The sequence below is a fragment of the Devosia sp. BK genome (assembly GCF_032907385.1).
GTDB lineage: Bacteria > Pseudomonadota > Alphaproteobacteria > Rhizobiales > Devosiaceae > Devosia.
Genome location: NZ_JAIMBX010000003.1, coordinates 396,336 through 625,168 on the forward strand (window position 1 = coordinate 396,336; position 228,833 = coordinate 625,168).

Consider the following 228,833-nt stretch of genomic DNA (forward strand, 5'->3'; position numbering starts at 1 on the left):
AGAGCAATGCCATCCTGCTTTACCTCGCCAAGACGCGCTCAGCCCTGCTCCCTGTGGACATTCACGCCCATGGCCGCGCGTTTCAGTGGCTGATATGGCAGGCAACCGAGCTCAATCCGGCCTGGGGATATGCCCATCACGCGCTCGCCCGAAAGACACCCGGCTATGACGACCCGGCAAAAATTGCCGAATCAGTCAGTCGCTGGAATGGGCAGATGGACATTCTCGATGCCGAATTGGCGAAGGGAGCGCCTTTCATTGCCGGCGAGGACTTTTCGATCGCCGATATAGCGTTGGGTCTTTCGACGCATCGCTGGCTGCGCACACCTTTCCAGCGCAAGGCGCTGCCCCATGTCGAGGCGCATTATGAGCGTCTGCGCCAGCGCCCTGCAGGCGCGAAATGGATGCCGGATAATATTCCCTGAGGCTTTAGCCAACGCGCAAAACCCCCGAGGCCCATGGGCCTGGGGGTTGTCGCGATCCCAAACGAAGGCGTTTAGCCTTCGCGGTAATGCTGGATCCAGGTTGTCCGCAACCCGGCAAGGCCATGCTTATCGATGGCGGCTTGCCAGTTTAGAAACTCATCGACACTGAGCGTATAGCGGTCACAAGCCTCTTCGAGACTCAGGAGACCACCACGAACAGCCGCGACGACTTCCGCTTTGCGGCGGATAACCCAACGGCGGGTATTGGCTGGAGGCAGATCCGCAATAGTGAGCGGGCTGCCGTCCGGACCGATAACGTACTTTACGCGAGGACGCATCTGTACGGTCATTTTACTCTCTACTCAAACCTGACCATATGAGGATGAGAGTAGGCCGATGAGCTTAAGATACCGCTAAAGGGAAACTTACAACCCGTTAAGATTGCGAAGAAATATCAATCAATTGTCGGGGCTTGCGATACTTGCCACGACCCGCTTTAGACTCTCTTTTCCGGCGCCAGGGCACCCGTCAAAAGGAGCGCGACGGCCAGGACCGGGACGATCACCCAGTAGGATGTCCTGATGCCGAAATGCTCGGCCAGGAACCCCAGAAGCGGCGGGCCGGCAAAGAAGACGACGAAGGTCATCTGGCTCAGCGCCGCGACATTAACGGCCGATGGGCGGTCCGTCCGCCGCGCTGCCGCCGAGATAGCGAGCGGGTAAACCGACGAGCAGCCGATCCCCGCCAGCATGAAGCCCAGTAGCGCCAGGAGCGGATGGGGCGCCGAGGCGACCATCACCACGCCGAGCGTTGCCACCAGCAGCAGCGTGCGCCCGACCGCCTGTGGCCCGAACCGATCGATGACACGATCCATGCTCAACCGCCCAATGGCGATGGCAAGCGAAAAGAGCGTCACGCTGAGCCCGCCAATAAACGGCTCGACGCTGAAAACGTCGCGCATATAGATCGCCGACCAATCGACCCCTGCGCCCTCCACAAAGAGCGGCGCGGCCCCAAGAAGGCACAATGGCAGGAGGCCGATGGTCGGGAAGGCAAAGGCGTGCGTCTGCCCGCCATGGTCTTCCACTCGCGCTGGTGCGTTTTCCACCTTGGAAAGAATGAAGACGCCAGAGACGACGACCACTACCAGCGCAATCGCGAGATGGATCGCCACCGACACCTCGGCCTGCCGCAGACCCGCTGCGACGAGCGCCGTTACGAAGAACCCAAAGCTCCACATGCCATGCACACGGCTCATGATCCGGCGGCCGAGCAGAGCCTCATGCCTGTCGGCCTCGACATTGATAAGGATTTCAAGCGCCCCGGCAAGGAGGCCTGCGCAAAACAGCACCGGTGCTACCCAGAGCGCGCTGGGCATCCAGGGCACGAGCGCATAAAGCGCCGAGGCCCCAAAAATGGCGATGAACGACCCCGTCCGCGCCCCAAGCCGCTCGACCGTGCGGCCAAGGAAGGTGATGCCGCATAAGACGCCGAGCGACATGGTAATAAGCATCAGCCCGAGCTGGCCTTCGGTCAGCCCGAATTTCACCTGCAGGTCCGGCAGGCGCGTCAGCATGCCGCCCATGGTGATGGCAAAGGCAAACTGCATGAAGTAGAGGCGCTGGTGCGGCTGCATGGCTATGGGCTCGGTTCGGCGGGCAGGGTGGGCAGCCTCTCATGGCAAGCCAGGGCTCAAGGCTCAAGCGCTTTGTGGCAACCGAAACCAAAACACCGCTGCCCATCGGACAGCGGTGCCAATCAAGAAAAGTCTTAGGCTCTTTACGAAGCCGGTGTCGTCGTCGCGTCCGGCAGGCGGACTTCGCTGACATCGCTCAGCGGCACCTTGGCGGCGCCAACCGTTACCATCGGGGAGCCCGACGAGAAATCGACCGCGCTCACCTTGCCGATGGCGGAAGTCGTGATCTTGACGTTCTTGCCCGACACATTGGTGCCTTCGAGCGTCAGTGTGTAGAGCCCGTCGGGCATAGGCTGGCCATTGCTGCCGATGCCGTCCCAGGCAAAGGTGCCCGAGCCCATATTGAGCGAGCCGGCCTGGGTATAGACCGTGTCGCCCTTGTCGTTCTTGATGGTGATATTGGCATTGGCGACGTTCGCTTCGGCATTGTAGCTCCACATCGCGTGGGTGCCGGAAAGCTGGGTCGTCTTGCCCGAAATCGTCACCTGCTTGCCGATATAATTGACGGCGTCCATGCGGCCCGCATTCTGGGTCGAGGACAGGAGGCTGCCGAGATATTCATTGGTCTTGAGCTGCTGCTCGACCCCGGTGAACTGCACGAGCTGCTGGGTGAACTGGTTGGTGTCGAGCGGATCGAGCGGGTTCTGGTTCTTGAGCTGCGTCGTCAGGATCGAGAGGAAGGTGTCAAAGTTCTGCGCAATGGTCTGGCGCGAAGCTGCAAGACCACTGTTATTGCTTACGTTGGAAGAGCCGGAAACGCCGTCAACCATGGTGGTGGGTCCTTAAGCGATGATGTTGACGCCGCTCGCCTGAAGCGCGCCGCGATAAAGGGTAATGGGGGGAGCGGCGACTTCTGTCTCTTCCTGGCCATCCTGGCCACCGCCGAACCCGCCTTGCTCGCTGCCCGAATGCTGGTTCTGGTCACCAGCGAAGGGGTTTTGCTTCAGCGAGAATTCGAGATTGGTCTTGCTCTGATCAAGGCCCGCCTGCTGCAGCGCCTTTTCAAGGGCGCGCTGGTCACGCTGCATCAGGTCCAGCGTTTCCGCCTTTTCGACGGTCAGCTTGGCATGCACCTGGCCCTTGTGGTCGATATCGAGCCGGACATCGATACGGCCCAGTTCGGCCGGATCGAGCCGCATCTGGAAGCGGGTATTGCCGCCTTCCACTTGCCGCGATAGCTCGAAGGCGATCTGCGGCAGGTTGAGTTGCTGCTGGCTCGTCTGATAGCCGGTTTGGACGATGCGCGGCGTCGTCGCGGCATTGACGGGTTGAGCCGTGGGATCATTCTGGGGCTGCGCCGCTTGTGCCGGGCCTGCTGCGCTCACAGCCGAATTATTGTCCTGAGGCGCATTCTGGCGCGTGGACTGGGTAGCGTTGGGCGCCTTGTCCTGTGCCGCTGGCGCGGCATCGGCCGGCTTGGCTTCGGTCTTGCGCTCGGGCTTTGCTTCAAGGTCCGCCGCGGCAACTGCCGGCTTTTCTTCGGCCGCCGTCGCAGTCGCTTTGCCGGTCAGGATGGGTTCGGTCAGCTTGAGTTCGGGCGTTGCCAGTTCCGGTTCGGTCGGGATGGCCTTGGAGAGCTTTTCGAGCCCGCCCAAAAGCTTGGCAAAGCTCTCCTCGATGCCCGGATCGAGATCGACACCGGCGGCGCCGAGCTTATCGCCCACAAAGGCTTTCAGCTTTGCCGCCAGATCATCCTTGCCACCGCCTGCTGCCGCCACGCCCTTGGCGAGCTCGGCCAATTGCTGCATCAGCGTCTTGAGATCCATGCCAAGTTGCTTGGCGAGATCGTTGAGCGCGCCTTCGACTTCGCCGAGGGCTGCCGGGTCATTGGTCGCGGCCGCCTGGCCGACCTGTTCGGTGCTCAGCCCCAGCGCCGCGAGCGCCGTCAGGAGGCTCTCCGCCAGGCTATTCTCGCCGGTTCCGGTATCCTTGTCGTCGTCGGATTTGGTCTCGGTGGTTTCACCGGCCTTGGCCGTTTCTGTGGTTTCGGTGGGTTTTTCGTCCGCTGCGGGCGCAGCATCACTCGACGCTGGCGCGCTATCGCTCGGCGCTGTCTGTTGCGTCGCAGGCTGTTCTGGCCGTGCCGGTGTGTTCGCGGCAGCGTCAAGCATGCGTGCAAAGCTGTCGTCGCCCCCACCGATCGGAATGATCGGTTGAGGCTTGACCACATTGCCAACCATCGAGGTCAGCAGATTTGCCACTGTTGAAGCCATGACTGCGCTCCGTCGAACGAATGAATTCCCTTCACTCAATGCAAGCGCCTTGCCAGTTTGCGCGTTTCGAAATTTTGCTATCAGTTTCAGATGATTAGCTTTGGTCGGACCACGCTGTCTGTTCTCCTCAGCTTTGCATTCGGTCAGTACTTCGGAACAGTTTGACCCCCACCCGGCAAATCCTGCCGGGCCGCCGATTGCCTAGAAACATCATTCGGCGTATGGAAGCCGCTCACGCTTATCCGCTGGCCCTTGACCCCATCCGGATTGGAAAGACATGTTGAATTCGCTTGATATCGCCAAGCGTCCCGAGGACACGCGCGTTGTTGTCGCCATGTCCGGGGGCGTCGACTCCTCCGTCGTTGCCGGTGTGCTCGCCCAAGAGGGCTATGAAGTCATCGGCATTACCCTGCAGCTTTACGATCATGGCGAGGCCACCCATCGCAAGGGCGCCTGCTGCGCCGGCCAGGACATCCACGATGCCCGCCGCGTTGCCGCCAAGCTCGGGATCCCGCACTACGTCCTCGACTATGAAGAGCGCTTCAAGGCCTCGGTGATCGAGCCCTTCGCCAATGCCTATCAGCAGGGCGAAACCCCGGTGCCCTGCATCGCCTGCAATCAGTCGGTGAAATTCGTCGACCTGATGACCGTCGCCCGCGATCTCGGCGCTGACGTTCTGGCGACTGGCCACTATGTCCAGGCCCGTCTCGGCGAAGATGGCCGCCGCCAGCTCTTCCGCCCCGTCGACAGCGATCGAGACCAGACCTATTTCCTCTTTGCCACGACGCAAGATCAGCTCGATTTCCTGCGCTTCCCGCTTGGGGGCATGAGCAAGCCAGCCGTGCGCGAACTCGCGCGCGAATTTGGTCTCGAAATCGCCGAGAAGCACGATAGCCAGGACATCTGCTTCGTGCCGCAGGGCAAATACGCCGATATCATTGCCAAGATGCATCCCGAAGCGCTGGCCCAGGGCGAGATCGTCCATCTCGACGGCCGCGTCCTCGGCACGCATGACGGCATCGTTCACTACACGATCGGCCAGCGCAAAGGCCTCGGCGTCGCCGCCGCCGAACCGCTCTATGTGGTCAAACTCGAGCATCGCACCGGCCGCGTCATCGTCGGGCCGCGCGAAGCGCTGAAAACGCACACCGTCCGCCTTCGCGACGTTAATTGGCTCGGAGCCATCCCGCTCGCCGAAGCCAGCGCCGGCAATGGCGCCCCGGTGGAAGTCAAAGTTCGCTCCACCCGCGGCCCCCAGCCCGCCGTCATCCAGATGCAGGACGGCGAAGTCTACGTCACCCTCGTCACCGGCGAATACGGCATCTCCCCCGGCCAAGCCTGCGTCTTCTACGCCGACGACAGTCAAACCTCGGAAGTGCTCGGGGGAGGCTTCATCGCAGAGGCGGTGCCGCAGGCTTTGGTGGCTTGAACGTTCGGCGGCCTTAGCGAGCAAATGTGAACCCGGCCTTGAGCCGGGGTCTTTAGCCGCATCGGTTCACTGTCGCGCTAAAAGCTCAGTGCATATCTCAAGGAAACGCGTGCGGGCAGGGTGGCTCGCTGACGTGTTTGGCCAGAACACGCCAAGCTGCCCTGGCTGCAGACCCTCAAACCGAATGATTTCAACCTGCGCGCCGCCAATTGAGCGGGCACTAAAGATATCGCCCACGGTCAGGCCGACACCCTCCATCACCATGCGCAGCGCCGAGGTGGAGTCGGGGACCGTCATCGCGATATTGGGCCTTATGCCTTCGGCCTCAAACAGACGATCGAGTTGCCGCCGCAATGGCGCCGCTTGACGCAGCGCGACAAAGGGATGCTGGTCGATATCTCGAACGGTCAGCACCGCGCGACCCGAAAGCGCATGCCCTCGTGGCAAAATGACCGCCGCGCCAAAAGTCCCGACGCTTTGCTGAATGACTTCGGGCAAATCGAAAGGCAAGACGGCAAGGCCCACATTGAACCCCGAGGGCATCATCCATTTGCCATTATCCTGCCGATGGAGACCCGACACAGTCAGAGGCACATCGGGCATTTCCGCGCGCAATTGGGCCACCACGGGCGGCAGTAGTCCATGAAAAGCATAGGGTGGCGCAACGATGTGGAGGTCTGGCTGCTGCTGGGCTCGCAATTGCCGCGCGGTGATGTCGAGTGCCGCTACCCGGTCGAGAATGTCCCGGCTCTCTTCGAGATAGACTAGGCAATTAGGCGTAGGCGACAGCCTTCGTCCGATCCGAAAGAACAGTTCGAAGCCGAGTTTTGCCTCGAGATCGCGCACGATGCGGCTGATCTGAGGTTGCGTGCGGCGCACGATTTCCGCGGCTCCGCTGATGGTTCCGGCCGTTACGACCGCGTCGAGGACCCGCAATGCCCACAAATCCATATATGCGCCTCACGCATGGTTTTGGTCGAACTATGCATTATTCTACGCCTGGTCAGTGTGGAAGTGTTTCGTCATCGCGGACCGAAATACGGCCGCAGAATCACACACGGTGCCTCGATCTTCCGAAGAGAAGGCCTGGCACCTCGGAGGATAAAGCATGATTGCCCCAATTCGCCCCGGCAAAGCCGGGTTCTGCGCTGCCTTGACCATTGCAATGCTCACCAGCACGTCCCTGCAGGCGCAGGACGCTCCACAAGATTCATTCTATTGGCTCTCGGAGATGAACAAGGCATCGACTGTCATGGTGGTCGAAACCGGCATCGTCCCGGCCGATCTGGGCGTCACCATTGCCGATGCCGTGGCGCAGGTTATCGAAGATCAATCCGTCGAAGGCGCCGCGCGCTCGGGCGATTATCTGCAGGTCGAACCGCTCCTGATCGAAATCGGCGGCCCTGACGTCACTCGCATGCATTCGGGCCGTAGCCGCCAGGATATCGGCTCGACCAGCGAGCGGTTGTTCCAGCGCGAAGCCGTACTGCAATTGCTCCAGGCGCTGATCGACACGCGCACCGCGCTGCTGACTTTGGCCGAAACCAATCCAGACGCGATCGTTCCTGCCTATACGGTCGGTGTTCAGGCGCAGCCGATCACGCTCGGCCACTACATCACCGGCTATGTGCAGGCGCTTGACCGTGCCGCCGAGCGCGTCAAAGTCCTCTATGACGAAGTCAACATGTCGCCCCTGGGCTCGGCCGCACTTGGTACGTCGAGCTTCCCGGTCGATCGCGAACGACTGGCCGAACTTCTCGGCTTCGGCGGCGCCCTCGAAAATTCGTTCGATGCCAATCAGCTGTCGCGCATCGATACCGGTGGCGTTGCGGTGGGGGTTGCCAATTCAATGGCGCTCACCGTCGGCACGCTCCTCTCCGATATCGAAGCGCAATATCGGTTCACGTCGCCCTGGCTGATCCTCAAGGATGGCACCACCGGCAGCAGCAGCATCATGCCGCAAAAGCGCAATCCGAACTCGGTCAATACCGTGCGTGGCAATGCCAGCGCGGTCCTCGCCAAGTCCACCGGGTTCTATTTCGGCGCCCACAATCTGCCTCATGGCCTCCGTGATCAGGGCAATTCAGCCACCGAAACCCTGGAAGCGGCAACCAAAATGCTCGCTTCGCTTGAAAGCCTCCTCGGGGATCTCGAGTTCCGCGAAGCCGTGGCGCTGGCCGAGGTCAATGCCGACTATTCAACCTCAACCGAATTGGCCGACGTGCTGCAGCGCGAGGCCGACGTTCCCTTCCGCGTCGGGCACCACTTCGCCTCCATGCTCGTGACCTATGGCCGCGCCAATGCGCTCAAGCCTGCCGACCTGCCATTTGCAGAAGCCGAGAAGATATTTGCCGAAGCGGCGGCGGAATATGATCTCGCCGATACTGCCTTCCCGCTCACCGAAGAGCGGTTCCGCGAGGCGCTAAGCCCACAAGGCATGGTCAATGCCAGCCTGGGCCTCGGCGGTCCGCAGCCGGCAGAAGTGGCGCGCATGATTGCCGAACAGCATGCGACCATCGAGGGCGACACGGCCTGGCTCGCCGGCGAACGCAAGGAACTGGCTGATGCCGCCACGGCTCTGAACGAAGCCTTCGAAGGCATCCGCACCGGCACCGCCGCAAAATAAGCTCACCACCACTCTTCCCGCGGCGCCAAGGTGCCGCGGGTTTCGAAAAGGCAGAACTCTTAGTTTGCAGTCTGCTCCGCCGATGGCTGCACGCCCGCACTCGCCGCATCGCGCAGTGCCTGATACGAGCCGAGCCCCCCCATCATCATCGATATCGTAATGAGCAGGATCAGCGCCCCCATGGCGAGGAGGAAGATCCGCGTGCGATTGAGCTTGAAGGGGCTGTCGGTCATGGCAAAAGTTTTCCCGCAAAAAATCTGCGCGACGACCAAAGGATCGCCGAAGAGGATTCGTCTTACGCTAAACTAGCGCCAAAGAGGCTCCATGTGCAGGCAAGCTTGGTGGGACTGACTGCCGCATCCATCCCCGATCCGACCCATGCCTATTCCGAGGCCTTGGTGCGGCGCGCCCAAAATGGCGATGCCGAGGCTTTTGCCGAATTGATAGAAGACCAATACGACCGCATTTTCCGTACGGCCTGGCGCTGGTGCGGCAATGCGCCCGACGCCGAGGACATCGCGCAGGATGTCTGCGTGCGGCTCGGTGCAGCGCTCAAAAGTTTTGACGGCCGCAGCGCCTTCTCGAGTTGGGTCTATCGGATCACCATCAATATGGTGCGCGATTTTCAGCGCGCCGGCCGCCGCCGCGGCGCCCATGTCGATGCCTATGCCGAGATCGCCCCAACCGAAGAAGCGCCCTCGCAGGAAGATGCGGCGACCAGCAGCCAGCTTTGGGATGCGGTGCGCCGCCTGCCGGAAAAGCAGCGCGATGCCGTGCTCCTCGTTTATGCCGAAGACCTTTCTCATGCCCGCGCCGCCGAGATCATGGGCATCAAGGAAGCCACAGTCTCTTTTCACGTCCACGAAGCCCGCAAGACCTTGAGGGGGCTCCTATGACCGATCATCGCCCCGATCCCTTCGACCAGCTCCGCAATGCGCCGGCTCCGCGGCCGCGCGATGCGGCTAAAGCCGCTGCGCTCGCCGCCGCCCGCGCCGCATTCGAAGCCGAAACCGAAAAATCCAAAATCCCGGCCAAAGGAAATCCCGCGGCCCGCCGTCTCATGTCCATCTTCGCTTCCTTCAAAAGGATTTCGATCATGGATATGCGCGTTCCCATCGGCACTGCCGCCATTGCCCTCCTCGTCCTGCCGCTCGGCTGGCAGCTCTATTCCTCGACCGCTCTTTCGCCGACGCAGTCGGTCAGCCGTCCGGCTCCAGCCCCGCAGCCCGTCGAAGAGGCTGAGCCCGCGCCGGTCGATACGCGGAGCGAAGCGCCGGCCGTGACAACCATGCCGGTTGCGCCAGAGCCGATGCTCGAAAGCGAAGCCGCGCCGTCGATGATGCGCATGCCGTCCGCCGTCCCGCCGCCACCGGCCGCGCCGATAACGCTGGCGCAGGACAGCGCCATGAGCCCCGCCTATGTCGGCACATCAGCCACCGAACCGACTGGCGACGAATTTACCAGCTTTGACGAGCAGCGCCTCAAGATCGCCGCCGAAGAGCCGGTCTCGACCTTCTCGCTCGATGTCGACACGGCGAGCTATTCCTATGTCCGCCGCCAGCTCGAAGACGGTTTTGTCCCCGAGCCCGATGCCGTGCGCATCGAAGAGCTGATCAACTATTTCCCCTACGACTACCCGGCCGCCCCCAGCGCCGACATGCCGTTCAAGCCGACGGTCAAAATCTTCCCGACGCCCTGGAACGACAAGACCGAGATCATGGCCATCGGCATTCGCGGCTATGCCCCGCCCGCCGAAGCCATCCCGCCGAGCAATCTTGTCTTCCTCATCGATACTTCGGGCTCGATGGATGAACCCGACAAGCTGCCGCTCCTCAAACGCTCCTTTGCGCTGCTGCTCGATCAGTTGAGCGATACGGACACGGTTTCAATCGTCACCTATGCTGGTTCAGCCGGTGTCGCGCTCGAACCCACTTCGTCCAGCGACAAGGCAAAAATCCTCTCCGCGCTCGACGAGCTTGGGGCAGGGGGCTCCACTGCCGGCGCCGAAGGGATCGAGCTTGCCTATCGCCTTGCCGAACAGGGCAAGGTCGATGGCACCAATCGGGTGATCCTCGCGACCGATGGCGATTTCAATGTCGGGATCGATGACCCTAAGGCGCTGGAACAGTTCATCTCCAAAAAGCGCCAGTCCGGCATCAGCCTTTCTGTGCTCGGCTTTGGCCGCGGCAATCTTGATGATGCGACCATGCAGGCGCTGGCGCAGAACGGCAATGGCAATGCCAGCTACATTTCCAACTTCGCCGAGGCCAAAAAGGTGCTCGTCGAAGAAGTCGGCGGCACGCTCCACACCATTGCCCAGGACGTCAAGGTCCAGGTCGAGTTCAATCCCGCGCTCGTCTCGGAATACCGCCTCATCGGCTACGAAACCCGACATCTCAACCGCGAGGATTTCAACAATGACGCGGTGGATGCCGGCGATATCGGCGCCGGCCACACGGTCACCGCGCTTTACGAAATCACGCCTACCGGTGAAGGCCAGGTCGATCCCCTGCGCTATGGCAGTGAAACGACGCAACCCGCCGCCAGCGACGAACTCGCCTTTCTCAAAATCCGCTACAAGCTGCCTGGCGAAAGCGTCAGCCAGTTGATCGAACAGCCGGTGACCCCAGCGGTCGGCTATGACGACATCGCCGTCGCCGGGATCGATGCTCAATTCGCCACCGCCGTCGCCGCCTTCGGCCAAAAACTCCGCGGCAGCGCTTATGGCAGTGACATGACTTGGGCCGAAATCGAAGCCTTGGCCCAATCCGCTCGCGGCATTGACGAAGGCGGCTATCGCGCCGAGTTCGTCAGGTTGGTGAGAGACGCGGCCATGCTGGAGCCGGACGCGGAGTGACCCCCTCACCGACTCGGCTGCGCCGAGCCACCTCTCCCCAAGTGGGAGAGGAATAGAAGGTAAGCGGAGGTGGGAGTTGAGCACCTCTTATTCTTCTCCCTCTCGGGGAGAAGGTGGCGCGCAGCGCCGGATGAGGGGGATCCCTCCACCGGCGCTGCATCGTCAGTTCAAACCAACGGCTTCAACCCCGCTTCGATCTGCGCCCGGCGCCCTTCGAGAAACGGCGGCAGCGACAGTTTTTCGCCCAACGTTTCCATAGGCTCATCCGCCGCAAATCCGGGCACATCCGTCGCAATCTCGAACAGAATTCCATTGGGCTCGCGGAAATAGAGCGAGGTGAAATAGAACCGCTCGACTTCGCCCGAAGACCGAATGCCAAAGCTGTTCACCCGTTCGATCCATTCATGCAGCGAATCCTGATCCGGCGTGCGGAAGGCAACGTGATGCACGCCGCCGGCGCCGGGCCGTGCCCGCGGCAGGCTCGGATCGACCGAAACGTGCAGTTCCGCTGCCGGGCCGCCCGGACCCATTTCATAGACGAACACTTCGCCGCCGCGTTCGCGGGCCGCATAGTGCCGCACCTGGCGCATGTTCATCACGCGCGTCAGCATGGCATCGGTCGGCTCTAGTTTCGGCACCGACAGCGTGATCGGGCCGAGCCCGATGATCTGCTTGTCTTCCGGCACAGGCGATTTGGCCCAAGGGATCACCTTGTTTCGCCCATCGACGACGAGACGGAAGCGCTGGCCCTCGAAATCCTCGAAATCCATGGAGACGTGGCCCAGACGTTCCTTGATGCCGCTCGTAGAAACCTGATTGGCCTCGAGATGCTCCTTCCACCATTTCAGCGTTTCTTCGCTGTCGACGCGGAGGCCCGTGCGGCCAACCGTGTGATTGCCGCGCTGTTCGCGCAGGGTGGGAAAATCGAAGAAGGTCAGGTCGGCGCCGGGCGAGGCGACTCCGTCGCCGTAAAAGAGGTGATAGGCCGAGGTGTCGTCCTGGTTCACCGTCTTCTTGATGAGGCGCATGCCGAGCGTCTGGGTGTAAAATTTGAGGTTGCGCGGTGCGTCGGCGGTCACTGCCGTCAGGTGGTGGATGCCGCCAAGTTCGAGGGTCATGTAATGTCTCCCAATTCACGCGGCGCCAGGCGCCGTCTTCGCTCATGAATGTATGGCAGACGGCGCGTTAGACAAAGAAAGACAATAGCAACGCACTGGTGTCGATTTCCGAACGATTAGTCGGCCACCCCTGCAGGCAGCGTCCCCGCCTTGAAGAGCACTTTGGGCTCGTCATAAGTATCGGCTTCGACATCGACATCGGCCGAATAGGCCCAGATACCGGCGCGCGAGGGCGCAATGCGCTCGGCCGAAGCAATCGCCGCCTCGGCGGATTTGTGCGCTGTCGGCATATCCGGCTCGAGCTTGCGGCCCTTCTGTCTAAAACCCTGAACGAAATAAAGCGTCGGCATGGTCAGCCCCTCTAATTGCCCCGGGCATAGCACAGACCCTTCCAAACGCCACCTGAAGATCAGACCGCGCTCAGAAACGTCAACACCGAATTGGGCTCCTCGATCAGCGTCCGCAATTTGGCGTTGAACACGGCGCCATACTCTGCCGAAATATGCGCCTCGAACGCCGCCCGGTCTTTGTAGATTTCGTAGACCACGAATTTTTGCCGAGCGTCGAAGCGACGATAGGTGTCAAACACCACATTGCCCGGCTCGGCGCGCACATCGGTGGCCAGCCCAGCGAGCAATAGAGCGACTTCCTCCGCCTTGCCCTCCCGCGCGGTAAATTCGGCAATCAGCGATACAGGCTCGTTGGCGGGCAGTTTGTTCAATATATCCATTATGCGGTCTCCACGGCCAATCTCCTGCGACACGTTTTATCACCGCGTTATTCCCGCGGAAGCGGGAATCTCCCGAGCCGTCCCTCATCACAATTTCCTCAGACATGTCTTTTTCACATGCACGGGCGCCGGACTGCCGCTACTTCTAGAACAAAGGAAGAACAATGGTTGCTCTGACGCTCTCGCGAAAACTCGCCATTCTTGCCGATGCTGCAAAATACGATGCGTCCTGCGCCTCCAGCGGCACGGAAAAGCGCAATAGTGCCAAGACCGGCGGCATCGGTTCGACGGAAGGCAGCGGCATCTGCCATTCCTATGCGCCCGATGGTCGCTGCATTTCTCTTCTGAAACTACTGCTGACCAATTTCTGCGTGTACGATTGCGCCTATTGCATCAATCGCTCGTCTTCCAACGTCGCCCGCGCCCGCTTCTCGGTCGATGAGGTCGTTCGCCTCACCCTCGATTTTTACAAGCGCAATTACATCGAGGGACTTTTCCTCTCCTCCGGCATCATCCGCTCTCCGGATTATACGATGGAGGAAATGGTCCGCGTCGCACGCACTCTGCGCGAGGTCCATCTTTTTGCCGGCTATATCCACCTCAAAGTCATTCCCAATGCAGCGCCCGAGCTTCTTGCCGAAGCTGGCCGATGGGCCGATCGTCTCTCGACCAATATCGAAATGCCCACCGATTCCGCGCTCGAACATTTCGCGCCGGAAAAGCGTCCATCGGAAATCCGCACCGCCATGGCACGGCTGCGTGGCAAGCTCGATGAAGCGACACCCGACAATAAGCCGTCAAAAGCCAAACCCGAAAAGTTTGCCCCCGCCGGACAATCGACCCAGATGATCGTCGGCGCCGATAAGGCCGATGACAGCGCCATCCTCACGCGCGCCGCCGGCCTCTACTCCGGCTATCGGCTCAAGCGCGTTTATTACTCCGCCTTCTCGCCCATCCCCGACGCCTCATCGCGCCTGCCGCTCGCGCCGCCCCCGCTGATGCGCGAGCATCGCCTTTACCAGGCCGATTGGCTCATTCGCTTTTATGGCTTCGACGTCCCCGAAATCGTGGCGGGCGGGGAGGGCGGTCATCTCGATCTCAATATCGATCCAAAGCTCGCCTGGGCGCTCAAAACCCGCCAGAGTTTCCCAGTCGACGTCAATCGCGCCGACCGCGAAATGCTGCTGCGCGTTCCCGGCCTCGGCGTCCGTGCCGTCGATCGCGTCATCACCTCGCGCCGCCATCATCGCCTGACGCTTGCCGACGTCTCGCGCCTCACAGCCTCGATCGACAAGGTGCGTCCCTTCATCTCGGCAGCCGATTGGACCCCCGGCGGTCTCACCGACGACATCAAGCTCAAGCAAAAGCTCACGCCCCAGCCCAAACAGCTCGAGCTTTTCTGATGCTGTCCGTCCGGCTCGACCATCTTAATGATCTCGATGAGTGGCGCAGCAAGGCGCGCCGCCTGCTCGTGGCTGGCTTAAAACCCTCGCAAGTCGTCTGGCGGGTTGGGGCGGAAGAGAACGGGCTCTTCGAAGCGGGCGACGACATGCTGCCACAGACCGATGGTCCGATCGGTTCCGTCCCTCGCCAGTTCATGGAGCTTGCCGGGTCGGTCATCCAGCATTCCGAGCCAGAACGCTTCGCGCTGCTCTATCGGATGCTCTGGCGCCTGCAGCAGGATTCACGAATTCTCGCTAATGCTGCTGACGCCGATACCGGAATGTTAACGAAACTGGCCTCTGCAGTGCGTCGCGATGCGCACAAGATGAAGGCTTTCGTCCGCTTCCGTGCCATTCCCGACGCCGAAGAAGAGCACTACATCGCCTGGTTCGAGCCCGAACATTATACCCTCGAAGCCACTGCGCCTTTCTTTACTCGCCGCTTTGCAGGCATGGTTTGGGGTATCGTCACACCCTATTCAAGTGCCTTTTGGGACAAGGAAAATCTGCGCTTCGGTCCCGGTGGCTCGAAGAAAGATATCCCCGCCGAGGATGCGGTGGAGGATGATTGGCAGACCTATTACGATTCCATCTTCAATCCGGCCCGCCTCAAGGTCGCGATGATGAAGTCGGAAATGCCGATGAAATATTGGCGCAACCTGCCCGAAGCGGCCCGCATTGCTCCCTTGATCCGCAATGCCAGGCAAATGGAGCAGGACATGATCGCCCGCGCCGCGACCCAGCCGCCCGCACGCCACACGCGCCAAAAAGCGCATAAGGTCGAGGAAGAAGCTAAGGATATTCAATCGCTTAGCGATGCTGCAGAGGCGATTGGCGGCTGCCGCCGGTGTCCGCTTTACGAGCACGCCACGCAACCGGTCTTTGGCGAAGGCCCTGCCCAGGCTGAGGTCATGTTCGTTGGCGAGCAGCCCGGCGACCAAGAGGATCTCGCTGGTCGCCCGTTCATCGGTCCTGCCGGTCAAGTCTTTGACGAAGCTATGGAAAAGGCCGGCATAGACCGCAGCCGCCTTTATGTCACCAATGCGGTAAAGCACTTCAAGTTCGAGCCACGCGGCAAGCGCCGCATCCACCAAAAGCCCAATGCCGGTGAAATCCAGGCCTGCCGCTTCTGGCTTAATCTCGAGCGCGATTTTCTGAAACCCAAGATCGTCGTCGCCCTCGGCGCCAGCGCGGCCCAAAGCCTTCTGGGCAAAGCGGTTACGATCTCAAAGATGCGCGGTCAGCCGATCCCGCTCGAAGATGGCGCCGTGCTCTTCATCACCAACCACCCCTCCTATCTCCTCCGCATTCCCGACCCACAAAAAAAGCGAGAAGAAAGCGCCAAGTTCGATGCCGACCTCGCGCTGATCCGCGACCACATGGAAAAGCTGCACGCAGCGTGAGGGCGGCTAGACAGTTGAAAATGTAAGGGAAAAGAGTGGTGCCCGAGACCGGAATCGAACCAGTGACACGCGGATTTTCAATCCGCTGCTCTACCAACTGAGCTACTCGGGCATTCTATTCGCAGCACTGAGCTGCAAGCCATCGGCCTTATAGGGTAAGTGATTTTTGCGTGCAAGCGATAAGAGTAACTGTGGAAATCTTTAAGTGCCGGCCGAGAAGTGTCGGCCGGCCAAGGGCTTAATGCCCCATGGTGACGACGCCGCGCAGCAGGCTTCCCTCTCGCAATTTGTCAAAGCCTGCATTGATCTCGCTGAGCGGCATGACCTCGGACAGCAAGCGGTTCACCGGCAGGATGCCGCGCTTGTAAAGCCGCACGAAGCGCGGAATGTCTCGCGCTGGCACGCATGAGCCCAAATAGCTGCCGCGTATGGTTTTTTCTTCGGCGACGAGATTGACGGGCGAGAAGGCGAAGCTCGCCGTTGGTGCCGGCAAGCCACCCGTCGTCAATTGCCCGCCGCGCCGAATGATCTGATAACCGGTCTGCAGCGCCGCCACTGAGCCTGCGAGCTCAATGGCATGATCGACCCCGCCATGCGTCGCCTCTTTGATGGCGTCGACGACACCCTCTGCGGTGGCCTGAAAGACATCCGTCGCGCCCATGCTCAGCGCCAGATCGAGCTTTTCGCGTGACAGGTCCACGGCGACGATCTGCTCGGCTCCCGCCGCCTTGGCGCCCATCAGCGCCGCCATGCCGACGCCGCCAAGCCCAATGACCGCGACCTTATCGCCTGGCGCCACCTTGGCCCCATTGAAGACGGCGCCGACGCCTGTCAGCACGGCGCAGCCGAAAAGCGCCGCTTCCTCAAAGGGAAGCGACTTGTCGATTTTGACCAATGAGCGCCGCGATACGGTCGCATATTCGGCAAAGGCCGAAACGCCGAGATGATGATTGAGCGCGTGGTCATGCTCATGCAGTCGCCGCTCGCCAGACAGCAACACCCCGGCGCCATTGGCCGCCGCGCCTGGAATACAGAGGGCAGGGTGTCCATCCGAGCAGCATTCACACGACCCGCAGCTCGGCACGAAAACGAAGACCACGTGATCGCCAACCGCAAAATCATCTATCCCCGGCCCCAGCGCCTCAATTATCCCCGCCGCTTCGTGCCCCAAAACCATAGGCAAAGGCCGCGGCCGATTGCCGTCGATGACAGAAAGATCGGAGTGGCAAAGCCCCGCCGCCATGACTTTCACCAGAACCTCGCCCTGACCCGGCCCGCTGAGTTCAATCTCCCCGATCCGCAGGGGTTTCGAGCTCGCGTATGGCGCGGAAAGACCGGATTGCTCGAGAATGGCAGCGCGAATTTTCATGAGTGATTTCTTTACTCTGCGGTCCAGCCAACAGCCAGGCCCCGACGCCGACCAGCCCCGGTCACGAGAGTGCGTTTGCCGTCGAGGCGGAAACTGTGGGATCGGGGCAGGGTCATGCTGGTTTACTCGGCGGCGCTGGCATAGGGGACGTTACGACCGCCGAAGCGGCGCACGCGGATATTGGCCTGTTCGGCGTGCCCGGCAAAACCCTCCAGCATGGATAGCCGGGAGCCATAGGCGCCGATCTTGGCGCTTGCAGCGTCCGTGGTGATCCGCTGATAGGTGCAGGTTTTCAGGAACTTGCCGACCCACAGCCCGCCGGTGAAACGGCCCGCGCGCTTGGTGGGCAGGGTGTGATTGGTGCCAATGACCTTGTCTCCAAAGGCGACATTTGTGCGGGCGCCGAGGAACAGGGCGCCATAGTTGGTCATGTTGTCGAGGAAGTAATCGGGATCATGCGTCATGATCTGGACGTGCTCAAAGGCAAGTTCATTGGCGACCGCGAGCATTTCCGCGTCATCGGCGCAGAGGATGACTTCGCCATGGTCGCGCCAAGAGACGCGGGCGATCTCAGCCGTCGGCAGAATGGTCAGCAGGCGCTCCACCTCGGCCATGGTTTCGCGGGCGAGCTTTTCCGAAGTGGTGAGCAAAATGGCCGGTGAAGTCGGGCCGTGCTCGGCCTGGCCCAGAAGATCGGTGGCGCAGATTTCGGCGTCGACCGTATCATCGGCAATGACGAGGGTTTCGGTTGGGCCGGCAAAAAGGTCGATACCGACGCGGCCATAAAGCTGGCGTTTGGCTTCGGCGACGAAGGCATTGCCGGGCCCAACAAGCATATCCACCGGCGCAATGGTTTCAGTGCCGAGCGCCATGGCGCCGATGGCCTGCACGCCGCCGAGCACGAGGATTTCATCTGCGCCAGCCAGGTGCATGGCCGCAACGATGGCCGGATGCGCTCCGCCCTTAAATGGTGGCGCGGCAGCGACGACGCGCTTGACGCCGGCCACCTTTGCCGTGAGGACGCTCATATGCGCCGAGGCAACCATGGGATATTTGCCTCCCGGGACATAGCAGCCGACGGCATCGACCGGTATGTTCTTGTGGCCAAGGAAAACGCCCGGCTCGGTTTCGACCTCGACGTCCCGCAGCGCTGCCTTCTGGTGTTCGGCAAAGCGGCGGACATTCGCTTGGGCAAAGCGGATGTCTTCCAGGTCGCGCGCCGAAACCTTCGACATCGCGGCTTCGATATCCTGCTCAGAGAGCCTGAAATTCTCGGGCAACCAGTTATCGAATTTGGCCGAGAGTTCGCGCACGGCGGAGTCGCCCCGCGCCTCGATGTCGGCCAGAATACCTTCAACCGTAGAGCGAACTTTGCTGTCCGCCTCGGCGCGCCCGGCGGCGGCCTCGGCAGTTTTGAGATGGGTGGCCAAGATGGTCCTCCTGCGCTTGTCGCGCCTTAAATTTAGCCGAGGTCTGAGGCTTCGCGACCGCGGGTGATCTGGGAAATGGTGACTGCCAGGATCAGAGCGCCGCCATTGAAGACATTGGTGACCCAAAGCGGGATGCCGAGCATGGAAAGGCCGGTAATGCCGGTCGCGAGGAAATAGACGGCGACCAGAGTACCCCAGGGATTGAAGCGTCCCGGCTGGATGGTGGTGGCGCCGAGGAATGCGGCGGCGAAGGCGGGAAGCAGGAAGTTGAGGCCCGAATAGGGGTCGGCTGAACCCAGCACACCTGCATAAAGAATGCCGGCGGCCGAGGCGAGAACGCCAGACATGACCAGGGCGCCGACGCGCACGCGATTGACGGCGATCCCGTTGAGCCGTGCGACTTCACGCCCGCGCCCGACGAAGAGCAACTTTCGCCCGAGGGGGGTGTAATCGAAAATGTACCACATGATCAGGCCTGCGGCCAAAGCGTAGTAGAAGGCATAGGGAATGCCGAAAAGGCGATAGCCGACGGCGGCCATGATCAGGTTGTTGTCGATGCCGCCAATGGTCGAGGAATTGGTCATCCATTGCACGGCGCCGCTCATCAGCGAGGTGGACCCGAGGGTCACGACCAGCGAGGGGACGCGAAAATAGATGATGAAGAGCGCGTGGAAGAGCCCAACCAGCACACCCATGGCCAGAACGATGCAAAGCACGAGGCCGATCGGCATCTGGTGCCAGACATTGAGGACGCCGATAGTCGAGGCGGAGAGCGTCAGCGTCGCGCCGACGGAGAGGTCATAGTCGCCTGCCGTCAGCGGAATGATGATCGCCAATGCCAGCAAGGCTGCCGGGGCATAGGAGGCGAACATGATCGAAAAATTGCCCCAGTTAAAGAAGGCCGAGGGCATCGCGGCGCTGAAGAGGCCGATGATAACAACCCAGACCAGCAGCAAGGCGATGCGCTCGAACTGGCGCGTGAGATTGACTGCGGGCTTGGCGGCGGACGGGGTCGAGAGGGCGTCGGTCATGATGCAACCCGCGAAGATTGGGATGGGGTGGAAAGGGGCGCGGCTGTGGCGTAGCAGGCTTCGGAAATGCCATCCTTGGTGACGGCATCGCCCGAGATTTCGGTGCAGATGCTGCCCTTGGAAAAGACCAGAACACGATCGCAGATCTCGGCCAGCTGTTCGGCCTCCGAGCTGGCGCAGATAACCGACATGCCCTTGGCTGCAGCGGCGCGGAGCGCGGCAAAGATCTGCTGGCGGGTGCCGACATCGACGCCCTGGGTCGGTTCGTCGAGAAGCAGGAGGCTGGGCGAGCGGTTCATCCAGCGCGCAATCAGCACTTTTTGGGCATTGCCGCCTGAGAGGGCTGAAAGTTTGAGGCCGGGGTCATTGGGGCGCACTTCAAAGGTTGTGCCCAGCGATTTGGCCTCGCGCACCATGGCGCCATTGCGCAGGAACCCGCCGCGGAAAAAGCGGGAAACATCGGGCAGAAACATGTTGTCGACGATAGGGAGGCTATCGACGCCGCTCGCGCCCTGGCGGTCACCAGGCAAAAGGGCGAAACCCATGTCGATGGCGGCCTTTGGCGACAGCGTCTTCTGGTCGAACGCCTTGCCGCCCTCGACGGCGATCGTGCCGGAACGCGCAGGATGTGCGCCAAAGACGAGATAGGGCACTTCGGCATAGCCCGAACCGATGAGGCCGGTAAGCCCGAGGATTTCGCCCTTGCCCACATCGATGTCGGAAGGCTGCAGCATCTTGCCGGCGAGACCAGAAATGCGCGCATAGACCGGGCGGCTGATGGCGGGACCGGCGGGCCGCTCAGCCTTGGTGAGGCTGCGGCCGACGATCATCTTGACGATGGTCTCGTGCGTGGCGTCGGCGCGCTTCAATTCGCCAGCCATGACGCCGTCGCGGAGGACCGTGATTGAATCAGTGATTTCCATGACCTCGTCGATGTCATGGGAGATGAAGATAACGCTCGAGCCAGAGCGGGTGATCGAGCGCACCATATCAAAGAGCTGGGCCACGCCGGCCGCCGGGAGAAAGGGCGTCGGTTCGTCGAGGAGCACAAGGCCGGGGCGGCCGGTGACGGCGCGCGAAGCTTCGATTTCTTCGAAGGCGCGGACGATGGCGAGCAAAGCGCGCTGCACCGGAGTCAGGCGATCGACGCGCTCACTGGGGTCGATATCGAGGCCAAAGCGGGCCAGCGCCTGTCGAGTCGCGCGCTCCTCGGCGGACCAGTTGATATAGGCGGACTTGGCCGTGGTCAGCGGCACGAGGCGCAGATTTTCCATCACCGTCAGCGACGGGATGAGGCCCAAATTCTGATGGACGAAAGCCATGCCGAGCCGACGATAATCGCCGGGCTTCAAGGGGAGGCTGACGCGTTCGCCGTTGAATTCCAGCGTGCCGCCCTCGTCGGGCGCGTGGAAGCCGGCGAGGATTTTGACGAGCGTCGATTTGCCGGAGCCGTTCTTGCCCAGAAGTCCATGAACCTCGCCGGGCATGACCTTGAACGAGACGTTCTGCAGCGCCTTGGCGCCGCCAAAGGTTTTGGAAATATTGGACACCGACAGCACCGGGAGCGCCTGAAGCGCCCCCGGATGGTTGGTCGGATCGGGGAGTGCGTGATCCGACAGTGCGGTCATTATTCGAGGCCCCAGAGCTTGCGGAAGCCGGACTTGTAGGCATCGCCATAGCCGGTATCGAACTGGGCCGGGGTGCCGGCTTCGGCAATGTTGTTCTTGTCGAAGATATAGAAGGGCACGTTGAGCGCGGTCGGCGTCGGCAGGTCGCAAGCATCGCGCAAGTGACCGTCGATCGTTGCGTAGGCGATCCAGTCGAGGCTTTCCCCGATGTCCATATCGGCTAGGCCTTGGGCGATATAGTCAAGCACGAAGGGCGTGCCATTGAAGGTCGCGAGCTTGACTTCACCGGTCTTGCCGGCAAGGCGAAGCGCGGGAACGACGAACTGGCTCATCGAGTCATAGATCGGGATCACGACATTAATGTCGGGATTGGCCTGCACCGCGGTCTGCACGGCTGGCTGGATCTTGGTGCCCCATTCGGTCACGCCGACATTGATCTCAGTGACGATCTTGCAGTTCGGGCAATTCTCGGCGAGCTGCTTCTTGAAGTTTTCAACGAGCGGAATGGTCGGCGGCACGTCGGTCGAGATGACCAGCGCGACATTGGCCTTGCCTTCTGTCGCGACAGTCGACCAATCGGCGAGGATCGTGCCGATTTCACCGAAACCGATGGTCAGCGAGCTCGATACCACGGGGTGCTGTTCGAAGCTCGGGTCGTAGAAGTGCGAGGTCATGACCTTGACGCCGGCATCGCTGGCAGCTTGGAGCTGCGGGGCGACGGTGGCCGGATCGATACCCGAGATCAGGTCAATGATGTCGTATTTTTCGCGCGTTGCGAGTTCGATGCCCTGGACCCACTGGCTCGGCTGGCCCTGGTTTTCCCATTCACGCACTTCAAGGCCGACTTCGGCGCCGGCCGCCTTCATGCGGTCGATGATGCCCTTGAGGAAGGGGTTGCCGCTATTGTTGGGGATCGACATCATCTTCTTGCCGGCCGCACAGGCCTTGGCATCGAAGGCGTCGCCCGGAGCAACGAAGTCGGGCTTCGAGGTATATTTGACGAGGTTTTCCTGGGCCCGGGCCAAGCCGTCGCTTGCCTCGTCTGCCGAAGCAGCACCTGCGAAGCCAACAACCATGGTTAAGGCGCCAACCGACGCAAGCAGCGCGCGTTTGTTCATGAGAATCTCCCTGTAATCCGCCATCGGACCCCCTCGGGCTATGATGGTGAATGCGTATTCATAGGAGCGCAACTCATAATCCAAGTCAATTCCCGTTCTGAAAATCTTTGGCGAGAATTCCTGTAGCCGCGAGCCCTTTTTGCGGGCGAGATGCACAGCAAGCGTGCAGCTTGGCATTGAAACCCAGCGCGGCTGGGATTATCGATAGGGAAAGGGCAAGGAATGCATGCGCATTCTGACGGCAGGCCCCCGGAAAGAAAATTGATGGCGCGGAAAAGCTCCAGGTCAACTTCGTTCGATGTCGCCGCTTTAGCAGGCGTTTCTCAATCGGTCGTGTCGCGGGCCTTTACGCCCGGCTCGCGCATAGCGGACGAAACCCGCACCAAAGTGCTCGAAGCTGCGCTCAAGCTTAACTACGTCCCGAACTCCATTGCCAGCAGCCTGACGACGAAACGCACCAATATCGTTGCGCTGATCATCGGCAATCTCGACAATCCCTTTTACGTCCACGTCCTCCACACCTTTAGCCGGCGCCTCCAGGCGCAGGGGCGGCAGGTGCTGATCTTCACCGTCGAGCCGAATTCGGAAAGCGACGAGGCAATCATGCATCTCCTCAAATATCAGGTGGACGGCGTGGTCTTGACCGCGGCGCAACTTTCGACCCGCATGATCAGTCTCTGCCATGATCGCGGCATCCCGATCGTGCTGTTCAATCGCTACATTCCGGGCTCCGATGCGTCCGGCGTGCGCTGCGACAATGTCGCGGGCGGCGCCTTGATCGCCGAAGCCTTTTTGGCTGCGGGCGCGCAGAATTTTGCACTGATCACGGGGGACTTGAAGGGGACGACCAGCGGGGATCGTGTGCGCGGCTTTGTCGAACGCCTGCTTGATAGTGGCGTAAAACGCTCGCAGATCGTCGAAGTGCATGGGCATTCCTCCTATGAGGGGGCCTTCAACGCGACGATCAAGCTGATCCGCGACAAAAGTCGCGTGCGCCCTGATGCCTTGTTCGGCGTCAATGACATCATGGCCATGGGCGCCATCGATGCGCTCCGCCATCGCCTGGGTCTGCGTGTGCCGGAGGATCTAATGGTTGGCGGCTTCGACGATATCCCCGAAGGCCGCCGCGCGCCCTATCAGCTGACCACCGTGCGACAGCCGATCGAGCAGATGGTGGATGAAACCCTCTCCATCCTTCATCTCGACGATCCGACCGAGCCTATCCCGCGCGGGATAGACCGGCCGATAAAGGGGCGTCTGATCTGGCGCAGTTCGATCCCCGTGCCGCCAGCCTATCGGGGCGAAGCGGAAGCCGCGAAAAACGAAGACGAGAAATGAAAACGGGGCCTTTCGGCCCCGTTCGCTTATTCTGCTGCCTGGCGTTCCGGCGGCGTATAGCCGAAGTCGAAAGCTGGTGGCTCGCCGCGTTCTTTCTTCGTGGCTTCGCGTAGTTTTGCAGTGGCTGCGACATCTGCCTCGTTGTCCTCGGTCAGGATGACGCCGTAGGATTTCTCCGCCTGTTCGCGAGAGACGAGGCCATAGCGAACGTCGCGGGCGACGATCTCGGCCGCGCGTTCGAGCGGATCGCCCCAGCCACCGGAGCCGGCGGTCTTGAAGACGACGCGGTCGCCCGGATTGACCTTGAGATTGTCGATCTTGGACGGGATGCGGGTCGGTTCGGTTTCGCCGTTCTTGATCACCCACTTGCTCGATGTGCCGCCGTGAAGGCCGCCATTGATGCCCCAGGGTGGCACGACTTCGCGGTCGTCATGGATCGAGACCTGGCCCTTTTCAAGCAGGCGATAAACCTTTTCGATGCCGGCGCCACCACGGTGCAGGCCCGGACCACCGGAATCCTGGATTGGCTGATAGCGCTCGATGAGGACGGGATAGTAGTTCTCGATATATTCGATCGGAGTCGCCGAAAAGAGCGGCCACCAGGCATGGCCGTCGAAGCCATCGCCCTTGGGACGGCCCGGCACGCCGCCGAACAGCAATTCCATGAGCTGGAAGTACTTGTTGTCCTTGTCGGTGCCCGAGAAGATGAAGTGTGGGCTCGTGCCGTAGCCGGCAGCCATTGAAAGCTGCGGCACGAACTTGCCGAGCGCGCCGGCCTGGCAATCGAAGAAGCGCGTGTGGGTGTTAAGGCGGTTCGAAAGCGCTGCTGGGAAGCGCGGATTGAGCAGGCTTCCTTCCGGCAGCACGATCTCGAACAGGTCATAAAAGCCTTCGTTGAACAGCACCGAAGGATCGAACGACATGATCATATAGACGCCGAAGAAGAGCTTGCAGAGCCCTTCATGGATGTGGAAGTTGATCGGGCCTTCCGCCTGCGCATCCGTGCCAGTCCAGTCGAAAACGGCCACATCGCCGCGGCGGGAGATGGTCAGCGTCATCTTGAACGGGCCATTGCCGAGGCCATCGTCGTCGACATAGTCGGTGAAGCTCACCGGCTCTTCCGGAATGTATTTCCGGATGACGACGCGCATGGCTTCGCGGGTGCGTGCGAGAAGCATGTCGCAGGCGGTCATATAGGTCTCGCGGCCAAAACGGTCGCAGAGTTCCTTGACGCGCGTGCCCGCGGTGCGGCAGCCGGCGATCAGCGCCATGAGGTCGGCCCTGTTCATGTCCGGGGTGCGCGAATTGTTGAGCATGATGTCGAGGACACCCTGGTTCAATTCGCCCTTGGAGTAGATCTTGACTGGCGGAACGCGAAGGCCTTCTTCCCAGATGGTGCGGGCATTGGCGGGCATCGAGCCCGGTACGGTGCCGCCCACGTCGACCATGTGGCCGAAGATCGAGGAGAAGCCCACGAGAACCTTCTCGTGGAAGATGGGCAGCATCACGCACCAGTCATTGTTGTGCGAGATCGAGCCCTTCGAGGCATAGGGGTCGTTCCAGACGAAGATATCGCCTTCGTTCACGTCGCCGCCGAACTTTTCGACGACGGAGGGAATGTAGGAGCCGAACTGGCCGACGATCATCTGGCCGCGTTCGTTGCAGATCATCGGGAATTCGTCGTGCTGCTCGCGGATCACCGGCGAGAGCGAGATGCGTACGACGACGCCGTCCATTTCATAACGGGCGTTCTTGAGGGCGTTCTCGATGATGTCGAGGGTGATCGGATCGACGGTGGTTGTGTCGGTTGCGTTGGTCATGGCGCTCAATTCCCCTTCGAAACGGGCCAGATCAGGATATTGCCGTGCGCATCGATCTCGGCATAGTGCGCCGGGAGAAGCACGGTCGTGGTGTCATATTGCCGGATGATTGCCGGGCCTTCGACGCGCGAGCCGACGCCAAGCCTGTTGCGGTCATAATGGACCGTGTCCTGCCAGGCGCCGTTGAAATAGCCCGGGCGCGTCTCGATGATCGCGGCCTTGACGTCGGTCGAGGCGGCTTCGGCGAAGGACTCTTCCACGGGCTCCGTGGCGCCGCGGGCAACGACGCGCATGGCGACGAGTTCGACCGGAACGGTGAAGCGCACGCCATAGAGGCGTTCGTGGATATCGTGGAAATCAGCGAGGGTCTGCGTCAGCGCGCCCTTGTTATGGACGTCTGCAGCGCTGACCGGCACGGCGACTTCAAAACCCTGCTGCTCATAGCGAAGATCGAGTGAATAGGTGATCGAGGCATCGGCATCCGTCACTTCCTGTTCGGTCAGCCAAGTCTGCGCCTTCGCCTCGAGTTCGGCGAAACGGCTCCAGACTTCCGATGGGTCGAGACCCACGGTCGAGCGAATATAGGTCTGCACGAATTCGTTGCGGAAGTCGGCCTCGAGGAAGCCGAGCGCACAGAGCACGCCCGGATTGGGCGGCACGAGCACCGGATAGCAACCCAAGAGTTCGGCCATGGCATTGCCATGGAGCGGGCCGGCGCCGCCAAAAGCGACGATGCCGAATTCACGCGGATCAAGACCGCGCTGCACCGTGATGACGCGGAGCGCGCCGAGCATGACTTCATTGGCGATATCGATGATGCCCTTGGCCGCGTCTTCGGGCGAAAGGCCGATCTGCTGGCCGACATTGGCAACGGCCTTGCGGGCGCCTTCGACGTCGAGCTTCATTTCGCCACCGAGCAGCACGGGCGGCAGATAACCGAGCACCACATTGGCGTCGCTCACGGCCGGTTCCGTGCCGCCACGCCCGTAGGAGACCGGACCTGGACGAGCGCCAGCACTGCGTGGGCCGACGCGGAGCGAGCCGGTCAGTTCGGAAACGTCGGCGATCGAACCGCCGCCCGCGCCAACGCTGCGCACGTCGAGCGTCGGCACCTTGGCCGGGAACATGCCGACTTCGGTCGAGCGCGAAATGGTGGCTTCGCCATCGATGATCACGGCGACGTCGGTCGACGTGCCGCCCATGTCGAAAGCCAGAAGCTTCGGGAAGCCCGAACGGCGCGACAGCATCATGGTCGAAGTGACGCCACCGGCAGGGCCGGAGAGCACAGTGTGGACCGGACGTTCCGAAGCTGCCGCAGCGCTCATCAAACCACCGTCCGAGCGGACGATATGAAGGCGCGCGGTGACGCCATTGTCAGCCAGGCGATCTTCGATGCGCGAAAGGTAACGCTTCATGATCGGGCGGACATAGTCGTTCATCACCGTGGTGATGGCGCGGTCATATTCGCGGAATTCGGGGAGGATTTCCGACGAAAGCGAGACCGGGATATCGGGGAAACGCTGGGCTACGATATCGCGCAATTGGCGCTCATGGGCGGCATTGGCATAGGAGTGCATCAGCGAAATGGTCAGCGCCTCGATGCCCGAGGAGCAGAGATCGTCGATCAGCGCGGTGGCGGCTGCCACGTCGAGTTCGCGCACCACTTCGCCGCGCGCGTTCATGCGCTCGGGAATGCCGCGGGTATCTGCAAGCGAGGCCAATGGATCGGGTTTTTCCATATTGATCCAGCCAAAGAGCGGACCCGGGGTCCAGGCCTTCGCGAGATGGAGCGTATACTCAAAACCCTCGGTGACGAGGAGCCCGACGCGCGAGCCCTTGCCTTCGAGCACCGCATTGGTCGCAACGGTCGTGCCGTGCAGGATCAGGTCGATGTCGGCGGGCGAAATGCCGGCCTTTTCGCAGATCAGCTTCACGCCTTCGACGACGCCGATCGACTGATCTTCGGGCGTTGAAGGGGTCTTGGCCTGAAAGGTTCGCCGGCCTTTCTCATCGTGAAGGAGCAGGTCGGTGAAAGTACCGCCAACGTCTACGCCCAATCTCATAATTCATCCCTTGTCTTAGTCTTCCCCGTCACACATGCACCCTCATCCAATTGGATATTGCATGCGCATTCACACCAGCATAGATTGGGGTTCGACATCTTCGCAAGTGCAAAGATTGTGGGCCTCTCCAGATTCTTGGACTGGCCTGCGGAGGCTGCACCACTACACTTCATGAATAGGGTTTTCTGGTCTCGGCGGGGCTATGAGCGCACTCACTCTCTACGACAAGGTTTGGCAGCAGCACGTCGTCAAGGATTATGACGACGGCACCAGTCTTCTTTATATCGATCGGCATCTCGTGCAGGAGGTGTCGAGCCCGCAGGCCTTTGCGGGACTAATAGCAGAAGGCCGGAATCTCGTGCGTCCTGCGGCTCATATCGCCGTTGCGGACCATGCGGTCCCGACCCGGTTGCGCCACTTGCCACTGCCCGATGGTCTGGCATCCCGGCAGGTTTCGCGGCTTGAGGCGAACTGCGAGCGCTTCGGTGTCCACTATATCGGCATGAACGACAATCGGCATGGCATCGTCCATGTCATCGGGCCGGAGCTGGGCTTTACGCTGCCCGGCATGACGCTGGTTTGTGGCGATAGCCACACCTCGACCCACGGGGCCTTCGGCGCCATTGCCTTCGGCATCGGCGCCAGCGAGTGTGAATGCGTATTCGCAACGCAGACCCTGCGGCAGAAGAAGCAGAAGACCATGCGTGTGACGCTCAACGGCGCGCTGCAGCCGGGTGTCGCCGTCAAGGATATCATCCTCGCGCTGATCGCCAAGATCGGTACCAATGGCGGCGTCGGCCACGCTATCGAATATGCCGGGCCGGCAATTGCGACGCTTTCCATGGAAGCGCGCATGACGCTGTGCAATATGTCGATCGAGGCGGGCAGCCGCGTCGGCATGGTCGCGCCAGACCAGACGACGCTCAATTATGTCCGCGGCCGCAAGCTTGCGCCGACGCCGGACATGCAGGCCGCAGCTGAAGCGCACTGGCTGAGCCTCCGCAGCGATGCCGATGCTAGTTTCGATCGTGAAGTCGAGCTCGATGTTTCCGCGCTCGTGCCGCACGTCTCCTGGGGCACAAATCCCGGCGAAACGGCGCCCGTTTCCGACCGCATTCCCGATCCAGCGCTCGAGGCCGATCCGGTGCGTCGCGCCAAGATGGAGCGAAGCCTAAAATACATGGCGCTCGAACCGGGAATGAAGCTCGACGAAATCGCCATTGATCGCGTTTTTATCGGCTCCTGCACCAATGGCCGCATCGAGGATCTTCGTCTTGCCGCTAAGGTGGTCGAGGGCCGACATGTGGCGTCCAGTGTTGCCGGCATCGTCGTGCCAGGCTCAGCCACCGTCCGCATTCAGGCGGAAGCGGAAGGGCTCGATCGTATTTTCAAGGATGCCGGTTTCGAATGGCGCGATTCAGGCTGCTCGATGTGCGTCGCCATGAACGATGACCGCCTCGCGCCCGGCGAGCGGTGTGCGTCCACCTCCAACCGGAACTTTGAGGGTCGGCAAGGGCAAGGCGGCCGCACCCATCTGATGAGCCCGGCCATGGCCGCTGCTGCTGCCATTTCCGGTCATCTCGTCGATGTGCGCACGTTGGGGAAATCAGCCTGATGGAAAAATTCGTTACCCTCACCAGCGTCGCGGCGCCCTTGCCCGAAGCCGATGTCGATACCGATATCATCTTTCCCGCCCGCTTCCTGCTGCTGCTCGACAAGGCCGGCCTCGGGAAGCATCTCTTCCACGAGCGTCGCCACCGCCCGGACGGCATCAGCACTGACTTCGTGCTCAACGTTGCTCCGTTCAACGAGGCCAAGATCCTCGTGGCAGACGCCAATTTCGGCTCCGGATCGAGCCGCGAACAGGCTGTGTGGGCGCTGGCCGATTTCGGCATCCGCTGCGTCATCGCCCCAAGCTTTGGCGAAATCTTCTATTCCAATTGCTTCAAGAACGGCGTTCTTCCCATCGTCATCACTGGCGAGGCCCATGCCAATGCACTGGCAGCGGCCAAGAGCGGCGAGCCGTTCTCGATAGATCTCGAGAGACAGACGGTCACCCTTCCCAATGGCCCCTCATTGTCTTTCGAGATCGATCCATACCGGAAGGCGGCGCTGATGCTCGGTCTCGACGAGATCGGCGAAATTCTGGCGCAGGATGCCGATGACATCGCCGCCTTCGAAAAGCGCCATCGCGCCTCCCAGCCCTGGCTGTTCCTCGACGATGGCAGGCTCGACGCTCTCTTCAGCCAGACGGACAAAGCATGACCGAGCAAGACCTGTCACAAAACTACAAGGGCGCTTTCGGCAAGCGTATCGGTTTCGGCAAGGAGCCGGCGCTGATCATGATCGATTTCGTCGAAGCCTATTTCGATCCCAGCTGCTCGCTCTATGCCGGCACCGAAAGTGCCCTCGAAAGCGGCTTGCGGCTTCAGGCTGTGGCGCGCGAAGTCGGCGTGCCGGTGATCTATACCAACGTCGTCTACAACAGGACCGCGCTCAATGGCGGGCGCTTTTATCAGAAGTCGATGACGCTCCATCACTTCCTCGAAGGCAGCCCTATGGGTGCCTGGCCAAAGGGGCTCGTGCCATCCGAGGATGAACTCGTCATCTCCAAGCAATATGCCAGCGCCTTCTTCGGCACCTCGCTAGCCTCGACGCTGACCTCGCTCGGGATCGACACCCTGATCCATACCGGCGTGTCGACCAGCGGCTGCATCCGCGCCACCTGCGTCGATTGTAATTCACACGGCTTCATTCCGATCATCGTGCGCGAAGCGGTAGGTGACCGTCATCCGGCCCCGCACGAAGCCAACCTGTTCGACATGGACGCCAAATATGGCGACGTCGTCTCCGAAGCCGAAACCATTTCATATCTCAGAAATCTAGGACGAAATTGATGAGCAAGCCCTCCCTCAAGGCCGCTCTGGCCTCCGGTCAGTTTGTGGTCGCCCCCGGTATCCACGACATGATCACCGCCGTGGTCAGCAATAAGGTCGGCTTCGATTTCGTCTATGCCTCGGGCTATTGGATGACAGCCTCGGCCTATGGTTTGCCCGATGCCGGTATCGCCAGCTACACCCAGATGCTCGATCGCGTCGCCACGCTATGCCGCACTGCCAATGCCGCGGTCATCGCCGATGCCGATACCGGCTATGGCGGGCTTCTCAATGTGCACCACACCGTGCGCGGCTTTGAAGAAGCCGGCGTCACCGCCATCCAGATCGAAGATCAGGAATTCCCCAAAAAGTGCGGCCATACGCCATTCAAGCGCGTCGTGCCAATGATCGACATGGTCGAAAAGGTCAAGGTCGCCGTCGAAGCGCGCCGCAATCCTGAAACCCTGATCATTGCCCGCACCGATTCTCGCCAGACCGATGGCTTTGAAGGGGCGCTCAAGCGCGGTATCGCCTATGGCGAAGCCGGCGCGGATATCGTCTTCCTCGAGGCGCTTGAGAGCGAACAGGAAATGCGCGACGCCTGCGCCCGCGTCAGCAAGCCGATGATGGCCAATATGGCCGATGGCGGCAAAACGCCGATCCGCTCCAAGGCCGAACTCGCCGATATCGGCTATAAGCTCGCGATCTTCCCCTCGGCCACCGGCCTTGCCGCCGCCGCCGCCGCCGAAAACGCGTTGCAGGTATTGAAGAGCGAAGGGACGTCCAATTCGCCGAACTCAAAGCTCTTCAACTTCGGCGAATTTAACACCCTGATCGGCTTTGAAGAAGTCTGGGATTTCGAGCGCCGCTGGGCCCGTCCCAACACGACGGCCGCCCAATGAGCACCATCGCCTGTATCGGCGCCGGCACGGTCGGCCGCGCCTGGGCCGTCGTCTTCGCCCGGGCCGGTTATAATGTCAGGCTCTACGACGCCATAGACGGCGAAGTCGCGCGCACCGCCATTCCCGGTGCGCGCCGCACGCTTGAGCTTCTATGGGAGAACGGCCTCCTTACCGAAGACGTCGATACCGTCGTCAGCCGCATCAGCGCCGCCGGCTCTATTGCCGAAGCAGTGGCCGATGTCGTCTTCGTCCAGGAAAGCGTGCGCGAGGACGTCGACGTCAAGCGCGAGGTTTTTGCTGAGATCGCCGCCCATGCGCCGGCCGACGCTATTCTCGCCTCCTCGACCTCGGCAATCCCCGGCTCGGACTTCCTTGGCCATTTTGCTCATCCCGAGCGCGCTTTGGTGGTCCACCCGGTCAATCCACCATCCCTGATCCCGCTGGTCGAACTTTGCGGTACGCAATGGACGGCGCCCGAAACCGTCGCCAAGGCCCGGGCCCTCATGACCGAAGCCGGCATGCGGCCGATCGTGCTCAAGAAAGAAATCGACGGCTTCATCCTCAATCGCCTGCAATTCACCCTCGTTGCCGAGGCGTTGCATCTGGTGGGCGAGGGCTACTGCACGCCCGAGGATATCGACGCCGTCCTCACTGATGGCCTCGCGCTCCGCTGGGCCTCCATCGGCCCCTTCGAGGTCGCTCACCTCAATGCCCCTGACGGGTTTCAGGGCTTCATTGACCGCCTCGGCCCGATGATGCGCAGCATGGGCGAAGCCGCGCGCACCGATTACGACTGGACGCCCGAACAGATCGCCGCGGCGCATGCGGAACTTGCCGAGCGCGTACCGATTGACTCCATTGCCGATCGCCAGGCTTGGCGCGATCGGCAAATCCTGGCGCTCCGCCAGCTCAAGCAGAAGCAGTAGATTTAGGATTTGATCATGACCACCCGTTCGCTCGCCCTCAAGGACCCGTCGCTCCTCGTCGACAAAGCCCTCGTTGGCGGCAAATGGGTGGCCGCGCCCGATGGCGCCACGATCGACGTCACCGACCCATTCGATGGCGCTGTCATCGGCACCGTCCCGAGCCTTGGCGTCGATGCTCTGCGCCAGGCTATCGATGCTGCCCACGAGGCCCAGCCCGGCTGGGCCGCAAAGACTGCCAAGGAGCGCGCGCAGATCCTGCGGCGCTGGTTCGATCTCATCATCGCCAATGCCGACGATCTCGCGCTGATCCTCACCAGTGAACAGGGCAAGCCGCTGGCCGAGGCCAAGGGCGAGATCACAAGCAATGCCGGCTACATCGAGTGGTTCGCCGAAGAGGCCAAGCGCATTGACGGCGATATCATCCCGGGCGCCAGTCCCAACCAGCGCATCCTAGTGCTCAAGCAACCCGTCGGCGTCTGTGCCGCCATCACGCCCTGGAATTTCCCGAACGGCATGATCACCCGCAAGGCCGGCCCGGCGCTCGCTGCTGGCTGCACCATGATCCTTAAGCCAGCTTCGCAGACCCCGCTCTCGGCCCTGGCTCTCGCCGTGCTCGCCGAGCGAGCCGGCGTCCCCGCTGGCGTCTTCTCCGTGGTCACCGGCTCGGCAAAGCCCTTCGGGCAAGAATTCTGCACAAATTCGAAGATCGCAAAAATCACCTTTACCGGCTCGACCGAAGTCGGCCGCTGGCTGATGCGTGAGGCGGCCGGTGGCATCAAGCGCCTGTCGCTTGAGCTCGGTGGCAATGCCCCCTTCATCGTCTTCGACGACGCCGATCTCGATGCAGCCGTCGACGGCGCCATGCTCTCCAAATTTCGCAATTCCGGCCAGACCTGTGTTTGCGCCAACCGCATCTATGTGCAGGAGAGCGTTGCCGAAGCCTTCGCCGAAAAGCTCGTCGCCAAGGTCAGCGCTCTGCAGCTCGGGCATGGCACCCAAGCTGGCGTCACCCAGGGGCCACTGATCGATGGCAAGGCCGTCGAAAAAGTCGAACAGCACGTTGCTGATGCCCTTCAAAAGGGCGGGCGCCTGCTTCTAGGGGGCAAGCGCAGCGCGCTCGGCAGCACCTTCTTCGAGCCCACCGTCATTGCCGATGTCAATCAGTCCATGCTGGTCGCCAAGGAAGAAACTTTTGCCCCCCTTGCGCCGATCATCACCTTCAAGGACGAAGCCGACGTCATCGCCAAGGCCAATGACAGCGAATTCGGCCTCGCGTCGTATTTCTACGCGCGCGATATGGGCCGCATCATGCGCGTCGCCGAAGGCCTCGAAGCCGGCATGGTCGGGGTCAATACGGGCGCCCTCGCCAACGAAATGGCCCCCTTCGGCGGCGTCAAGCAATCCGGCCTTGGCCGCGAGGGCTCAAGATACGGCATCGAGGGCTACCTTGAAATCAAGTACGTTTGCCTTGCAGGAATTTGAGGGCAGGTCTCGGCTCTGGCGACACTGAAGTCGCCGTCAGAGCCATCCCCAGATGAGCGATTTGCGTTGTCTTCAGGCGCCCAAATCCACAACCCAACCAAACCTCTGCGGAGCACTTGACACTGTTCCGTTCCCCGTCTAGTACGACCCCGCAAGCGTGACTTCGGTCGCCGCGTTGTGGCGGAGTAGCTCAGTTGGTTAGAGCAGCGGAATCATAATCCGCGTGTCGGGGGTTCAAATCCCTCCTCCGCTACCAGAACACCCCAATCATCATTCACCTGTAGCTGACGTCTATACGTAAACCTGTGTCCGGTTTGCGCGGGGAATAAGCCCAGCGGTGACGCTGGGCTTGTGTTTGCTAGATACTACCCTGAACCGAGTGCAATCTTGCATAAACGCCTTCAGCGGCCATGAGTGTATCATGGGTGCCGTCTTCAACGATGCCGTCTTCCGTCAGGACCAGAATACGGTCGGCGTGGCGGACAGTAGAAAGTCTATGGGCAATGACCAGCATGGTTCTGCCCTTCGAAAGTCCAAGAAGGGCCTGCTGCACGGCACGCTCGCTTTCATTGTCGAGTGCTGACGTGGCCTCGTCGAAGATCAGCACTGGAGGATTTTTGAGGAAGGCGCGGGCGATGGTCAGCCGCTGCTTTTGCCCGCCCGACAGTTTTACCCCTCTTTGCCCTACGTCGGTCTCATAGCCCTGGGGGAGTGCCATGATGAAATCGTGCGCATTGGCTGCCTTGGCTGCCATGACGACCTCCGCCTGGGACGCTTTAGGCAGCCCATAAAGCAGGTTATCCCAAATCGTGCCGCCGAAGAGGTAGACATCTTGCTGTACGAGGCCAATGTTGCGCCTGAGGTCGGCAAGTCGGATATCGCGCACATCTCGCCCGTCCAGGGTTACCTGCCCCTGTTCGACATCGTAAAAGCGCGGCACCAAGCTGCACAAAGTACTTTTGCCTACGCCCGAGGGTCCGACCAAGGCGACGAACTCGCTTGGCTCTATGGTCAGGGACAGGTCGCGAAGCACCGGTTGGCCTGATCCCTCATAGCGGAAACCGACAGCCTCGAAGCTGATCCGTCCCTTCAGGGTACCCACTCGTTGAGCCCCTGGACGGTCAGCGATCGCCGGCTCCTCCTCGAGCAATACCATAGCCCTGTTGAAGCCGGTATATCCCTCCTGCCAAAGCCGGATAAAATTATCCATCCGCCGCAGCGGATCGGTCAACACGCCAAGGGTCAGCAGCAGGACCAGAAGATTTCCAGCAACAAGTTCTCCGGTAACGACCCGCATGGCGCCGAGGAGAATGACGACAACAGTCAGGAACTGGTTGAATCCCTCCATCCCTGACCACAGCATGGCCTCGCTCTGGTAACCGTCCCGCCGGCTCTCCAGGAACAACTGGTTTTCGGTATCGAAACGGCGCAGCTCGTCCCTTTCATTGCCGAAGGACTGGACGACGCGAATACCATCCAGGGCGTCTTCGACGCGCTCATTGACACTCGCTATGCGCTCTTTGCTGGCCGCAAGCGCATGCTTCATCCGTCCATTGAAATAGAGGGCATAAACGAGCGCAAAAGGGACGATTGCGGCAACAACGGCTGCAGTCAGCGGGTCGATCCAGATCAGGACCGCCATAGCGCCGGCGAGCTTGAGGACGCCGATCAAAGCGTCTTCCGGCCCATGGTGAAAGAGCTCACCGAGCCAGAGCGAGTCATTGGTGATCCGGCTCATCAATTGGCCGGTTCGCTGACGATCGTAAAAGCTGAACGACAGGTTCTGGCAGTGTTCGAACAGATCCCGACGCACTTGCGCTTCGATACGCGCGCCCATGACGTGACCTTTATAATCGACGAAATAGACGGCGAGGATCTGCACCAGGAAGGCGGCCAGCATTATGGCGCCGAAGCCGGCCAGTTGCCCAAAGGCATCTTGCGACTGGAGCAATTCGGGTAGGCGGAGAATGATGACGTTTGTCGTCACCGGCAGCGCAATGGCAGCGGCAGCGACCAGCACAGCCGCGCCGACGACCGCCGAGAACAGTGGCAGATGAGGCCGATAGTATGACGTGAAGCGCCGAAACCGAGAACGGGCTTTGTCCCGCGCTATAGTCTGGTCAGCGCTTGATTTGAGAAATGGAAAAAGGCCGCGGCTAGTGGTTTTTTGCGCGCGCTTGGCCCCATTGGAAGATTGGGAATGCATGAACGGTCATGTCCTGTTGCAGACGAAGTGCGAATGTGTCGGACATGACGGTTTTCATTCTGATCTCCCTCAAGATTGGGACGAAGCTAACGCCGGCCGGGGCTGAACCGCAATCCGGCGCTCTCGGTAAATGCCGACAGTGATGCTTTTGCCACGGGACACATCGGGACGCATCGGCACCACGCCTCCGAGAACTCGTTTAGTCTATAAAGTTTGTAGATATAAATTTCTTCCTGCCGTCTCCAACCGGCAAACTGTGCTCTCTGGCGATATCGTGCGCGGTCCGGGAGCGGGCTAGGGTAGGGGACAAGCGTCATATGGGCGCGTCAGATGGGGAGAGGCCCTTTGTCGATCATCGATATTGCAAGCTTCCGGCCGGCTCAAAGGGCTGAAGTGGAAGACAGCGCCTTCAAATTGGCCATGCGCAATCTGGCCGGCGCCGTCAGCGTCATAACCGTGGGCACGGGAAGCAACCGCACTGGTTTTACCGCGACGTCTGTCTCTTCATTTTCCGCCGAACCGCCAACGATACTCGTTAGCCTCAACAAAACGTCGTCCTCCTGGCCAATCCTGCGCGATGCCGCATCGTTTGCCTGCAATATTCTGAGCGACGGTCAGAGCCCCGTCGCCGATCGCTTTGCGGGCAAGGGTGGCATCAAGGGCAATGATCGTTACGTTGGCTGGGAGTGGGACCGGCTCGAGAGTGGCGTTCTGGGTCTCCAGTCGGCATTGGCGGTGCTCGATTGCGACGTTGACGAGATTATCGAACGTCATACGCATGCGCTGGTCTTTGGGCGCGTACGCCATGTCGAGGTGACGACCTCGGAGCAGCCGCTCCTCTATTGGCGTGGCCAATATCAGCAGCTTCTGCCTAATTTCGATCCGTTCAGAAGCTGAGCGTTACGCCTAATTCCGATGCCCGCGCCCTGACAAGGACGCGGGTTCGATGCCTGTTTGATCCTGGCAGCCTCTTGCTCTACAGCCAGCCTTTGCGCTTGAAATAGAGGAACGGCACCAGCGCTGAAAGCGCCATGAGCCCGATTGCCCAAGGATAGCCGAGGGTCCAATTAAGCTCAGGCATGATCGCAAAGTTCATGCCGTAGATGGAGGCGACCAGCGTTGGCGGCAGGAAGACGACGGCCGCGACCGAGAAGATCTTGATGATCTGGTTCTGCTCGAGATTGATGGCGCCTAGCGTTGCATCGAGCAGAAACCCGAGGCGTGCCGACAGCGCCCGCGCATGCTCACCGAGCGAGAGCGCATCGCGCTGGATCAGCCGCACGAGGTGCCGGCTTTCCCTGTCGTCATTGGTCTCGTCCGCCGCCGCATAGTAGGCCGTGAGCCGCGCAATACTGACAAGGCTCTCTTGCACCATGGTGAGCAATTCAGCCTTATGCCCGATCAGCGAGATGACGTTCTCGAGGTCATGCGTCTTTACATTGGCTTTGGTCTTGGCCTGAGCCGTCTTGAAGATACTGCGCGACAAGCCGTCGGTCTCGTTGCCGATCCGCTCCAACGCATCCGCGGTGCGATCGATCATGGCTTCGATCAGGCCCAGCATGATTTCCTCGCCCGACTTGTGCGGGGCGCCTTTGGGCCGCTGCGCGCGGTTCATATAGGCAAGGAATGGCTTTGGCTCGGCATAGCGCACCGTGACCAGCGTCTGATCCTTGAGGATGAAGGTGATCGGGGTCTTGATCGGCTCATCGGTGTCGAGCTTGGCAAGGGCGGTCAGCGTCATGAAGAGCGCGCCGTTCTCGGCATAAAGACGGGCCGAAAGCTCGATCTCTTCCATTTCGGCGCGGCTTGGCACTTCCACGTCGAGCATGTTCTCGACCTGGTTCACTTCGTCGGCGGTTGGCGAAATCAGGTCCAGCCAAATGGGCAGGCTGGTGCTCTTGTCCATGTCGAATGGCACAAGTTTATCGTCGGTACGCGTGTAGATGCGCAGCATGGCAGTTCCTCAATGCAGGCTCATGGGCCCGCGGGAACTGACCTCGTCAGATCCTTCAGGCCCTGCGGCAGTGTCGAATTCGACTTCGACTGTCGGGGTTCATGATCTTTCTCTTTCAAAGAAGACGCCGGGCGTCTCGCTGCTCAAATGCGCTCTTCGACAGCGTCTGTCAACGCATGCATTTGTGCCGTGGTGAACCGGCCCCCGAGGGCCGGCCGCCAGGATTATTTTGCAGTGGCCGGCACCTTGCCGGAAGCGGCCAGGGCGCGAACCAGTTCACTTTGTGAATAGGGCTTGATCAGCACCTGCGCGTCGGGCTGATCCTTGATCGCAGATGTATCTCCGGTCGCAAAAACCAGCTTCAAGTCGGGCCGTTTCGCCTTGGCCTGCCGCGCCAGTTCGACACCTGAAATGCCGGGCAAGTTGATATCAGTCACGAGAATATCGACCGGCGCGGTGTCGAGTGCGGCCACCGCTTCTTCAGCGCTTCCCGCTGCAACCACGAGATAGCCGGCCTCTTCAAGCAAATCCGCCGTTGAGAAGCGGATGAGCGCATCGTCTTCAACCAGAAGCACCGTGCGCTTGGTCGTGACGACGGGGCGCCCTCCCTCGGTCGGGATAGGGTTTTCCGCCTTCAAATCGGAAAGCGGTTTGCCCTTTTCTCCCTTGCCGAGAACCTGCCGGAATTTCCAGGCCAGGGCTTCGCGCGTGTAAGGCTTTGAAAGGAGATCCACGCCCGCATCGAGCCGGCCACCATGGACGATCGAGTTTTCGGTGTACCCTGAGGTGAAGAGCACCGCGATATCGGGCAGCCGCTCGCGCGCTTTGCGGGCCAGTTCCGGACTCTTGAGCGTGCCGGGCATGACGACGTCGGTAAAAAGAATATCGATTGGCATGCCGCTCTCAATGACATTGAGAGCGCTCGCCGCGTCCACGGCCTTGAGCACGCGATAGCCGAGATCGGTCAGCATTTCGACGACGGTCGCGCGCACTTCATGATCGTCCTCGACCACGAGCACGGTTTCAGTGCCACCGATGATCGGTCCGGTGCTCGCCACCACTTCCACGTCTTCGCTTTCGAGCGCTCGCGGCAGGTAGAGCTTGATGGTCGTGCCGAGGCCAACCTCGGAATAGATTTTCACATGACCGCCGGATTGCTTGGTGAACCCGTAGACCATCGACAGCCCGAGCCCTGAGCCCTTGCCTTCGCCCTTGGTCGAGAAGAACGGCTCGAACACCTTATCGATGATGTCTGGCGACATGCCTGAGCCGGTGTCGCTCACAGCCAGCATGACATATTGCCCCGGTGTCACTTCATCATGGGAGCGCGCATAATCGTCGTCGAGATGAGCATTGCCGAGCTCGATGGTGAGCTGGCCCTGTCCATCCATGGCGTCCCGCGCATTGATGGCAAGGTTGAGGAGGGCATTTTCGACCTGAACAGGGTCGATGAAAGTGTTCCAAAGCCCGCCACTGACGACGGTCTCGACTTCGATCGCTTCGCCGATGGCGCGGCGCAGCATGTCGTCCATGTCGCGCACGAGGCGGCTGATATTGGTGACCTTAGGTTCGAGCGCCTGCCGTCGTCCAAAAGCCAGGAGCTGCGAGGCAAGTTTTGATCCGCGTGACACACCGGCCATCGCATTGGCGATGCGCCGTTCTGCGCGTTCATTGCCGGCAATGTCTTTGGCGAGAAGCTGAAGATTGCCAGAAACAACCTGCAGCAGATTATTGAAATCGTGCGCGACACCGCCGGTCAATTTACCGACGGTTTCCATTTTCTGGGATTGCGCCAGTTTTGCTTCCGCTCGGCGACGTTCGTCGATTTCAGAAATGACGCGTGCTTCGAGATCTTCATTGAGCTGGCGCAGGGCATTCTCTGCTGCGCGGCGATGGGTGATATCGGTATGAACCCCGATCCATTCGATGATCTCGCCGCCGGCATCGAGAATGGGCACCGCGCGGATCGCAAAGGTGCGCCAGACCCCGCTCTTTTCGCGCACTCTGTGCTCGTGGACATACATGGACTTGGCCGCGACCGCGTCGTTCCAGGTTTGCACCGAGCTATCCTGATCGTCAGGGTGCACGGCGTTTGACCAGCCGAAATTTTGGTATTCGTCAAAGCTCTGCCCGGTGAGCTTGGCCCAGCCCGGCTGCTCGCCCAGCATCCGGCCATCGGCGCTATTGGTCCAGAGCACGCCGTGGACAGCATCCATCGCCGCGCGGAAGCGACCGACGCTTGCGGCCAGATTGCGCTGCAAAGCCATCTGCTCGGTCTGGTCGATCACGGTACACATGACGCCATTGACCGTGCCAAGGTCGTCGTAGACCGGGGTGTAGTGCAAGTCGAACGTATAGGTTTCGGCCCCTGCTGCGTTGTTGAGGGTGATCGGCACGCTGCTGTGTGAAATGCGCTCGCCCGTTCGCGTCCGCTCAATAATGCCGCGATTGAAGTCCCAAACCTCGGGCAGAGCCGTCGCCACGGACTGTCCCAAGGCGATTGGATGACGCTGGTCAATGATGGGCGCATAGGCGTCGTTATAGAACATCAGATGTTCCGGACCCCACATCAGCACCTTGGCGACGGGCGAATTGACGATATTGGCCACTGTCGCGCGCAGAGCATGGGGCCAGGTGCCGACCGGGCCGAGCGTGGTTTTTGTCCAATCGATACCGCGGATCAGCGCGCCACAGGCGCCGCCATCAACAGGCCAGTTGACCGTGAAAACCGTGCTCGATCCCACACGCAACTGCCGCAGGGCCGCAGCGAGAAGGTCGCCCTCGGAACTATAGCGCCCCTCGGCCAATTGGCTCGATACAAAGGCCTCCAGATCGGCGGGCAGGGCGAGGGTGCGGGATGGTGCGTTGGTCATAGTCCTTACATACGCCCTGCTTTGGAAAAAAGGCGATAGAAATTGTCAGTGCTCGCCTTTGCAAGCACATCAATTTCAATCCCGCGAAGCGCTGCGAGAAGTGTGGCGGTGGTTAGAAGATTTGCCGGCTCGTTGCGGTCGCCTTCAAGCGGCGCGGGTACCATCGAGGGCGAGTCGGTCTCAAGAAGTATTCTTTCCATGGGTACGCGCTGGGCAGCGTGCCGAATGTGCTCGTTATCCCTGTAGGTGAGTAAACCGCCAAAGCCGAAATACCCACCAAGGTCGAGCGTTGTTTCGAGGAGCAATGGTCCGCCCGAAAAGGCATGAACGACGAAGGCAAAGGGCTTTTTCGACATGGCTGCACGGAGCATTTCCGACATGGTGTCGTCCTCGCGCACCGAGTGAATGACGAGCGGCAAACCGGTCTGTTGAGCCGCTTCTATATGGGCCGAAAAGACGCGCTTCTGTGTGTTCCAATCCGCATTGCCGTAAAGGCGATCAAGGCCAGCCTCGCCTATGCCGATCACCTTTGGATGCCGTGTCAGCGTTATGATCTCTTCGGCAGTAACATCCGCTTCCTCATCGGCCATATGGGGCAGCGTACCGACGGTGCAAAAGACATTGGGGTAGCGCTCGGCTATGGCGATCACGCGCGCCGCACTTCGAACGCGAATGCCAATATTCACATAGGCGTCGATCCCGGCCGCTTTTGCCCGCGCCATAACCGCCTCGCGGTCTTCAGCAAAGTCATCGAAATCAAGATGCAGGTGGCTATCGACAAACACGGCGGACCTCGGAACGGCAGGGCGGCAATAGCTAGCACGTGGGTTTCCTTACGGAAAATACCCAGTATCGGTTCATTCGCAGTCGATGAGAATTTCGACTTTGACAGCGCGGCGCAGTTTCCTCATCAACTGTCCCTGCCGGTCCCTCCGGCTTGCCCAGTTACAACGACCCCCGGTTTTCCAATGATCAACGCCAAGTCCGAAGTCGCCATCCGCCAGCACCTGACCCTGGTGGCTCTCGGCAAGGCGCCGGCCGATCGGGCTTTGCGCGTTGGCCACCTGCTCGATGTCGCGACCCGCACCTGGCTCTATGATCAGGAAATCATCATCAAGGGCGATCGTATCGCTTATGTAGGCCCTGCTGGCAGCTATACCGGCGAGGTTGACCAGATCGAACACCGCCCCGATCTCTGGGCCGTTCCGGGTCTTGGGGAAATCCACAAGCATATCGAAAGTTCGCACCTGACGCCCGAATGGGAGGCAGCGCTCGTGCTGCCGCGCGGCAATACTTGGACTTGCGAAGCGAGTCACGAATTCTCCAACGTCAACGGCGCCAAGACCGTCGAATTCTGGATGACGGCGCGCCAGCACGGCTCGCCACTCAAGATTTTCCCGCTGCCCGGCTCGGCCGTTCCGCCCACGGCCTATGAGCATGGCGGTGGCTATCTCGGCCATGATGAGCAGGCCGGCTTCATGAATGAGAGCCTGATGGTCGCGGGTCTCGACGAGGTCATGGATTGGCCCGCCGTCTGGGACGGCAACAATGGCTCGCATAAGCGCCTCTGGGGGATGATCGAGGCGACCTTTGCCCAGCGCGGTGTCGTCGAAGGCCATGCGGCGGGTATCCGCGATCTGCCGACCATTAATGCGTTCGCCGCAGCTGGGCTTGCGTCAGACCACGAAGCCTGGACCGCCGAGGAGTTTTGGGACAAGCTTCGCCACGGCCTGTTCATGGAACTGCGCGTCCATTCGATGCCCGATGTTCTCAAGGGGCTCCTCGAGCGCGGGCTCGAAGACTGGTCGCAGATCGCCTTCGCCACCGATGACCGCAGTGCCAGCGAGACCCTTCAAAAAGGTGCGACAGACTACAATGTCCGAACCGCCATCGAAGCTGGCCTCAAGCCGGAAATCGCCATCCAGTGCGTCACCATCAATCCCGCGCGCCACATGCGCCTGACCCCATGGGTCGGCTCGATCGCCCCCGGTCGGTTTGCCGATGTAGTCCTGCTTTCAGACGTCAAAAGTTTTACTATCGCGGAAGTCTGGGCGGATGGCCGCCAAGTCTCCAAGGGCACGACCCATATCGAACCGGTGCCCACCATCGCTTGGCCGCAATGGGCGACGGATACGGTCAAGACTGGCGGCCCGCTTGTTGCGGATGATTTTGCGATTCTCGCTGAACCCGGCCGCAACACCATGTCGGCCGCGGTCATTCGTCCTTTCCACTGGGCGGATGATTTCCTCACCTATGACCTGGCCGTCCGGGATGGTCAGGTGCAGCGCGACGAAAGCCGCAACATCACCAAATTCGCCATCGTTGATCGCTTCTCGGACAAGAAGTCGGTCTCGAAAATGTTCTGGATTGGCACGGGGCCCAAGACGCCCGATTGTGCCGTCGCCAGTTCGCTCGGCCACGACAAGCATAATATCTGGTGCGCGGGCTCGTCCGATGAAGCCATGGCAATGGCGGTCAATGCGCTGCGCGACATCAATGGCGGCTGGGCGCTGGTGCGCGACAACAACGTCGTCGCCACTGTTCGTTACGAAGTTGCCGGTCTCATGTCCTGCCGTTCGGCCGAAGATCTCGATGCCGACATGCAGAACCTTTATGAGGAGGCCAAGGCCATCGAGTGGATGTATGAGCCGACCTTCAGCCCGCGCTGGTCTCCCGGCTTCCCCGAGCGCCTGTCATTCGCAACGCTCACCTGCTCGCCCTGGCGCTGGGTACTTGTCGCGCCGGGCCCTCTGGCACCCGACGGCTTCGTCAATGTCCAGACCGGAAAAACTCACTCGGTGGTCTGGTAGGCTTCCAAGGGCGCTGCGGTTGCATCAAGCGTCACCACCTGATCGCCCGGCCGGATGATGCTGCGCCTGTGGGTGATGGCGAGAATCGTCACATCCTCGAGCTGGCGCAGTTCATCCATGATCTGGCTCTCGGTCGTCTCGTCGAGCGCCGAACTCGCTTCGTCGAGGAACAGCACTTTCGGGTTGCCGTAAAGTGCCCGCGCAATCGAGACGCGCTGCCGTTCGCCGCCCGAAAGTTTCAGCCCGCGCTCGCCGACCGTCGTCTCGAAGCCATCGTCGAGCTTTTCGATGAAATCAAGGATCGAGGCCCGCGCCGCAGCCCGCCGCATGCGCTCCTGATCGAAGACGCGGCCGAGCACAATATTGGCCGCAAGCGTGTCATTGAGCAGCATGACGTCCTGCGGCACAACGCCGACCGCGTCATACCAACTCTCGCGCTTGATCGCGGCGAGATCGACGCCATCGATCAGAATGCGCCCCTCGCTCGGCTCCAACGATTTGAGCGCCAGCCGGAACAGGGTCGTCTTTCCCGAACCCGTCGGGCCGGTGATGAAGGCAATGCTGCCACCCGGTACAGTGAAGGAGAGCGGCATCAGAGTCTGCCGCTCGCCATAGCGAAAGGCGACGCCCTCAAAGGCAATATTGCCCTTGATGGCCCCGGTCGCCCGATCTCCATGCCCCGCACGATCTTGCGGCTCCTGCCACATCCGCGCAAACGGCAGAAAGCGGGAAACCGAACGCATCACATCATCGATCGCCATGCCGATCATCTCGAATGGCCGGTTGAGCTGGACAAGGATGAGATTGATGAGAACGATATCGCCCACCGTCATCTCGCCCGCTTCGAACCGCGGCAGCATCAGGAGATAGGTGACCGCGAGCTGCGCTCCGAGCGCGAGCCCAAAAATCCCCGAAAGGGCGATGCGGCGCCAGGACCAGCCGATCCATGACGCTCGCGCCAAATCGGCCTTTTCCGCAAACTTCTCGCTGATCCAGCGATCGCCGTTGAAATAGCGGATCGCCTCCATGCCGTTGACGGCATTGCCGACAAAACGGGCATTGTCCTGCGTCGCTTCGATCGCCTGATCAAGCAGCGGCCGCGTCCACTGGTTTGCGAAATAGGTGAGCGTGATGAAGATCCCGCCGTAGATGGTGACGATAGCGATGATATCAACGCTGATCGTTGCGCCGAGAAGTGCGATTCCAAGGCTGATCTGTGCCGCGCCGGGTATGAAGACAATCAGCACAAGCTGCACCAGCATCTGCACCGCGCCTTCGCCCTGCGACCGCGCCGTCTGGATCGCCACGGGATTGTGCTCGATGAAAAACGTGCCCGGCTTCTTGAGGAGACGCGCGAAAAACTCGGTCGCCGCGATGAACTTCAAGTCCTCCGACGTCATCAGCGACAGGTAGTTCTGCGAATAGGAAAAGAGCGTTTCAAGCCCGCGCATGACCGCATAGCCGACAAAAGCCAGCGCCATGGTGCTCGCGAGATCGCCTGTGGTGAGGCCATCGATCAGCCGCGAAAAAAGGTAGGGCGTCGCGATGCCGAGCATCGCATTGATCGCCACGATCACAGCGATTCCCGCCAGCATCAGCCGGGAATGCCGCCAAAACTGCAGATAAATCGACCTGAGGGCCGGCCCGATTGTCGTCCAGTCGTCTTTCGTCATGGCTACGCGCTCTGGCTGGAAGGGGAGGGCACCCTAGTGCGTTAACCATTGCGGTCAACCGTCAAGAATCCCAATGCCGGCGCCACCATGCGACACCACGCGCCTTGCGCCCCGCTTGCGAAGGCGCTAGCGATCAAGGCGTTCCAGGAGCCGCAATGCCCTTTCGCATGCGCCACATAGCAAAAGATTTCGGCACCGCCTTCGCGGTGCTCGCCCTCTATTTGCTCGTGCTGCTGGCCCCGCTCCATCAGGCCGCCGGCCTCCAGCGCGATCTGGCGCGGCTCGGCTTTGAATCAAGCGTTTCCTGGTCCGTCTGCGCCTCGCTCGGCGATCACGGTGACCCAAGTTCGCCGCTTCTCGCCAAGTGCCCGGCCGCCGGCATCGGCAAGTCCGATCCGCTCGGGCCGACGCCTGTCGCACTCGTCGCCGAAATCGAGCGGCTGGCATCGCCTGTCGTTTACGACAGCTCTTCGCTCACGCGCGCACTACGTGCTGCCGATCATCCCGGCCAGCCTCGTGCGCCGCCCGCGCACGCCTGAGCCGAAGTAAAACTCTTCCCCATATTTGCGCCGGTTACTCGGGCGCGTGCTCATTCGAGGTTTTTATGACCCGTCGTCTCACCACTTTTGCCCTTGCGGCCATGCTTCTTGCCAGCCCCGCAACGCTTGCCTATGCGCAGGATGCCCATAGCCACACCGCCGCTCCAGCCGGTGACGTCGTCACTGTCGGTACGCTCGAAATTTCCGGCGCCTTTACCCGCGCAACCCTTCCCAATGCACCAGTGGGCGGTGGGTTTTTCACCATCCACAATACCGGCAGCGAAGACGATCGCCTGGTGTCGGCCAGTACGCCCATCGCCAAGGCAACGCAGATCCATGAAATGGCCATGGAAGGCGACGTGATGAAAATGCGCGAACTCGATGAGGGCCTCGTCATTCCCGCTGGCGAAACCGTTGTGCTCGAGCCCGGTGGCAAGCATCTCATGATGATGGGCCTTACCGGCGCCATCACCGAAGGCGAAACCGTTCCCGTCACCCTTACCTTTGAAAAGGCCGGCGATGTGACCCTTGATCTCACGGCTGCCGGCACGGCTGCCGATGCTCCGGCAGCAGGTCACCATTGATGCGCCAGATCACGCTCGTCCGCACCGTCCTTTGGGGACTCGTCGTCGCTGCCGGCCTGACGGCCACCGGCCTCTATGCCTATACCGCGACCCGGCCCGCCCAGGCGCAGACCCTTGGCAATGGCGATTACCAACTGGTCACCGCCGATGGTCAGCCCTTCACCCGTGCGAGCTTCGATGGCAGCCCCTCGATGCTGTTCTTCGGCTTTGCCCATTGCCCGGAAGTGTGCCCCACGACGCTTGCCGAAATGACCTCCTGGTACGAAACCCTCGGCGATGAAGCCAAGGACCTCAAGGCCTATTTCGTCACCGTCGATCCCGAACGCGACACGGAAGCGGTCATCAAAGACTATGTTGCCTGGACCGGCCATGTTACCGGCGTCACCGGCACGCCGGAAGAGATCGCCAAGGCCGCCAAGGCTTGGGCCATCTACTATCAGAAGGTGCCGCTCGAAGACGGCGACTATACCATGGACCATACGGCTTCGATCTTCCTCCTCGACAAGGACGGAAATTTCGAAGGAACGATCGCCTATCGGGAGGACACGGCGACGGCTCTGGGCAAGCTGCGGAAATTACTGGCCCAAAGCTGAGCGTCTTCAAGAGCTATGCATGCTTCAACCTCCCCTTGCGGTGAGGTTGAAGCGGTCATGGGGTGAGATTTGTCGGCCTAATACTGTGAAGCTCGTAGCTGCGACTGAGCCGCTTCGAGCCCTGCCAAAGCGTCGCCGTAACCCGTAGCAGCCACAGCCTCGAAAATTCGCTCGGCTTCGCGATAGCGCTTGAGCTGATAATAGCTCCAGGCCCGTAGGGTCAGCAGATCGTTGCGTTCTGCCGCGTAGCGCGAGCGGGCATCGAGCATGGCCAAGGCGAGCCGATAATCGCCAATCCCATAGGCGCTCGTGGCCTTGAGCGTCAGGATTGAAATTTCAAGTTCGATGGCGCGTTTGTCCGAGATCGGGGCTGCAGCGGCAGCCACGGCGGCTTCATCAGGCAAGCCAAGCCGCACATAGGCGAGGGCGCGCCCATAGGCGGCATCGCTGCGGATCGATTGGCTGGCCGAATCAAGCGCCCGTCCGAAATGATCAACCGCCTGGGCGGGGCGGTTGAGATCCATCAGACACCAGGCATGGGAGAGCGCGCTACCCGGAGAAAGGCTGGCAGGCGGACTATAACTTCGGCAACTGCCACCGCCGCTGCTGCCGCCACCCCCACCGCTGGGGACCGCGTCCTCCTGCGCAGGGGCTGCGGCATAATCCTGCCGCGCCTGGGTCGTCGTCGCCCGAACGGCCTGCACCTGTGCGGGGAATAGCGTCACATGCTGCGGCCTTGGCTTTGGCAGGGGTACGTTGAACCCCGTCGTCGTCACAGAGCCAAACTGGGCGATGCGTGCCGAGCGCCCGCCCCAACTGCGCCGGATTTCTTCCACTTGGGCGGTGTTTCCAAGCGCATTGGCCGCAACCATCATGCCATAGGCCGCAGGCTCGAGATCCGATTGCCAGCCCAGCGCTGTCTGGAACCACTCATAGGCCGTCTGCGGCTGGTTGAACGCATAGGCATACCAGCCGAGTTGCTGAGCTATGTCGGCATCGCGCGCCTTGAGCGCCACCCGGACGATCCGCGAGAGCGTGTCCTCGGGAATGGTCAGGCGCGGCTCGATGGCGATCATTGCCGCCGCTGCATCGCGATAGACGCCTTCAATGGTGTCGTTGTCGTCGTAGAATTCGGCCATGGCCTTTTCGGCGGCCGCAGGATCATCGAGCTGCATCAAGGCAACCCCAAGCCCTTCGGCCGATGCGGCAGAGGGATCGGCATCAACACCATCTTCAAAGTAGCGCCGTGCATCCTCAGGCTCGCTGCGCGCCAGTTCGAAATAACCAAGGAGTCGCAGGTCTTCCGCGTTTTTCGACGTGGTCGCTTCTTTGGCCAGCAGTTCGACGTCCGATTCTTCCGGCTTTTCGCCGTTCTCATCAAGTGCCGCAGCCACTGTGCTTCGCGCCAGGTCGAGCCGGAGCGCAGTGAATTCCGGCGTGCCATCGGTCCCCGGCTTTTCAAGCGCCAGCAGCGGATCGAGCTCGGCTCGGCTCAGCAGGGCCATGGCTTTCTGCATGGTTGCGAAGCGTTCGTCCGTGTCAGTGCAATTGTTGAGGATGTAGGAATAGGCGTCGATGCCGCGTTGCTTGGCATCGGTCTTGATGAAAGCTTCTGCCAGTCGCCAGAGATTATCGACGCTGGCGCAGGTCAAAAGCTGTGGCGCATTTGCCGCGATCGAAATGACCGCCTCGAATTGCCCGGCGTCAGAAGCCGCACGAAACCGTGTTCCTGCCTCGCCGCGCTCGATGGTTTCGAGGAGGTCGACAGTGGGCACGAAGCCTGGATCGGCCTGCTGCTTTTCCGCAATCGCCGCTCGCGCGCCGGCAAAATCGCCGGCCGTCACCAATTCCCAAATCCGCACGATTGTTTGGTCGGGCACGAAATCGGTGGTCAGCGGATCTGCTGGTGGCTGCCAATTGGGGTAGAGCGCCTGCAGCCGTTCGATTTCCCGCTGCAGTCTTTGCGTATCGCCCTGTTGAGCAAAATAGCGCAGCGCGGTTTCGTCGGGCTGGCCGGAGGGCGCTGTCTGCGGCACTGCTTGCGCAATGACCGGCGTTTGCGGGGCAACGGGCGCAGCAGTTTGCGCCAATGTGGTCGCTGGCTGGGCTTCAATTGCATTCGCCGGCGCACCGGTCGGCGGCACTATGGCAAACGGGATCGTGCCGGTGCGTGCGGTGGTGATCGGATCAACCGGCGTATTTGCAGCCGCGGGCTCTTGGGGCACGGCGGCCGGCGTCTGTGCGATTGCAGGCGCATTCCATGTCGTGTTCAGCCCAGCAGCCAGGCCGATGGCCGATACGCTCAGGGCAAAGAAGGCCCAGGTCCAATATTTCATGAGCCAGCCTCCTGACCAAGGCAATCAGGGCGGCTGCGGCGGAGATAGTCCAGCATCAGAAGCTGAAGGGTCGCCGCATAATAGCTCGTGGCCGAAAGGCTGCGCAGGTCTTCAGGGACCACTTGACCATTGGCGATGCATTCCATGCTCGCCTGGATTAAGCGATAGCCTGGTTCGGAAATCGGCTCCACCGCCTGCCCGGTATTGAGGTCGATCTTGAAGAGCCCAACCGAAGACGCCTTGGCGCGGAACGGTTCAAGATAGGATGGATCGGCGCCGCCCCGCATCAGATAGAGCGGAATGCGAATGCCGTTATAGCCGAACTCGGCGGGAAAATCGGGCGCCGGGCCAAGCTGGCCTGCAGCCATCACCACCCAATCGCCCGGAATGCCAGCGGGCGTGCTCTGCGCACGCTTCAGCAGTTCGAGCCCTGTCGCGCCGACCGATTCCCAATCGGCGGAAGGGTCGAATTCCTTGAAGACCGGCAGTACCTCGTAAATCCAGTAGGACGGATTGAGGATGGGCTGGCCGCTCGTCGCGTCGCTACCGGCAAAGCCATTGCTGCCGGGAAGGATCGCAAGGAGGCCATCGGCATAGGCGAGAAGATCGCGCCCGATGGTCTCGACAATGGCTTTGGCCTCGGCCGTGTACGATGGCTCGTTCCAGACCTGTCCGGCAAGCACCAGGCCATAGGCGATCAGCATATCGCCGTCCGTCGCATTGTTCGGGTCGGTCACATGCGGATCAGCATCCGGTTCCCAGCGCCAGGCGGCCAGGCCGTCGTCGCGGATCATCAGGTCGGTGCGGGTAAAACTCAGGATGCGCTCAAAACTCGGGCGGTCTTCGGCGAGCGCTGCCAGAATCAGTCCATAGCCCTGGCCCTCGCTGTGGCTGATATTGCCGTTACCTGTGTCGATGACGCGGCCGTTCTCGGCGACGAAACCATCGAGATAGGCTTGCCATTCCTGCGGCTCGATCACCGAAGCAGCCTGCGCTGGCAGGGTCATGAGGCCTCCCAGAGCGAGAGCGATGAGCCTTTTCATGATGGCCGTCCAATTCTGGTCAACATGCGCGAGGTCATGAGCATCAGCAAAACTGCGCCCAGAACGATCGCAAAGGTAAAGTATAAAATGTTGCCTGAGAACCAGTTAGCTGCGATCCGACGCAGATTTGTCGGCGAGAATGGCTCGGGCACCACGATGCTGACCATCTCGGCCGGCACGGAGGTCACCTCATTGTCTCCCGGCGCAAGGGCGCTTACCCGGCCGGCAATTTCGCGCCACATGACGGTGTCGATCAGGCGTTCGGTTCCGGCGCGCAAGGTCGCTGGGCTGGTCGAGGTCAGAAAGGTCCAGACCCCGCCCTCGGGCTGATGCGTCTGGGAAACGACCACTGCCTCGGCGCCGGGCACATAGGGCGTGTCGGGCGGCGGTATCAACCTGAGGTCGGCGGTGTCCACACCCAGATGCTCGCGCAACCAGGATTCGACATTGGTCAAGGGACTACTGGTTTCCCCGCCCGCGAATTGATCGAGCAAGGAATCGTCGCCGCCCTGCGCGCCAGGCTGGCCTGCCGCGGCCACGCCAGTGCGCCCTATATTGGTCTGCGATACGGCGCCCGTCGGCATGATCAGCACCGCATCCTGCTCGGGCGATAGATCGGCCTCCGGAATGATGGTGAAATTGATCATTCTGTTCGAGGCAGTCGCCAAACGTGTCGCGAACATCAGGGCCGAGAGGACCGTGTCGCGCCCCTGGCCGATCGCGGCGGGCACATTGGCTTCTTCGACATAGGGCCAGGACGAGCCGGTCAGCACCTGCAGGTCGGGTACGGTCGTTGCCCGCGCATAATCAGGCATGTGGAAATAACTATTGTTCGAGAGCACGAACCGCGTCGGCGCCGAACCGGTCCAGCCTGCGCCACAGGCCACGTCCGAGCGCGTCTGCAGGTTCACGGCAAAGGTCGCTTCGTTGCGGCCTGGCCGCAGATTGGTCATAGGAATGCGGATGCGCGTATCCTTGAGCAGCCCACCTTCGGTGCGCAGCATCGGGGTCGCCGACGCGATCTGCCCATTGGTGTAGATATCGATCTCGCTGCCCGGCAGCACGTCGCGCGAATAGGCCGCTTCGAGCACCAGTTCGAGTTCGCCATAGCGATAAGCATAGAAATCGGATGGCAGTTCGAACTGCATGGTTGTCGTAAAGCGCCGCCCGTTGAATTCGAGCCGGTCGACGCCGAGGCTTGCCATGCTCGCGGTCGTCCCCTCTTCCATCATCGGCAGGGGATAGGGCAGGTCGAGCCGTGGCCGATCGTCGCTCGCCGGCGCTGCCGTGAGCAGCGCATCCCCTGCCCGCGCAATGGATTCCCAATTCGGCCCGGAAATGACGAGCGTATACGCGCCTGTCGCGACTGGAACCATGGCCGCAATCGGCCCGGCGCTCGCTTGGGCCCGTGCGGCCTCCAATTCGGCTGGCAGTTCTGCCGCCGGCATAATGGCGACATCCAGCACACCTGGGGTCGGCGCCTCGGATGGCGCGTCGGCAAAGGAAATGTCGAGCTTGGGCACGCGCATCGAAAGCCCGATCTGCTGGGCAATCCGCATGGCGGCGCTCTGCGCTTGCGCATCCGCAAGCCCGTTCGCCGTAATCAAGCGCAGCGCCGTATCGCCCTGGGCATCGACGCCCACTGCCGCAAGATCGGTCAATTGCTGGATCGGCGCCAGCCCGGCCCCGGCGAGGACCAGTTTGGCGTCGGTGCTCTTGATCTCGGTCCAGAGTTGATAGGTCGAATCCACCGTGCAGTCGGTGCGGTGCCGTTGACTCGCGCGGAATTCGATCATGTTCGGCCCGGCCTGCAAGATGCCTGCGGGTACAGGCAGGCTCACGGGTGTGGCGGCCGAGGACGAGGCGATTGCGGTGTTGGAAATCTCGGTATTGTTGATGCGCACGCGCAGGCTCGAAATTTCCGGGGCAACGACGAGCGCGTTGATAAAGGAAAAATCGAGCGTTGCCGGCGCCGCGGCCTGCGCCTCGGTCAGATAGACAACGATCCCGTGCTTGTCCTCTTCGCCCGTCAGCCGAAGGCTGTCGAACGGCAGGATTGGCCGCTCGAAGGCCGCCGGGGCGGCAACAGGGGCGGGAGTCACAGTTGGCGTGCCGGGGACAGCTTGCGGCGCTGGCTGCACCACGAGGTCGTTTTCCGGCGTCATATCGAATGGCACCGGCTGAGCCCAGGCTGGCGACAGAGCCGCAATCACGGCAGCGGAAGACAGAAGCGCGCGCATCATCATTTGCCGAGCACCTTCCCCGAGCCGAACCGCAGAAGATAACCCAGCCCACGGCCCGTCTGATAGAGCGCGATGCCGAGGAACCGCGCGGTGCCGCGCAGAATGCCGATATTGACCTGGCGGGCGCTCTGGCGCATCTGCCAATTGCCCGAGTTGGCGTAGATGAGGTCTGCGATCAGGCGGTAGTGGTAACCGCGATCAGGCGCGTAGCGGCAGCCGAAAATGACGCCCTTGCCTTCCTGGGTGACCGACTGAATGGTCACGGGAAGGTCGGTGCCATCGATATTGGAGAGCGGGGTAAATCGCAGCCCCGTCGGCATCCCGCGCCCAAGACCGGCAGCCCCGGTCGGCAGGCGCACGGCAACGCCGCCGCTCGATACGTTGACCATCATGCCGCGCATCCATTCGCCGTCGGCCCCACGGATTTCGCAGCGCCGTTCCACGGCAACGCGCCGGCTGCCCCATCCTTCGCGACGCTCGGAAACGACGCCCAGGGCGCAGCCTGCAAGGATCAGATTGAAGATGTTCCAGCCGCCCACCACCATGGTGACTTCGGCTTGATAGGGCTGCGCGCCGATCTTCCAGATCGTCATGCCGACAGCGATCACCAGCAGTAGGAAGATCAGATAGAAGGGACGTGCAAGCTCGGACAGGCGCGAGGATTCAACGCTCTCGTCCTTTGCCGTCACGGTAAAGCTCGGCTTGTAGGGATTGCGGGCTACGGAAAACAATGCACCGAGCAAATGGACCGACTGGATATATTCGTAGAGTTCGGAAATCCACGGCCAGCGCCAGCGCCCAAAGAGCGAGTTCTGCATGACGAGGTTCACCACCACATAGGTCAGGGTATAGGCGGCAAATTCCCCGCCCGATGCGGTGAACACCTGCAGATCGAAGAAGAGATAAAAGAACGGCGCAAAAAGGAAGATCATGCGCGGGATAGGGAAGAGCCAGAAGAAGGTACTCGAGAGATAGCAAAGCCGCTGAGGCAGGTTGAGGCCAGCCTTAAAGAGCGGGAAGCTGAAGAGGAGAATCTGCATCATCCCCTGCGCCCAACGCGTACGCTGCCCGATGAAGCTGGCAAACGTCACCGGCTGCAGGCCTGCCACGAGGGGCTTATCGACATAGATCGAATTCCAGCCACGGCTATGCAGCTCGATTGCGGTTTCGCAGTCCTCGGTAATCGAGCGGCCTGAAAACCCATTGGTGGTGACGAGCGCCTCGCGACGCAACAGCGCTGCCGAGCCGCAGAAGAAAGCGGCGTTCCAGCGGTCTAGCCCGCGCTGGATCACGCCATAGAACATCTCGTTTTCTGACGGCATGACTTCGAACGTCCGGAGATTGCGCTCCAACGGATCGGGATTGAGAAAGAAGTGCGGCGTCTGGACGAGGAAGAGACGATTGTCCCGACCGAAGAAAGGAACGGTTTCCTGAAGGAAATCGCGGGCCGGGGCATGGTCGGCGTCGAACACGGCGATGAATTCGCCGGTCGAGTTGACAAGACCATTATTGAGATTGCCGGCCTTGGCGTGTTCGTTGCGGGCGCGGGTCAGATAGCGGCAGCCGAGGTCTTCGCAGAGTTTCTTGAGCTGTTCGTGCCGCTCCTGGGCGTCGGCGGCCTGCTCGGGATCGGGATTGTTGCGCTTGGCATCGGTCGAGCCATCGTCGAGCAGCCAGACGGTGAAGCGGTCTTCTGGATAGTCCATGCCCTTGGCAGCGGCGAGTGTGCCGGCAAGAAGTTCATAATCTTCGTTATAGGTCGGGATGAACACATCGACCAAAGGCACGGGCTCGTCGTCGGGCAAACGGATCGACTTGTGGCTCGGCATCGGCCGCACCACGACGAACAAGCTGAGGAACAGCATCAGAATGCAGTACATCTCAGCGAGATAAAGGATCAGCCCGGGGATGAAGTCCATCCACTGGTCGATCGGGGGCAGGGTGCTCGTCGTGCGCCAATAGGCATAGCGCAGCACGATAATGGTGCCGAATGTCAGCAGCAGCAGCCGCCAATTCCCTTCAAGCTTCAGGAGCTTGATCACCATCATGGCAAGGAGCAGCACGGCGCCCATCACGAGATGGGTCTGCAAGCTTACCGGGATCGTAACCAGCGTGATGACGACCGCCGAGATCGCGATCCAGAGGATAACGGTCAGCGCCTTATTCATGGCCTGCTTCCTTGCCTAATTGCCGCCCGAGAGCGGCGATGGAACCGTTACCCCTGTGGAGGTTGGCCGCGGCAAACCGCCGCCTATTGGTGTGGTCGTTCCACCCGGTGCGGGCACGATCGGCGCGCCCGGCGGTGGGGTGAGGATGGGTGTCGTCGTCTGAACCGTCTGCACAGGCTGGGCCAGGCGCGTCGGCGCAGGGCGTGTCACGGCGACAGGCTGACTGATGGGGATGACGTCAGCAAAGCCATTGGCATTTTCAGGCCTGATCGGCGCGGCGATGCGGCCGATTGCGGCTGGCGCCGCGCTCGGCGGGAAGACATCGGTGTTGAGCCGCAGGCGGTACATGATGTCGAGCAGCGCTTCTTCGGAAACGCCGCGACGGCAAAGTTGCACCCGGAGGATGATGGTGCCGCGGTCAACCGCGCCCGATGGGCGCAGGGTCGGCTCTACCCGCTGCCAAGCATAAAGGCAGACGTCCCCATTGGGCGGCCGCGCGATGGCATAGCCAAAGGGTCCGTAGTCGTTCTGCACATAATAGGGTGATACGGCCATGCCCGAGCCGGGCCAGGCGGCCAGCGCTTCTTCGGTCAGGTTGACCTGAGTGAATGGCACGTCCTTGAGCGCGGCATCGCTGCCATCGCCACCCTTGCTGGTGAAGCGGATGACGCTGATCTTGTTCTCGCCGACGCTGCGCGCTTCGGTCGCGAGCGAAATATCCTGCCGGATGGCATTGGGATAGGTCGTTTCCACGACGGTGATGATCGCTGGTCCGCCCGGCGGGGGCAGGATGATGGCCTTCGAGGGCCGGATGATCTCGGCTTCCGAGCTTGGCATGTCGCTCGTTGTGGCACAGCCAGCCATGGTCGCCGCTACGAGCGTAGCTGCAATACCATTCCGGACGATGTTGCCCCACGGGAGCACAGTGCGCGTTTTGTCCTGCATGTCAGATAAATCCGAGCTTAGCCCACGATTGCTAGCAACGGCGTCCTGCCTGCTGGATAGCTATGACAAAACTAGGAAAGCATGGTTAATGAAGCGATAATTAAGCCGCTCATTCATGACATGCCTGCCAAGGCCGCAATGCGGGATAGCAACTGGAGTTACCCAACCCCTCTACTTGCTGGCATTACGAAACCGCAGCATTGAGCGACTTCTTTTCGCCATATTTAAGAGAACCGATAAAATTTATACGGCATTGCACCAGTTGAGGGGCAATGGGGCGATTTAACTCGCAATTTATTGCCATTACGATTGGGACTAATCCCAATCAACGCGTCGGTTCTATTCCGAAGCGGTGTCCTTGCCGTAGTAGTTCTGACCGAGGACGATGCGGTCACGGCCAGTCGAAATACGGTGGTCGTTGGTGTCGCGGAGCGAATAGACGCAGCCGCAATATTCCTGCTGGTAGAATTCTTCGCGCTTGGAGATTTCGATCATACGCGCCGAGCCTCCGCCCTTGCGCCAATTATAATCCCAATAGGAAAGACCCTCATAAGGGGCTGCGGCCCGCTTTCCGCAGTCATTGATCTGCGCCATGTTTTTCCAGCGCGAAATGCCAAGCGAGCTCGTCATCACCGGAAAGCCATGCTCATGGGCATAGAGCGCGGTCCGCTCGAACCGCATATCGAAGCACATGGTGCAGCGAATGCCGCGCTCCGGCTCATGCTCCATGCCTTTGGCGCGCGCGAACCAGTTGTCGCGGTCATAATCGGCATCGACGAAGGGCACGCCGTGCTTTTCGGCAAAGCGGACATTTTCATCCTTGCGCAGCAGGTATTCGCGCTTGGGGTGAATGTTAGGATTGTAAAAGAAGATCGTATATTCGACGCCGGAGGCCAGCATGGCCTCCATCACTTCGCCCGAGCACGGCGCGCAGCACGAATGCAGCAGCACCTTCTTTTCGCCGGTGGGAGGGGTCAGGACTGGACGTTCAAAATCTTCGCTCATGCGCGCGGCATAGCAAAAGCGCGCAGAGATTTCCAGTTTTTCAGCGGATCGTTATGCGGATGGCGGCGAGAGTCACATCGAAGTGTCGCTCGATGTCTTCAAACCCACCGGCCGTCATCCCGGCGCAGGCCGGGACCCAGATTTGAAGAGAGGCCCCTGGTCAAGCGCGGGTGACATCATGCTTGCGCTAGCTTCAACGGTTCACTTGCCGTCAATCGGCTCCGGTATAACCGTCGCCACGATCGAGGCATCGAGCGCCTCATAGTCAGCCAGCCCGATTGCCGCATAAAGCTCGGCCCGCGTCTGCATGTCTTCGAGCATTGCCTTGGTCGAACCATCGCGCGCGATGGTGCCGTAAAGCTTTTCCTGTGCCTTGTTGGCGACGCGCAGCGATGAGACCGGCCAGATCACCATGCGATAGCCCATCTCCTCGAACTCGTTCGCGGTGAAGAACGGCGTGCGGCCAAACTCGGTCATATTGGCAAGGAGCGGCACACCCGGCATGCGCGCCGCGAATTCGCGGAACATTTCGGCCGTGTTCAAAGCCTCGGGGAAGATCGCATCGGCCCCGGCCTCCATGTACATCTTGGCGCGCGCCACTGCGCCATCCATGCCCTCGCTCGCCGCCGCGTCGGTGCGCGCCACGACATAAAGATGCCGCCGCGCCTTGGCTGCTGCCGCGACCTTTGCCGCCATGTCGCGCGCATCGGCGAGTTTCTTGTCGTTGAGATGCCCGCATTTCTTGGGCAGCAACTGATCTTCGAGATGCACGGCGCCGGCGCCTGCATCCTCAAAGGTGCGGACCATGTGCATGACATTGAGCGCCTCACCATACCCCGTATCGCCATCGACCAAGACCGGCAATCCGCTCGCCCGCGCCACCTGGCGGATGAAGAACGACACCTCGTCGACAGTGATGATGCCGAGATCGGGCAGGCCCATCGAAGCCGTCATCGCTGCGCCGGAAAGATAAAGCGCTTCGAACCCGGCATTGCGGGCCTGGATCCCTGCCATGCCATTATGCGCGCCCGGCAAGCGCAAAATGCCGCCGCGCTCGATCAGCGCCCGAAAGCGCAGCCCTGCCGGTTCGGTGGGCATTTCGGAGGAGAGAAGATACGGCATGGTCAATTCCTTTCGACGCTGGCCGGTTCTGCCGCGCGTCCAGCGGTCTTATCGTTCCCTCATCTTTCCAAGAAGAGGGCTCGTCGAGATGGGGTCATCGCTTTTCGATTGGGACAAAGGCGAGGTCTTCCGGTCCGGTGTAATTGGCGCTCGGCCGGATGATCTTGTTGTCCTGCCGCTGCTCGATGACATGCGCCGCCCAGCCTGATGTGCGAGCAATGACGAAGAGCGGGGTGAACATCGCCGTCGGCACGCCCTTCATGTGATAGGAAACGGCGCTGAACCAATCGAGGTTGGGGAACATCTTCTTGGCGTCCATCATGGTCGCCTCGATCCGCGCCGCGATGTCATACATTCGCGTCGATCCCGCCTCCTGCGAGAGGCTTTGCGCGACCTTCTTGATCACCTCGTTGCGCGGATCGGACACCGTGTAGACCGGATGCCCGAAGCCGATGATCACTTCGCGATTGTCGACCCGTTGGCGAATATCCGCCTCCGCCTCATCGGGGTTCGCATAGCGCTTCTGAATATCGAAGGCGACTTCATTGGCCCCACCATGCTTGGGGCCCCGCAGCGCACCGATCGCGCCGGCAAGCGCCGAGAACATGTCCGACCCGGTTCCGGCAATGGTCCGCGCGGTAAAGGTCGAGGCGTTGAACTCATGTTCGGCATAAAGGATCAGCGAGACATGCATGGCTTTCACATGGCTCTCGCTCGGCGCGGTGCCATGGAGCAGATGGAGGAAATGGCCCCCGATGCTTTCGTCGTCGGTCTCGACCTCGATCCGTCGCCCGTTTTGCGCAAAATGGTACCAATAGAGCAGCATAGAGCCTTGAGACGCTAACAGTCTGTTAGCAATATCCCGCGCGCCGCCAACGTTATGGTCGTGCGTTTCCGGCAGGACGCAGCCCAGGACTGACACACCGGTGCGCAACACATCCATCGGGTGCGTCGCCGCTGGCAGTAGTTCGAGCGCCGCCTTGACCACTTCCGGCAGTCCCCGCATGCGCTTCAGCGAAGCCTTATATGCCTTGAGTTCGCTCGTCGTCGGCAAGGTCCCGTGGATCAGCAGGTGCGCGACTTCTTCAAACTCGCAGTTCTGTGCAAGATCAAGGATGTCATAGCCGCGGTAATGAAGATCATTTCCGGTGCGGCCAACTGTGCAGAGTGCGGTATTTCCTGCAACCACGCCCGAAAGCGCCACGGATTTCTTTGGCTTCGGCAAGCTCAAGTGCATTCCTCCCTAACGCCGCCCAAGCTTCCTCCAAGCCAAAGCGACTCCCTCACTATAAGGGCCTCAGGCGCAGACGCAAACGAAAGGCCGCGCGCCAAGCACAATGAAAAAAGGCGCCTTGCGGCGCCCTCTTAAGTTCTTGATCTAAGATCAAAAATTCCAGTCTTCGTCTTCCGTCGCGATGGCCTTGCCGATCACGTAGCTTGAGCCCGAGCCCGAGAAGAAGTCGTGGTTTTCGTCAGCGTTCGGCGAGAGCGCCGAGAGGATCGCGGCGTTGACCTTGCAGGCTTCGGGCGGGAAGAGGGGCTCGTAGCCGAGGTTCATCAGCGCCTTGTTGGCGTTGTAGTGGAGGAACATCTTGACGTCTTCAGCCAAGCCGACGCTGTCATAGAGGTCTTCAGTATAGCGCGCTTCGTTGTCATAGAGTTCGAGCAAGAAATCGAACGCAAAGTCCTTGATTTCCTGCTTGCGCTCTTCGGAAAGGCGCTCGATCTCACGCTGGAATTTGTAGCCGATATAGTAGCCATGCACCGACTCGTCCTTGATGATGAGGCGGATGAGGTCGGCCGTATTGGTGAGCTTGGCGCGGCTCGACCAGTACATCGGCAGATAAAAGCCTGAATAGAACAGGAAGCTTTCGAGGAAGACTGAAGCGACCTTTTTCTTGAGCGCATCGCCGCTGTCATACTGCTGCATGATCAGCGTCGCCTTCTGCTGCAAGAAGGGATTTTCTTCCGACCAGCGATAGGCGTCGTCAACGTCCGGCGTCAGACACAGGGTCGAGAAAATCGACGAGTAGGAGCGGGCATGCACCGCTTCCATGAAGGAGATGTTCGAGAGAACCGCTTCTTCATGCGGGGTCTGCACATCGGCCATCAGGCGGATCGAGCCGACACCATTCTGGATGGTGTCGAGCAGGGTGAGACCCGTGAAAACGCGGATCGTCAGCTTCTGCTCTTCCGGATTCAGGGTCGCCCAGCTTGGAATGTCGTTGCTGAGCGGCACCTTTTCGGGCAGCCAAAAGTTCGACGTCAGGCGGTTCCAGACTTCGAGGTCCTTGTCGTCCTGGACGCGGTTCCAGTTGATGGCGCGTACGCGATTGACCGGCCGAAATTGCATATTCATCGGTTTGGCAGCCTTCTTATCAGAGAGCGCAGGAGACACAGCCCTGCACCTCCGTGCCTTCCAGCGCCAACTGACGCAGGCGAATGTAGTAGATGGTCTTGATGCCCTTCTTCCAGGCGTAGATCTGTGCCTTGTTGATATCGCGGGTCGTCGCGGTATCGCGGAAGAAGAGGGTCAGCGACAGGCCTTGGTCAACGTGCTGGGTAGCAGCCGCATAGGTGTCGATGATCTTTTCCGGACCGATCTCATAGGCATCCTGGTAATATTCCAGGTTGTCATTGGTCATGAAGGCAGCCGGATAATAGACGCGGCCGATCTTGCCTTCCTTGCGGATTTCGATCTTGGACACGATCGGGTGGATCGAAGAAGTCGAGTGATTGATGTACGAGATCGAACCGGTCGGCGGCACGGCCTGCAGGTTCTGGTTGTACATGCCGGTCATCATGACCTTGGCCTTCAAATTCAGCCAGTCTTCCTGGGTCGGAATGTGAATGCCGGCGTCTTCGAAAAGCTTGGCGACCTTATCGGTGGCCGGCTTCCATTCCTGGCTCGTGTATTTGTCGAAATAGGTGCCATCGGCATATTTCGACTTCTCGAAGCCCTTGAAAGTCTGCTCGCGCTCGGTGGCGATCAGGTTCGACGCGCGAATGGCGTGATAGGTCACCGTGTAGAAATACATATTGGTGAAATCGACGCCTTCGTCCGAACCATAATAGATCCGTTCGCGGGCAAGGTAGCCATGAAGGTTCATGGCGCCGAGGCCGATGGCATGGCTGTCGTCATTGCCCTTGGCAATCGAGGGCACGGACGAAATATTGCTCATGTCCGACACGGCCGTCAGCGCACGGATCGAGGTCTCGATGGTCCGGCCGAAATCTTCGGAGTCCATAGCATTGGCAATGTTGAGCGAGCCAAGATTGCAGGAAATGTCCTTGCCCATCTTGGTGTAGCTCAGGTCTTCGGAAAACTCGCTGGCGTCGCTGACCTGCAGGATTTCCGAGCAGAGATTGGACATGGTGATGCGGCCCGCGATCGGGTTCGCCTTGTTCACCGTGTCTTCGAACATGATGTAGGGGTAGCCAGACTCGAACTGGATCTCGGCGATGATCTGGAAGAATTCGCGCGCCTTGATCTTCTTCTTCTTGATTCGTCCGTCGGCGACCATTTCGCGGTACTTTTCACTGACCGAGATTTCGGTCATCGGCACGCCATAGACCTTCTGCACGTCATAGGGCGAGAAGAGGTACATGTCCTCGTTGTTCTTGGCCAACTCGAAGGTAATGTCAGGGATCACGACGCCAAGCGAGAGCGTCTTGATGCGCACCTTTTCGTCGGCATTTTCGCGCTTGGTATCAAGGAAGCGCATGATGTCGGGGTGGTGGGCATGGAGATAGACCGCACCTGCGCCTTGGCGCGCGCCGAGCTGGTTGGCATAGGAGAAGCTGTCTTCGAGGAGCTTCATAACGGGAAGCACGCCCGAGGACTGGTTCTCGATCTGCTTGATCGGGGCGCCCATTTCGCGAATGTTCGTCAGGCTCAGAGCCACGCCGCCGCCGCGCTTTGACAGCTGCAGCGCGGAATTGATCGAACGGCCGATCGATTCCATGTTGTCTTCGACGCGCAGCAGGAAGCACGAAACGAGCTCGCCGCGCTGCTTCTTGCCGGCATTGAGGAAAGTCGGGGTCGCAGGCTGGAAACGGCCGGCAATGATCTCGTCGACAAGCTGCTTGGCGAGCACTTCATCGCCGCGCGCCAGCGCCAGAGACACCATGCAGACGCGATCTTCGTAGCGCTCGAGATAGCGCTTACCGTCGAAGGTCTTCAGCGTATAGGAGGTGTAATATTTGAATGCGCCGAGGAAGGTCGGGAAGCGGAACTTCTTGTCATAGGCGTAATCATAGAGATCGCGAACGAAGTTGAAGGAGTACTGATCGAGCACGTCCTGCTCATAGTATCCTTCTTCAACGAGATAGCTGATCTTCTCGCGCAGGTTATGAAAGAAGACCGTGTTCTGGTTGACGTGCTGCAGGAAGTACTGGTGCGCAGCCTGCTTGTCCTTGTCGAACTGGATATTGCCATTGTCATCATAAAGATTGAGCATGGCATTCAGCGCGTGGAAATCCAGCGACTGATCCTGGCTTTGGCCCTTGGCGGCGGGGCGTTCTTCGGTGCGGTCTAGTGTGAGCGTGTCCAAAACCGTTCGAGTCCTTGCTTGACGTTTTCAACGTCCTCCGGCGTTCCGAGCAACTCGAACCGATAGAGGAGTGGCACTGCACATTTCTGGCTGACGATATTGCCTGCCGCGCCATAGGAAGTGCCGAAATTTGTATTCCCGGCCGCGATGACGCCTCGAATGAGGCTGCGATTGGCCGGATTATTGAGAAATTTTATAACCGGCTTGGGCACTGCACCCTTGCCATCGTTGCCGCCATAAGTGGGCACCACGAGCACGAATGGCTCATCGACTTGAGGCGGCTCGCTGCCGGCATCAACCGGCAGCCTCACACTTTGCATCCCCAGCTTCTCGACGAAGCGATGGGTGTTTTCCGAAGTGCTGGAATAATAGACGATATTGCCCATGATCCTGCAGTCCGGCTCCGTTGGCGCGAGCAGGGCCCGCGTGCCTCTAAAAAATCAGGAAAGGCTACCGATCATGTCAGGACGGAAGCCAGCCCAGTGCTGATCACCAGCCACTACCACTGGTACCTGACGATAGCCCATTTCTTCGACGCGCGCGTAAGCTGCAGCGTCTTCGGAGATGTCTACGACCGTGTAGTCGATGCCCTTTCGGTCGAGCGCGCGCGTGGTCGCGGTGCACTGGACGCAGGCAGGCTTGGAATAAACGGTAATGGTCATCGGATCCTCACGGAAGTGGGCTAAAAATGGAGTAGTTCAACGCTGCAAATCGCTACAAACGTCTGCCGCCCGACAACTGAAAATAACCAGCTTTCGAGGGGCTTGGGTTCGTCCGGCTCTTTCGAATCGTGACGCGCCCTGAACGCTATATGTAGTATCCCGTCTAATTCTTACTGCAAGGTATATGGTTTGTGTCAGGTCTGTCATCAACGCTTGACAGGCCGTTTGTGATCCCGCGGCAAATGGAATTCGGCCAAAAAATGTCCGGATTTCGGGGCGTTTCCGACCTTTCCAGATTCGCCCTTGGTGATGCATGGCTGATGTACCTAAAAGCGATCACTTTTTTCACCCAACGGAATACCAGGGGACAGTCTTCCTAAGCGATGGGATTCTCCCTTTCGCTATATAGACATAGCCGGCATCGCCGCCTTTTCCCCGTCAAACACACAGAACTCCACCGGGTTTTTCCGCGCCTCGGCGCATATCGGCCAATTTCCGCGACCTACTAGATGTAGTGTCCATGCAAACCGGCAAAATTCAGCCTTTTTGCAAACCATTCCTACTTGCAACTTTTGCGGATGCGATTCATTGTCTGGTAATGCAAATCATTCGCAACAAGGCTTGCTCAATGTTAATCGGTACGCGGCGCCAGACCCTTCGCACGATGATCGCCGCAGGTCTTGCGGTTACCCTGCCGGCTTTTCCCGTTTTTGCGCAGGATAAGTTCAAGGCAGTGACGAGTTTCACCGTCATCGCTGACATTGCGCAGAACGTTGCTGGCGATGCCGCGGTTGTTGAGTCGATCACGCGACCAGGCGCAGAGATCCATAATTACCAGCCCACCCCCGGCGATATTCAGCGCGCTCAGGGCGCCGATCTCGTCTTTTACAACGGGCTCAATCTTGAAACCTGGTTCCAGCGCTTCTTCGCCAATCTGCGTGATGTGCCGAGCGTCACGGTTTCCGAAGGCGTCGAGCCCATCGGCATTGCCGAGGGGCCCTATGAGGGCAAGCCTAACCCCCATGCCTGGATGTCGCCCAGCGCCGCGCTGATCTATGTCGACAATATTCGCGACGCCTTCGTCGAACACGACCCGGCCAATGCCGAAACCTACAAGGCCAATGCCGAAGCCTATAAGGCGCGGATCACCGAGACGATCGCACCAATCCAGACCGAGCTCTCCGGCGTGCCCGAAGCGCGTCGCTGGCTCGTAACCAGTGAAGGTGCGTTCTCTTATCTCGCGCGGGATTTTGGCCTTAAGGAACTTTATCTCTGGCCCATCAATGCCGACCAGCAGGGCACGCCGCAGCAGGTGCGCCATGTCATCGACATCATGCGCGAAAATGCCATTCCGGTGATCTTTTCGGAAAGCACCATTTCGCCCGCTCCGGCCGAGCAGGTGGCGCGGGAAACCGGCGCCAAATATGGCGGTGTTCTTTATGTTGATTCGCTCAGCGAGCCCGATGGTCCCGTGCCGACCTATCTCGACCTCCTTCGCGTCACCTCTGAAACCATCGCCAAAGGATTGGCGGAATGAACGCTCCCGCACGCTTCGATACCAATGGCATTGCCGTTCGGAATGCCACGGTCACCTATCGCAACGGCCACACAGCGCTGCGCGATGCCAGCTTCGAAATCCCGACCGGCACTATCGCCGCGCTTGTCGGCATCAACGGCTCGGGCAAGTCGACGCTCTTTAAGTCCATCATGGGCTTTGTCCGCCTCGCACGCGGCGAGATTTCCGTGCTCGGCATGCCGGTGGCCGATGCCCTGCGGAAAAACCTCGTCGCCTATGTGCCGCAATCGGAAGAGGTCGACTGGAATTTTCCGGTGCTGGTCGAAGATGTCGTGATGATGGGGCGCTATGGTCATATGGGTATGCTCCGCATCCCCAAGAAAGCCGACCATGACGCGGTCGATGCGGCGCTCCGCCGTGTCAATATGAGCGAATTCCGCAAGCGCCAGATCGGCGAGTTGTCGGGCGGGCAAAAAAAGCGCGTCTTTCTCGCCCGCGCTCTGGCGCAGGACGGCCGCGTCATTCTCCTCGACGAGCCGTTTACCGGCGTCGACGTCAAAACCGAGGACCAGATCATCACTCTCCTGCGCGAGTTGCGGGACGAGGGCAGGGTGATGCTGGTTTCGACCCATAATCTCGGCTCCGTCCCGGAATTCTGCGATCGGACGATCCTGATCAAGGGTACTGTCTTGGCCTATGGCCTGACCGAAGAGACGTTTACCCAGGAAAATCTCGAAAAGGCCTTTGGCGGCGTGCTGCGCCACTTCGTCATCAATCATCCATCCGGCAATGAACACACGGGCGTTCGCGTCTTCACCGATGACGAGCGGCCGCTCCTGTTCGAGGGGGGGCGAGCTCGGCGGCATTCACCCGGCGAGGCGGAGCGCAGCTAAATGGAGGTGCTCCTCGAACCCTTTGCCTATGGCTATATGACCAACGCCATGTGGGTGTCGGCCCTGGTCGGCGCCGTCTGTGCCTTCCTTTCCTGCTATCTCATGCTCAAAGGCTGGTCGCTGATTGGCGACGCGTTGAGCCACTCCATCGTCCCCGGTGTGGCGGGCGCTTACATGCTTGGCTTGCCCTTTGCGATCGGCGCTTTTTTCTCTGGTGGCTTGGCCGCTGCGGCCATGCTCTTTCTCAATCAGCGCACCAAGCTCAAGGAAGACGCCATCATCGGCCTCATCTTCTCGGCCTTCTTTGGGCTGGGGCTTTTCATGGTCTCGATCTCGCCGGTGCCGGTCAATATCCAGACCATCGTGCTCGGCAATATTCTGGCCATCACGCCCGAAGACACCTTGCAGCTCGCCATTATCGGCTTCGTCTCCCTGGCCATTCTGCTCGCCAAGTGGAAAGACCTGATGGTCGTCTTCTTCGACGAGAACCATGCCCGCTCCATCGGGCTCAAGCCGACCGTGCTGCGCGCCGTGTTTTTCGTGCTGCTTTCGGCGTCGACCGTTGCCGCCATGCAGACCGTCGGCGCTTTCCTCGTGATCTGCCTCGTCGTCACGCCCGGCGCGACGGCCTATCTGCTGACGGACCGCTTTCCGCGCCTTCTCGTCATTGCCGTCCTTATCGGCACGGTGACCTCGTTTGTCGGCGCCTATGTCAGCTTTTTCCTCGATGGCGCGACGGGCGGCATCATCGTCGTCATGCAAACGGCGCTCTTCCTTATTGCCTTCTTCTTCGCCCCCAAGCACGGCATGCTCGCTGCCCGCCGCCGTGCGGCCGCTGCCCTGGAGACCGTCGAATGAGCACTTTTGATCTCCTGCTGCTGCCGTTTCAGTTCGACTTCATGGTCAATGCGCTCATCATCTCGGCGCTCGTCGCCGTGCCAATGGCGCTCTTGTCCTGCTTTCTCGTGCTGAAGGGCTGGTCGCTGATGGGCGACGCCATTTCGCATGCCGTTTTTCCCGGCGTCGTCATCGCCTATATCGTCGGCATTCCCCTTGCCATCGGCGCATTCGTCGCCGGTATGTTTTCGGCCATTGCCACCGGCTTCCTCAAGGACAATAGCCGGATCAAGCAGGATACGGTGATGGGCGTCGTCTTTTCCGGCATGTTCGGCCTGGGGCTGGTGCTCTATGTCAAAATCCAGTCCGACGTGCATCTCGACCATATTCTCTTTGGCGACATGCTGGGCGTCGGCGCCAATGACATCATCCAGGCTCTGGTCATCGCGGTTCTCACCGCCGGCATCATCGGCATCAAGTGGAAGGATTTTCTGCTCCACGCCTTCGATCCGGCACAGGCTCGGGCGGTTGGGTTGCGGGTCAATCTTCTCCACTATGGTCTTCTCGCCATGATCTCGCTGACCATTGTAGGGGCGCTACAGGCAGTGGGGATTATTCTATCGATCGCCATGCTGATCGCGCCGGGCGCGATCGCCTTCCTCCTGACCCGCCGCTTTGCCACCATGCTGATGCTCGCCACATTCATTGCGCTCATCGGCTCGCTGCTTGGCGTCTACCTGTCCTTCTTCATCGACAGCGCCCCGGCGCCCACCATCGTGCTGCTCCTGACCGTGGCTTTCCTCGGCGCCTTCGCCTATTCGACGGTCAAGACGGCACAGATCGAAAGCCGGGAAGTGGTACAGCCCTAGTCGATCGCTTCGATCCCCATCCGCCGTGCCCTCTCGACCCCGTCTTTCATTTTCTGCAGTTGCTCCGGCGGATGGCCAATCCAGCCCTCGACTTCTCCGAGAACCCGCAGCGGCTGCTGGCTCCGGTAGGATTTCGTCGGATTGCCGGGGAATTTCTTGTCGCTGAGATTGGGATCGTCGATAAAGTCGCCGGTGGGTTCGACGATATAGATGCGCTGCGGGCCTTCGCCTTCGGCCAGTTCCGCGCCCCAGATGGCGGCTTCCAGTGTGGCGGCGAAGTAGATCCACGAAGCGCGATTGCGCTTGCCGAAGTTGGAGTTGAAGCCGGCAGTGAGCAGGTCGCCGGTTTTAAGGTCGGCGCGGGTGCCGTGATAGTAGATCATTCAACGCTCCTCTGAAGGGGGAGCGTTGTTATAGTGGATGGTGGCAGGCTTGAAGCAAGAGCCTTGCACCCCACATATCAGAGGTGCGGGGCATGGTCGGCGTGAAACCGGCATTTGCCGTGGTCGGCCAGAATATCGATCACCTTGCAGGTCTCGACCCGGCCATGCGAGCACCCCTCAACCATTCTTTCCAACTCGTGCTGCAGCGCCGTTAGGCTTGCGATCTTCTGCTTGACGTCGACGAGATGCTTGCTGGCGATCTGGTCTGCCTCTTCGCAGGAGACGTTCGGCTGGTCCTGTAGCGACAGAAGAGTGCGGATTTCGTCGATCTCGAAGCCGAGTTCGCGCGAATGGCGGATGAAGGTCAGGCGTTCAAGATCCGTCGCGTCATAGCTTCGGCGATTGCCCTCCGTGCGGGGAGGGCAGGGCAGGAGGCCGATCTGCTCATAGTAGCGGATGGTTGGCACCTTGACCCCGCTCGCGCTGGAGACGTTTCCAATTGTGATGCCTTGGCTCATTTTCCGCTTGCTCCTCTAGTCACTAGAGGATGTACGCCGGTTTCAATGATTTGCAAGGAGCTGGCTAAATGAGCGCAGAGGAAACCACCACACGCTTCCGTGTCGAGGGCATGGATTGCGCCAGTTGTGCCAGCAAGATCGACACCGCCGTGCGCCGCCTGCCGGGTGTGGATGATGTCTCCGTGTCCGTTGTCGCGGGCACAATGACGGTTGGGCACAAGGGGGCTGATCTCGATCAGGTGCAGAAGAAAGTCAGCGATCTTGGCTATCGCGTTTCGCCACTGGCGCCCGGCCGTCAGGCACCGCAGCCGACCCATGATCATGCGCACGATCACGACCATGATCATGACCACAGCGAAAAAGCCCCTGATGCCTTGGCCGGCATGCACGGCCATGACCATGGCGCCGAGACCGGCCCTTGGTGGCAAACCGGCAAGGCGCGGTTGACGCTGTTTAGTGCTGTAGCGGTCGTTGCTGCCTTCGCGCTCGAAATTTTTATGCCTGGTTGGCATACGCCGCTTTTCATTCTCGCCATGCTGGTCGGCCTGATCCCGATCGCGCGCCGCGCCTTCCAAGGCGCCATTAATGGCAGCCCGTTTTCCATTGAAACGCTGATGACGGTGGCGGCCGTCGGCGCCGTGTTCATCGATGCGGCGGAAGAGGCGGCGATTGTCGTTCTCCTCTTTCTCGTCGGTGAATTGCTGGAGGGCATCGCGACGGGCCGGGCGCGCGCCAGTATCAGGGCCTTGGCCGATCTCGTGCCGCGCCGCGCGCAGCGCGAGGTGGATGGCCGCGTCAGCGAAGTGGATGCGGCAGAGCTTGCAGTGGGCGACACTGTTCTCGTCCGTCCCGGCGATCGTATTCCAGCCGACGGCGTCGTGCTGTCGGGCGAAGGTTCGGTAGACGAGGCGCCTGTCACCGGAGAGAGCGTGCCGAAGAACAAAGGCCCGGACGATTCCGTCTTTGCTGGCACCGTCAACCAGGATGGCGCCTTGCGCATCAAGGTCACCGCGGCGGCGGCAGACAATACCATTGCTCGCATCGTGTCGCTGGTCGAAGAAGCCCAGGAATCCAAGGCCCCGACGGAGCGGTTCATCGATCGCTTCTCCCGTTATTATACGCCGGGCGTGCTGCTCGCCGGTGCGCTGATTGCCGTTCTGCCGCCGCTTGTCACCGGCGCATCCTGGGATGAGTGGATCTATAAGGGCCTCGCCATTCTCCTCATCGGTTGCCCCTGTGCGCTGGTGATCTCCACCCCCGCTGCGATTGCCGCAGCGCTGTCGGCCGGCGCGCGGCAGGGCCTGCTCATGAAGGGCGGCGTGGTGCTCGAACAATTGGGCAAGATCAACATGGTCGCGCTCGACAAGACCGGTACACTGACCGAAGGCCGGCCGCAGGTGACGGATGTCTTGGCGGTGGGCCGTTCCGAGCCTGAGCTTCTGCGCCTTGCCGCAGCGCTGGAAGTCGGCTCCAGCCATCCATTGGCGACGGCGATCCTTGCCAAGGCAAAGGCTGACGGTGTCGAGCCGATCGCCGCCAGCAATGCAAGTGCGCTGGGCGGCAAGGGTGTGATCGGCACGCTCGATGGCGTGGAGCTGTTCCTCGGTTCACCCAAGGCGGCGGCCGATCGCGCACCGCTACCTGACGATTTCCTGGCGCGGATCGGCCAGCTCAATGATGAGGGCAAGACCGTTTCCGTCCTTATTGCGGGCGGCGCGTTGGCGGGGCTCATCGCCATGCGGGACGAACCAAGGGATGACGCACGGGCGGGGCTTGCTGCGCTCAAGACGCTGGGCGCCGATGTGGTCATGCTGACAGGGGACAATGCGCGTACTGCTCGGGCTATCGGGGCTGATCTTGGGATCGATGTTAAGGCCGAACTGCTGCCCGAGGATAAGCAGCGTATCGTTTCGGGTCTCAAGGCCGATGGCAAGATCGTCGCCAAGGTCGGCGATGGCATCAACGACGCGCCGGCGATTGCGGCTGCCGATATCGGCATTGCCATGGGCGGCGGGACCGATGTGGCGCTCGAAACGGCCGATGCGGCGGTGCTGCATGGCCGCGTGATCGACGTCGCTAACCTGATCCGGATTTCGCGGGCGACAATGGCCAATATCGGCCAGAACATCACGATCGCGCTGGGGCTGAAGGCGGTGTTTCTGGTGACGACGATTATTGGCGTTACCGGGTTGTGGCCGGCGATCCTGGCCGATACCGGGGCGACGCTGCTGGTGACGGCGAATGCGTTGCGGCTCTTGGCTTGGAAGGGGGAGCGGGTTTAGGTCTGATTAGGGCTTAGAAATGGTGGCGCACGACACCCCCTCCCAACCTCCCCCATCGAGGGGGAGGTGCTGCGCTGGTGAGTTTGGCTTAGACCGTGCCAGGCACTGGATGCAATACCTCCCCCTTGATGGGGGAGGTTAGGAGGGGGTGACCTCTACCGGGTTTGCGGCCCGATAACTTACCTTGCCCTCACCCGCGGGCGCCTCGACCAGCGCATAGCCATTCGGCCCCAGTGTCAGGGCCTTGCCCTCGAACACCGCATTGTGGCTCACCGCCTCGAGCTCAACCGCTGTGCCAGCCATGGTGATGACCCGCTCTTCGGCCGAAAGATTGAACACGCAGATGATGTCCTTGTTGCCGGCCGAGCGCCGGTAGGCGAGGACGGGTTCGTCTGTCTCGAAAAATTCGATCGAGCCGGTGAGGAGCGCCGGCTGGCCTTTGCGCCAGGCGATAATCTCACGATAAAATTGCAGCGTCGAATTGGGGTCGGCATTCTGTGTTTCGACACTGAGCGCTGCGGCGGCGTGTTTGACGGGCAGCCAGGGTGTGCCGGTCGTGAAGCCGGCATGGTTCATGGCGTGCTGCCAGGGCATCGGCGTGCGGCAACCATCGCGGCCCTTGTCCTCGGGCCAGAAGCGGATGCCACGCGGATCGGTCAGCTCCTCATAAAGAATGTCGGCTTCCTGGAGACCAAGCTCTTCGCCCTGATAGAGGCCAACCGAGCCCTTGAGTGTCATGATCAGCGCCACGGCCTGGCGCGACAGGTCGGCCGGCGAGACGCTATGTGGCGCCCAGCGGGTCATGTGGCGAATGACGTCGTGGTTGGAAAAGCTCCAGCAGGGCCAGCCGGTGCTGTTATCGGCAAAGAAGGCCTCGATCTTCGAGCGGAAGTGGGCGGCGCTGAACTTTACACCGAGGAAGTCGAACGAATAGCACATGTGCAGCAGGTCGCTGCCGGACGTATATTGGCGCATCAATTCGAGACCGCGCTCGTCGTCGCCCACCTCGCCGACGGTCGTAGCGTTGGGGTAGTCGTTGAGCAGATCGCGCACGCGCTTGAGCCAGGCGACGTTTTCCGGCTGGCTCTTGGAAAACTGATGGCTCTGCATGTCATAGGGGTTCACCGCCGGCTTGCCATTGAGCGACTTGAGCGGCGGGTTCGAGCGCAATTGCGCATCATGGAAATAGTAATTGACCGTGTCGAGACGGAAGCCATCAAGGCCGCGATCGAGCCAGAAGCGCATGACGTCGAGCACGGCATCCTGCACCTTGGGATTGTGGTAGTTGAGGTCGGGCTGGGAGGTGAGGAAATTGTGCAGGTAATATTGCTTGCGCGCCGTATGCCATTCCCAAGCCGAGCCACCGAAGACCGAGAGCCAGTTGTTGGGCGGAGTCCCATCGGGATTGGCATCGGCCCAGACATACCAATCGGCGCGCGCATTATCCTTTGAGAAGCAGGATTCGCGGAACCACGGATGCTGGTCCGAGGTGTGGCTGACGACCTGGTCCATGATGACCTTGATGCCAAGGGCATGGGCGCGATCAATCAGGACGTCGAAATCCTGCAAGGAGCCGAACAGGGGATCGACCTGCATATAGTCCGAGACGTCATAGCCCATATCGGCCTGGGGCGAGGAATTGATCGGCGAGAGCCAGATGCAATCGACGCCCAGGCTGGCGATATGGTCGAGCCGGTCGATGATGCCGGGCAAGTCGCCGATGCCGTCGCCATTGCTGTCCTGAAACGAACGCGGATAGACCTGATAGATCACTCCGCCGCGCCACCATTCCGTCATTGTCAAAGCTCCATGTCGGCCCGAGGCCAAATCACCCGAAGGCTAGCGGGTTCGCGTGACGCTGTTAATGGCCGTCTGTGGCAGGATGGTGCAATTGGGGCATGCTTTTTTGCCGGATAGCGCCAAGGCTTCCGGTTTTGCGATGGACGGATCCCGGAGCGGCATTCGCTTCTGAGATTTTTTTGAGAGATGAAGCGGAGACCGCTCCGGGATGCCCTTTTTCGGACAGGAGTCACAGCGCCTTTTTGATCGCTCGTCGCAAGGCGGCCAATCCCGAACGGGCACCGGAGACGATCCAGCGCCAAGGCCCCCTCGCTACTGTCGTCTGCAGACCGTCCGTGCGAGGTTGGGTGGCAAGAGCATAAAGCGGTTCGAGGACACGGGGATAAAGTGAATAAACCAGAGGCCGGACCCATGATCATCACCACAGGATTGCTGATCGACCACACGGAGGCGATGAGCGCGCTTGTCGATCTCTATGAGAGCGAATGGGCTGATTGGTACAATCCGCGCGGCGCTTCGGCACGGGCGGATCTGACCGAGCGGCTGGAGCGCAATCGCCTTCCCCTGGGGATCGTCGCCTTTGCCGATGGGCAATTGGCCGGCACGTGTGCGCTGACGGTCATGTCTGGCGGGTTGACCGAACGGTCGCCCTGGCTTGGGGGCCTCCTCGTCGAGCCGGCCTTGCGGCGGCATGGCGTCGGATTGGCTTTGCTGGACCGCGCCAAGGTCGAGGCCAAGCGGCTCGGTTTTTCGCGGCTGCATGCGCTGACGGCGGAAGCGCGGCAACTGTTCGAGCGGGCCGGGTGGCGGCTCGCCGAGAATGTCGAGGTCGGCGGCAAGCTGCATGGGATTTATGTCGCCGTTCTCTAACGGATTACCGCGCGGCGAGAATGATCGGGTCCATATCGACGAGGCGTAGCGCTGTGACCATGTCGGCCGTGCCCTCCTTGTATTTGCGGAAATGCGGCGTCTCGATATGGGCTTCATAGGCCGCGCGCGAAGCATAGACTTCGAGGATGCGGATGCTGTGCGGCGCGGTTTTGTCCGCGACCGCATGGAGCATGAGCACGCCCGGCTCGCGCTCGACCGAGGCGGCGATTTCCTCGGTCAGAAACGCGAGATAAGCATCGAGCTGCGCGGGATCGACCTCGATCTCGGCGACGCGCACCATCCTTTCGTCTGCCATCAGACGACTGCCGAAATCAGTGGTTCGCCGGCAAAGTGCCGTTCGAGATTGGCGACGAGAAGCGCGCCCATGGCGTCGCGGGTCTGGTTTGTGGCGCTGCCCTGATGGGGCGAGAGCACAACGTTTTCGAGACCAAGCAGAGCTTCGGGCACCTTTGGTTCATCGACGAAAACGTCGAGCGCCGCGCCGCCGAGGCCGCCATTTTGTAGCAATTCGACCATGGCCGGTTCATCGATCAGCGTGCCGCGGGCGACATTGACCAACATGCCCTTGGGGCCGAGCGCTTCGAGGACCCTTCGCGAGACGATGCCATCGGTGCTTTTGCCGCCGGGGGCAATGACCACGAGCCAATCGCTGTCACGCGCCATGTCTTCAATATTGTCGTAATAGATGTGCGGCACGCCGGGCTGCTGCTTGCGGCCATAATAGACGACGCGCATCTTCATGGCCTGGGCGCGGGTGGCGATTTCCTTGCCGATGCGGCCAAGGCCGAGAATGCCAACGGTCTTGCCGGTGAGTTCGGAAAAAAGGCCGAAACTGCCGGAGGGCCATTTGCCCTGGCGAACGAACTGGTCGCTATGCGGAATACGACGGGCGAGCGAAATCATGAGGCCAATGGTCAATTCGGCGACGGCGTCGTTGAGCACGTCGGGCGTATTGGTGACGCGGATATTCTTGGCCTTGGCGGTGGCGGTGTCGATATTGTCATAGCCGACGCCGAAGCTGGCGATGATTTCGAGATTGGGCAATTGGTCCATCAACGGCTTCTGCACGCCGGACCCGGCATGGGCACGAATGCGGGCGCCGTTTTCCTTGAGCCAAGCGTCCTTGTTGGACACCTCATGGAGCTTGTGGACGGTGTAGCGCTCAGCCAGCGCCTTCTCGCAAGAGGCAAGCAAGGGGCCGGTCTGCAGAATCTCGATGGTCATGAAAAATATCCTCTCGTCATATGAGACTAGCGTCTCAGCCGCGAGAGGCAAGGCAGGTGGGCGATAAATCAGCCGCGCGCATCAGAGCATCTTGCCCTCCATTTGCGCAAGCCAGTCCTGCATTAAAAAGCGGCATGTGCACCAGATGACTGTCTGGACGGCAGGCGACAATCGTGTAGCAATGGTTGGCGCGATGGGAACGCCGTATCAAACTTGCGAAGTATAATGGGCGAAACGACGCCGTTCGACGAAATGTACAATCCGGACGGCACGGTCCGCGAACCTTATCGAGCCCTCAGCGAATGGCTCGCCGAACAGCCCGACAGGGGCCTGGCGCTGATGCAGACGGATGCGGAAGCGATCTTCCGCAAGCTCGGCATCACCTTTGCCGTCTATGGCTCGGAGGAGGGGACCGAGAAGGTCATTCCCTTCGATGTCATTCCGCGCATCATAGCCGCCAATGAATGGCGCAAGCTCAGCAAGGGCATCGAGCAGCGCGTCAAGGCGCTCAATGCCTTTCTCTATGACGTCTATCACCGCCAAGAGATTTTGAAGGCCGGGCGCATTCCGGAAAAGCTGATCCTCAACAACGCAGCTTTCTGTCCGCAGATGATGGGGCTGGAGCCCGCGCGCGGAGTTTATGCGCACATTATCGGCGTCGATATCGTTCGCGTCGGTGTCGACGAATTCTATGTGCTCGAGGATAATCTGCGCACGCCATCGGGCGTCTCCTATATGCTCGAAGACCGCGAAGCCATGATGCTCCTGGCGCCGGACCTGTTCCAGCGCTCCAAGGTCGCCCCAGTCGAGAACTATCCCGAAAACCTGCGCCGGACGCTGCAGAGCGTTGCGCCGGAAGGGGCCGGCAGCAATCCGGTGATCGCCGTCCTTACGCCCGGCATCTACAATTCCGCCTATTTTGAGCATTCCTTCCTTGCCGATCAGATGGGTGCGGCGCTCTGCGAAGGGCACGATCTCTTCGTCGATGGCGGCAAAGTCTATATGCGGACGACCACCGGCCCGGAACGCGTCGACGTCATCTATCGCCGCATCGACGACGATTATCTCGATCCGCTGACCTTCAAGCCCGATTCCATGCTGGGCGTGCCGGGTGTGTTCGACGCCTATCGCGCGGGCAATGTGACGCTCGTCAATGCGCCTGGCACCGGGATCGCCGACGACAAGGCGGTCTATACCTATGTGCCCGAGATCATCGAATTCTATCTCGGGGAAAAGGCGCTGCTCAATAACGTGCCAACCTATAATTGCACCGATGCTGACCAGCGCGCCTGGGTGCTCGACAATATCGGCGATCTCGTCGTCAAGGAGGTCCACGGCTCGGGCGGCTATGGGATGATGGTGGGACCGACCTCCACCAAGGCCCAGCACGCCGAATTCAAAAAGAAAATCCTCGCGCGGCCGGATAATTACATCGTGCAGCCAACCCTGGCTCTCTCCACTTGCCCCACGCATATCAGCGGCGATGTGGCCCCACGCCACGTCGATTTGCGGCCCTATGTGCTCGTGGGCGACGAGGTGCGGATCACGCCCGGTGGCCTGACGCGTGTGGCGCTCAAGAAAGGGTCCCTCGTGGTCAATTCCTCCCAGGGCGGGGGCACCAAGGACACCTGGGTTTTGGAAGACTGACGCCATGACCATGCTTGGACGCACCGCCCAAAATCTCTTCTGGATGTCGCGCTATGTCGAGCGCGCCGAAAACATGGCCCGCCTCCTCGAAGTGGGCTACCGCATGTCGCTGACAAGCCGTCGGGAAGGCGGGGCCAGCGAACATCTGGTCTCCATGCTGCAAGCCGCTGAGATGGACGAGGCCTTTGCCGCGCAGCACGAGGTGGCCGATGTCGACACCGTCGCCCATTTCATGATGTTCGACCCAGCCAATCCCTCATCGGTCTATTCGTGCCTGCAAGCCGCCCGCACCAATGCGCGCTCGGTGCGCACGGCGCTGACGACGGATATGTGGGAAAGCATGAACGGCGCTTGGCTCGAATTTTCGCAGATCAAGCCGCGTGACGTCCGCGGCGCCAAGCTTCTCGGGCTTTTGCAATGGGTGCGCCAGCGCAGCCACGAATTCCGCGGCGCCCTCCTCGGCACCATCCTCCGCGATGATGGCTTCGCCTTCCTCCAGGCCGGCAATTTCGTCGAGCGCGCCGACAATACGGCCCGCATTCTCGACATGAAATATTATGTGCTGCTGCCGCGTTCGAGCCTGGTCGGAGGCGAGATCGACATCCAGCAGTGGACGCTGATCCTCCGCGCTGCTTCGGCCCATCGCGCCTATGGCCACGTTTATCATGACCGCTATAAGGCCCATAACATCGCCGATTTCCTGATCCTCCGGCCGGAAATGCCGCGCTCTTTGGTCTATTGCGCTCGTTTCGTGCAGCAGAACCTCGATTTGCTCGCCAAACTCTATGGACGGCGGGAGGCGTGCCAGGATGCGATCGACGACCTCCTCTCGATGGTCGAGGATTCAAGCATGGACAAGATTTTCGCCCATGGCCTCCACGAATTTCTCGATGAGTTCATCGCCCGGAACAATCGTGTCACCGACACACTCTCGGCCAGCTACAACTTCTATTGAGGCCCAAGTCATGCGCCTTGCCATTGACCATAGGCTGACCCTCACCGCGCCCGCGGGGCCGTTCCAATCGGTTTTTCACCTGCTGCTGACGCCACCCGGCGGACCAACACAGAGCGTCGAACGCTGGGATATCGGTATGGCGGGTTTTGAAACTGCCGGCCGCTTTGTCGATGGCTTTGGCAATGTCGCTCATCTCGTCAATCAGCCCCGGTCCGAAGACGAGGTCACGATCCATGTCCGCGGCACGGTCTCGACGCGAGACACGCATGGCGTGATCGGGCGCCCTGCGGGCGAACCCGTGCCGGCGCTCTATCGACGCCTGACGACGGCAACCAAGGCGCCGCCAGCGCTCGTCGCGACGTTTCGTGGAACCAAGGAAAGCCGTGTCGACGTGCTTCACAGTCTGATGGCGCGCGTCGGTGACATGCTCGGCCTTCCGGACGAGACCCCGGCGCAGACGCAGATGCAGGCCGATGGCGGGCAGTCCCAGTCACAGACCACCGAGCAAAAGACTTTGCCTGCCGCGGCAGACTACGCGCACCTTTTTATCGGCGCTGCGCGTGCTCTCGATATTCCGGCGCGTTTTGTCACCGGCTATCGCCTCAACGAGACCAACGAGACCAACGAGACCAACGAGCCGGCAGTTCTCCACGCCTGGGCCGAAGCCTTCGACGATCGTCTGGGGTGGATTGGTTTTGATCCGCAGCGGCAGATGTGCCCGACGGACGCCTATGTCAGGCTGGCCGTGGGACTGGACGCGGAAATGGCGACCGTGCTGCGCACCGTTCCCGCGGCTGAACCGGTGCAACTGCTCACGGTCTCAAGGGCTGAGTAAGTCCGGCTAAAATTAGTAGACGCGCTGATAGCTGCCTGGCTGGAAAAACTGCATCTCTTCGCCGACGCCGCTTTCCTTCTTCACGAAAGCGCGGATGCAACCGTTCCAACGCTCGACGCGGGTGGCATCAATGCCCAATTGGCGAAGCTGCATCAGGTCGAAGTTGTTGAGATCGTCCTCATCGAAATCGTCGCCGATCGTGAAGCCTTGCGCGACTTCGATGCCACGGGTGCTATCGATGCAAAAGGGTGCAGCATAGGCTCCTGCGGTCATTAGGGCAGTAAAGCCGAAGGCAATGGCAATTGGGCGCATCATGGTAATCTCCGTTGGACTATGAAATGCCGGTCAATTGTGGCGGTGCTGTGCCAGCGCGCGCTCATGGCGTCGAATAAACACGACGACCACAGGAATGGCGACGCTCAGCATCAACAGACGAATAACGTGGTGGGCAGCAATGAAGGCCGTATCATAGCCGAGCGCAATGCCGAGGGCGCCCATGCCTTCGATCGCCCCGGGCGATAGCCCCAGCCAAAGTTGGCCGAACGGCATATCGACAAGCTGGGACACGATGAATGCAACTAGGGTCACGATCCCGACGGTCATGGCGGTGGCGATCACGCCGCCTTTGGCCGCGGCCAGGAACTCGCTGCGGGTGATGCCGACGAAGCGCGAGCCGATCATTGCCCCGGTCAGCACGAAGGTGAGAACGACGAGGGGCAGGGGAATGGCCTCGGTATAAAGTCCGCCAAGCTTGGCTGCGGTGGCTGCCGCCATGGCGCCGAGTACCATGCCCGCGGGCACTTTGAGCCGGATGAACACTAGGCCCACGGCAGCGCAACCCAGCGCCAACAGGCCTAGTTGCAAGGGGCCGAGGAACGCTGTGGCTTGCTTGATTTCGAAATGATCGATCGGCAGAAATGTCGCCCCAATCGGCACGGCGATGGTCAGCATCAAGATGCGGATGACCTGGATGATGACGATTTGCCGGGCATCGCCGACGCCCGTCGCCGCTATCCCCATCACGAAAGACAGATGGCCGGGGAAGGAGCTGAGATAGGCCGTTCCCGGATCGAGCTTGAAAAAGCGCGTCAGCATCCAGCCTGTCGTTGCGATGATGAAAGCGAGCTCCAGCGCGAGGGCGGCAAGACTGATCGGCCAGCTGGCGAGGAGGGACAGACTATCCGGCGAGACCGTCGCGCCCATCGACATGCCGATGAGAATGAAGATGACATTGCGAAGCCCATCGGGGAGGCGAACCGGCAATCCCGCCATGGCAGCAATGGTGACGGCCAGCGCCGAACCCATCAACCAGCCCGCCGGCAAGCCGACCGCGCTTGCCAATCCGCCACCTGCCGCTGCAAGGACGAGGGTCAGAAGAAAGGACAGAAAACCGCGGAGGGTGAGGTGGGGCATTAGCATGGCGGCAGGAAAGGGAGTGCGCTCCCTAAACCCTTCGCACGGGAATGTCACGGCTGGGGCGCCGGCCAGTCCATACAAATTGCAGCCAATTGCAACGATCGGTGACAGCGACCGTTAAATCTCTAAGCGTCTTATGAAGTGGTAGCCCAAACTTCCAATTTCGGAAGGACCATATGATGTCGCAGCGCAGTGCAGGAATTGAAGGTCATTTCGGACATGCGAATGTCCCGCGCCTCTGGATCATTCTTGGCTTCGGCATCGCGAGCTGGCTGCTTGTCCTCGCACTTGTCGCCGCCGCAACGACCGTCTTCCAGGCGGTTGCCAGTGTTCTCAGCTGACTGGCCCGTCTAGTGAGCCGTTGAACTCAGCAGCTCGGACGCTACGGTTTTCACCAAGATCTTCGCATCAAGCCAGAGCGAGAAATTCTGCACATAAGCGAAGTCGTGCCCAACGCGCTGCAGCGCCTTGGAACGATCAACCGTTGGGCCTCGCAGGCCTTGGCACTGCGCCCAGCCGGTCAGACCTGGACGGACGTGGTGGCGGAAGCCATAGTGAGGGACCAGGTCCTCGTAGGCCATGCCGCCAGCGAGCATCCCAGCGACGTGCGGACGCGGCCCGACAAGCGACATGTCACCACGCAGGACATTGATCAGCTGCGGCAGCTCGTCAATGCTGGTCTTTCGGATCAGGGCGCCAATTGGGGTAACGCGCTTGTCGTCCGCAACCGTCTGCGAGATTCCCGAGACATCGCACCGATCCGCATACATGGAGCGGAACTTCATGATCTGAAAAACGCGGCCATCAAGACCGACGCGGGACTGACGGAAAAAGACCGGACCCTTGTCGGTATTCTTGATCAGCAGCGCCACGATGATCAGAAGGGGGGCCAGGAACAGAAGACCTGCGCCAGCACCCGCGATGTCCACCAAGCGCTTAACAATGAGCGAAACGCTGCGCGAAAAGCTCGATGCAGGCGCTGCGGGAGCGCTATCGACCCACTGCACCGGAAGCCCATTTTGCGTACGCGTCAGTTCACGCGGAACCGACGGGCTCCAATTCAACTCAACTGCACTCTCGCGTTGCGTCACGACACTTGAAGAGATGTCGTCGCGCAAGGCGATTGCTTCGCGATCTACCAAGTTGGCTGTCCCGTCCATCTTAGCCCCCAGCGTTATACGCCGCTTAACTCTTTACTAACTATCACAGAGATCGCACGGAATGTCTCGTGCGTTCAAGACATGGCTGCCATCAAGATTAACGCGGCGCGATACTTGCCGCTTGATTATGGCAATTTTCGTAAAATTTGAAGTGATTTTGAGAGAAGGCAGCAAAAGCGAACCGGCAAATTGTTCCCATCGGATCAGTCCAAGGATGGGCAAAATGAAGAAGGTCGTATTTGCAGCTGTCGTCAGCGCGGTAGCTATGTTCGGTTCAGTCGATATGGCCTTTGCCAATCGCCCGACAAATATCGTGGTGCAGGAACGCGTGAGTGCGCGAGGACCAGAAAGTTTCCAGGTGTTCTGCGCAATCAATCCAGGTGAGTGTCAGCCAGGCGGCGATGCCAAGATCGCACTTGATGACGACGTGATGCGGCTGCTCACCCGTGTCAATGCGCGCGTAAATCGCGCTATTCGCCCTCGTCTCGATAGTCCGCTTGCCCAGGTGTGGCGAGTCAATCCTAGCGTTGGCGATTGCAAAAGCTATGTAGTCAGCAAGCGCCACGAGTTGATCCGCGCCGGCCTTTCGCCGAGCGCACTACGCATCGCTTACGTCAAGACGCGCGATGGACAAGGCCACGCCGTGCTCGTCGTTAAAACCCACAATGGCGATCTGACGCTTGATAATCTCACAGGCGAAATCAGGCTTTTCCGTCAAACGGGCTATCGCGTCGTCGGCATGTCCGGTTCCGACCCGCGCCGCTGGGGTTAATTGCAAATCTGATATAAGTGACGGTGATTCGAGGGGGATAGACGGGTCTATGACACGTGCGTGGGGGCTTTGGCTTTCGTTAATCGTCGCGGTGGCACTTTTTGCAGGCTCTGCCACCGCAGCATACAGAGAAATTGTTCCCTACTTTGCTGGTGGTGACAACGCCCAGGAAAAACTGGATTTTCTCGCCACTGGCGCTCCTGATCCAGGTCTCTCGCTTCAAGCGCAGCGTCTTATCCTGGACGACTGTGTTGCAACGCTTCTCCCACTTGTCGGCACGGCGCTGAATGAAGAAACCGAAAAGGTCCGTGTCAGTTGCCAGTCTTTGGCTGAAGGACTGTTGCGCGATGCGCCGCTCTTTTCATACGCTTGGTTCGGGCTTGCTGTAACGCAAGCATTTGACGGGGCAAGCGCGGACTTCCAGCACTCCCTGGCGCAATCACAATTGACCACGGCAAACCAGTGGGCGATGGCCTCGCTGCGGCTAGCACTTGCTTATCCGTTCTGGAGCACGCTACCGCCCGAGCTGCAGAGCCAGCTTGGAGCGGATATCGTCGTGCTCGCCCATTCCGGACCTGGGCGTGAATGGCTGGCGCAACGTTATGCAGGCAATCCAGATTTTCGAGAAGACATCACGGCCAATCTCGAAAAGGCGCCGCCCAACCTGCAACGTGCCTTTGTCCGTGCAGTTTCTTCTCAGGGCACAGGCTCATGACCAGACTCAATAATTTTGCAGGGTCGCTGGTGGTCCTCGTCGTGGTTTTGTCGCCAATACCCTTTGGCAGCAATCGGCCGTTCTTTTGGGCGATCTGGGGGCTAGTCGTCGCCGCGGCGGCATTTGTTTATTCCGTTGCCGCTGCGCGGAATGGCGAGGGCTTGCGCATACCGCTGAGCAAGATCGGCTGGTCGGTAGGCCTATGGGCCCTTTTGCTTCTGTGGCTGGTCGTGCAGGTTGTGCCCTTCGGGGCTATCCTGTCTCCGTTCTCCATAGCCTTGTCTGGAGGAACAATTACCTCGGAGACAATCAGTACGGCGCCAGGCGCGACATGGCTCATGTTGATCAGAATAGCGACGTACGGGCTTTTCTTCGTGCTGGCCCTTCAAGCTGGCGCAAAAGAAAACCGCTCCGTCTTGATGATCAAGATTCTATTTTGGGGCATTGTTGCCCATGCCGGGTTTTCGTTGATCCAGTTGACCCAGTTCGGTGATACAATTCTAGGCTTACCCAAAATTGCTTATATGGGTGTCGCAACCGGGACCTTTATTAACCGAAACTCGTTCGCGACCTTCCTTGCAATTGGGCTCAGTGTAGGAATTTCGCTGCTGCCAGGCATCATCAGTGCCAAGAGGGCCCGGAATGAGACAGTGATGGACAAGATTTTCCGGCTTTTCTTTCACGTTGCTGGACTATTCGTCATTATGGTGGCCCTGCTTGCGACCCAGTCAAGGATGGGGCTGTTCGCCGGGTTACTAGGAGCTTTCGTCGTCTTGCTGCTGGTTCTCAAGCAGAACCGTCACTGGAAGGTGCTTATTCCGGCGGCTGTAGCGATTGCTGTTGCGGCGTCCCTTTTGATCGTCTGGACCTTCGGACAGGGCGTAATTGAGCGCGGGCTTGACATCGAGGGTTCTAGCGAAGGGCGCATGAACCTCTATGTTCAAGTATGGGATGTCATCATGACGCGGCCATGGACGGGATATGGTGGGGGCGCATTCTCGCTCTTTTTTCCTGCGTTCTTTGGTCCGCCACTCGACCTTGTTGGCTTTTGGGACAAGGCACACAATACGTATCTCGCGCTCTTCTCCGAACTCGGCATTCCCGCGGGCTCTTTGCTGATGATCGCAAGTGCCATTCTTTTTGGCAGGATCTTGTGGTCGCAGTTGATGGGTACGACTCTTAATCCGGCGAGGCTGGCAGCAATCGGGGCGATAATCACCTGTGCGGTCCACTCCTTGGTCGATTTCAGTCTCGAAATTCAGGCCAATACGTTCTTGTTCGTTGCGGTCGTAGCGTTGGGCCTCGCGGCAACGATCAGGATGCGAGCGCCGGGCCAAGTATAGCAAGTCAGTAATCTAGTGGCCGGGTCGTAGCGACATTCCCGCTGCAAGCGCTCGTGCTTCGATGTGAAATTCGTGTGCCGCATATGTGGCTCACCCAATTTACTTAGGCTGCCCGCTCACTCGGATTATCAAACTCTTAAGCTTGAATAAAAAAAGGCCCCGCATTGCGGGGCCTTAATATTGAATTGAGCCAGATCAGGTTGGGCTGACCGGAGTACCGGTGCCACCACCGCCACCACCACCAGCAGCCGGTGCACCAGCCGGAGTATCGTTTGCAGGGCCAACGGCACCGATTGCGGTGAGATCAGCCTGCGTAAACGTCATGCCGTTGGCTTGGGCCGCAGCAACAACCGCAGCGGTGTCGACCGAGATGCCGGCAGCGGCTGCTGCCGTGGTAATACGCTGAATGCTGGCAGGAGTGCCGCCTGCGGCAGCAACGTCAGCTGCAACATCGACAACGATGGTGCTCAGAAGGGCAGCGTTCGGGCCGAGTGCAGTTGCCAGAGCCTGGGCGGCAACAGCAGCGGCTGCAGCAGCGTCAGGAGCAGTGCTCAGAGCGGCGGCTTCAAGTGCTGCGATGGCAGCGTTGACTGCAGCAGCATTTGGAAGTGCGTCGATCTGCGTCTGAACGGCAGGCGAAATAGCGAAAGCCGAGGACACCGGAGCGGCGACCAGAGCAGTTGAGATAAGCAAAACCCGTACAAGATTTCGCATCATGGGATGACCCTCGTGTTAATTCTTTATTTAGCAAACACGACGGACGTCCTGACTGTCAAGTGTCCGGCGAGTGAAGACGCTTTGCGCGCCATGCATAACTGGCTGTGTAGTTAATTCCGGTAAAGCTGGCAATTCTGTGTCCAAGTAATTTTCATAAAATTTGAAGTGCTTCCAACAGAGGACAGCAAATCGGTTCGTTCAAGTTGCATCCATCGGATCAGTCCAAGGATGGGCAATATGAAGAATATGGTTTTTGCAGCCGCGGTCAGCGCCGTCGCCTTATTTGGCACAGCTGAAACAGCTTTTGCGAACAGGCAGACAAATATCGTGATACAGGAGCGTGTTAGCGCTCGTGGTCCAGAGAGTTTCCAGGTGTTCTGCGTCATTAATCCGCGCGAATGCCAGCCTGGAGGCACGGAGAAAATTGCGCTCGATGACGATGTGATGCGTCTCCTCACCCGCGTCAATGCGCGCGTCAACCGCGCCATCCGTCCCCGTCTCGACAGTCCTTTCGCACAGGTCTGGCGCGTCAATCCAAGTGTGGGGGATTGCAAGAGCTACGTTGTCAGCAAGCGCCATGAGCTCATCCGGGCTGGCGTATCGCCAAGCGCCTTGCGTGTTGCCTATGTCAAAACGCGGGATGGTCAGGGCCATGCGGTGCTGGTCGTCAAAACCCACAATGGCGATCTGACGCTCGACAATTTGACTGGCGAAATCCGGCTGTTCCGGGAGACAGGCTATCGAGTGGTCGGCATGTCCGGTGCAGACCCGCGCCGCTGGGGTTGATCACAAGTCATCTTAAACCTGCATGGCGCCCATGACTTGGGCGCTGTGACGTTATTCATATGGCCGAAAAGTGGTTGCGCGGCGCTGACTTCATAGAGATAACACATCCACGAAAATCGGCGGGTGCTCCATGGACGAACAGGAAATTGATCTCAGGGCGATCTTGGGGGTGCTGCGGCGCCATATAAGGCTGATCGTTCTGGTGGTCGTTACGGTCCTCGTGATCACTGGCGGCGTGGTTTACTCGCTCAAGCCTGAATATACAGCAACGACGCTTGTTTATGTCGATACGGCGCGCAAGGATCTCTTGGATCCCGAAGCGCTGGCCGCCGGGTCGAGCGCTGCAGACAATGCCCGGGTCGATAGTGAAGTCGAGATCGTCCGGTCGATCCCGACGCTTTTGCGCGTGATCCAGGACGCGAACCTGCTGAACGATCCTGAATTCATGCCCAAGCTCGGGCTCCGGCAGGAGCTGATGGCGTTCCTTCGCCTTGCCGAACCGACGCTGCCGACAGGCGAAGAAGCACTCAATAATCTTGTCGAGCGTCTCCGCGGTGCAATTTCGGTGCAGCGCCGGGGCCTCACCTATCTCATTTCGATCAATGCGGAAGCGGCGTCACCGGCAACGGCGGCGCGTATCGCCAATGCGACAGCCGATGCCTATATCGCGCTGCAGATTCAATCGAAGACGCAGTCGGTGCTCAATTCTCTCGACGTGCTCGAACCGCGTATTTCCGAAGCGACCTCAAGGCTTGCGCAGAGCGAAGGCGCCTTCGACACGTTCGTCGAAGACAACGTCGCCCGTCTTTCGGCCGGGGACAGCAGCAATATCGAGGCGCTCCGCCAGCAGCTTGCGCAGGCGACCAGTGAACGTCAGCGGCTTGGCAGCATCGTCGATACGGCAAACCAAAGCCTTCAGCAGCTCAATTACGAGCAGCTTGCCAGCTCGCTGCAGTCCGAAGCCGTCGCCGGTCTTGAACAGCAGCGCACCGATCTGTTGAACCGGATCAATTCGCTTGAGCCCAATTCAACCGATGCAGTCGATCTGCGCGGCAGCCTCGCCCAGGTCGAGCAGCGTCTGCAGACGACGGCGCAGCAGGAAATCCAGGGGCTGCAACAGCAGGTTTCAACCTTTCAGGATGAAGCCTCGGGTCTTCGCGATCAGGTGCGGCAGCGGTTCCTCGGCAGCGATCTGCCGCCGGATGTGCTGACCAGCATTTATGAACTGCAGCAGAACTCGACACTGGCGCGGACCAATTATGAACGTCTCGTCGCGCGTGTAAACGACCTGCGGGCCCAGGCCGACCTGCAGGTGGCGGATAGCCGCGTTGTCGCGCAGGCAACGCCGCCCAATGCGCCATCTTTCCCCAATTCGCGCCTGATCCTCGTTCTTGCCGGTCTCGCGGCTGTCGGTCTGGGCGTCGGTCTAGCCTTCGTCGTCGACAATTTTGTCGGTGGTTTCACATCGACGGATCAGCTCGAGACAGTCACTCGCCGTGAAGTCATCACCGGCATTCCACTGCAGCGCCCCAACAAGCGCGATGATGGCCATATCGCCAGCGCCGCCGATCTCGTCGTGACCTCGCCGCTGTCGCATTATTCGGAAAGCTTGCGCCGGGTGCGTCTGCGCCTTGATCAATTGCTCGCGGCGCCGCGCGCCGATGGCCGCCAGCGCCGGGGCAAGGTCATCCTCGTGACATCTTCGCTGCCGGTCGAGGGCAAGACGACGACGGCACTCGCTCTTGCGCGCACCTATGGTGTTGCCGGCCAGCGGGTCCTGATCATCGATGCCGATCTGCGCAAGCCATCGCTCCACAAGCAGCTCAATGTGGAATCGACATCGGGGCTGCATGAATATCTCGCGGGCGAAATCTCGCCCGAAGAGAGCAAGTCGATCATCAATCGCGATCCGCAGTCCGGCATTTCGGTGGTGCTCAGCGCAAACCAGAGCAATCTGCCGACGGAACACCTGCTGACCAGCAAGACTTTCGTGCAACTCATCGAGGCAGCGACGCAGGCCTTCGATATCGTCGTCATCGATACCCCGCCTGCTGGCGTCGTCGTCGACGGCGTCTATCTCATGCAGTTTGCCGACGTGATCCTCTTCCTAACGCGCTATGCCAGCACGACGCAGCGCGAAGTGCTGAACGCGCTCAAGACCATCGATCGGTCCAAGGTGGAAGATACGCCGCTGGTTCTGGCGATGACCCAAGAGCCGGGAAATGCCCGGTCCTACAATTACAAATATTCGTCCTATTACGCGGATTGATGCAAAAGGCCGGGCTTGTCCCGGCCTTTTCTTTATGTCGCGGGTTTTGGCGCGGTCGTCGACATGAAGCTGATCGCGCCGGACTTCAGAATCTTAACCGCCGTCAGTGGGCCGCCGGCATAGGCGCCGGTGTCGATGCCAATCCGGCCCTCGGCAACGGAAGGAGCGTCCATCGGCGTATGTCCGTGTACAACTGTCGTCGGCAGGCCGTGCGGCTGGCTGAGGAAGGGTTCACGGATCCATATCAGATCTTCGTCCCGCTGCTGCTCCAGCGCTACTTTCGGCCTTATGCCGGCATGGACGAAAGTAAAGGCACCCGCTGTCACCATGATCGGCCGGCTCTTGAGGAAGTCGAGGTGATCTACCGGGATGAAACTCTGCATCACCTGGCCACGCGTCCTGACGCTCATGGAGCGGAACGCATCGCCATCGATCCCGTAGGATGTCAGGGTTTCGCGGCCGCCCCACTCAAGCCAATCGCCCATGGACTTGGGTTGTTCGACGGCCTTTTGAAACATGACCTCATGATTGCCCTGGAGGCAGATCCGTTTGAAGCCTTCGGGCGCGCGGCGGATCAGATGGTTGAGCGTCTGGGCTGAGGCAGGGCCGCGATCGATATAGTCGCCGAGCGTGATGATCAGCTTCTCGCCGTCTATCGACGCTGCATCTTCTGCAATGAACGCCTCAAGCGCCTTGAGTTTATCAAGACAGCCGTGAATGTCCCCGACCGCGTAGATTACGGCGGGCTGGGTCTCGAGGTGAATGCGCGGCGCCGTTTCGGCTGGGGGGCGCTTGCCAAAAATGTTGAACATGGCCCTTTGGGTCCGAGTGTGTCGCACGACCGTATCGGCGCGCCTAACGCCTTCGCTAGCACCTTTTGAGTGATTTTGAACGGGATATTCGGACCGTCCGGCCGCCAATGTTTTGATCGGCGCTATATTGTCAAATCCGAATAAATGCCGTTCTATTGCGAGGGTGGCAGGGGGATATTCTGTTTACTTTTCGCAACAATGTCGAAAATCTCATCGGTGTGCTGCATCGGCAATTTCGCATTGTGGCGCTTTGCTTTCTTGTACTCTTCACAGTTCCCGTAGTCGCCGCGCTCGCCCTGCGCCCCAGTTTTACCGCGACTGCCCTCGTCGTCATCGAGCCAGCCCCCTCGGATTTGCTCGAGCCGGGTGGCCTCGGACCAGCAACCGCGCCCAATACAGCTCTGGTCGATGGTGCTGTCGAACTGATGCGATCCGAGCCCGTGTTGACGCGGGCTCTCGCGCTGGTGGCGCCTGTCGACCCCAGTGCCTTCTCGTCCTCGCTCGATTTTCGCACCAAGGTCCTGGCGTTTTTCGGCAATGCCCGCGCGGAAGGTCCGTCTGTAGATCGTCTGGAAGCGCAGGTTCTCAAGCTGGCGCGGGCGTCAGTCTTAGTCAATCGCCGAGGCCTGACGCCGGTCATCGCGATTTCTGCCCGTTCTGCCTCGCCGTCGTTCGCAGCCCGCATGGCCAACGCCATGGCGCAAGCGCATATGGAGCTGCAGTGGGAGGCCAAGGCGGAGAGGCTCGATCGGGCAAAGGGGCTCGTCGATGTGCAATTGTCGACGGCAGATGCGCGGCTGATCGAAGCCGAGGCAGACCCAGACCTTGCGCCGCAACTTGCAACTCTGCGCAATCAGCGCGACGCGCTCCAGCATCGTGCGCTGGAACTGACGATGCAGGCCGCTTTGCAATTGCCCGATGCGCGTCTCGCCGCCCCGGCATCGATCCCGGTCGAGGCGAGTTTTCCCGATGTGCGGAATACCGCCCTCATCGCGGCTCTGTTCGCCGCCGTTATTGCGATTGGTATTGGTTTCACCGCCGATGGCTGGGCGAGCGGCGTGCGCTCGACGACAGAACTGGCCACACTTGTTGGCGCGCCGCTGGCCATCGCCATGCCCCGGCTACGGACCCGTCGCTCCGACGGTACGAGCCATGCCGATCAAGTGGTGACCGCGCCACTCTCACCATTTTCTGAGGCCATGCGCAGCCTGCAGATGCATCTGACCCGTTCGCTCGACAGGCAGCCAAGCCGCGTGATTGCCGTGATGTCGGCGGGTGAGGGAGAGGGTAAGACGACGACCGCGCTCGGCGTGGCGCGGGCGTTTGTTGCAGCGGGGCAAAACGTGCTGCTCCTCGATGCCGATGTGCGCTCGGCGGCCCTGCGGCAGCATCTCGATGTGCCGTCCTCGCGCGGGTTCGAGGCGGTTTTGTCCGGCGTGCTTAGCCTCGCCGATGTGCCGTCCCTCGTGCAGCGCGATCCGCTGTCGGCGCTCAACGTTCTGATCAATAGCGGACCGAGTACATTGCCGGCCGAGGCGATCTTTGGCACCGGGATTTTGGAAAAACTCCTCCAAAGCGCGCGGTCGAGCTTCGATGTGACGGTGATCGACATGCCATCGTTCCGCTGGCCGGCGGATAGTTCGCACATCCTTCGCCATGCCGATGCTGTTGTTCTTGTCGCGGGCTGGGGCAGAGCGGAGCGCCGAGCGCTCGAAGATATGCTGGTTTCAATCAGGGCCAGCCAGGGCGGCCGGCACATTCCCGTGCACCCGGTACTGTCAATGCAGCCGCAGACGCTCAAATGGTCGCTGTCCCTTACCCAGTTGAGCTATGCTTCGCGCTAAGCGATCGGCCCGTAGTAATCCGCATACCAATCAACGAATGCCTTGACCCCGATATCCAGCGTCGTCTCGGGCCTGTAGCCCGTCAGCACCGCCAGAAGCGCGGGCGCGGCGTGGGTGTGTTCGACGTCCCCCGGTTGCACCGGCAACATGGTCTTCCGTGCCGTCTTACCCAAGACTGTTTCGATCGTCTCGATAAAGGACATCAGCCCGACCGGTTGCCCGCCACCGATATTGACAGAGCGCCAGGGCGCGACGGGCGAAATCGAGTCCATTCCATCGATCACGTCCACCGCCTCGCCCTTCTGCGGCTTGACGACCATCAGCCGGGTGATCGCTTCGACGAGATCATCGATATAGGTGTAGTCGCGCAGCATCTTGCCCTGGCCATAGACGTCGATCGCCTCGCCGCGCGAAATGGCAGAGACGAATTTGAACAGCGCCATATCCGGACGGCCCCAGGGGCCATAGACGGTGAAGAACCGGAAGCAGGTGGTCGGAAGGCCGAACAGATGCGCATAGGAATGCGTCATCGCCTCGCCGGCCTTTTTCGTCGCCGCGTAGAACGACATCGGAAAATCGGCCCGATCGGTTTCGGCGAACGGCACCGTTTCATTGCCGCCATAAATCGACGAGGTCGAGGCAAACATCAGGTGGCCGACGCCGGTCTTGCGCAGCACTTCGAGGAGATTGAACGTGCCCGTTATATTGGCGCTGACATAGGTTTCGGGCGCTTCGAGGCTGTAGCGCACACCGGCTTGCGCGGCGAGATGGACGACGATATCGGGTCTGAAATCCGTGATCGCCGTTTCGAGCGCGGCATAGTCTTCGAGCATGGCTTCGACGAACGAGAAGCTGTTGGACTTTTGCAGGATGGCGAGGCGCGCCGCCTTGAGCGTCACATCATAATACTGCGTCATGCCATCGAGGCCGAAGACGGTGTGACCGTCGGCCAGGAGCCGCTTTGCCAGATGAAATCCGATGAAGCCGGCCGTGCCGGTGATGAAGATCTTCATTTATCCCCGCCGCTTTATCTCTCCGAGCCTTAGGCGAAAAGCCTGAAGAGCCCGTTAGCTCAGGGCCATGCGGCCCGCTTCGATAGGCACTTTGCTCCCGCTGATCAGCGCCAGTCCTAGACTGTCGCATTCCTTTCAGCGGAGCCGATCATGGCCGATATTTTCTCCTCACACAGCCTCGACCTTGCCGCGCCGGCGACCGGCGCCTTCGCCATTACGCCGAGCGATGGCACGATTTTCGATCAACCGACGCGCGCTGTGTATGTCGGTGCAGCCGGCACACTCGCCGTCGAAATGCTCTCGGGCGGGTCAGTCTTCTTTGAAGGTCTTCCGGCCGGCGCCATCCTGCCGGTGCGCGTGCGTCGCGTCCTTGCTGCCAGCACCGCCAGCTTTCTTATCGGGCTTTACTGATGGTTGGGACCAATGGGCTTGGCCTCGCCCTCAAGTCGCGGTCTGGCGCCCGAGCGGCGTCTGGCCCCTGGCTCGATGCTGATTTCGTCGTGGGGCAATATGGTTTTGCCGGTCGTTCCTTTTCCGATCCGGCGCAGTTCCGCCTCGCCGCAGGCGGCACGGTCGCGCCGACGGGGCATCTGTTTCTGGGGCCCCATGTTGCCCCTGATGCGCAGGAACTGTTGGCTGATGGCAATTTCTCGGCCGGGACCGCGACTGACTGGACCGGTGTTGGCGGGTCTGTCGCTATCGCCTCTGGCGCCCTCCGCGTTACGGGTGCCGGTGGCAGCGGCTCGGGTGCCTTTCGCACCATTGCCGGGCTGATCAATTCATCGGGCCGGGCCTATCGCCTGACCGGATCGGTCTGGCGCGGCACGGCGTCGAGCGTCACCCTTGGCTTTGGCGCGGGCGGCGGCGGCACCGCCAATTATGCGCAAACCGCCAATCTCACCAATACGGTCCCCGAAGCGGCCGCGCTTTATTGTGGCGGATTCAGCGTGGGGACCGCATCGATAGCGGTACGCCATCAGGTCAATCCAGCCACCGGCACCTATTTTGCCGATGATCTCTCGCTCAAGGAGGCCTTGCCCTATGCCGGCTTCCGGCCGGGCAATCTCTGCGGCATCATCGAAGCCACGACACCAGCCAGCGGCGGCACGGGAGGCATTGTCCTTCAGGCAGATGACAATGCCGAATTCAACGCCAACTGGTTCGAGCGCAATTTCATCCGCATCATCTGGGATGCGAGCCTCCATTTGCGGCTCATCGTCTCCTTTGGCGGCACGGGGAGCCAGGTCGAACAGGCCAATATCGATCTTGGCGCCGTCCCGGCCGGTTCGTCTTTCGCCGTGGCCTTCTCGGCGCGCGATGGCGAATATCGCGCTGCCTTTATCGGGCAACCGGCGCAAAAGGCCCTCGCCGGGACGTTTCCGGGGCTTGCCGCAATCCGGCTTGGGCGCGGCCGTTCGGCGGTCACTGGCCTTTGGACGGGCAGCATCAGCCGCATCAGGCTCTATCCCTATGCCTTGAACGAGGAGGCCTTCGCCGCATTCTCGTCGGGCGAAGGCATTGCGGCTTGGGGCGATAGCCTGACGGCGGGTGCCGGCGCGACCGGTGGCAGCACGGGCGCAGCGACCTATCCTGCCATCGCCCAGACACTGTTCAGTCCGCCCCGGATCGTTCATCGGCAGGGGCAGGGCGGGCAAACCTCGACGCAGATCGCCGCCCGAATGAATGCCGTGCCGATCCTCGTTACCGTTGCCGGCGGCGCCATCCCGGCATCGGGGCCAGTCGCCGTGACCGAAAAATCCGTCAATGTGCTCTACAATTCGGGCGCCTATACCGGCGCGCAGCGGGGCTGGCTTGCCGGGGTCGATGGGGTGATGACCACGGACGCCAGCGGCAATTGGACATTCACGCGCAGCCAAGCCGGCATTGTCGTTGCCGCTCCAGCGTCTTCTCGCTTCACCTGCGCTTGGGGTCTTTATCTCAAACCCTTTGAAGCCTGGCTTTGGCTCGGGCGGAATGGCGCACAATCGGGGCGTACGGTCGCCCAGGATATCGATGCGGCAGTCAAGTCTCTCGGCCACAATCGCTATCTTGTCGGCAGTATTCTGCCGAGCGCCGCGGATAGTGCGCCGGCTTTAACGGCACAGGCCAGTCTCAACGGGCAACTCGCGGGCCTTTATGGCGTGCGGTTCGTAAATCTTCTGGCGGCCCTCGTCGCCGGGGCCAATGGATCGCCGGAAGACAGCGCCGATGTGGCGGCGGGCTATGTTCCGCGGTCCCTGCGCTCGGATCATCTCCACCTCAACGATGGAGGCTATGCGCGTGTCGCTGCGGCCTTTCATGGGGCGCATCAGGCCATGGGTTGGTGATTGCCCCGGCGCGGCGGCGAAGCGGTCGCGCCGGATTTCCTGCATAGATGGTCCAGCTTTCGAGGTTCGAAAAGGCGACGGATGCGGCGCCGAGAACCGCGCCTTGACCTATTGTCACGCCCGGACCCACCGTGGCCCGGGCGGCAATCCAGGCGTCGGCATCGATCTCGATTGGCCGGGCAATGATCGAAAAATCCGGACAGTCGACATCGTGGGTCGCCGCAATCAAATGCACATGCTGCGAGACGATTGCCCGGTGGCCAATGCGGATAGGCGCCTGGCAATAGAGCACCGTATTCCAGCCGACGACCGCCTCGTCCTCAATCACCAGATTGGGTGGGTACCAGATTTTGGCACTGCCATGGATCCGCACATCGCGACCGACGCGAGCCCCGAAGAGCCGCAAGACGAGACACCGCCAGCGATGGAGCGGGGTGGGCGTCCATGCAGCGAAGAGCGTCCAGCTGACAAGCCAGAGCAAACGGAACAACCGATGGTGCAGGGGATAGGAAACCTTCGCGAGCCCGGTCATGACGATGATCCCGAGCGTACCCGCACATATTGGTCGAGCATCGACCGCGCGATATTGGGCCACTGAAATTTCTGCGTGGCCGCTTTCGCACTTGCTTCGCGTTGCTGTGCCTCGTCCGCACTCATAGTTTCCATCTGCCGCACCAGCGCATGAAAATTGCTGAAATCCTCATTCATTTTGAGGCCTCGCCCTTCCGCGACGAGGTCCGGCAGGTGGCAGGCTTCGGTCAGCACTGGAATGGCGCCGTAGGATGAGGCTTCTAGCGCCGCCATCGGCAGGCCTTCGCTGAGCGAGGGCAGAATGAAGAACCGCGCGGAAGTCAGCGCCTCGCTTTTCCGCTCGCCATAGAGAGCACCGACAAAGCCAACCTTCTTCGTTTTTGCGCAGGCCGCAGCCACCAGCCGCTCTTCGTCCGGCGTGCCCCAGCCCGCGATCGTGAGCGGAAGTTTTTTGGCATGCCGATCCCAGGCGTCGATCAGTTTTAGGACCTGCTTTTTCTCATGAAGCCGTCCCAGATAGAGCGCGCCGCTGCGCTCTTTCCCACCCTTGGGCGCTGTGGCGTCGATGCCGTTCGGAAGGATGAATGTCCGCTCTCGGAGGCGGGGCATGAAGCCTGCAACCGCGCTCGCTTCGTGATCAGTCAGCGCATGAACATGCGCGCGGCCTAAGCTGGGCCGCTCCCAGAGCGCGGCATGAGGCCGTTTGATCCAGGGCCGGCGTTTGAGGATCCAAGGGTCGAGCATGCCGCGTGGCGATATCACCACCTGCGTTGCCTTGGGCGCGAGTCGACCGTAGATCGTGCTCGCCGACCAGAGCCCATGGACGTGAAGGATATCGGGCTTGAGCCGCGCGATTTCCGACACAACGGCGGGCGCAAATCCATATCGCGCCCGACCAAGCGGAAAAGTCACAAGCGGCAACCGGCCCCAGACGCTACGCTCCTCCTCGAACTGCGCCTCGCGACCACCCATCACCGTAACATCGGCTCCAAGATCCGCCATGGCGGCAGCAAGGCCGGAAACGGAATGATAAAGCCCACCGGCGGAGCGCCCGAGGCGCGTCGAGAAATGCAGAATTTTCATGATGCTCTCACCTCCCCAGGCAAGCGTGTGGACTGTCGGGATGCTGCCCAGAACAGAAGCGCCGCGCCATAGCCGAGCGTTTCGAAGGCAACAAAGCCAATGACTGCGTTGGATGCTGCGGCCAGCGCCAAGCCCAATGCCCCAAAGACCATCACTGTGCCGAAGCTCCGAAACGCCACGTCGTGGCGACCCAACAATTGCAGCGCGTAGACGCCCGTCGCCGAGAGTTTTTCGATCACCTGCCAGCCGAGCAGAGCGAGGATAAGCGGCGCCGCGACATCGAGCCTTGAGGCAGCAAGTACCGTCGCGACGCTACCGATCACAGCAATCCCGGCTTGACCAAAAAGGCTCAGCCGCATGTTTGGCCGCGCGGTTTTCAGTTCCAGCCGGCGCAGGTAGAGCAACAGAATGCCCGCGGCGTTGAAGACCTGCTTGGCATAGATTGCGAGCGCCGCGACGGGGCCAGAGAACAGCGCACCAAGCGCGAAAAGCACCGCACGCCCATAAATCTGACCCAAGCCCTGCGCGGCCATAAGCGCCAAGAGGTCCATCAGGGCCGGACGTATGTCGGCGAACCGTCTTGATTTCTCGAGAGGCGCACCTTTTGTTCGCCCATGCACCAGCGCATAGAGCGCCGTGCCGAAAAGTGCGGAGAGCCCGGCTACCGTCGGATCGATTTCGCCCCGCACCAGCACAACTGCTGCAAGCGTGATCATCCAGCCATTTTGGGCCAACATGCCCCAATGCTGCCAATTGCGCCGGTCGAGGTCGTGGTCGAGCGGCCGCAGACGCAGCAGTAGGCAGATGAGAATAGCGACGAACAAAAACTGCAGGTCCGGCAAAAGAATGAAGCCAACCGGCAGCGCCATAAGAAAGGCCAGCAAAAGGGCCAGCCGATAGAAGCGATAGGCTGCGCGGATGGTGGCGTCGTCATGCCGGAGCCGCATCATGGCCGGGGCAAGACCCGATTGGCCATCGAAGACGAAGAACAGGAGACCTAGAATCCCGCTAAACTGCGCGAGTCCGAGCACTGCTTCGGTTTTGCCTTGACTGATCAACAGGGTCTGGGCCGCGAAAAGACTGAGTGCCGGTGCGGCGGCGATACCCAGCCCGAACACATGCCGCGCGCCTCTCATCGCAGGCTCCTTTGGACACGAGCAGGCGTTCCAAACGCGAGGGCATGGGGCGGGATGTCGGAATTGACGAGGCTATGAGCCCCGATCACGGCCCCATCACCGATTTTGACGCCCGGCATGACCGTCACCAGCCGCCCGATCCAGACATCGGCGCCGATGCAGACCGGACGACTATGGAAGCCGCTCCTCAGAACTGGTGTGTAGGCGCTGATCCGATGGTCGCTGTCGCGGATACTGCAATAATCCCCGACGCGCGTTCCCGCGCCAATGCGAAGCGATCGCCGTGAGGAGAGGATCGTCCCTTGGTTGATCGAGCAATCAGGTCCGATGTCGATCTCCCCGCCCTCGGCGACAGCAAGGCTGATATTGCCGCCGAGATAGACGCGATCGCCGATTGCAATCGTGCCAGTGACGCCCGGGCAGCGGATCGGCCCGGCAAAGATCACCGACTTTCCAAAGCGCACCCAGGACAGATAGAGGCGGCGATACCAGAGGCCTCGCAGCATCCCGGCACCGCGATCGATGCCCTTTGTGAGCCTGTGACGCATGTCCCGCTTCATCGCTGAAGCCGTGCAGGATTGAGTTTTGCGGATTGGAAGACCGCCAGCACGCCGGCGCCAAAAAGAATGACGGCGAGCCTGAAAATCCCGGTATCGAAACCGCCCCGCAGAACGAAAATCGCAAGGAGCGGAATAATCGCCGTAACCAGCGCCTGACTGAGAGGCGTCAACCCGCGCAGTGCCGCATACGCATTGTCGAGGAGTGCCAAGACAGCGCCGAACAACAGCCCGATCCCGCACACAAAGACATGGCCGCCGGCCGCAAAGGCTTCGCCGGCAAGGCCGGGCGTCAGCCCCCCAAGGAGATCGCGCGCCTCCATCAGCCGCAATTCCCGGCTCAACTGCATCGGCTTTTCGGGGAACAGCGCGCGCGGCAGAACCTGCTGGATCACGTTCCAGTATTGCCCGGGATTGAACCCGATCTCGGCTGCATAACGGGCCGAAAGCGCATAGCCCTCGAGCAGTGACACTTGCGACAGCGTCATCGGCAGGCTGGCGAAAAAGTCTGTTTCCTCGCCCTGGAGTGTCAGGCGGAAACTCAATGTCTGTACGGCAAGGATTGCCACGACGACACCAGGCACGATCAAGCGGCGCAATCTGATCCGGCCATGTGCGAGATAGATCAGCGCAAAGCTCAGGCCGCTGATCGCGAGTTGGGTTCGTCCACCGAGAAGCCAGAACACGGCCAGGATCAGGACCATCGAGAACCATGGCGATGGCCCGCCATTGCTGAGCTGGCGCAGGCATAGAAGGCTCGTTGTCAACGCGCCGAGACAGGCGAAGGCATAGGTGACTGAAAAGAGCGGGGTCTCGACCGGCAGCCGCAAGAATCCGGCCTGCGCAAAGCCGATCGGTCCGCCGGGTGCGAGGCCAATCGAGATCACAAGGCCGATCAGCACGGCAATGTGCCACGGCAGGGGATCAAAGGTCCAACCACGTGAAATGGTACCGGCGTCTTCAAGCGGCCGCGCGACTATCCAGTAGCCGAGCAGCCAAGCCACGCTGGCGAGAAAGGTCATCAACACGACCTCGCCCCGATAGGCCACCATCGTCGCCGAGGCGTGCCGCGGATCGAAAAATACCAGCGGCAATCCGTGTGACACGAGAATAGCGGCGCTTAGTAACAAAAGGGCAGGGCGCTGGTGCCGCACGCCGAATGCCATCGCCGGGAGCGCGATAGTGACCAGAAAAAGCGCTACGGCGAGCGTCATGGCCGTTGCCCCAATATGGCCGGCGCTCCTGCCTTGTCGGCCTGTTCGATGTCGCCAACAAAATTGGCCAGTAGAACCTGCCGGCTCCAGCGCGCTTCGGCCCTGGCGCGTGCAGCGCTGCCCAATTGCCGCGCAAGCACTGGATTATCGCAGAGGTCCGCAATAGCTTTGGCAAAGGCCTCAGCATCTTGCGGAGGCGTGGCGATGCCGCAGCCCGAAACTTCCTGAAACAGCGCCGATTGCGGCCTTGCCGTCGCGACCACGGGCCGCCCGGAAGCCAGCATATTGGGCAGCTTGCTCGGCAGTACCAGATCCTGCGCGCAAGCGATCTGCGGCAGCAGATGGATGGTGGCGAGAGCGAGCAGATCGCCAAGCTTTTCGATCGGCTGCAGGTCGTGAAAGCGGATATTGCGCAGACCTGATGCTGATGCTTCGAGCGCCGCACGGTCCGGGCCATTGCCACAGATCACGAAGGTCAGATCGTCTCTGTGAGATAACTGCCTCGCCGCCGCCAGGATGAGATCAAGCCCATGCTTGCGCCCGAGTGCCCCGGAATAGAGCGCCACATGCTCGGTGCCGATGCCCCAAAGCGCGCGATAGGGCGATGGCGCGTCCTGCGGCACGATCCGGTCGACCTCCGCCCAGTTGCGGTGCTCGGCAATCCGGTTCGCTGGTACGTCTTTGTTCTCGAGCCGACGGCACATTGCCGGCGAAATGGTGCTGACATGATCGAAGGCGCAGAGTATGCCCCTTTCGATCTGACGCAGGATTTTCCCCAAAAACAGACCGCGCCCGATGAGCCCCGTCGCTTCCGCCGCCTCGAGTTCAAAATCCTGGACGTGGAGCCAGGCGGTGGCGCCGCTCAGGCGCGCGGCAACAAGACCCACAGGCGCCGCCATCAAGCCCGGCGCAATGGCAATAACGCGATCGGGCCGCCAGAGCAGTGCGGCCCACAGCATTGGGAAGAATGCCGCGAGAGCAAAGCTGAAATGATGGAGAAGGCGCATCGCGCCAGTGGGGTGCCGCGGAATAAAATGCGGCACGCGGAGAACGTCGAGCCGTCCCCGCCGCTCCAAATTCCAAAACCCGTGTCCCGGCCGAGCGCGCCATTCGGGATAATATGGCTGACCCGCAACAACCCTGACTTGATGTCCAGCCCGCACCAGAGCCTCTGCCAGGCCGGTGGTATAGGGTCCAATACCGATTATCTCGGGCGCGTAATTGAGGCCCAGCACCAATATCTTCATGGCGCACCGCCGCGATCTGCTAGCGGGCATCTAGCCGGTGACAGACCGATGTTGAAAACACACGAAACTACACTGGTGCCATTGACGCTCAACACCGGCCTACCCCTCATTGGATGGACGGCTATGAGTGTTTTACTGATCCCTCATTGGGTCAATGCGGATTCATTGCGAGGATATAGGTCAATTTACGTATATTTAACGATGTTGATCCCGCATGATCTGATTTATAGTTCTGGCGCGCAGCGTCTATTCTGAAATCTAAAACAAAACGGCAGCACCTTCCGATGCCGCCGCTTGTTTACAGTCTAGACTGCATTTCGATCAGAATTCGTCCCAGTCCGTCGAGACCGCAGCATTGCCGTGGCTTAGGTACTGGGCCTGCGCGGGTTTGGCCTTTGCTGCCGGGCGGCGGACGGGCGCCACGTCGACAGGTGCCGAGCGCTCGGAGACGCGGAAGACTTCGACGATCGTGTCGAGTTCGTTGGCGCGGGCCTCGGTTTGCTCGATGGCCGCGTTGGTTTCTTCGACCAGAGCGGCATTGTGCTGGGTCATCTCGTCCATCTGGCGCACGGCCACATTGACCTCGTCGATGGCCTGGGCCTGTTGCGCGCTTTCGCGGGCAATTTCGGCCATCATGGCGCTATTGGCGCGCATGGCCTCCAGCATCGAACTCAGCTTGTGGGCCGCGTCGGACACGAGGCGCGCACCGCCATCGACTTCCCGCGCGCTTTCCTCGATCAGCGCCTTGACGTCCGACGAGGCTTCGGCAGCCGATTGTGCCAGACGGCGCACTTCGACGGCGACGACCGCAAAGCCCTTGCCCGCTTCGCCGGCACGTGCCGCTTCCACCGAGGCGTTGAGCGCGAGAAGGTTGGTCTGGAAGGCGATATCGTCGATCATGCCGATGATGTTCGAGATCTTTTCCGAGGCAGTGGTGATCCGGCCCATAGCGGCCGTCGCCTCGTCCATCACCTGGCCACTTTGCACGGCCGATTGCGTGACAGCCTCGGCAGTGGAGCTACCGCGCTGCGCGCGCTTGGCGTTCTCGGTCACGGCCTGAGCAAGCTGCTCCATGGTGGCCGAGGTTTCTTCGATCGTTGCTGCCTGGCGCGTGGTGCGCTCGGAAAGATCGTTGGCGCCGGCCAGGATCTCGCCGGTTGCCACCTTCACACCGCGCGAGGTGGTGCGGAGACGCGTCACCACATCGGTGAGCGTATCGGCAACGCGGTTCATATCGGTCTGCAGTTCAAGGAAAGAGCCCTGGTGCGAACCGGTCATGCGCTGGGTCAGGTCGGTATCGGCAAGCGCGCCGAGGACCGAGCCGGCATCGGCAAGGCCAGTACGCACGCTCGACACCATGGCGTTGAAGTTCTGCGACAGACGCGTGATGTCTTGATCGGCAAAGTTGGTGGTGATCGCGCGGCTGAAGTCGCCAGCCATCGCGGCTTCCACCACGTCGTCGAATTCGGCCTGGAAGACTTCCATGGTCTTGGTGCGCGCGGCGGCCTTCAATGCCGCGGCCTGTTCCTGTGCCGTCATCGAGGCCATCTTGATGCCGTTGTCCTTGAAGACCTGCACGGCCTGGGCCATTTCGCCGATTTCGTCGGCGCGGTTGGCGCCTGGCACTTCGGTCTCGAAGTCGCCTTCCGAGAGAGCCCGCATTGCGGTGGTCAGGCGGCTAACTGGCCGGCCAAGCTGGGATGTGCCGATGTAGACGGCCGCGCCGGTGCCGGCGATGATCCCGAGACCGGCAACGGCCAGCAAGAGAGTGCGCATCGTGCCTTCAAAGCCAACCAGATCCTGCTGGATGGCCTGGTAGTCTGCAAGGTCGGTGGCGACGATCGCATCGATATCGGCCTGGAAGGCCTTGCGATTGGCGCGGTTCTCGTCGGTATTGCCCTGAGCGTTGGCCTGGGCTGGGTCGACATCGCGGCCAAGGCGCGCCGTTTCAGCGCGGAACGTGCGGAAGGTCTCCGCCTTATCGGCCATGGCGGTGAACGCAGCCTCATCTCCAACTTCGACCAGAGGGCGCCAAAGATCGAGAACGCGGTCCATTTCGTCGAGCTGGGTCAGGATACCTTCGGCGAACTGGCCGGCTTTTTCGGTATTGGCTGCCGCGTAGACACCGCGGGCTTCCATGACCACGGCCGTCACGCGCCGATTGAGCGACTCGCCATAGAGCGCGCGCTTGGAGGCGTGATCGAGGCGTTCGATCTGGTGGTCATATTCGGCCACGACATATAGGCCAATGCCGGTGATCAGGGCAGCGACAACGCCCATGATGCCGACGATAGTCAAAACCTTGCCGCGGATGCGCATGCGACAATACCTTTTCAGTGCGCCGTGGGGTTACGGCTTGGTTAAAAGCCGCCCATCCGCCGAACACCTATTCTGGGTTCTTGTCGCCGAATTGCGGTCTACTTCCGCACTATAGTAGTTTTCCTCTTAATGTATGGTGAAACACTTATAAATCGGCCATATCTCAAGAAAAACAAGGCCTTACCCTAAAGTCGAAGTGCTGTTTTCAAGTCTGCTACAGATTTTGCAGAGGTTGTTCGGCGATTTAAGCTCGTAAATCCTAGTTTTGCTGCCAATTGATTGTCTGCCTTCGCCGGTGCTGAGCAAGAGCCATGAATGGCGGCAAAAGGCGCATTCTTCAGAAGGCTGCGGACGTTAGCGGCGCTGATGCCCGCGCCGGGCATGATGGCAATGCGCCCGGCAGCTATTTGGTGCGCTCGTGCAAGATCTTGGATGCCTTCGAGCGCCGTGTGGGCGCGGCCCGAGGTCAGGATGGTGTCGAAACCGAGCGTAATTGCCGGCTCGATCGCCTCTTCCAAATCGGGCACCAGATCGAAGGCCCGATGGAGGGTTTTCTTCAGACCCTTGCTCCGTTCCGAGAGTTGCGTCAGCGTCTCAATATCGAGGCGCCCATCTGCATGGCTTGCGCCCAACACGACGCCTTCGATCCCTGTTTCTCGGATCGCATCGATCTCAGCGATCATTTGCGTAATTTCATCGCGGTCAAAGACGAAGTCGCCAGCGCGTGGGCGGATCATTGCGCGCGCCGAAATCCCGGCGCGTGCAGCCAAAGTCACCAAACCGATGCTCGGGGTCAAACCGCCGAGTTCCAGCGCCGAGCAGAGCTCCACCCGGTCGGCACCATTGGCTTGCGCCACGCCCAGTCCTTCGGTGCTGTCGATGCACACTTCGAGAATAGTCATGCGCCAGCTCCCAGCCCAAGCGCCGCGGCGCCAACCAGACCCGCATCGGCTGTCAGTTCCGCTGGAACGATTAGCGGCCGATCGAGATGCCGGAGAATGCGTGGCCGCACCGCGGCGTCGATGTGCGCGATCAGTTCACGACTATTGCCGAGCCCACCGCCCACCGGCACGATGTCTGGTCCGATGATATTGACCACCAGCGCCAGCGGCTGCGCGAGGAGGGCGATGAAAAGATCGATTGTCTGAGACGCTGCGCTATCGCCGGCCGACCACGCGTCCACGATGCTGGTGCTCGGCAGTTTCGCGCTATGAAGATGCCGATGCAGCCTTTCCATGCCTCGTGCGCCGCCGACGGTGTCGAGGCAACCCGAGAGGCCACAGCCACAGGCAAAGTGCGGCAAATCGTAGGGCGCGACATCGACCTTGGTCGCAACGATCGTCCCATGCCCCCATTCGCCGCCGAGCCCACCTGCGCCGGGATGCGGCTTTTGATCGACGACGAAGCCGCCGCCAACACCGGTCCCGAGAATTGCGCCGAACACCACGCGATGTCCGCGACCGGCGCCCGATGTCGCCTCCGCTAGCACAAAGCAATCGGCGTCATTGGCGACGGTCACGGGGCGATCGAGCCGCTTAGCCAGTTCGTCGGACAGCACTTTTCCGTCGATACAGGGAATGTTGGCGCAGGTGACCAGACCCGTCTGCGGATCGACCACGCCGGTGATGGAAATGGCAATCGGCGATCCCGCCGGCGCGCCGCCTTTGGCTACGAAACCAGCGATGACAGCAACGAAGACCTCGAAATCCTGCGTTGGCGTCGGCTGGCGGCCGAGATGGATAAGGGAATCAGGAGTCGTCGCGGTTGCGGCTTTGATCGTCGTGCCGCCAATATCGAAACAGGTGATCATGGATGGTCTTGGAAGAAAAGGTGCGCCGACACTAGCCTCTGCCTTTCCTCGGCGCCAGACGATGCCATAGCCGCAGCCCACGAAACTGGTTATGCATCGGCCTCAATTTTCTGGAGCCGCGGTTTGAACAAGGTCGGAATCATCGGGGGCGGACCTGCGGGGCTTATGGCGGCCGAAGTGCTGGGGAGCGCCGGTTACACCGTTACCGTCTTCGATTCCATGCCTACAGTCGGGCGCAAATTCCTGATGGCCGGTAAATCCGGGCTCAACATCACCCATGCCGAAAGCCATTCCGCTTTGCTCGACCGGTACGGTGCTGCCCGTCCAATGCTCGAAAACGCACTCAATAGCTTCACCGGCGAGGACGTCCGGACTTGGTGCGCTGGCCTTGGCGTCGAAACCTTTGTCGGTTCCTCCGGCCGCGTTTTCCCCAAAGCCATGAAAGCCTCGCCGCTCTTGAGGGCCTGGCTCGCACGGCTGCAAGATCTTGGCGTCACCATCCGCACCCAATGCCGCTGGGCCGGGTTCGACGGCGACAGCCTCACCTTCCAAACCCGGGCCGGCGAAGAGCGCCACCAATTCGATGCCGTTCTCCTCGCCCTCGGCGGCGCCTCCTGGCCGCGTCTTGGCTCCGATGCTGCATGGGTCGAACCCCTTCGCATGAATGGGGTCGAGATCGCGCCTTTCCTCCCCGCCAATTGCGGTTTCGACGTTGATTGGAGCTCTTTCTTTATCGAGCGCTTCGCCGGCCAGCCGTTGAAATCGGTGACCGCCACCAGTGCTGCCGGTACCATCCCGGGCGAGTTCGTCGTTACGCGCTGGGGCGTCGAGGGCAGCCTGGTCTATGCCCATGCCGCGACCCTCCGCGATGAACTCATCGGCAAGGGCACAGCTGTCCTCACGGTCGATCTCATGCCGGGCCGCTCAACGGAGCGCCTAGCCGCCGATCTTGCGCGTCAGCCCACTAAATTGAGCTTTGCCAACCGCATCCGCAAAGGTGCGGGACTCGATCCAGTGAAGGCTGCGCTCCTCCGCGAGTGTTTTCCAAACGCCAACGCGCTCGACCCCATTGCGCTCGCTGCAGCCATAAAGGCCGTGCCGATCACGCTCGAGCGCACCCGCCCAATTGCCGAAGCCATTTCCTCGGCCGGGGGCGTTGCCTTTAGCGCCTTGGACGAAAACTTCATGCTCAAGGCGCTCCCCGGCACGTTCGTCGCCGGCGAGATGATCGATTGGGAAGCGCCCACCGGCGGCTATCTCCTCACCGCGTGCCTCGCCACCGGCCGTGCCGCCGCCGAGGGCATGATCGCGTTTCTCAACGCTCAGCGATAACCCGCCGCCTGCAATTCGAAGAGCTCCGCATAGCGCCCGCCCAAAGCCAGCAGCTCTTCATGCGTGCCGGCCTCGAGAATAGCGCCGTGCTCCAAGACTAGAATGCGATCGGCCATGCGCACGGTCGAAAACCGGTGCGAGATGATGACCGCCGTCTTGCCGCTCGCCAGCCCCTTGAAGCGCGAAAACACCTCTGCTTCCGCCTTGGCGTCGAGCGCTGCCGTCGGCTCGTCGAGAATGATCAGCTCGCTGTCGCGCATATAGGAGCGCGCAATGGCGACCTTCTGCCATTCCCCGCCCGAGAGATCGCGCCCCTGCTTGAAGAGCCGCCCCAATTGCTGGTCATAGCCCTTGGGCAGCTTGGCGATGACGGCATCGGCAAGGCTCTGTTCCGCCGCCTCGTCGATCCGCCCCTGATCGTCCTTATCCTCGATCCGCCCCACGCCGATGTTGTCGCGCGCGGTAAAACTATAGCGGATGAAGTCCTGGAAGATGACGCCGAGATGGGCGTGGATATCGCGTGGCGCCATATCCTTGAGATCGACACCATCGATGGTGATGCGCCCCTCGCTCGGGTCGTAAAGCCGCGCAAGCAGCTTCACGATCGTCGTCTTGCCCGCGCCATTCTCGCCGACCAGCGCTAGAGTCTCCCCCGCCTTCAGCGTGAAGGACAGATTGCGGACGACCCAATTCTCAGCCTCGGGATAGCGGAAGCCGACATTTTCAAAGCGCACGCCATCCCGGATCGGCACCGGAAACGGTTTTGGGCTGGCCGGCGCCAAGACAGTCGGCTCGATCTCGAAGAAGGAAAAGAGATCGTCGAGGAACATCGACTGGCCCGCAATGGCGGTAAAGCCGAGCAGGATCTTTTGGAACAGCCCATTGAGCCTGAGGAACGAGCCGGACAAAAAGGCCAGATCGCCGATGGTGAACTCGCCGGCAATGGTGCGCCAGACGATAAAGGCATAGGCGGCGTAATAGGCGAGGGTGGCGATCGCCCCGAACAACGCGCCCCAGCCATTGCGCAAAATGGCGATGCGCCGGTTCTCGATGAAAATGTCATGCGCGAGCTTGCGGAACCGCTCGATCAGAAACTCACCGAGCCCGAAAAGCTTGATTTCCTTGGCCGTCTCGGCGCTGGCCCCGATATAGCGGATATATTCGAGTTCGCGCCGCTCCGGCGTCCGCCAACGGCTGACCATATAGGCCATGGTGTTGAACCGCGTTTCGCCCCAGATTGAGGGCACGAAACTCAAGGGCAGCAAGAGGATCAGCCACGGCGCGTAAACGAAGAGGCCCGCCGCCAGCGTCACGACGGTGATCATGTCCTGCGCCTGGCCGAAGAGCTGGCTCAGCAGCGCATTGCGCCCCGCCGCCTGCCGCCGCGCCCGCTCCAGCCGGTCCTGATATTCCGCGCTTTCGAAGTGCATGAGGTCGAGCTTGGCAGCATGCCCCATCAGCTCGACACTGACCTGGTTGGAATGAAGTTCAGAGAGGATGGAATCGACGAGCCCGATGCCGCGCGCAATGACATCATTGCCGAGCACCAGCGCCATTTCGAGGAGCAGCAGCAAGAGGATCGGGTTCAAGAGCCCCGCATTCCACCAATCGGTCCAGTCCGGCCCGGGCGGCGTCAGCGCGGAAAGCCGCACAACCTCGTCGACGATCAGCTTGGCGGCATAGAGCACAGCAATCGGTTGCAGTGCTGCGATGAGCCGGAGGCCAATGCTGGCGGCCGTCATCGTCCGACTGGTGCGCCAGATCTGCGCGACGAGCCGCCCCAGATGCCGGAGATTGTCCAGCCGCTGCCTGAAAGTCGGAGATTGTTCGGGAATGGGCGGTGGTCGGCGCCCTGGAAGATCGGTCATGACAGTATTCTAGTTGGGCGCCGCAGATTAGGCGAGTAGGCAACCGCGCTCCCCGACAAACGTTCCCTCGGAACGCATGGAGGAGGAACCAATGCTCAAGGACAAAGACAGCGCCGCCATCGTTGCGGTCAAAGATATCGACCGCGCGCGCCGCTTTTATCGCGATGTGCTCGAACTCGAATTGACGAGCGATGGCGATCAGGTGCTGCAGTTCAAGACCGGCAAGACAGCACTCGTCGTCTATGTCTCGGACTTTGCCGGCACCAATCAGGCCAATGCTGTCGTCTGGGGCGTCGGCGACGAAATCGAGGCGATCACCCGGCGCCTCGCCGAAAAGGGCGTCACCTTCGAGCGCTATGACGGCATGGACTATGCCGACGGCATCCACCGCGCCGGCGATTTCGCCATGGTCTGGTTCAAGGACCCCGACGGCAATATTTTGCATCTCAACAGCATGTAGCGCTCAGCGCAGATTGCGCAAAAACCCTGCGAGATCGCCAGTCACGTGGTGCACATGTGGGCCGGTCGTCTGGCCCAGCTCCCAGGCTTCCACCTGGTCATGCGCAAACTCGGCGCCCGGCACCACCTGTACCGTCGCCATTCCGATCTCGTGCGGCACGACCAGGTTTTTTTCGAGGTCGTCGAACATCACCGCCTTGGTCGGGTCGATCCCATAGCGGCCAAGGAACCCGTCATAGGCCTGCTTATGCGGCTTGGGCACGAAGGTCATGGCGCGGATATCGTGCACGTCTTCGAACAAGTCGGGCCCGCCGAGACGCCCCAGCACCGAGCGCGCATGGTTGGTGTCGCCATTGGTCAAGATGAATTTCCGGCCGGGCAGAGCGCGGATGGCATTGATCAACTCCGGATGCGCAGTGACCGGCGAATAATCGATCGCGTGCACCGTGTTGAGGAAATGCTCGGGATCGACCTTATGGCCGTGCATCAGCCCATTCAGCGTCGTCCCAAAATCCCGATAGTAGCTTTTCTGTAGGGATCGCGCGGCCTCGAAGTCGAGGCGGGTCACGTCCATCACATAGCGGGTAATCAGTACGTCGATCTGGGCAAAGAGATTGCACTCACGCGGATAAAGCGTGTTGTCGAGGTCGAAGACCCAATCGGTAATGTGGTTGAAGTTTGGTGCGGCAGGGCTGTTCATGGCGCCAAGCTAGCACAAAATGATGAAAGCTTCATCAGGGGTGCGAGCCTCCCATAGGAGGCTCGCGAAGTTTTGCGCTTATTCGGCGGCAGCCTGGTTGGCCGTGATGGCAAGGCCGAGAGCCGAGATCAGGCTGGCTGGGTTGGCGGCAGCAGCGCTCAGAACCAAGAGGGTGGTCGGGGTCGCCGGCTTGACGGCAACTTCGATGCTCTTGGGGTCATCGAGGAAGGTGTTGACCTGCGGCACGACCATGTCGGTCAGCTCGGGCACACCGGCCTGGCCGACAAGCTGCGGCACCATGGCCTTGAGGCTTTCGACGAAGGCAGCGCGATCGGCACCGGACTGGCTGGCGAAGAGGTCGAGCAGCTTTGGTGCAAGACCGGCATCGTCATAGCGCAGGCTCGAGCTCGTCAGCGTCACGGCCTGGAGCAGTTCCATGCCCACCATCATCTGCTGGGCCTGCTGCTCTTCCGGCGTCGCGTCCGGCTTTGCCGTTTCCATGGCATTGATCTTTTCGAACACGGCAGGGGTCAGGCCCGACATGTCCATCTTGAAGTTGATCGCGCCGACATCGGCGAAATCGAGCAAGAACTCGTCGATCACCATGTGGCCGTCAGCCAGGCCCCAGGTCATCTTCTCGCTGATATTGCCGTTGATTTCGGTCAGGCCAAGCGCCTGGATCACCGGGCCGGCCTGCGGGTCTTCCTCGGCCATGGAGGTCAAGTCGGCCCAGATGCCGGTGATGTCGAAGGTCGAGGCAATGTCGGTGACGGCGTCGGCATCGTCATAGGTGAATTCGTTCGTCGCCTCGATCGAGTCGATCGAAAGGAAATCGGCGCCGTCGCGCGTGATCTTGAGCGGACCGGTCGAAACGCTGCCCACCGAAGCGAGGAGGGCGGTCATGTTCACCTTGTCCTCGGGCGGCAGATAGATGTCCGTGGCGGAAATGTCGGTCAGTGTCAGGTGGCCCGTCGGTTCTTCGGCAAAGTCGGTGTCGATATCGGGAACGGTCAGCGCTTCAGCCGTGAAGCCGCCATCATCGGCGTCGGCAACGCCGGTAAAGGTCAGTTCGGTATCGATGGTGAGCGGGTCGCCTTCCATGCCGGCCACGGCAACGGTGGCACCATCGACGGTGATGGTGGTACCATCCAGGGTGGCGGTGCCAAACGTAATGTCATAGCCCCCGACCTTGTAGACTGCTGCAAGGCGGTCGACGAACGTCTGCGCGTCGAGCGCCATTGCTGGCTGCATGAGCGCGAGGGTCGCCAAGCCGGATGCAAGCATCAGGCCCTGGATCTTCGTGGTCTTCATCATGGTCTGCGTCATCCTTGATGTTAATGAGGTTGCGGAATTACTCGAACGCCCGCCTGTCCCCCGGTTGAATTGCCCCTCGAAGACTGACTGCAGTCGATAAGCGGCAGAATTGCGTCCGTTCTTATGGCACTGGTTTATTTCGCCACAATGTCGAACTCTGCTTAGCCAATTCGGTTCAATTTGCTTCAAGAAATAGACGATAGGCGGAATTTTCCGTTTCGTCCCAATAGGGAAAGCCGATGGCGTCGATATGGGCATAGAAGTCGTGACGCGTTTCAGGCGGCACCTGCACACCCACTAATACGCGTCCATAGTCGGCGCCGTGATTGCGATAATGGAACAGCGAAATGTTCCACGCGTCATTGAGTCCTTCGAGGAATTTGAGCAGCGCGCCCGGCCGCTCTGGAAACTGAAAGCGGAAGACCATTTCATGGTCGAGGTCATGCACGCGCCCGCCGACCATGTGCCGCACATGTAGCTTGGCCACTTCATTGTCGGTCATGTCGGTCACCGAGAGACCGTTTGACGAGAGGAGCTCGATGATCTCGCGCTTTTCGGTATCGCCCTGGGTGAGTTTTACGCCGACAAAGATATGGGCGCCGACGCCATGAGCGTAGCGATAGTTGAATTCGGTGATGGCTCGCCGCCCGAGTAGGCGAATGAAAGCGCGATAGCTGCCCGGTATTTCGGGGATGGTCACCGCCAAAAGCGCTTCGGCCCGCTCGCCGATTTCGGCGCGTTCCGCCACATAGCGCAGCCGATCGAAATTGACATTGGCGCCCGAATTGATGGCGATGAGGCTGCCCTCGGGCGCTGCGCCATCCTCGACATGCCGCCGCAATCCCGCCAGCGCCAGGGCGCCCGCCGGTTCGGCAATGGCGCGCATATCGTCAAAGATATCCTTGATCGCCGCGCAAATTTCGTCGGCCGTCACGGTGACAATGTCGTCGAGCAGGTCCCGGCAAAGCCGGAACGTCTCGTCGCCGACCTGCCGCACCGCGACGCCATCGGCAAAGAGCCCGACCTGATCGAGCGGCACGGGGTGTCCTGCGGCGATCGCCGCCTTCATGCTCGCCGCTTCTTCTGGCTCGACGCCGATCACCTTGATCTCGGGCCGCAAAAACTTGACGAAACTCGCGATCCCTGCCGCGAGGCCGCCCCCGCCCACCGGCACATAGATGGCGCCGATTTCGCCCGGATGCTGCCGGAGCAATTCCATGCCCACCGTACCCTGGCCGGCAATCACATCTGGATCGTCGAATGGGTGGACGAAGACGTAGCCATGCCGTTCGGCCAGGCCCGATGCATGCGCCCGCGCCGCGTCGAACCCGTCGCCGAAAAGCACCACCTCGCCACCCAGACGCTTGACGGCATTGATCTTGATCTCGGGCGTCGTCGTCGGCATGACGATGATCGAGCGCACCCCGAGCCGCGTCGCCGACAGCGCCACGCCCTGCGCATGATTGCCTGCCGAAGCACAGATCACGCCGCGCGCCCGTTCCTCGGCCGTCAACTGGCTCATGCGATTGTGCGCGCCGCGGATCTTGAACGAAAAGACCGGCTGCAAATCCTCGCGCTTGAGGAGGATATCCTGACCGAGGCGCTGCGAGAGAAGGCGCATCGGATCGAGCGGGGTCTGTTCGGCAACTTCATAGACCGCCGAGGTCAGGATCTTGCGGACATAGTCGGTCATTGCGGGCTCCCGGAATTGGCCGTGATGGACGCCTGCTGACAGAAAATGTCAATCGCCTCAGCCACACACCCATGCGCGGCAGGCATGACACATTGTCTCAATCAAATGATTGATTGATGTTTGCGGTAGAGCTAATGATCCGCGCCAGAAATTGCTGAAAGCGTCTCGATGCCCTGCTCGTCTCCATCTATGACCCGGCGCGAAAGCGGCGACGATCGGCGGATCGCCATCGCCCAGGCCGCACGCGCTCTGATCATCGAAAAAGGGCTCGAGGGTCTCCGCACCCGTGACATTGCCGAGCGGGTGGGCATCAATATTGCGACGCTTCACTACCATGTACCGACCAAGGAAGCCCTGGTCACGCTCGTTGCCGCATCGCTTCGCGAGGACTTCAAGGCCTCGGCCCAGCGCCATCCGCGCGCCGATCTGCCGGGTATCGAACAACTCCGCATCGAGTTCGTCGAATTCGCCGAGATCGTCGCGGACTCGCCCGAGCTGATCGGTGTCCTCAGCGAACTGATCGATCGGGCCCGTCGCGATCCGTCGATCGCCGACATCATCCTGCCCATGCAGAGTTTCTGGACGGGCCAATATGCCGAAATTTTCCGGACCGGCGTGAGCGACGGCTCGTTCCGGCCCGATCTCGACCCCGAGGCTGCCGCCGTCATCACCACGGCCGCCTTGTCCGATTGCTGGCGTCCGCATCGGCGTGCACAGCTCCCTGCTGTCACTGCCGAACTCGAACGCGCTTTTTCAATCCCTTCGTCACAAGGATAGATCCATGTCCTCTCCCCATGCTCAAGCCGGCGCTGCGACGCCGCCCGATCCGCGCCGATGGGTGGCGCTCTTCGTGCTGCTCATCGCCAATTTCATGAACCTCATCGATGTCACCATCGTCAATGTCGCGCTCCCCTCGATGCGCACCGGGCTCGGTGCCTCCGATACCCAGATCGAATGGGTCATCGCGGCCTATATTCTCGCCTTCGCCCTCGGGCTTCTGCCCTTCGGCCGCCTCGGCGATATTCTGGGGCGCACGACGCTGTTCCTCTGGGGCGTTGCCGGCTTTACCGCCGCATCAGCCCTTTGCGGACTAGCGCCCAATATCGAATTTCTCATCGTCGCCCGCATCATCCAGGGCCTTGCCGGCGCCATGATGACCCCGCAGGTCCTCGCCATCGCAACCGTCACCTTCCCACCCAATGAACGCGGCCAGGCCTTTTCGCTCTTTGGTCTTTCCGCGGGCCTTGCTTCGGTCTGCGGTCCGATCCTCGGTGGCGTCCTGATCTCGGCCAATCTCTTCGGCCTCTCCTGGCAGCCGATTTTCCTCGTCAATATCCCGATCGGTATCGCCGCCGTCGTCGCGGGCTGGTTCCTGATCCCGCGCCTGCCGGGACATCCGTCGCTCAAGAACGACTATGTCGGCATTGCCCTCTTCGGTCTTGGCATCATGGCGGTGGTCTTCCCGATCGTCGAAGGTCGCGCCTATGGCTGGCCAGCCTGGTGCTTTGCCATGATCGTCGCCGGCCTTGCGCTCATCGTGGCCTTCGTTTTCTGGACCCGCCACCGCGCCGCCGCCGGCCAGTCGCAGCTTCTGAACTTCGACCTGATCACCAATCGCCAGTTCATGTTCGGCGCCTTGGTCGTCACCATCTTCGCTTCGGGCATTCCCGGCATGTTCATGGTGATTTCGCTGCTCCTGCAGGGCGGGTTCAATTTCACCCCGCTTGAATCGGGCCTCACCAATACCCCGTTCTCTGTCGGCGTCCTGATCGCCTCGCTCATCGCCGGCCGTTTTGGCGCCCACTATCTCCGCAGCCGCCTTGCGGCCGCCGGTGCACTCCTCAGCTTCGGCATTGGCTGGCTGCATTTCTACATTGCCGGCGTTGGCGATACGATCGACCATTGGGCCTTCCTGCCGCCGCTGCTGATCGCGGGTATCGGCCTTGGCCTCGGGTTCTCGTCGCTCTTCCAGCTCGTTCTGGCCAATGTGCCCCAGCGCGATGCCGGTGCCGGTTCGGGCGCGCTCCAGGCGTTCCAGCAGGTGGGTGGCGCGCTTGGCGTTGCCATCATCGGCGAAATCTTCTTTACCCACCTCGGCAATTCCATGGCGACGGGCTCTGCACCCCACGCGGCCTTCGCGGATTCGACCGCCATGGCGCTCTGGTATCAGGTGATCAGCTTTGGCCTCGTGCTCTTGCTGGCCTTTGCCTTCAAGCGTCCAGCGGCCAGGGCGCCGGGCGGCGCACCGCAGCAGCATGTCGCGATCGAAGTTTGATCTCTCGGGGGACGGCGGTGCGCTGCCGTCCCTCAGCTCGCCTTGAACAGCAGTTCCCAGGTCTGGAATAGCGCGAGGCAAACGACCAAAGTGCCGACCATCAGCATCAAGCGCTTGGGCGGCAGGATGCGAACGATAAAGCCCGCCAAAGGCGCCGCGATCACGCCGCCGACCACCAGCCCCGCCACTGACCAGAAATACTGATCGATCCCCTCGGCCTCGCTCCAGTGCCCGGTGAGAAGGGCGGTGATAAAGGCGATCGAAACCGCCGTCGTCACGAAGAATTCGACCGTGTTGACTGTGCCAACGACAAAGCGCGGCGCGCCGCCCGAACCGATCAGGCTCGAGGTCACGATCGGCCCCCAGCCGCCACCACCGGCAGCATCGACAAAGCCACCGGCCACACCAAGCGGCATGACGATCTTGGTCTGCGGTTCGCGATAGGCGCCCCGCACGCGCAGGGCGCGATAGAGAATGAACACACCAAGCAGCCCGAGATAGGCGGTCACGTATGGCCGCAGCACCGCACCGTCGATCGCGGTCAGCACATAGGTGCCGAGCACGCCGCCGACGATCCCCGCCGGCGCGAGCCGCCAGAACAGCTTCCAATTGACGTTTCGATTGCGCACATGGCTCGTCGCCGAAGCGGCCGTCGTGAACATTTCGGCGGCATGGACACTGGCCGAGGCTGCAGCCGGCGGTACACCGAAGGAAAGGAGCATGGTCGAACTGACGACGCCATAGGCCATGCCAAGCGCACCGTCGACGATCTGGGCCAGAAAGCCCACCACGGCAAAAATGAAAAACTCCGAACCCAAAAGCATCCCCCAGCTTTATTTGGTTCTCGAAACAAGGCTCATGCGGATTCCGTTCCGGTGGAGGCGGGGCGGTGAAACTCACCGCTACCCAGATCAGCCCCGATCATTTGACATATCTGCGATTGTCACCCCGGCGAAGGCCGGGGCCCATCTCGAGATCTCAGGATGGATCCCGGATCAAGCCCGGGATGACAACCGGTGGTCGTGGCAGATCCGAAGAAGGACTTACCTTACGATCAGCGTACCCGCACCGAACTCGGTAAAAAGCTCCACCAGCACCACATGCGGCTGCTTGCCGTTGAGAATGACAACACCCTCAACGCCTGAATCGAGCGCCTCAAGGCAGGTCTCGACCTTCGGAATCATCCCGCCCGAAATCGTCCCGTCGGCGATGAGCTTCTTCGCGTCGCTCACCGTCAGTTCGGGGATCAGCTTGCCATCCTTGTCGAGCACGCCCGGCACGTCGGTCAGGAACAGAAGGCGCTTGGCGCCGAGCGAACCGGCAATGGCGCCTGCAAAGGTATCGGCATTGATATTATAGGTGTTGCCATCGCGGCCGGGCGCCACCGGGGCGATCACCGGAATCATTTCGGAGCGGGCGAGAAGATCGAGGAGGGTCCGATCGACTTCAACGGGTTCGCCGACAAAGCCGAGATCAAGCACGCGCTCGATGTTGGAGCCGGGATCTTTCACCTTCTTTTCGGCCTTACGGGCAAAGACCATATTGCCGTCCTTGCCGCAAAGCCCGATGGCCCATTCGCCTTCGGCATTGATCAGCGCGACGATTTCCTTGTTGATCGAACCGGCGAGCACCATTTCGACGATTTCCATCGTCCGTGCGTCGGTGACGCGAAGGCCGCCTTCGAACTTGGATTCGATGCCGAGGTTTTTGAGCATCGAGGCGATCTGCGGACCACCACCATGCACGACGATCGGATTGACCTTGGATTGCTTCAAAAGCGCAATGTCGCGCGCAAAAGCCTGGCCAAGCTGGGCGTCGCCCATAGCGTGGCCACCATATTTCACCACGACGGTCTTGCCCTCGTAGCGCTGCATATAGGGCAGGGCTTGCGCGAGGATGCCGGCATCGTGGCTGAAGCGATCGGTCGTGTTCTGGTCGGTCATGGGTCGACTGTTTCCTCGGGAAAGACCTGCGGACGGGCAAGGGTCTAGTGCATTTTGTCGTCCGTTTAAATCATTGGACGCGACAAAATCGTGGCCGATGATCCATTTCCTCCACAATTGCGTTGTCCGTGCTGCGAGTGCGTGGAAAGATGCTCGCATGGAGGAGCCGGAACGACATTCCGGACATTTGCCGATGCAAGCTGAAGCCCGCGACATTGCGGACCTGATCTCTCGTTGTGCCTTGCGCGACCGTGTCGCTTTTCGCTCACTTTACGACCGAACAAGCGCGAAACTTTTCGGCGTAGTTCTGCGTATTTTAAAAGACAGAGCCGAAACCGAGGAAGCGATCCAGGAAGTCTACGTCAAGATCTGGCAAAAAGCCGATCGATATGTCTCAAGCAATACCAGCCCCATTAGCTGGCTTTGCGCCGTCGCCCGCAATCACGCCTTGGATATCATCCGGGCGCGGCGTCCGATCAGTGAAGACATAGACGTTGCCCTTGATATCCCCGATCTCAGTCCTGACCCTGAACGGCAGGCGGAAGCAGCCGAAGATGGCGCGCGTATCGAGGTTTGCCTCGCAACGCTCGATCCCGATCGTGCCGATGCGGTGCGTGGGGCCTATCTTGACGGCTTCAGTTATGAGGAATTGGCAGTCCGCCATTCCGTGCCGGTCAACACGATGAGAACATGGCTGCGCCGCAGCCTCATAAAGTTACGAGAGTGCCTGACGACATGACCGAGCAAGATTTTACAGAAGAGGACCAGGGCCGCGCCGCGATCGCCGAATACGTCCTCGGCTTGCTTGGCCCCAAGGCGCATGCCGAGATGACGCGTAGGATCGAGCAGGATGCAGCCCTCCAGCGCGAACGCGATTTCTGGGTCCAGCGCTTTGCCTATCTCGACAATCAGGTCGAGCCTGTCGGCCCACCGGCCCATATCTTCTCCGATCTCGAAACGAGACTTTTCGGCGCTCAAAAGCGCGCTTCCCTGTGGGATAGCCTTGCCCTCTGGCGGTCCGTCGCAGCCGGCGCTCTGGCCGTCGCCGCAATCGCCGTCGGGTTCAGCACGCTCCAGCCCCGCCCCGATTCCGGCCAGCTCGCCAATCAGCTCGTCGCCGCGCTCCAGGCCGAAGGCAGCGATGTCGAATTCGTCGCCCTCTATGACGGCACGGGCGCTGTTCGCCTCACTTCGCTCTCCGGTCACTCCGTACCGGGCAGCGATTATGAACTCTGGGCCATCCAGGGCGGCCACGACCCCATTTCGATGGGTCTCGTCCCAATCGACGCCCGCACGACCGTCGAACTCACCGACGCCGTCCGCTCCGGCTGGGGCGAAGGCTCGGTCCTTGCCATAACCCTAGAACCCGCCGGCGGCGCTCCCAACGGCGTCCCCACCGGCCCAATCGTCGCGCAAGGCGCTGTCACGAAGATCTGAGGGTTTTAGGGCTGGCGAACGACGCCGGCTCAACGTGGCATTGCTCTGGGGCTGGCTACCGAAAATCTCCTCAGATCCACAACCTGTCACCCCGGCGAAAGCCGGGGCCCATCCTCGAATGTCAATTTACCGCAGTCAGCGCGCTTCAGTGCGTCTGCGGCCGGGATTTCAGGTGCAGTAAGAAGCCCGAACCGACACTCGGGACTTGTTGCTTTAGATTTCCATGGCCCATCTCTTCCCATGGCGTCATTCCCGCAAAAGCGGGAATCGGTCTTCCCTCAACCCGGATTCCCGCTTTCGCGGGAATACCGCCGCGGGTGGGGTGACATGTGCGAGCGACCCTCGGGTCAGGCCCGAGGGAAGCACGGGGTGAGGCGAGATCGGTGCAAGGTAAACACGCCTAAGGAGCTTCAGTCGCTTCCAAGCCCATCTACGATCTTTCCTTGAGGGGCACTAAGGAGAAGGCCGGCGATACGTCCAAAGCCGACAATCCCGCGTAGAGGAGATGGCTCTCCATCACGTCTAGCCAAGTTCTTCCCCATTCCTGAACAAACCCGCACGGCACCCGTCGCCAAAAAGTTTCACTAACTTTCTCGCAAAAACACTGAAACTCGCGAAAACTGATCCGAAAATTCCTTCGTATCTTTCCATGTCCCGACAATGAACGGGAACAGAATTACAGGAAGGAACTTTCATATGACCATTTCTCTTCGTGCTCTCTCGGTTGCAGCCGTTCTCTCGTTTGGCGCTCTCACCGGCACCGCAGCATTTGCGCAGGACAACCCGATGGTTGGCGGCGCAGCAATGTTTGCTGACAAGAACATCGTCGAAAACGCTGTAAACTCTGCTGATCACACGACGCTCGTTGCTGCCGTCAAGGCTGCCGGCCTCGTTGAAACCCTCTCCGGCCCGGGCCCATTCACCGTTCTCGCCCCGACCAACGAAGCATTTGACGCTCTGCCAGCCGGCACTGTCGAAACGCTCCTGAAGCCAGAAAACAAGGATCAGCTCACCAAGATCCTGACCTGCCACGTTATCCCGGCCAAGGCTCTGTCGACCGATATCGTCTCGATGGTTGAAGCTGATGGCGGCGAACATGTCGTCGACACCGTTGGTGGCTGCAAGCTGACCCTCAAGGCTGCTGATGGCAAGGTTACCGTGACCGACGAAAACGGCACCGTTGCCAATGTCACCATCGCCGACGTGATCCAGTCGAACGGCGTGATCCATGTCATCGACAAGGTTCTCACCCCCAAGATGTAATCTCAACTGGGTCGAAGGGTGCATTCAGCAATGAGTGGCTCCACTCCCCGGCCTGAATGCGTAACCCGTCCACGCCGACCCTCATGAGGTGATGAGGCTTCGCTCCCCCCGTTGCGAAGCCTCTCTATTTTTTGACGCATCAGCACCCCGACGATCGGCTAAGATGCGCCTGTGCTCGAAAGGATTTTACCATGCAGATCTCTCGTCGCAGTTTTCTTGCCGCCGGCTCGGCCATGGCCGCGATTTCGGCGCTGACGCTTTGGCGCACGGGCGATCAGCCGAGCGCTGCCGAAGGCGATTTTCCCTTTAAGCTGACCGATGCGGAATGGAAGGCCAAGCTTGACCCTGCCGCCTATGACGTTCTCCGTCATGAAGGCACCGAGCGTCCCTTCACGTCTCCGCTCAATGACGAGCACGGCACGGGCGTCTTCCACTGCGCCGGTTGCGATCAGGCTCTGTTCAAGTCCGAAACGAAATTCGACAGTGGCACCGGCTGGCCGAGCTTTTACGATTTCATCCCGGCTGCCATCGGCTCCACTGAAGACAACAGCTTTGGCATGACGCGCACCGAAGTCCATTGCAGCAATTGCGGTGGTCACCAGGGCCACGTCTTCAACGACGGTCCCGCGCCGACGGGCCTGCGCTATTGCATCAATGGCGTCTCGCTGAAATTCGTCGCCGCCTGATCGGCATGGCTGAGTTGAGCGGGCCGGAGTTGCACTTCCGGCCCGAGCTTTTATAGGTGAAGCATCCTTTTCAGCCCATGGGCTCCGATGCGCATCACCATCATTGAGACCGGTTACGTTCCAGAAGCTCTCCGTCCCGAATATGGCTCTTACCCAAAAATGTTCGAGCGCATGCTCGGCAGCACCGGTGACGATTTCAGTTTTGACGTCATCGCTGTCGACGATAACGGAATGCTACCCGATCCAGCGCAGTTGGACGCTATTCTGATCACCGGTTCACCCGCAGGCGTCTACGAAGATCACGCCTGGCTGCCCCCGCTCCGCGATTTCATCCGCAAAGCCTACGCCGCTCAAATCCCCATGCTCGGCGTCTGTTTCGGCCACCAGATCATGGCCGATGCCCTGGGCGGAAGAGTCGAAAAATCCCATAAGGGCTGGGGACTTGGCCGCCACACATACGAGGTCAAAGCCCGCCCCGGCTTCATGCCCGATGCGCCCGAAACCCTCTCTATCGCCTGTTCGCATCAGGATCAAGTCGTCGAGGCGCCAACAGAGGCCGAAGTTATCCTCGGCTCGGACTTCACCCCCAATGCCGGCCTTCTTTACAAAACAGGAAAAGCCCTGAGTTTTCAGCCACATCCGGAGTTTGTGGATAGTTACGCCGAGGCGCTGGTGGACCTCCGCCGCGGCATCGCGCCAGATGCAGTTGTCGAGACGGGTTTCAAGTCGTTCGATAAGCAGTCCGACAGTTCTCGGGTGGCCAATTACATTGGCGCTTTCTTCCGCAACAACGCGTCATAACTTATGTGAAACAGCGTATTAACTAAGAAGGTTCATCTTTGCAGGCATGCCCTAGCGTCAAGGTCTGCAAATATGTTTGGCTTCAATAGCTTATCCATCACCAAAAAGCTCCTCATCGTCTTTATAGGCTTTGGTGTCATCGTCGCTGCCCTCGGCGGCATGGCTCTTTTCAGCGCCAAATCCCTCGCCGATCGTGGCGACGAAGTCGGCACCAGTTTCGCGCCTCACATCAAGGCGGCGATGGAAATCAAGCTGAACACCACAGCGGCTCATCTTCAGTTCGAAGAGATCATGGGCGGCGACGAAACCGAAGATATTGCAGAGGTTTGGGCCAAACTCGACCGCGCCGAATTCTATCTTGGCGCCATCCAGAACGGGGCAACGAGCGGCGACGAAACCTATCTCGCCTCGACCGACGAAGGCGTCCAGACGGCCATCCCCAAGGTCGCGGAGGCGCTCAGTGCGTTCCGCGCCGCTGGTGAGCAGCGCTATGCCGCGCGCGGCAATGGCCAAGAGGGCGTTGGATCAGCCGCCGACACGGCATTCGACGCAGGCTATGATAGCGTCATCAACGAAGCGACCAGCCTTGAAAGTCTCGTCCATGCGGACTTGCAGGCAGGCCTTGATCGTCTTGAAACCGCTCAGGTCTTTGCGATCGCAACACTACTGCTTGCGGGGCTTGGCGCAGCGATCGGCTGCCTGACCGTCCTCGTGTTTTTCCAGAAGGTTGTTGCCGCGCGGCTCTCACAACTCGTTGGCATTACTGCCCAATTGTCCAAAGGCAATACCGACATCGAAATCCCGGCGCAGAAGATTTCGGACGAGCTTACGGTGATGTTCGACGCGTTTTCCAGCTTCCGCGGCGCGCTGATCGAACAGGCTGAACTCGAGCGCAGCGAGCAGGAGCGCAGCACGGAAAGCGGGCACCGCCGGCGTGCCTCCGATAGGTTGACCGAAGACCTGCGCGAGACGCTACAGGCCGTGATGGGTGGGCAGCTCGCCAAGCGCGTTTCTGCCGATTATAGCCAGCCTGAACTCAGCGGTTTGGCTGGCGAGGTCAACTCACTCCTCGATGCCGTCGACAAGGGCCTGACCGGCACCGGCAAGGTGCTCTCGGCCCTGGCACAGGCCGACCTGACCAAGCGCGTCAACGGCGAATTCCGCGGTGCCTTTGCCGAATTGCAGCACAATACCAATGCGGTAGCAGACCGGCTCGGCGAATTGATGGGGCGCCTCAAGGATACTTCGCACCTCCTCAAGACAGCCACAGGCGAGATCCTCGCTGGCTCGAACGACCTTGCCGAACGCACCAGCCGCCAGGCGGCCATGGTGCAGCAGACGACCTCGACGGTGGCGGGCCTTTCAGGCACCGTGAACGAGAATGCCAAGCGTGCCGTGGAGGCCAATCGTTCGGTCAACGATGCCTCGCGCATTGCGGTCGAAAGCGGCATTGCCATGGAATCGGCCAATGCCGCCATGCAGCAGATTTCGACCTCGTCGGCCAAGATCTCCAACATCATCGGCATGATCGACGACATTGCTTTCCAGACCAATCTCCTCGCGCTCAATGCTTCGGTTGAAGCGGCGCGGGCAGGGGAGGCAGGCAAGGGGTTTGCCGTGGTTGCCGTCGAAGTGCGGCGCCTCGCTCAATCGGCCGCGGAGGCGTCCTCGGAGATCAAGCAACTCATCGAAATCTCTGCCGGCGAGGTCCACGCCGGGACCGAAGTCGTCATGCAGATTGCCGGCCAGATTTCCTCGCTCAATCTTTCAGTCAAGGAAAGCGCCAAGCTGATCGGGGAAATCGCCGAAGCGAGCCGCGCTCAGGCGCAGTCGATCGGTGAGGTCAGCGTCGCCGTGCGGCAGATGGATGAGATCACCCAGCACAATGCGGCGCTGGTCGAAGAAACCAATGCTGCCATCGAGCAGACCGAGGCACAGGCTGAAGAACTCGATCAGATCGTCGCGGTCTTCGATATCGGCGATACACGCTCGGCAACGCGCTACGCTGCCTGATACCAGGCGCAGCTTAAAAGAAAGCCCCGCCGGTTGGATCACCGGCGGGGCTTTTGCATGTCAGGTGCTGCTGCTCGCAAGCAACATGGCGATTTCGGTGCGCAATTCCTTGATCCCCGTGCCTTTTTCGCTTGAGGTAAGCAGCACATGGGGATGCGAGGCGGGGCGCTTGGCGATAGACCAGCGCGTCAATTCGAGCGCCTTTTCGACATCGGCAGAGTTCGGCTTATCCGCCTTGGTCAGCACGACCTGGTAGCTGACTGCGGCCCGGTCGAGCTCGTTCATGACGCTGAGGTCATTGTCCTTGGGGCCGTGCCGGCTATCGATCAGCACATAGACGCGGCGCAGCGTCGCGCGGCCGACGAGGTACTGATGGACCAGCTTGGTCCAGGCCTTCACTTTCGGCTCCGGCGCCTTGGCATAGCCATAGCCCGGCATGTCGACGATGCGCAGATTCTCGCTCTGGCTCTCGAAGATGTTGAGTTCCTGCGTGCGGCCGGGCGTGTTCGACGTGCGCGCCAGGTTCGACGTGCCGCATAGTGCGTTGATCAGGCTCGATTTGCCGACATTGGAACGGCCGGCGAAGGCGATTTCGACGCGGTCCATCGGCGGCAAATCAGCAAGGCTGACGCAGCCCTTGGTGAAGAGGATCGGGCGCGCAAACATCAGGCGGCCGCGTTCGATGAGGTCGGTTGGGTAATCGATTTCGGTCATGTGGTCCTCGGCCTCAAAGACGAGGGCCCGCTGGTTTTCCAGCGGGCCCCGTATCGTGCGGGAATGTCGTTAGCTCTTGGAATTTTCAGCCGGTTTGGGCTTCTTGCGGAAGGTGTCGAGGATGTTCCCAAACAGGTTCACCTCGGCGCCATGGCGCTTCATGATCACCCACTGCTGGGTCACCGACAGCGTATTGTTCCAGGCCCAGTAGATCACGAGACCGGCGGGGAAGGCGCCGAGCATGAAGGTGAAGATGATCGGCATCCAGTTGAAGATCATCGCCTGGGTCGGATCCGGCGGCGGCGGATTGAGCTTCATCTGCACCCACATTGTGATGCCCATGATCACAGGCCATACGCCAAGGTGGAGGAAGGAGCCAACGACCGGAAGAACGGTCGGATTCCACGGGATCAGGCCAAAGAGCGTGAAGATGTTGGTCGGATCGGGCGCGGCCAAATCCTGGATCCAGCCGAAGAACGGCGCGTGCCGCATTTCGATGGAGATGAAGATAACCGTATAGAGCGCGAAGAAGACCGGGATCTGGATCAGGATTGGCCAGCAACCCGAGAGCGGATTGATCTTTTCCTTCTTGTAGAGCTCCATCATCGCCTGCTGCTGGGCAGCGCGATCTTCCTTGAGACGTTCCTGGATCGCCTTCATTTCCGGCTGCACGCGGCGCATGGCGGCCATGGAGGCATAGGACCGGCTGGCCAGCGGGAAGAAGATGGCCTTGACGATAATGGTCACGGCGAGAACCGCAAGACCAAAGTTGCCGAGGAGACCATAGAGCGTCACCAGCAGCCAATGCATCGGCTTGGTGAGGAAGTGGAACCAGCCCCAGTCGATCAGGAGTTCAAGGCGATCAAAGCCATGCTCGGTCTGATAGGCCGAGATGACGTGATCTTCCTTGGCGCCGGCAAAGACGAAGCTTTCGCTCGAGGCCGTGCCACCGGCCGGCACCACGACCGGCTGGGTTTCGACATAGTTGGTCTGATAGATCGGGGTCGTGCCCTGGGTCGAATAGGCAAAGCGCGCATTGATGCCGGCACCCGGCTGAGGCAGCACGGCGGTTGCCCAATATTTGTCGGCAATGCCGAGCCAACCCGTGGTCGAGGCGAAGTCGACCTGCTTGTCGTTCTGCAGATCATGGTATTTGCGCGAGACGTAGTTGTTGTTGCCGAGAACGCCGATCGGGCCTTCATGCTGGATGAAGAAGTTCTGAACCGGCGGCGTGCCCTGGCGAACGACGCGGGCATAGGGGAACAGCGACACATCGCCCTCACCGGTATTTTCGACCGACTGGGTGATGGTGAAGAGATAATGCTCGTCGAGCGCAATGGTGCGGCGGAAGATCAGGCCCTGGCCATTGTCCCAAACCAGCGTCACAGGCGTCGCAGCGGTCAGCGTCGTCGCGCCGTTTTCGACAGCCCAGACGGTATTGGAATCAGGGAGCGCAACGCTGGCGCCGGCTGCAGGAGCCCAGCCATGTTCGACATAATAGCCGCCGGGGGCGCCCGAGGGGCTCAGGAGCGTGATGATCGGGGATTCGGGATCGACCGTTTCGCGATACTTTTCGAGGCGGAGATCGTCGATGCGCGCGCCGGTCAGGTTGATCGAACCTGCGAGATCTTCGGTGTCGATGGCGACGCGGGTCGAAGCAGCGAGGGCGCTGGCACGATCGGCAAAGGTCTGAGCGCTGGCGGGCTGAGCGGGCGTCGCTGCCGACACCGTGCCATCGGGATTGGCGGCCGGGACGGCCAGCGCTTCCTGTTCGGCCTGTTGTTCAGCGGCGATCCGAGCCTGCTGCTGCGCACGCTCCATTTGCGGTCCGGCAACGAGGAACTGCCAGCCGAACAGCACGAGCATGCTGAGCACGACGGCGAGAATCACATTGCGATTGTCTAGGTTCATGATGTCGATTTCCGTGGGCCGCGCCCGGGCCGTATCCGATTGTCGTCCGCTTCCGTGTCATGCACGCGGGCGATAAGACCGCTAAGGTCGGTGATCATTTTGGCAAAGGGCCTGCTCAGGGCCTCGCGCCTTGCCAGCAGCACATAGTCGTGTCCGGGCCGAAAGTCATCTGCGCAAGCTGCCGCAGCCGCCCGCAGGCGACGCTTCATGCGATTGCGCTCCGGGGAATTGCCCACCTTCTTGGTGACGGTGAACCCGACGCCAGGCAGCGCATCCTCGACCGGTGCAACCTGCATTCCAAACGCAGAGCGCCCGGCGCGATTGCCCCGGGCTGCCCTCAAAAACTGCGAGCGCCGCTTGAGGCGGCGCAATGTCGCTTCCGCTGGAGCGTCGGCCGTCATCCGGCCAACAGCCTTAGGCCGAGAGCTTCTTGCGGCCGTCACGGCGGCGGCGGTTCAGAATCGCACGGCCGTCCTTGGTGGCCATGCGGGCGCGGAAACCGTGACGGCGAGCACGCACGAGCTTGGAAGGCTGGTAAGTACGCTTCATGACTTTTAACCGCGCAACCGCACGGTTCCTCTATTGCTGGCGCTTCTCGCGCATAAAACTTATCCGGCCGGCAGGGCAGAGCGCGCCAGCTTTGTTCGAGGGGTCTATAGGGAAAACCAGCCGCCAAGTCAACGCGGCAAGGCCCGTTCTCTTGCGTTTTCGGGGCGGTTGTAAAGCCGGGCAGGGAACAGCATAAGTGCAGGCATTATTCAGCCTGCGGCGGAGCTTTGCCCGTGTCCACTCCTCCTGATCTTTGCATCATCGGTGCCGGGAGCCTCGGCGTCGAGCTCGCGCTCTATGCTCGTCGTCTTGGCGCCAATGTGGTTCTGGCCGATCGCGGCGCGCCGGAGCCGGGCGATGCCGCTCATCTTTCCTTGCGCAAGGCCGCCTTGGCGGAGAGCGCCCGGCGTGTCGAAGATATACGCAGGGCGCCCGATCTCGGCATCGGCGCATCCGAGTTCAAAGTCTCGCTCAAACAGATCAGCGAGCGTGCTACCAAGCTCGTTGACGACCGTATGCGCGCGACTGCGCCAGAAATTCTGACTGCGCGTGGTGTCACGGTGATGCGTGGGGATGTCCGGTTCATCGATGCGCGGTCGCTGGTGATCGGCGATATAACGATCAAACCGCGAGCGGTGATCATTGCCATAGGTGGCTTGCCCGTTTTTCCTGATCTCGAAGGTTTGGCAGATGTTTCCGCCTTCACCACCGATTCCATCCTCGAGAATCAGCGGAAGCTCACGCACCTTGTTATCGTCGGTGGCGATGCCAGCGCTTTGGAGCAGGCCCAAATCCAGCGCCGGCTTGGCGCCGAAGTGACACTGGTACCGCACGGCGAGCTGCTTCCGGGCTTTGATCCCGAGGCTGTATCATTGCTGCTACGCTCGCTCCGGGAAGAAGGCGTTACCATTCATGATGGGGTGCGCGTTTCCGCAATAAAGAAGCGGTCACAGGGAATCGGCGTGGAAATTGCCGGACCAGATGGCGCGACTGACGCACTCGACGCCTCGCACCTGCTGATCTCGATGGGCAAAGAAGTCGATCTCGACGCAATCGACATCGCCAAACTCAAGCTCAAACCGAGCGCAGCGTCGATTGGATTCGTCCGCGGTGCTCTTGGCGCCTCGTCCTCGCGCTTCGTGCGATTTGCCGGCTATGCTGCGGGGCGCGCAGAGTGGTCCGAGGCCCTGGCCGAAGGCCGGGCGGCAGTCGAAGCCGCGCTTGGGCGCAGTTCATCGCCCTCTCTGCGCATACCGCGGACTGTTCTCACCGAGCCGGCACTGGCCGAGATCGCTCCGGCTGGATTTGGACGCAAAGGCGGCGAAGAAACGATCCTCCGCGAAAACCTCGCGGAAAACGATCGGGCTGCCGCGATGGGCCAAGGCTCGGGTCTTCTCAAAGTGAGCGTGAGCGAAAACGGGCAAATTGCGCGTGCGACTATTCTGGGGACAGACGCCGCCGAATTGGCGGGCGTCCTGTCGCTCGTAGCGGATCGTAAGGGCGGTCTTCTTGATCTCGCCCGGCTGCCCATGCCGCGTCCCAGCCTGATGGAGGTTCTTTCACGTCTTGGAGAGAACTATTTGGCCGCTCAAGACGTATCAAAGAGAGGGCAGGGCGGTCGCGCGATCCGTCGTCTATTCGAGCGGTAGGTTGAGGGGCTGACGCCCAAGCCCGTCATCTCCTATGATCGAGCTGCGATGACAGACGAATCCAATGTGACACCGGCCCGTTTTTTCGGCCTCTCCAACAAGCTGATCGCGACGATCATCGCCGTGATTCTGCTTGTCGAAATCATCATCTATCTGCCCTCGCTCGCCACCTATCGCGCATCGTGGCTCGATGATCGTTTACGGGTTGGCATCGTCGCTGCGCGTGTTCTCGATGCCGTGCCCGATGTCATGTCCCTGCCGCGAAATCTGACCGATCGCCTTCTGACGTCTGCAGGCGCCAACGCCATTGTGTATCGCCGAGAAGGCCAGAGCCAGCTCATCGAACTTGCCGATCCGGTGACCCCTGAGCGCGTGGTTACGGCCGATATGCGCCAGCGCGACCTGCCGAGCCTCATCGTGGGCGCGCTCGATACGCTCTTTGCCGGCCCCGGACGCACGCTCCGCATCATCGGCGAGGGCGATCTCGAAGAGGCACAGGTCGAGATCCTGATGTCGGAGCGGCCGCTGCGGGCGGACCTTATCGACTATTCGCGCAATATCGTGCTGGTTTCGTTGGGCATCGCGGCCGTCACCGCCTTTGCGCTCTATATGCTGGTGAGCCAGCTTTTCATCCTGCCGGTACAGCGGTTGACCACCAATATCCTCCGCTTCCGCAAGGCGCCTGAGAACGCAACACTCATCCTCGATCCAACCGCCCGACGCGACGAAATCGGCGTTCTCGAACACGAACTATCGGCGATGGAGAGCGAGCTTTTCAGCATGCTGCGGCAGCAGCGTCACTTGGCCGATCTCGGCCTTGCGGTCGCCAAGATCAATCATGACCTGCGCAATACGCTGACCTCGGCCCAGCTTCTGTCTGATCAGGTGGCGACTTTGGACGATCCCAAGGTCCAGCGTCTCGCGCCACGCCTTGTGACGACGCTCGACCGCGCCATCGGCTTTGCCCAGTCGGTGCTCGATTATGGTCGCGAGGCCACCAGCGTGCCGCAGCCTGCGCCGGTGCAACTCAAGGCGCTGATTGAGGATGCCGCGTTCGAGGCGCACCTCGCGGGTCATCCCACGATTGCTTTCGATCTTGCAGCGCCCGGTGATGTCTCCGTCTTTCTCGATGCGGGGCAGATGACGCGTGTTTTTGTCAATCTCCTCAAGAACGCCCGCGAGGCTCTGGAAGCGACGCAGCAGACGTCGGGTCAGAAAATCGCCGCGACTGTCACGCTGAGCGATACACAGGCGATCGTGCTCATCAGCGACAATGGCCCTGGTCTGCCGCCCCGAGCCAAGGACAATCTCTTCGTCGCCTTCGAAGGCTCTGCGCGTGCCGGCGGCACAGGTCTTGGCCTTGCCATCGCTCGTGAACTCACCGAGGCCAATGGCGGCACCTTGCGCTATGTCGACAGCGCCGAGCCCGGCACCCAGTTCGAGTTGACGCTTCCACGAGATATTCACAGCCTCTGACAGCTCCACTCAAAAAGTGCGTGTCACACGCTTGCAATGCGCAAAGCACCACTATATGGGTTGCCTCGCTTTCGGGGAGAGCCAAGTTGCTCCCCACCGAATAGCATCCGCCACCGTGCGGCATGCGCGCCCGTAGCTCAGCTGGATAGAGCACCAGACTACGAATCTGGGGGTCAGGAGTTCGAATCTCTTCGGGCGCGCCATTTCCTTGCGCTGTTAGCAAGGAACTCTTTTTCAGACACTCTCATCATAAGCCGCGTGTAATATCAGTCCTGCGCGCCAGGCGTGTGACGTAATCACGCGCGAAATGTTACGCCCTCGCAGCTAGGGCGAGTTTGCGCCAGTTGAGGCGTCTGTCTGGGAATTGCGAATCACGCCTACTCTCCCGCTACCCGGGAAAAACATCTTCGCGATAATCAAAAAGCAGGACTGGTCACTAACCGTCCTGCTCCTTAATGCAAAAGTCCAAGCGGGCTAGCCGCTTGGAGAATGGTGTTGCTGTTGATGGTCGGTTTATCGGCCGTAGGGATCCCAGCCGTTCGCCTGGAACAGGGCGATGATATACCCATAGCAGAAAGCGAATGCTGTCTCGAATGGCGCCTGCCCATCGATCTCGGGCACATGATCCGGCATGATCATGCAGTTGACGCCGGATTCTTTGTACACTCGCAGGCTATGGGCCATATCCATATCGCCATCGTCCGGAAAAACTTCGGTAAAAGAGAAGCGCTTCCCCTTGATGTTGCGGAAGTGGACATTGAAAATCTTTCCACGTGTACCGAACCATCGAATGACGTCAGCAATCTCGTCGCGTGGATTTTCGAGGCTCTCACCGATCGTGCCCTGACAGAAGTTCAGCCCGTGGTAAGGGCTCTCGGCGATGGACACGAAGCGCTTCAGCCCTTCGACATGTGAGATGACGCTGTCTTCGATGCCGCGATAATTCGGGGGCGTCATCGGGTCATTTGGATGGCACGCAAGGCGAACCTTATTGGCCTCGGCCACTGGAATAACGCGTTCGAGGAAGTAGGTTATGCGTTCCCAGAATTGGTCCGCCGTCACCCGGCCGGCAGATGTCAGATCGTCGGCATTGGTGATCTGATCAGCGCGGAATGTCGGCACCAGCGCGCCGCCACGTCCGCGTTCAGATCGCGTTCGGGGAACGCCCAAATAGCTGAAATTGTATTTGGCCGAGTGGACGCCGAGCGCGGCGAGGTCTTCGATAAGCCGACAAATCCCCTCTATCTGACGATCGCGCTCGTCGCCCTGTCCAAGGACGATGGCAGGCGAACTCACTTTGTCGATGTTTTGGGTATCGATGTTCAGCGAGGCGAGCGGGAGCTGCACCATGTCCAGCTTGAGGCCGGCGGCATCGACCCGCTCGATATGGCGCGCCAACAGGTCACGCGTCCAGTCGCGTGGCGCACCGATGGGATCAATGCAGACATGATAAAGCCCAAGCTGGGCAAGCTGGCGCAGATGGGCGTCGCCAAATTCCTCTAGCATGCCGCCGCTTAGCTGGGTGCCAACATACATGTTTAGTGTCCTTCAACTATGGAAGTGCGGTCTCGCCACAGCGCCGAGACAGGCTTGATGGCTGTGGCGGCAACACACGCTTGAGTGGGGCAATTGCGAGACTCTCCGGCTAAGAGCCAGAGAGCCTGCCCGCGGCTCACAGGGAGGCAAAAGCCGCAGGATGAGGGTTAGGCGACTTTGGCGATCAGTGCCTTGAGTTCGTCCATTTCGGTCGCGGTCAGATTAGTGAGAGGTGGCCGAACCGGGCCCGCGATGCGTCCACGTGCTTCAAGACCCGCCTTGATGATCGAAACGGCATAGCCCTTCTTGCGATTGCGCAGCGCAACAAGCGGGAAGAAAAAATCTTTCAGGATCTGGTTAGTCGTCGCTTTTTCGCCAGCGCGCAGGGCCGAGTAGAACTTTTGGGCAAGCTCTGGCACGAAGTTGAAGACGGCTGAGGAATAGGTGGTAACGCCGGCAGAGAAATAGGCCTGAGCATAAAGCTCATGGGTCGGCATGCCGCCGATATAGACCAGGCGATCCTGAAGCTTGGTCGTTATCTCGATGACGCGATCGACCTCGCCATGTCCGTCCTTGAAGCCGATCAGGTTGGGGCACTGATCGCACAGACGCTGCAGGCTATCGGCAGTGAGTATGATGTTGTCGCGATTGTAGACGACGACGCCCATGCCGACGGCATCGCAAACAGCCTTTACGTGAGCGACCAAACCGTCTTGTTCGGCAAACATCAGATAGGGCGGAAGCAACAGTATGCCGTCAGCGCCCGCAGCCTCTGCCGCCTTTGCCATTTCAACCGCCATTGCGGTGCCATAAGCGGCGCCGCCGACGATGGGGGTATTGGTTGACGTTGCTTTGGCGACCTTCGTCACGTGGGCGACTTCTAGCGGAGTGAGGGAAAAGAGTTCACCGGTACCGCCCGGCGCAAAGAGCACTGAAGCCTTATAGCCATCGAGCCAGTGGATATGTGCACGATAGGCCTCCTCATCGAAAGCAAGGTCCTTGGTGAACGTCGTGACGGGGAAGGAGAGCAGCCCGCTGCCAAGTGCAACCTTGAGTTCGGAAGGCGTCATAACAAGATTCCTGAATAGGGTGAGTGAAGAGTTGGAAGGTGATGGAGCGGTTCCGCCGCTTTGCAGTTCAAGCCTGGAGGACGAAGGAACAGCGCGACGTGACTGCTTGCAAAGCCGCACCCTCATTTCGCGCTACCGAGTGAAGTTGGGCGTCGGCAGGGCAGGATAGTCGTTGACGCAATCAGCATTTTGCACGTCAGATCGACGCAGTGGCTGCAGCCAGCGCGGCCTTTGCGGATGTCTCAAACGCTGCCAAACGGCAAAAGCCATATCAACCTCCTGATATGAGGTATGACATAATATGAATTTATCGACGATGTCGAGAGGTCGTTGCTAACTTAGCGTGCGAGGCGGCGATAGCGCTTCTGACTGCCAAGAAGATGTTCGCGCATTGAGAGCCGCGCAGCATCAGGATCCTGATCGGCAATGGCATCGAGGATACGCTCGTGCTCTGCGACAACGCCGGCGAGATAAGCCGGATCTTTTGCACTTGGCAGGGTCGGGAACTGACTGCGCGGGATCGATGCAGGCCCAAACCGTTTCAGGCCATCGATGAAAAACCGATTGTTCGTCGCTGCCCCGATCGCGAGGTGAAATGCAAAATCTGCGTCAGTGGTCGGTCGATCCTCGATCACCCGATTCGCCATGTCATGGTGGGCTGCGCGGATAGCATTTTCTTGTTCAGCTGAGCGGCGATAGGCTGCAATTGCTGCCGCCTCGGTCTCAATTGCCATACGGAATTCGAGCATTTCGAGGGTCTGGGGAATGCTCTGAATCTCGCCGGGCGTAAGATCGATCATGGCAGGTCGCGTCTGCTCCGAGACGAAGATCCCCTTGCCCTGGATTGGGGTTACGAGCCCGGATGCGCGCAGCTCGGCGATGGCCTCTCGCACAACGGTGCGGCTCACTTCGAACTGTTGTTCCAGCTGTGGTTCGGTCGGCAGTTGAGAGCCGACGGGAAGCGCTCCAGAGGCAATTCGGCGACGCAATTCGTCCACGACAATCTGCGCCAAGCGCGGGCGGCGCCGCGTAACCACTTGTTCCACTTGGTCTCTCCCCTCAACAAACACCGGTATGTGACAGACTATTGCCATCCGCTTGGAAACGCCATAATCATAATACGACATACAACCGACATGCTATGGCGGATATGGTACAAGACGGAGGAGTCTTTATGAAGCATTTTTCAAAGCATCTGCTGGCAGGTGCCGCATTCGCCCTGATGAGCGCGGTATCGCCTCTCGCATTCGCGGCTACCCCCGATGATCAACTCGTTATCGGTACATCCCTGGCCCAGGTTCTCTCTCTCGACCCGCAGCAGGGTACCGAGGTGAAGACCCAGGAAATCCTCGCCAATATCTATGATCGCTTGGTCGAGTTCAGCTCGGAGGACAACTATGCCGTTCGTCCTCAGTTGGCAGAAAGCTGGGACATCGATGATACCGGGATCACCTTCCATCTGCGGGACGCCAAGTTTACGTCCGGCAATCCGGTGCGTGCGCAGGACGTCGTCTATTCGATCGTCCGCCTGATCAAGCTAGACCAGTCTGCTGCCGCATCATTCAAGAATGCCGGCTACACCGCTGATCGTATCGAGAGCTTGGTCACTGCGGTCGATGACAAGACCGTTCGTATCGAAATGACCGACGGCGTCATCCCAGAATCCCTTCTCTACCGCCTGACAATGGGCACGGCGAGCGTCGTGGACAGCGTCGAAGTGCAAAAGCATGTCGTGAATGACGACTATGGCAATGAGTGGCTGCGGACCAATGCTGCAGGCTCCGGTCCCTTTACCCTCCGCCGTTGGACGCCCAATGACATTGTCCTCCTCGAAGCGAACGCCGATTATTGGGACGGTGCCCCGGCGATGCGCCGTGTTGCCATGCGTCACGCCCCGGAAAGCCAGGCAGCTCGTTTGATGCTTGAGCGTGGCGATATCGATATCGCCAATGCGCTCACAGCGCCTGACGTGTTAGTCTTTGACGGCAAGGAAGGTTTTGAGATCGGCCAGAGCAAGACTGGTGGATTTTATGCCCTGGCGATGAATGCCGGTCGCGAGCCGCTCAGCAATCCTCTGGTTCGTCAGGCCATTGCTTACGGCATTGACTACGAAGGCATCGCAAACACGATCCTTGGCCCCTATGGTCGCGCGCGCAATGTGCCGGTGCCGGAAGACTTTGAAGGCGCTATTGCCAATCCCGACTGGTCGTTCCAGCCTGAAAAGGCGCGCGCCTTGTTGGCCGAAGCCGGCTACCCCAATGGTTTCGACCTCACCATCAAGACCATTTCTCAGACCCCGCGCGTCGATATGGCAACCGCCATCCAGGCAAGCCTTTCCGAGATCGGCCTCAACGTTCGTGTCCAGCAGGGGAATGGATCAGACATCGTTGCCGCCCACCGTGCGCGCGATTTCGACCTCCTGATCCCGCAGACTGGCGCATTCATGCCAACGGCTTTGGGTTCTATCGACAATTACGTCACCAATCCGGACAACTCGCTTGAGGCGAACAATGCCGGCAATTTTGTCTGGCGTTCCGACTGGGACATTCCTGAACTCAATGCCCTGCGCAACGAAGCAAATGGCGAGCGTGACGATGTGCGTCGTGCCGAGCTGATCAAGGAAATCCAGGAGCTGTTCCTCGCCTCAAGCCCCGCGGTGATCCCGATGTTCGAACGGTTCGAGCCTTATGTGATCAATGCCAAGGTTCAGGGCTATGAAGGTCATCCCCTGTCCCTGACACGGCTTGAAGACGTCACAAAAAGCTCCGGCAACTAACGGACGAACGGCCGATCATGAAGGAATTCACTTTTATAGAGTTGGGCCGGCGCATTGGGCAGTTGCTCCTGAGCCTTTTTGTCCTCCTCCTCGTCACCTTCGTGATCGGCCGCGTGCTGCCCACCGATCCCGTTGGCGCGATCGTCGGCGAACTTGCCGACCCGGCGACCTATGAAGCCATGCGCCAGCGGTTGGGTCTGGATCTGCCGATCTACCAGCAGTTCTGGATCTATCTGACTTCGATGGTTCAGGGCGATCTCGGAACCGCCATTTTGACTGGAAACCCGGTCGTCAACGATTTGCGCGCCGCTTTTCCGGCAACTCTTGAACTGGCGACCCTTGCTGTCGTTCTTTCGACCGTGATCGGCGTGCCGCTCGGGATGACGGCAGCGTTCTTTCGGGATAGCTGGTTCGATCAGTTTGCCCGCGTCATCTCGCTTGTCGGGCATTCCATTCCCGTCTTCTGGTTCGGCATTGTCGGGCTGGTCATCTTTTATGCAACGCTCAACTGGGTCGGTGGTCCTGGCCGTATCGACATCTACCTTGAAGGTCTCGTTGAACCACAGACCGGCTTGCTGTTGATCGATAGTCTCCTTGTTGGTGACTATGAAGTCTTCTGGAATGCAGTCAGCCACATCATTCTGCCCGCATGCATTCTGGCCTATTCAGCTATGGCCTATATCACCCGAATGACCCGCAGCTTCACTCTCGAGCAGCTCAACCAGGACTATGTGATTGCGGCCCGCGCCAAAGGCGCTTCCAATTGGCGCATCGTCTCAGGACATCTTCTTCCCAATATCGCCGTCCAGCTCGTAACGGTTTTGGCCATTGCCTATGGCGGGCTGCTTGAAGGGGCGGTCGTGACTGAGGTCGTGTTTTCCTGGCCCGGCATCGGCCAGTACATGACCAATGCCCTCATGATCGGCGACATGAACGCCGTCGTGGCAGCAACCTTGATCATCGGCATCATCTTCATGGTCCTCAATTTCCTTTCGGATCTCGCCTATCTTGTGCTCGATCCGCGTACTCGTGAGGTGACGACGTGAACGTTTCCCAGACCGTCCCGCCGCGAACCAAAACCTTCCTGTCCGCCTCTCGCCTCGGCTCAGGCTTTGGCTCTGCCATAGCCAAGCTCAGCCGCGAACCGCTTGGCATGTTCGGCTTCATTGTCCTGCTTTTGCTGGTCGTTATTGCCATCTTCGCGCCCTTGATTGCGCCCTACAGCCCGACAGCGCAGAACTTATCCAATGTTCTCAAGCCGCCCAGCTGGACCCACTGGGCGGGCACCGACGAATTTGGCCGCGACATCCTTTCTCGCCTCATATTCGGCACGCGTATCACCGTGCAAACCGTTCTGGCGGTTACGGTCATCGTGGGCCCGCTGGGCATGCTGATCGGTATCGTCGCTGGCTTTGTCGGCGGACGTACAGATGCTATCCTGATGCGGATTACGGACATCGTCCTTTCTTTCCCCTCGCTCATTTTGGCACTGGCATTTGCGGCTGCGCTCGGGGCAGGCCTGGAAACAGCGATTATTGCGATCTCCCTTACCGGTTGGCCTCCGATTGCACGGCTTGCGCGGGCAGAAACGCTCATCGTGCGCAATACCGACTATGTCGCTGCTGCCCGTCTCTATGGCGCATCGCCGCTTCGGCTGCTGTTCCGCTATATCGCGCCCATGTGCATTCCCTCGGTCGTCGTGCGCCTGACTATGAATATGGCTGGCATCATCCTCACCGCAGCCGCGCTCGGCTTCCTGGGCCTCGGTGCGCAGCCGCCAGCGCCGGAATGGGGTGCCATGATTTCCAGCGGCCGCAAGTTCATGCTCGACAATTGGTGGGTCGCGGTCATGCCCGGCATCGCCATCCTCGTCACCAGCCTTGCCTTCAATCTGGCGGGTGATGCTCTCCGCGACATTCTGGATCCGCGCCATGCCCGCTCTTGATCCCATTCTCCAAGTCCGCAATCTGTCGGTCCGTTTCGGCCGTGCCTCTGTCAACGCCGTAAATGGCGTCAGTTTCGACCTGGGCGCTGAGCGTCTTGGCGTGGTTGGCGAGTCAGGCTCCGGCAAGTCCACGGTGGGTCGGGCGCTCATGCGCCTTCTGCCCCCTGTCGCGACAGTCCGTGCAGATCAGCTCGACTTTGAAGGTGCCCCGCTTCTGACCCGCAGCGAGCGCGTCATGCGCGGATTGCGTGGAAATCAACTGGCTCTGATCATGCAGGATCCGCGCTATTCGCTGAACCCAGTTCTGCCCGTGGGCAAGCAGGTCGCTGAGGCCGCAACGCTCCATCTCAAGATCGGGAAGAAGGCCGCCTACGCCCGCGCGGCAGAGATGCTGAGCCGCGTCCGCATCGCGGACGTTGAACGCACCATGGCGCTTTATCCGCACCAGATTTCGGGCGGCATGGGTCAGCGCGTGATGATCGCCATGATGCTGCTGGCCAAACCGCGGCTCGTGATTGCCGACGAGCCAACCTCCGCTCTCGATGTCAGCGTGCGCGGCGATGTCTTACGGCTCCTCGACGAAATGGTGCGTGAGAATAATTCGGGTCTCATGCTTATCAGCCATGACATCCGCATGGTCGCAGCCTTCTGCGAACGCATTTTGGTGATGTATAAGGGCGAGGTCGTCGAGACCCTGACTAAACTCGAAGATGCGCAGCACCCCTACACTCGCGGACTGATCGCAGCCATGCCCGATCCACGCAAACCGGTTCGGCGCCTGCAAGTGCTCGATCGAAAAGCCATCGACGCAGCGGGAGTTCAGCCATGATCGAAGTCAGTGATCTTGCGGTCGCGTTTGGCCAAGGCGATGCGCGTCGCCAAGTGGTAAAATCCGTATCCTTCGCCGTCGCGAAGGGTGAGACTCTCGGAATTGTCGGCGAATCCGGGTGCGGAAAATCCACCGTGCTGCGCTCGCTTGCCGGATTGGACCGCCATTGGGAGGGCTCGATCAGTCTCGCCGGCAAACCGGTGAGCAAAGACCGCAGCCGTGAGCAGCTCCTGCTGGCGCAAATGGTATTTCAGGACCCGTTCAGCTCCATTCACCCGCGTCACCGGATCGAGCGTGTGCTTGTGGAGCCAATTCAAGCCATGAAACGCGGCGGTGGATGGGACAAGGTCGGATCTGCACTTGAGCAGGTTGGTCTACCCAGTAGTTTCGCCGAACGGTTTCCTCACGAGCTTTCCGGCGGCCAGCGCCAACGCGTTGCTATTGCGCGCGCCTTGATGCTCGAGCCGGATATTCTCTTATTGGACGAACCAACGTCGGCGCTCGACGTGTCTGTCCAGGCCGAAGTCCTCAACCTTTTGAGTGACCTCAAGGAAACCAAGCAACTGACCTACGTCCTTGTCAGCCACGATCTGGCGGTCATCGCCCACATGTGCGATCGCGTCCTCGTCATGAAAGACGGCACTTTCGTTGATCAACTCGACAAGCAAGATCTTGAGACTGGCGCAACACATCACGCCTACTCAAAGCAGCTTTTCGAAGCCAGTTATCTCTAGCTCGCATCTTTGAACTCCTGATCGGGAACGATCATGGGCTGGATAGAGGAAGAGAGCATTTGCGGCGATTTAGGTCGTCGGTGCTCCACACCAACCGATCTCTGGCCTTGCAAGCAGAGTTGAGCGTTCCTAAAACCTGTCGCTGAAGACTGGCTTGAGGATTTGGCAATGGGAGCACATGACAGCGAGGTGCATCCTGAGGCCGCTGTTGCGCCCGGCTTCCTGACAACCCATGCCGCACAGACGTTCAATCGTCTTGCCGACGAGGCCCTGCGGGCCGATGGTCTATCGCTGGCGCTCGTAGCGCCGCTGATGCTGCTTCATTGGAAGGGGCCAATGTTGCAGCGCGATATCGTGCTGCATTCGGCAGTGCGGCAACCAGCCCTGGTCGCCGTCCTTGGCAAACTCGAACACCTCCATATGATCGAACGGGTGGCCGTTGCCGCTGACCGACGCGCCGCAATGATCGAACTGACCGCGGCGGGAAAACAGGCAGCGCTGCGGGGCGGGGATATCTTGCGCTCGCTCAACAAGATCGGCCTTGCCGGGTTTTCGACCGAAGAGATTGCGCAACTGGTCGCGCTCCTTCAACGCTTCAGCGACAATCTCACCAAGGCAGCAGGAACGAAATATCAGAAGTGATGTTATTGGACCATCGGGAGATGATACCATGAGCAAACGCATTCTGATTTCGGGCGCCAGCATTGCCGGCAATACGGCGGCCTTCTGGCTCGGCAAGCTGGGCTTTGACGTGACCGTCGTCGAAAAGTGGCCGGATTTTCGTAAAGGCGGGCAGAACATCGATGTCCGCGATGTCGGTCGAGACGTCTTGCGGCGCATGGGACTTGATGAGGCCGCGCTTGATCGGGGTACGAAGGAAGAAGGCACAGCATGGATCGACCATGACGGAGAGGTTGTCGCAGAATTCGTCACCGAAGACCTTGGCGCCGATGGTCCGACCGCGGAACTCGAGATCCTTCGTGGCGACCTGGCCGAATTGATCTATGACGCGGCCAAGGACCGATGCGACTTCCGCTTTGGAGACAGTATCGCGGAGTTCATCGATCATGCCGACCGCGTCGAGGTGACGTTCCAGAGCGGCCGCATCGATAGCTTTGACGCTGTGATCATTGCCGAAGGCGTCGGCTCCGCCTCGCGTGAACTGGTGTTTCCCGGCGAGAATGAACCACGTTGGATGGACCTCACGATCGCCTATTTCACCATTCCCCGCGCATCCGATGATGATCGCATGTGGCGCTGGTACAATACCACCCATGGCCGCAGCATTTCCCTCCGTCCCGATGATCACGGCACTGCTCGCGCTATGCTATCAATACGCAAGCCACATGAGGGAGAACAGGACTGGAACGAGGAGCAGCAGCGCGCTTTTCTCCGGGATCAGTTCAAGGACGCCGGCTGGCAGGCCGACCGCGTTCTCGCCGGGCTTGATCAAACCGACGACTTTTACTTCGATGTGTTGCGTCAGGTTCGCCTCGAAAATTGGTCGAAGGGCCGGATAGCCCTCCTTGGCGACGCCGCGTGGTGTGCGACACCCATGGCCGGCATAGGCGCCACGCTGGCGGTCACCGGCGCCTATGTGCTGGCCCAAGAGCTCGCCCGAAACGCCGATATCGAAACTGCCTTTTCGCGCTATGAGCAAGCCATGCGCCCAATGGTGGAGGATGGCCAAGGCGTGCCGAAATTTGGCATCAAGATGATGAACCCTCAAACCTCGATCGGCATCAAGTTCCTCCACGCCGCCCTTCATCTCGCCAGCACGCCGCCACTCAGAAAGGTGATGGGGACCGCCTTCTCACGAAAGCTAAAAACGCCTGATCTGGACGTTTACGCGACGTAACGGGGGCTGCCTCATTAGCGACCAAAGCCAGCCTATGAAGAGTGGATCTTTGTCGGCTTTAGGAACTGCGCCGACGGCAATTTTGGCTGCGGCTCGACCATCGGTCTCTAAAAGGGCGCCGCTACAACATTCCAACCATCGGCTAAACATCCGACATTCATTGGTAGCATCGCACAATGCAGCACTAAGCATCTGTCGTTTCGAGATAATCATCACTACCGCGTTCCGGAAAACTGTCGTTGACTAAAGTATAGGAAAATGGAATGTTTATTTCGTAGCTGAACCATATAGAACAAAAATGTCATTTGGTTCCGCTCACATGGGAGGAAATCGATGAACGTTTTGACGAAGGGCCTTGCCGCCCTGGCGCTGGCAGCCATTGCATTGCCGGCAGTTGCCATCCCCGCTTATGCCGAAGGCGAGCGGTTCGTTCTGGTGTCTCACGCACCGGATTCTGATAGCTGGTGGAACACCATCAAGAACGCCATTGCGCTCGCTGGCGAGCAGATGGGCGTAACTGTTGAATATCGCAATCCGCCGACCGGCGATCTCGCCGATATGGCGCGCATTATCGAGCAGGCTGCTGCGTCGAACCCTGACGGGATCATTTCCACTATTGCCGATTTCGACGTTTTGTCCGGCCCGCTCTCCGATGCTGTGGCGCGTGGTATCCCCGTCATCACCATCAATTCGGGCACCGAAGAACAGTCCAAGGAAATCGGCGCTCTTCTTCATGTCGGCCAGCCGGAATATGACGCCGGTTTCGGCGCTGGTGAAAAGGCCAAGGCGGCCGGCGTGACAAGCTTTGTCTGCGTCAATCACTACATCACCAATCCAGCTTCGGTCGAACGCTGCCAAGGATTTGCCGATGCTCTCGGCGTAGAACTGGGCAATCAGATGATCGATGCGGGCCAGGACCCGGCAGAAATTCAGTCCAAGGTTGCCGCCTATCTCCAGACCAATCCCGATACCAATGGCATTCTGACCCTCGGGCCAACGTCTGCGCACCCCACCATCGCTGCCCTTAATGACAATGGCAAAGCCGGCACCATCTTCTTCGGCACGTTCGATCTGTCGAGCGAAATTGCCGCCGGCATCAAGGATGGCACGATCAACTTTGCCATCGATCAGCAGCCATTCCTCCAGGGCTATTTGCCCGTCGTCATCCTGACCAATCTCGCGCGCTATGGCGTCGTCCCGGGCAATTCGATCAATTCCGGTCCGGGCTTTATCACCAAGGACAATATTGCTCTCGTCGAGCAATATGCCGGTCAGTACCGCTGAGTTCTGTGCAACGGGGCCGTTTCGATGGCCCCGTTACCTCCTTCGGCAAAGGTTTCAAAAATGGTTGAGCAGCCTTCGGGCGTAGCGGCCGCAGACGAGCGTGTTCAGCGCCAGTCGGCCCTGCGCAAGGCCTTCGTGCGTCCCGAGTTGGGCGCCATGGCCGGAACAGTCGTCGTCTTCATCTACTTCGCTGTCGTTGCTGGCGGGACCGGCATGTTCGCCGCCGATGGCATCATGAACTGGGGCGTTGTGTCCGCACAGTTCGTTATCATCGCGGTCGGCGCCTGCCTCCTGATGATCGCAGGCGAATTCGATCTGTCGGTCGGGTCCATGATCGGCTTTGCGGGTATCGTCATCGCGCTTTTAAGCGTGCATCTCGGCTGGCCTATGTGGGCCTCGATCATCGCGGCCTTCATCGTTGCCATGCTGATCGGCATGATAAACGGCTATCTCGTCATCAAGACCGGCTTGCCATCCTTCATCGTCACCCTCGCTTCGCTTTATATCCTGCGCGGCTTGACCATCTATTTCTCGATCGCCACCACGCGCCAAACCATCATCAGCGGCGTTCGCGAAGCGGCGGAAGGCGATTGGCTTGCGCCGGTCTTCGGCGGAAAAGTCCTCGGCTTCTTTTTCACCTGGCTCGCCGATATGGGCCTGATCGAGACCTTCCAGGCCGGCAATAAAGCAGGTCAACCCGTGGTCGATGGCATTCCCATGCTGATGGTCTGGGCGCTGATCCTCATCGTCTTTGCCCATATCCTTCTCACCCGCACCCGCTTCGGCAATTGGATCTATGCCGCGGGCGGCGACGCTAAGGCCGCTCGTTATGTCGGTGTCCCCGTCGATCGGGTAAAGATCGCCATGTTCGTCTTCTCGGCCTTCTGCGCCACGGTCTTCGCCACCTGCCAGGTCATGGAGTTTGGCTCAGCGGCGGCGGATCGCGGCCTTCTCAAGGAATTTGAAGCAATCATCGCTGTTGTTATTGGGGGCGCATTGCTCACCGGGGGCTATGGCTCTGTCATCGGCGCGGCTTTGGGCGCGCTGATCTTTGGCGTGGTTCAGCAGGGGCTGTTCTTTGCCGGCGTCGAAAGCTCGCTGTTCCGCGTGTTCCTCGGCGTCATCCTGCTCCTCGCGGTGATCCTTAACACCTATATCCGTCGCCTCATCACGGGGGAGCGCTAGATCATGGCCGATACACCCCTCATCGAACTTATCGATATCAAGAAGCAGTTCGGCCCCGTCATCGCGCTCAACGGCGTTTCGGTTTCTGTCATGCCCGGTGAATGCCATTGCCTCCTCGGCGACAACGGTGCCGGTAAATCGACCTTCATCAAGACCATGGCCGGCGTCCACAAGCCGACCTCGGGCGAAATCCGCATGAATGGCCACAAGGTCGATTTCGCCAATCCGCGCGATGCCATGACCACAGGCGTCGCCACAGTCTATCAAGACCTGGCGATGATCCCGCTCATGTCCGTCACGCGAAACTTCTGGATGGGGCGCGAGCCGCGCAAAGGTTGGGGACCGTTTCAGTTCCTCGACATGGACCAGGCCAATCGGGTCACGCTCGAAGAAATGCGCCGCATGGGCATTAGTTTGCGGGAGCCTGACCAGGCCGTTGGCACGCTCTCAGGCGGCGAGCGGCAGACTGTCGCCATCGCGCGCGCCGTCTATTTCGGCGCCAAGGTGCTGATCCTCGATGAGCCGACCTCCGCCCTTGGCGTGCGGCAAACCGCCAATGTCCTCGCAACGATCGATCGCGTGCGCAAGACTGGCGTCGGCATCATCTTCATCACCCATAATGTTCGCCATGCCATGGCCGTGGGCGACCGCTTCACCGTGCTCAATCGCGGCAAGACACTCGGCACTGCCCGCAAGGGCGAACTTCAGCCCGAACAGTTGCAGGATATGATGGCCGGCGGCGCCGAACTTGCCGAATTGAGCAGTTCGCTCGGCGGCACAATCTGAAGAATAGTCGGGGCGCCGAAAGCGCTCCGCCATCTCGTTTCTCTCGAGGATATCATGACAGACACGATCGGCGTCGGCCTCATTGGCACCGGCTATATGGGCAAATGCCACGCCTTGGCCTGGACCTCTGTTAAATCGGTATTCGGTTCCGGCCCACGGCCGCGCCGCATTCATCTTGCCGAGGCCAATATCGATCTTGCCCGCCAACGCGCCGACGAGTTCGGCTTCGAGCGGGCGACTGCGGATTGGCGCGAACTCATCAACAATCCGAATGTGGACGTCGTCTCTATCACCACCCCCAATGCCTTCCACGCCGAGATGGCCATTGCCGCACTTGAAGCCGGCAAGCATGTTTGGTGCGAAAAGCCCATGGCAGTGGGCTTTGCCGAAGCGCAGCGCATGGAAGCCGCTGCACGCGCCAGCGGCAAGGTGGCCATCCTTGGCTATAATTACATCCAGAACCCGCTCATCCGGCAGATGGAAGAGCTGATCGCTTCAGGCGCGATCGGCACGGTCAACCATGTCCGCGTCGAAATGGACGAGGACTTTATGGCCGATCCAGAGGCTTTGTTTTACTGGAAGAGCGAAGCGAGTTCCGGCTACGGCGCTCTCGACGATTTTGCTGTGCACCCTCTGAGCCTCCTCCAGGTCCTGTTCGGCAATCCGACGCGCGTTTTTGCGCACCAGTCCAAACCCTATGCCGATCGCCCTCTGGAGGACGGCAGCCGCCGCCTCGTCGAAACCTTCGATATTGCCAGCGTCCTCTTCGAGATCGACGAGATCAGCGGCGTTCTGACGGTCAACCGCTCGGCCTGGGGCCGCAAAGGCCGCATAGCCCTCCAGATCTTCGGCTCCGCCGGTAGCCTCGTTTACGATCAGGAGCGGATGAACGAATTGCAGCTCTACCGCGCCACCGGCCCCTCCACCGCCCAAGGCTATCAAACCATCCTCTCGGCCCCCGCCCACAAACCTTATGACCGCTTCATCCCAGCGCCCGGCCACGGCCTCGGCTTCAATGACCTCAAGGTCATCGAATGCCACGAGCTTCTCCAAACCATAGGGGGCCAAAAGGGCAGGGTGATCGACTTCGCGAACGGACTGGAAATCGAACGAACAGTCCACGCCATGGCCCAAAGCCACGAAGAGGCTGGGTGGGTGACGATCGGGTGATATCGGACGCGGGCCATCGCCCCCATCCCCATGCTCCTGTTGACCAGCGTTCTGCATCCGTCGCTTTCGCATAGTAGGCCGCTTGCGGTTAGTCTGCCGCGCTAGTTGCGGGAGCGGTGACCGAGGCCGACAAGGCTCCAAGCCCTATCGTCACGATCGTGTTTCCGCGAAAGATGGGCAGTCTGAAGACGACGCCATGCCGCATGAATGCAGTGTCAAGCCACACCATCCGTCGTCACAAGATGCACCTGAATATCGAGGCGTCGGTACGGCTCTGGGTCGGCCGCTCCAGCTTCTAGCACGAGGTGATCGATGCGCGCCGCGTCGGCCAGTTTGAAGGGCGCGATGGTGCTGAGTTTGTCGGTGGTGGCGGCGATGGTAAGGAGGCTGCTGCGGGCTATCATGGCGCGCTTGATTTCGGCTTCGCTGGCGTCGAGGGCCGTTACACCGAGCGCTGTGTCTATGCCGCAGGCGCCGAGGATAAACATGTCCGCAAAGATTTGCTCTGCCTCGCGAATGGTTTGAAGGCCGAGGCAGGCGCCTTTGGACTGATCGTAGAGACCACCAAGGACCATGATCGTGTGTTTGGGATTTTTCGACAGTGCCGTAGCGATCGCCGGCGCGTTGGTGACGATCGTCAGCGTCAGATTTTTCGGCAGGGCCTGCGCAATGGCGAGATTGGTTGAGCTGGCATCGATGAAGATCGTCTGTCCATTTCTGACCAGAGCTGCCGTCGCCGTGGCGAGCCGGGCTTTCTGATCGGCCCGGTCCGTCGTCCGGACTGACAAAGATCCGGTATCGGGGGCGGGGAGCAGAGCCCCGCCATAAACCCTGCGGCAATGGCCCAAACGTGCAAGTTCGCGCAAATCCCGGCGGACCGTGTCATCCGACACCCCAAACTTCGCCGCCAGATCGTTGGCCAGCACCTTACCGTTTTCGCTCAGCAATTGGCGAATGGCGTCGAACCGTTCATCAGTTAGCATGGATCTTCTCGTTCATTCATGTTCTTGCATGTTTATGCATCTTTTGTCATAGCGTAATTCGCGAGTGGAGAACAAGCATGCATGGCACGGGGCTGATACGGGGCAACGATCGGATAGCGACAAGGCTCATCTTCGCCTTGGGCGGCATCGTGCTCGGCGCATGGGCGCCACTGGTGCCGCTGGCCAAGGCTCGGCTCGGCGTCGACGAGGGTGCGTTGGGCCTCCTCCTTTTGTGCATGGGCGTCGGGTCCATTTTAGCCATGCCGATGACAGCCTTTCTCACGTCGCGGTTCGGGTGCCGGCAAGTCATCACCATCTCCGCCTCGGGCCTCTGCATTGTCCTGCCGCTTTTGGCCACTGTGGACACGGTCTTGCTTATGGCAGCAACCCTGGTCGGCTTTGGCGTGGTCATGGGCTGCACGTCCGTGTCGATGAACCTCCAGGCGGTTCTTGTCGAACGCGATGCGGGACTATCGCTGATGTCCGGCTTTCACGCCATGTTTAGCCTCGGCGGTATTCTGGGATCTGGTGGCATGGCGGTGTTGCTGAGCGTGGGCGTGCCTGCCTACGCAGCCGCGCTGATTATTTCCATGTTTATGCTGGGCCTCCTTGTTGTCGCCCGGCCCGGCCTTCTACCCTATCGTGAAGAGAGCGGAGCCAAGCCACCGGCCTTTGTCATTCCGAAAGGCATCGTTTTGGCGATCGGTGCGCTCAGTCTACTGGCCATGCTTGCAGAAGGCGGCGTGCTGGATTGGGGCGCCCTTTTTATCGTCGAAGCCCACGGCGCCGATATAGGGCTGGCGGGTTTTGCCTACACCGCCTTTGCCATCACGATGACTATGGGCAGACTGTTTGGCGATAGGCTGCGCATGGCATTCGGCGATCTCGCCATGCTGGTCGGCAGCGCCACCTTGGCGATGGCAGGGTTTCTAGCCAGCCTGTTCCTGCGCACGGCAACCGCATCCTTAGTCGGCTTTCTGCTGGTGGGCGCTGGCATATCCAACATCGCGCCGATCCTTTTTACCCTGACCGGCAAGACCCGTCATATGCCAGCAAATCTCGCGGTCGCCTCGGTGCTGACCGTTGGTTATGTGGGCATCATCGCCGGGCCTGCCGCGATCGGGCTGATTGCCCATGCGACGAGCCTCCAAACTGCATTTTTCCTGCTTTGCGCGGCGATGCTGTTCATCGCTGTCTCTGCCCGCCCAGTCTTCAATCGCGTCTAAACGACGCCAACCGTAACGAGCTAAAAGCCATGTCTGCAACACCTGCCGCGCCGAACCAAACGCATCACGCCCTCTCGGGAACAAGGGAACAATGGGCGACCCGAGCAGTCTTTCTCGTTGCAGGGCTCGCCATGGCGGCCTGGGCGCCGCTCGTCCCCTTCGCCAAGGCGCGGGTCGGGGTGGAAGATGGCGCGCTCGGCCTGTTGCTCTTGTGTCTGGGATTGGGGTCAATCGTCGCTATGCCGATCACCGGCGTGCTGGCCAGCCGCTTCGGCTGCCGCGCCATCATCGTCGCGAGCACGATAGCCGTTGCGATCGTCGTGCCGTTCCTCGCCGTGGTTGATACCGTCCCGGGCCTTGCCATAGCGCTTGCCCTGTTCGGGGCAAGCGTCGGGACGGTGGACGTCGCCATGAATATCCAGGCGGTCATGGTCGAGAAGGACAGCGGGCGCAATATGATGTCCGGCTTCCATGGCCTCTTCAGCCTTGGCGGCATTGTCGGCGCCGGTGGAGTAAGCCTGCTACTCGGCTTTGGTGTCAGCCCGCTGACTGCCACTCTCGCGATCAGCGCCATGCTCGCAGTTTTGCTGGTCTATTCCTTTTCCGGCCTGTTGCCCTATGGCAACCGTGAAGCCGGCGATACGCCGCTCTTTGTTGTTCCCAAGGGCATCGTCATCTTCATTGGCCTCCTGTGCTTTCTAGTTTTCCTCGGCGAAGGCGCGATCCTCGATTGGAGTGCTCTCTTCCTCATCGGCACCCATCAGGTCGATCCTGTTCAGGCCGGCTTTGGCTACACCACGTTTGCCATTGCCATGACCCTTGGACGGTTGACAGGCGACAAGATCGTCAAGGCCCTCGGCGGCAGCAAAGTCGTCGTGATCGGCGGGCTCCTCGCCGCTGCCGGATTTTTTCTTGCGGTGTTTGCGCCGGCCCAGCCTCTGGCCTTTGCCGGCTTCCTACTCGTTGGGTTGGGGGCGTCCAATATCGTGCCGGTTCTCTTTACCGCAGCGGGCAATCAGACCCGCATGCCGGCGAGCCTTGCCATCGCGGCTATCACGACGCTCGGCTATGCGGGTATCCTGGCTGGCCCCGCGGCGATCGGCTTCATTGCCCAACGCTGGACCCTCAATACAGCCTTTATCCTCGTCGCAGTGGGGCTGGTCTTTGTTGCAGTAAGCTGGCCTCTGACCACTCGCCGTCACTGATAGGGCTGCCTGACCCTTTAGCGAAATTCGAAACGCTCGGTGATGATTTCCTCGCTCCGCAACCCCGCTGATTTAAGCTGGGTTTTGAGGTCATCTGTCATCGCGCTCGGCCCACAAAGGAAGACGCGTTGTGTCTGCGGCGCGCCTTCAAGAGCGTCAACCGCGGCGAGCCTGCCTTTGATAGTGCTGTCGTGGATGGTGAAACGGCCATTGGGCATCGCTGCCATCAGTGCTTCGATTTCGGCTTTGTATATCGCCTGTTCCTTGCCGCGAACCGACCAGATGAGATGGACGACCTTATCCGGACGCGTTTTGGATAGGGCCTGCAGGGCGGAGAGAAACGGGGTGATGCCAATCCCGCCGGCAATCCAGAGCTGGGGATCTGAGCTCGAGAGAATATCCTCGCCAAAGTGCCCATAGGGACCACGGAGCATAGCCTCTTTTCCGGCATCGAGCTCAGCCAAGCCCTTGGTAAACGGCCCTGCCATTTTGATCGACAGGCGAACACCGCCCTGATCGTCGATACCGGAGATCGAGAACGGATGACGGTCTTGGCCCAGTCGGAGCAGCACAAACTTACCGGGCGCGGGGACGAATGACGTGGTGCCCGCAAAGACCAGCTCACGTACATCGCCAAAAGTCTCTGCCGATTGCACACTCAACCGGACGCCGCGTCGGGGCTGCAGGAAGACGCCGTCGAACCAGGCATAGGTACCGACCGCAACGGTCAGGATCATATACCAATCGCCCTGCAACATGATTGCATGCACGGTGCCCCCGAGAAACGGGATGATCATCAGCTTGTGGGTCTTGAGCCAACGCCGATAGGGCATCTTCATCCAGATGGTCATGGCCACAAGGATCAGAAGGCCAAAGGTGCCAACCATGCCCAGCGTATAGGCCCAGTCTCGCCCTGGCAGCATGTAGGTTGCGATGAGGCTCCAGTTCGGAAGGGCTTGCACCACCAGCGCGCCAGTATGGAGCACGACAAAGGTGAGCGCTGTCTTGCCGGCAAAGGCGTGGAGCGCATAGACCCGGCTGGCGCCACCAAAGAGCCTTTCCATCCAATGCCAGCGCGTGGCGAGAATGAAATTCAGCGCGAAAAGCAAAGCGGCATAAAAGCCAAGGGAGCTACCCGCTTCGTATAGCGGATCGTCCTTGCTGCCATTTTGGAGGATATCGCCGGTCGCAAGCCGCAGATCCGTCGCGCCGATCAGTTCGAGTGCCGAAAGGGCCAATGCGTAAAGCGCCACGGCACCTATGGCGATGCCGACGACGTTCTGTCCTTTGAGATTGCCTGGTAGCCGATGCGACAACCAGTTGATCGGTGCGTAGAAATTCATTCCCAAAATTGCCTCCGGCGCTGTTGCGAGGCATTTGGGGGCAGGGCGCTCCGAGCACCATGGCGAGGCCTGCCGAGGCTTTCCGTAGTTCTACGGAGTGGCGGCGCCGGCCGCGTTCCAGACGCGGGTCAGTTCCACAACCGAGGTCGTTTCGATCTTGGCGCAAATGGAGGATCGATGGCTTTCAACGGTTCTTGGGGATAGCTCAAGCGCCAACGCGATGTCCTTGGTCGCGAGACCTTTGGAGATCAAAGCAAGGACGTCGCGCTCACGCGGCGTCAGCCGGTCCAGCAATAGGCGAAATTCGGAATGTTCGGCGTTCCGCTGCGAGATTTCAGAGAGCACCTCCTGGCCGCGCTGGATCGCCTCGATCAGGTCTTGCTCGTCGACAGGCTTGGTCAAAAAATCCACCGCGCCGTTTCGAAAGGCACGACGGCACGCATCGATATCGCCATGGCCGGTTATGAGCACCGTCGGCCAGGCAATGTTCCGACTGCGCAATTCCTCTTGCAGTTTCAGCCCGGACATTACCGGCATGCGCATATCAAGAACGACGACGCCGGCACCGAGATGAGGCAATTGCGCCAGAAAGCTCATTGGGCCTTCAAAGCTGAAAACCTTCAATCCAACGGTTTCAAGCAGCAGTGCCAGAGCTTTGCGCACGGCAGGGTCGTCATCGATGAGGTGAACGATGTCCATCACTCTGCTCTCCCTGAAACCGGCAGGACAATCCGGAAGGTAGTGTTTTCGCTCTCGACATAACTCAGACTGCCGCCCATACGCTCGACGAGCCGCTGACACAAAGCCAGCCCGAGCCCCATGCCGGCAGGTTTGCTGGTTATGAATGGCTCGAACAGATGCGCCTTTACACTGTCGTCCACGCCCCGTCCGGTATCCACGATATCGACTACCGCCGTCTCGCCATCGCGCCGCGTTGACACGGTGATTGTTCCCCTAGCGTCCGCGATGGCGTCCATGGCGTTGCGCACCAAGTTGAAGATGACCTGTTCCAGTTGAACCGCGTCGGCCCGAACCGTCAGCAGCGGATCGGCGTGAACCTGCACCAGGTTGATGTGCCGCGCCGCGAGATCGCCCCGCACCAGACTTTCGACACTGCTTATCGCGTCAGCCAAGGAGACCACCGCGGGCTCATGATTTTCAAGCCGCACCCATTGACGCAGCTTGGCAAGGATTGCCGAGGCGCGCTTGGTTTGAAGGATAGTCTCGTCCAAGATTGGTTCCAGCACCGCCACGTCGCCGCGCGCCAGCAGGCGGCGCCCCGCCTGCGCCTGACTTAGGATTGCGGTCAGGGGCTGGGTCAATTCATGCGCAATCCCGCTCGCCATCTCACCCAGTCCATTGACGCGCGAAGCATGTTCAAGACGCGCAAGATTTTCGCCACGAAGCGCGCGGCGCTCAGCGCGACGGGCCGTATGCCACTGCTGCCAGGCAATGAGAGCGAGGCAGTAAATAACAAGCGTCAATCCGCTCACCGCCAGCGTGGGCCAGATTGGCAGGAGCGATGTTAGTTCCGGAACAACCGTTGCGGACAGGACCAGCGGTTGGCTCGCGCTCTCCAATGCCCCCACAAACTCGGGGTCCTCAATTGGCGGTCCCACCAGCAGCGTGCCATCGGGCAGAGCAAGGTTTGCGACGATATCGCCGAGATCTTGCGGGAGTAGATCGCCTGCGTCGATCGTCAGGTCGACACCAAGTCCCTCGCTCACAGTGATGAAACTATACTGCTCTCCCCGCCCGGCTTTGAGCCCACTCGTCTCGGATGACGTGGCCTCGATTGAAATCACACGTGGGTAAGCGGCCTCGATTGCCTCCGCGGCATCCTGAAACATTTGTCCGTCGCCGGATTGCAGGATAGCGGCCAAGGCCGTCGAGAGGGCGATGTGCTGCTCAACGAGAGCGGATGCCCGACCCTGAAGAGACAGCGCAGTCGCGTCAAAACTCTCATAGGCATTCGCCAGGTTCCAGATGAGGACGCTGGCCCCCGCGGCGAGAACCACCAAAATTCCGGAGATGACGGTGAGGAGACGAGCGCGGATCATGAGCCTTCAATACCCGAGCATCGAAGGGGCCTAAAGGGAATCCAACGGGATGCAGACGAAGAGCGCGGATTCACGCCTTGCCAAGTCCAGTTCTATTTGTCAGACATATGTCATTAGACCATTGTTAAGGAAATCAGATCGTGCGCAGCGCCGGACCTGAGGGGGTTTCGGCGTCAAGAGAGCGACCGTCTCTTGCTGGCCAAATGCCTGCACCGACGGCGCATGAGGGAACGTCCATCTGGCTCTGGATTAAGGAGGGAGCTCTATGAATACACTTGTGAGACTGGCCGGCGTGTTGGTCGCCGCCACGGCGCTTTCAATACCGGCATTCGCCCAAACAACCGTTGTCGCGCCAAGCGGCAGCACCGCCGGCACCTATATGGACTACATGAAGACGGTCTACGATCGCGGCACCGGCTCTGAACTGCTACAGATCCCGATCGCCACCTTCGATAAGGAATTCGAGCTGACGCCGATGGCGGCAGAAAGCTGGACCCAGTCGGAAGACGGTCTAACGTGGACGTTCAAGCTGCGCTCCGGGCTCGTCTGGTCCGATGGCGAGCCGCTGACCGCCGAAGACTTTGTGTTTGCGCTCCAACACGCCGCGACATCCGGCTATGATTTCGCCTGGTATTGGGACTTTGCTGGCGGCATCAAGGGCTGGAAGGAAGTCACTGAAGGCACGGCCGACGTCTCGACCCTTGGGCTCAAGGCCGTCGATGATCTCACCATCGAAGTGACGACCGTTGCGCCAAAGCCCTATCTGCCATCGGTGACGAGCCTTTGGTATCCGGTGCCAAAGCATAAGGTCGATGAGCTGGGTGACGACTGGTCGCTCGATGTCTCGACCATCGTGTCTTCGGGACCCTTCGAAATCGAGAGCTGGGAAAAGTCCAACAATTCCGTCGTTCTGACCAAGTCCGATACCTATACCGGCCCCTGGTCGCCAATGATCGACCGGCTCGAACTCGATCCGACGCTCAATGCGCCTGAAGTCGGCCTCCCGGCCTTCCTTGCCGGCGATGCGGACTATTCCTTCCTCAATACCGGACAGGTGCCCGTCGCAACGTCGCGTTATCCCGATGGGATTCGCAAGAACGCGGTTTTCGCAACCTCGTACATTTCGTACGATCTCGATGCCGCGCCGTTCAACGACGTCAATGTCCGCCGCGCCTTCTACTATGCGGTCAACCGCGATGAGCTGACCTCGACGGTCCTCAAGGACATCGCCATTCCGGCCGGCTCGATCCTGCCCCCCGGCTATCCTGGCTACAATCCCGATATCGCGGCGGAAGCCGTGTTCGACCCGGAAAAGGCGAAGAAATTCCTCGCCGATGCGGGCTTCCCCAATGGCGAAGGCTTCCCGGATGTCGAAATCTGGTATCGTGACGAGGGCGGATACAACAAGGCGATCGTGCCGGCCATGGCGCAGTATCTGCAGGCCGAGTTCAAGGAAGTGTTGGGGATCACCCTCAACATCCGCGCTTTGCCAGGGCCTGAATGGATGGATGGTCTTCGCGGCAAGAAGAACAATATCTTCATTGCCCCTTACGAATACGACTATCTCGATCCGTCTAACTTCTACGGCATTTTCTACAATGGCGGCCGCCACGGCTATTTCATTCCTGAATATGATGAGATCGTCGCCAAGGCCGATAGCGAGAGCGACTGGGACACGCGCTACAAACTCTACGCGGAAGCCGAGCAGCTCATGATCGACCAGGGCCTCATCGTGCCACTGGTGCATCCGGTGACCATTGCAGTGGTGTCCGATCAGTTGACCGGCGACGGCGTGCAGCCAAATTCGCTGGGCTTTACTCAGCTCGATCGTCTCGGCCACTACTTCTTCACGCATATCACGAAGCAGTAGTCGCTCCTCGCCCAACGCGCTTCCCGGCTTTGATCGGGAGGCGCCCTCTATCAAGGGCCAATTCATGCCTCTCGTCGAAATCGAAGGCCTGCGCGTCAGCTTTCGCCAATATGGTGGCCGGGTCGATGCGGTTCGCCATGTCAGCTTCAGCGTCAATGAAGGCGAAAGCGTCGGCATTGTCGGGGAATCCGGTTCCGGTAAATCCGTGAGCTGTTCAGCGCTGCTGCGGCTGCTGCCCGCGACCGCGGAAGTCGAGGCAACCACGTTGCGGCTCGATGGCGTCGATGTGCTTAATGCCAACAAGGAAGACCTGGCGCGGCTACGTGGCCGATCGGCGGCCATGATCTTTCAGGATCCGATGACGGCTTTCGATCCCGTCTTCACCATTGGCCATCAGATCGCCGAGACCATTCAGGCGCATCGCAAGATCGGCAAGCGCGAGGCTCTGGCGGAAGCGGAGCAGCTTTTGCAGCGAGTCGAAATCAAGAATGCAGCGGATGTCCTGAAATACTATCCGCATCAATTATCCGGCGGCATGTTGCAGCGCGCCATGATTGCCATGGCACTCTCCTGCCGTCCGAAACTGCTGATTGCCGACGAGCCGACCACAGCGCTCGACGTGACCATTCAGGCGCAGATCCTGCAGTTGATCAAAAAAGTGCAGGCGGAATTTGGCATGGCGCTGATCATGATCACCCACGATCTTGGCGTCATCGCCGAAACGGTCGATCGCGTCGTCGTCATGTATGGTGGCGAGATCATGGAAGAGGGGCCGGTCACCGAGATTTTCGAAGCACCCAAGCACGCCTATACCAAGGCGCTGCTGGCGAGCCTTCATTCGCGCTTCGAACCATCCAAGGGTGACCCGGACGCGGTGGCGCCGGCGCTCGAATTGCGCGGTCTCGCGAAATCCTATCACACGCGCCGCCGCACCGGTTTTCGCGTCACCCATGGCGAGTTTCAGGCAGTACAGTCGGTCGATGTGGTCCTGCCGCGCAATCGCATCGTGGCGCTGGTGGGAGAGTCCGGTTCTGGCAAAACCACAACCGGCCTCATGGCCATGCGCCTGACCGAGCCGAGCAAGGGCAAGATCCTCGTCGATGGTACCGATATTTCGGAGCTGGACGCAGCGGCACTCATCCCTTTCCGCAAGCGCATGCAGATCGTTTTTCAGGATAGTTATTCCGCGCTCGATCCGATGATGACGTTGAGCCAGATCATTGCCGAACCACTCCATATTCACGGGATCGGTTCATCGCGAGAGCAAAGCGAGAAAGCGCTCGCTTGGCTCGAACGGGTGGGGCTCCCGCGCAATTTCGCCAGCCGCTACCCGCACGAATTGTCCGGCGGCCAGCGCCAGCGCGTCGCCATTGCCCGGGCATTGATCCTCGAGCCCACCGTGCTCGTCGCCGATGAGCCAACCTCGGCGCTCGACGTGACGGTCAAGGCGCAGATCATCAATCTCCTCAAGGACCTGCAGGCCGAACTCGGGCTGTCGATCCTTTTCATCAGCCATGATCTGTCGACGGTCAAATCGCTCACCGACAGTGTCGTCGTCATGTATCGCGGCCGGGTTGTGGAGGAAGCGCCGACCGCGCGTCTCTTCGCCGATCCGCGACATCCCTATACCCGCGCACTGCTCGATGCGATCCCGGCGACCAATCCGCGCGAAAAGCGGCAACGCACATTCCTCACCGCCGAGGAAATCCGCGCCGGCACCCCGCGCTATACCGTCATCCAGACCGGCTCCGCGCCCAGTCCCGATCCGCAACTCGTCACCATCGCCCCAGGACATCGGGTCGAGGCGATCGTGACCACGTGAGGAGATAAGCGATGCTAGGCCATATCATCCGCCGCGTCCTCTCGGTCGCTTTCACCTTCATCATCGTGTCGGTCATCATCTTCCTGATGATGCATTCCGTGCCCGGCGGGCCGTTCGATGCCAATGACATGCCTGTCTCCGAGGCCGTCCGCGCCAAGATGATGGCGCAGTGGGGGCTCGATCAGCCGCTGCATGTCCAATATTTCAATTACATGTGGGGCGTCCTGCATCTCGATTTCGGTGTGCCGTTCCAGAGCCCGGGCGAAACCGTCGTCGAGCTCATTTCCCGCGCCTGGGTGCCAAGCCTCGTCCTCGGCGGCTCGGGTGTGCTGATCGGGGCGCCGCTCGGCATTCTGCTCGGCATGGCCGCAGCCCTGAACCGCAATTCCTGGATCGATTATGTCGCGTCGACCGTCGCGACGCTCGGGCTAACCATCCCGGTCTTCGTGACCTCGATGCTTCTTATTTTGATCTTCGCGGTCTGGCTTAACTGGCTTCCGGCAAGCGGCTGGCCGCAGCCAAATCGTTGGATCCTGCCGATCGCCTGCTATGCCGCGATCCCGCTCGCCACTTATGCGCGATATACGCGCTCGGCGGTGCTCGATACGCTCAATCGCCCCTTCGTCACCGTGCTGCGTGCCAAGGGCCTCAGCGAACGTCGCATCATCTTCCAGCACGTCATGCGCAATTCTGCCATTCCGCTCGTCACGGTGTTTCTGCCCATGTTCATCGGCACTGCCACGGGCTCGATCTTTGTCGAAGCCATGTTCCGGGTGCCGGGTCTCGGTGCCTATTTCGTCTCCTCCATCCAGGTGCGCGATTACACGCTCCAGATGGCGCTGATGCTGCTCATCACCTTTATGTACTGCATTGCTTATCTCCTCTCCGACATCGCCTATGCGCTCCTCAATCCGCGCATCCGGGTAGGAGGCGCCGAATGACCGATATCAGCGAACCGGTTCCTGCCGTCCGTATGCGCAGCCCGCTCTGGTTTGCCTGGCGGCGGTTTCTCTCTAATAAGGCTGCCGTCGTTGGTGGCGCGGTGCTCGCCATTCTCATCCTGATGGCGATTTTTGCGCCACTGATCACGCCCTATGATCCGGAGGCACAAAGCTTCCTCACCGAAGCGCTTGCCTTTCCCTCTGCCCAGCATTGGTTTGGCATCGACAATCTCGGCCGCGATTTCTATTCGCGCGTCGTCTATGGCGCGCGCGTTTCCCTGACCATCGGCTTCACGGCCGCCCTCTTTAGTGTGCTCGTCGGCATTCCTCTCGGCGCGCTTGCCGGCTATTTTGGCGGCCGCGTCGATTGGATCATCATGCGGGTCATCGAGATATTCTCGGTGGTTCCCCCCTTGTTGGCAGCCCTATTGCTCGGCGCGATCACCCGCGGTGGTTATGGCACCATCGTCTTCATCGCTGCACTTTTTGGCTGGGTGCAGGTCTGCCTCCTGGTCCGCGCGCAGATAAAGGCCTTCCGCGAGAAGGAATTCGTTCGCGCCGCCCAGGCGCTCGGTGCTTCGCCCTGGTATATCATCCGGCGCCATCTCATCCCCAATTCGATCAGCCCGATCATCATCGGTTTCGTGCTGTCCATTCCCCTCGCCATGATGCTCGAAGCCAGCCTCAGTTTCCTCGGCGTCGGCGTTCCCCCGCCCACGCCGACCTGGGGGCAGATGATCAATGAAGGCATCGACTTCATGTTCTTTTACTGGCACCTGGCCGTCTTCCCGACCGCCGCGCTTGCCATAACCGTGCTCGCGACCTCGCTCTTTGGCGATGGCCTGCGCGACGCGCTCGATCCGACCCTGAAAGGCCGCTAACCGTGTCCGACAATCTCGCCCGTCAGTTCCTCATCCGCGAGGACGTGACCTTTCTCAATCACGGCTCTTTCGGTGCCTGCCCGCGTCCGGTGTTTGAAACCTATCAGGCGTTTCAGCTCGAACTCGAGAGCGAACCGGTGGAATTCCTCGGTCGCCGCCTCAACGACCTGATGCGCACGCCGCGCGAGGCCGTTGCGGCAGAATTGGGCGCTGACCCAACCAATATGGCCGCGGTCATGAATGCGACAAGCGGCCTCAATGTCGTCGCCCAGTCCCTGCCGCTCAAACCGGGCGACCAGATTCTCACGACCGACCACGAATATTCTGCGCTCGAAAAGACCTGGGCCTATGTTTGCCGCAAGACCGGCGCCGAAATCGTCGTCGTAAAGGTGCCGATGCCGCTGGTTTCCGAGGACGCCTTTACCGACGCCATTATCGCCGGCATGACCGACCGCACCAAGGTCCTGTTTCTCAGCCACATTACCTCGCCAACCGCCTTGGTCTTCCCCATCGCGCGGTCCATTGCCGAGGCGCGTAAGCGCGGTATTTGGTCGGTCATCGATGGCGCCCATACGCCGGGCCATATTCCACTGTCCCTCGACGCGCTCGGCGCCGATTTCTATTCCGGCAATTGCCATAAGTGGATGATGACCCCCAAGGGTTCGGCCTTTCTTCACGCCCGCCCTGAAGTGCAGGGCCTGCTCGATCCGCTCGTGATCAGTCACGGCTGGACCAAGGAGTCCAAGGAGCCCGGCGCGCAGGGCGCCTTCGGCAATTCGCCATTCATCGATGGCATCGAGGTTCAGGGCACGCGTGATCCCTCGGCCTGGCTCACCGTGCCTGCAGCGATCGCGTTCCGGAAGGAAAATGACTGGCTCTCGATTGCCGATCATTGCCGGCAATTGGCGCAGGACACCGCGCGCCGGCTTGGCGAATTGACGGGCCTGGCTCCACTCAGCAGCCCGGAATTTTCGGCCCCGCAAATGGTGGCCATGCCCATCCCCGAATGCGACACAGCCGAAATTCACAAGCTGCTCTTCGAGCGCTATCGCGTCGAAATTCCAGTGTTCAAATGGCAGGACCATTGCATCGCCCGCCTCTCGGTTCAGGGCTACAATTCCAAGCCGCAAATGGACAAGCTGATCGACGCCCTCTCCGAGCTTCTCGATCTCGGATCGTTGCGAGGTCGTGCAGCAAGCCAGGGCTGACAAAGTAGGCAAACTGTGGTGAAAGGTGGCCCGCGCCGCTGTGAAGGAATGACGCCGTGAGCCAGGCAGCACTCGACTATCTCGAGCCGCTCGAAACCCGCACGCGTGGCGTAGCGGTGCTCGATGCGCTTGCCGATATGGTCGAGAGATCGGGCCTCACGATTGGCGATCGTCTTCCGCCCGAAGTTTCGCTTGCGGCAACTCTCGGCGTCGGCCGTTCCACCATCCGCGAAGCGCTCAACCGCTGGGAAGGCCTCGGCATCATCCGCCGCCGCCGCGGCGATGGCACCTATCTTTCGGCACGCGTCCAGACCTCGCGCGGCCTCGTCCCCACCATGGTGCGGCTTGAAGGCGAAGCGTTGCTGCGCCTCCTTGAAATCCGCCGGACGCTTGAAAACGACGTCGTCCGCAAGGCGACGATAAAAGCGACGCCGGCCCAGCGCGAAGACATTGGGCGTCTCTGCACGGCGCTGCTCGCCGATGTCGATGCCGGCCTCCCTTGGCGCAAGGCCGACCACGCTTTCCACGGCGCCATCTACGACGCTTCCGGCAATCCCATGTATGGCCAGCTTCTGGTCAATCTCGACGATGCCCTCGAGCGTGGCGGCAAGTCACCCTTTTCGGCCGATGCCTTCGGCCTCGATTCCTTCCCGATCCATCGCGATCTGGCCGACGCAATCCTTGCTCAAAACCCCGATGCCGCCGTGGATGCCATCGGCCGCATCATCGATGTGGTCGAGCGCGAAGTGCAGGCCATCATCGATGGCGACAAGCTGAGTTGAAGTTCAGCACCATCGGCTATCCAAATCGCTGATTGAACGCCCGCAGGTCCTGATAGAGCGCGCGATAGTGTTCAAAACGGTCGCTATAGAAATTGACGCGTTTGGGATCTGGCTCGAAGCTGCGTTCGAATTGGACGAGTTTTTGTACTGCATCCGGCAGCGAGGGGAAGGCTCCACTCCCCACGCCTGCGATAATCGCGGCGCCGAGCGCGGCTGCAGCGGGAATGCTGGTGCGGGTCAGGTTTTTTCCCAGAACGTCGGCGCGGATCTGGCACCAGATATCGGAGCGCGCGCCGCCGCCGCTAATGCGAACGCGTTCGGGGCTTATGCCCGCTGAGCCTTCCAGCGCCTCGAACGCCCAGCGCACCGAGTGCGCCACTCCTTCCATCACCGCGAGCGTCAATTGCTCAGGGCCGGAATTGGCATCGAGCCGCGCGAAAACGCCCCGGGATGAGGCGTCCCAAATGGGCGCGCGTTCCCCCGCTAGGTGCGGCAAGAAGATCGGTGTGATCTCGGTGAGCGTCTCCGTCGAAGCCCGTTCGATCAAGTGTGCCGGCGAGCGGCCAAGAAGTGTTGCGAGCCAGGTCATCGACGCGCCACCCGATTGGGTTGGTGCGGCATGCATGCGGATACCCTCATAGGGCGGAAACAGGATTACGCCCGCCGTTGGGATAACCGTATCCGACACGATACCGGGGATTTCGCTGGTGCCCGATTGATACATGGCATCGCCATTGGCAACGACGCCACAGCCAAACATGCCCGCCCAGGCATCCATGGCACCAACCATCACGGGCGTGCCGGCAAAGGGGAGCCCGGCATCCATGCGCCCCACCTGATGATGAAACGGGTAAAGCGGTGGCAGTTTGTCAGCGGCTGAACCGACGAGGGCGAGGAGCGCATTCACGTATTGCCCCGCCGTGTCGACCAGCCCCACGGCCGCGACCGCATCGCTCGCCACTTCACCGGTTAGCTTGAGTGCGACGAAATCCTTGGGCAAAAGGACATGCCGCGTCGCGGCCCAATTCTGCGGCTCCGTCCGGGCGACGAAGGCCATGCGGGAGAGGGCGTGACTGGCGTCGATCGGCACCGGCCCGCCAAACCACGCGTTTTTTTGCTCGATGCTTACCTGCCGGTCGAGCTGCGCCGCGTCGTCCGCCGCCCGCGTGTCCTGCCAGGTGATCCCCGGCCGCAGCGCCTCTCCGCGCGCATCGACAAAGACGTGCGAATTGACCTGCGAGGTCAGGCCGATGCCTATCACCCGTGAGGGTTCGACCATTTCGGCGAAATGTCCAAGCGCGCCGAAAACGCCGCGGAGCCAATCCTCCGGCCTTTGCTCGGCCATGCCGGGGCTCGTGCGAAAGGTGGAATGGGGATGCTCGAAGCTTGCCAATTGCTGGCCCAATGCATCGATCAATGTGGCTTTGGTTGCCGTTGTCCCGATGTCGATCCCGATCAGGCAAAATTCCATGCCCGTTCTCCCCCGAATCCAGCTTGCCGTCCGGCAGGCGCTCCTTATAGTGCCTTGAAGCACAAGGATAACAACCGCCCGCTGCCCCGCTGGCGGAGATAGCAGGAGGGCTGTCTCGTGTCGCTCAATAAATCCACCCTGGCTTTGGCCGGCATTCTTCTCGCGACGACCGCTCTCGGCACAGGCGCTGCCTTTGCTCAGGCCAAGGTCGCCATCGTCACGCCCTATATGGCTCAGCCCGGTACCCAGTTTTACGTCGAAGCCTTCCAGGCCGTCGCCGACGAAAATGATTGGGACGTCAATGTGATCGATACGGCCGGCGACGTTGCCGCCGTCATCAGCCGCATGGAAGATCTCGTCGTCCAGAACGTCGATGCCATCGTCATCAATGTCGATCCGACCCAGGTGACCGCTGGTCTCCAGGCCGCCAAGGATGCCGGCATTCCCGTCTTCGGCATGGATGCCGGCGCCGATCCGCTGCTCGTCACCAATGTGACGTCCAATGGCTATGCCATGGCCGCCGAAACCTCGACCTATGTTGCCGATCGCATCAAGGGCGAAGGCAATGTCGTCATGTTCGTCTTCGAGGCTTTCCCGCCGGTGCAGGTCCGCGGCGTTGTCGCCGATGCGGTCTTCGGCAACTATCCCGATATCAAGGTGCTCGATCGCGTGACCCCGGACGTCGCCGATGGCGGCATTGCCGATAGCCGCGCCAAGATGGAAGCGATCCTCGCCGCCAATCCCGAGCCGGGCAGCATTAAGGCCGTCTGGGCGGCATGGGATCAGCCAGCTCTCGGCGCGCTGCAGGCCATCGAAGACGCCGGTCGTTCCGGCGAAGGCATCGTCATCACCGGCATCGACGCCAATCCCCAGGCCCGCGAAGCCATCGCCGCCGGCGGCAGTTTCGAAGCCTCCGTCGCCCAGGATTTTTCCGGCATCGGTGCGACCACGGCTGATGCCGTTGCCCGCGTACTGGCTGGCGAAGAAATCCTCCAGTCGGTCACCTATGTGCCGACCAAGCTGATCACCAAGGCTAACGCCACCGAGTAATTGGTCACTTGTCCGAAACAGCTTTAGGGCAGGGGCCGTCTATGGCCCCTCCCGTCCCGCTTCTTTCCGCAACGTTCGTCACCAAGGCCTATGCCGGCGTTCCGGCCCTGTCCGGGGCCAGTCTCGTCGTTGCGCCAGGTGAAATTCACGCCCTCATGGGCGAAAACGGCGCTGGCAAATCGACGCTGATCAAAATCCTCGCCGGTGTCGTTTCGCCCGATACGGCCGATATCAAGATCAACGGCACGCCGGTCAGCATCGAGTCGACCAAGGCTGCCTATCGCCTTGGCCTCCGGTTCATCCATCAGGAGTTCAACGTCGTCCCGACCCTGTCGGTCGCCGAAAACATCTTCATGGGCCGCCGCTATCCGCATCGCGCCGGCATTTTTGTCGATTGGGCAGAGCTCAACCGGCAGGCTCAGCGCGCGCTCGATCGTCTGGGCATCGACCATATCGACCCGCGCCAGAACCTTGGCACGCTCGGCCTCGGCGATCAGATGCTCGTCCGCATCTCTGCGGCGCTGCTCGACGATGCCAAACTCTATGTCATGGACGAACCAACCGCCGCACTCACCGCAGACGAAAGCCAGCGCCTTTTTCGGGTGCTCCGCGAAATCCGCGCCTCCGGCAGCTCGGTTCTTTACGTCTCTCACCGCCTCGACGAGGTGATGATGCTTTGCGACAAAGCCACCGTGCTTCGCGACGGACGCTCGATCGATAGCGGCGCCCTGACCAACATCACCCACGACGATCTCGTCGCCCTGATGATCGGTAGAAAAGTCGAGGAAGCCTATCCCAAGGCCGTCGCCTCGCCGCGCGAGACCACCGTCTTTTCAGCCACTAACCTCGTCAGCCCCGGCCTCAAACCCACCAGCTTCTCTCTCCGCGAAGGCGAAGTTCTGGGCATTGCCGGCCTCTCCGGTTCCGGCCAAAGCGAACTCATCCGCGCCATTTTCGGCGATGCCCGCATGACCGCGGGCACAATGTCCCTCGGCAACGCGCCCTATGCGCCGTTCTCCCCCGCTACTGCCTGGCAAAGCGGCGTGGCCTATGTCCCGCGCGAACGCCGCGCCGAAGGCCTCATCATGCGCCGGCCGATCTACGAGAACATCACGCTTGCGCACCTCAAGCGCCAGAGCAGCGCCGGCACCTGGCTGACCCCCAATCGCGAAAAGCGCTTTGCCGCCGACCTCGGCGCCAATATGCGCCTCAAAGCCGTCGGTCCGGGTCAGGACGTCATCGAACTGAGCGGCGGCAATCAGCAAAAGGTCGTCTTCGCCAAGGCGGTCGCGGGCGATCCGCGTTTGTTGCTGCTCGAAGAACCCACCCGCGGGGTCGATGTCGGCGCCAAATTCGACATCTATTCCATCATCCGCGAGCGCACCGCCAAGGGTTCTGGCGTCATCCTCGTCTCCTCCGATCTCCCCGAACTGATCGGCCTTTGCGATCGCATCGCCATCATGCGCGATGGCGCCATCACCACCATTGTCGACGCCGCAGGTCTGCGCGAAGACGATCTCGTCAATCTCTGTTATGGCCGGACCACCGGCATGGTTGCCTAAGAACATGGTCTTCATCCGCCGCTATGGCACCCTGATCGGCTTCGTCGCCATCCTCGTTTTCTTCTCCGTCATGCTCCCCGGCACGTTCCCGACGGCGCGCAACTGGCTCAACATCACCCAGCAGACCTCCATGCTGATGGTCGTCGCGGCCGGCATGACGGTCGTCATGGTCATGGGTGATTTCGATCTTTCGGTCGGCTCTGCCGCGAGCCTTGCAGGCATCGTCGCCGCCCTGATGATGGCCGCCGGTCAACCGATCTGGGCCGCCGTTTCGGTTTCGCTTTTGGTCGGCCTCCTCGGCGGCGCCTTCAATGGCGCCATGGTCAGCCTTGTCGGCATCCTCCCGTTCATCGCGACCCTGGCGACCATGACCATGTTTTCGGGCCTCGCCTTTGTTGTCAGCGGCGGCAAGACCATTTCGGGCCGCGCCATCCCCGAGGACTTTGGCAATTTCGCCCGCGCCGGCATTCCGCTCGGCGAATGGGGCGGCGTCGCCATCAGCCTCCCCAATCTCTCCATCATCGCTATCGTGGTGATCCTCGCGGTCTGGGTCCTTCTCGAGCAAACCACCTTCGGCCGCCGGCTCTACGCCATCGGCGGCAATATGGAAGCCGCCCATCTGAGCGGCATTGCCGTCAAGCGCCTCAGGCTCATCGCCTTCTCGTTGACCGGTCTCGCTGCCGCCGCGGGCGGCTTGATGTATGCGAGCCGCGTCGCCTCGGCCAATCCGGTCCAGGGCAGCGGCCTCATGCTCAACGCCATTGCCGCGGTCTTTCTCGGCACCACCATGAGCCGTCACGGCGAGCCGCGCATTCTCGCCACTGTCGTCGGGGTCATCGTGCTGGGCGTCCTCGACAATGGCCTCACCCAGATGAGCGTCGATAGCTATATCCGTCAGGTTCTTGTCGGCGCGCTCATTCTCGTCGCCGTCGGCGCCGGCTCAATCGGCCAAAAGCGCCGCTGAGATCGGTAGCCATTTGCCATTAAGCGAAACAACCCCGCCGAAGCGGGGTTGCTGGGGTTCAGTGCTCAGGGCTGGGGCGAGTGCACCATGCCATGGGGTTGTTCGGCGTTCGGCATATGCGTCAGGAGTTCGGTATTGGGCGCCAGCGGTTCTGTCCGCACGGCATCGCCGTAGAACACCGTGTGTAGCCCCCAATAGCTTCCCGCAATGATCACCATGGCAGCGAGGAGACCCGCAGGCACTGCGCCAATTGCCGGCATCAGCGTTTTGAGGCGTGGGCCCGATGGCGTCGGATCGGCAGCTATCAGGAACAGCGTGCCCATTATCAGGGCGTGACCGACGAGATCGATACGGCCGAAGGGATAGACCGCGGTGGTGAAAATCACCAGCAGCGCCACGGCCGACAGTCGGCGAATCAACGGCGTCCAAAGAAGGCCAAAACCCATGGTGAATTCAGCGACGCCCGCCATGGGAATGAACGTGTCCCGCGGCATGCCGAAGGTCAGGTAGGGCCGTTCTTCGACAAGCGGATAGAACCATTCGGCATAGGCGAACTTTTCAAGGCTCGACCACATCAGCGCAATGGCGACACCCCAGCGAAGCACGGCAAATCGGTGCTTATACCACTTGCTCTCCGGAGCGCTGGCAAGCGCCAGATATCCGGCGACGCCGACGCCAAGCGCCAGATAGTCGAGCAGGTGGAAGAAGTCATAGTCGCGCAGCGCAATGACCCAGAGCCCGATAATGCCCGCCGCAGCCAGCGGCATGGTCCGGCGCGAGAATACCAGCAGCGCGATCAGCAATTGCAGCCACGAGACCCACTCATTGGGCGTTTGCAGGTCTGGCGTCAGATAAACCCCGCCAACGGCAAAGATCGCGACGAAGAAGGCACCGATAATGGCCCGCATGAAATCGTCCGACCGGGTCCAGAGCGGCGCGCTCGCCCAGTCAAGTCCGCTGCTGACCGCGCTGCCAAACTTGCCTTTTGCAATGACGACCGTTGCCGCGAAGAAGGCAAGGACCAGCACAATACCGAGCCAGAACCAGCCATTGGCCAGCGTGCTGGTGATCGGGGCAGGCGCAGCGCCCACCACGTAGGGTGCAAACCATTTGACATGGGCATAAGCGGGCGTTGCGGCGCCGAACCCCGCGAGAAGAACGCCGAGCGGTAGGCCCAGGGAAAGCCGGCGTCCAGCCCCCCTGCGCAGTGTGGCGACGGTTCCTTGGTGCACTATCACTTGCGACTCCATCAGTTCTGCAACGACTGCAGCTGAGGTCGGCATAAACGTGCATCGCCCATGCATCCTTGATCTCGATCAAACGGCTCGGGAAATGGGCGCGGCATAGTCGGGCTAGCAACGAGGCCCAGGAGTCTGAGAAAATGGACGTGATGAAGTGGGGTGCGGCAGGAATTCTGGCGGTCGCTTTTGTCGGTGCGCTGTTCGTGCGCGATCAGCCTGCGGAGGCTGCGGCTCAACTCCCTCTGCCGCCCATTTGCGGCGATGCCAGTGCCGACCATGGTGGCGCTTCGATGCAGGAGCACATCGACATGATGGCAGCCAATGCCGATCCTGCCCATGCGGCGCTGCTCCAGACCATGGAGCCGATGCATTCGGATATGATGCGTGGCATGACGCCGACCGATTTTCAGACCGCCTTCGTGTGCAGCATGATCCCGCACCATCAGGGCGCGGTCGCGATGGCAAGGGTCGCCCAGCAATATGCCAATGATCCCTGGATCAAGATGTTTGCTCAGGAAATCATCACTACGCAGCAGGTGGAAATCCGCCAGATGCAAGCCTGGCTGGCGCGCTTGCCGGCTCAATAGGAAAGGCGAAGGCGACACCTCCTCAAAGTCGCTGTGCGACTAGGCGGCCCATTGCTGAGCGGCCATTTCGGACAGTGCCTCGAACACTGCTGGGCTCCGCTCGAGCCGCGCGACCGTTCGCGCGCCCTCGAGCGAGGCCACCAGCGCGGCTGCCGCAGACCTTGCCTTCCCGCCACTCAGCCCGCACCCCTCGAAATGCCGCCTTATGATCTCGGTCGAGGTCGCAAAGCCTTGGGCCACCCGTTGTGTGAGGTCGGCATCGAGGGCCGGCAGTTCATTAGCAAGGTTCTGCATCAGGCATCCATATCGGAAGTCGGAGGCCTTCATGTCGGCGGCGAACGACCCAATCAGCCTTTGCGTAAAGCCCAGCGCATCGCCTGTTGTCTCCGCCGACACTGCCTGAATAACGGCAATGCGCTGCGCGACATAGCGATCGATCGCCTCTTCTGCCAACTGCACCTTCCCCTTGGGAAAATGAAAATAGAACGAACCCTTGGGCGCCCCGCTTTCCTCAAGGATTTGGGTGAGGCCGGTGGCCGTATAGCCCTGAAGACGAAACAGGCGAATAGCTGCAGCGATGGCATTTTCACGGGCGTCGGTTTTGCGGGTCATACGGTGTCCTACCACAAGAGCCTTGACCATACTATACCAACCGCCATAGTATGGTGATCGTCATAGTTGTTTGGCTCACGCAACTCGACGCGTTTACCGCCTATGAGAGAGGTGCCGATCAAATGGTTTTCACAGATATTCAGGGCGCGCTGCCGGCGGCAATTCGCTCGCGAATGATCCCAGCGGTAAATGGCCTCGATCTTCATATTCTTGAAGCCGGGCATAAGGAGACCGGACGCCCGCTGGCGCTGCTTCTCCATGGGTTTCCGGATCTCGCCTATGGTTGGCGCCATGTGATGCCGCTCCTAGCAGAGGCCGGCTACCACGTCGTTGCGCCCGATCAGCGCGGCTATGGTCAAACCACGGGATGGTCGGCCGATTATGATGCGCCTCTCGCGCCCTTTGGCATTCTCAACATGGTGCGCGATACACTCGCCCTGGTTGCGGCCTTGGGCTATTCCCACACGTCCATGCTGGTCGGACACGATTTCGGCTCGCCCATCGCGGCCTATTGCGCCATCGCCCGCCCCGATGTGTTTCCCTCAGTCGTCCTGATGAGCGCGCCCTTTCCCGGCGTGCCGGCCTTTCCCTTCGACACCGCCGACAAAGCCCCGCAGCCCCAGCCAGCACAGTCCCCGGTGCAGCAATTGGCGGCCGGCCTTGCCGCGCTCGATCCACCGCGAGAGCTTTATCAGCACTATTTCGCATCGCGCAGCGCCAGTGATGATCCGCAAAATGCACCAGAGGGCCTCCGCCAGTTTTTCAGGACCTTCTTTCACGTCAAAAGCGCCGATTGGGCCGGCAATGCGCCGCATCCGCTCAGCCCCGCAAGTCCTGAAGCATTCGCCGCACTGCCCACCTATTATGTGATGGAAAAGGGGAAGACGATGCCCGAGAACGTCGCTCCATTCCGTCCTTCAGACGCAGAGGTTGCCGCCGCCCACTGGCTCACCGAGCCTGAGCTCGATGTCTATGTCGAGGCATTCTCGCGCACCGGCTTCCAAGGCGCGATGCAAGGCTACCGTGTGCTGTCCGACCCCGCACTCGGCGCCGAGCTGCGTCTCTTTTCCGGCCGGACGCTCGATGTGCCATCGCTCTTTATTGGCGGCGACAAGGATTGGGCACCCTACATTTCGCCCGGTGCGCTGGACCTAATGCAAACTACATCAACGACGCAACTGAGGGATGTCGCGTTCGTTGAAGGTGCGGGGCACTGGATCCAGCAGGAACAGCCCGCACAACTCGCTCGCCTACTGGTCGATTTCGCGGCCAAAGTTGGAGACGGTGGCCCGAAATCCGAAAAACGCTAGGCTGCATCGCTCTCGTTTTGCGGAAACATCGCCTTGCGCGAAGTTGCATCGAGGTCGGATTTGAATGTGTGAGCCGCTTTCAGCTCCAGCGCCTTTTGCACCGCGGGACGCGACGCCATTTCCGTCATGAACCTTTGGACATTGGGATAGGCCGAGAGCCCTGCATCGCCAAAGATGAAGCCTGCCGAAGCGGCCCATCCCCAAAGAGCCATGTCAGCGATCGAATAGGTCTCCCCCGCTAGATACTGGGCGCTGCCAAGGCGGTCGTCGAGCACCTCATAGTGCCGCGCCACTTCCTTGGTATACCGGTTGACGGCGTAGGGCAGGTGCTCGGGAGCGTAATGCATGAAATGGATGGCCTGGCCGGAGAAGGGCGAAAGCCCAGTTGCGACCAGCTCGAGCCATGAGAGCATGGCGGCATAGTCGCGCCGGTCTGTCGGCACGAAAGCGCCGTGCTTGTCGGCCAGATAGAGCAGAATGGCGTGAGAGTCGAAGACGATCGTGTCGCCGTCCACAATCGCCGGCACCTTGCCATTGGCGTTGATCGCCCGAAAGCCAGGGAGGTGCTGCTCGCCCTTGAAGATGTCCACCGGTTTGACCGAAAAGGGGAGGGCGAGTTCGTGCAGCAACACCGCAACCTTCATCGAATTCGGCGTCGCGTGAAAATAGAAATCGAGCATTGATGTCTCCTGTCTGAGCCGCGGTTTCGGGCTCATCTGCGGCCGAAGATGCCCCCGCGGCGCCTGACCCGGAAATCGATACGAAGATTTGCAGCTATCGCTGAGATCGATAGCTGCCCCTGCATTTGATCTCAGTAAGCCATCGATTTGATCGATAGCTCCAATCGCCGAGCCGCGTTTCAAGCCTGGCGGAGCGTGTCCTAGATCATGGGCATCATGATCGAAAGGACCGCATGATGATCTCCTGCACTTTGCTCGCCGGCGTTGCAAGCGCCGCTCTTCTCTCTCTGGCAGTGCCCACCACGGCTGCCGATATCGGCTTCGCCTCGGACCGCTCCTATCCCGAGAGCCTCACCTTTTCGGCCGAACAGGACGTATTCCTGCTCGGCTCCGTCACTCAAGGGCTGGTCGCCAAACTCGACCGGACCGGCGCCTACACGCCGTTTATCGCCGACGACAAGCTGGTCTCGACCGTGGGGCTACTGGTCGATGATCAGACTGATACGCTCTGGGTGACCAATTCCGATCCCGGAGCCGGGGCACGCACCAGCATAGCTACCCAAGGGAAACTCGCTGGCGTCGCGACATATGACGCCAAATCCGGCACGCCAAAGGACTATTACGATCTCGGCGCGCTCAGCCAAGGCACGCATTTTGCCAACGATATCGCGCTCGATGCTGCGGGCAATGCCTATGTGACCGACAGCTTCGCGCCGATCATTTACAAGATCGACACATCGGGGAAGGCGTCGATCTTTGCGCAAGACCCACAGTTCTGGTCCGAAGACGGCTTCAATCTCAACGGCATTGCCGTGCATGAAGACGGCTATCTAATCGTCGGCAAATACAACAGCGGCGAACTGTTCCGGGTGAGCCTCTCCGATCCAACGGACATTTCGAGTGTGGCCTTGCCCGAGCCACTGCTTGGCGCAGACGGTATTCATCTCCTCGATGGAGAACACCTGCTTGTCGTCCAGAACCTGGGGTCTGATCGGACAGTCGAACTGACCTCCACCGATGGCTGGAAATCTACGACCATCACGCGCAGCGAAAAGAGTGAACTCTCGATGCCGACCGCGGCGGTCGAGGCCGGAAATGGGGTCTACGTCCTCAATTCGCGCCTCGACACCCTCTTCGACCCGAAGGCCGAAAAGGTGGGCGACTACCTGCTTCAGCAGTTCTGAGCCTTACGTCAGGGCCAAAGCCCGGCCCTTGCCGTCGAGAGAATTTGCTGGCGTAGCCAGACATGGGCAGCATCCGCGTTCATTCGCGGATGCCAAAACATCGTCATTTCGAATGGCGCCAAATCGAGCGGGGTCTCGATGATCTCGAGCATGGACTCAAACCGCTGCAGAAACCGCCGGGGCAGGGTGCAGATCAGATCGGTGCTGGCCAGCATCAGCGGTGCCAATGCGTAACTTTGCACAGAGACGCTGACCCGCCTTGCCCGACCAAGCTCTGTCAGCGCCTGATCGATCATCCCTGAAAAGTGCCCACCGCTGGTGGAGATGAGCAGATGATCGAGAGCGCAGAATTCATCGAGCGTCATCGGCCCCGGATTTCGCGGATGGCCATGCCGATAGGCGGTCACGAATGCCTCTTCGAACAGTTTGCGCGCCATCAGGCCAGGCGCCGCGTCTTCGTTGACCCCGATGAAGACGTCCACCTCTCCCTGTTCCAAGTCTTCGGCAATCCGGGCCTTGTTGGGTACAGTAAAGGCAATCCGCGCGTCAGGCGCCGCGCTTCGAATTAGCGGGATAAGGTCGGGCGCCAGGATCGAAACCGGGTTATCGGTTGCGGCCACGCGAAAGATGCGCCTGCTGACGCTGGGATCAAAGACCCGCGCGGTGCCGATGAAATCGCTGAGCTGTTCCAGAAGGCTCGCCAGGTCGGGCGCCAAGGCCAATGCATGGGGCGATGCGACCATGCCCCGGCCTGAATTTGATGGAATAAAGAGCGGATCGCCGAGCAATTGCCTGAGACGCGTCAGCCGTGCCGACAGCGCCGACTGAGTAATGTTAAGCCGTGCCGCAGCATGCGTGACGTTTCGATCCCGAAGCATGGCATCGAAGGTCAGCAACAGGCCGATATCAAAGTCCGCGAGCAGATGGTTCAAGCTCTTATCCTCCGCTCCTGCGGTGTGCGGCCAGACATACCATCTCTCAACGCCGCGGTGCTTTGAAATTGCGCACTGCGACCAGCGCTTCAGGGGAATGGCTCCGGGCGATGCGCATCGCCGTCGACCGCATTTGCGATCATACTAATTCCATGAAATAGTACTAATCCGACCGCTGGGGTGGTGGCTCCCTGATCCAATGACCGAAGCGCACTAGCCGATCTCATCGCGACGCACCACCGCTGATCTACTCAGCAAAAGGCCCGGCATCGCAAGATACCGGGCCTTTCATATCTTTGGTTCTAGATCAATGGCCGTAGGGATCGAGCCCATTGGCCTGGAACAGGGCGATGATGTAGCCGAACGCGAAGGCAAATGCCGTCTCGAAGGGTGCCTCGCCATCGATCTCCGGCATGTGGTCCGGCATGATCATGCAGTCGACGCCGCTCTCGTGATAGGCCTTAAAGCTCTGGGCCATGTTCATGTCGCCATCGTCCGGGAAAACCTCGGTGAAGGAATAGCGGCCGCCCTTGATATTGCGGAAATGGACGTTGAAAATCTTGCCGCGGCTGCCGAACCAGCGGATCACTTCGTCGATTTCAGCGCGCGGATTTTCCATGCTTTCCGCGATCGTGCCCTGGCAGAAATTGAGCCCATGATAGGGGCTTTCCGCAATCTGCACGAAGCGCTTGAGACCCTCGGCATTGCCCAGCACGCGTTGTTCGACGCCGCGATAGCCTGGCGGGGTCAGCGGATCATGTGGGTGACAGGCGAGGCGCACCTTGGCGGCTTCCGCCACCGGCACGACGCGTTCGAGGAAATAGGTGATCCGCTCCCAGAACTGCTCGGCGCTGACTTTTCCGGCTTCCGTCAGCTCGTCGCTATTGGTCAGTTGCTCGTGCCGGAAGGTCGAGACGATAGCGCCGCCGCGGCCGCGCTCGGATGGCGTGCGCGGAATGCCAAGGAGGTTGAAATTGTATTTGGTCGCGTGGACACCAAGCGCCGCCAGATTTTGAATGATGGTGCACATGCCATCGATCTCGCGGTCGCGCTCGGGCGAATTGCCCAGCACAACGCCCGGCGATTGATGGGTCCCGATACCCGAAGACGGCATCGGCAACTGCACCATATCGAGTACGAGCCCGTGCTTGTCGAGCCGATCGATATGGCGCGCGATGACATCACGCGTCCATTCATAGGGATTGCCTGGCGGGTCGATGCAGACGTGCTTAAGGCCCAGTTGGCCCAGTTGCCGGAGGTAGCGGTCGCCGAGGCGCTGCACGTCTTTGCCGCTAAGCTGGGTTCCTACATACATCGCTGATCCAGAGTTATGTGAACTTTGAAAAAGTTGTATGAAATATTTGTCGGTGCTACAAGTTGAATTCGGGCCGCTCTCGTCAGGGTGAGGGGCTCGAAGACATCACATTCTGGGTGGGTTGATGATGCGGCAGGGTGCAGCGCGACTGACGGATAAGGTCAAGGGTGGGCTGATCAGCCTCATCGCGTCCGAAAACTTGCAGCCAGGCGACAAACTGCCGACAGCCGAACAGCTATGTTTGAAGTTTGGTGTCAGCCGAACCGTCGTGCGTGAAGCCATTGCCAGCCTGCAGGCAGAGGGCCGGCTCGTCTCGAAGCGCGGTTCGGGCGTCTATGTCAGCGAAGCGCCGTCGCCGGCTCCCGGCTCGCTCGTGATGCGATCACCCAACGATATTGCCGATGTGATCGAGTTCATGGAATTGCGCATGAGCGTCGAAATCGAAGCAGCCGGCCTTGCTGCTGAGCGGCGCAACGAAACCGATCTCCTGCGGATCGAACAGGCCATGACGAGCTTTTCCCGGCACATCGAGGACAAGGCTATGGCCAGCGACGCCGATCGGGCGCTGCACCGCTCGATTGCCCAGGCGACCGGCAATCCGAAATTCGTCGAGTTCGTCGATCAGCTCGGCGAGCGCCTGATCCCGCGGAAAGCCCTCGGCGCTGCCTTTGCCGATAGCGACGAGCAGATCAGTTTTCTCAAGAAAATCCAGGAAGAACACCGGGCCATCGCCGATGCTATCGCTGATCGCCAGCCGCAACTGGCGCGCGATAGCATGCGTATCCATCTCGATAATGGCCGCCGGCGCTATCGCAATTGGAACCTTGAACACCAGACGGGTGAACCGCGATGACCGCTGCAACTGGCCCCGTTGACTTCGTCATCCGTGAGCGCTTCGGGGTAGGCGAAAGCGCAACCTGGAACGCCGCAACCGCCGAGCTTTTCTGGTGCGACATCCCCGCCGGCAAGATCCACGCTCTTCATATTGAAAGCGGCGCAAGGCGGGAGTGGTCCTTGGGCGACGAGGTTGCCAGCTTTGGCCTCGCCACAGGCGGGGGGGTCGTCGTCGCCCTATCAAAGAGCGTCATCCTCTTCGACCCCGAGACCGGCACCCGCGAGGTTTTGGCGTCGATCGATCTGCCGCCCCAAGTCAGCCGCCTCAACGATGGCAAGGTTGGCCCCGATGGCGCCTTTTACGTCGGCAGCATGGATCGCTCGCCTCAGCCCAAGGGCGCACTTTACCGCGTCGATGCCGCGGGGCGCGTCACCCTCCTTACCGAAGGCTTTTCCACCTCCAATGGTTTGGCTTGGACCAAGGACGGGAAAACCATGTGCCACTCGGATTCGCAGGGTGAGATGTTCATCGATCGCTGGGATTTCGATCCGTCCTCCGGGGCCATTTCCAACCAGCGGCGCCTCCGCGAACACGACCTTGCCAATGGACGTGCCGATGGCGGCGCCTTCGATATCACCGACACCTATTGGTCAGCCGCGCCATCCTGCAGCCGCATCAATCGCATCGATCTCGATGGCAATCTGCTCGACTGGGTCGATCTGCCCATCGCCAAGCCGACCATGCCCTGCTTTGGCGGACCGGACCTCCGTACCGTGTTCGTTACGAGCCTTGATTCAGGCCTCGACGCACCCGGCCACGACGGCATCGTCAGCTTCCGCGTGGCGACCCCGGGCCTGCTTCCCCACATTTTCGGCGGCTAAGCGAGCCCGTCATCAAAACAAAAGGGCCGGTCGCAAGACCGGCCCTTTGTCATTTCGTCCCAGCCTTAGCTGACGGGGAACTGCGTTGCTTGCCCCGCGACGATGTACCAAGTCACGAAGAGCGAGTTGATCAGCGCGCCCGGCAGATAGCTACCGGTCCTCCGATAGGTGAACGTCGAGAGGAACGCGATGATGGCCATCAGCGGCAGGAACTGGATGGCGACAACGGTATTGAGCGGCTCGTTGAGGCTCAGCAGATGCCCAGTGACAAGAAGCCAGCCATATTGAACGACGAGTAATACGAGGAACCCCAGCGCCAGCGCGCCGATATTGCTCAGATACTGCTTGGCGCGGCTGTCGCCCGTCACCGTCAGGCCGGTGTGGAGGCCACGCAGGGCCAGCACGAAGAACAGCGTAAACGGCACGAGATAAACGAGCGCGATCTTGGCCTGAAGCAGGCTCATCGGCTTTAAGGCGACAACCCAGAACCGGAAGTCGATCTTGAAGAGAAAATCGGCTGCGATGACGAAGAGATAGCCTATGCCCACCGTTGCCAGCGCAATCAGGATCGAGCCGAGCACATTGCCCCGCGCCGAAACTTTCTCGCCCCGCAGCACGAAGCCGATCAGGAAGACGATGACGCCATTGAGCAGCGCCCAGAAGGCGATCTGGCTGGTGATCGTCTGCGGAAACAGCGCCGAACCCGGCAGAAGCTGGCCGCCCCAATAAAGGAACAGATAATAGGTCAGCACCGGAATGAAGGCGCTGAGCGCAAACCCGATCCACCACTTGGCCGTGCGGCTGCGATGCGCCGTTGCCACCGGCGCCTGGCGCAGATGGGCGAAGGTCGCAGTCGACAGCAGCATTTCAAATGTGCCGGCGAGCAAGATGATGAAGCCGACAAAGGCGATCAGCGTGCCGATTTCCTTCCAGAGCCAGATCTGGTCCGAGGAGGGAATGGGCTTGGCGCCTTCAAGCGTCTGGGCAAACCAGTCGATCGAATAGCCGATGGCTTCGGGCGAGATATGATCGCCCGGATGGGTCGTGTTCGGGGTCTGCAGCATGCGCGCGGTGCCGGCGGCAATGTCGCCATAGACATTGCCCGGAACCACCGCATCGGTCGTGCCGAATACGGCCTGCAGTTTCGGGCTCGTCACCACGTCCTGCGCCCGATCGACGTTCCACATCAGCGGCGAGAATTCGTCGAATTTCGAGAAGACGACAGCAAGGTTGCGCGGCCAGGTGGTCGAGCCTTCCTGCGCAAAGGGCGCGCCGGTGCTGGAGCCTTCGAGAACCACCGCTTTATAATCGTTCGGCATGGCCGCAGCCGCTGCCAGCACCGTCCAACCACCCATGGAGTGGCCTTCAAGGCCGATATTGTTGGTGTCGACAATGTCGAGGCTGCGAAGATACGCGAGACCTGCCGGACCGCCAAAGCCATTGGCAAAGGCGGGCGCGTCGGAATAGCCGTGTCCGGATTGATCGAGCGCCAGCACGACATAACCGCGGCGCGCATATTCGATGGCAAAGCCCGATTGGGTTTCGCGGCTATTGATATAGCCATGCACGGCCAGAATGCCGGGCGCCTTGTTTTCTGCGGTCACGCCGGGCGGCACATAGAGCAGACCGCTCAGCACCTGACCATTGGCGCCGTTGAACCGGATATCGCGAATGCTGATACCGCCGGAGGTCTGGATAAAGTGCGCGAGAAGCGCACCGATAAGGATGACCACCCATCCCAGGTGGAACAGGCGAGATTGCTTTTTCATTTCAAAATTGCTCCCCAGCCAGCCGCTGCTTGGGCACAGTCATTCGGCCAGCCACTGGAATCGGTTATAGACCCAATCGAAAGAAAAGCGAACGAAAACGAAAGGCGTCACAGGTTAAGCGAAGAACCTGTTGGCGCTGCTTATCCGAGTGATTGCACTCGCTCGACGACGTTCCGTGCGACCTGGGCCGGCGTCAGTGTGGTCCCGTCGATCGTAAAAATCCCCAGCCGCCGATAAGTCGCCGCATCCTCGATCGCCTCGACGATGCCTGGCGCATGTTCGCCGCGCTTTTCAAGGCGGCGCTGGCGCTCGTCATCCGCGCAGTCCAGCAAAGTCCACGTCGCTTCGGGCCAATCAACTATCTCGTCCGGCGTTTGGACGCCGAATAACACCACCCGATCCGGCCCCACGCTTTCCACCATGGTGCGCACGAGCGCTGCATAAGTGGTCCAAGTGCTGGGTGTCGACGGAATATCAGCGCCGGCGAGCAAGCCCGCTGGTTTCATCAGCGCATCCCAGTCCAAGACAACCCACTGTGGTAGCTGGCTCGCAACCAAGGCAATGACGGTTGATTTCCCCGAACCCGGCGCTCCAAGGACAATATGCATGATGCGGCCTAAGCTCCGCGTCTCGCGTCAGCAAAAACGCCAAACGCGCGCAACAGGGCCCATGCCTGGCTCATGAAGCCGAAAAAACCGACCGTCCCGATCAGCACCCAAACAAGACTTTGGCCGAGGACGCCGTCCATTCCGGGGCTGCCCCATGTCCCGGCCAAGGCCGAGAGCCCGCCAAAGCCGCTCGCCAGGCCGAATGCCACGAAAAATGCCGTCACCGGTCCAGCAAGAACCACGGCCGCAAAAACAAAGACCATCGCCAACCTTGCCAGAGACGCCGTCTTGCCCCGAAAGGCCAATCCACAGGCCAAAAGACCGCAAACCGCACCAAAGCCGACGACCACCTCCTGGCTCGCATTGACGCCGAGACGATCGAGAACGAAAGCCGCAATCACGGCGACGCCGATCAGCCCCATGGTTGTGAGAATAAGTTTGCCCTTGTGCAGGTCGTTGCCCCTTGATGTGCCACGCAATTCTCGCATTTGTGCAGGGCTTCGGCCGCGGGCGCAAGTTCGCCGTCCCGGCCGAAGCCGGAACGATGAGCTGCAACCGTCCGTCCTAGGCCTTGAAGCCGGCAAGCTGCGCATGCAACATCGGATAAAGCTCCTCGGCCTTCATGTTCAGCATGGATTTTAAGCCCCGGGTGTCGTCGTCGGCCAAAACTTCGAGTGCGCCATTGGCAACGCCGTCATAGCCCTGCGACACGACGCTTGCCGCGCTGACCTTGGGCACATCCCAACGCGCGGACATAGCCGTGTCTATCATGCCGACCAATAGGCCAATCACCTGCGTCTTCTGGTCCTGCAACTGGAAGCGCAGACCGTTGGTCGCTGACCACATGGCGGCTTTCGAAACGGAATAGCCGGTGCCAAGCCCGATCCAAGATGCGGCTGACAGTACGTTCAAAATGGTGCCGCCGCCATGTGTCGCGAGCATAGGCGCAAAAGCGTTGGCGACGCGCAGATTGCCGAACAGATTGGTTTCGAGAATGCGCCGCAGGCTCTCCTCGGGACCCGCCAGCGAGTCGTTTTCCGGCGCGATCGCAGCATTGTTGACCACAAGATCGACGTCGGCTGCAACCGTCGCAGCGTCGGTCACGGCCTGCGGGTCATTGATGTCGAGCGCGAGAGGCTGGATACGGACATCGTCCCAGTTTCGCGGTGTCCGTGCGGCGGCATAGACTTTTCGCGCACCGCGCTCCAGCGCCTGCAGAACGAACTGTTCGCCTAAACCGCCATTGGCGCCCGTTACAAACACCGTGCGACCATCAAGTGACTTTTCCATGTGAGCTCTCTATATGAAGTGGGGACAATCCCCGCAAAATAAATGGGGACACTATCCACTTAAGCAAGAGTGGTCTGGCGCTATTTTTGAGAGGCTGACTTGGTAAGCACGGAAAGGACACGGAAACCCCGCGCCGATGCGCTCAAAAACCGCGATGCGATTCTGGCGGCGGCGCGACAGACATTCGAGGCAGAGGGTGTCATGGCCCCGCTCGACGGCATCGCCGCGATGGCCGGAGTTGGCAATGCCACGCTCTATCGCAATTTTCCGACGCGCGACGATCTGCTCGTCGAGATCATTCAATCGAGTTTCGAGACAGCTCTGGCAGAGGGCAGGGTGCTCTCCGAGATGCTCCCGCCCGGCGAAGCCCTGAGCGCGTGGCTCGTCAGCCTCGCCTGGCAATTGCGCATCTGGCACGATTTGCCCTATTGCCTCGCTTCCGCCCATGCCGAACCCGGCGGCTCGCTGAGTGCCTCCAATCGTCCGCTTATCGACGAAACGGATCGCCTACTTCAGCGCGCCATGGCTGCCGGACAAGCTGCCGAAAATGTCACGGCTGACGAGATCTATGAACTGATCCTGGCGATCTCCTGGGCCATCGACCGCTACGGCGACAATGCCGAAACCGCGCGCCGCCGCGTCCTCATAGCCATCGCGGGCATTTGCGGAAAGCAGTCTTGACGCGGCTCTCTTTCGGCGCCGCGCCTGCCTGTGCTAATCGGAAGTATAACACCCCGAAGCGCGAACCCATTCCCGATGTCCAAGCTCGGCAAATTGCCGCCGCTCAATGCCCTGGTCGTTTTCGAAGCCGCCTCGCGGCTCGGCAGCTTTTCCCGGGCCGGTATCGAGCTTGGGCTGACTCAGAGCGCCGTCAGCCGCCAGATCGGCAAGCTCGAGGCCTTCATCGGCTCGAAGCTCTTTGCCCGCGCCGTCCATGGCGTCCGTCTGACCCCGGTCGGCGAGGCCTACGCCGCCGATATTTCGCGCGTTTTGGGCGAAGTCGCTGCCGTCACCGATGGCGTGCGCACTTGGACCGGCGCCCGCCAGATCACCGTCGCCTGTTCGCGCGGCATTGCCGATCAGTGGTTCATGCCGCGCCTCACGCGCCTGCAGCAAGATATTCCCGGGCTCGAACTTCGCCTCAAAGTCACCGACGACATCATGCATCTGCGGCTCGACGAGTTCGATCTCGCCGTCTTTTACCGCAGTGAAAAGCCGCTTGGGGTCAACACCATCGTTCTCGGCCGCGAAGAAATAGTGCCCGTCGCCGCGCCGGGCTTTCTGCCGCTCATGGATGTGCCCGACCCCGTCATCATCGGCATCGAGGAAACGTTGCGCGAATGGCAGGATTGGCCGCATTGGTGGCGTAGTGCGGGTCTTACCCCGCCCACCGGTCAACGCCGTTGGCTCCTTGGCGATTATGGCCTCTGCGTCGCCGCCGCCATGCAGGGCGGGGGCTATGTCCTTGGCTGGACCTGGCTCATCCGTGAACAGCTCGAAGCCGGCACGCTCGTGCCCATGCATGAGCACACGATGAAATCGGAGGGGCGCTTCTATCTCATGCGCCCCGCCGATCGGCATCAACGTCGCATCACCCGCGAAGTCGCAGATTGGCTCATCGCCAATAACGTCAATAACGAAGCCTAGGCTGCGACCTCGGTCGGCGGCAGGGTCTCGTCATTGGCCGGCGCCTGAATGGTCGCGGGCTTGGCGCTCTTCCGGCGCTGATGGCGGCTGTGGAGATAGCCGACGACGGTGAAAATCAGCCAGGCAACCTGGGTCAAAAGCGAGCCAAGGTTGAAATTCCAGATCAGCGAGTATATCAGGGCCACGCCCCCGAGGACGTTGAGCGCCGCATAGCGGCCGTCATCGATCGAGAGCACGCGCATCTGGATCAACGCATAGCCTGCCAGGTAGGCTACTGCGCCAACGAGCCCTACGGCAGTCGCAAGCTCCATCTCAAATGCTCCAAAATGCGCCAGGGGCGGCGCTGCAGTGCTGATCATGAATCCGGGACGATAGGCGCCGTTTTGCGCTGCGCCATCCTCCCCAAACAGAGGGGCATTTAGCCTCGAACCCGACCAAACCATGCACGCCGGATTCTGATAGGGGTATGATTTTATATCATGCCGGGCGCCATCATTTGCCCACTAGTATTCCGGCCATGGGGACGCCTCTGCTGCCCTGGCAGAACGGCGGAAGTCAAACAACAACAAGGTAGGAATATGTCGAACAACCAGTCGCCGTTCGCGCTGAGCCGCCGCCAGTTCATGGCCGGCGCCGCCGGGCTCGGTCTCATCACTCTGGCCAGCGGTCTCATCGTGCCGCAGGCTTTTGCGCAGGAAGCAACCCCCAAGCGCGGTGGCGTCCTGAAACTGGGCATCGGCGGCGGCTCGACCACCGACACGTTCGACATTCGCGTGCTCAACGATTGGGTGCCGGTCAACCAGGCCTATATGACCTTCAACGGCCTCGTCGAAATCGACAAGGACAACCAGGTCCAGCCCGAGCTCTTCGAAAGCTGGGAGCCCTCGGCAGACGCCAAAGAGTGGACCTTCAAGATTCGCCAGGGCGTCACCTTCCATGATGGCAAGACGCTCACCGCCGAAGACATCCTTTATTCGCTGAACCTCCATCGCGGCGAAGCTTCCACCTCGGCAGCCCGCTCGACCGCCGGCCAGTTCGCCGATGTGGTCAAGGTTTCGGACACCGAGATCAAGATCGTCCTCGATAGTGGCAATGCCGATCTGCCCTATATCCTTTCGGACTATCACTTCCTGATCGTGCCCGAGGGCTTTGAAGACTGGACCAAGCCGATCGGCACCGGCCCCTTCAAGCTCGAAAGCTACGAGCCCGGCGTGCGCGCCCGCTTCACGCGCAACGAAAGCTACTGGAAGCCCAACACCGCCTGGGTCGATGCCGTCGAAGTCATCGTCATCAACGATATCGCCGCCCGCACCAATGCTATGATGAGCGGCCAGGTCCACGCCATCAACCAGCTCGACTTCAAGACCGTCGATCTTTTGAAGCGCAATCCGAACCTTGAAGTCGTGCAGTCGGCCGGCGGCCAGCACTTCACCTTCCTCATGGATTGCACCCAGGGCCCCTACACGGACAATAATGTCCGCATGGCGATCAAATACGCCATTGATCGCGAGCAGCTCCTGACCACCGCCCTTCGTGGTTACGGCAAGCTCGGCAATGATCACCCGATCCCGGTCACCGATCCGTTCTATGCCGCCGATCTGCCGCAGCGTGCTTACGATCCGGAAAAGTCGAAGTTCTACCTCAAGGAAGCGGGCCTCGATTCCCTCAATATCGAGCTCTCCGCCTCAGACGCTGCCTTCTCCGGCGCCGTCGATGCGGCTGCGATCTTCCAGTCTTCGGCTGCGGCCTCGGGCATCAATCTCTCGATCAAGCGTGAGCCAAGCGATGGCTACTGGTCCAATGTCTGGATGAAGGCGCCGTTCTCGATGGGATATTGGGGCGGCCGTCCGACGGCGGACCAGATGCTCACTATCGCTTACTCCTCGACCTCCGCGCAGAACGACACGCATTGGAAGAACGAGACGTTCGACGCCAAGCTCGTCGAAGCCCGCGCGCTTCTCGACAATGCGAAGCGCAAGGAAATCTACGCTGAGCTCCAGCAGCTGATTTCCGATGATGGCGGCGCGATGATCCCGATGTTCGGCGATTATCTCGATGCCGTCTCCACCAAGCTCGGCGGCGTCACCACGCACCCGATGTTCAACTTCATGGGCGCGCGCCTCGCTGAAAAGGTCTGGCTCGAAGCATAATGATCGAACTCATCCTTAAGCGTGTCGCGCTGGGGATCCTGACGCTTCTGCTGGTGTCCGCATTGATTTTCGCGGGCACCCAGCTCCTGCCGGGCGACGTCGCCTCGGCAATTCTCGGACAGAATGCAACGCCGCAATCGCTTGCGGCGCTCCGACAGGACCTCGGCCTCGATCTGCCTGCGTGGCAGCGTTACCTCACCTGGCTCCAGGGCTTCGCCACGGGCGATCTCGGAATGTCGCTGGCCAATCGCCAGCCCGTCGCCGATCTCCTTTGGCCGCGCTTTGGCAATACCATGGCGCTCGCCGCCTATGCTGCCATTGTCTCGGTGCCGATTGCGGTCCTCCTTGGTCTCGCCGCTGCCGTTCGCCGCGGTGGCATCTTCGATCGCGGCGTCAACATCGTGGCACTCGCCTTCGTGTCGCTGCCCGAATACTTTCTGGGACTTCTGCTCATTCTCTTCCTCTCGGTGCAGTTCAACCTGCTGCCGAGCCTTGCCGATACCTATGCGGGCATGAGCTTTCCCGATTGGCTTCGCGCCACGACCCTGCCGGCCCTGACGCTGGTTCTGGTCACCGTGGCCCAAATGATGCGCATGACACGCACCGCCGTGCTCTCGGTCATGGATCAGGCCTATGTGGAAACCGCTTTCCTCAAGGGCCTCCGCACCAAGCGTGTCGTTCTCCGTCACGCACTACCCAATGCGGCCGCGCCCATCGTCAATGTGGTGGCGTTCAACATCGCCTATCTCATCACCGGCGTCGTGCTCGTCGAAGCGATCTTCAACTATAACGGGCTCGGGCGCTTCATGGTCGATGCCGTCGCCAAGCGCGATCTGCCGCTGGTGCAGGCTGCGGCCATGGTTTTTGGGGCGGCCTATGTCATCCTCAATTCCATTGCCGATATTGCCGCCATCGCCCTCAATCCGCGTCTGAGGCATCCACGATGACCAGCAAACTCAAGGCAATCCCGATCTCCGCCTGGCTGGGCCTCGCCATCGTGACGCTCAACCTCCTCGTCTTCATCCTCGGACCGATCCTCGCGCCCTATGGACAGAACGAAATCGTCGGCGCACCTTTCGATCCACCATCGGCCCAGTTCTGGTTCGGTCTCGATCAAAACGGCCGCGACATGTTTTCGCGCCTGCTGGCCGGCGCGCAGATGTCCATCGGCGTTTCGCTCGCCGCCTCGCTGATTTCCTTCTCCATCGGCATTCCGCTCGGCTTCATCGCTGCGCTCTTTGGAGGCTGGGTCGATACGGTGCTCTCCCGTATCGTCGATACCGTCATGTGCATCCCGGTGCTGATCTCGGCTCTGGTGGTGTTGCAGGCCCTCGGCTCGTCCGTGCCGGTGCTGATTTTCACCATCGCGCTCCTCGACAGCACCCGCGTGTTCCGTCTCGCCCGTGTCGTCGCCCAAGGCATTTCCGTCCTCGAATATGCCGAAACCGCGCGTCTTCGCGGCGAAAGCCTCTTCTGGCTGATCACGCGCGAAATCCTGCCCAATGCCCTGCCGCCGCTCATCGCCGAGTTTGGCATGCGCTTCTGCTTCACCTTCCTTTTCGTCGCCGGCCTTTCCTTCCTTGGCCTCGGCATCCAGCCGCCCTTCGCGGATTGGGGGGGCATGGTGAAAGATAATCAGCAGGCCATCTTGTACGGCCTCTACGCGCCGCTCTTCCCGGCCGCCGCCATTGCGCTTCTCACCATCGGGGTCAATCTCGTGGTCGATTGGCTGCTCAATTCCGGCGCCGCAGTTCAAGGAGCTGATCGTTGAGCAATATCCTGACCATTCGCGATCTTCGGGTTGCGGCCCCCAACGGTGCCATCCTCGTCGATGGCATCGACCTCGATCTCGCCCCCGGCGAAGTCTTGGGGCTGATCGGCGAATCCGGCGCCGGCAAATCCACCATCGGCCTTGCCGCCATGGGTTATGGCCGTGGTGGCTGCCGCATCGTCGGCGGCACGATCACCATTGGCGAAACCTCGCTGATGGAAGGCTCGCGCGCCACCCGCGAAAAGATGCGCGGCGCCCGCATCGCCTATGTCGCCCAGTCGGCAGCGGCGGCTTTTAACCCGGCCATCCGCATTGGCGAACAGATCGTCGAAGGCGCGCTCTACCACGCCAAGATGACAAGGCCGGAAGCGGAAGCCTGGAAGCTCGAGCTTCTCAAAACCCTGCAATTGCCCAATCCCGAAACTTTTGGCGATCGCTATCCCCATCAGGTCTCGGGCGGTCAGTTGCAGCGCGCCATGGTCGCCATGGCCATGTCCTGCCGCCCCGATGTGCTCGTCCTCGATGAACCCACCACGGCCCTCGACGTAACGACGCAGATCGAAGTGCTGGCGCTGCTTCGTAGCCTGATCCAGCGCTACAAGACCTCGGCCCTCTACATCACCCATGACCTCGCCGTCGTCGCCCAGATTGCCAATCGCATCATGGTGCTGCGCCACGGCAAGCTCGTGGAAGAGGGCACCGCCGAACAGGTGCTCGAAGCCCCGCGCGAGGATTACACCCGTATGCTCGTCGCCGAGCGGCAGGGAAATCTCTCCAATGCCGTGACCGACCATCCGATTGGCGAGGTGCTGCTCGACGTAAAGGCGATCGACGCCTATTATGGCAAGACCGCCGTCCTCGAGAACATCTCCTGCCAGCTCCGCCGCGGCGAAACCCTCGCTGTCGTCGGGGAATCCGGCTCCGGTAAATCGACCCTCGCGCGCTGTATCGCGGGGCTCCTCCCGACCTCGTCTGGCATGATCAGCTTCGACAAGGACCGGCTCGAACGGTCCTACAAGAAGCGCTCGAAGGAAGAGCTGCGCCGCATCCAGCTCGTCTATCAGCTCCCCGACGTAGCGCTCAATCCGCGCCAGACCGTCGGCGAGATCATCGGCCGCCCGATGAAATTCTACTTCGGCATGCATGACGTGCCGCGAGAGAAGGAAGTCGCGCGCCTGCTCGATCTCATCGGCCTGCCACAGGAATTCGCCACCCGTCTTCCCGGCGCGCTCTCCGGCGGCCAGAAGCAACGCGTCTGCATTGCCCGCGCGCTGGCGGCCAAGCCCGATCTCATCATTTGCGACGAGGTCACATCGGCCCTCGATCCGTTGGTGGCCGAGGAGATTCTAAAACTCCTCAAGAGCCTCCAGTCCGAGCTTGGCCTTTCCTACCTCTTCATCACCCACGATCTCGGCGTCGTCCGCCGCCTTGCCGACCGCACGCTCGTCATGCAGCGCGGTAAGATCGTGGAGCAGGGTGCAACGGCCGAAATCTTCCAACCGCCCTTCCACCCCTATACCGAAGAGCTCGTCACCTCCGTCCCCGAACTCCGCCGCGACTGGCTGGATGACGTCCTGGCCAAGCGCAAGGTGGCGGTTTAGCTCCAAGTTATCCTCACTCTCGATGTCACCCCGGCCTTGAGCGGGGGGCATCACCCCCACCGGCCGTCATCCCCGCGAAAGCGGGGATCCATCCTGAGATCTCAAGATGGGCCCCAGCTCAAGGCCGGGGTGACAACCCCAAATGGGCGAGCCCACGCCCCAAAAACACTCGGACCACCCTATGACCATCCGCATCACCGAACACATCTGGATCCCCCTCAGCGACGGCACCCGTCTCGGCGCGCGTCTTTGGCTCCCGCAAGATGATGCGAAAGTCCCGGCGATCCTTGAATACATTCCCTATCGCAAGCGCGACGGCACGCGTGGCCGCGACGAGCCCATGCATGGTTTCTTCGCGCAAAACGGCTATGCCGCCATCCGTGTCGACATGCGCGGCTCGGGCGAAAGCGACGGCCATATGGCCGACGAATATCTCAAGCAAGAGCAGGACGACGCGCTCGAAGTCATCGCCTGGATCGCCGCCCAGCCCTGGTGCGACGGCAATGTCGGCATGATGGGTAAGAGCTGGGGCGGCTTCAACGGTCTCCAGGTCGCCTCACGCCGCCCACCGGCGCTCAAGGCGATCATTACCGCCTATTCGACCGACAATCGCTACACCGACGACATCCACTATATGGGCGGCCTGCTGCTCAATGATAACTTCTGGTGGGGCACGATCATGCTGGCCTATCAGGCCCGCCCGCTCGATCCCGAAATCGTCGGCGAGGGCTGGCGCGATGCCTGGCTCAAGCGCATCGGAAACCTGCCCTTCTTCCCCGCGCTCTGGCTCGAACACCAGCGCTATGACGACTATTGGAAGCACGGCTCGGTCTGCGAGGATTTTTCGGACATAGAAGTGCCGGTCCTCGCCATCGGCGGCTGGGCCGATAGCTATACCAATGCCGTGCCGCGCCTCCTCGAAGGCCTCAAAACCCCGCGCAAGGCGATCATCGGGCCATGGGGTCATATCTATCCGCAGGACGGCGTCCCCGGTCCGGCCATCGGTTTCCTGCAGGAAGCGGTGCGCTGGTGGGATCACTGGCTCAAGGGCCGCGACACGGGCGTCATGAACGAGCCCGACCTGCGCGCCTATATCAATGACAGCGTCGCCCCCACCGGCACCCGCACCGACGCTCCCGGCCGCTGGGTCGGCGAAGCCAATTGGCCATCACCATCCATCGCGCCGAAAACCTTCGCCCTCGGCAGCGACCATGCCCTCCACACCGGCACAGCCCCCGCCGGAACGCTGACCATCTGCTCCCCCCAGAGCCACGGCAAAGCCGGCGGCGAATGGATGGGCACCGGCTGCGTCGGCGAACACCCGACCGACCAGCGCCTCGACGATGGCGCCGCCCTCGTCTTCGATACGCCGGTCCTGACCGAAAGCTTCGACGTCCTCGGCGCCCCCGTCCTCAAGCTAAGCGTGGCCTCCGACAAGCCGGTCGCCCAGGTCTCGGTCCGTCTCTCCGACATCCGCCCCGACGGCACCGTCACCCGGATCAGCTATCAGGTCCTGAACCTCACCCATCGCGACAGCCACGAGAACCCCGAAGCGCTCGTCCCCGGCCAGTTCTACGATGTCACGGTAAAACTCAACGACTGCGGCCACCGCTTCGCCGCCGGCCACGCGATCCGCGTCGCCATCGGCACATCCTATTGGCCCATGGTCTGGCCATCGCCAGAACTCGCGACCCTCACCATCGACACATCGAGCAGCACGCTCTCGCTGCCCGTCCGCTCGTCGAACGACGCGTCGGTCGTCCTCCCGCCGCCGGCCCACGGTCCCGCGACCACGATCACCCAACTCGATCCCGGCACCGTCCGCCGCTGGTCGAGCCAGGACCATGTCGCAGGCACGACCACCTATGTCACCGAAGGCATCGGAGGTCTCTTCGGCGAGGGCATTTTGCGCTTCGATGATATCGGCACCGAGCTTAGCCACTCGCTCAAGCGCAATTTAACGATTTCGGACTACGAGCCGCTCAGTGCTAACTATCTGCTAACACAATCGTACCAGATGGGACGTGACGGTTGGCGCATCGGCATCGACAGCACGACCGAAATGCGCTCGGACAAGGATACGTTCTATCTCACTGGCAAGCTCTCGGTCAGCGAGAATGGCACGGTGGTCAAAACGCGGGAATGGAGCCAATCCTTCCCCCGCGATCTGATGTAAAAAAAGAGCCCGCCAATTCGGCGGGCTCAATCATTTCAAGCCTTTAGCACGATGACCTTGGTATCGACCGGGGTCTTTGCATAAAGGTCCATCATATCCTGGGTCAGCAGGCCCACACAGCCGCTCGTCACGCCCTTGCCGATCGTTTCCGGCATGATGGTGCTATAGATCGTGAACAGCGTGTAGCGGCCGTCCTGATAGAGGTAAAGCGTTCTGGCGCCTAACGGATTTCCAAGGCCCGGCGGCATGCCACCCGCATATTTGGCGACCTCAGGCTGCCGCGCGATCATCTCCTTCGGCGGCGTCCAGGTCGGCCATTCCGCCTTGCGCCCGATATAGGCTTCACCGCTCCAAAGGAAACCGGCGCGGCCAATATTGGCGCCATAGCGTGTCGCCATCCCGTCGCCTTCGATACGGTAGACATAGTAATTCTTGGGGTCGACAATGATCGTACCGACGGCTTCCTTGCTGTCGTAGCGCACTGTGCGGCGCATATATTTTGGATTGAGCTTGTTGAGGTTGACCGCCGGAACCGGAAACCGCTCATTGGGCAGGGGGCCATAGATCCGCTCGGCTTCAGCCGTGCTCATGCCCGTGCCGGTCGAGGCGCAGCCCGCCATGCCGAGGACTGCAAGGCTCGCAGACCCCACGAGAAACATGCGCCGGCTCATCGAACTGGCCCCAAGGCCACCGGCCATGCTCTTCACCGCATCGGTCATATCAGCGCTCATGCTTGAATTCTCCCTGCCGCCCGACCCGAGGTCTCTGCCTCTCCCAGGCTGGCGGCGACAAGATTGGTCCCAAAGCCAAGGCTTGGCAAGGGATTTTGGGCAACAGTCGGCCTATTGCTTGGGCGCAAAAAGCCGATCGCGCGAGCCCATCAGGTGGTTGCGCATCAGGGTTCGTGCCGTATCGCCGTCGCTGGTCGAGATCGCTTCGAAGATGGCCGTATGCTCGACGAGGACATGGCTCAACCCGTCGCTGGTGCGCCGCAGCGACAGACCGTGCAGCCGCATGCCGACCGCGATGTGCTCTTCTAGCGCCTGCATGGCCGTCACAAAATAAGGGTTCACCGAGGCTTGGGCGATGCTGAGATGAAACATGAAATCCGCATCGGCCCGGTGCGCCTGGCGATTGGTCGCGTCACGTAAAAGGTTCAGCGCCGTCTTGATCTTGCCAAGCGCCTCCGGACTACGTCGCTGGGCCGCCATCGCTGCGGCTTCTGGCTCGATAGTCAGCCTGAAATCATAGCAATGCTGAAGGTCCGAAAGGTTCTCCATCTGGCCAAAACCAAGTGGCTCGCGAATGCCTTGTTCGCGCACAAAGCTGCCGGCACCCCGGCGGGAATAGATCATGCCTTGGTCGCGGAGGCGCTGGAGAGCATCGCGGACAACGGGGCGAGAAACCTGGAATTCGGCGGCGAGGGCATGCTCGGTCGGCAGGCGTTCGTCGACCGCATAGGCGCCGGACTTGATCGAGCGCTGTATGCGGTCGAAAACCGTATCAGCAAGGTTGCGCCGCCCGGTGAGACTATCAGACATGACTGTGCACAGGGCTCCCGACGCTAAAATATGGGGCAAGCAGGGTGGACAAGGTGTCCGGATCGCCAAAACCGCCCGATTTGGTGATGACAGTCAAGTCTCCGGCCCGGGCAATGGGCAGGCCAGGCAGAGCTTCCCCCAAGAGTTCGAGCACAGCGATGCCGAGTTGCTCGAGAATGACCTGTGCCGTGGCGCCGCCCGAGAGGACCAGCAGTGAGCCCGGCGGCGGAGAAAGTGCGGCCAGGGTTTTGCCAAGGGTGGTGGCCACGGCCTTTCCATCGGCCGGCGACGTGCCTGGCGTTGCCTGGATGATGGTGAGTTTCGAGGCGCCGACCAGCGGCGCGCCGTGCCCGTTTGGCGCGTCGATATAGCTGATTTTTTGGTCAGCGGCGCGCAGGCGATCGAGCTGGGCGAGAGTGATCGGATCGGTCGAGCCGATGACACAATAGGCCGGGCCTTTGGGAAAGGTGATCCTCGGCTCGGCAGCATCTGGTGCCATGGCTTTCGCCATCGCCTCGGCGAGCCCACGGGCGCCAATGGGCAGGTCGAATGCTCTGTTAAGCGCCTGGTCGATGTCCACCTGCTCGGCGATATCGGGAACCACGGAAGCGAGCGCGTGGCGGCCGAGACGGTCGGCAACGATGATAGGTTCGGCGACGCCAAAACCTCGGATCGCGCCATCTTTCACCAAGCGCCCAAAGGCCGGGATCGCAGGGATGACAAGACTCCTCTGATGCGGGATGGCATCGAGCTCGGCTTCGATGTTCCCCTTTAGGCGGGAGTCGACTTTCTTGAACAGTGGCGTCCCAGTCGGGAGTGCGGCAAGCGCATCGCGTACAGCGGCGTTTGCCGCTTGCGGCGAGATTTCGCGGCTATCGGTCGAGACGCTGACGATGCGCGCGCCTGTGGCGATTGCTTGGGGTAGGGCCGCCACATTGAGCGCCACGGCCGTCGAAATCCCGCGCATGGCAAAGGGCGCGGCTGCGTCCAATGCGCCGGTCAGATCGTCGGCTATGATCGCCCGTTCAAGCATGGATGAGAGCTGCTCGCCTTTGGGCCTGTACATCGGGATCGGGATCGAGGTTGGCAGCCAGCAGGCGCTGGGTATAGGGCTGCTGCGGTGCGTCAAAAATCTGCGCAGTCGGGCCGTACTCGACGATCTCGCCCGATTTCATCACGATGACGGTATCGGCAAAGTCTCTGACAACGCCGAGATCATGCGCGATGAACAGGAATGAAATCCCGAGCCGCTGGCGCAGGCCATCGAGTAGAGCGATCACCTGCGCCTGAATGGACACGTCGAGGGCTGACACCGCTTCGTCGCAGATGATCAATTCCGGCTCGAGCGCCAGCGCCCGGGCAATGGCGATGCGCTGCCGCTGACCACCGGAAAACTGGTGCGGATAGCGGTCGACATGTTCTGGCGAGAGGCCGACCTGTTCGAGCAGCTCGATCACCCGCGCCCGGCGTTTGCTCCGATCGGGCATCAGCTTGTGGATGTCCCACCCTTCGGCAATGAGCTGATAGACCGACATGCGCGGATTAAGCGATTGCGTCGGATCCTGAAACACCATCTGGATCTGCCGGCGCACGCCCAGGAGTTCGCTGCGGCCCATGGTGATGAGATCGCGACCCTTCCACAGCGCTTCCCCGCTATCGGCTTCTTCAAGCCGGAGCAGGGTGCGCGCCAAGGTCGATTTACCCGAGCCGCTTTCGCCGACAACGGCAAGGCTCTGGCCGCGCGCCAGTGTCAGCGACACGTCTTTGAGCGCGGCAAACTTGCCATAGGTTTTGCAGAGTTTTTTGGCATCGAGCAGCGGCGGTGCCGCCTGATCGAGCAGTTTGATCTCGCCCTTGCCGGGCGCCGCGTCGATCAGCTTTCGCGTGTAGGGGTGTTTTGCGTTGTGATAGACGTCGCGGGTCACACCTTCCTCGACGATCTCACCTTTGTTCATGACCACGACGCGATCGGCGATTTCGGCGACGACCCCGAGGTCGTGGGTAATCAGCACCAGCGCCATGCCGGTTTCGGCCTGCAATTCCTTGAGCAGCGCCAGCACTTCGGCCTGAATGGTCACGTCGAGCGCGGTGGTCGGCTCGTCGGCAATCAGGATATCGGGTTTCAGCATCAGCGCCATGGCGATCATCAGGCGCTGGCGCTGGCCGCCGGAAAACTGATGCGGATATTTGTGCATCGCCTTTTCAGGCTCAGGGATACCGACGCGGGTCACCAGTTCCAGCGCACGGGCCCGCGCCATGTCGGCGGGCCGGCCATGGGCGGTCATCATCTCCACGATTTGCCAACCCACGGTATAGACCGGGTTGAGATGGCCCAGCGGATCCTGGAAGATCATGGCGATCTTCTTGCCGTTGAGCGCCCGGTGCTTTTCGTAGGAGACCTTAAGAAGGTCTTCGCCCTCATAGAAAATCTCGCCCGAAACGATCTCGGCCGGCGGCATGTCGAGCAGATTCATCACCGCATTGGCGGAAACGGATTTTCCGGAGCCGCTTTCGCCAAGGATTGCCAGCGTTTCGCCACGCCCGACAGACCAGCTCACATTCTTGACCGCATTGACGGTGCCGCGGGCGGTGTGAAAGTCGACCGAAAGGTTTTTTACCGTGAGCAGGGGTTCAGACATTCTTGGTCTTCCTTGCTTCGAGGCGCCAGCGCTGGGCGGGGTCGAGTGCAATGCGCATCCAGTTCGACAGGAGGTTCAGCGACAGCGCGGTGATGACAATCATCAAGCCTGGCCAGAAGGCCAACCACCAGGCGGTATTGAGATACGGGCGGCCCTGCGCAACCATGAGACCCCAGGTAATATCGGGCGGCTGCACGCCGATGCCGAGGAAGGACAGCGAGCTTTCCGCCAGCATGACGAAGGCGAAATCGAGCGTCGCAATGGTCACCAACGTTGGCGCCACCACGGGCAGGATATGGCGCAGGATGATGCGCGCATGGCTTGCGCCCATCACCGTCGCCGCCTGCACGAACATGCGCTCGCGCACTTCAAGCACTTCGGCGCGGGTGGTGCGCAGATAGATCGGAATGCGGGTGATGGCGAGAACGAGGATCATGTTGGGGATCGATGGCCCCAACACATAAAGCACCACGACGGCGATCAGCAGCGAGGGGAAGGACATGATCACGTCGGCGAGGCGCATGATCACCTGTGAGGTGTTCTTGCCCATATAGCCGGCCACGAGGCCGAGACCGGCGCCGATCGTCAATGCGGCAACCACGGTGCCGGCCGCGATCAACATGGTCGAGTGCGCCGCAACAACGAGACGTGCCAACATAGGGCGGCCCAGCGAGTCGCCGCCGAGGAAGAAGGCCCAGCCGCGATCAAAGCTGAACGGCGGGAAATTGCGGCCACGCAGGTTTTGATCGCCCGCGAGTTCGCCGAGCAAGGTCGGACCAAGCAGCGCAAAGAGGACGATGATCAGCAGCACCACGGCTGAGATAAAGGCCAGCTTGTCCCGCCACAGCATGGAGAGCAGCGAGGGGCCGTGCGCAGTTGGCGCCGAGGTCTTGGCGAGCGACAGGTCTGCCATCATCGCCTCCTAGTTACGAATTCGCGGATCGAGCAGGCCATAGGCGAGATCGATCAGGATGTTCATGATGAAAATGGCCACGGCGGTGACCATGATGGCCGCCAGCACCACGTTGAAATCGCGCTGCAGGATGGAGTCGATCATCAGCTTGCCAACGCCGGGGAAGCCAAAAATGGTCTCGACGATGACGGCGCCGTTGAGCAAGGCCGCAGCCTGGTCGCCGATGACGGTAATCACCGGCAGCATGCCATTGCGCAGCGTATGGACGAAAATCAGCGGCAGGTTTTTCACGCCCTTTGCCCGAGCCGTTTTCACATAGGGCGCGCCGAGGGCCGAGATCATCGAGCCGCGCACCACCTGCACCACGAGCCCAAAGGGCCGGATGAACAGTACGGCGATCGGCAGCACCCAGTGCATCGGTGTACCGACACCGGAGGTGGGCACCCAGCCGAGGCCAATGGAGAAGACAACGATCGCGACGATGGCGATCCAGAAATCGGGGGCCGAAGCGCCGATTAGCGAGACGATCGACACCAGCCGATCAAAGAACCCGCCGACATTAAAGGCGGCCAGCGAGCCGAGGATAATCGCCGAAGTGACGACAAGGCCCATGGTGATCAGCGCCAGCGGCAGCGTCCAGGCATAGGCCTCGAGCACAACATCGATGGCCGGCCGCGCCTTGCGCAGGCTCTCGCCGAAATCGAGCTGCAGCAGATCGAGCACATAGCGGCCAAACTGCTCGATGAGTGGCAGATCAAGCCCGTGGAGCGCGCGGAACTGCTGCTTCATCTCTTCGGTCGCGTCGATGGGCAGAAAGAGAACTGCCGGGTCGCCGGTCAAGCGCGAAAGGAAGAACACCAAGATCATCAACCCCAGAAGGGAGAGAAGGCTGGCGATCGCTCGCTGTCCGATCATTTTGGTCATGCCGGTCACCCGTATTTTGAAAATTTGAGGTGCCGGGAAAGTCCCGGCACCTCGCAATCAGACCCTGGGACAGGTCTTACTTGAAGCCGATTTCGCTCAGCTGCAGCTGCTGGTTTGTCGCGATGGTCGGCGTGAAGTCGAGGCGTTCGCTGACGCGGCTGAGGCCAACCATGTGGAACAGCAGGACGTCGGCAACGACTTCGTCGTGGAGGTAAGCGAAGAGCTCGGACCAGAGACCAGCACGTTCGTCGCCGGTTGCAGCCGAGGCGCGGGCGATCAGGTCGTCGACCTTGGGATCGTTGACGCCGGACTGGGTGCCCTGGCTGTCATACTTGAAGAACATCGAGAAGACCGGGTCGCCGCGGCTATTGTCGTGCTGGGCAAGAACCAGACGGGTACCTTCGCTTTCGGGGTAGGGCTTTGAGTAGAACTGCTCGTGCTCGGCCACTTCCACCATGCGCACGGTGGCGTTAAAGCCGACGTCCTTGAGCATGTCGGTCAAGGCCTCAGCCACTTCCGTCACGTTGGGGAAGTTTTCGGTACGGGCAATGATCTCGATGGGCAGGCTCGTATCGACGCCGTCAGCCTTGGCTTCTTCAAGCCACTTCTTGGCCTGTTCGGGATCATAGGCCGGGACCTTGACGTCCGGGTTCCAACCGAGCGTCGTCGGCGGGACCATGGCGACGGCGAGTTCAGTGCCTTCAGGCAGAACGGTGCCGATAAAGGCTTCGCGGTCTATCGCTGCATTCAGAGCCTTGCGAACGCGGATGTCGCTGGTCGGAGCGTCCTGGTTGTCAACGCGGAGATAAACGGTTTCCGAATTGAGGTAGCTGAAATCGGTCGCCGGGTTGTTAGCGACTTCGGCCGTGATCTGCGGCGCGATATCGGCCTCACCAGCTTCGACCATGGCAGCGCGAACGGCTGGCTCCGAGCGGAACACATAGGTCGCCTTGGTTACGGCCGGGGCTTCACCCCAATAGTCATCGCGGCGTTCAAGCACGATCTGCTGGCCGGCGGTCCATTCGGTCAGCTTGTAGGGGCCGGTGCCGATGGGGTCGCGGACGAATTCCATCGGGGTTTCCGATGGTACGATGGTGACAAGGCTCATCAGCAGCGGCAGCACGGGCTGCGCGGGCTCGGCCTTGACGTTGATGGTCAGGTCGTCGACCACATCGAAGGTCAGTGCGGTGTCGGCGAAGTAACGCTTGCTCTCGCAGGTGATCTGGTCGGAGAAAACCCGATCGAACGAGTGCTTGACGTCAGCAGCATCAAAAGCCGAACCGTCCGAGAACTTTACGTCCGGGCGCAGCTTGAACTGCCACACGCCGTCGCCCTGGTCTTCCCAGCTTTCAGCCAGGCGCGAGGTGAGACCCTTGTCGCCACGCACGTCGAGTTCGGTCAGCGTTTCGCTGATATTCTGCAGAATAACGCGGCCGATATTGGAGCGGGTCGCCATGCAGGGCTCGACCAGATCAAGCTCTTCGCTCAGCACAACGGTGATATCGGTATTGGCCTGCGCCAGGGCAGGGGCAATGGTCGTGGACGCCAAAAGGGCGCCGACCAGAATCGGCTTTAGCAACAAGGTAACCTCCCATCGCAGCTTGACGGTGCCATGAGCGTCGCTGCGGGGCGCTCATGCATATTCCTCCGAGGACGGACGAGGTCCTTCCTTGTGGCTGAGCTAATTCCATTCGGCCCTATGTTGTCAAACCAAAAATTATCGACATTACAACTTCATGATTTTGGAAACTTTAACATATTGATATGTCGTATTAAAATATGAACCTGAGTTGACAGTGATTGCAAATTGCAAGGAATTCAAGATTGACAACATGTTTGAAGATGTGAAATTTGACCCAACCAAAGTGAAGGGGAGAGCTATGTCGCCGGAGGAAATTGCGGCCCGTATGGATGGTCGTCTGGTTTCTGGTGCCGATGGACGGCTTGAGGCATTTTTGCCTTCGCCCATGGTGCAAAATCACGCCGCCTTCATCGAGCGCCTGGACGATGGCGCGCTTGCCTGCCTCTGGTTCGGCGGCACGCTCGAAGGCAAGTCCGACATTTCCATCTATGGCACGACGCTCAGCGCAGGCGCCGAAAGCTGGACGCCGTCGGTGCGGCTCAGCCACGATCCCGATCGCTCCGAGCAAAACCCGGTGCTCTGGCGCAATGGCGCCGGCCAGTGGCAGCTTTTTCACACGGCCCAGCCCTCGGGCAATCAGGACGAGTGCCTGCTGCGCGCCCGCATAATTTCTGTCTCCGGTGGCGAACTGACCGGCGAAGAGCCGCGCACAATCGACCTGCCACTTGGCAGCTTCATTCGCGGCCGTTTTGTCCGTCGCAATGACGGCGCCTGGATGATGCCGATCTTCCGCTGCATCTCCCGCCCCGGCCAGCGCTGGAACGGTAGTCACGACACCGCCGCCGTGGCGATCAGCCATGACGAGGGCCAGACCTGGACCATGTCCGAAGTGCCGGGCTCGATCGGCTCGGTCCACATGACCATCGTGCCGCTCGATGGCGATCATATGGTCGCCTTGTATCGCCGCCGTCAGTCGGACTTCGTCCATCGCTCGGAAAGCCTTGATGGAGGCAAGACCTGGTCTGCGCCCGCGCCGACCGACGTGCCGAACAACAATTCCTCGATTAACGTCATCCGCCTTGCCGATGGGCGCTTGGCGATGCTGTGCAATCCGACCTCGGCCGCCACTTCGTCCGATCGCCGCGTCTCGCTCTATGACGAGATCGAAGAGGGCGATGATCGCCCCGACGCCTCCGGCGGCTGCGCCCCGATCTGGGGCGTGCCCCGCGCGCCGATAGCGCTTTGCGTCTCGAGCGATGGCGGCAAAACCTGGCCGCTGCGCCGCATTGTCGACGACAGCCCCGGCACCTGCCTGTCCAATAATTCCGTCGATGGACGGAACAAGGAATTGTCCTACCCCTATCTGCTGGAAGGCGAGGACGGCGCATTGCACGTCGCCTACACCTATTTCCGGCGTGCCATCAAATATGTCCGTCTCCCCGTGGGATGGATCGACGGAGAACACTCGTGAGCGACATCATCGGCATTACCATGGGCGACCCGGCTGGCGTCGGCCCCGAGATTTCGGTGAAAGCCGTGGCGGAAATGAGCGCCGACGAACGCGCCCGCACCCGCATCTATGGCAATCGCGAAACCTTGGATAAGGCGCGCACGGCTCTTGGGGTTGATATCGACCTAGACGGTGTGGTCGTCGACCTGCCCATCGAAGGTGGCCCGCTCCCCTGGGGCAAGCTCGATCCGCGCGGCGGCGACGCCGCTTTCCGCTTCATCGAAAAAGCCGTGCGCGATTCCGAAGCCGGTAATATCGGCTGCATCGTCACCGCCCCGATAAACAAGGAAGCGCTCAACCTTGCGGGTCATCACTATGATGGCCACACCGGCATGCTGGCGCATCTGACCGGCCAGAAGACCGCCTGGATGCTCCTCGGCTCCGAGCGCCTGAAGGTCATTCACGTTTCGACCCACGTGTCGCTCAAAACCGCCATCGATCGCGCCACGCCCGAACGTATCCTTGCGACAATTCGCACCGGCAACGAACACCTCAAGCGCATCGGCTACGAAAATCCGCGCATCGCCGTCGCCGGCATCAATCCGCACTGCGGCGAGAGCGGCCTCTTCGGGAATGAGGATGATCTGCAGGTCGTCCCCGCCGTCGCCATGGCCAAGGCCGAAGGCATCAATGTCGTCGGTCCCATCTCGGCCGACACGGTCTATCACCGCGCCTATACCGGCGCCTTCGATCTCGTCGTCGCCCAGTATCATGATCAGGGCCATATTCCGATCAAGCTCGTCGCCTTCGACACCGCCGTCAACGTTTCGCTCGGCCTTCCCATCGATCGCACCTCGGTCGATCACGGCACTGCCTTCGACATTGCCGGCACCGGCAAGGCCAACCACACCAATATGCAGTCCGCCATCGCCTATGCGCGGCGGCTCGTTTCGGGGAAGAAGTGATGAATCCGGTTAAAAACCTCCCCGTCTCCGGCGTCTTCTGCGCCTCCGCAACGCCCGTCCTTGAGAACGGTGCACCCGACCACGCCGCCTTCGCCGCCCACTGCAAGGCGCTGATAGAAGAAGGTTGCGACGGCGTCGCTCTCCTTGGCACTACCGGCGAAGCAAATTCGTTCAGCATCACCCAGCGCCAGGACCTCCTTGAAAAGGTCATCGTCGCAGGCCTTGATCCGCAGCGCCTGCTCCCCGGCACATCGCAGACCAATATCCCCGACAGCATCACGCTGGTAAAGCACGCGGTCGAAGCCGGCGTAAAAGCCTGCGTCGTGCTCCCGCCCTTCTATTACAAGGGCGTCAGCGACGAAGGCCTCTTCCGCTTCTATGCCGAACTGATCGAAGGCGTCGGCAGCAACGATCTGCGCGTCATCCTCTACCACATCCCGCCCATCGCCCAGATCGGCATCTCGCTCGACCTCACCGCGCGCCTCCGCGAAGCTTTTCCCGGCGTCATCGTCGGCGTGAAGGATTCTTCAGGCAAAATCGAGAGCATGCAGGCCTTCGCTGGGGCATTCGAGAATTTTTCTGTCCTTGCCGGCGCCGACCCCTTCATGCTGCCGCTGCTGCGCTTGGGCGGGGCAGGGTGCGTCACCTCCAGCTCCAATCTCATCGGCAAGCATCTGCGCGTCGTCTTCGACAACTGGTTCGATCCCGCGCAGAACGAGAAAGTCGACGCTGCCCAGGCACGCATCAATGCCTGGCGCGATCTGTCCAACGCCTATGTGCAGCTCCCGACCATCAAGGCCATGCTGGCCAAGCGTCGCAACCACGCCGGCTGGACCCGCGTTCGCCCGCCGCTGGTCGATCTGACCCCGGCAGAACTCGACACTGTCTGGACCAAGATGGCCGAACTCGAGGCGCAAGAAAATGTCTGACGCCATCCTTTCCATGGCCCGGCCAATCGCGCTGGTGCAGCCTGCCCGCCTCGAAATCGGTGCCGGCGCCGTTTCGCGCCTCGCCGAATGGGCCGCGCCCTATAAGCGCGTTTTCGTCGTTGCCATGGCCCCCACCGTCGGCTTCGTCTCCCTCATCGGCCTCAAGGGCGAAGTCGAAACTTTTGTCGACATTCCGCCTGAGCCCGATCTCCCCGCCGTCGAAGCCGTGCTCAAAGCCGCCCGCGCCTTCAAGCCCGACCTCGTCGTCGGTCTCGGCGGTGGTTCGGTCATGGACGTCGCAAAGCTCGTTGCGGTCCTCTGGGACGGCACGCAGTCCGTGCTCGATGTCGTCGGTCCCAATAAGGTTGAGGGCCGCCGGACGGCCCTAGCTCAAGTGCCCACCACCTCCGGCACCGGCTCGGAAGCCGGTATCCGTTCGCTGGTCACGAACCCCGAAACCCTCGCCAAGCTCGCGATCGAAAGCCGGCACATGCTGGCCGATATCGCGGTGCTCGATCCCGAACTGACCTACTCGGTCCCCGCCGCCGTCACCGCCGCCACCGGCATCGATGCGCTGGCCCACTGCGTGGAAGCCTTCACCAATATCAAGTCGCATCCGCTGATCGACGGCTATGCCACCTTGGGCATCGAACTCGTCGGTCGCTATCTGGCCCGCGCTGTCGCCAATGGCTCCGATACCGAAGCCCGCGCCGGCATGATGCTCGCCTCCTACTATGGCGGCGTCTGCCTCGGCCCGGTCAACACCGCTGGCGGCCACGCGCTCGCTTACCCCCTCGGCACCCGCCTGAAACTGCCGCATGGCCTCGCCAATGCGATCATCTTTCCGCACGTCCTGGCCTTCAACGCGTCGGAGCGCCCGGAAAAAACCGCTGCAGTGCTCGCCGCCCTCGGCCTGCCGAGCCATGCCGACGAACGCATCGTCCTTGCCGGTGCCCGGGATTATTGCAGCGCCCTCGGCGTCGACATGAGCCTCAAGAACCACGGCGCCGATGAAGCTGACTTCCCGCTCTGGGCTGCAGAAGCTTTTGCCATCAAGCGCCTGATCGACAACAATCCCCGCCCTCTTGGCGAGGCCGATATCTTGGCGATCTACCAAGGCGCGTTCTAACGACGTCCTTGACAGCGCAGCGACCCATGCTCACCACAGGCATGGTCGCTGTGCTGGAGGTTGTTTTGGGAAATCGTCTATCTAAAATCGTTACCCGCACCGGCGACAACGGCACAACGGGCCTCACTGACGGCTCACGCCTTCGCAAGGACGCGCCTTTGATTGAGGCTATGGGCACGGTCGACGAGCTCAACAGCACCATAGGCTTTGCCGAGAGTCAGCAGACCGACGCCGCCATTATCGAGGTGCTGATCGACATCCAGCACGACCTCTTCGATCTCGGTGGTGCGCTCTCCATGCCCGGTCACCCGGTGCTGACCGAAGCCCATATCGAAGCGTTGGATCAGATCGTCGCGGACTGGAACGCCGATCTGCCGCCGCTTAAGGAATTCATCCTACCCGGCGGTTCTGCCGCCGTCGCTTCGCTGCACGTCGCGCGCACGGTCTGCCGACGTGCCGAACGCCGCCTGCTATCGCTCGACGAAGAGCGGACAACCCAAGGGCGGGTCTATCTCAATCGCCTCTCAGACCTGTTGTTCATCGCCGCCCGCGTCGCGTCGGGCGGCAATGAGCGCTATTGGAAACCTAGGCCGGCACGTAGTTGAGCACGGGCGCCAGCCAGCGTTCCACTTCGGCGATTTCCATGCCCTTTCGGCTTGCATAATCAAGCACTTGATCACGCTCGACCTTGGCGACGCCGAAGTAATAAGCATCGGGATGGCCGATATAAATGCCGGACACCGATGAACCCGGCCACATGGCCATGCTCTCGGTCAGTTGCACGCCGGTATTGGCTTCTGCATCGAGCAGGCGGAACAGCGTCACCTTTTCGGTATGGTCCGGCTGGGCGGGATAGCCCGGGGCAGGGCGGATCCCGCGATAGGGCTCGCCGACCAGTTCATTGGGCGCAAAGGTCTCGTCTTCGGCATAGCCCCAGAATTCCTTGCGCACGCGCTGGTGCAACATCTCGGCCATGGCTTCGGCATAACGATCGGCCAGGGCCTTGACCATGATCGACCCGAAATCGTCGTTTGCTCTTTTGAAGCGTTCGGCAATCTCGTTTTCTTCGGGACCCGCCGTAACGACGAAACCGCCGAGATAGTCATGGGTGCCGATCGGTGCGACGAAATCGGCCAGCGCCACATTGGGGCTATCGCCGCGCTTCGAGGTCTGCTGTCGCAGCGTATAGAGCGTCGCGAGTTCCGCATTGCGGTCCTTGTCGGCAAAAAGTTTGATGTCGTCGCCGACGGCATTGGCGGGCCAGAAGCCAACAACCGCCCGCGGCTTGAACCAGTTTTCGGCGATGATGCGCTTGAGCATATCCTGCGCATCGGCGAACAGCTGACGCGCCACTTCGCCTTGCTTTTCATCATCGAGAATGCGCGGATAGACGCCCTTCAGTTCCCAGGTCTGGAAGAACGGCGTCCAATCAATGTACCGCGCAATCTCGGCGAGATCCCAATCCTCGATGACCCGCGTGCCGAAAAACTGAGGCGCGTTGACCTTGTAGTCGGTCCAGTCGATCTTGAAATGGTTGGCGCGCGCCGAGGTCAGCGGCAGGCGCTGCTTGGCCAATTCCGCGCGCTCGTGCTTTTCAGCAACCTCGACATATTCGGCGCGAATGCCGGCGACATAATCCGGCTTCATCGTCTCAGAGAGCAACTGGCCAACCACACCCACGGCGCGGCTGGCATCGGTCACATAAATGGCCTGGCCCTTCGTATAGCGTGGCGCGATTTTCACAGCTGTGTGCACGCGCGACGTCGTGGCGCCGCCGATCAGCAGCGGAATATCAAAACCTTCGCGCTCCATTTCGGAGGCGAGATGCACCATTTCATCGAGCGAGGGCGTGATGAGACCCGAAAGCCCGATGACATCGACCTTCTCCGCGCGCGCCGTTTCCAAAATCTTCTGCGGCGGCACCATGACGCCGAGGTCGACAATCTCGTAATTGTTGCAGGCGAGCACGACGCCGACGATGTTCTTGCCGATATCGTGGACGTCGCCCTTGACCGTCGCCATCAGGATCTTGCCGGCCGATTGCCGCTGATCGCCGCCGGTCAGGGCTTTTTCCTCTTCCATATAGGGGAGGAGCACCGCCACGGCCTGCTTCATCACGCGCGCCGATTTGACCACCTGCGGTAGGAACATTTTCCCCGCGCCAAAGAGGTCGCCGACGACGTTCATGCCGGCCATCAACGGGCCTTCGATCACATGCAGCGGGCGCTCGGCATTCTGGCGCGCTTCTTCGGTGTCGGCCTCAATGAATTCGGTGATGCCATTGACGAGCGCATGCTCGATCCGCTTGTCGATAGGCCATTCGCGCCAGGCAAGGTCACGGACCTTTTCTTCACGCGCGCCGCCCTTGAAGCGATCGGCAATTTCAAGCATTCGCTCGGTCGCCGTACCGCCGGTTTTCGGCTTGCGGTTGAGGACGACATCCTCGCACGCTTCGCGCAGTTCCGGGTCGATCTGGTCATAGACGGCAAGCTGCCCGGCATTGACGATGCCCATGTCCATGCCCGCCTTGATGGCGTGGTAGAGAAACACGGCATGCATCGCCTCGCGCACCGGCTCATTGCCGCGGAAGCTGAAGGAGAGATTGGAAACGCCACCCGAAATATGGGCATAGGGCAGGTTCTGGCGGATCCAGGCCGTCGCCTCGATGAAGTCGACGCCGTAATTGTCGTGCTCTTCGATGCCGGTCGCCACGGCGAACACATTTGGGTCGAAGATGATGTCTTCGGGCGGAAAGCCCATTTCTTCGACTAGGATTTTATAGGCACGCGCGCAAATGTCGATCTTTCGCTGATAGGTATCGGCTTGGCCCTGTTCGTCAAAGGCCATGACGACGACGGCGGCACCATAGGCCATGCAGAGACCAGCATAGTGCCGGAACTGCTCTTCGCCTTCCTTGAGCGAGATGGAATTGACGATCGGCTTGCCCTGCACGCATTGCAGGCCCGCCTCGATCACCTCCCATTTGGAAGAGTCGATCATCACCGGAACGCGGGCGATTTCCGGCTCCGAAGCGATGAGGTTGAGGAACTCGACCATGGCGGCCTTGGAGTCGATCAGCCCCTCGTCCATGTTGATGTCGATGACCTGCGCGCCATTCTCGACCTGATCGCGCGCCACAGCGAGCGCCGCCGTATAATCCCGCGCCGTGATCAGCTTGCGAAAGCGCGCACTGCCCGTGACATTGGTCCGCTCGCCGATATTGACGAAGGGAATATCGGGCGTGAGGACGAAAGGCTCGAGGCCGGAAAGGCGGAGATAGCGGCTCAATGGACGACCCTCGGCGCAACGCCTGCAACGGCATCAGCGATGGCGCGGATATGGTCCGGCGTCGTACCACAGCAGCCGCCCACCACATTGACAATGCCTTCGCGCGCGAACTCGCCCACCTGTTTGGCGGTGTCCTCTGGGCCTTCATCATATTGGCCGAAGGCGTTAGGCAGGCCGGCATTGGGGTAGGCGCAGGTAAAGGTGTCGGCGACGCCCGAAATTTCGGTCATGTGCGGGCGCATTGCCTCGGCTCCTAGCGCACAGTTTAGCCCGATGGTGAAGGGACGCGAATGTTTGACCGAATGCCAGAAGGCAGTCGGCGTCTGCCCGGTCAGCGTCCGCCCCGAGGCATCGGTAATCGTACCCGAGATCATCATCGGCAGCGCCACGCCGGTCGCTTCGAAAGCTTCCATGCAGGCAAAGATCGCCGCCTTGGCATTGAGCGTATCGAAGATCGTTTCGATCAGGATGACGTCTGCACCGCCCGCGATGAGGCCGTTGACCTGCTGCGAATAGGCTTTGCGCAGGTCTTCGAACGTTACCGCGCGAAAACCGGGATTGTTTACATCGGGGCTGATTGATGCCGTGCGGTTGGTTGGTCCAACGGCGCCGGCCACAAAGCGCGGCTTGCCGTCGATAGCGGTCGCGCGATCAAGCGCGCGGCGCACGACACGCGCACCCTCGACATTGAGATCATGCACCGCCGATTCCATGCCGTAATCGGCCTGGGCAATCGTGGTCGCCGAAAAAGTATTGGTCTCGACGATATCGGCACCAGCCATGGCGTATTTGAAGTGAATCTCTTCGATCGCTTCGGGCTGGGTGAGGATCAGAAGGTCGTTATTGCCCTTCTGCGGATGATCGGAATGATGCCGGCATGCGTGACCAAACCCGTGGCCGACGAAGTCATCCTCGGAAAGCCCCAATCCCTGGATTTGCGTGCCCATGGCGCCATCCAGAACAAGGATGCGCTCACGCGCCAATTTTTCCAGGAGCTTACGGCTGGGGGATGGGTTTGCCGGCATGATGACCTCGTCTTTCCTGGCCTTTTACCGAGGGTTTTTCGGAAAAGAAAGCCAAGCCAGATGTGGTGCTCATGCCGGCAGATGTGAAGGCGTCAGAAGCTCGCCTTGGCTCCTGCATAGAAAGTCCGGCCCTGCGTATTGTAGCCCAGAACCTCCTGGTACTTGGTGTCGAAGAGGTTCTGCACGCGGCCATAGACCTCGACCTGGTCGTTGATCTTATAATTCAGGCCGGCATTGACGACGGTGTAGGCAGGAAGCGTCACGTTGACAGCTGGGAATTGCGAAAAGTCGGTATCGAGGTTTGGCCCGTTCAAAACCACCTCGCTATGCAGCGTCAACGGAATTTCCGGCAGCGTATAGGCGATGTCGATCGCGCCGGAATGCTCGGGACGACGGATCTCTCGTGCACCATTCGGCTGGCGAGCGTCGAGATAGGTGTAGGTCACGCCGGCGGTCAGACCTTCGACGATGTTGACGCGAGCGGATAGCTCGACGCCTTGGCGGGTGCTGGTGCCGAGCAGATTGACGACCGTGCTCGGTGCAAAGCCCTGCGTCTGGATCTGGTTTTCGAGCGTCTGGTTGAAATAGGTCGCATCGAGAACAACCACACCGTCAAGCAGGCTCTGCTCGACCCCAATATCCCAGCCAAAGCTCGATTCCGGCACCAGACCGGGATTGGGAATGAACAGGGCAGGATTGAAGCCGAACTGTTCGTAGAAGGTCGGATTGGTCGAACCGGTCCCGAGCGAAGCGTGGAGGCGCGTTCCGGTATCCGGAACCTGCCATGCGCCGCTGAGGCTATAGGTGGTGACGTCGGCAAAGCCTTCGTTGAAATCGTGGCGCAGGGCTGCGGTAAGGAAAACCTGATCGAAATAGGTGCCGCGATATTCCCCGACGAGCGAATTGGTGACGCGCTTCTGCACATCGAGCTTGGTCGGCACGAGTTGCTGGAAGGTTTCGTAGACCACATCATAGCCGAGGGTAACGGTATGCGTGCTGTCGAGGAAATCCGGCGTGTCGAAGTTGCGACCGACTTGATAAGACGCTTTGTAACGATCGTTGGTATTGAGCGAAGCGCCAAACTGATCGTTGGCGCCGCGCTCGATCGTGCCGGCGCTGACGCGGGCATTTTGAAACCAAAGGCCATCTTCGCTCACCCAGCCAAGACCAAGAGCGCCGGAAAGCTCCTTGATGGTGGCGGTATCCGGAGTGTCCTGAACGATCCCGGAAAAATCCTGGCCATCAGCGTACGCATCGATGCGCGCATAACGGATGCTGCCATCAAGGGTAAGCTGCGGCGTGATATCGGCGGCAAACCGACCATTGGCATCGATATGATTGGCTCCGTCGAGCTCGGTGCCAAACGAGGAGACATTGAAGCCGTTGGTGTGCCGCATGGTCAGCGAACCCGAAATGTCGAAATTGTCCTGGCCATAGGCCAGCGACCCGCTTGTCATCTTCGTGCCGTCTGTGCCCGTTTCACCCGCCAGAGTGCCGTGCAAACCGTCCTCGGATACCGATTTCGTCACGATATTGATAACGCCCGCCATGGCATTGGCGCCCCAGAACGCGCTTTGCGGCCCACGCAGAATTTCGATGCGTTCGACATTGGTCATCGCCAGGCGCGCAAAGTCGAATTCCCCGTCCGAGTTTTCGCTGACCGGCACGCCATCGATCAGTACGAGCACATGATTGGCTTCGGCGCCACGGACACGGATCTGCGTCTTGTTGCCGAATGAGCCCGTGCGCGACACCGCAAACCCCGGCACCTGACGCAGCACGTCCGCGATATAGGGCGTGCCGCTCAATGCGATCTGATCACCATCGATCACGGTATAGGACCGCCCGATTTCATTCTCTTCAAACGGGGTCAGGCCACCGGCATTGATGACGAGCTTGGGGAGGATCGTTTCCTGAGCCGTAACGGGAAGGGCTATCGCCAGAGTGGCAGTCAGCAGGGCGATGGACGAGGTGAGCGACTTGAAACGCATAGGGCGTGGCTTTCGAGGTGGCGCGACGGCTCAGGCGGAAGCGTGAATGCTTCCCGCGCATGAGGCGCACAGAGATTGAAATGAGGTGGGGCGTGCGGCCGGATTAGCGGCGCGACGGCATCGGGGGACGATCGCTCATCGTCTGTCTTGTCCTCCGCCCGATCCGCCCGATCAGCCTGAAATGAATCCGCTTCCATGGCAGGTCTCCTGGCTCGCGGATCAAGCCGACGTTTCGCCTTCCCAGCCCAAAAGCCAGTGGACACTGAAACGTCGTCTCCGCTTACAGTTGCGGGGGCAGCGTCGGACTGGGGATCGCTCCTTGACCGGCTTCCCTATTATCCCCTTGCGAGGACCATGGACGGGCCGAAAATGAACAAAGCCTTAATTCAAGTCAACGACGTAAGGCCGTTCGCGAGGGGCTATCCACAGTGTCGCCTTAATCGATCGTGATCGCGCGATTGAACACGCGCTGGTAGCCCGGCAGTTTTTCTGGATAGAGGATCGAGATCAGATCCAGCAGCACCAGATCGGGGCGCATGGTGCCCAGTTCGTAGAACTGCACGCCGCCATTCGGCCCCTTCAATGCATCGGGTATCCATACCTCTCCTGCCTGGGCCGCGGGCAGCGCGGCGAGGCGGGGATTTTCTGCCGCGATATCGGCAAGGCTGCGATAGGTCATTGCCGCCTGGATCCAGACACTTGCCTCCCGCGCGCGGGTCACAAGTTGTTCGAGGTCATGGATTTCGAAGCTACCGGTGCTGGTATTATCAGCAAAGATATAGCGTCCGCCTGCATCGGCAATGAGCTGCGCAATGAATGACTTGCCGCCCGCCGCAAAGAACACGCCACCGAACGCCTGTCCGCTGAGGACAAACGGCTTATCGTCTTCCGCAACTCCTGAGACCAATGCCTCCGCTGCTGCATATCGCTTTGCGACCTCTGCAAAGCTCTCGTCGGCCTTGGCTTCGGCATTGAAGAAAAGCCCCATGAACTTGACCCATTCGGCCCGGCCGAGCGGCGATGTGTCCTGCCAGTCGGCAAAGTTGACGACGGCAATGCCTGTCGCTGCGAGCCGCTGAATTTCGGCCTCGCCACTCCCGCCCGCCATGAACACGTCGGGCCGCGCCGCCACCACGGCCTCGATATCGACGACCCCCGAGGTTTCGTATTCGACCACCCCGGCTGTTTCCATCTGCGCAATGACTTCCGGCGTCGCGATGAAATCTCGCCGGGCTACTCCGGTCAGCGCCTTCAATCCGCCGACGGTGACAAGCGCAGGAGCCTGTGCCGTGCTGCCTGAAAACAGCGACTGAACCGGCACGCTAATCCGCGGCACATTGGCCATGTCCGGTCCGAGGTCCGGGCTTGGCGTGCCGCATTGCACCAGCACATAGTGCTCGGGTTGACCGCCCGGATAGGGCCGGTCGACGGTGACGATTTTGTAATTCCCAAAATACGCGACGGAGAAATTGTCCGAAAATTCGATCTGCGACTTGGCTGCAAAATAGTCCTGCCCCGCCTCGTAAGCGGTAGCGCAGCCCTTCGCGTCGAGCGCAGGCGCCGCCATCGATGGCAACACACTGAAAAGGGCAAGGAGCATGCCGAGAAAAACTCGATTGGAAATCACTGGACGCTTTCTCCCGTTCGCCGAGCAAAGCGGGCAAGGTCTGCAAAGCTCTGTCCCTCCGCCTGCGTGCCGTTTCCTTCTGCCGTCCATCCTTGTTCTCCGACGGTCACGATCAACTCGGCCATGCGCGCATCCGAGGGCGCAAATCCCTCCCGTTCGAGAACTGAACGCGCAAAATCTACTCGGCCTGCAAAACCGGAAACGAAGGCGCGACCGCGAGGATGCGTTCTGATCCTGAAGCTTTGATCGGTTACCGAAAAGGTAACGTTTGGCCCCGAAAACACCGCCGCAAAGGTGTCATCGGCAAGCAGGTCTTCCGGCGCACCGATATGCACGTGGCGCTTGCCATCGATCAACCAGATCGTGTCGGCGGTGCGCAGCGACAGGTCGAGATCATGGCTCGAAAGAATGACCGCAATATTTTGATCGCGCGCCAAATGGCGGAGCATGGCGACCATCTCGACACGCCCTGATACGTCAAGAAATGCCGATGGTTCATCGAGCAACAGAACGGATGGCTTTTGTGCGAGAGCCCGCGCGATCATGAAGCGCTGGCGTTCGCCGTCCGACAATTCGTTGATATCGCGATGTGCCAGATGCGCTGCGCCGACGGAGACAATAGCCTCCCGTACAATCTCTCGATCCGCCTCGCCCAACTGTCCCGCCCAATTCACGTGCGGGTATCGGCCGAGCTCGACCAGCCGAAAAGCCGGCATGGCGCCGATGTTGATGCGCTCTGTGAGCACGACCCCAACGTGCCGGGCCAGCTCGGCAGGTGACATTCGGGCGGTATCACTTCCTGCGATAGCAACGGTTCCGGAGAGCGGCCGCAGGGCCCGCGCCAGGGTCCGCATCAGTGTCGATTTTCCCACTCCGTTGGGACCCAATAGACAAACCATCTCGCTAGGTTGGACGGTCAGGTTGAGCCCGGTCAGAACCGTGCGCTTGTCGCGCCGACGGCCATAGCCGACCGCGAGATCCCTTGCCTCAAGCAGCGCCGTCATCCGACAAAGCCCCCGTTTCGGGCGCGGAGGATCACGAGAACGACGACCGGCGAGCCGATCAGTGCCGTCACTGCATTGAGTGGCAAGACGCCGAATTGGCTTGGCAGCAACGAAATCAATTGCGCGAGGAGGGCGAGGAGAGCGCCAAGCATGATCGAGGCTGGTACCAGAACGCGGTGGTCGGAGGATTTCAACAGAGAGCGTGCGATGTGTGGCACTGCCACACCCAGAAAGCCGATCGGTCCACAAAAAGCGGTTACCGCGCCGGCGAGCATGGACGCTGTCCCCATGGTCACAAGACGCATTGCCTTGGTATTGAGGCCCATGGATTGCGCGTAGGTCTCACCGAGCAGCAGAGCGTTGAGTTGTTTGATGCTGAGGCACGCAATCAGGAGGCCGATGATGACCACCGGCGCCAGCACCTGCAATTGCGTCCAGGTCACCGCGCTGAACGATCCAAATCCCCAGGCGACCCAACGCGCCAATTGGTCTGGCGCCGCCCCAGCCACGAGCAACGTCACGAAGGCGGAAACCGCGTAGCCCGTCATCAAACCAAAAACCAGAACAGTGGTTGGGTTTTGGAGGCGCGCTGCAACAGCCAGCGTCGGCGTCAAAACCAGCAAGGCGCCCAGCGTAGCCGCGATGACTAGGGCAAAACCGGTGCCGATGCCCAAGCCTCCCGTCAAGAAGACGCCGATAGCACTGCCTGAGGCGAGAACGACGAGCGCGACGCCAAGGCTGGCGCCCGAAGTAATGCCGAGAACGAAGGGATCGGCCAGTGGATTGCGCATCATTGTCTGCATTTGAAGCCCGGCAACGCTGAGCGCGGCTCCGGCAAGGCCTGCAGTCATGGCGCGCGGCAGGCGGATGGAGAGGATGATTTCTGCGTCACCCGGGGCATTGCTTGTCTGCCCGGTCAGAACCGCAACGACCGACTGGAGCGGTATGGCGGTGGAGCCGAGGCAGATCGCCAAAATGAACGCGATCAGCAAGAGGATTGATATCACTGCCAATAGAAACATGTGGCGGAGCCGAGCAGACTGACCCAGATCGCCAAGAATAGTGCTGCGTTCCGAAGCCAAGACCGGGTCTCACAAGACGTCACATCGACAGCGGCGAGTTCTAGCAGAGGGTCTAACGGCTTGGCTGCAATTTTGTGCGGATAAGTTCGTCAGGCACAGCGTAACAAACTAAATCGTCGGCTGAAATGTCATCTGCGCCGTGAACAGGGTTTGCCGTTCGGCGTCGGTAACCGTGACGGTTAGGACCAATTCGCCATCCCTTGGAATTTCCTCGGCCGCGATCTCGGCCAAGGCTTTTACGGCTTCCTTGTGGGCCATTTCTTCGTTTTCCAGCTCCTGGCCGATCGTGTCGACACTGACATCATCGTTGGACGCGAAATCGAAGTAGAACCGGGGCATCTAGCGAACTCCTCGGCAGTGAGAAGTGCGCTCTAGTGGCTTGGGTTCCTTCAAAAATCCTTGGCTACAGTTTTGCGGGATTATCCCGGCCCACTCGGCCGTCAAGATAGTGCAGGTAGGAGGGGTCAAACTGCCCAAGTTTGCGCAACTCTTCCCAGCGCAGGATCGACACGATCTGCTGGTCGAAATCCATCACGCCCCGGCCGCGCAGATCCTGCAGGGTCCTGTTGGCGTGTACCATGGAAATCCCCAGAATGTCGCCAAGGTCGGCTTGGGTCAGGGGGAGTGGGAAGGTGTTGTTATCGGTCAGCCCAGCCATGGCGGCGCGGGTGAAGAGCTCGCAGAAAAAATGCGCCATCCGCGACACAGCCTCGGCCTGGCCCAACATCAGCATCCAAGCCCTGAACGCGGCGGAATCGATGAGCGTGTCGCGCCAGAGAAGGGCGTTGAGCGTTGGCGACCGGTCGAGCGCCTCATAGACCGCGTCATGCGGAATACGCGCTATTCGGCAATCGCTGATAGCACTGAGGCTATGGTCCATCCTGTTGAGGTGGAGGCTGTGGAGATCGGGAATATCGCCCGCGGTATGGAGCGAGAAGATCTGACGATTGCCGTTCGGGAGGGTTTTCGAGCGGCAGAGATAGCCGCTGACCACGAGGCAGCAACTCGACGACACCTCGCCATCCGAGACGATCTCGCTCCCCTTGGATAGATCGCTCTCTCGCAACGGTAGGCGCCGCAAGGCGTCGCGGTCGGCGTCGGTCAGTTTGCCGATCGTCTCAAGGCGGTGAAGCAGGGGGTCAATAGCGCTGGTCATAGCTTTCCGGTTTTCCCGACACTATGGACCCAAACGCTCAATCGGCGAGTCGGTCGCAAGTGCAATGAGAGCATCATCTTGCTTGTTTGCTACCAGAGCAAGTCTCAAGCGTCCTCGGGCAGCCCCTGCTGGATGGCGCCGCGACGCTGAAGCATGGTTGCGCACATCACGCAAAACAGCGCCCACGCTGCGCCGAGGCACCACCCCGCCAGCACGTCGCTGGGGTAATGCACGCCCATATAGAGCCGGCTTATGCCAACGATGACGGTCAGGACAATCGCGGCGCTGATGCTGAAGATCCGGAGCGGCCGCGTTGGCGCGAGACGTGCGAGCAAGGCACCGATCGTGAGGAATGTCACGGCCGACAGCATCGCGTGTCCACTCGGGAAGCTCGCGGTGAACTGGGTCGACATCGCGACAAGATCGGGCCGCGGGCGGTTGTACCCCATCTTGAGAAACGTACTGAGCAGCGTTCCGCCAAGCACGGAAACGACGATCATCAGTGCTTCCGTCCGCATGCGTGCGAGAAGCAGGTAACTGCACACGCCAAGGACCAGAAGTCCCAGGATCGCGAAGCTTCCCAGCGACGTCAGATCGCGCACCATCTCATGGACCCAAGCCGGGCCGATGATCTGATCGACATTGTTCGGGTCGCGGAAAACCATGAGGATGGCATTGTCGAAGGCTTCCATTTCGCCTTCGATCATTTCATCCGCAATGCGAAGAAATGCGAGAATGAGCCCCGAGACCAGCGCGATGCCAGTCAAGAGTTTGGCTTCCTTGGTCACGAAGCTGTGGACGCGGCGGTAGTGTTTTGAACGGCTGAGTGTGTCGAACATGGATTTCCTTCGGCGCCTTTGGCAACGCATAGGCTGCCCGCACGTTCCAATGCCAAAGTCTTACCCGGGCCAGGCACCGTGACCAAACACACTTATTACGTCCTATTCAATGCCAATGCCGGAACCGCCATCGCAACAGGCGTTTCCGCCGATTCCATCAAGGATATGTTCGCCTCGCACGAAATGCAGGCAACGATTGACGCACGGACCGACGTGACGCTCAACGTCAGACTTGCCGATGCTATGGCAAGCGATGCATCCGTCATCGTGGCCGCGGGGGGAGATGGCACGATCACGGCGGTCGCGTCCGCCCTTGTCGGTTCTGAGAAAGCCCTGGCTATCCTGCCGCTCGGTACTGTCAATGCGCTCGCCAAGGATCTTCACGTCCCATTGAATCTGCCTGCGGCCATCGCGTCCTTGGCGACGGGTGTAGAGCACCGTATCGATGTCGGCGAGGTCAATGGCCAGATTTTTCTTCATAAGGTCGTTATCGGGCTCATTCCGGGGCTCGCCGCTGGGCGCGAGCATATTCGCGGCAAGCAGACCTTTTCCGCCAAGATCGGCTTTGTGCGTTACTTTTTCCGGCGCCTCTCGCGGGCCAAGCGCCTTGCCATCGCCATCGAACCGCTTGAAGGGGAGCGGCGGCTCGAGCGGGTGCAGGCGATTGCGGTGGCCAGCAATTCCTATGACGAAGGGCTGGGCCAGTTCTTCTCGCGCAGCAGCCTCGATCGTGGGACGCTGACGCTGTACGTGCTGCGGCATCTCAATGCCGGCGACTTTTTCCGTCTCTCCACCAACATGCTGTTCGGCCGCTGGCGCAGCGATGAGGCGCTGTCGATGGAAAGCATCAACGGCGTCGTCATCACCACCAAGAAGGGGCTAGTCAAAGTCATGCTCGACGGCGAAGTCCAGGCGCTGCAGAGCCCGCTCAATTTCTCGATCCGCCCGCGGGCTTTGTCCGTCATCGTCCCGACCGAACTTGCCACTCAATCCACTGTGGAAGCCGCATGAAGATTCTGCATATCTCCGACCTGCATTTCGGCCATCACGATCCAAAGCTGGCCGAAGGCTTTGCCGACGACATCAATGCCCAGCGCCCCGATCTCATCGTTGCGAGTGGGGATTTTACCCAGATCGGCACCAAGGAAGAATTCGAGCAAGCGCGCGAGTTTCTAGACAAACTGAGCGCGCCGGTATTTGCCGTTCCGGGCAATCACGACGTGCCAGCCGTCAACATCTTCCGACGCTTCCTAAATCCCTACGGGTTTTACAAGAAGTACATTTCGCCCGACCTCGAGCCCTTCCTCGAAATGGACGGCGTCGCGCTTGTTGGCATGCGCACATCACGTCGCGCGCGGCTTGAGTGGAATTGGGGGCATGGCACGATCTCGCGTGGCCAACTCGAAGATCTCGACGAGCGCTTTGCCAAGGCCTCATCCAACGCCGTACGCGTCATTGTGGCCCACCATCCTCTGCTCTTTCCCACCGAGCCGATGATCCAAAAAACCAAGCGGGTAAAGCGAGCGGACGATGCGCTCGAAACGTTCGCCAACCTTGGCGTGCGCCTTGTTCTTTCGGGGCACTTTCATCTGTCTTATGTGCGTAAACACGAGCAGACGGACAAACGGCGCGAGGGCCAGCCCATGGGCCTGAGTAAATCCGTCGTCGCGCCCATCCTGATTGCCCAGGCGTCCTCGGCCATCTCAACTCGCCTGCGGGGCGAGCCGAATGCCTATAACCTCATCGATATCAGCAATGAGCTGATCACCGTGACGGTGCGCGAGTGGCGCGACGGGCAATGGCATACCCGCGACCGCGCCACCGAGCCAGTCTGACCCTCAGGCCAGCCGCAACACTGCGGCTGGCATCTCGCCAAGGATTTCGTTGAGCGAACCACTGTCGACTTCGCGGCCAGTGAACACATTGGTCCAGTCTCCTGCCGCCAGTTCGCTTGGCAATTGCACCTTTAGATCCGGTGTATCTTCCGGCAGCCCCAGCCACGCCAGAACCAGAATGGCCGCATCGCCATCGCGCCGCAGGAAGCCGACCGCGCGCGAATTTTCCTCGTCGAAAGCGATCGGCTCGTAACGGCCCTTGGCAAAGAGGTTTGGGATCTCCTTGCGAAGAGCCAAGAGCCGGCTGATCACGCCAAGCTTGGTCTTGCCGCTGGTCCAATCGGCCATGGTCTCGCTGAGATCATTGGGCAGCGCGTTCAGCAGTGCCGTACGCTCGGCAAAATCGACTGGGCGACGGTTGTCAGGGTCGACCATGCTCTGCTCATAGAGCTCGGCGCCTTGATAGATGTCGGGCATGCCCGGCACGGTCAGCTTTAGCGTCGCGGCGATGATGCTGTTCCGCGCGCCAAGCGGCCCAATCTCGTCCGCAAAGGCGCGGAAATCGGCCAGGAACTCGCCATCTGGATCAAGTGTCTGATCGACCACCGCCATCAGTGCGCCTTCGTAGTCCTCCGAGTTTGCCGTCCAAGTCGTATGCCGCCGTGCTTCGCGGACAGCCTTGGTCATGGCGCCTCTTGTGCGCTCGCGGAATGTTTCCAGTTTGTCTGGATCGATCGCGCCCAAGCCCGCAAATTCCGCTGGCCAGGCGCCAAGCAGTTGCTGGAAGAAATAATAGAGGTCGTTGGCGTCGATCTCCTCGCCGAAATGGGCCCGCCATTCGCTGACCTTTGCTATCCATTCTTCCGGTAGCAGCGACACCGCGGCGATCCGGGAGCGGACATCTTCACCGCGCTTGGTATCGTGGCTCGAGCTCGTCAGCATGCCGCCGGGGAAATTTGCGGCGCGATCGCGGTTGAATGCGTGGAACTGATCGGGACTGGCCGAGAACTGGTCCGGCCGCTCGCCGACATCCGACAGGGCAATCAGGCGGTTGTAGCGATAGAGCGCCGTATCCTCGAGACCCTTGGCCATGGCAGGCCCCGTAAACTGCTGGAGGCGCATCGCCGTTTCGAGCACGTGGTCGCCCTCGATATTGAGGAGCGCGACATCCCTGAGGAAATCAAACAAGGCCCCATCCAGCGACGGCGCCATCGTCTGCGCTTCGGCCAGCGCGTCTTCGACATCGTCCCGGTCGCTCGCCGTCGTGTCGCCGTCGACATAGGTTCGATAGACCGAAAGACAGGATAAAAAATGCCGAAGAGCGTTGCGGATACCGTTGCGCGTAAGATCTGCCGATGCCCTGTGGCTTCCAGCAATCGCAGTGAGCCGCGTCGTCAGGGCGTCAAGCTCGGCCGACATTTCATAGTCGATGATCTCGAGCTTGGCTTCCCGCTCCAGCACGTCGAGCGTGCCCGTCTCGCCGGTAAAATCGCGATAAAACTCGGTCAGCGTTCCTTCTGCCGCAGGGTCGACAAGCAATTGAGCCGTCACATTGGCAAATTCATAGCCCGTCGTGCCGTCGATATCCCAATCCGACCGCAAAGCCTCGCCGGGCGCGAGGATTTTTTCGACGACGAGATAGATTGGTCGCGGGCAAGCTTGCCGCAGCCGCAACGTATATTGCTTGGGGTCGTAGAGGCCATCGATATGGTCTATGCGCAAGCCCTCGACCAAGCCCTCTTCGACAAGCTGGAATATCAGCTTGTGGGCATGGTCGAAGACCTCCTGCCGCTCGATACGGATCGCCGCGAGATCGGAGACGATGAAGAAGCGACGATAATTGATTTCGTCCGCACCGACGGAGTAGCGCGCCGCGCGCCAGTTCTGCTTGGCGATCAGCTCCGCGAGATCCTGCCGCCCCGCTTCGCTGTTGAAGTGCTGAACTGCCATCTCGATGCCCGGGGCGCGAGCCTCTGCCAACCGCGTCTTCAGCTGCGCTGCGACATCCTGATCGACGCCCCAGCCGGAGAGCAGGGCCTCGTCTATGTCGCCTGCATGTTTGAGGATTTCCGCATAGTGCCGTGGGTCGATCGGCAATTTGTGCGTGTCTTCAGCCCAGATCGCAAAGCTACCTGTGGCATCATCAAACTTGAGGGACATGCGTCCCGTTTCAATTGCCTCGCCCAGCGCAGAGCCGAGGAATGGCATGAGAACCTTATCCTGCAGCGATGGTTCAGACGGCGCCCAGTTTATGTCGAACCAATAGGCATAGCGGCTATCGCGCCCCCATTCGAGCACGTTGAGCCAATAGGGGTTTTCCGCCCCGCCAATGCCCATGTGGTTGGGCACGATATCGAGGATGATGCCAATTCCCTCGCGCCGAAGCGCCGCCGCCATTTGCCTGAGGCCGTCGAGCGTGCCGAGTTCTGGGTTGACGAGCGTATGGTCGACCGTGTCATAGCCATGCATGCTGCCGGGCCGCGCTTTGAGAATTGGCGAGAGATAGGCGTGGCTGATGCCTAGCCGGCCAAGGTACGGCGCCAGTTTCTCGGCGTCTGAAAATCCAAAATCCTTGTTAAGCTGCAGACGATAGCTGGCGCGGGGGACGGGACGCTCGTCCCGGTCAGAGGCGTAAACAGGCATTGCAAAACCTTGGCTAACGCATGTGCCTACGGAAGCGAGAAGTCTCGTCCGCAAGAGCGTCATGCGCATAAACAACAGGCTGCGACAGGCAGCCTACGACAATGGCAATCCAACGAGCCGGGTTCCGGGCATGTGCATGGGAGGGGCAGCGCGTCTCGGAAAGCCCTCGGCGCCGCACTAACAATACTGATAACTAAGCGGACGGACCGGTTATCGCCTTAATTTGTTTGGACAAAATCTATCTGCCCGAAGTTCATTGCCTCGGGTGGTCCGCAATTCCTGCCCCAATCCGTCGTTTCTCGCGACACGTGTCGGGCAAAGGGATAAGAACCTCTGGCCCTTGATGTGCATTCTCTGGCAGAACCGTCTTACTCGATCTGGCCCGGTCCATGATCCAACATTGGAGACTCTCGTGGCAGATCAGCAGATCACTCCGGAATTGGCCAATTATATCAGCAGCGCCCGGGTCGCCCTGGCTCTCGCCGATGTCAACGACGACCATCGTCTGGTCATGGTCAATACGGCTTTCTGTGATCTGACGGGCTATGGCAGCGACGAAGTCGTCGGGCAGAATTGCCGCTTCCTTCAGGTGTCGCGGTCGCGGGGTAAATCCGAAAATGTCGACGCGTTGACCGACATCCGCCGTTTCCTCTCTGAACCAGACGTCCAGACGGTGCGTACACCCATCGTCAACTTCACCAAGGACGACAAGCCCTTTGTCAATTTGCTTTTCATGTCAAAACTCAAGGGACCGAGCGGAACGACGCGCTACATATTTGCCTCGCAGTTCGATGTGAGCCGGTCGCATCTTTCCATGCTCGACAGCTATGATCTGCAATTGTCGCAAGCCATTTCGGGTCTCTCACCCGTGCTGCAGGAAAGCGGCATGATCATCGAAGGCTCACTTGCAACCATCGCCAATTCTGCCGCCATGATCGCTCAGGCAAAAATGATCCTTTCCCAGTTGGAGGCGTCCAACTCGTGACCCTCAACCAACCCGCGGTGACGACAGACATCGAGGAAGACTCCACTGTGCCGGTTATCGGCATCGGTGCATCAGCGGGCGGGTTGGAAGCGCTCCGCGACATGTTTGCAGCAGCCGGCACATCGCCGGGCATGTGCTTTGTCGTGGTGCAGCATCTCGACCCCAACCACGAAAGCATGATGGCTCAGTTGATCGATCGGCACACCGAGCTGATCGTCAAGCAATGCGAGGGTGGTGAAAAGGTCGAGGCCGATACGGTCTATATCATTCCGCCGGGCCATGGCCTTGCCATCGTGGATGGTCACCTGACCCTGACCGATTTCGAGCAGCCGCGTGGCCTTCGGCGGCCTATCGATGACTTCTTCATTTCGCTTGCGCTCGACCAGACGACCAACGCAGCTTGTGTCATCCTCTCAGGCACGGGTGCCGACGGCACCACGGGTCTGCGGGCCATCAAGGAGCATGGCGGCATTAGTGTCGTCCAGGAGCCGGGCACCGCGAAATATGATGGCATGCCGCTTTCGGCCGTGGGAACGGGCCTGGTCGATTTCGTTGCCGCACCCGCCGAGATCGTTGGCCGGCTCCAGTCCTTCTTCAACCGCCACAAGGTCGACAAACACGATCAGGCCGAAGTTGTCGCCGATCATGTCGATGAACTCTGCCGCGTCTTGAGGACTGCTGTCGGACACGATTTTTCCGGTTACAAGCGTTCGACCCTCGTGCGTCGCGTCGAACGGCGCATGCATGTCCTCGGCATAGCCAAAGGCCGGGATTATCTTGATCGGACGCGCACCGACCGCGCCGAATGCGAGGCATTGTTCCGCGACCTTCTCATCAATGTTACGCGCTTTTTCCGCGATGAAGCCATTTTCCGGCAGGTTGCCGAAGAGGCGATCAAGCCGCTCGTCTCAGCCGATGCCGATGAAGATGGTATCCGGGTCTGGATACCGGGATGCTCGTCTGGCGAAGAAGCCTATTCCTATGCCATGCTCTTTGCCGAGGCTGCGGAAACCCTCAACCGGCCGCTGACGGTACAGATCATTGCCACGGACATCGATGAGCAGATGCTGCAGATTGCGCGGGATGGGTCATATCCCAATTCCGCCATGGCCGACATTCCGGCCCGATTGCGCGAGAAGTATACGGTCCCCCACAAAGACCATTTTACCATCGCCTCGCACATTCGCGATCTCATTCGCTTTTCCAATCATAGCGTCGTCAAGGATCCGCCGTTCTCGCGCATCGATCTCGTGTCGTGCCGAAACCTGCTGATCTATTTCAATGACAAGCTGCAGCAGTCGGTCCTGCCGCTGCTGCACTATGCATTGAAGCCGGGTGGCTTTCTCGTGCTCGGTCCGTCGGAGACCGTCGGCCGTTTCGACAATCTCTTCCCAGCCGTCAACGCCCAAGCGCGCATCTTCAAGCGCTCCAACACGTCACCGAGCTATCCCATGGAGCTGCCTGGCGGACGGGGTGAAGCGGCGCCGCGTCGCGCTGATCGCGACACAAGCGAAGTGACTCGTGTGATCAAGGAAGGTGGTCTTGCCAAATCGCGGCTGATGGAGCGCTATGTTCCAGCAAGCCTCGTTGTCGATGGCGAAGGGCTGATCGTTGCTGCCTATGGCCGGCTGGGCCGTTTCTTCGATTTTCCCGTCACCCCGATGGATACGGCGAGCGCGACGTCTTTGGCGCGTCCCGGTCTTCGCAATACCATTACCCCGCTGCTGCGACAGGCCAAGGAAGCCAAGCGCCGCGTTGTCAGCCGCGACGTCAAGGTGCAGTCAGATTTCGGCACGGTGACCGCTGAGGTCGTCTGCGATCCCTTGGCTGATGGCACCTTCCTCTTCGTGTTCCAGGAATCCGCGCCCTTCGCTATGTTTACCGATGGCGACACGCTGGCGGAAAGCGATGGCGATGAACATCTCGAAGCCATCGAGAGCGAACTGCGCCTGACCCGTCACCGCCTTCGTTCCGCCGTGGAAGAGCTCGAAACGGCCAATGAGGAGCTCAAAAGCTCCAATGAAGAAATGATGTCGATGAACGAGGAGCTTCAATCGACCAATGAAGAGCTCTCGACCGTCAACGACGAGCTCAAGACCAAGGTCGATCAGATTTCCGTCGTCAACGCCGACCTCAGAAATTTCCTCGATTCAACCGATCTCGCCGTTATCGTTCTCGATCGCGACCTGCGGGTCCGCAGTTTCACCAATGCCGCAACGACAGTCTTCCCGCTGCAAGCCGGCGACCGTGGCCGTTCGCTCTCCGAAGTCGCAAGCCGTCTGGCCTCGCCCGATTATCTCGACGATGCCCAGCGTGTGGCGGAAACAGGCGAGTCGATCCAGCGACGCGTGCTGAGCCAAGACGGTCGTCGGACCTTTGCGCTCAAGATCCGTCCCTATCGCCTCGCATCCAATGAGATCGATGGGGCCATGCTGGTTCTCACCGAACTGACAGATCTCCTCTCCATGGAGCGCGAGCTCGAGCAGGGCCGTGAACGCCTTGATATGGCGGTCCGCACCGCCGGAATTGGCGTCTGGGAATATAGCCCGCTAACGGGTCGAGCCATTCTCGACAATTTTGAATTGGCCAATTTCGGCATCTATGAGCGCGATGGCGCGGTCGATGATCTGATCAACTACGTTTTCCCCGCCGACCGTAGGGTGGTGAAGGAAAAGCTCCACGACGCCTCGCTTGGCCGCGGTGATTTCGAAGCGACCTTCCGTATTCAATCGGCGACCGCTGGTCTTCGCTGGGTCCGAGCCTTTGGCCGTCTGATCGACGATAACGGTGAGCGTCGCCTGATTGGCGTGACCATCGACGTCACGCCGGAGCACCAATTGGCCGAAACGCGCGACGTGATGCTGCGCGAGATGAACCACCGCGTAAAAAACCTCTTCGCGCTCATCGCCGGGATGATCCGCATCGCGTCGCGTCGTTACGAGAAGGTCGGCGACATGGCCGAGGACATCGGCTCGCGTATCGCCGCGCTTGGCCGGGCCCACTCGCTGTCGACCAGTGCGCAAGGCGAGCAGTCGGCCAATATCAAGGACCTCATACTGGCAACGCTTGCCCCCTACGAGGGCCATGCGCAAATCCATTCGTCAGGGCCAGTGCTGGAGGTTAAGGCATCGGCCATCTCGTCCTTTGCCCTCATCATCCACGAATGGGCCACCAATTCCGTCAAATATGGCGTCCTCGGTCCCGAGCCGGGGAACCTTTTGGTGGAATGGTCTGTTCATGACCACCGGCTGTCCCTCGAATGGACAGAGCAGCGGGTGACCGCTGTACCGCACATTGAGAGTTCCGGTTTCGGAACGATCCTTATGGAGACCTCGGCGCGACAATTGGCGGGCGAACTGATCACCACAGTGGATGACAATCGCCTGAAACACGAGTTAAGCGTGCCGACTTCGGTAATTGAGTTAGATGAATAACAAGATCTTGCTGGTCGAAGATGAGCTTCTTACAGCGATGGACGTTGAAGACACCCTGCGTGAAGCGGGCTGGGATGTAGACGGTCCGTTCTCCAGCGTTCGCAATACCCTTCGTTATCTCGAGAATAATTTGCCGCTATGCGCGGTTCTCGATGTGCGTCTTGAAGACGGGGAAGTCCTGCCTGCCGCCGATGTGCTGGCAGAGGCGGGCGTCCCGATTGTTTTTCACTCCGGCCATGCCAGCCACGACCAACTCTCGTCGCGCTATCCCGATGCCTCGTTTTGTGACAAGCCGGCTTTGCCGCAAATGCTTGCCCAAGCTGTCGAGCAGGCTGTTGATCGCGTGCGTGGCAGTCTAGACGAATTGCAGGCCGTCCGCGCCACCTGATGGGGTTAGCGCCCCTCAAAACTGAGCGTTGAAACCAGTGTCGCAATCCGTTGAGCCAGTTTTTCTGCTGGCTCCACAGGTTCGGTTCTGAGCCAGTTGATGGCGAGCCAGCTTAGTCCGCCCGCAAAGAAGCGGTTCACTGTCTGGGCGTAGACCGGGCTCGCTTCCGAAGGTGCGATATGGCTGGGAACGAGCCGTGTTCCCGTCAGCGAAACCAGGTCATCGAAAAAGCTCGCATTTCCGGCCTCTTCCATAACTCGCACAAAGAAAGTGCGGTGTTTTGCGAGATAGGCGAAAATTTCCATCGCCTCCTTTTCGACATGGGCCCGCATCGCCTCGCCTGACAGTTCCTCATTTTCCTCTGAATGCGCCAGAGCCTCATCAAGGCGCATGAAGGCAGCCGCGCGCGCTGCGGCGGCGAGATCTGGAAAATGCTGGTAGAATGTGGGGCGCGTGACGGCAGCTTTTGTTGCGACCTGCGTAATAGAGAGGCCGGACAGAGGTCCTGCGTCCAGCAGTTCAATGACAGCGTCCAAAATGGCGCCGCGGGATCGTTCGAGACGAGCGTCCATGGGTCCTTGCATAACCTACTTTACAATCGTAAATCTATGCCGTAATTTTACATCTGTCAAATAGGCGGCAGTATGGCCGCAGCCAGTCGGAGAGCTCGCATATGCGGTCCCGTTCATCATCAATCCTTCGATCCGCCACGGTAGTCGCGGTCATGGCGTCCCTTTCCGCGTGCAGTTCCAGCGCCACCCCGCCGGAAAAGCCGCTGGCGCTGGTGCAGGTTCAGTCTGTTGCACTTTCCGATGTTGCCAAGTCGCTCAAGATCACCGGAGCCGTTCAATCGCGTGCCGAGACGCCGGTCGCGTTTTTGACCGCGGGGCAACTGACCGAGCTTGGCGCCAAGATCGGCGAGGCTGTGACCAGAGGCCAGGTTCTCGCGCGCCTCTCCTCGCAGGAGCAGGAAGCGGACGTCGAAGCGGCCGCTGCCGGCCTTCAGGCCGCCGAAGTGCGGCTGAAGCAGGCCAACGCGACGCTCGATCGTCAGAAATCGCTGTTCGACCAAGGGCTGACCACGAAGAGCGCCTTCGATGGTGCGCAGACCGCATTGGAAACCGCCAGCAATTCCCGTGACAGCGCCCAGGCCCAGCTTGATCTGGCGCAGGAAAGCGCCGGCTATACCGAACTCAAGGCACCGGCCGATGGCGTCATCATCCGTCGACTGTACGAGATCGACGAGGTGGTCCAGGCCGGCTCCCCGGTTTACGTCATCGCTGAAAACGGCCCGCGCAAGGCGGCGCTCAATGTGCAGGAAACTGCGATTGCGCGTTGGGACAGGTCGAGGCCGGTGCAGGTGTCGCTGGTCTCCAATCCTGCGATCTCGACGACCGGAACGGTAACAGAAGTAGCTCCCTCACTCGATGCGACCGGCACGGTTCAGGTCAAGGTGACGCTCGACGACGGCTCGAAAATGCCTTTGGGATCAGCGGTAACGGCGGTGCTGTCCTGGCCTGCGGAAACCCGCATCGATCTCCCCGCGAGCGCCCTTTGGCAGACGGGCGAGGTGGCACAGGTCTGGGTGGTGGACGCGCAGAACATCGTCGCGCTCAAGCCCGTCGAAATCGAATCCTACGGCACCGACGATGTGGTGATCAGCAGCGGCCTCGAGCCCGGTGATCGCGTCGTCGTCTCCGGCACGCAATTCCTTTCACCCCAGCAAAAAGTCGATGTTCAGGACCTCGGCGCATGAACAAGTTTTATTCCATCGCCCTTACCCTGGTGCTCGCCAGCACCTTGGCTGCCTGCAGTTCCGAGGCGCCACCAGAAGCGCCGATCCGCCCGGTGCTCTCCATTGTCGCCGGGCCCAACAGCGCCGCGGTCGCTGGCTTTGTCGGGGTCATCGAGCCGCAAGTCTCGGTGGACCAATCCTTCCGTGTTGGGGGCACGCTCGTGACCCGCACAGCCGAAGTCGGCGATACCGTCAGCATCGGCGACCCCATCGCAACGCTCGACGCCACCACCTACGATCTTTCGCTCGAAACGGCGCGCGCCAATCTCCAGACCGCTCAGGCGCAATATGACAATGCCGCCGCCAGCGAAGGCCGGCTGCGCACGCTCAACCAGAGTGATGTCATTTCGACGTCCAATCTTGAAGAATCCGAACAACAGACGGAAGCGGCCCGTGCCGGTCTCGTTCAGGCTCAATCCCGCGTCAAACAGGCCGAGGAGCAATTGGCCTATACTGGCCTCAAAGCCTCGATCGACGGCGTCGTGACCGCCATTGGTGCCGAGCCCGGCGCGATTGTCGCTGCCGGCCAGGCCGTGGTCACCATTGCCCAGCCGCAGGATCGCGATCTCGTCATCGATGTGCCCGAAGAAGTGGTGCAGGGCCTCTCGCTGGGCGATCGGTTCGCGGTCGTGCCGCAGCTTGCAGCCGATGTCGCTGCCGATGGGACACTGCGCGAAATCGCGCCGCAGGCCGATCCCGTGACCCGCACCTGGCGCCTCCGCATCGGCCTTGAAAATCCATCGCAGGATTTCTGGCTCGGCACCACCGCAAGCGCTGTTCCGCAAGGTGGCGTGAGCGGGGCGATCGAACTCCCCCAGGTGGCCATCAAGACCGTCGATGGCGCGACCAGCATTTTCGTCGTCAACGAAACCGATGCGACCGTCAGCCAACGCAACGTCACCGTTGCGCCGGCCGCCAACGGCTTCGTGACTATCCAATCCGGCTTGGAGTCAGGGGAGCGGGTCGTCATTGCCGGGGTCAATAGCCTTGCCGATGGCCAGAAGATCAAGCTCGAGCAGGAGAGCAAGTAAATGAAGGGCTTCAACCTCTCCGATTGGGCGCTCCAGCATCGCTCGCTCGTCTGGTATTTCATGGCCGTAGCTCTGGTCGCCGGCGTCTTTTCCTATCTCCATCTCGGACGCGAGGAAGATCCGGCCTTCACTATCCGCACTATGGTCATCGTTGCCCAATGGCCGGGTGCGTCGGCCGAAGTAGTGACCGATCAGGTCACCGAACGGATCGAGCGCGAACTCCAGGATTTGCAGACGCTCGACTATAGCCGCTCGGTCACGGTTGCCGGCAAGACGACCGTCTACGTCACGCTGCGCAATGAGACCCCTGCCGCCACCGTCCGTTCGGTGTGGGAAGAAGTGCGCTCGATGATTGGCGACATCGCATATACTTTCCCCCAAGGCGTGCAGGGCCCGTTCTTCAACGATCGGTTTGGCGACGTCTATGGCAATATCTTCGCGTTCACCGGCGATGGCCTGACGCAGCGCCAATTGCGCGACTATGTCGAAGACGCCCGTTCGAAAATTCTCACGCTCCCCGAAGCCGGCAGTGTGGAACTCGTCGGCGCGCAGGATGAAAAGGTCTTCCTTGAATTTTCGACCCGCCAGCTTGCCGCCCTCGGCATCAGCGAGGCCGAGGTTATCGCGACGCTGCAGGATCAGAACGCGATCACATCGTCCGGCGTCGTTCAGGCCGGTTCACAGCGCGTCGTCGTTCGTGTCGGCGGTCAGTTCACCTCCGACGAGAGCCTCAAGAACATCAATCTCCGGCTCGGCGAGCGCTTCTTCCGCCTCGTTGACGTCGCGACCATCAGCCGGGGCTATACCGACCCCCCGACCGCGCTATTCCGCTACAATGGCCAGCCGGCAATCGGCCTTGCCATCGGCATGAGGGCAGGGGGCAATCTGCTCGAATTCGGCGAAGGCCTCGAACATGAGGTTGACCGGATCGTCGCGGAACTGCCCTATGGCGTCGAAATCCATCGCGTTTCCGATCAGCCGCATGTGGTCGAAGAAGCCGTCAACGGCTTCACCAAGGCGCTCTTTGAAGCCGTCGCCATCGTCCTGATCGTCAGCTTTGTCAGCCTTGGCCTCCGAGCGGGCATGGTTGTCGCGCTGTCGATCCCGCTCGTCTTGGCGATCACCTTCCTCGCGATGTCCTATCTCGGCATCTCGCTCCAGCGTGTTTCGCTTGGTGCGCTGATCATTGCGCTGGGCCTCCTCGTCGACGACGCGATGATTGCGGTCGAGATGATGGTCTCAAAGCTCGAAGCGGGAGAGAGCCTCCGCAACGCGGCGACGGCCGTCTATACCTCGACAGCCTTCCCGATGCTGACCGGGACGCTAGTGACCGTCGCGGGCTTTATCCCGATCGGCCTCAATCCGAGCCAAGCGGGTGAATTCACCTATACCCTCTTCGTGGTGCTCGCGATTTCGCTCATCGTGTCCTGGGTCGTTGCAGTGCTGTTTACGCCTCTTCTTGGTGTCTCCATTCTGCCCAAGCAGATGAAGCACAAGGGGCACGGCAAGGGCCGCCTTTTGACGGGCTTTTCCAATCTCATCGAAGGCGCTATGCGGCTCAAATGGCTGACCATAGCCTTCACCGTCGCGCTCTTCGGTGTCTCCGTCTATGGGCTCACCCATGTGCAGCAACAATTCTTCCCGTCTTCGGATCGCCCTGAACTGATCGTCGATTGGCACCTGCCGCAGAATGCGTCGATCGCCGAAACCCAGGCGCAGATCGCCAAGTTCGAGAGCGAAGCGCTGATCGGCAATGCCAATATCGACCACTTTTCGAGCCATGTTGGGGAGGGCGCCCCGCGCTTCGTCCTGACACTCGACGTTCCAGCCGGCCGGCCCTCGCTTGGCCAGACCGTGATCGTCACCAAGAGCATCGATGTCCGCGATCAGGTGAAGGAGGAGATCGAAGCCTATCTCCGCACGACTTTCCCCGGCACCGATACCTATGTCGGCACGCTCTCGCTTGGCCCACCGGTATCCCGCCCGATCCAGTACCGCGTCAGTGGTCCCGATATCGAAACCGTCCGCACGCTTTCCCAGCAGCTCTCGGCCAAGATCAGCGAAAATCCCAATCTCGGGCTCGTTCGCTATGATTGGATGGAGACCATGCGGGTCGTCGAAGTTGATGTGCTCCAGGACAAGGCGCGCCAACTTGGCATCACCAATGCCGATATCGCCAATGGTCTCAACGGTATTTCGAGCGGCCAGCCGATCACCCAGATCCGCGACAGCATCTACCTCGTCACCGTTGTAGGCCGGGCGGAGGCAGCCGAACGTGACTCGCTCGAAACGCTGCAGAACCTGCAGCTTTCGACGGGTGATGGCCGGGCGATTCCGCTCTCATCGGTCGCAACGCTATCCTATACTCAGGAGCATCCGATGATCGTCCGGCGCAATCGCGTCCCAACGCTCACCGTCAGTGCCGACGTGCTCGGCCATCTCCAGCCGGCAACCGTTGCTGCCGGTCTGAAGCCTGCAGTCGATGCTTTCAGCGAGACGCTGCCCGCCGGCTATTCGATTGCCGTAGGCGGCACAGTCGAGAGCAGCGCCGAATCCACGGCACCGATCATCGCGGTCGTTCCGCTCATGCTCTTCGTCATGGCGACCGTGTTGATGCTGCAATTGCAAAGCTTTTCGCGACTCTTCCTCGTCGTCGCCGTGGCGCCGCTTGCCTTGATCGGTGTGGTCGCTGCGCTGCTGCCGTCGGGCAAGCCGCTTGGCTTTGTCGCCATTCTCGGCATTCTGGCGCTGATCGGCATTCTCGTGCGCAATTCGGTTATCCTGATCGTCCAGATCGAGCATTTGCGGAGCGAAGGCATAGCGGCCTGGAAAGCGGTGGTGGAAGCCACCGAGCATCGCGTCCGCCCGATCCTCCTCACCGCGTTGGCCGCAAGCCTTGGGCTGATACCGATCGCTACCGAAGTGTTCTGGAGCCCCATGGCCTTTGCCATGATCGGCGGCATCCTCGTCGGCACTATGCTGACGCTGGTTTTCCTGCCGGCACTCTATGTCACCTGGTTCAGGATCAAGCCCGAACCAGACACGCCGCGCGAAGACGTCGCGTTAGTCCAGGCGTGATCTTGAGAAGGCCCGCACATGATGCGGGCCTTCGCTTTTATGGAATCTTTATACCGCCGCCATCCAATCCATATGGAAGCTTGAGGCGCCGCGGATGCAATGGAGAGGCTCCAGTCGGAGTTCTGTCCATGCTCGATATTCTCTTCATCTTTGTTGGTGCCGCAATACTCGCCGCTCTCGCGGGCTATGCGCTGGCGCTCGATCGGCTTTAGCCCTGCCATGTTGCTTGTCTCATTCCTCGTCGCGCTGGCGCTTGCCGTCTATCTCCTGGTGACGCTGCTGCGTCCCGAGCGGTTCTGACCGGATCGGAGTTTACCAAATGACCATCATCGGATGGGTGCAGATCGGCCTCGTGCTGATCGCAACGCTTTTGCTCGCCAAGCCGCTCGGGCTCTATATGGCGCGCGTTTTTTCCGGAGAGCGCACATGGCTCTCGCCGGTCTTGTCGCCGGTCGAAACCGGCTTTTACAAACTGGCCGGCGTCCGGCGCGAAGAGGAACAGGGGTGGCTTGGCTATACCTTTTCCGTGCTCGCCTTCAGCCTCGCTGGTTTCCTCGCGCTCTTTGCCATCCTGCGTCTGCAGGGCCTGCTGCCCTTCAATCCGCAGGGCTTCGGCCCCATGGCGCCAGACCTTGCCTTCAACACTGCCGTCAGTTTCGTGACCAATACCAATTGGCAGAACTACGGCGGCGAAAGCACGCTGAGCAATTTCAGCCAGATGGCTGGGCTGACGGTGCAGAACTTCCTGTCGGCTGCGACTGGTATCGCCGTTGCCATGGCTGTTACGCGGGCCTTCATCCGCTCGAAAACGTCGGCGCTCGGCAACTTTTGGGTCGATATGACCCGCGCCACGCTCTATGTGTTGCTCCCCCTCGCCGTCATCGTAGCGCTGGCCTTTGTTGCCCTGGGCCTACCGCAAAATCTCGATGCCAATTTCGTCGCAACGACGCTTGAAGGCGCGCAGCAGACGATTGCGACCGGGCCTGTGGCGAGCCAGGAAGCCATCAAGCAACTTGGCACCAATGGCGGCGGCTTCTTCAACGTCAATGCCGCGCATCCGTTCGAAAACCCGAATGCGTTTTCGAACTATCTCAATATCATCGCCATGCTCTCGATCTCGCTGGCGCTGGTCTATTCATTCGGCCAGTTGGTCGGCAATCGCCGCCAGGGCTGGGCGCTGATTTCGGTGACAATCATCATGCTCGTCGTCGGCACGGGCCTCGTCTATTGGGCCGAAACGGCGGGCAATCCGCTGCTGCACGGCGCCGGTCTCGATGTCGCCATGGGCAATTTTGAGGGCAAGGAAGTCCGCTTCGGCCAGTCCATGAGCGCGCTTTATGCCGCTGTCACCACGGGTCTTTCCGATGGCGGCGTCAATGCCATGCATTCTTCGCTCACCCCGCTCGGTGGGCTGGTGCCGATGTTCCTGATCCAGCTTGGTGAAGTTTTGCCGGGCGGTGTGGGTTCGGGGCTTTATGGCATGCTGGTCTTTGCCATCCTCGCGGTTTTCGTCGCGGGCTTGATGGTTGGCCGTACGCCGGAATTCATGGGTAAGAAGATCGAAGCGCGGGAAATGAAGCTGGCCATGCTGGCCATTCTCATCCTGCCCTTCGTGATCCTGGGGTTCACCGCCATTTCGGCCGTCGCCGAATTCGGGGTGAGCTCGATCATGACGCCGGGACCGCATGGCCTCAGCGAAATCCTTTATGCTTTCACTTCGGCTGCGGGCAATAACGGCTCGGCCTTCGGCGGTCTCACCGGCAATACGCCTTGGTACAATACGACCCTCGGCATTGCCATGATGCTTGGCCGCTTCGCCTATATCGTGCCGGTTCTGGCCATTGCCGGATCGCTCGCCGCCAAGCCACGCGTTCCGGCCTCCTCGGGCACTTTCCCGACCGACCGGCCGCTGTTTGTCGGCCTCATCATCGGCATCATCCTCATCATGGGCGGGCTGCAGTTCTTCCCCGCTCTCGCTCTTGGCCCCATCGCCGAGCACTTCGCCATGCTCGCCGGCCAAAGCTTTTAGGACCAACGCAAATGTCCACGACGACAAAATCCATATCTGTCTTCAGCCCCGCCATCCTGGTGCCGGCCCTGCGCGATGCAGTGATAAAGCTCGACCCGCGCCAGCTCGTGCGCAATCCGGTGATTTTTGTCACCGAGATTGTCGCCGTGGTGGTGACGGTCATCTTCATCCAGGACCTTCTGACCAGCAGCACGACCGCTGGTTTTTCCGGCCAGATCGCGCTCTGGCTCTGGTTCACCGTACTATTCGCCACCTTTGCCGAGGCCGTCGCCGAAGGGCGCGGCAAGGCACAGGCCGAAAGTCTGCGCCGCGCGAAGACCGATCTCTTCGCCAAAAAGCTGCTTTTCCCCGACAAGCCCGGCGACCGTTCCAGCGAAGTCATTCCATCGACGGCCCTCAAGATCGGCGATGTCGTCATCGTCGAGGTCAACGACCTCATCCCAGGCGATGGCGAAGTCATTGAAGGCGTCGCCTCGGTCAATGAAAGCGCCATTACCGGTGAATCAGCACCCGTGATCCGCGAAGCCGGCGGTGACCGGTCGGCTGTGACCGGCGGCACGCAGGTGATCTCGGATTGGCTCAAAATCCGGATCACGACGCGTCCCGGCGAAAGCTTCGTCGATCGCATGATCGGCCTCATCGAAGGTGCGAAGCGGCAGAAGACGCCGAACGAGATCGCCCTCTCGATCCTGCTGTCGGGCCTGACGCTGATCTTTCTGATTGCCGTCGTCACGCTCTATGGCCTGGCCGCCTATTCCGGCACCGATCTTTCGGCGGTCGTGCTGGCGGCGCTGCTCGTGACGCTGATCCCGACCACGATCGGCGGGCTACTCTCGGCCATCGGCATTGCCGGCATGGATCGGCTGATCCGCTTCAACGTCATCGCCACTTCGGGCCGTGCCGTGGAAGCTGCAGGCGACGTTGATACGCTGCTCCTCGACAAGACCGGCACCATCACCTTCGGCAATCGCATGGCTTCGGAATTCATTCCGGTCGGTGGCGTCAGCGACAAAGCGTTGGCCGAAGCCGTTCTGCTCTCAAGCCTCGCCGACGAAACGGCCGAAGGCCGCTCCATTGTCGCTCTCGCCCGCGACGAGTATCGCGTGACCGAACCCCCACATGCCGCTACAGCGACGACGTTTATCCCCTTCTCCGCCCAGACCCGCCTCTCGGGCGTGGATGTCGAAGGCCGTCGCATCCGCAAGGGTGCAGTCGACGCCGTGCTCCGCTTCGTGGGTCTCGATCGCGATCAAGCCGGTGCCGAGTTCATCAAAGCGGTCGAATCCATCGCCCGTTCCGGCGGCACGCCGCTGGCAGTCGCCGAAGCCGATCGCCTGCTCGGCGTCGTCCATCTCAAGGACGTTGTCAAACCCGGCATCAAGGAGCGCTTTGCCGCGCTGCGTGCCATGGGCATCCGCACGGTCATGGTCACTGGCGATAACCCCATCACCGCCGCCGCCATCGCCTCTGAGGCTGGCGTCGACGACTTCCTCGCCGAAGCGACGCCCGAGCAGAAGCTCGACTTCATCCGCAAGGAGCAGACCGGCGGCCGGTTGATCGCCATGTGCGGCGATGGCACCAATGACGCGCCCGCCCTCGCCCAAGCAGATGTCGGCGTTGCGATGCAGTCGGGCACGCAAGCCGCTCGCGAAGCCGGCAACATGGTCGATCTAGATAGTAGCCCCACAAAGCTCATCGAGATCGTTGAGATCGGCAAGCAAATCCTCATGACGCGCGGGGCGCTGACGACGTTCTCGATTGCCAACGATGTCGCGAAATATTTCGCCATCATCCCGGCGCTGTTTCTCGCGACCTATCCCGGCCTTGCCGCGCTCAACATCATGGGCCTTGCCTCGCCGCAGTCAGCCATTCTTTCGGCCGTCATCTTCAATGCCTTGATCATCGTCGCCCTGATCCCGCTCGCTCTCCGCGGCGTCAAATATCGCCCGGTTGGCGCCGCCGCGCTGCTCTCGCGCAATCTGCTGATCTACGGCCTTGGCGGTCTCGTCGCGCCTTTCGTCGGCATCAAGCTCGTTGACATGATCGTCACCGGCCTCGGCATTATCTAGGAGTTTGCCATGCTCAACCAAATTCGCCCGGCCCTCGTCCTGACCGTCACGCTGACCCTCCTTCTTGGCGTCGCTTATCCGCTCGCCATTACCGGGGTCAGCCAGGCCGCCTTGCCCTACCAGGCCAATGGCAGCCGCATCGAGCGCGATGGCGCCGTCATCGGGTCCACCCTGATCGGCCAGAATTTCACCGGCCCGACTTATTTCTGGCCGCGCCCATCGGCCACTGGTCCCGATCCCTACAATGCTGCGGCATCGAGCGGGTCCAACTATGGTCCGACCGACAAGCGGCTGGTGGACCGCGTTGCTGAGGCAAGCCAGCAACTGGGGGGCCAAAATATTCCTGCCGATGCCGTCACAACCTCGGCTTCGGGCCTTGATCCCGATATCACGCCGGCCAATGCACAGATGCAGGTGGCGCGGGTGGCGCAGGCGCGCGGGATTGAAGCGGGGCGTCTTGAAGAGCTCATTGCCAGCATGACGCAATTGCCGGTTTTGGGTATATTCGGCGAACCGCGTGTCAACGTTCTCGCCCTCAATCTGGCGCTCGACGAATTGGCGCCCGAGGCGAGGTAAAATGGGCCAAGGCAGCGAGCAGAACCGGCCCGATCCGGACGCTCTTTTGCAGCTTGCCGCGCGTGAAAAGCGCGGCAAGCTTACGATTTTTCTCGGCATGGCGCCGGGCGTCGGCAAAACCTTTGCCATGCTCGAACGCGCTCAGGCGCTGAAGGAGCGCGGCGTCGATGTGGTCGTGGGGCTGGTCGAAACACATGGCCGCTCGGAGACCAGCGCCCTCGCTGAAGGTCTCGAAACCCTGCCGCGCCGGGACGCGCAGGGTGCCTATGGTGAATTCGATATCGACGCCGCCCTCAAGCGCCATCCGCAATTGCTGATCGTCGATGAACTCGCCCACACCAATCCCGACGGCGCCCGGCATCCCAAGCGCTACCAGGATATTGCAGAATTGATCGCCGCGGGGATCGACGTCTGGACCGCGCTCAACATCCAGCACCTCGAAAGCCTCTCCGAACTCGTCGGCCGCATCGCGGGCGTTCCCGTGCGCGAGACCGTGCCCGATATCGTCCTCAAGGGGGCCGATGAGGTTATTCTCGTCGATCTGCCGCCGGCCGAGCTGATCGAGCGCCTCAAGGCGGGAAAGATCTATCTGCCCGACAATACCGGTCGGGCGCTCGATGGGTTTTTCAAACCATCGACGCTTACGGCGCTACGCGAGCTCAGTCTCCGACGTGCCGCCGATCGGGTGGACGATCAGATGATCGATTTCCTCCGCCAGAGT

At 60.6% G+C, this 228,833-nt stretch carries 197 protein-coding genes, 3 tRNA genes, 2 pseudogenes and 1 riboswitch (2 of these 203 cut by a window edge); of the genes and pseudogenes, 103 read left to right on the forward strand and 99 right to left on the reverse strand.

All coding sequences use genetic code 11. The annotated features are described in order from the left end of the window. Window positions 1–425 carry the 3' portion of a glutathione S-transferase family protein gene (locus tag DevBK_RS17505; protein WP_317186362.1) on the forward strand. The gene continues 196 nt to the left of window position 1, outside the view, so the window shows 425 of its 621 coding nt (coding positions 197–621); the start codon falls outside the window, past its left edge; it ends in the stop codon at window positions 423–425. 71 nt (window positions 426–496) lie between these two features. Here the strand turns inward: DevBK_RS17505 and DevBK_RS17510 are convergent, their stop codons facing one another. The 4 genes from DevBK_RS17510 to DevBK_RS17525 all read right to left on the reverse strand — a co-directional run bounded on the left by DevBK_RS17510 (window position 497) and on the right by DevBK_RS17525 (window position 4,334). Then, window positions 497–775 (reverse strand): DUF1153 domain-containing protein, encoded by a 279-nt coding sequence (locus DevBK_RS17510; protein WP_035102845.1) that lies wholly within the window; start codon window positions 773–775, stop codon window positions 497–499. A gap of 146 nt (window positions 776–921) precedes the next feature. After that, window positions 922–2,061, reverse strand: coding sequence for an MFS transporter (locus DevBK_RS17515; protein WP_317186363.1), 1,140 nt, complete (start codon window positions 2,059–2,061; stop codon window positions 922–924). 143 nt (window positions 2,062–2,204) lie between these two features. Continuing rightward, the gene (locus DevBK_RS17520) at window positions 2,205–2,891 is read right to left on the reverse strand and encodes a flagellar hook assembly protein FlgD (RefSeq protein ID WP_061909115.1); all 687 of its coding nucleotides are present in this window, start codon (window positions 2,889–2,891) and stop codon (window positions 2,205–2,207) included. A gap of 12 nt (window positions 2,892–2,903) precedes the next feature. Then, window positions 2,904–4,334: a flagellar hook-length control protein FliK gene (locus DevBK_RS17525; protein WP_317186364.1), complete on the reverse strand. Its 1,431-nt coding sequence runs from the start codon at window positions 4,332–4,334 to the stop codon at window positions 2,904–2,906. A 277-nt stretch (window positions 4,335–4,611) separates the two neighbouring features. Here DevBK_RS17525 and mnmA point away from each other — a divergent pair, with 277 nt between their 5' ends. Further along, the gene (gene mnmA, locus DevBK_RS17530) at window positions 4,612–5,763 is read left to right on the forward strand and encodes a tRNA 2-thiouridine(34) synthase MnmA (RefSeq protein WP_317186365.1); all 1,152 of its coding nucleotides are present in this window, start codon (window positions 4,612–4,614) and stop codon (window positions 5,761–5,763) included. Between the two features lie 66 nt (window positions 5,764–5,829). Here the strand turns inward: mnmA and DevBK_RS17535 are convergent, their stop codons facing one another. Next, complete coding sequence (locus tag DevBK_RS17535) at window positions 5,830–6,714, reverse strand: LysR family transcriptional regulator (protein WP_062629869.1); 885 nt, start codon at window positions 6,712–6,714, stop codon at window positions 5,830–5,832. Window positions 6,715–6,871: 157 nt separating this feature from the next. On the opposite strand from DevBK_RS17535, the gene DevBK_RS17540 reads away from it, so the two are divergent. Continuing rightward, window positions 6,872–8,389 (forward strand): lyase family protein, encoded by a 1,518-nt coding sequence (locus tag DevBK_RS17540; RefSeq protein ID WP_317186366.1) that lies wholly within the window; start codon window positions 6,872–6,874, stop codon window positions 8,387–8,389. A gap of 59 nt (window positions 8,390–8,448) precedes the next feature. On the opposite strand, the gene DevBK_RS17545 is transcribed toward DevBK_RS17540, so the two are convergent. Beyond that, the gene (locus tag DevBK_RS17545) at window positions 8,449–8,622 is read right to left on the reverse strand and encodes a hypothetical protein (protein WP_317186367.1); all 174 of its coding nucleotides are present in this window, start codon (window positions 8,620–8,622) and stop codon (window positions 8,449–8,451) included. A 108-nt stretch (window positions 8,623–8,730) separates the two neighbouring features. Between DevBK_RS17545 and DevBK_RS17550 the strand changes: the two genes are divergently transcribed. Both DevBK_RS17550 and DevBK_RS17555 read left to right on the forward strand, forming a co-directional pair. Further along, entirely contained in the window at window positions 8,731–9,285 is a 555-nt protein-coding gene (locus DevBK_RS17550) for an RNA polymerase sigma factor (RefSeq protein ID WP_244487088.1), read from the forward strand. Further along, a complete protein-coding gene (locus DevBK_RS17555; protein WP_317186368.1) occupies window positions 9,282–11,246 on the forward strand; it encodes a vWA domain-containing protein in 1,965 nt (654 codons plus the stop codon). Before DevBK_RS17550 ends, DevBK_RS17555 begins: the two co-directional genes overlap by 4 nt. 167 nt (window positions 11,247–11,413) lie before the next feature. Here the strand turns inward: DevBK_RS17555 and DevBK_RS17560 are convergent, their stop codons facing one another. The 3 genes from DevBK_RS17560 to DevBK_RS17570 all read right to left on the reverse strand — a co-directional run bounded on the left by DevBK_RS17560 (window position 11,414) and on the right by DevBK_RS17570 (window position 13,094). Further along, a complete protein-coding gene (locus DevBK_RS17560; RefSeq protein ID WP_317186369.1) occupies window positions 11,414–12,364 on the reverse strand; it encodes a ring-cleaving dioxygenase in 951 nt (316 codons plus the stop codon). Between the two features lie 116 nt (window positions 12,365–12,480). Continuing rightward, on the reverse strand, window positions 12,481–12,714 hold the full coding sequence (locus DevBK_RS17565) for a hypothetical protein (RefSeq protein ID WP_061909101.1): 234 nt from the start codon (window positions 12,712–12,714) through the stop codon (window positions 12,481–12,483). Between the two features lie 59 nt (window positions 12,715–12,773). Then, a complete protein-coding gene (locus DevBK_RS17570) occupies window positions 12,774–13,094 on the reverse strand; it encodes a putative quinol monooxygenase (RefSeq protein ID WP_317186370.1) in 321 nt (106 codons plus the stop codon). Between the two features lie 164 nt (window positions 13,095–13,258). Here DevBK_RS17570 and DevBK_RS17575 point away from each other — a divergent pair, with 164 nt between their 5' ends. Further along, window positions 13,259–14,497 carry a putative DNA modification/repair radical SAM protein gene (locus DevBK_RS17575; RefSeq protein WP_317186371.1) on the forward strand — a complete coding sequence of 413 codons (1,239 nt, stop codon included), beginning with the start codon at window positions 13,259–13,261 and terminating at the stop codon, window positions 14,495–14,497. After that, a complete protein-coding gene (locus DevBK_RS17580; protein WP_317186372.1) occupies window positions 14,497–15,939 on the forward strand; it encodes a UdgX family uracil-DNA binding protein in 1,443 nt (480 codons plus the stop codon). Before DevBK_RS17575 ends, DevBK_RS17580 begins: the two co-directional genes overlap by 1 nt. 36 nt (window positions 15,940–15,975) lie before the next feature. On the opposite strand, the gene DevBK_RS17585 is transcribed toward DevBK_RS17580, so the two are convergent. The 6 genes from DevBK_RS17585 to DevBK_RS17610 all read right to left on the reverse strand — a co-directional run bounded on the left by DevBK_RS17585 (window position 15,976) and on the right by DevBK_RS17610 (window position 22,515). Beyond that, window positions 15,976–16,051: transfer RNA gene (locus DevBK_RS17585), tRNA-Phe, on the reverse strand. 126 nt (window positions 16,052–16,177) lie between these two features. Beyond that, complete coding sequence (locus tag DevBK_RS17590; protein ID WP_317186373.1) at window positions 16,178–17,308, reverse strand: zinc-dependent alcohol dehydrogenase family protein; 1,131 nt, start codon at window positions 17,306–17,308, stop codon at window positions 16,178–16,180. Window positions 17,309–17,430: 122 nt separating this feature from the next. After that, window positions 17,431–18,741, reverse strand: coding sequence for a histidinol dehydrogenase (gene hisD, locus DevBK_RS17595; protein WP_410494102.1), 1,311 nt, complete (start codon window positions 18,739–18,741; stop codon window positions 17,431–17,433). A gap of 29 nt (window positions 18,742–18,770) precedes the next feature. Next, the gene (locus DevBK_RS17600) at window positions 18,771–19,769 is read right to left on the reverse strand and encodes an ABC transporter permease (protein WP_317186375.1); all 999 of its coding nucleotides are present in this window, start codon (window positions 19,767–19,769) and stop codon (window positions 18,771–18,773) included. Then, on the reverse strand, window positions 19,766–21,397 hold the full coding sequence (locus tag DevBK_RS17605; protein WP_317186376.1) for a sugar ABC transporter ATP-binding protein: 1,632 nt from the start codon (window positions 21,395–21,397) through the stop codon (window positions 19,766–19,768). The genes DevBK_RS17600 and DevBK_RS17605 overlap by 4 nt, the downstream gene beginning before the upstream one ends. Next, a complete protein-coding gene (locus DevBK_RS17610; protein ID WP_317186377.1) occupies window positions 21,397–22,515 on the reverse strand; it encodes a sugar ABC transporter substrate-binding protein in 1,119 nt (372 codons plus the stop codon). Before DevBK_RS17610 ends, DevBK_RS17605 begins: the two co-directional genes overlap by 1 nt. Before the next feature lie 264 nt (window positions 22,516–22,779). On the opposite strand from DevBK_RS17610, the gene DevBK_RS17615 reads away from it, so the two are divergent. Then, a complete protein-coding gene (locus tag DevBK_RS17615) occupies window positions 22,780–23,853 on the forward strand; it encodes a LacI family DNA-binding transcriptional regulator (RefSeq protein ID WP_317186378.1) in 1,074 nt (357 codons plus the stop codon). A gap of 26 nt (window positions 23,854–23,879) precedes the next feature. Here the strand turns inward: DevBK_RS17615 and DevBK_RS17620 are convergent, their stop codons facing one another. After that, window positions 23,880–25,673: a hydantoinase B/oxoprolinase family protein gene (locus tag DevBK_RS17620; RefSeq protein ID WP_317186379.1), complete on the reverse strand. Its 1,794-nt coding sequence runs from the start codon at window positions 25,671–25,673 to the stop codon at window positions 23,880–23,882. A 5-nt stretch (window positions 25,674–25,678) separates the two neighbouring features. Next, window positions 25,679–27,736, reverse strand: coding sequence for a hydantoinase/oxoprolinase family protein (locus DevBK_RS17625; protein ID WP_317186380.1), 2,058 nt, complete (start codon window positions 27,734–27,736; stop codon window positions 25,679–25,681). Between the two features lie 202 nt (window positions 27,737–27,938). On the opposite strand from DevBK_RS17625, the gene leuC reads away from it, so the two are divergent. From leuC to DevBK_RS17660, 7 genes are all read left to right on the forward strand, one after another. Beyond that, window positions 27,939–29,351: a 3-isopropylmalate dehydratase large subunit gene (gene leuC / locus DevBK_RS17630; protein WP_317186381.1), complete on the forward strand. Its 1,413-nt coding sequence runs from the start codon at window positions 27,939–27,941 to the stop codon at window positions 29,349–29,351. After that, window positions 29,351–30,001 (forward strand): 3-isopropylmalate dehydratase small subunit, encoded by a 651-nt coding sequence (gene leuD, locus DevBK_RS17635; protein ID WP_317186382.1) that lies wholly within the window; start codon window positions 29,351–29,353, stop codon window positions 29,999–30,001. Before leuC ends, leuD begins: the two co-directional genes overlap by 1 nt. Next, window positions 29,998–30,633 (forward strand): isochorismatase family protein, encoded by a 636-nt coding sequence (locus tag DevBK_RS17640; RefSeq protein ID WP_317186383.1) that lies wholly within the window; start codon window positions 29,998–30,000, stop codon window positions 30,631–30,633. The genes leuD and DevBK_RS17640 overlap by 4 nt, the downstream gene beginning before the upstream one ends. Then, window positions 30,633–31,514 (forward strand): isocitrate lyase/PEP mutase family protein, encoded by an 882-nt coding sequence (locus DevBK_RS17645; RefSeq protein ID WP_317186384.1) that lies wholly within the window; start codon window positions 30,633–30,635, stop codon window positions 31,512–31,514. Before DevBK_RS17640 ends, DevBK_RS17645 begins: the two co-directional genes overlap by 1 nt. Further along, the gene (locus DevBK_RS17650; RefSeq protein WP_317186385.1) at window positions 31,511–32,440 is read left to right on the forward strand and encodes a 3-hydroxyacyl-CoA dehydrogenase; all 930 of its coding nucleotides are present in this window, start codon (window positions 31,511–31,513) and stop codon (window positions 32,438–32,440) included. The genes DevBK_RS17645 and DevBK_RS17650 overlap by 4 nt, the downstream gene beginning before the upstream one ends. A gap of 15 nt (window positions 32,441–32,455) precedes the next feature. Beyond that, window positions 32,456–33,922, forward strand: a complete 1,467-nt coding sequence (locus DevBK_RS17655) for an NAD-dependent succinate-semialdehyde dehydrogenase (RefSeq protein ID WP_317186386.1) — start codon at window positions 32,456–32,458, stop codon at window positions 33,920–33,922. Window positions 33,923–34,101: 179 nt separating this feature from the next. Continuing rightward, a tRNA-Met gene (locus DevBK_RS17660) sits at window positions 34,102–34,178 on the forward strand. Window positions 34,179–34,280: 102 nt separating this feature from the next. On the opposite strand, the gene DevBK_RS17665 is transcribed toward DevBK_RS17660, so the two are convergent. Further along, window positions 34,281–36,128: an ABC transporter ATP-binding protein gene (locus DevBK_RS17665; protein ID WP_317186387.1), complete on the reverse strand. Its 1,848-nt coding sequence runs from the start codon at window positions 36,126–36,128 to the stop codon at window positions 34,281–34,283. Between the two features lie 345 nt (window positions 36,129–36,473). Between DevBK_RS17665 and DevBK_RS17670 the strand changes: the two genes are divergently transcribed. Next, a complete protein-coding gene (locus tag DevBK_RS17670; protein WP_244483994.1) occupies window positions 36,474–37,025 on the forward strand; it encodes a flavin reductase family protein in 552 nt (183 codons plus the stop codon). 79 nt (window positions 37,026–37,104) lie between these two features. Here the strand turns inward: DevBK_RS17670 and DevBK_RS17675 are convergent, their stop codons facing one another. From DevBK_RS17675 to DevBK_RS17685, 3 genes are all read right to left on the reverse strand, one after another. Then, window positions 37,105–38,082 (reverse strand): magnesium transporter CorA family protein, encoded by a 978-nt coding sequence (locus tag DevBK_RS17675; protein ID WP_061909066.1) that lies wholly within the window; start codon window positions 38,080–38,082, stop codon window positions 37,105–37,107. Window positions 38,083–38,306: 224 nt separating this feature from the next. Then, window positions 38,307–40,955 carry a response regulator gene (locus tag DevBK_RS17680; RefSeq protein ID WP_317186388.1) on the reverse strand — a complete coding sequence of 883 codons (2,649 nt, stop codon included), beginning with the start codon at window positions 40,953–40,955 and terminating at the stop codon, window positions 38,307–38,309. A 5-nt stretch (window positions 40,956–40,960) separates the two neighbouring features. After that, the gene (locus tag DevBK_RS17685) at window positions 40,961–41,740 is read right to left on the reverse strand and encodes a TatD family hydrolase (protein WP_317186389.1); all 780 of its coding nucleotides are present in this window, start codon (window positions 41,738–41,740) and stop codon (window positions 40,961–40,963) included. A 183-nt stretch (window positions 41,741–41,923) separates the two neighbouring features. On the opposite strand from DevBK_RS17685, the gene DevBK_RS17690 reads away from it, so the two are divergent. Further along, window positions 41,924–43,765, forward strand: a complete 1,842-nt coding sequence (locus DevBK_RS17690) for an adenine deaminase (protein WP_317186390.1) — start codon at window positions 41,924–41,926, stop codon at window positions 43,763–43,765. On the opposite strand, the gene DevBK_RS17695 is transcribed toward DevBK_RS17690, so the two are convergent. Continuing rightward, a complete protein-coding gene (locus tag DevBK_RS17695; RefSeq protein ID WP_317186391.1) occupies window positions 43,747–45,438 on the reverse strand; it encodes an ABC transporter ATP-binding protein in 1,692 nt (563 codons plus the stop codon). The two genes, DevBK_RS17690 and DevBK_RS17695, sit on opposite strands and share 19 nt — an antisense overlap. A 155-nt stretch (window positions 45,439–45,593) precedes the next feature. Here DevBK_RS17695 and DevBK_RS17700 point away from each other — a divergent pair, with 155 nt between their 5' ends. The 3 genes from DevBK_RS17700 to DevBK_RS17710 all read left to right on the forward strand — a co-directional run bounded on the left by DevBK_RS17700 (window position 45,594) and on the right by DevBK_RS17710 (window position 47,154). Further along, window positions 45,594–45,977: a hypothetical protein gene (locus DevBK_RS17700; RefSeq protein WP_317186392.1), complete on the forward strand. Its 384-nt coding sequence runs from the start codon at window positions 45,594–45,596 to the stop codon at window positions 45,975–45,977. A 65-nt stretch (window positions 45,978–46,042) separates the two neighbouring features. Continuing rightward, window positions 46,043–46,561 (forward strand): copper chaperone PCu(A)C, encoded by a 519-nt coding sequence (locus DevBK_RS17705; RefSeq protein WP_317186393.1) that lies wholly within the window; start codon window positions 46,043–46,045, stop codon window positions 46,559–46,561. Beyond that, a complete protein-coding gene (locus DevBK_RS17710; RefSeq protein WP_317186394.1) occupies window positions 46,561–47,154 on the forward strand; it encodes an SCO family protein in 594 nt (197 codons plus the stop codon). The genes DevBK_RS17705 and DevBK_RS17710 overlap by 1 nt, the downstream gene beginning before the upstream one ends. 77 nt (window positions 47,155–47,231) lie before the next feature. On the opposite strand, the gene DevBK_RS17715 is transcribed toward DevBK_RS17710, so the two are convergent. From DevBK_RS17715 to nrdH, 12 genes are all read right to left on the reverse strand, one after another. Then, complete coding sequence (locus DevBK_RS17715; protein WP_317186395.1) at window positions 47,232–49,490, reverse strand: tetratricopeptide repeat protein; 2,259 nt, start codon at window positions 49,488–49,490, stop codon at window positions 47,232–47,234. Next, window positions 49,487–50,533 (reverse strand): glycosyl hydrolase family 8, encoded by a 1,047-nt coding sequence (locus tag DevBK_RS17720; RefSeq protein WP_317186396.1) that lies wholly within the window; start codon window positions 50,531–50,533, stop codon window positions 49,487–49,489. The genes DevBK_RS17715 and DevBK_RS17720 overlap by 4 nt, the downstream gene beginning before the upstream one ends. Continuing rightward, the gene (locus DevBK_RS17725; protein WP_317186397.1) at window positions 50,530–52,779 is read right to left on the reverse strand and encodes a cellulose biosynthesis cyclic di-GMP-binding regulatory protein BcsB; all 2,250 of its coding nucleotides are present in this window, start codon (window positions 52,777–52,779) and stop codon (window positions 50,530–50,532) included. The genes DevBK_RS17720 and DevBK_RS17725 overlap by 4 nt, the downstream gene beginning before the upstream one ends. Then, on the reverse strand, window positions 52,776–54,944 hold the full coding sequence (gene bcsA / locus DevBK_RS17730; protein WP_317186398.1) for a UDP-forming cellulose synthase catalytic subunit: 2,169 nt from the start codon (window positions 54,942–54,944) through the stop codon (window positions 52,776–52,778). The genes DevBK_RS17725 and bcsA overlap by 4 nt, the downstream gene beginning before the upstream one ends. A 15-nt stretch (window positions 54,945–54,959) precedes the next feature. Then, on the reverse strand, window positions 54,960–55,889 hold the full coding sequence (gene bcsN, locus DevBK_RS17735) for a cellulose biosynthesis protein BcsN (RefSeq protein WP_317186399.1): 930 nt from the start codon (window positions 55,887–55,889) through the stop codon (window positions 54,960–54,962). Window positions 55,890–56,228: 339 nt separating this feature from the next. Beyond that, window positions 56,229–56,894, reverse strand: a complete 666-nt coding sequence (locus DevBK_RS17740; RefSeq protein ID WP_061909044.1) for an epoxyqueuosine reductase QueH — start codon at window positions 56,892–56,894, stop codon at window positions 56,229–56,231. A gap of 201 nt (window positions 56,895–57,095) precedes the next feature. Then, on the reverse strand, window positions 57,096–58,016 hold the full coding sequence (gene prpB / locus DevBK_RS17745; RefSeq protein WP_317186400.1) for a methylisocitrate lyase: 921 nt from the start codon (window positions 58,014–58,016) through the stop codon (window positions 57,096–57,098). A gap of 94 nt (window positions 58,017–58,110) precedes the next feature. Then, on the reverse strand, window positions 58,111–59,253 hold the full coding sequence (gene prpC, locus DevBK_RS17750) for a 2-methylcitrate synthase (protein WP_317186401.1): 1,143 nt from the start codon (window positions 59,251–59,253) through the stop codon (window positions 58,111–58,113). A gap of 147 nt (window positions 59,254–59,400) precedes the next feature. Continuing rightward, window positions 59,401–60,375, reverse strand: a complete 975-nt coding sequence (gene nrdF / locus DevBK_RS17755; RefSeq protein WP_317186402.1) for a class 1b ribonucleoside-diphosphate reductase subunit beta — start codon at window positions 60,373–60,375, stop codon at window positions 59,401–59,403. 19 nt (window positions 60,376–60,394) lie between these two features. After that, entirely contained in the window at window positions 60,395–62,569 is a 2,175-nt protein-coding gene (gene nrdE / locus DevBK_RS17760; RefSeq protein WP_410494096.1) for a class 1b ribonucleoside-diphosphate reductase subunit alpha, read from the reverse strand. After that, window positions 62,551–62,955: a class Ib ribonucleoside-diphosphate reductase assembly flavoprotein NrdI gene (gene nrdI, locus DevBK_RS17765; protein ID WP_062629759.1), complete on the reverse strand. Its 405-nt coding sequence runs from the start codon at window positions 62,953–62,955 to the stop codon at window positions 62,551–62,553. Before nrdI ends, nrdE begins: the two co-directional genes overlap by 19 nt. 54 nt (window positions 62,956–63,009) lie before the next feature. Continuing rightward, window positions 63,010–63,231, reverse strand: a complete 222-nt coding sequence (gene nrdH, locus DevBK_RS17770) for a glutaredoxin-like protein NrdH (protein WP_061909032.1) — start codon at window positions 63,229–63,231, stop codon at window positions 63,010–63,012. Between the two features lie 664 nt (window positions 63,232–63,895). Between nrdH and DevBK_RS17775 the strand changes: the two genes are divergently transcribed. From DevBK_RS17775 to DevBK_RS17790, 4 genes are read left to right on the forward strand one after another with little or no spacing between them, the layout of a single operon-like run. Next, on the forward strand, window positions 63,896–64,768 hold the full coding sequence (locus tag DevBK_RS17775) for a metal ABC transporter substrate-binding protein (RefSeq protein WP_156464099.1): 873 nt from the start codon (window positions 63,896–63,898) through the stop codon (window positions 64,766–64,768). Continuing rightward, window positions 64,765–65,640, forward strand: a complete 876-nt coding sequence (locus DevBK_RS17780; RefSeq protein ID WP_317186403.1) for a manganese/iron ABC transporter ATP-binding protein — start codon at window positions 64,765–64,767, stop codon at window positions 65,638–65,640. The genes DevBK_RS17775 and DevBK_RS17780 overlap by 4 nt, the downstream gene beginning before the upstream one ends. Next, a complete protein-coding gene (locus DevBK_RS17785) occupies window positions 65,641–66,498 on the forward strand; it encodes a metal ABC transporter permease (RefSeq protein WP_317186404.1) in 858 nt (285 codons plus the stop codon). It abuts the gene before it with no gap. Continuing rightward, window positions 66,495–67,346 carry a metal ABC transporter permease gene (locus DevBK_RS17790; RefSeq protein ID WP_317186405.1) on the forward strand — a complete coding sequence of 284 codons (852 nt, stop codon included), beginning with the start codon at window positions 66,495–66,497 and terminating at the stop codon, window positions 67,344–67,346. Before DevBK_RS17785 ends, DevBK_RS17790 begins: the two co-directional genes overlap by 4 nt. Here the strand turns inward: DevBK_RS17790 and arr are convergent. Then, the gene (gene arr, locus DevBK_RS17795) at window positions 67,343–67,729 is read right to left on the reverse strand and encodes an NAD(+)--rifampin ADP-ribosyltransferase (protein WP_317186406.1); all 387 of its coding nucleotides are present in this window, start codon (window positions 67,727–67,729) and stop codon (window positions 67,343–67,345) included. The genes DevBK_RS17790 and arr overlap by 4 nt on opposite strands. A gap of 77 nt (window positions 67,730–67,806) precedes the next feature. Then, window positions 67,807–68,247, reverse strand: coding sequence for a helix-turn-helix domain-containing protein (locus tag DevBK_RS17800; RefSeq protein ID WP_317186407.1), 441 nt, complete (start codon window positions 68,245–68,247; stop codon window positions 67,807–67,809). Between the two features lie 68 nt (window positions 68,248–68,315). Between DevBK_RS17800 and DevBK_RS17805 the strand changes: the two genes are divergently transcribed. After that, the gene (locus DevBK_RS17805) at window positions 68,316–70,529 is read left to right on the forward strand and encodes a heavy metal translocating P-type ATPase (protein ID WP_317186408.1); all 2,214 of its coding nucleotides are present in this window, start codon (window positions 68,316–68,318) and stop codon (window positions 70,527–70,529) included. Window positions 70,530–70,667: 138 nt separating this feature from the next. Here DevBK_RS17805 and DevBK_RS17810 read toward each other — a convergent pair whose 3' ends face one another. Then, window positions 70,668–72,326 (reverse strand): alpha-glucosidase family protein, encoded by a 1,659-nt coding sequence (locus DevBK_RS17810; protein ID WP_317186409.1) that lies wholly within the window; start codon window positions 72,324–72,326, stop codon window positions 70,668–70,670. A gap of 414 nt (window positions 72,327–72,740) precedes the next feature. Between DevBK_RS17810 and DevBK_RS17815 the strand changes: the two genes are divergently transcribed. Further along, window positions 72,741–73,199: a GNAT family N-acetyltransferase gene (locus DevBK_RS17815; RefSeq protein ID WP_317186410.1), complete on the forward strand. Its 459-nt coding sequence runs from the start codon at window positions 72,741–72,743 to the stop codon at window positions 73,197–73,199. A 4-nt stretch (window positions 73,200–73,203) separates the two neighbouring features. On the opposite strand, the gene DevBK_RS17820 is transcribed toward DevBK_RS17815, so the two are convergent. Continuing rightward, window positions 73,204–73,515 carry a putative quinol monooxygenase gene (locus DevBK_RS17820; protein ID WP_061909012.1) on the reverse strand — a complete coding sequence of 104 codons (312 nt, stop codon included), beginning with the start codon at window positions 73,513–73,515 and terminating at the stop codon, window positions 73,204–73,206. Then, window positions 73,515–74,444, reverse strand: a complete 930-nt coding sequence (locus DevBK_RS17825) for a 2-hydroxyacid dehydrogenase (RefSeq protein ID WP_317186411.1) — start codon at window positions 74,442–74,444, stop codon at window positions 73,515–73,517. Before DevBK_RS17825 ends, DevBK_RS17820 begins: the two co-directional genes overlap by 1 nt. Window positions 74,445–74,669: 225 nt before the next feature. Here DevBK_RS17825 and DevBK_RS17830 point away from each other — a divergent pair, with 225 nt between their 5' ends. Genes DevBK_RS17830 through DevBK_RS17840 form a run of 3 tightly spaced genes read left to right on the forward strand, consistent with a single transcriptional unit; the run spans window position 74,670 to window position 77,881 of the window. Next, window positions 74,670–76,091 (forward strand): circularly permuted type 2 ATP-grasp protein, encoded by a 1,422-nt coding sequence (locus DevBK_RS17830; RefSeq protein WP_062629750.1) that lies wholly within the window; start codon window positions 74,670–74,672, stop codon window positions 76,089–76,091. Window positions 76,092–76,095: 4 nt separating this feature from the next. Continuing rightward, window positions 76,096–77,046 (forward strand): alpha-E domain-containing protein, encoded by a 951-nt coding sequence (locus tag DevBK_RS17835; protein WP_244487086.1) that lies wholly within the window; start codon window positions 76,096–76,098, stop codon window positions 77,044–77,046. A gap of 10 nt (window positions 77,047–77,056) precedes the next feature. Then, on the forward strand, window positions 77,057–77,881 hold the full coding sequence (locus tag DevBK_RS17840; protein ID WP_317186412.1) for a transglutaminase family protein: 825 nt from the start codon (window positions 77,057–77,059) through the stop codon (window positions 77,879–77,881). Between the two features lie 12 nt (window positions 77,882–77,893). Here DevBK_RS17840 and DevBK_RS17845 read toward each other — a convergent pair whose 3' ends face one another. After that, the gene (locus tag DevBK_RS17845; RefSeq protein WP_062629748.1) at window positions 77,894–78,196 is read right to left on the reverse strand and encodes a hypothetical protein; all 303 of its coding nucleotides are present in this window, start codon (window positions 78,194–78,196) and stop codon (window positions 77,894–77,896) included. Window positions 78,197–78,226: 30 nt separating this feature from the next. Further along, window positions 78,227–79,294 (reverse strand): AbrB family transcriptional regulator, encoded by a 1,068-nt coding sequence (locus DevBK_RS17850; RefSeq protein ID WP_317186413.1) that lies wholly within the window; start codon window positions 79,292–79,294, stop codon window positions 78,227–78,229. Between the two features lie 182 nt (window positions 79,295–79,476). On the opposite strand from DevBK_RS17850, the gene DevBK_RS17855 reads away from it, so the two are divergent. Beyond that, the gene (locus DevBK_RS17855) at window positions 79,477–79,638 is read left to right on the forward strand and encodes a hypothetical protein (protein WP_317186414.1); all 162 of its coding nucleotides are present in this window, start codon (window positions 79,477–79,479) and stop codon (window positions 79,636–79,638) included. 9 nt (window positions 79,639–79,647) lie between these two features. Here DevBK_RS17855 and DevBK_RS17860 read toward each other — a convergent pair whose 3' ends face one another. Next, a complete protein-coding gene (locus DevBK_RS17860) occupies window positions 79,648–80,457 on the reverse strand; it encodes a sugar transferase (RefSeq protein ID WP_317186415.1) in 810 nt (269 codons plus the stop codon). A 223-nt stretch (window positions 80,458–80,680) separates the two neighbouring features. On the opposite strand from DevBK_RS17860, the gene DevBK_RS17865 reads away from it, so the two are divergent. From DevBK_RS17865 to DevBK_RS17875, 3 genes are read left to right on the forward strand one after another with little or no spacing between them, the layout of a single operon-like run. Then, a complete protein-coding gene (locus DevBK_RS17865; protein WP_317186416.1) occupies window positions 80,681–81,229 on the forward strand; it encodes a transglutaminase-like cysteine peptidase in 549 nt (182 codons plus the stop codon). A 49-nt stretch (window positions 81,230–81,278) separates the two neighbouring features. Continuing rightward, window positions 81,279–81,944, forward strand: coding sequence for a hypothetical protein (locus tag DevBK_RS17870; protein ID WP_317186417.1), 666 nt, complete (start codon window positions 81,279–81,281; stop codon window positions 81,942–81,944). Then, window positions 81,941–83,287 carry an O-antigen ligase family protein gene (locus DevBK_RS17875; protein WP_317186418.1) on the forward strand — a complete coding sequence of 449 codons (1,347 nt, stop codon included), beginning with the start codon at window positions 81,941–81,943 and terminating at the stop codon, window positions 83,285–83,287. Before DevBK_RS17870 ends, DevBK_RS17875 begins: the two co-directional genes overlap by 4 nt. Window positions 83,288–83,482: 195 nt before the next feature. Here DevBK_RS17875 and DevBK_RS17880 read toward each other — a convergent pair whose 3' ends face one another. After that, on the reverse strand, window positions 83,483–84,004 hold the full coding sequence (locus DevBK_RS17880; protein WP_317186419.1) for a hypothetical protein: 522 nt from the start codon (window positions 84,002–84,004) through the stop codon (window positions 83,483–83,485). A 237-nt stretch (window positions 84,005–84,241) separates the two neighbouring features. On the opposite strand from DevBK_RS17880, the gene DevBK_RS17885 reads away from it, so the two are divergent. Then, window positions 84,242–84,790, forward strand: coding sequence for a transglutaminase-like cysteine peptidase (locus tag DevBK_RS17885; RefSeq protein ID WP_162243250.1), 549 nt, complete (start codon window positions 84,242–84,244; stop codon window positions 84,788–84,790). A 130-nt stretch (window positions 84,791–84,920) separates the two neighbouring features. Further along, window positions 84,921–87,059 (forward strand): GumC family protein, encoded by a 2,139-nt coding sequence (locus tag DevBK_RS17890; protein ID WP_317186420.1) that lies wholly within the window; start codon window positions 84,921–84,923, stop codon window positions 87,057–87,059. 32 nt (window positions 87,060–87,091) lie between these two features. Here the strand turns inward: DevBK_RS17890 and DevBK_RS17895 are convergent, their stop codons facing one another. After that, on the reverse strand, window positions 87,092–87,871 hold the full coding sequence (locus tag DevBK_RS17895; RefSeq protein ID WP_317186421.1) for a metallophosphoesterase family protein: 780 nt from the start codon (window positions 87,869–87,871) through the stop codon (window positions 87,092–87,094). 155 nt (window positions 87,872–88,026) lie between these two features. Here DevBK_RS17895 and DevBK_RS17900 point away from each other — a divergent pair, with 155 nt between their 5' ends. Beyond that, window positions 88,027–89,715, forward strand: coding sequence for a tyrosine-protein kinase domain-containing protein (locus DevBK_RS17900; protein ID WP_317186422.1), 1,689 nt, complete (start codon window positions 88,027–88,029; stop codon window positions 89,713–89,715). Here the strand turns inward: DevBK_RS17900 and DevBK_RS17905 are convergent. Continuing rightward, window positions 89,712–90,728: an NAD-dependent epimerase/dehydratase family protein gene (locus tag DevBK_RS17905; RefSeq protein WP_317186423.1), complete on the reverse strand. Its 1,017-nt coding sequence runs from the start codon at window positions 90,726–90,728 to the stop codon at window positions 89,712–89,714. The genes DevBK_RS17900 and DevBK_RS17905 overlap by 4 nt on opposite strands. Before the next feature lie 150 nt (window positions 90,729–90,878). Between DevBK_RS17905 and DevBK_RS17910 the strand changes: the two genes are divergently transcribed. Both DevBK_RS17910 and DevBK_RS17915 read left to right on the forward strand, forming a co-directional pair. After that, window positions 90,879–91,139, forward strand: coding sequence for a hypothetical protein (locus tag DevBK_RS17910; RefSeq protein ID WP_317186424.1), 261 nt, complete (start codon window positions 90,879–90,881; stop codon window positions 91,137–91,139). Then, window positions 91,139–93,055 (forward strand): hypothetical protein, encoded by a 1,917-nt coding sequence (locus DevBK_RS17915; RefSeq protein ID WP_317186425.1) that lies wholly within the window; start codon window positions 91,139–91,141, stop codon window positions 93,053–93,055. Before DevBK_RS17910 ends, DevBK_RS17915 begins: the two co-directional genes overlap by 1 nt. Here DevBK_RS17915 and DevBK_RS17920 read toward each other — a convergent pair. The 9 genes and pseudogenes from DevBK_RS17920 to DevBK_RS17960 form a co-directional block, all read right to left on the reverse strand. Then, a complete protein-coding gene (locus DevBK_RS17920; RefSeq protein ID WP_317186426.1) occupies window positions 92,988–93,587 on the reverse strand; it encodes a putative colanic acid biosynthesis acetyltransferase in 600 nt (199 codons plus the stop codon). The genes DevBK_RS17915 and DevBK_RS17920 overlap by 68 nt on opposite strands. Next, complete coding sequence (locus DevBK_RS17925; RefSeq protein ID WP_317186427.1) at window positions 93,584–94,669, reverse strand: glycosyltransferase; 1,086 nt, start codon at window positions 94,667–94,669, stop codon at window positions 93,584–93,586. The genes DevBK_RS17920 and DevBK_RS17925 overlap by 4 nt, the downstream gene beginning before the upstream one ends. Continuing rightward, window positions 94,666–95,805, reverse strand: a complete 1,140-nt coding sequence (locus tag DevBK_RS17930) for a hypothetical protein (protein ID WP_317186428.1) — start codon at window positions 95,803–95,805, stop codon at window positions 94,666–94,668. Before DevBK_RS17930 ends, DevBK_RS17925 begins: the two co-directional genes overlap by 4 nt. 20 nt (window positions 95,806–95,825) lie before the next feature. Continuing rightward, window positions 95,826–95,963: pseudogene (locus tag DevBK_RS21020) on the reverse strand (chloramphenicol acetyltransferase); the annotation flags it as partial. Between the two features lie 398 nt (window positions 95,964–96,361). Beyond that, window positions 96,362–97,576 (reverse strand): hypothetical protein, encoded by a 1,215-nt coding sequence (locus DevBK_RS17940; RefSeq protein ID WP_317186430.1) that lies wholly within the window; start codon window positions 97,574–97,576, stop codon window positions 96,362–96,364. After that, window positions 97,573–98,823: a WcaI family glycosyltransferase gene (locus DevBK_RS17945; protein WP_317186431.1), complete on the reverse strand. Its 1,251-nt coding sequence runs from the start codon at window positions 98,821–98,823 to the stop codon at window positions 97,573–97,575. Before DevBK_RS17945 ends, DevBK_RS17940 begins: the two co-directional genes overlap by 4 nt. 321 nt (window positions 98,824–99,144) lie before the next feature. Continuing rightward, complete coding sequence (locus DevBK_RS17950; RefSeq protein WP_317186432.1) at window positions 99,145–101,142, reverse strand: methyl-accepting chemotaxis protein; 1,998 nt, start codon at window positions 101,140–101,142, stop codon at window positions 99,145–99,147. A gap of 185 nt (window positions 101,143–101,327) precedes the next feature. Continuing rightward, the gene (locus DevBK_RS17955) at window positions 101,328–102,044 is read right to left on the reverse strand and encodes a copper homeostasis protein CutC (RefSeq protein ID WP_317186433.1); all 717 of its coding nucleotides are present in this window, start codon (window positions 102,042–102,044) and stop codon (window positions 101,328–101,330) included. Further along, on the reverse strand, window positions 102,041–102,952 hold the full coding sequence (locus DevBK_RS17960; RefSeq protein WP_317186434.1) for an ROK family protein: 912 nt from the start codon (window positions 102,950–102,952) through the stop codon (window positions 102,041–102,043). The genes DevBK_RS17955 and DevBK_RS17960 overlap by 4 nt, the downstream gene beginning before the upstream one ends. Before the next feature lie 123 nt (window positions 102,953–103,075). Here DevBK_RS17960 and DevBK_RS17965 point away from each other — a divergent pair, with 123 nt between their 5' ends. Beyond that, complete coding sequence (locus DevBK_RS17965; protein WP_317186435.1) at window positions 103,076–104,284, forward strand: TIGR03862 family flavoprotein; 1,209 nt, start codon at window positions 103,076–103,078, stop codon at window positions 104,282–104,284. Here the strand turns inward: DevBK_RS17965 and DevBK_RS17970 are convergent. Beyond that, window positions 104,275–106,152, reverse strand: coding sequence for an ABC transporter ATP-binding protein (locus DevBK_RS17970; protein ID WP_317186436.1), 1,878 nt, complete (start codon window positions 106,150–106,152; stop codon window positions 104,275–104,277). The genes DevBK_RS17965 and DevBK_RS17970 overlap by 10 nt on opposite strands. Window positions 106,153–106,243: 91 nt before the next feature. On the opposite strand from DevBK_RS17970, the gene DevBK_RS17975 reads away from it, so the two are divergent. Next, window positions 106,244–106,612, forward strand: coding sequence for a VOC family protein (locus tag DevBK_RS17975; RefSeq protein ID WP_317186437.1), 369 nt, complete (start codon window positions 106,244–106,246; stop codon window positions 106,610–106,612). A gap of 3 nt (window positions 106,613–106,615) precedes the next feature. Here DevBK_RS17975 and DevBK_RS17980 read toward each other — a convergent pair whose 3' ends face one another. The 3 genes from DevBK_RS17980 to ilvA form a co-directional block, all read right to left on the reverse strand. Then, window positions 106,616–107,311, reverse strand: a complete 696-nt coding sequence (locus DevBK_RS17980) for a pyrimidine 5'-nucleotidase (protein ID WP_317186438.1) — start codon at window positions 107,309–107,311, stop codon at window positions 106,616–106,618. Window positions 107,312–107,389: 78 nt separating this feature from the next. After that, complete coding sequence (locus tag DevBK_RS17985) at window positions 107,390–108,625, reverse strand: hypothetical protein (protein WP_317186439.1); 1,236 nt, start codon at window positions 108,623–108,625, stop codon at window positions 107,390–107,392. 175 nt (window positions 108,626–108,800) lie between these two features. Continuing rightward, complete coding sequence (gene ilvA / locus DevBK_RS17990) at window positions 108,801–110,318, reverse strand: threonine ammonia-lyase, biosynthetic (protein WP_317186440.1); 1,518 nt, start codon at window positions 110,316–110,318, stop codon at window positions 108,801–108,803. 189 nt (window positions 110,319–110,507) lie between these two features. Here ilvA and DevBK_RS17995 point away from each other — a divergent pair, with 189 nt between their 5' ends. Beyond that, window positions 110,508–111,095 carry a TetR/AcrR family transcriptional regulator gene (locus DevBK_RS17995; RefSeq protein ID WP_317186441.1) on the forward strand — a complete coding sequence of 196 codons (588 nt, stop codon included), beginning with the start codon at window positions 110,508–110,510 and terminating at the stop codon, window positions 111,093–111,095. 4 nt (window positions 111,096–111,099) lie between these two features. Beyond that, window positions 111,100–112,593, forward strand: a complete 1,494-nt coding sequence (locus tag DevBK_RS18000) for a DHA2 family efflux MFS transporter permease subunit (protein ID WP_082511692.1) — start codon at window positions 111,100–111,102, stop codon at window positions 112,591–112,593. Window positions 112,594–112,625: 32 nt separating this feature from the next. On the opposite strand, the gene DevBK_RS18005 is transcribed toward DevBK_RS18000, so the two are convergent. Together DevBK_RS18005 and argB are read right to left on the reverse strand one after the other, a co-directional pair. Further along, complete coding sequence (locus DevBK_RS18005) at window positions 112,626–113,417, reverse strand: sulfite exporter TauE/SafE family protein (protein WP_061908947.1); 792 nt, start codon at window positions 113,415–113,417, stop codon at window positions 112,626–112,628. 219 nt (window positions 113,418–113,636) lie between these two features. Next, window positions 113,637–114,536, reverse strand: a complete 900-nt coding sequence (gene argB, locus DevBK_RS18010; RefSeq protein ID WP_061908945.1) for an acetylglutamate kinase — start codon at window positions 114,534–114,536, stop codon at window positions 113,637–113,639. Window positions 114,537–114,693: 157 nt separating this feature from the next. On the opposite strand from argB, the gene DevBK_RS18015 reads away from it, so the two are divergent. The 6 genes from DevBK_RS18015 (at window position 114,694) to DevBK_RS18040 (ending at window position 120,736) form a co-directional block, all read left to right on the forward strand. Then, window positions 114,694–115,275 (forward strand): sigma-70 family RNA polymerase sigma factor, encoded by a 582-nt coding sequence (locus DevBK_RS18015; protein ID WP_244483991.1) that lies wholly within the window; start codon window positions 114,694–114,696, stop codon window positions 115,273–115,275. Next, window positions 115,272–115,973: an anti-sigma factor domain-containing protein gene (locus tag DevBK_RS18020; RefSeq protein ID WP_317186443.1), complete on the forward strand. Its 702-nt coding sequence runs from the start codon at window positions 115,272–115,274 to the stop codon at window positions 115,971–115,973. Before DevBK_RS18015 ends, DevBK_RS18020 begins: the two co-directional genes overlap by 4 nt. A 696-nt stretch (window positions 115,974–116,669) precedes the next feature. After that, window positions 116,670–117,236 carry a fasciclin domain-containing protein gene (locus DevBK_RS18025; RefSeq protein WP_062629721.1) on the forward strand — a complete coding sequence of 189 codons (567 nt, stop codon included), beginning with the start codon at window positions 116,670–116,672 and terminating at the stop codon, window positions 117,234–117,236. Window positions 117,237–117,433: 197 nt separating this feature from the next. Then, on the forward strand, window positions 117,434–117,922 hold the full coding sequence (gene msrB / locus DevBK_RS18030; RefSeq protein WP_061911936.1) for a peptide-methionine (R)-S-oxide reductase MsrB: 489 nt from the start codon (window positions 117,434–117,436) through the stop codon (window positions 117,920–117,922). A gap of 87 nt (window positions 117,923–118,009) precedes the next feature. Beyond that, window positions 118,010–118,723, forward strand: a complete 714-nt coding sequence (locus DevBK_RS18035) for a type 1 glutamine amidotransferase (protein ID WP_317186444.1) — start codon at window positions 118,010–118,012, stop codon at window positions 118,721–118,723. Between the two features lie 72 nt (window positions 118,724–118,795). After that, window positions 118,796–120,736 carry a methyl-accepting chemotaxis protein gene (locus DevBK_RS18040; protein WP_317186445.1) on the forward strand — a complete coding sequence of 647 codons (1,941 nt, stop codon included), beginning with the start codon at window positions 118,796–118,798 and terminating at the stop codon, window positions 120,734–120,736. Between the two features lie 60 nt (window positions 120,737–120,796). Here the strand turns inward: DevBK_RS18040 and yihA are convergent, their stop codons facing one another. The 4 genes from yihA to rpmH all read right to left on the reverse strand — a co-directional run bounded on the left by yihA (window position 120,797) and on the right by rpmH (window position 123,910). Next, window positions 120,797–121,450, reverse strand: a complete 654-nt coding sequence (gene yihA, locus DevBK_RS18045; protein WP_062629718.1) for a ribosome biogenesis GTP-binding protein YihA/YsxC — start codon at window positions 121,448–121,450, stop codon at window positions 120,797–120,799. Between the two features lie 69 nt (window positions 121,451–121,519). After that, window positions 121,520–123,361, reverse strand: a complete 1,842-nt coding sequence (yidC, locus tag DevBK_RS18050; protein WP_317186446.1) for a membrane protein insertase YidC — start codon at window positions 123,359–123,361, stop codon at window positions 121,520–121,522. Beyond that, on the reverse strand, window positions 123,358–123,762 hold the full coding sequence (gene rnpA, locus DevBK_RS18055) for a ribonuclease P protein component (protein ID WP_062629716.1): 405 nt from the start codon (window positions 123,760–123,762) through the stop codon (window positions 123,358–123,360). Before rnpA ends, yidC begins: the two co-directional genes overlap by 4 nt. A 13-nt stretch (window positions 123,763–123,775) precedes the next feature. Beyond that, the gene (gene rpmH / locus DevBK_RS18060; protein ID WP_035077916.1) at window positions 123,776–123,910 is read right to left on the reverse strand and encodes a 50S ribosomal protein L34; all 135 of its coding nucleotides are present in this window, start codon (window positions 123,908–123,910) and stop codon (window positions 123,776–123,778) included. Between the two features lie 233 nt (window positions 123,911–124,143). Between rpmH and DevBK_RS18065 the strand changes: the two genes are divergently transcribed. The 3 genes from DevBK_RS18065 to DevBK_RS18075 all read left to right on the forward strand — a co-directional run bounded on the left by DevBK_RS18065 (window position 124,144) and on the right by DevBK_RS18075 (window position 127,238). Next, window positions 124,144–125,559 carry an FAD-dependent oxidoreductase gene (locus DevBK_RS18065; RefSeq protein WP_317186447.1) on the forward strand — a complete coding sequence of 472 codons (1,416 nt, stop codon included), beginning with the start codon at window positions 124,144–124,146 and terminating at the stop codon, window positions 125,557–125,559. 48 nt (window positions 125,560–125,607) lie between these two features. Continuing rightward, window positions 125,608–127,035 carry a HAMP domain-containing sensor histidine kinase gene (locus DevBK_RS18070; protein WP_317186448.1) on the forward strand — a complete coding sequence of 476 codons (1,428 nt, stop codon included), beginning with the start codon at window positions 125,608–125,610 and terminating at the stop codon, window positions 127,033–127,035. A gap of 126 nt (window positions 127,036–127,161) precedes the next feature. Further along, a tRNA-Arg gene (locus DevBK_RS18075) sits at window positions 127,162–127,238 on the forward strand. Between the two features lie 310 nt (window positions 127,239–127,548). On the opposite strand, the gene DevBK_RS18080 is transcribed toward DevBK_RS18075, so the two are convergent. From DevBK_RS18080 to DevBK_RS18090, 3 genes are all read right to left on the reverse strand, one after another. Continuing rightward, window positions 127,549–128,571: a mannonate dehydratase gene (locus DevBK_RS18080; RefSeq protein ID WP_317186449.1), complete on the reverse strand. Its 1,023-nt coding sequence runs from the start codon at window positions 128,569–128,571 to the stop codon at window positions 127,549–127,551. Between the two features lie 167 nt (window positions 128,572–128,738). Further along, window positions 128,739–129,641: a 5-dehydro-4-deoxyglucarate dehydratase gene (gene kdgD / locus DevBK_RS18085; RefSeq protein ID WP_317186450.1), complete on the reverse strand. Its 903-nt coding sequence runs from the start codon at window positions 129,639–129,641 to the stop codon at window positions 128,739–128,741. A gap of 338 nt (window positions 129,642–129,979) precedes the next feature. Further along, window positions 129,980–130,687 carry a FadR/GntR family transcriptional regulator gene (locus tag DevBK_RS18090; protein ID WP_317186451.1) on the reverse strand — a complete coding sequence of 236 codons (708 nt, stop codon included), beginning with the start codon at window positions 130,685–130,687 and terminating at the stop codon, window positions 129,980–129,982. 128 nt (window positions 130,688–130,815) lie between these two features. Between DevBK_RS18090 and DevBK_RS18095 the strand changes: the two genes are divergently transcribed. The 11 genes from DevBK_RS18095 to DevBK_RS18145 all read left to right on the forward strand — a co-directional run bounded on the left by DevBK_RS18095 (window position 130,816) and on the right by DevBK_RS18145 (window position 142,208). Beyond that, complete coding sequence (locus DevBK_RS18095) at window positions 130,816–132,417, forward strand: ABC transporter substrate-binding protein (RefSeq protein ID WP_317186452.1); 1,602 nt, start codon at window positions 130,816–130,818, stop codon at window positions 132,415–132,417. Window positions 132,418–132,434: 17 nt separating this feature from the next. Then, window positions 132,435–133,463, forward strand: a complete 1,029-nt coding sequence (locus DevBK_RS18100; protein ID WP_061911811.1) for an ABC transporter permease — start codon at window positions 132,435–132,437, stop codon at window positions 133,461–133,463. Between the two features lie 38 nt (window positions 133,464–133,501). Next, window positions 133,502–134,362 carry an ABC transporter permease gene (locus tag DevBK_RS18105; protein ID WP_317186560.1) on the forward strand — a complete coding sequence of 287 codons (861 nt, stop codon included), beginning with the start codon at window positions 133,502–133,504 and terminating at the stop codon, window positions 134,360–134,362. Beyond that, entirely contained in the window at window positions 134,349–135,191 is an 843-nt protein-coding gene (locus DevBK_RS18110) for an ABC transporter ATP-binding protein (protein ID WP_317186453.1), read from the forward strand. Before DevBK_RS18105 ends, DevBK_RS18110 begins: the two co-directional genes overlap by 14 nt. Next, window positions 135,188–135,925 carry an ABC transporter ATP-binding protein gene (locus DevBK_RS18115; protein WP_062629709.1) on the forward strand — a complete coding sequence of 246 codons (738 nt, stop codon included), beginning with the start codon at window positions 135,188–135,190 and terminating at the stop codon, window positions 135,923–135,925. Before DevBK_RS18110 ends, DevBK_RS18115 begins: the two co-directional genes overlap by 4 nt. Before the next feature lie 168 nt (window positions 135,926–136,093). Continuing rightward, window positions 136,094–136,567 carry a MarR family winged helix-turn-helix transcriptional regulator gene (locus tag DevBK_RS18120; RefSeq protein WP_317186454.1) on the forward strand — a complete coding sequence of 158 codons (474 nt, stop codon included), beginning with the start codon at window positions 136,094–136,096 and terminating at the stop codon, window positions 136,565–136,567. A 28-nt stretch (window positions 136,568–136,595) separates the two neighbouring features. After that, a complete protein-coding gene (locus DevBK_RS18125; RefSeq protein ID WP_317186455.1) occupies window positions 136,596–137,783 on the forward strand; it encodes an FAD-dependent monooxygenase in 1,188 nt (395 codons plus the stop codon). Window positions 137,784–138,116: 333 nt separating this feature from the next. Continuing rightward, window positions 138,117–139,067 (forward strand): sugar ABC transporter substrate-binding protein, encoded by a 951-nt coding sequence (locus DevBK_RS18130; protein ID WP_317186456.1) that lies wholly within the window; start codon window positions 138,117–138,119, stop codon window positions 139,065–139,067. 60 nt (window positions 139,068–139,127) lie between these two features. Further along, on the forward strand, window positions 139,128–140,252 hold the full coding sequence (locus DevBK_RS18135) for an ABC transporter permease (RefSeq protein WP_317186457.1): 1,125 nt from the start codon (window positions 139,128–139,130) through the stop codon (window positions 140,250–140,252). A 3-nt stretch (window positions 140,253–140,255) separates the two neighbouring features. Further along, window positions 140,256–141,038, forward strand: coding sequence for an ATP-binding cassette domain-containing protein (locus DevBK_RS18140; protein ID WP_317186458.1), 783 nt, complete (start codon window positions 140,256–140,258; stop codon window positions 141,036–141,038). A gap of 54 nt (window positions 141,039–141,092) precedes the next feature. Beyond that, window positions 141,093–142,208, forward strand: a complete 1,116-nt coding sequence (locus DevBK_RS18145; RefSeq protein ID WP_317186459.1) for a Gfo/Idh/MocA family oxidoreductase — start codon at window positions 141,093–141,095, stop codon at window positions 142,206–142,208. 215 nt (window positions 142,209–142,423) lie between these two features. Here the strand turns inward: DevBK_RS18145 and DevBK_RS18150 are convergent, their stop codons facing one another. Continuing rightward, entirely contained in the window at window positions 142,424–143,191 is a 768-nt protein-coding gene (locus DevBK_RS18150) for a DeoR/GlpR family DNA-binding transcription regulator (protein WP_317186460.1), read from the reverse strand. A gap of 77 nt (window positions 143,192–143,268) precedes the next feature. Between DevBK_RS18150 and DevBK_RS18155 the strand changes: the two genes are divergently transcribed. Together DevBK_RS18155 and DevBK_RS18160 are read left to right on the forward strand one after the other, a co-directional pair. After that, window positions 143,269–144,417 carry an MFS transporter gene (locus DevBK_RS18155; RefSeq protein ID WP_317186461.1) on the forward strand — a complete coding sequence of 383 codons (1,149 nt, stop codon included), beginning with the start codon at window positions 143,269–143,271 and terminating at the stop codon, window positions 144,415–144,417. 29 nt (window positions 144,418–144,446) lie between these two features. Then, the gene (locus DevBK_RS18160; RefSeq protein WP_317186462.1) at window positions 144,447–145,622 is read left to right on the forward strand and encodes an MFS transporter; all 1,176 of its coding nucleotides are present in this window, start codon (window positions 144,447–144,449) and stop codon (window positions 145,620–145,622) included. A gap of 17 nt (window positions 145,623–145,639) precedes the next feature. Here the strand turns inward: DevBK_RS18160 and DevBK_RS18165 are convergent, their stop codons facing one another. The 3 genes from DevBK_RS18165 to DevBK_RS18175 form a co-directional block, all read right to left on the reverse strand. After that, window positions 145,640–146,965, reverse strand: a complete 1,326-nt coding sequence (locus DevBK_RS18165; RefSeq protein WP_317186463.1) for a ferric reductase-like transmembrane domain-containing protein — start codon at window positions 146,963–146,965, stop codon at window positions 145,640–145,642. Between the two features lie 90 nt (window positions 146,966–147,055). Then, window positions 147,056–147,664, reverse strand: a complete 609-nt coding sequence (locus DevBK_RS18170) for a response regulator transcription factor (RefSeq protein WP_200913620.1) — start codon at window positions 147,662–147,664, stop codon at window positions 147,056–147,058. Beyond that, entirely contained in the window at window positions 147,664–149,025 is a 1,362-nt protein-coding gene (locus tag DevBK_RS18175; RefSeq protein ID WP_317186464.1) for a sensor histidine kinase, read from the reverse strand. The genes DevBK_RS18170 and DevBK_RS18175 overlap by 1 nt, the downstream gene beginning before the upstream one ends. Window positions 149,026–149,290: 265 nt before the next feature. On the opposite strand from DevBK_RS18175, the gene DevBK_RS18180 reads away from it, so the two are divergent. From DevBK_RS18180 to DevBK_RS18205, 6 genes are all read left to right on the forward strand, one after another. Continuing rightward, a complete protein-coding gene (locus DevBK_RS18180) occupies window positions 149,291–150,895 on the forward strand; it encodes an ABC transporter substrate-binding protein (protein WP_061911827.1) in 1,605 nt (534 codons plus the stop codon). Between the two features lie 64 nt (window positions 150,896–150,959). Beyond that, the gene (locus DevBK_RS18185; protein ID WP_317186465.1) at window positions 150,960–152,717 is read left to right on the forward strand and encodes an ABC transporter ATP-binding protein; all 1,758 of its coding nucleotides are present in this window, start codon (window positions 150,960–150,962) and stop codon (window positions 152,715–152,717) included. A gap of 11 nt (window positions 152,718–152,728) precedes the next feature. Then, window positions 152,729–153,658, forward strand: a complete 930-nt coding sequence (locus tag DevBK_RS18190; protein ID WP_317186466.1) for an ABC transporter permease — start codon at window positions 152,729–152,731, stop codon at window positions 153,656–153,658. Then, window positions 153,655–154,539 carry an ABC transporter permease gene (locus tag DevBK_RS18195; RefSeq protein ID WP_317186467.1) on the forward strand — a complete coding sequence of 295 codons (885 nt, stop codon included), beginning with the start codon at window positions 153,655–153,657 and terminating at the stop codon, window positions 154,537–154,539. The genes DevBK_RS18190 and DevBK_RS18195 overlap by 4 nt, the downstream gene beginning before the upstream one ends. 2 nt (window positions 154,540–154,541) lie before the next feature. Next, entirely contained in the window at window positions 154,542–155,747 is a 1,206-nt protein-coding gene (locus DevBK_RS18200) for an aminotransferase class V-fold PLP-dependent enzyme (RefSeq protein ID WP_317186468.1), read from the forward strand. Between the two features lie 56 nt (window positions 155,748–155,803). Next, complete coding sequence (locus DevBK_RS18205; protein WP_317186469.1) at window positions 155,804–156,529, forward strand: FadR/GntR family transcriptional regulator; 726 nt, start codon at window positions 155,804–155,806, stop codon at window positions 156,527–156,529. Window positions 156,530–156,545: 16 nt separating this feature from the next. Here the strand turns inward: DevBK_RS18205 and DevBK_RS18210 are convergent, their stop codons facing one another. Continuing rightward, entirely contained in the window at window positions 156,546–158,000 is a 1,455-nt protein-coding gene (locus DevBK_RS18210; protein WP_317186470.1) for a xylulokinase, read from the reverse strand. Window positions 158,001–158,117: 117 nt separating this feature from the next. Between DevBK_RS18210 and DevBK_RS18215 the strand changes: the two genes are divergently transcribed. The 3 genes from DevBK_RS18215 to DevBK_RS18225 are packed head-to-tail and all read left to right on the forward strand — an operon-like array spanning window position 158,118 to window position 161,576. After that, complete coding sequence (locus DevBK_RS18215) at window positions 158,118–159,050, forward strand: substrate-binding domain-containing protein (protein ID WP_317186471.1); 933 nt, start codon at window positions 158,118–158,120, stop codon at window positions 159,048–159,050. Window positions 159,051–159,091: 41 nt separating this feature from the next. Further along, window positions 159,092–160,612 (forward strand): sugar ABC transporter ATP-binding protein, encoded by a 1,521-nt coding sequence (locus tag DevBK_RS18220; RefSeq protein ID WP_317186472.1) that lies wholly within the window; start codon window positions 159,092–159,094, stop codon window positions 160,610–160,612. Beyond that, complete coding sequence (locus DevBK_RS18225) at window positions 160,605–161,576, forward strand: ABC transporter permease (protein WP_317186473.1); 972 nt, start codon at window positions 160,605–160,607, stop codon at window positions 161,574–161,576. The genes DevBK_RS18220 and DevBK_RS18225 overlap by 8 nt, the downstream gene beginning before the upstream one ends. A 65-nt stretch (window positions 161,577–161,641) precedes the next feature. Here the strand turns inward: DevBK_RS18225 and DevBK_RS18230 are convergent, their stop codons facing one another. After that, window positions 161,642–162,814: a hypothetical protein gene (locus DevBK_RS18230; protein ID WP_244487140.1), complete on the reverse strand. Its 1,173-nt coding sequence runs from the start codon at window positions 162,812–162,814 to the stop codon at window positions 161,642–161,644. A 143-nt stretch (window positions 162,815–162,957) separates the two neighbouring features. On the opposite strand from DevBK_RS18230, the gene DevBK_RS18235 reads away from it, so the two are divergent. After that, window positions 162,958–163,404, forward strand: a complete 447-nt coding sequence (locus DevBK_RS18235) for a DUF305 domain-containing protein (RefSeq protein WP_061911837.1) — start codon at window positions 162,958–162,960, stop codon at window positions 163,402–163,404. Between the two features lie 39 nt (window positions 163,405–163,443). Here the strand turns inward: DevBK_RS18235 and DevBK_RS18240 are convergent, their stop codons facing one another. After that, entirely contained in the window at window positions 163,444–164,016 is a 573-nt protein-coding gene (locus tag DevBK_RS18240; protein ID WP_061911838.1) for a TetR/AcrR family transcriptional regulator, read from the reverse strand. A gap of 122 nt (window positions 164,017–164,138) precedes the next feature. Here DevBK_RS18240 and DevBK_RS18245 point away from each other — a divergent pair, with 122 nt between their 5' ends. After that, the gene (locus tag DevBK_RS18245; RefSeq protein ID WP_317186474.1) at window positions 164,139–165,326 is read left to right on the forward strand and encodes an alpha/beta hydrolase; all 1,188 of its coding nucleotides are present in this window, start codon (window positions 164,139–164,141) and stop codon (window positions 165,324–165,326) included. On the opposite strand, the gene DevBK_RS18250 is transcribed toward DevBK_RS18245, so the two are convergent. Further along, window positions 165,323–166,006, reverse strand: coding sequence for a glutathione S-transferase family protein (locus tag DevBK_RS18250; RefSeq protein ID WP_061911839.1), 684 nt, complete (start codon window positions 166,004–166,006; stop codon window positions 165,323–165,325). The genes DevBK_RS18245 and DevBK_RS18250 overlap by 4 nt on opposite strands. A gap of 233 nt (window positions 166,007–166,239) precedes the next feature. Between DevBK_RS18250 and DevBK_RS18255 the strand changes: the two genes are divergently transcribed. Further along, window positions 166,240–167,190: a hypothetical protein gene (locus tag DevBK_RS18255; protein WP_317186475.1), complete on the forward strand. Its 951-nt coding sequence runs from the start codon at window positions 166,240–166,242 to the stop codon at window positions 167,188–167,190. A gap of 8 nt (window positions 167,191–167,198) precedes the next feature. Here DevBK_RS18255 and DevBK_RS18260 read toward each other — a convergent pair whose 3' ends face one another. Both DevBK_RS18260 and DevBK_RS18265 read right to left on the reverse strand, forming a co-directional pair. Continuing rightward, window positions 167,199–168,122, reverse strand: a complete 924-nt coding sequence (locus DevBK_RS18260; protein ID WP_061911841.1) for a LysR family transcriptional regulator — start codon at window positions 168,120–168,122, stop codon at window positions 167,199–167,201. 307 nt (window positions 168,123–168,429) lie between these two features. Next, the gene (locus DevBK_RS18265; protein WP_317186476.1) at window positions 168,430–169,437 is read right to left on the reverse strand and encodes a mannonate dehydratase; all 1,008 of its coding nucleotides are present in this window, start codon (window positions 169,435–169,437) and stop codon (window positions 168,430–168,432) included. A gap of 124 nt (window positions 169,438–169,561) precedes the next feature. Between DevBK_RS18265 and DevBK_RS18270 the strand changes: the two genes are divergently transcribed. Then, window positions 169,562–170,290 carry a FadR/GntR family transcriptional regulator gene (locus DevBK_RS18270; RefSeq protein ID WP_317186477.1) on the forward strand — a complete coding sequence of 243 codons (729 nt, stop codon included), beginning with the start codon at window positions 169,562–169,564 and terminating at the stop codon, window positions 170,288–170,290. Then, entirely contained in the window at window positions 170,287–171,153 is an 867-nt protein-coding gene (locus DevBK_RS18275) for an SMP-30/gluconolactonase/LRE family protein (protein ID WP_317186478.1), read from the forward strand. The genes DevBK_RS18270 and DevBK_RS18275 overlap by 4 nt, the downstream gene beginning before the upstream one ends. 65 nt (window positions 171,154–171,218) lie before the next feature. Here the strand turns inward: DevBK_RS18275 and DevBK_RS18280 are convergent, their stop codons facing one another. From DevBK_RS18280 to DevBK_RS18295, 4 genes are all read right to left on the reverse strand, one after another. Beyond that, a complete protein-coding gene (locus DevBK_RS18280; RefSeq protein WP_317186479.1) occupies window positions 171,219–172,922 on the reverse strand; it encodes an alpha/beta hydrolase family protein in 1,704 nt (567 codons plus the stop codon). Between the two features lie 140 nt (window positions 172,923–173,062). Then, window positions 173,063–173,530 (reverse strand): AAA family ATPase, encoded by a 468-nt coding sequence (locus DevBK_RS18285; protein ID WP_317186480.1) that lies wholly within the window; start codon window positions 173,528–173,530, stop codon window positions 173,063–173,065. Window positions 173,531–173,538: 8 nt separating this feature from the next. Next, window positions 173,539–174,018, reverse strand: a complete 480-nt coding sequence (locus tag DevBK_RS18290; protein ID WP_156464173.1) for a hypothetical protein — start codon at window positions 174,016–174,018, stop codon at window positions 173,539–173,541. A 76-nt stretch (window positions 174,019–174,094) separates the two neighbouring features. Continuing rightward, window positions 174,095–174,820, reverse strand: coding sequence for an SDR family oxidoreductase (locus DevBK_RS18295; RefSeq protein WP_317186481.1), 726 nt, complete (start codon window positions 174,818–174,820; stop codon window positions 174,095–174,097). A gap of 99 nt (window positions 174,821–174,919) precedes the next feature. On the opposite strand from DevBK_RS18295, the gene DevBK_RS18300 reads away from it, so the two are divergent. Next, the gene (locus tag DevBK_RS18300; protein ID WP_317186482.1) at window positions 174,920–175,501 is read left to right on the forward strand and encodes a TetR/AcrR family transcriptional regulator; all 582 of its coding nucleotides are present in this window, start codon (window positions 174,920–174,922) and stop codon (window positions 175,499–175,501) included. 75 nt (window positions 175,502–175,576) lie between these two features. After that, entirely contained in the window at window positions 175,577–176,467 is an 891-nt protein-coding gene (locus DevBK_RS18305; protein WP_317186483.1) for a LysR substrate-binding domain-containing protein, read from the forward strand. On the opposite strand, the gene DevBK_RS18310 is transcribed toward DevBK_RS18305, so the two are convergent. Then, window positions 176,464–176,778 carry a CBU_0592 family membrane protein gene (locus DevBK_RS18310; RefSeq protein WP_061911940.1) on the reverse strand — a complete coding sequence of 105 codons (315 nt, stop codon included), beginning with the start codon at window positions 176,776–176,778 and terminating at the stop codon, window positions 176,464–176,466. The genes DevBK_RS18305 and DevBK_RS18310 overlap by 4 nt on opposite strands. A 267-nt stretch (window positions 176,779–177,045) precedes the next feature. Between DevBK_RS18310 and DevBK_RS18315 the strand changes: the two genes are divergently transcribed. The 5 genes from DevBK_RS18315 (at window position 177,046) to DevBK_RS18335 (ending at window position 184,165) form a co-directional block, all read left to right on the forward strand. Further along, window positions 177,046–178,617, forward strand: a complete 1,572-nt coding sequence (locus DevBK_RS18315) for an ABC transporter substrate-binding protein (protein WP_317186484.1) — start codon at window positions 177,046–177,048, stop codon at window positions 178,615–178,617. After that, window positions 178,617–179,564 carry an ABC transporter permease gene (locus DevBK_RS18320; protein WP_317186485.1) on the forward strand — a complete coding sequence of 316 codons (948 nt, stop codon included), beginning with the start codon at window positions 178,617–178,619 and terminating at the stop codon, window positions 179,562–179,564. The genes DevBK_RS18315 and DevBK_RS18320 overlap by 1 nt, the downstream gene beginning before the upstream one ends. Continuing rightward, window positions 179,561–180,388 carry an ABC transporter permease gene (locus DevBK_RS18325; RefSeq protein ID WP_317186486.1) on the forward strand — a complete coding sequence of 276 codons (828 nt, stop codon included), beginning with the start codon at window positions 179,561–179,563 and terminating at the stop codon, window positions 180,386–180,388. The genes DevBK_RS18320 and DevBK_RS18325 overlap by 4 nt, the downstream gene beginning before the upstream one ends. Further along, window positions 180,385–181,989, forward strand: a complete 1,605-nt coding sequence (locus DevBK_RS18330; protein ID WP_317186487.1) for an ABC transporter ATP-binding protein — start codon at window positions 180,385–180,387, stop codon at window positions 181,987–181,989. The genes DevBK_RS18325 and DevBK_RS18330 overlap by 4 nt, the downstream gene beginning before the upstream one ends. 181 nt (window positions 181,990–182,170) lie before the next feature. Next, entirely contained in the window at window positions 182,171–184,165 is a 1,995-nt protein-coding gene (locus tag DevBK_RS18335) for a CocE/NonD family hydrolase (RefSeq protein WP_317186488.1), read from the forward strand. 35 nt (window positions 184,166–184,200) lie between these two features. Here DevBK_RS18335 and DevBK_RS18340 read toward each other — a convergent pair whose 3' ends face one another. The 7 genes from DevBK_RS18340 to DevBK_RS18370 all read right to left on the reverse strand — a co-directional run bounded on the left by DevBK_RS18340 (window position 184,201) and on the right by DevBK_RS18370 (window position 191,761). Further along, the gene (locus DevBK_RS18340) at window positions 184,201–184,884 is read right to left on the reverse strand and encodes a L,D-transpeptidase (RefSeq protein ID WP_410494103.1); all 684 of its coding nucleotides are present in this window, start codon (window positions 184,882–184,884) and stop codon (window positions 184,201–184,203) included. Between the two features lie 123 nt (window positions 184,885–185,007). Beyond that, window positions 185,008–185,706 carry a FadR/GntR family transcriptional regulator gene (locus DevBK_RS18345; protein ID WP_061911857.1) on the reverse strand — a complete coding sequence of 233 codons (699 nt, stop codon included), beginning with the start codon at window positions 185,704–185,706 and terminating at the stop codon, window positions 185,008–185,010. Beyond that, entirely contained in the window at window positions 185,699–186,739 is a 1,041-nt protein-coding gene (locus DevBK_RS18350; protein ID WP_317186489.1) for a four-carbon acid sugar kinase family protein, read from the reverse strand. Before DevBK_RS18350 ends, DevBK_RS18345 begins: the two co-directional genes overlap by 8 nt. Then, window positions 186,732–188,345, reverse strand: coding sequence for an ABC transporter ATP-binding protein (locus DevBK_RS18355; protein ID WP_317186490.1), 1,614 nt, complete (start codon window positions 188,343–188,345; stop codon window positions 186,732–186,734). Before DevBK_RS18355 ends, DevBK_RS18350 begins: the two co-directional genes overlap by 8 nt. After that, the gene (locus DevBK_RS18360; protein ID WP_061911860.1) at window positions 188,338–189,258 is read right to left on the reverse strand and encodes an ABC transporter permease; all 921 of its coding nucleotides are present in this window, start codon (window positions 189,256–189,258) and stop codon (window positions 188,338–188,340) included. The genes DevBK_RS18355 and DevBK_RS18360 overlap by 8 nt, the downstream gene beginning before the upstream one ends. Window positions 189,259–189,267: 9 nt before the next feature. Continuing rightward, a complete protein-coding gene (locus DevBK_RS18365) occupies window positions 189,268–190,182 on the reverse strand; it encodes an ABC transporter permease (protein ID WP_061911941.1) in 915 nt (304 codons plus the stop codon). A gap of 76 nt (window positions 190,183–190,258) precedes the next feature. After that, window positions 190,259–191,761, reverse strand: a complete 1,503-nt coding sequence (locus DevBK_RS18370; protein WP_317186561.1) for an ABC transporter substrate-binding protein — start codon at window positions 191,759–191,761, stop codon at window positions 190,259–190,261. Between the two features lie 301 nt (window positions 191,762–192,062). Here DevBK_RS18370 and DevBK_RS18375 point away from each other — a divergent pair, with 301 nt between their 5' ends. Genes DevBK_RS18375 through DevBK_RS18395 form a run of 5 tightly spaced genes read left to right on the forward strand, consistent with a single transcriptional unit; the run spans window position 192,063 to window position 196,842 of the window. Next, complete coding sequence (locus DevBK_RS18375) at window positions 192,063–193,235, forward strand: sialidase family protein (protein WP_317186491.1); 1,173 nt, start codon at window positions 192,063–192,065, stop codon at window positions 193,233–193,235. Then, a complete protein-coding gene (pdxA, locus tag DevBK_RS18380) occupies window positions 193,232–194,179 on the forward strand; it encodes a 4-hydroxythreonine-4-phosphate dehydrogenase PdxA (RefSeq protein WP_317186492.1) in 948 nt (315 codons plus the stop codon). Before DevBK_RS18375 ends, pdxA begins: the two co-directional genes overlap by 4 nt. Beyond that, the gene (locus DevBK_RS18385) at window positions 194,179–195,108 is read left to right on the forward strand and encodes a dihydrodipicolinate synthase family protein (RefSeq protein WP_317186493.1); all 930 of its coding nucleotides are present in this window, start codon (window positions 194,179–194,181) and stop codon (window positions 195,106–195,108) included. The genes pdxA and DevBK_RS18385 overlap by 1 nt, the downstream gene beginning before the upstream one ends. Next, window positions 195,101–196,237, forward strand: a complete 1,137-nt coding sequence (locus DevBK_RS18390) for an iron-containing alcohol dehydrogenase (RefSeq protein ID WP_317186494.1) — start codon at window positions 195,101–195,103, stop codon at window positions 196,235–196,237. Before DevBK_RS18385 ends, DevBK_RS18390 begins: the two co-directional genes overlap by 8 nt. Before the next feature lie 26 nt (window positions 196,238–196,263). Further along, window positions 196,264–196,842 carry a cob(I)yrinic acid a,c-diamide adenosyltransferase gene (locus DevBK_RS18395; protein WP_244483988.1) on the forward strand — a complete coding sequence of 193 codons (579 nt, stop codon included), beginning with the start codon at window positions 196,264–196,266 and terminating at the stop codon, window positions 196,840–196,842. Here the strand turns inward: DevBK_RS18395 and metH are convergent. The 8 genes and pseudogenes from metH to DevBK_RS18435 form a co-directional block, all read right to left on the reverse strand. Next, window positions 196,823–200,517: pseudogene (metH, locus tag DevBK_RS18400) on the reverse strand (methionine synthase); the annotation flags it as partial. The gene DevBK_RS18395 and the pseudogene metH sit on opposite strands and share 20 nt — an antisense overlap. A 125-nt stretch (window positions 200,518–200,642) precedes the next feature. Continuing rightward, window positions 200,643–202,541, reverse strand: coding sequence for a TonB-dependent receptor plug domain-containing protein (locus DevBK_RS18405; protein ID WP_317186495.1), 1,899 nt, complete (start codon window positions 202,539–202,541; stop codon window positions 200,643–200,645). 179 nt (window positions 202,542–202,720) lie between these two features. Then, a riboswitch (cobalamin riboswitch) is annotated at window positions 202,721–202,913 on the reverse strand. A gap of 64 nt (window positions 202,914–202,977) precedes the next feature. Beyond that, entirely contained in the window at window positions 202,978–204,168 is a 1,191-nt protein-coding gene (locus tag DevBK_RS18410; protein WP_317186496.1) for an ABC transporter substrate-binding protein, read from the reverse strand. After that, window positions 204,165–205,172, reverse strand: a complete 1,008-nt coding sequence (locus DevBK_RS18415) for an ABC transporter ATP-binding protein (RefSeq protein WP_317186497.1) — start codon at window positions 205,170–205,172, stop codon at window positions 204,165–204,167. Before DevBK_RS18415 ends, DevBK_RS18410 begins: the two co-directional genes overlap by 4 nt. Next, on the reverse strand, window positions 205,169–206,254 hold the full coding sequence (locus DevBK_RS18420) for an iron ABC transporter permease (RefSeq protein ID WP_317186498.1): 1,086 nt from the start codon (window positions 206,252–206,254) through the stop codon (window positions 205,169–205,171). The genes DevBK_RS18415 and DevBK_RS18420 overlap by 4 nt, the downstream gene beginning before the upstream one ends. Window positions 206,255–206,362: 108 nt before the next feature. Beyond that, window positions 206,363–206,593: a DUF6894 family protein gene (locus tag DevBK_RS18425; RefSeq protein ID WP_062629681.1), complete on the reverse strand. Its 231-nt coding sequence runs from the start codon at window positions 206,591–206,593 to the stop codon at window positions 206,363–206,365. A gap of 64 nt (window positions 206,594–206,657) precedes the next feature. Then, window positions 206,658–207,410, reverse strand: a complete 753-nt coding sequence (locus tag DevBK_RS18430) for a Crp/Fnr family transcriptional regulator (RefSeq protein WP_062629680.1) — start codon at window positions 207,408–207,410, stop codon at window positions 206,658–206,660. A 104-nt stretch (window positions 207,411–207,514) separates the two neighbouring features. After that, window positions 207,515–208,249: a phosphatase PAP2 family protein gene (locus tag DevBK_RS18435; protein WP_062629679.1), complete on the reverse strand. Its 735-nt coding sequence runs from the start codon at window positions 208,247–208,249 to the stop codon at window positions 207,515–207,517. 78 nt (window positions 208,250–208,327) lie between these two features. Here DevBK_RS18435 and DevBK_RS18440 point away from each other — a divergent pair, with 78 nt between their 5' ends. Continuing rightward, window positions 208,328–209,260 (forward strand): diacylglycerol/lipid kinase family protein, encoded by a 933-nt coding sequence (locus tag DevBK_RS18440; protein ID WP_062629678.1) that lies wholly within the window; start codon window positions 208,328–208,330, stop codon window positions 209,258–209,260. Next, complete coding sequence (locus DevBK_RS18445; RefSeq protein ID WP_317186499.1) at window positions 209,257–210,084, forward strand: metallophosphoesterase; 828 nt, start codon at window positions 209,257–209,259, stop codon at window positions 210,082–210,084. Before DevBK_RS18440 ends, DevBK_RS18445 begins: the two co-directional genes overlap by 4 nt. A 3-nt stretch (window positions 210,085–210,087) precedes the next feature. Here DevBK_RS18445 and treY read toward each other — a convergent pair whose 3' ends face one another. After that, window positions 210,088–212,727 carry a malto-oligosyltrehalose synthase gene (treY, locus tag DevBK_RS18450; RefSeq protein ID WP_317186500.1) on the reverse strand — a complete coding sequence of 880 codons (2,640 nt, stop codon included), beginning with the start codon at window positions 212,725–212,727 and terminating at the stop codon, window positions 210,088–210,090. A gap of 412 nt (window positions 212,728–213,139) precedes the next feature. On the opposite strand from treY, the gene DevBK_RS18455 reads away from it, so the two are divergent. Genes DevBK_RS18455 through DevBK_RS18465 form a run of 3 tightly spaced genes read left to right on the forward strand, consistent with a single transcriptional unit; the run spans window position 213,140 to window position 217,534 of the window. Continuing rightward, window positions 213,140–213,712, forward strand: a complete 573-nt coding sequence (locus tag DevBK_RS18455; protein WP_317186501.1) for a PAS domain-containing protein — start codon at window positions 213,140–213,142, stop codon at window positions 213,710–213,712. Further along, the gene (locus tag DevBK_RS18460) at window positions 213,709–217,146 is read left to right on the forward strand and encodes a chemotaxis protein CheB (protein ID WP_317186502.1); all 3,438 of its coding nucleotides are present in this window, start codon (window positions 213,709–213,711) and stop codon (window positions 217,144–217,146) included. Before DevBK_RS18455 ends, DevBK_RS18460 begins: the two co-directional genes overlap by 4 nt. Next, the gene (locus tag DevBK_RS18465; RefSeq protein WP_062629675.1) at window positions 217,139–217,534 is read left to right on the forward strand and encodes a response regulator; all 396 of its coding nucleotides are present in this window, start codon (window positions 217,139–217,141) and stop codon (window positions 217,532–217,534) included. Before DevBK_RS18460 ends, DevBK_RS18465 begins: the two co-directional genes overlap by 8 nt. Before the next feature lie 5 nt (window positions 217,535–217,539). On the opposite strand, the gene DevBK_RS18470 is transcribed toward DevBK_RS18465, so the two are convergent. Beyond that, complete coding sequence (locus tag DevBK_RS18470) at window positions 217,540–218,106, reverse strand: TetR/AcrR family transcriptional regulator (RefSeq protein WP_317186503.1); 567 nt, start codon at window positions 218,104–218,106, stop codon at window positions 217,540–217,542. A 152-nt stretch (window positions 218,107–218,258) separates the two neighbouring features. Between DevBK_RS18470 and DevBK_RS18475 the strand changes: the two genes are divergently transcribed. The 8 genes from DevBK_RS18475 to DevBK_RS18510 all read left to right on the forward strand — a co-directional run. Next, a complete protein-coding gene (locus DevBK_RS18475) occupies window positions 218,259–219,290 on the forward strand; it encodes an efflux RND transporter periplasmic adaptor subunit (protein ID WP_317186504.1) in 1,032 nt (343 codons plus the stop codon). After that, window positions 219,287–220,360, forward strand: a complete 1,074-nt coding sequence (locus tag DevBK_RS18480; RefSeq protein WP_317186505.1) for an efflux RND transporter periplasmic adaptor subunit — start codon at window positions 219,287–219,289, stop codon at window positions 220,358–220,360. The genes DevBK_RS18475 and DevBK_RS18480 overlap by 4 nt, the downstream gene beginning before the upstream one ends. Next, window positions 220,361–223,438 carry an efflux RND transporter permease subunit gene (locus DevBK_RS18485; RefSeq protein WP_317186506.1) on the forward strand — a complete coding sequence of 1,026 codons (3,078 nt, stop codon included), beginning with the start codon at window positions 220,361–220,363 and terminating at the stop codon, window positions 223,436–223,438. A gap of 156 nt (window positions 223,439–223,594) precedes the next feature. Continuing rightward, window positions 223,595–223,738: a K(+)-transporting ATPase subunit F gene (gene kdpF, locus DevBK_RS18490; RefSeq protein ID WP_317186507.1), complete on the forward strand. Its 144-nt coding sequence runs from the start codon at window positions 223,595–223,597 to the stop codon at window positions 223,736–223,738. 19 nt (window positions 223,739–223,757) lie between these two features. After that, window positions 223,758–225,467 carry a potassium-transporting ATPase subunit KdpA gene (gene kdpA, locus DevBK_RS18495; RefSeq protein ID WP_317186508.1) on the forward strand — a complete coding sequence of 570 codons (1,710 nt, stop codon included), beginning with the start codon at window positions 223,758–223,760 and terminating at the stop codon, window positions 225,465–225,467. A gap of 11 nt (window positions 225,468–225,478) precedes the next feature. Then, window positions 225,479–227,536, forward strand: a complete 2,058-nt coding sequence (kdpB, locus tag DevBK_RS18500; protein WP_317186509.1) for a potassium-transporting ATPase subunit KdpB — start codon at window positions 225,479–225,481, stop codon at window positions 227,534–227,536. A 9-nt stretch (window positions 227,537–227,545) separates the two neighbouring features. Then, window positions 227,546–228,112, forward strand: a complete 567-nt coding sequence (kdpC, locus tag DevBK_RS18505; RefSeq protein ID WP_317186510.1) for a potassium-transporting ATPase subunit KdpC — start codon at window positions 227,546–227,548, stop codon at window positions 228,110–228,112. Between the two features lies 1 nt (window position 228,113). Further along, window positions 228,114–228,833 carry the 5' portion of a sensor histidine kinase KdpD gene (locus DevBK_RS18510; protein ID WP_317186511.1) on the forward strand. It continues 1,941 nt past the right edge of the window, so the window shows 720 of its 2,661 coding nt (coding positions 1–720); the start codon lies at window positions 228,114–228,116; its stop codon lies off the right edge, out of view.

What these genes read in the sequence shown, in the direction of transcription:
- prpC (WP_317186401.1), bottom strand. Translation starts at nt 59,253, where the DNA reads ATGCACTTGAGCTTGCCGAAGCCAAAGAAATCCGTGGCGCTTTCGGGC.
- DevBK_RS18220 (WP_317186472.1), top strand. Translation starts at nt 159,092, where the DNA reads ATGGCCCCTCCCGTCCCGCTTCTTTCCGCAACGTTCGTCACCAAGGCC.
- DevBK_RS17680 (WP_317186388.1), bottom strand. Translation starts at nt 40,955, where the DNA reads ATGACCAACGCACCATCCCGCACCCTCGCCCTGCCCGCCGATCTGGAG.
- DevBK_RS17525 (WP_317186364.1), bottom strand. Translation starts at nt 4,334, where the DNA reads ATGGCTTCAACAGTGGCAAATCTGCTGACCTCGATGGTTGGCAATGTG.
- DevBK_RS18095 (WP_317186452.1), top strand. Translation starts at nt 130,816, where the DNA reads ATGAAGCATTTTTCAAAGCATCTGCTGGCAGGTGCCGCATTCGCCCTG.
- DevBK_RS18000 (WP_082511692.1), top strand. Translation starts at nt 111,100, where the DNA reads ATGTCCTCTCCCCATGCTCAAGCCGGCGCTGCGACGCCGCCCGATCCG.
- prpB (WP_317186400.1), bottom strand. Translation starts at nt 58,016, where the DNA reads ATGCCGTATCTTCTCTCCTCCGAAATGCCCACCGAACCGGCAGGGCTG.
- DevBK_RS18355 (WP_317186490.1), bottom strand. Translation starts at nt 188,345, where the DNA reads ATGTCTGAACCCCTGCTCACGGTAAAAAACCTTTCGGTCGACTTTCAC.
- DevBK_RS17985 (WP_317186439.1), bottom strand. Translation starts at nt 108,625, where the DNA reads ATGATGAAGACCACGAAGATCCAGGGCCTGATGCTTGCATCCGGCTTG.
- DevBK_RS17850 (WP_317186413.1), bottom strand. Translation starts at nt 79,294, where the DNA reads ATGCCCCACCTCACCCTCCGCGGTTTTCTGTCCTTTCTTCTGACCCTC.
- mnmA (WP_317186365.1), top strand. Translation starts at nt 4,612, where the DNA reads ATGTTGAATTCGCTTGATATCGCCAAGCGTCCCGAGGACACGCGCGTT.
- yihA (WP_062629718.1), bottom strand. Translation starts at nt 121,450, where the DNA reads ATGACCGAAATCGATTACCCAACCGACCTCATCGAACGCGGCCGCCTG.
- DevBK_RS18190 (WP_317186466.1), top strand. Translation starts at nt 152,729, where the DNA reads ATGCTAGGCCATATCATCCGCCGCGTCCTCTCGGTCGCTTTCACCTTC.
- treY (WP_317186500.1), bottom strand. Translation starts at nt 212,727, where the DNA reads ATGCCTGTTTACGCCTCTGACCGGGACGAGCGTCCCGTCCCCCGCGCC.
- DevBK_RS18405 (WP_317186495.1), bottom strand. Translation starts at nt 202,541, where the DNA reads ATGCGTTTCAAGTCGCTCACCTCGTCCATCGCCCTGCTGACTGCCACT.
- DevBK_RS18270 (WP_317186477.1), top strand. Translation starts at nt 169,562, where the DNA reads ATGATGCGGCAGGGTGCAGCGCGACTGACGGATAAGGTCAAGGGTGGG.
- DevBK_RS18290 (WP_156464173.1), bottom strand. Translation starts at nt 174,018, where the DNA reads ATGCGAGAATTGCGTGGCACATCAAGGGGCAACGACCTGCACAAGGGC.
- DevBK_RS18325 (WP_317186486.1), top strand. Translation starts at nt 179,561, where the DNA reads ATGACCAGCAAACTCAAGGCAATCCCGATCTCCGCCTGGCTGGGCCTC.
- DevBK_RS17705 (WP_317186393.1), top strand. Translation starts at nt 46,043, where the DNA reads ATGACCCGTCGTCTCACCACTTTTGCCCTTGCGGCCATGCTTCTTGCC.
- DevBK_RS17675 (WP_061909066.1), bottom strand. Translation starts at nt 38,082, where the DNA reads ATGCTGCGCATCTACACGCGTACCGACGATAAACTTGTGCCATTCGAC.
- DevBK_RS18175 (WP_317186464.1), bottom strand. Translation starts at nt 149,025, where the DNA reads ATGATCCGCGCTCGTCTCCTCACCGTCATCTCCGGAATTTTGGTGGTT.
- DevBK_RS18140 (WP_317186458.1), top strand. Translation starts at nt 140,256, where the DNA reads ATGGCCGATACACCCCTCATCGAACTTATCGATATCAAGAAGCAGTTC.
- DevBK_RS18035 (WP_317186444.1), top strand. Translation starts at nt 118,010, where the DNA reads ATGCGCATCACCATCATTGAGACCGGTTACGTTCCAGAAGCTCTCCGT.
- nrdF (WP_317186402.1), bottom strand. Translation starts at nt 60,375, where the DNA reads ATGAATATGCAATTTCGGCCGGTCAATCGCGTACGCGCCATCAACTGG.
- DevBK_RS17720 (WP_317186396.1), bottom strand. Translation starts at nt 50,533, where the DNA reads ATGAAAAGGCTCATCGCTCTCGCTCTGGGAGGCCTCATGACCCTGCCA.
- DevBK_RS17570 (WP_317186370.1), bottom strand. Translation starts at nt 13,094, where the DNA reads ATGGATATATTGAACAAACTGCCCGCCAACGAGCCTGTATCGCTGATT.
- DevBK_RS17810 (WP_317186409.1), bottom strand. Translation starts at nt 72,326, where the DNA reads ATGACGGAATGGTGGCGCGGCGGAGTGATCTATCAGGTCTATCCGCGT.
- DevBK_RS17855 (WP_317186414.1), top strand. Translation starts at nt 79,477, where the DNA reads ATGTCGCAGCGCAGTGCAGGAATTGAAGGTCATTTCGGACATGCGAAT.
- DevBK_RS18125 (WP_317186455.1), top strand. Translation starts at nt 136,596, where the DNA reads ATGAGCAAACGCATTCTGATTTCGGGCGCCAGCATTGCCGGCAATACG.
- DevBK_RS18435 (WP_062629679.1), bottom strand. Translation starts at nt 208,249, where the DNA reads ATGTTCGACACACTCAGCCGTTCAAAACACTACCGCCGCGTCCACAGC.
- DevBK_RS17715 (WP_317186395.1), bottom strand. Translation starts at nt 49,490, where the DNA reads ATGAAATATTGGACCTGGGCCTTCTTTGCCCTGAGCGTATCGGCCATC.
- DevBK_RS18315 (WP_317186484.1), top strand. Translation starts at nt 177,046, where the DNA reads ATGTCGAACAACCAGTCGCCGTTCGCGCTGAGCCGCCGCCAGTTCATG.
- DevBK_RS17860 (WP_317186415.1), bottom strand. Translation starts at nt 80,457, where the DNA reads ATGGACGGGACAGCCAACTTGGTAGATCGCGAAGCAATCGCCTTGCGC.
- DevBK_RS17700 (WP_317186392.1), top strand. Translation starts at nt 45,594, where the DNA reads ATGCCCTTTCGCATGCGCCACATAGCAAAAGATTTCGGCACCGCCTTC.
- DevBK_RS18120 (WP_317186454.1), top strand. Translation starts at nt 136,094, where the DNA reads ATGGGAGCACATGACAGCGAGGTGCATCCTGAGGCCGCTGTTGCGCCC.
- DevBK_RS18040 (WP_317186445.1), top strand. Translation starts at nt 118,796, where the DNA reads ATGTTTGGCTTCAATAGCTTATCCATCACCAAAAAGCTCCTCATCGTC.
- DevBK_RS18375 (WP_317186491.1), top strand. Translation starts at nt 192,063, where the DNA reads ATGTCGCCGGAGGAAATTGCGGCCCGTATGGATGGTCGTCTGGTTTCT.
- DevBK_RS18160 (WP_317186462.1), top strand. Translation starts at nt 144,447, where the DNA reads ATGTCTGCAACACCTGCCGCGCCGAACCAAACGCATCACGCCCTCTCG.
- DevBK_RS18295 (WP_317186481.1), bottom strand. Translation starts at nt 174,820, where the DNA reads ATGGAAAAGTCACTTGATGGTCGCACGGTGTTTGTAACGGGCGCCAAT.
- DevBK_RS17775 (WP_156464099.1), top strand. Translation starts at nt 63,896, where the DNA reads ATGATCGCCGCAGGTCTTGCGGTTACCCTGCCGGCTTTTCCCGTTTTT.
- DevBK_RS18425 (WP_062629681.1), bottom strand. Translation starts at nt 206,593, where the DNA reads ATGCCCCGGTTCTACTTCGATTTCGCGTCCAACGATGATGTCAGTGTC.
- DevBK_RS18430 (WP_062629680.1), bottom strand. Translation starts at nt 207,410, where the DNA reads ATGACCAGCGCTATTGACCCCCTGCTTCACCGCCTTGAGACGATCGGC.
- DevBK_RS17915 (WP_317186425.1), top strand. Translation starts at nt 91,139, where the DNA reads ATGGTTGGGACCAATGGGCTTGGCCTCGCCCTCAAGTCGCGGTCTGGC.
- DevBK_RS18485 (WP_317186506.1), top strand. Translation starts at nt 220,361, where the DNA reads ATGAAGGGCTTCAACCTCTCCGATTGGGCGCTCCAGCATCGCTCGCTC.
- DevBK_RS17510 (WP_035102845.1), bottom strand. Translation starts at nt 775, where the DNA reads ATGACCGTACAGATGCGTCCTCGCGTAAAGTACGTTATCGGTCCGGAC.
- DevBK_RS17960 (WP_317186434.1), bottom strand. Translation starts at nt 102,952, where the DNA reads ATGATCACCTGTTTCGATATTGGCGGCACGACGATCAAAGCCGCAACC.
- DevBK_RS17620 (WP_317186379.1), bottom strand. Translation starts at nt 25,673, where the DNA reads ATGACCAACGCAACCGACACAACCACCGTCGATCCGATCACCCTCGAC.
- DevBK_RS18150 (WP_317186460.1), bottom strand. Translation starts at nt 143,191, where the DNA reads ATGCTAACTGATGAACGGTTCGACGCCATTCGCCAATTGCTGAGCGAA.
- DevBK_RS17880 (WP_317186419.1), bottom strand. Translation starts at nt 84,004, where the DNA reads ATGATGCGAAATCTTGTACGGGTTTTGCTTATCTCAACTGCTCTGGTC.
- DevBK_RS17555 (WP_317186368.1), top strand. Translation starts at nt 9,282, where the DNA reads ATGACCGATCATCGCCCCGATCCCTTCGACCAGCTCCGCAATGCGCCG.
- DevBK_RS18005 (WP_061908947.1), bottom strand. Translation starts at nt 113,417, where the DNA reads ATGCTTTTGGGTTCGGAGTTTTTCATTTTTGCCGTGGTGGGCTTTCTG.
- DevBK_RS17980 (WP_317186438.1), bottom strand. Translation starts at nt 107,311, where the DNA reads ATGAACAGCCCTGCCGCACCAAACTTCAACCACATTACCGATTGGGTC.
- kdpB (WP_317186509.1), top strand. Translation starts at nt 225,479, where the DNA reads ATGTCCACGACGACAAAATCCATATCTGTCTTCAGCCCCGCCATCCTG.
- leuD (WP_317186382.1), top strand. Translation starts at nt 29,351, where the DNA reads ATGGAAAAATTCGTTACCCTCACCAGCGTCGCGGCGCCCTTGCCCGAA.
- DevBK_RS18305 (WP_317186483.1), top strand. Translation starts at nt 175,577, where the DNA reads ATGTCCAAGCTCGGCAAATTGCCGCCGCTCAATGCCCTGGTCGTTTTC.
- DevBK_RS18350 (WP_317186489.1), bottom strand. Translation starts at nt 186,739, where the DNA reads ATGCTTGAACGGGCGATCATAGCCGACGATCTGACCGGCGCATTGGAC.
- DevBK_RS17615 (WP_317186378.1), top strand. Translation starts at nt 22,780, where the DNA reads ATGGCGCGGAAAAGCTCCAGGTCAACTTCGTTCGATGTCGCCGCTTTA.
- DevBK_RS18185 (WP_317186465.1), top strand. Translation starts at nt 150,960, where the DNA reads ATGCCTCTCGTCGAAATCGAAGGCCTGCGCGTCAGCTTTCGCCAATAT.
- DevBK_RS18320 (WP_317186485.1), top strand. Translation starts at nt 178,617, where the DNA reads ATGATCGAACTCATCCTTAAGCGTGTCGCGCTGGGGATCCTGACGCTT.
- DevBK_RS17640 (WP_317186383.1), top strand. Translation starts at nt 29,998, where the DNA reads ATGACCGAGCAAGACCTGTCACAAAACTACAAGGGCGCTTTCGGCAAG.
- DevBK_RS18480 (WP_317186505.1), top strand. Translation starts at nt 219,287, where the DNA reads ATGAACAAGTTTTATTCCATCGCCCTTACCCTGGTGCTCGCCAGCACC.
- DevBK_RS18250 (WP_061911839.1), bottom strand. Translation starts at nt 166,006, where the DNA reads ATGCTCGATTTCTATTTTCACGCGACGCCGAATTCGATGAAGGTTGCG.
- DevBK_RS17895 (WP_317186421.1), bottom strand. Translation starts at nt 87,871, where the DNA reads ATGTTCAACATTTTTGGCAAGCGCCCCCCAGCCGAAACGGCGCCGCGC.
- DevBK_RS17905 (WP_317186423.1), bottom strand. Translation starts at nt 90,728, where the DNA reads ATGAAGATCTTCATCACCGGCACGGCCGGCTTCATCGGATTTCATCTG.
- DevBK_RS18340 (WP_410494103.1), bottom strand. Translation starts at nt 184,884, where the DNA reads ATGACCGATGCGGTGAAGAGCATGGCCGGTGGCCTTGGGGCCAGTTCG.
- DevBK_RS17955 (WP_317186433.1), bottom strand. Translation starts at nt 102,044, where the DNA reads ATGACTATTCTCGAAGTGTGCATCGACAGCACCGAAGGACTGGGCGTG.
- DevBK_RS17815 (WP_317186410.1), top strand. Translation starts at nt 72,741, where the DNA reads ATGATCATCACCACAGGATTGCTGATCGACCACACGGAGGCGATGAGC.
- DevBK_RS17690 (WP_317186390.1), top strand. Translation starts at nt 41,924, where the DNA reads ATGATCAACGCCAAGTCCGAAGTCGCCATCCGCCAGCACCTGACCCTG.
- DevBK_RS18265 (WP_317186476.1), bottom strand. Translation starts at nt 169,437, where the DNA reads ATGTATGTAGGAACCCAGCTTAGCGGCAAAGACGTGCAGCGCCTCGGC.
- ilvA (WP_317186440.1), bottom strand. Translation starts at nt 110,318, where the DNA reads ATGACCGACTATGTCCGCAAGATCCTGACCTCGGCGGTCTATGAAGTT.
- DevBK_RS17535 (WP_062629869.1), bottom strand. Translation starts at nt 6,714, where the DNA reads ATGGATTTGTGGGCATTGCGGGTCCTCGACGCGGTCGTAACGGCCGGA.
- DevBK_RS17970 (WP_317186436.1), bottom strand. Translation starts at nt 106,152, where the DNA reads ATGACCGATCTTCCAGGGCGCCGACCACCGCCCATTCCCGAACAATCT.
- DevBK_RS18245 (WP_317186474.1), top strand. Translation starts at nt 164,139, where the DNA reads ATGGTTTTCACAGATATTCAGGGCGCGCTGCCGGCGGCAATTCGCTCG.
- DevBK_RS17785 (WP_317186404.1), top strand. Translation starts at nt 65,641, where the DNA reads ATGGAGGTGCTCCTCGAACCCTTTGCCTATGGCTATATGACCAACGCC.
- DevBK_RS18235 (WP_061911837.1), top strand. Translation starts at nt 162,958, where the DNA reads ATGGACGTGATGAAGTGGGGTGCGGCAGGAATTCTGGCGGTCGCTTTT.
- arr (WP_317186406.1), bottom strand. Translation starts at nt 67,729, where the DNA reads ATGATCTACTATCACGGCACCCGCGCCGACCTTAAAACCGGCGACCTG.
- DevBK_RS18145 (WP_317186459.1), top strand. Translation starts at nt 141,093, where the DNA reads ATGACAGACACGATCGGCGTCGGCCTCATTGGCACCGGCTATATGGGC.
- DevBK_RS18130 (WP_317186456.1), top strand. Translation starts at nt 138,117, where the DNA reads ATGAACGTTTTGACGAAGGGCCTTGCCGCCCTGGCGCTGGCAGCCATT.
- nrdH (WP_061909032.1), bottom strand. Translation starts at nt 63,231, where the DNA reads ATGACCATTACCGTTTATTCCAAGCCTGCCTGCGTCCAGTGCACCGCG.
- DevBK_RS17710 (WP_317186394.1), top strand. Translation starts at nt 46,561, where the DNA reads ATGCGCCAGATCACGCTCGTCCGCACCGTCCTTTGGGGACTCGTCGTC.
- DevBK_RS18135 (WP_317186457.1), top strand. Translation starts at nt 139,128, where the DNA reads ATGGTTGAGCAGCCTTCGGGCGTAGCGGCCGCAGACGAGCGTGTTCAG.
- yidC (WP_317186446.1), bottom strand. Translation starts at nt 123,361, where the DNA reads ATGAACCTAGACAATCGCAATGTGATTCTCGCCGTCGTGCTCAGCATG.
- DevBK_RS17540 (WP_317186366.1), top strand. Translation starts at nt 6,872, where the DNA reads ATGATTGCCCCAATTCGCCCCGGCAAAGCCGGGTTCTGCGCTGCCTTG.
- DevBK_RS17625 (WP_317186380.1), bottom strand. Translation starts at nt 27,736, where the DNA reads ATGAGATTGGGCGTAGACGTTGGCGGTACTTTCACCGACCTGCTCCTT.
- DevBK_RS18360 (WP_061911860.1), bottom strand. Translation starts at nt 189,258, where the DNA reads ATGGCAGACCTGTCGCTCGCCAAGACCTCGGCGCCAACTGCGCACGGC.
- DevBK_RS18310 (WP_061911940.1), bottom strand. Translation starts at nt 176,778, where the DNA reads ATGGAGCTTGCGACTGCCGTAGGGCTCGTTGGCGCAGTAGCCTACCTG.
- DevBK_RS17580 (WP_317186372.1), top strand. Translation starts at nt 14,497, where the DNA reads ATGCTGTCCGTCCGGCTCGACCATCTTAATGATCTCGATGAGTGGCGC.
- DevBK_RS18285 (WP_317186480.1), bottom strand. Translation starts at nt 173,530, where the DNA reads ATGCATATTGTCCTTGGAGCGCCGGGTTCGGGGAAATCAACCGTCATT.
- DevBK_RS17545 (WP_317186367.1), bottom strand. Translation starts at nt 8,622, where the DNA reads ATGACCGACAGCCCCTTCAAGCTCAATCGCACGCGGATCTTCCTCCTC.
- DevBK_RS17845 (WP_062629748.1), bottom strand. Translation starts at nt 78,196, where the DNA reads ATGATGCGCCCAATTGCCATTGCCTTCGGCTTTACTGCCCTAATGACC.
- leuC (WP_317186381.1), top strand. Translation starts at nt 27,939, where the DNA reads ATGAGCGCACTCACTCTCTACGACAAGGTTTGGCAGCAGCACGTCGTC.
- rnpA (WP_062629716.1), bottom strand. Translation starts at nt 123,762, where the DNA reads ATGACGGCCGACGCTCCAGCGGAAGCGACATTGCGCCGCCTCAAGCGG.
- DevBK_RS17995 (WP_317186441.1), top strand. Translation starts at nt 110,508, where the DNA reads ATGACCCGGCGCGAAAGCGGCGACGATCGGCGGATCGCCATCGCCCAG.
- DevBK_RS18470 (WP_317186503.1), bottom strand. Translation starts at nt 218,106, where the DNA reads ATGGACGCTCGTCTCGAACGATCCCGCGGCGCCATTTTGGACGCTGTC.
- DevBK_RS18345 (WP_061911857.1), bottom strand. Translation starts at nt 185,706, where the DNA reads ATGTCTGATAGTCTCACCGGGCGGCGCAACCTTGCTGATACGGTTTTC.
- DevBK_RS17780 (WP_317186403.1), top strand. Translation starts at nt 64,765, where the DNA reads ATGAACGCTCCCGCACGCTTCGATACCAATGGCATTGCCGTTCGGAAT.
- DevBK_RS17910 (WP_317186424.1), top strand. Translation starts at nt 90,879, where the DNA reads ATGGCCGATATTTTCTCCTCACACAGCCTCGACCTTGCCGCGCCGGCG.
- DevBK_RS17695 (WP_317186391.1), bottom strand. Translation starts at nt 45,438, where the DNA reads ATGACGAAAGACGACTGGACGACAATCGGGCCGGCCCTCAGGTCGATT.
- DevBK_RS17830 (WP_062629750.1), top strand. Translation starts at nt 74,670, where the DNA reads ATGGGCGAAACGACGCCGTTCGACGAAATGTACAATCCGGACGGCACG.
- DevBK_RS18390 (WP_317186494.1), top strand. Translation starts at nt 195,101, where the DNA reads ATGTCTGACGCCATCCTTTCCATGGCCCGGCCAATCGCGCTGGTGCAG.
- DevBK_RS17650 (WP_317186385.1), top strand. Translation starts at nt 31,511, where the DNA reads ATGAGCACCATCGCCTGTATCGGCGCCGGCACGGTCGGCCGCGCCTGG.
- DevBK_RS17885 (WP_162243250.1), top strand. Translation starts at nt 84,242, where the DNA reads ATGAAGAATATGGTTTTTGCAGCCGCGGTCAGCGCCGTCGCCTTATTT.
- DevBK_RS18240 (WP_061911838.1), bottom strand. Translation starts at nt 164,016, where the DNA reads ATGACCCGCAAAACCGACGCCCGTGAAAATGCCATCGCTGCAGCTATT.
- kdgD (WP_317186450.1), bottom strand. Translation starts at nt 129,641, where the DNA reads ATGACGCCTTCCGAACTCAAGGTTGCACTTGGCAGCGGGCTGCTCTCC.
- DevBK_RS17610 (WP_317186377.1), bottom strand. Translation starts at nt 22,515, where the DNA reads ATGAACAAACGCGCGCTGCTTGCGTCGGTTGGCGCCTTAACCATGGTT.
- DevBK_RS18210 (WP_317186470.1), bottom strand. Translation starts at nt 158,000, where the DNA reads ATGGAATTTTGCCTGATCGGGATCGACATCGGGACAACGGCAACCAAA.
- DevBK_RS17875 (WP_317186418.1), top strand. Translation starts at nt 81,941, where the DNA reads ATGACCAGACTCAATAATTTTGCAGGGTCGCTGGTGGTCCTCGTCGTG.
- DevBK_RS17870 (WP_317186417.1), top strand. Translation starts at nt 81,279, where the DNA reads ATGACACGTGCGTGGGGGCTTTGGCTTTCGTTAATCGTCGCGGTGGCA.
- DevBK_RS18365 (WP_061911941.1), bottom strand. Translation starts at nt 190,182, where the DNA reads ATGACCAAAATGATCGGACAGCGAGCGATCGCCAGCCTTCTCTCCCTT.
- DevBK_RS17840 (WP_317186412.1), top strand. Translation starts at nt 77,057, where the DNA reads ATGCGCCTTGCCATTGACCATAGGCTGACCCTCACCGCGCCCGCGGGG.
- DevBK_RS17600 (WP_317186375.1), bottom strand. Translation starts at nt 19,769, where the DNA reads ATGACCGACGCCCTCTCGACCCCGTCCGCCGCCAAGCCCGCAGTCAAT.
- DevBK_RS18465 (WP_062629675.1), top strand. Translation starts at nt 217,139, where the DNA reads ATGAATAACAAGATCTTGCTGGTCGAAGATGAGCTTCTTACAGCGATG.
- DevBK_RS17665 (WP_317186387.1), bottom strand. Translation starts at nt 36,128, where the DNA reads ATGCATTCCCAATCTTCCAATGGGGCCAAGCGCGCGCAAAAAACCACT.
- nrdI (WP_062629759.1), bottom strand. Translation starts at nt 62,955, where the DNA reads ATGGGCAATATCGTCTATTATTCCAGCACTTCGGAAAACACCCATCGC.
- DevBK_RS18180 (WP_061911827.1), top strand. Translation starts at nt 149,291, where the DNA reads ATGAATACACTTGTGAGACTGGCCGGCGTGTTGGTCGCCGCCACGGCG.
- DevBK_RS18025 (WP_062629721.1), top strand. Translation starts at nt 116,670, where the DNA reads ATGACCATTTCTCTTCGTGCTCTCTCGGTTGCAGCCGTTCTCTCGTTT.
- DevBK_RS17920 (WP_317186426.1), bottom strand. Translation starts at nt 93,587, where the DNA reads ATGACCGGGCTCGCGAAGGTTTCCTATCCCCTGCACCATCGGTTGTTC.
- DevBK_RS18070 (WP_317186448.1), top strand. Translation starts at nt 125,608, where the DNA reads ATGACAGACGAATCCAATGTGACACCGGCCCGTTTTTTCGGCCTCTCC.
- DevBK_RS17590 (WP_317186373.1), bottom strand. Translation starts at nt 17,308, where the DNA reads ATGAAAATTCGCGCTGCCATTCTCGAGCAATCCGGTCTTTCCGCGCCA.
- DevBK_RS17925 (WP_317186427.1), bottom strand. Translation starts at nt 94,669, where the DNA reads ATGAAAATTCTGCATTTCTCGACGCGCCTCGGGCGCTCCGCCGGTGGG.
- kdpC (WP_317186510.1), top strand. Translation starts at nt 227,546, where the DNA reads ATGCTCAACCAAATTCGCCCGGCCCTCGTCCTGACCGTCACGCTGACC.
- DevBK_RS17655 (WP_317186386.1), top strand. Translation starts at nt 32,456, where the DNA reads ATGACCACCCGTTCGCTCGCCCTCAAGGACCCGTCGCTCCTCGTCGAC.
- DevBK_RS18195 (WP_317186467.1), top strand. Translation starts at nt 153,655, where the DNA reads ATGACCGATATCAGCGAACCGGTTCCTGCCGTCCGTATGCGCAGCCCG.
- DevBK_RS18110 (WP_317186453.1), top strand. Translation starts at nt 134,349, where the DNA reads ATGCCCGCTCTTGATCCCATTCTCCAAGTCCGCAATCTGTCGGTCCGT.
- bcsA (WP_317186398.1), bottom strand. Translation starts at nt 54,944, where the DNA reads ATGAATAAGGCGCTGACCGTTATCCTCTGGATCGCGATCTCGGCGGTC.
- DevBK_RS18385 (WP_317186493.1), top strand. Translation starts at nt 194,179, where the DNA reads ATGAATCCGGTTAAAAACCTCCCCGTCTCCGGCGTCTTCTGCGCCTCC.
- DevBK_RS18395 (WP_244483988.1), top strand. Translation starts at nt 196,264, where the DNA reads ATGCTCACCACAGGCATGGTCGCTGTGCTGGAGGTTGTTTTGGGAAAT.
- DevBK_RS17945 (WP_317186431.1), bottom strand. Translation starts at nt 98,823, where the DNA reads ATGAAGATATTGGTGCTGGGCCTCAATTACGCGCCCGAGATAATCGGT.
- DevBK_RS18100 (WP_061911811.1), top strand. Translation starts at nt 132,435, where the DNA reads ATGAAGGAATTCACTTTTATAGAGTTGGGCCGGCGCATTGGGCAGTTG.
- DevBK_RS18155 (WP_317186461.1), top strand. Translation starts at nt 143,269, where the DNA reads ATGCATGGCACGGGGCTGATACGGGGCAACGATCGGATAGCGACAAGG.
- DevBK_RS17740 (WP_061909044.1), bottom strand. Translation starts at nt 56,894, where the DNA reads ATGAGCGAAGATTTTGAACGTCCAGTCCTGACCCCTCCCACCGGCGAA.
- DevBK_RS18415 (WP_317186497.1), bottom strand. Translation starts at nt 205,172, where the DNA reads ATGACGGCGCTGCTTGAGGCAAGGGATCTCGCGGTCGGCTATGGCCGT.
- rpmH (WP_035077916.1), bottom strand. Translation starts at nt 123,910, where the DNA reads ATGAAGCGTACTTACCAGCCTTCCAAGCTCGTGCGTGCTCGCCGTCAC.
- DevBK_RS17575 (WP_317186371.1), top strand. Translation starts at nt 13,259, where the DNA reads ATGGTTGCTCTGACGCTCTCGCGAAAACTCGCCATTCTTGCCGATGCT.
- DevBK_RS18335 (WP_317186488.1), top strand. Translation starts at nt 182,171, where the DNA reads ATGACCATCCGCATCACCGAACACATCTGGATCCCCCTCAGCGACGGC.
- DevBK_RS18280 (WP_317186479.1), bottom strand. Translation starts at nt 172,922, where the DNA reads ATGAAAAAGCAATCTCGCCTGTTCCACCTGGGATGGGTGGTCATCCTT.
- DevBK_RS18170 (WP_200913620.1), bottom strand. Translation starts at nt 147,664, where the DNA reads ATGGACATCGTTCACCTCATCGATGACGACCCTGCCGTGCGCAAAGCT.
- DevBK_RS17725 (WP_317186397.1), bottom strand. Translation starts at nt 52,779, where the DNA reads ATGATGATGCGCGCGCTTCTGTCTTCCGCTGCCGTGATTGCGGCTCTG.
- DevBK_RS18475 (WP_317186504.1), top strand. Translation starts at nt 218,259, where the DNA reads ATGGCGTCCCTTTCCGCGTGCAGTTCCAGCGCCACCCCGCCGGAAAAG.
- DevBK_RS18080 (WP_317186449.1), bottom strand. Translation starts at nt 128,571, where the DNA reads ATGTATGTTGGCACCCAGCTAAGCGGCGGCATGCTAGAGGAATTTGGC.
- DevBK_RS18115 (WP_062629709.1), top strand. Translation starts at nt 135,188, where the DNA reads ATGATCGAAGTCAGTGATCTTGCGGTCGCGTTTGGCCAAGGCGATGCG.
- DevBK_RS17645 (WP_317186384.1), top strand. Translation starts at nt 30,633, where the DNA reads ATGAGCAAGCCCTCCCTCAAGGCCGCTCTGGCCTCCGGTCAGTTTGTG.
- DevBK_RS18255 (WP_317186475.1), top strand. Translation starts at nt 166,240, where the DNA reads ATGATGATCTCCTGCACTTTGCTCGCCGGCGTTGCAAGCGCCGCTCTT.
- kdpA (WP_317186508.1), top strand. Translation starts at nt 223,758, where the DNA reads ATGACCATCATCGGATGGGTGCAGATCGGCCTCGTGCTGATCGCAACG.
- DevBK_RS17805 (WP_317186408.1), top strand. Translation starts at nt 68,316, where the DNA reads ATGAGCGCAGAGGAAACCACCACACGCTTCCGTGTCGAGGGCATGGAT.
- DevBK_RS18015 (WP_244483991.1), top strand. Translation starts at nt 114,694, where the DNA reads ATGGAGGAGCCGGAACGACATTCCGGACATTTGCCGATGCAAGCTGAA.
- DevBK_RS17825 (WP_317186411.1), bottom strand. Translation starts at nt 74,444, where the DNA reads ATGACCATCGAGATTCTGCAGACCGGCCCCTTGCTTGCCTCTTGCGAG.
- bcsN (WP_317186399.1), bottom strand. Translation starts at nt 55,889, where the DNA reads ATGCAGGACAAAACGCGCACTGTGCTCCCGTGGGGCAACATCGTCCGG.
- DevBK_RS17890 (WP_317186420.1), top strand. Translation starts at nt 84,921, where the DNA reads ATGGACGAACAGGAAATTGATCTCAGGGCGATCTTGGGGGTGCTGCGG.
- DevBK_RS17835 (WP_244487086.1), top strand. Translation starts at nt 76,096, where the DNA reads ATGACCATGCTTGGACGCACCGCCCAAAATCTCTTCTGGATGTCGCGC.
- DevBK_RS18275 (WP_317186478.1), top strand. Translation starts at nt 170,287, where the DNA reads ATGACCGCTGCAACTGGCCCCGTTGACTTCGTCATCCGTGAGCGCTTC.
- DevBK_RS17820 (WP_061909012.1), bottom strand. Translation starts at nt 73,515, where the DNA reads ATGGCAGACGAAAGGATGGTGCGCGTCGCCGAGATCGAGGTCGATCCC.
- DevBK_RS18165 (WP_317186463.1), bottom strand. Translation starts at nt 146,965, where the DNA reads ATGAATTTCTACGCACCGATCAACTGGTTGTCGCATCGGCTACCAGGC.
- DevBK_RS17865 (WP_317186416.1), top strand. Translation starts at nt 80,681, where the DNA reads ATGAAGAAGGTCGTATTTGCAGCTGTCGTCAGCGCGGTAGCTATGTTC.
- DevBK_RS17790 (WP_317186405.1), top strand. Translation starts at nt 66,495, where the DNA reads ATGAGCACTTTTGATCTCCTGCTGCTGCCGTTTCAGTTCGACTTCATG.
- DevBK_RS18020 (WP_317186443.1), top strand. Translation starts at nt 115,272, where the DNA reads ATGACCGAGCAAGATTTTACAGAAGAGGACCAGGGCCGCGCCGCGATC.
- DevBK_RS17605 (WP_317186376.1), bottom strand. Translation starts at nt 21,397, where the DNA reads ATGACCGCACTGTCGGATCACGCACTCCCCGATCCGACCAACCATCCG.
- DevBK_RS17930 (WP_317186428.1), bottom strand. Translation starts at nt 95,805, where the DNA reads ATGAGAGGCGCGCGGCATGTGTTCGGGCTGGGTATCGCCGCCGCACCG.
- DevBK_RS17940 (WP_317186430.1), bottom strand. Translation starts at nt 97,576, where the DNA reads ATGACGCTCGCCGTAGCGCTTTTTCTGGTCACTATCGCGCTCCCGGCG.
- DevBK_RS17800 (WP_317186407.1), bottom strand. Translation starts at nt 68,247, where the DNA reads ATGAGCCAAGGCATCACAATTGGAAACGTCTCCAGCGCGAGCGGGGTC.
- argB (WP_061908945.1), bottom strand. Translation starts at nt 114,536, where the DNA reads ATGACCGACCAGAACACGACCGATCGCTTCAGCCACGATGCCGGCATC.
- DevBK_RS17975 (WP_317186437.1), top strand. Translation starts at nt 106,244, where the DNA reads ATGCTCAAGGACAAAGACAGCGCCGCCATCGTTGCGGTCAAAGATATC.
- DevBK_RS17520 (WP_061909115.1), bottom strand. Translation starts at nt 2,891, where the DNA reads ATGGTTGACGGCGTTTCCGGCTCTTCCAACGTAAGCAATAACAGTGGT.
- DevBK_RS17950 (WP_317186432.1), bottom strand. Translation starts at nt 101,142, where the DNA reads ATGCGCATCCGCGGCAAGGTTTTGACTATCGTCGGCATCATGGGCGTT.
- DevBK_RS17560 (WP_317186369.1), bottom strand. Translation starts at nt 12,364, where the DNA reads ATGACCCTCGAACTTGGCGGCATCCACCACCTGACGGCAGTGACCGCC.
- DevBK_RS18445 (WP_317186499.1), top strand. Translation starts at nt 209,257, where the DNA reads ATGAAGATTCTGCATATCTCCGACCTGCATTTCGGCCATCACGATCCA.
- DevBK_RS17565 (WP_061909101.1), bottom strand. Translation starts at nt 12,714, where the DNA reads ATGCCGACGCTTTATTTCGTTCAGGGTTTTAGACAGAAGGGCCGCAAG.
- DevBK_RS17515 (WP_317186363.1), bottom strand. Translation starts at nt 2,061, where the DNA reads ATGCAGCCGCACCAGCGCCTCTACTTCATGCAGTTTGCCTTTGCCATC.